Genomic DNA, 230,686 nt, shown 5'->3' on the forward strand with positions numbered 1-230,686 from the left:
TGTGCCATATTTCCCAGTTACGGGCATCTACGGTAGCCTGGCTGTTCGGCTCGTCCAGCATGTCTACATAAGAATCACGCATTGCGAAGTCACTAAGAGCAGCCGTATCCAGCTGAATGCGGATAATCTTATCAGCCACTTTCTGCGCTACAGGATCGCTGTCATAAACCGTCAGATGATAATACAGCAGCTTACCGCCCGTGGCGGCTGTTACCGTTGGCTGTAGTGCCTTAACATCATTTAACGTTGCTTCATTACCCGGTATAGGCACCCAACGGGCGGTAAAGGGAGCAGTACCGTTTGTAATGACCGGGGTCAGGTGCGGCACCACACCATTACTGCTGTAGCCCGGTGCGCATATGGTATTGAACTCGAGGCCCTGTATAAACATGGTTTGAGTAGCTGCGTCATTACAAGAGAAAGTATGAAAATCAGCTTTTGCAACGGCCGCGCCTGCCCTTAGTCCCCCTGCACCCAGTCTCCCTGCATACTTGAGGTTTTCCGGGTAACCCAATATGGAATCATTGGCAGTACTTTTTAATATCCATTCAAGTTGGTATGGGGAAAGACAGCTGTTTACGCTGTGCATTAATCCTGCCACTCCAGTCACTTGCGGAGCTGCGAAAGAAGTGCCAGTTCCGGCTAAGGGCAGGTAATGCCTTGAAGTATCTGCACTGTCTGCGGCAATAGCCCCCAAATCAAATGCAGGTGCGCATATATCTACACGGGTGTTATGTTGATAGCAGTGGTTAACCGAATCACCTTGATAGCATTCGTGCGCTCCCTGTACATTATAGTTTGTACTGCCATTGCGGGCATTTGCCCACCCTACATTGGTTACGGACATAACGTGATCCAGCGACGCAGGTGTAAAATATTGCCCTGCAAAACCCGGGCTTCCTGTTTGCCCGTTGCCTGCTGCCGCTACAGTCAAAGTGCCATTCTCATAAGCATACTGGAGATTAGTTTGATCATAAACGGTAGTATTAAATATGTAGCCAAGATCAAAACCTGCATTGGTGCCCCAGCTGGCATTAACAGCTGCACAGTTCCGATCAGACATGCTGGCCAGTACATCCGTACTTTTAATACCTACAAGGTCGAGCCTGCAATTGAAGCCTACACCGGGATAAGCATAATGATTGTCTGTCCCTCCGGATGCGATACCGGCCACCGTGGTACCATGCCCAAAATCCCATGAATAATTAGGGGGCACATTATACGTAAGCCTTTTTACTTTATAATTCTGTAAATCGGGATTGGCCATATCAAAATAGTTGTCTGATATACCGATCACTGTTCCAGTATCTCCTTTAGAGATATCCCATGCGTTCGGCATACCGATGTAGTTGAGATAGCCATAGTTGCCATACCCCCAATCGTTCGGGTAGTAGGCAAGGTTTTGCGGTGTGCCATGCAGTTCATAGTATGGGAACGCAGCAGGCCAGTTGTTTTTAAGGGCCACAGCAAAAGCTTCATCCCTGCATTGCAGCGCATACACATGTTGCATAAACTCAAAGCGGTGGTTGGGATATAGCTGTGTAAAGCCTGTTACGTTGTACCGGCTTACCAGTACATTAGCATCCGCAATCGAAAACGTAGGCACCCCGGCAGATACCCTTGTAATGGTTGCAGGATTGGGGATAGAAAGGTAAACCGTTACCTGCGCATTGGATAATACAGGCACATAACTTACCAACAGCGCAATCAGCGCCGCATAAAATTTAATCTTCATTGTTGTTTAGTTTTTTAGTGATGAATAATAATCTTCCGTATTATGGGTGAGAAAGAAGGGGTAAACTGCAAACGGAGCAGGTATAGGCCGTTCGGAAAGCCTGCTACATTCAGGGTGCTATTATTTACTGGGAGATGGGCAATACTCCTGCCGTCGATGCCATACAGAAGAGCATCTGTAATTGCAGCATTGACAGGTGCATTGATGTAAAGTAAGTCCGACACTGGTAATGGGTACAATGTAATATCCGGGTTAATTCCTGTGTGTAGTTGAGGAATAATGAGGCGGCCATCTGAATGGTAACGTGTAATGATAGCATTAGATTCATTTGGGGTTGTTCTATCTGACCAGCCACAGGCCAATGCTTTGCCATCAGTTTGTAATTTAATATCAAGCATTCGTTCATTTTTCACGCCAATCGGCGTAAAAATTTTGCCATACTGGCCGAATGACGAATCTAAAGTGCCATTGGGTTTAAATTGCATTACAGCCCAGTCTTCATTGTTGGCAGTAGTGTAGCCGCCAACAACAATGCTGCCATTGCTTCGTAACGCCATACAGGACGCAACACAGGTATCAGCAGCAGCAATGCCGTTCATGCCAAAGCCGCTATCAATTGCACCATTGCCTAAAAATCGCTGTAATACAAGTTCTCCATCAATAGCGCCGCCTAAAATAATTTTTCCATCAGGCTGCAATACGATTGCCTTGACATATGTTAAAAATCCGTTAGCACCAAATACAATGCCTGTGTGATTAAAGGTTGTGTCTATTATCCCCGCGGATGTGTACCGAAGACAGGCAAAAGAACTAATCTGTTGACTATTGTAAGCCTGTGTTGCAATCAGAATTTTCCCGTCAGGCTGTAGCATCATAGCACCCGGGGAGGCTCCATATCCGCCAGTAAAATTGACAATCTGGCCGTTGATGCCAAATGTGCTATCTCTTACACCTAATGAATCAAAACGAATCATAGCAATAGCATCCCCTGCGCCAGTAAGAGCTGTTCCCATTAGGATAATCTTCCCATCAGATTGTAAGGCCATATCATATTGACTGTTCTTTGAACCTGTAGTAGTGGTAATTATACCGTCAATACCGAATGCGCTGTCAACTTGCCCGTTGCTTTTAAAACGGAGTAGTGAGAATTTTTGGGTTCTATCGCCACCGGTAAGGATTTTTCCATTAGAGAGCATCGCAATGCTCTTCGGCCAAAATCCCAAAGTTTCATAGGCTCTCGTGTACATCCCATTGGTTGCAAAACTGCTATCAATGTTGCCATTGGGAAAATATCTCGCAAGGATGGCCTGTCCACTTTTTAAACCAGCGACTACAATTTTGCCATTCGGTTGTATAGTAACCGCATCATATTGAGCGGCATAACCTGACGGCGGAGCATAAGTAACTTCCCCATTGATCCCAAAACTGCTATCAAGACCGGAAGGCTGGGCATGGGAAAGCTCGCAACCGATGCAGAAAAATGATAGCACTAAAAAATATACTATTTTCATAAGACATATCAATACTGTGATGTTACAGATAGTTTTAATGAACGTACATAATTATCATCACCCTGAATACTGAGCAAGTAAAGTCCATTAGTAATCCCCAACAAGTCTACTCTGTATTGTTGTTGTCCGGGCGCATTAAATTCCTGCTTTAGTAGTTCTCTGCCTTGCATATCGCTAATAGCAACCTGCCGGACGTTTTTCCCATTAATCAATACATAGGACGACGCAGGATTGGGGTATACAAAAAAAGCAGCTGCCTCTAATGAGGTGCTATTTACCGTAGTGTGCTTAATTCCCTCGTCGCATTCGCCTGTCGTTAAGTGTACGATTGTAGTGCTATCGCTGTAACAACGGATAGCGCCGGAGCATTGCGCTCCATCATCAAAATACTGCCAGCACGAAAAACATTGGGGTAAGAAGCCCGTCCCTACACTGCCTATTTTCTCTGCATATGCACCCGATTTACTACTTTGTGAGAAGGAAAATGCAATTCCTCTACTTGGGCTTATATTCCTTGTAAAAACTGTTTTCAAGTGTGAGGTATCATATAATACAGTTTTTATGGAATCAACAATAAATGTTGTTACGCTATCAGTATCCCTGTTGAAATAGTTCCAGCCTAAAGGATCATTATCGTTGAGGAAATATGGCCCGGTTGGGTCAAATACAGGAAGACGTAAGGTGTCTCCAGCCTGAACGTTAAACACATACAGAGGCGTGAATCGGTGAAATATGTTGTTGTAAACAAAAACGGTATCCGTATTATCGTAAACATATAGATCAGCCTGATTGTAAACATGAAACCCTGACTGATAATAGAAGTCTGCTGTGATGGCTTTTTGTGTAATTCTTCTACATGCCTGTCCCTGAATGGTTGCATTCCCGGTTACCTGATCATGAAAAACTCCATAACCCTGGTTATGATACCATTCGGCTCCCATCGGGGCAAATATAGTCTGCGAGTATGCGCAAGCACTTAATGAAATCACAAACAATAGAACAAAGCAAAAATTTCTCATAAGCAGGGATTGAATTAAAGTTAAATCAATTTAACATCGTAAGGATCACGGTAATGTCCAAGATCATCCCATATCAACAAAAAATGACAATAACCATCTGTTTAAGTCCACAATAGTTAGGGGTTCCTGTTTGATCAAAGTAATTAATGATACTTGCAACCTATTTGCAAGTATTGGCTTACGCTTTATATTCCCGGATATAGTGAACGTTCAGCCAATCTATGAAAGACTGTATATCATCCGGTTCAAAGCGTAGGATGTTTTCCCTGTCTTTTAGGGAAAGGATAAAGGTTTGAAGGGGCTGCACGTACCTAAAAGCAGAAATTTGATTCGCTTTCACAGGTAACCCGGGATAGGTGTTTTCACTAGCTGATACTGTTGGGTTCATAACAATGGTTTTACATGGCACAAAAAATACCGTAGGTTTCGTAGTTACCCGTACCTGAGGCCGTCGAAAGCCCTGCACACAAGTAACACTAACGCCTACGGCTTGCCGCAGGCGTTTAGCATATACTTGGCTGTGTGCTAAATTTTCGACGTTTCAGGTACAGCCTTGTTTTGCTAAACGCAAATATGTTTATTCAATTATAACGTTAACGATTATACGCTTTTAATTTCAGACGGCAATATTAGGTAATACATTTGAAAAATTATACCGGCAAAAAACGGGAGCCAAAGTTTTTTAATTCTTTTCAATTCCGGTCAAATGGAAATCAACTTGCAGGCAAATAGTTTTCAAATGGTGGGTAATCCATCCTGAAAGATTTGTGCAATTTTGATCAATTCCTATAAAATGGTTTTCATTCTGCCTGTATCTTACAAAATGATGCTATTGTTTTTAAATGCTGTACAATCATAGCAAAAGCTATCATCCGCGCTAGCGGCTTGTTGCAGCTTTGTGTTATCAAACGATAAACACATGGCCCGCATCATTCACTTATCATCACAAACACCGCAGCAAATAGTAAACGCGTGCTGGCAGTTTGCCCGCGCCGTACTATGGGCAGAACAGCCCATCGGTGAGCAGGAGCAGCAGCGCAGCATTGCATTAATCCGTCAACACCTGGACTATCCTGTAATTACCGAATCCTCCTTTATCTGCTTCTGTGAGCGCATCCTGCTGGCGCGGGAGGCCCAGCTCACCGGTCAATCCGGCTACCTGTCGCAACCCTCCGTCTGGCTGCATCCGAATTACCAGGAAGGATATACCGGCACCCGGCAGGCGTATGATCAAATGTTACTCAGACGCGCGGCTGTGCCGGGATACCGGGAAGAATACATGGTATTCAGTAAGCACTATTATCGCTATGCGCTCTACGCCCGCACCTGCGCCATTGCAGCCTGCCGCCGAAAGCTGCTGCGCCTGAAAGCATATGGTCTGCTCACACTTCTTTACCGTGCTATTATTTACTGCAAACTCTCTCATTAGTCACCACTTATTCTTATCCCATGAATACCGCTACAGCGGAGCCGGACAGCTCCATTGAACTGCGCGCTTATACTACACGCGCCTTGTCCAAAATCTATGGTGTAGATGAACGGACGTTTAAAAAATGGCTTCAACCTTTTACCCGTGAGATCGGTGAAAAGCGGGGCTATTATTTCACCATAGCACAGGTGCAGATCATTCTCGACAAGATCGGCCTGCCATAAAAACAGCACATAAAACAACCATTGTAAAAGAGTTTGTAAAAAGTGCGCAAATGTCTGCCAATGCTGAAAAGTACGTTTTTGCGACACCTGCATCTTTGTAAAAACAATGCTACAGCACATGGAAATAAAAACAGATAGTAACGGACATTTCAGCAATGTACTGCTCACAGGTACACTGTTGCTGGCAAACATAGATGTTAGCGGGTTAGTGGACTATGGCCTGAAGGCGCTTGTTGGCGGCGGTATCTGGCTTGGGTTCAAGATCGCAGCCGATTACTTAGACCGTAAACGTAAGGCAGGCCAATGAGCGCCGGAAAATTACTTGTCGGTGCAGCCGTTGTGGGTGGTGCGGTAGCTGGCGGCAGTTATTTCTATAACATGCGCCGTGCTTCCGTACAGCTGGAAGTAATCCCCAAAGCCTATTTACACACGCTCAACTGGAATGGTCTTACCGTGCGTGTGGACGCGTTGCTGAAAAACCCGACCCGCGCACGTTTCAAGGTCAAGTTCCCTTACATACGCCTAATGTACGGCGATACGCTGATGGGCAGCAGCCAGGTGATCAACAAAGACATACAGATACCGGCATACGGACAGGTGATTATTGACAGCATGATGGTAGACATACCCGTCCTGAGCATTGCCAGCAGCGTGTACCACATTGTAAAATCACTCTACGCCAAAGAACCCATACAGTTCAAGGCACAGGTGATCACTACGATCAACCTGGGCTGGAGCCGGATTCCTTACAGTAGCAACGCAGACATCGTACTGAAAAAATAACGGCATGGAAGCAACGAAGAAAAGAATCATTGAGGATGGCTCAAAGTATGATCACCTGTTCCCTCGCGCTGCCGGTGATACAACAACGATCAGGAAAAATGCCGGTTTAAACGACACCCTGGTCTTTATGAAGAAGATCATTCCTGCAACCCTATACCAGACCGCCAGGATTGCGGAAGTGCTGAAAGGTCGCAGTGTACAAGATTCCTGCCGAAATATATGGCAGTTTGTGTACCGGCATATCGACTACAAAAAAGATAAAGAAGGATTTGAACAAGTGCGCAGCCCTAGCCGCGTATGGATGGACAGAGCAGAGGGCGTGGATTGCGATTGCTATACAACATTTATCAGCAGCATACTTTGCAATTTGCATATACCGCACAAACTGCGCATTACAAAGTACTCCTACGACCACTTCCAGCATATCTATCCTGTAGTACCGCAAAAACGTGGCCATATCATAATTGATTGCGTCACTGATTTTTTCAACTACGAAGTTCCATTTTCTGAAAAAAAAGATTTTAATATGGAATTGCAATATCTCAATGGACTGGATGCAACGCCCTACAGCAGCGCAGAAGACCAGGTTTTTTTCGGCAGTGATGAATTCGGCGAGTTAGGTCTGTTCGGCAGACGCAGAAGAAAACGGCAGGCTGCCGCTGAAGAAGACCCACTTAAAAACCCCGATGCCGTTCCCGGCACCGGGAAGAAAAAGAAAAAGGGCTTCTTCCGCAAGCTACTTAATGTGACCAATAAGATAAACCCGGTAACACTGGCACTGCGCAATGGTGTATTGGCAGCGATGAAGCTGAACATCGGCAAGATCGGTAGCCGCCTGCGCTGGAGCTACCTTTCGCCAAACGCCGCACGTGCAAAAGGCATTGACATGGGCCGGTACGCACAGCTGGTCAAGACAAGGCAAAAGCTGGAGGATATTTTCAGCAATGCAGGCGGCAACCCGGTCAATATGAAAAAGGCCATCCTCAAAGGGAAGGGCAATAAAGATCACGCGGTAAACGGGCTGCTTGGCCTCGGCGCATTGGTACAGGATGAAGGCATTATGCAGATGAGCATACATACACCGCTCCCACAGTTGCTCGGCCCTGAAATCTATTACGATGAGAACGTACACGGCATGGATGGCTTTGCAGGGTTTGGGGAGCTGGGTGAACCGATCACCCTTGCAACCGTAGGCGCAGCAGCCGGTGTAATTGCAGCAATTGCCGCCTCTTTGAAAAAGATCGGCGACATCTTTAAAGGAAAAAAGACAGAAGGCTCCGAGGACTTTTCGGAGGAAAATACCAACGCTGCTGCCAGTGAAGTAGCAGCGGTAAAGAATGCTGCGCCCGCAGCGGTAGCCAATAGCCCGGCTGCGCGTGCCGCCGCTGCAAGTTTCAGTACAGATGACAGCGCACCGGCCAGCACATCTACTGATAATAACAGCCCTGCCCCTGCTTCGCCTGCTGCGATGGCAAGAACCGCACCGCCCAGTGACAGTAACGCAGATAATGGCTCAGACGATAATTCAGGAGGCGGTGATACTGCGGGCAAATCGCCAAACGGTACAAAACCTCCTGCCAAGAAGAATTTTTGGGAAGACAATAAAAAATGGATCGTCCCCGCCGGTATAGGTGTTGTCGTTTTAGGTGTTGGTCTAAAGCTGATGAGCCATAGCTCTGCTCCCGCACCTGCTGCGCCGGCCCGTGGCAGATCACTGAGCGGTGTTCCTAAAAAACGAAAACATCCCAAGCGTAAACCTGCGAAGCGCAACGGCCACGGTGGCCACCATAAAGCAGCGGTAGCGCTGCTATAACAAAAGGCACAGACACACAACTATGTTCACCTGCTTAACAATTACCAATGGCAAAACAAAAGAATAACCGCTACCATCAGGCGGCGTTAAAACAGAAAGTAAAAGAGCATTTGCAGGCACGCCTGCATACCAAAGGGCTGGCGTTCAATAGCGCCAAAGAAACGGGTAAAGACCTTTTGATCGGCGTATTGGGCGGTGGCCTTGTTGCTGCGCTGCTTGGTAGGTATTCCCTGCTTGCCGGGTTGGGCGTTACTTACCTCGGACACTATACCGGCAACCCGATCACCTCATCTTTTGGTCTGGGTATGATGGCCAGCCCTAACCTTGTCGGCGGCGCTGTAAACGGATTGGATGGCCTGGACGGGGTAAAAGAACGGGTGCAGGCATTTAAGGAGAATATGATGCAGCGCACTTTCCTCGATAAAGTCATTAAGAAAAAAGAGACGGTTAACGGCACGGTCGGAGAAATCCAGTATTTCGACTATGGGCAGATGAACGGCTCGGATAACCCGGAACTATACGGCGACCTTGCCGTAGAGAATGGCCACCCGGAACTGATGGGGGCATTAAATGACATTGATAATGCCATAGCAGATGCCGGTATGATGCGGCTGCAAGGCACCGGCGTTGGTGCGTTGGCATTAGATACTGACAATGTGGGCGCTGCCCCGGATATGGACAGTATGGGTTATGCTGATGTAGCAGACTATAATTTCTAAGTCTCCTCGTTACTTCATTCACCATTTACAATTCACTACAAAAACGATACAGTATGTTAGGTATGGAAGGACTGGGCAGTCTCGCTGCCCTCGATGAATACAACAATGCCGGTGCGCTGTTCGGGCTGGATGGCGCGGAAGGTGAAGCGCTGTTGGGCGCACTGCGCCGGATGAACCCTATACAACGCCAGCGCACCGTCAACAAGCTGGCCAGCCCTGGGCCACGCTCCAAAGGCTCCCGTGCCGAAATGGAGAAGCATTTCAATGAGCTGCCGGACTATATTCAGAATGGCCTGAAAGATGGCACCCTGCGCCTTGCAGATACAATGATCTATTCTATTAAGCCGGTTACTTCCCGCACGATAAAAATGTGGGAGACGCAGGACGACCGTGAAGTAGGGCTGCGCAATATCTCTAATGCAAAGCTGCCCAAAAATCAGGCACTCCTTGTAAGTGGCATCATGCTGCTGGCGGGTACTGCGGCAGATGCGACAAAAGACAAAGTGGTCGCTACGGATTTCAAAGCGCTGGAGAATTTTCCTGCTATCGTCAACGGTGAGTTTAACCTGAAGGCCAATAAAAAACAGTTGATACCGGAAACCTCCATTGCCATTTTCAAGACGCAGAACTTCCACTATGTCCCGATAGGCTACTACAAGTTGTCCAATCCGCGCCTTGTAACCGATGATATCCTGATCGAACTGACCGTGGAACTCGGAAGCCAGGAAGGGATACCGGCGAACACCTATATCTACTGCGCATTACACGGTACGATCACCACACCGTAATGCAATGCGCTGGCAGGTAGCCCTTGCAGGTTGCGCACTGCTCACACCTGCACTGATCTTACTATACCATACCTCCTATGCCGCCAGCAAAAGGCCGCCGGTAGCGATACCACCAGCCAGTAAAGGAACTCGTAACCTTAAAGCCTTCCTGCTCACGATACAATATGCAGAAGGCACCTATGGCGCAAACGCCTACAGAACCCTTTACGGCGGCGGCCTTTTTTATTCCTACGCAACGCATCCGGCAACGGCTATACGTAGAAATGGCATTACCAGCACGGCAGCAGGTGCTTATCAATTTCTGTATAGCACCTGGACAGCACTGCAACAGGCATTAAGGCTGCCGGACTTTTCACCGGCTTCGCAGGACAGGGCGGCGGTGGAACTCATACGGAGAAAGGGCGCATTGGAGGATGTACTGGCAGGACGCATAGCAGCAGCCATCTATAAATGCCGCAAGGTATGGGCTTCATTTCCCGGCGCGGGTTACGGACAGGGTGAAAGGCAGCTGTCATCTTTATTAAACGCTTATCAACGCTTTGGCGGAACGATTACAAACTGAGTATATGAGCATCGTAAAAAAACGCTTTGACGTGCAGGTGACTACTGAGGGGCAGCTGATCACCCAAACCTTTGAACTGGACAAGAACATTACCACCATAAAGGGTATCCTGCTTACTTCCAATGCAGATGACCTGCTGTACTATCGCGGCTCACAACGCATCGAGATCAACAAGTACGAAGTAGTGCCGGACAACTATGAAAGTAAGTTGCTGATGAGCGGTATTAATCTTTCTCCTAATCAGCGCTGGTATGAGGTAGGTGATTTGCCTGCCGGTAACGGGCAGGTGAAGATCACCTTTACAGACAGGATAGACACCCGTTTCACATTTGATACGTACCGCGTATCGCTGTACCTCAACTGCGTTCAACAAGATTAGCCATGTCCCGTAAACTACTAAGTACCGTTTTATGCAGTAATGTACTGGTGCAAAAGCGCGGCGAGCGTGTTGCTTTCCAGATTTTACTCCCGCGTGATGTGGTACGTATCACGGGCATCGAAACAGGTGTACGTAGTCGCTATTGCAGGCCGGTGGTGGCCTACCGCCGGGAAGATACGGCGGGGCTGCTCACCCTTCAGGCTTCCGGTACACTCGGTCATTGTTACAGCAGTTACGTGAAAGTAGACCAGAACTACCAGTTACAGCAAGACCTGGGCTACCAAAAATACATCGCCGGTTTTCGTTATGGCAATGACCTGCTGGCCAATACCGTTGCAATGGGCGCACACCGGGAGCCGGACACACTGGATATTGTCGCCCCGCGCGTTCTGCTCGGCACTTATACCGACCAGTGGGGAGATTCGATGTGGCGCGATATGGCTTACCGCTTATCCATTTACTTATGGGTTACCATCAATGACGAGTACAACGAAACATCAGCATTATGCACGGAGCAATAGTAATGGATTATATCAAAAGCCGGATGGCGGAACTTGGCCATGCGCAGTACAGCCTGCGGTTACGGCATTTTGTTATACCGCCGTCAGGGCAAGGGTATGACTATGTACCGGGGCAGCTGATGGTGCTGGTAGAGCCGGTGGAGCTGGTCAGCATTGTCAGTGATGCGGGCTTCTTTGACCTGTCGGCAGCCAAATCCAATGAGTTGCAGTACGAGCATACCGGGATGGTCACCATTAGTAATTACGCCGGTAACCAAACGGCACATGTGCGCTTTGTGCAGGCCATTCCCAAATAAAAGACCGTTATGCCAATTGTAGAAGAAAAATACGACCAGAGCAGGATCGATAGCTTGCGCCGCAGTTTACAGCGTGAAGCGGATAAGGGTAAGCCGCGTGACTATGAAATTATCGTGGATGGGTTTAAGGTAGTGCCGCGTACCAATGTGCTGGATGAATTTGACGACTATGAACAGGAAATAAGAGATACCACCCGCAATGTTTCTTTCCTGCTGTACGATGGCCCTGCTACCAACCGTAATACCCGGTACTCTTTTTCCATGCAGCAGGGCAAGGCGCATCAACCGGAGCAGGCGGCCACCCTCGGAGAGATCGACCAGATCGTTGCGCAGAAGCTCACAGAGCGGGAACGGGACTATGAGCTTGCCCGCCTGCGGGAGCAGTTGCAGCAATCGCAAGGACAGCTACAGGAATCCGAAGAATACGCAGAGCAGCTACAGGAACGCATTACACAGCTGGAAGCGGAGCAGAAAGGAAAGATGCTGAAGCTGGGCGACCTCGGTGCATCTGTACTGATGGGGATATTGCGCAACAACGCAAAGAACCTACCCGGCGGTGAAGCGCTGGCGGGTCTGCTGGGTGCTTCGGATGCGACTGCCGGCACCGAACCGCCCACACAGGAAGGCGCGGCCAGCTATAGCAGGACAGAGACGATCGATGAACAGACACGAGGCCGCATCGCATTGCTGCAACAGATGCAGGAGCGACTGGATGAACCGCAGCTGATCGGCGTACTGACTGTAGTAGAACATCTATGTGAGCATCCGCAACATATCGCTACGGTCGTTGAATTATTACAAACCAAACAAGCAGCGTAATGAGTAAACACAATTTTACGGTCACCATCGAGGCCAAAACCGCCGCAGATGCAGAACAGAAGATCAAAGCGCTTACTGCCCTTGCCGGTAAGCTGTCCGTAAGGGAACTATCCAAACTCGCCCATATCGTGCAGCATGACCCCGTAAAGACCGCCCAAGCCAAAATTTACCTTAACGTATAACCGTGTACCAGCAGTATCCTACATATAACTGTAACGAATACACGCAGCCGCAGGGGATGACCTTGAAGGAGAAGCTGGTATTGGGCGTTGCCGGGGTCGTGGTGCTGGGCGGCGCGGTGATCCTTGTGCGCCGGATGATCAGAAAGCAGCAGGCCGATGCCACCGAAAGGCTTACTTACCTGGACGGTAGTGCAGCCACCTATGCCAAGCAGATAAAGATGGCATTTGCCAATGATGGCTGGTGGGGTACGAACATGGCAGCACTGCGTGAAACCATCGTCCGTATCCCTTCCAAACAGGTGCTACGGCAGACGATGACCGCCTATCAGAAGTTGTACAATCGTTCGATGCTGCGTGATATGGAAAGCGAACTGCAATCCAGCGAGTACAGTGAGATGCTTTCCATCATTTCCGCTAAACCGGATCAGTATAACGCAAACGCATCTACGCAGGTCACATTGGCACAGCTGCAGGGATGGGCAGGCAGGCTGAAGGCAGCTTTCGATAAAACCTATGGCCCGATACCCGGAACGGACGAAGCAGCGATCAAGGCGGTTTTTAGCGAGATACCCACGCAAACTGTATTTGCACAGACCGGCATTATCTACAAGCAGATGTATGGCCGCGATTTGATCACAGACCTGAAGGGCGAACTCGAATTTTGGGAATACGGGCCGTATATGCAGATCATACAGGGTAAACCACGCTAAGGAGCTACCGTAGCGGTTTTAAAAACAAATGCAATGGCAAAAGCAAAGAAAAAAGCAGCAGGCAAAAAAATAGCCAAGCCACAAGCACCGCGCGGAGCGCGACCTACGGGATCGGGTGCCGGAAAGATTGTGATCACCACATTGGCAGTAGGTGCTGTTGGAATACTTGGTTATCTCGGTTGGCGCTATATCAAAGCAAGGCAGGCAAAGAAGAACGGTAATCTCGATGAAGCACTCCTCAAGGCACAGCCGGGAGGCTACCAGCAGCCAGACAGCGCACTGCCTACAGTGAATACCAATATGGAAACACTGCCATCCCTGCCCGGTGGATTCCCCATACCGGATAGTACGATCAAGCCGCCACCTGTATTTACACCGAAAGGCAGCCGGACACGTACCGCAACGGGCAGTGACTTTCCCCTGAAGCGCGGTAGCAAGGGGGATAATGTGCGCAGCTTGCAGGAAGCACTTATCCGCAAGTATGGCAGCAAAATACTGCCGCGCTATGGTGCCGATGGTTCTTTCGGCGCGGAAATGGCCACAGCGCTTAAAAAGCTGAAAATGCCTGCAACGATCAGCGAGACATTTTTTAATGTACTCACGCAAGGTAGCAGCAGCGGCGCATCTGGCGGTACTGATCTTTCCGCACTGCCTGCAAAACTCTATAGTGCGGTATTACGCAGGGATTTTAGCACCGTGCTTTCTCTACTGGCTAATATCAACAGCAGCACAGATTACAGCACCGTCAGCGACGGCTTCAAACAATATCGTATCAACGGTGTGCGCCAAACATTGGTCAATGGCCTGCTAAATGTTTTTTCTTCCGAATCGCAGAAGCAACAACTCCGACTGGCGTTTGCAAAGATGGGGCTTACTTACGATGGCAGCAGGTGGAGCATTTCGGGGCTGGACGGGATACCGATCATAACGGTAGTTCCGGCAAAAATATGGATTACGCCCACCACCGCAGTTCATGTGCCTGCCCGTATGGTACTCGGCCAAGAGGTAGCCCGCAAGCTGCAATACGTCATGTTCTCCAACGGCGGCAGGCACTTTTTAGTACATCAGAATTGTATCAGACACCTTTAACTGTTTTATTATGAATATCCGAAAAACACATTGCAATTGCCGTGTAAAACAGCGCCACAGCGCCTTTAAGGCCACAGGGAAACAAACCTTTCCCAATTCAATCATCAGCTATATCGTGGTGCATACCACCGGCACCAAACCGGGAATGCTATTAACAGACGTGGATGCGTTGCCCTATCACTACCTGGTCACAAAAGGCGGCAGGCTCATTAGCCTCAAACCCGTACAGGCAAAGGACGGTACGATAGAAATAGCGTTGGTTGGCGGTATGGATAAAGCGGGTAACCGCGTGGACAGCCGTAGTGAGCTGCAAAATGAAACGCTGTTTAGTACGCTCATCTTACTTTCAGAGCGCTATCCACAGGCGAAGATCGTGGGAGCCGATAAAGTGTACGTCTATCCTTATGCCAATCCCGGCTTCGACCTTAGTCAGTGGATCGCCAGCTATATACCTGCTGTCCTGAATGCGGCATAGCGCCACATAATCTCAAACAAATTATTATTCACAAAAATACTCCCTTCCCATTGGGGAGGTCATCGGAGGCTTTATGTTAGAACTATTAAAACAATGCCTTTCACGTAAAGGCTACCGATTTTTTTCGCGCCCGCACGAGCTGAACATCATAGGTGTCCGTGCATCTTCCAATATACCGGACGCATTTGACGATACGCTTTGCGTCTTCTACCACGATGGCACCAGCTGGCAGTTTCATAGTTACCCGGCTACCACCGATCCGGGTATGCACTACCTCCGTCAACCGATCAACGGTGCCGGTACTGCTATCCTGAAAGCCGGGCAGTATGAAAACTGTTATGGTGTTGGACTGCACAGGGGATTATATACTGCACTTGTTCAGATTCGGCCGGTAAAGGTGATTCGTGATTTTAATAAAGATGGTGTGCTGGACTTCCGTTCCGGCAGGGAAGAAACCGGCATGTTCGGCATCAATATTCACCGCGCGGAACAGTTGGGCATTACCAAGCGTGTTGCAGGTTATAGCGCGGGATGCCAGGTCTTTGCCAACGCCTCCGACTTTAATGCGTTCATGACGCTGTGCCAGCAGCACCGGGCTATTTACGGCAACAAGTTCACCTATACACTGATAGAACAGGCAGACTTACCGGCAGCGGGCGCAATGGCAGCCCGCGCCGGTGGCCCTGCCGCCGCGTTGCAACACCCTTTGCCGTAACGCCGCTGCTACTCATTACCGGGACGACACTGGCGGCATCCGCATTGATACTCTATTTGCGCTTATCCAAAACATCTTCTTTATGAAACAATTTTTATCAGCATTGATGCAGGATAAAAACGGGCAGTATTCGTTGCGTGAACTGGCTGTCTGCATCCTGCTTATTGCACTGCTTGTGGCCTGGATTGCACAGCAGTTTTATAATAAAGCTATTCCCGAATCCATGTTTTTCACACTGGCCAGCCTTGTAGCTGCCGGGTGCTTCGGTTACAGCATGGAACGACGGCAGGTTACCGAAAACAATTGATCACTACTTAACCACATCCACACAGATGCAAGCAATAAAGAACCTCACTCAAAAACCGTTTGTTATGAAACTTGTCACCACCATGCGCGTCTTGTTCTTTATCCTCGGCGTTGTTACTACGATCAGCACCAGCCAACTGTTTAAGAGCTGCCGCGATCCCGAACCAACGCCGGTAGCTGTACCGCCATCAGCGGAACAGGTGCAGCAGCAAAAAGTGCTGGCAGCCTATGATCAGCGCATTGCGGCACTGACGGTACAAAACACAGGGTTGCAACAGCAGGTAACAGATAACAGGGCTGCACTGAACCGTACCAAACGTAAAGCGGCAACACTGGAAGCGCAGTTGCAGCAGCAGGTAGCAGACATACCAGCTATAACGGATACAGTCACACTACTGACCAACTGCGATAGTATCGTACAAACAGCGGTGGCCTTTGCCGCATCTGCTGTACAAAGTGACAGCCTGTACCAACAGCTTACCGGTACGCTGGAACAACAGGTGCAGAACAGGGACAGCACTATTGCTGTACAGCAGGAGCAACACAACTACCTGCAACTAAATTATGATCGCAACCTTGCCCAGCAGCAACTACTGTTATCTGAAAATCTGCAACTGCATAAGGACATAAGGCGGCACCGGGTAAAGAACCGGCTGTTATCTGCGGGGCTGCTGCTGCTCAGTGGCACCGCCACCTATATGGCATTGCATCATTAGCTATTGCGATCAATATGCAAAAAACAGACAAGGTGGTCATATCGGCCACTACACTTATTACCTCGCTGCTGTGCTACTCCTATGCAAAAGATAAGGGTAAAGACGCGGCTCCTTTTGTGATGGTGGGCGCATTTATCGGCAGCCTTATCGGAGAGGCGCTGGTGGAGCAGATGGGCAGCGGGCAAACCTATAAACAACTATCAGAAAATGGGTATAACAGGAATCCGGGTACTGGATGACGGCAACGTTATCCGTATCATCAACCCAACCGGCACAGAACTGCTGGTACATAAAACACAGGTGCGGACAATTGACACGGTGCAAGATACCATACGCATTGACATGGGAGAAGGGGCGCTGCATCATGTGTACATCAAATATACGGATGTTACAGAGCCGCAGCTGCCGGATATATCATCGCTGCTGGCTGCCGTAAAAAATATGCTGTTCCAGAAGATTACCATCAGTGGTGGCGGCGTTGGCGGCGATGCAACTGCCGCAAACCAGCAGGTACAAAACGACCTGCTCACCAATATAGAGACGACGATGGTCGAGATAAAATCTATCCTGTACGGCAACAAGATATTGGATGCACCATTACGCATCGATGAAAGCGTTCCCAATGTTATTTACTATGGTTATGCTATCGCCGGGACCACCAGTGACAAACCGGAATGGGCGATCAAGCGTGTCACCCGAACCGGTGATTTGTATGTCTACGAATGGGCGGGAGGTAACCAGGCATCAGTCAATATATGGGACAGGCGATATGACCTTAGCTATCAAAAGTTAGCAGGTTAATTCCTATGGTATTGTTGGATTTGTTCAGTGGTGCAGGAGGCTTTGCGTTAGGTATGATGCAGGCCGGTTTTAAATTCAGCGCTCATTATTTTTCGGAGATAGATCCGCACGCCGTTGCCTGTTACCGGCCGACTGACACCACTGGAATGCGAACGCCTGCAAGGGTTCCCGGACGATTGGACACTACATGGGTTATATGAAGGTGATGTGAAAGATATATCCGATACGCAGCGGTACAAGATGATGGGCAATGCGGTAAGTGTGCCGGTGGTGAAGGTGATCGGTATAGGGCTACGCCGCGTGTTGCGGTCTGCACTGGATGGCATAGAACGAAATGGAGATAATATGGGTCTTGATATGAACAAGGAGCTGTTTGTACGGCGGATGCAGGAAAACCTGCTGAATGCAGACGGTAAAGAACACACACGCACAAGTCTTGAAAAACTGGCTGCAACACAGTACCGTATCACGGACAAAACTGATGTCAAGGAATTAACGGAGCTGGCTATTGTACAGGCAGCACGTTATTATGCACATGGCAGCGGAACAGACAAGGAACGGTTTGACCGCATCGTGGATTTGTATAACAGGCAGGTGAGCCTATCGCATCGTACCAGCCAGTCTATCCTGTTGCAACAGTATTCGACACCCGCACCGATTGGTTACCTGATGGGGATATTCTGCGGTGTAGATATTGCGCGTTACAATGAATTGTTCTTTGAACCCTGCGCCGGTAACGGGCTACTGACAATAGCCGGAAAGCCGCAACATTTTATCGTCAACGAAATTGACCCCGTGCGCAATGCCAATCTGCGCGCACAGGCATTTTACCAGACTATAAGTGAAGATGCCACGCGGCCATTTGCAAAATGGCATAAGCGCTTTGACGCTGTGCTGACCAATCCTCCTTTCGGAACACTGGATAAGCCGGTTTATTTTGAGGATTACCGCATTTCCAGCCTCGAACACCTGATGGCTTTGTATGCGCTGGATACGATGGCCGACGATGGTAAAGCCGCTGTCATTATTGGAGGGCATACAGAATGGGACAAACTCGGGCGCATACAGGCCGGAAAGAACCGCATCTTCTTCAATTTCCTGTATTCCCGCTATTATGTTAAAGATGTGATCAACATTGATGGCCACAGGCTGTATAGCAGACAGGGAACAGCTTTTAATGTCCGATTGATTCTCATTGACGGGAGAAAGCCTCGGCCACAGGGAGTTGCGCCACTGATGCAGCCAATATGGGATGTGACGGTACGCAGCTTCGATGAATTATATGAACGGGTAATGACAGCAATGGGGCAGGCCACACATAACATACCGGAGCATCCTGTAATGGTTGCTGCTGAACGAACAGATGAAGACATGAAACTGGATAAAAAGGCCGCCGCCGTACTAGAGCGGCTCAAAATGCTGGCCGCGCCGCTCGGCGCACCTTACCTGCCCGCCTCACAGGCTTGTGTTATACTAAATACACAGGTGCCGGACAGTATGGCCTATGAAACGCAGGCAGCGCTGGAGCGCATCCGCAGCGAGGTAGGTGGCGATATGGACAACTTTGTACGCCATCGGCTCGGCTATCGTACCAAAGTGGAATTATGTAAGGCGCTCAGTGCAGAGCAGATCGATGCGGTAGGCATGGCCATCTATAACATAGAAGCGCGTGGACAGGGCATGATCATCGGCGATCAGACCGGTATCGGCAAGGGGCGTGTGGCCGCTTCCGTTATTCGTTATGCGGTGGAGCAGGGATTAAAGCCGGTTTTTCTTACAGAAAAGGCCAATTTGTTTTCGGACATATACCGTGACCTCGCGGCCATCGGCAGCGGGCAGCTGCGCCCCTTTATCATTAATGCCAAAGAGAGCAAAACGGACATAAAGGATGAAGACGGCAATGTCGTGTACCAGGCACCGGAAGCTGTACAGCAGAAAGAGATCATCCAAAGCCGTGAGCTGCCTGCCGCCTATGACTTCATTGTGGCCACCTACAGCCAGTTTAACAGTGAAGATAAAAAACCGGAAAAGCCCGGCTTCCTGCGTGCAATGGCTGCTGATAATATTTTTATACTGGATGAAGCACATAATAGTTCTGGGTCTTCTAATACCGGTATGTTCATGCAGGGCATTGTAGCTGCAACGCGCGGTGTCATCTTCCTTTCCGCAACTTTTGCCAAGCGCCCGGACAATATGCCCATCTATGCGATGAAAACAGCCATTGCGGATTGTACGATGAGTAAAGACCAATTGGTAGAAGCTATAGCCGGGGGCGGTGTGGCCTTACAGGAAGTACTGAGCGCCCAGCTGGTAAGCGAGGGGCAGATGCTGCGCCGGGAACGTTCTTTTGAGGGTGTGGAAGTGAACTATATCTCCCTTACCGATATGGCTGAAGAACACCGCGCCATTGCAGATAATATTACGGCCATTATCCGCGATATTATTGCCTTTCAGAAAAATTATATAGACAAGCAGGTGGATGAGCTGGACAAGATAGCCGCAGCTGAAGGAAAAGAAGTGGAGCTACGCGAGGGCACTTCCAAAGCCGGGGTGGATAACCTGCCTTATTTCAGCAAGGTATTCCAGATAATCAACCAGCTGCTTTTTTCCCTGAAAGCAGATGCCGTTGCCGATCGCACGATCATGCGCCTGCAGGAAGGCAAAAAGCCGGTTATCGCTTTTGCTTCTACGATGGGCAGCTTTATTGAGACGCTGGAAACAGGTACCGGTCTGCCGGTATCGGATGGCGACACGATCAATGCCGACTTTTCTGAAGTGCTGTGGCGTGGGCTGGAGGGCGTTTTACGCTATACAGAAAAGGATGTTAACGGCGCTTCCATTCACAAAAAGTTCTCCCTTGATGAATTGGGTGACGGCGCTGTTGCGGAGTATGAGCGTATCAGCAGTTGTATCAAAGAGGTGTCCACCGGGCTTACCATATCACCTATTGATGTCATTGTCCAAAAGCTGAAAGCTGCCGGTTACAGTGTAGCAGAAGTGACAGGACGTAAGTACCAGTTGCAACTGAACCGGCAAACCGGTATGGGGCTGGTACTGGCTCGCAAACGCATTAATACCAATGATGCCTTTCGCCGGTTCAACAATAACGAAGTGGACGTACTGATGATCAACCAGAGTGGCAGTACCGGCGCGTCTGCCCACGCCATACCAACTGCGAAAGTACCGGCCAGCGAGGTACGCCAGCGTGTAATGATCGTATTACAGGCAGAACTGGACATTTCTACGGAAGTGCAGAAGCGCGGGCGCATCAACCGTACCGGACAAATTCTCAAACCTATCTACGACTATATTACCAGCGCGATACCGGCAGAGCAGCGCCTGATGATGATGTTACAGAAGAAACTAAAAAGTCTTGATGCCAATACCACCAGTAACCAAAAGCAAAGCACCAAAATCCTGGACGTACCCGATTTTCTTAATAAATACGGTGATAAGATCGTTAAGGAATATCTTATCGAAAACCCGGAGGTGAATACATTACTGGATGACCCTTTATACCTCAAACGTTCGCAGGAAGACAGTGAAGGTAGTGACCCTTCTTATAGCGAAGATGCGGCGCTACGCGTAAGCGGGCGTGTGGCCGTACTTTCTGTAAAGATGCAGGCCGATTTTTATATGGAGGTTAGCCAGCGGTATAATGATTACGTGGAATATCTCAGGCAGGTGGATGAGTACGACCTGGAAGTGGAAGCGTTGGAGCTGGCAGCAGAAACTACCAGCGCCCGTGTTATTAAGATGGGTAATGGCGCAGGCAGCGTATTCGGCACAGACAGCATTTTGGAAACAGTGATGGCCAATGTGCTGCGTAAGCCCTTTACCCGCGAGCAGCTGAATAATATGCTCTTCGATGCGACCAAAGACGGCACACCGGAAGAGCAGCAGCAATCACTGATCACAACCTACAGCGAAGACTGGCAGCAGCGGCTGGATACGGAGCTAAGTGAAGTGAACGGGTACTATGATGAATTGATAAAGGAAGTACCCAACGAGAAAGCCATAAAGAAGCTGCCGGCCGGTACAGATCGGTCACGGGAGACAATTGCAGCGCGAGAGAAAGAGCTGGAGGAAGCCCGTGAGCAGAAATTACAGCGCGTGGAGGTGGTTGCAGAAAGCAAAAAAAGCTACATGCTGCGCCTGATGCGCTTCTTCTATGTTTCCCGTGTGCTGGACTATCCGGTGGAAAGCTATATTGGCGGTAAGGAAACCATACCCGCTATCTTTTTAGGTTTTGCCATTGATCAAAAAAAGAAAAACCCTTACATCCCTTCACAGGTGAAACTGCGCTATGCCATCGCAGGTAGCATGAAATATATTGTGCTGCCTGCGTCCATGTCGGCGGAGCTGCTGGAAATCATTGGGGCCAGCGTTGACACGAAACAGGCCGCCGATAAAGAAATACTGCTTACCGGCTGGGCAGATTTTGTAAAGAAAAGCAGTGTAGACCGCAGCAGGCGTTACCTGATCACCGGCAACTTGTTACAGGCGTTTGCAGACCACAAGGGCAAGCTGGTGAGCTATACAACCGTAGACGGGCAAACGAAAAAAGGTATCCTGTTGCCGGAAAACTGGAATCCAGGCGAACAGGTGGCCGATAAGGTGACTGTACCCATTATCAAAGCATTGCCGCTCATCCGCTCTATTGTAAGCGGGGGACAGATGAACACGGATAATGGCCTATCTTTTTTTAAGAAGGGCGATCAGTTCCGCGTCATTGTATCCGGTTCCCGGCAGCGTGGGGGCGATATTTTTCTCGATAAGGATCTCCTCGCCTTAGTGAACGGGAACAATTTTGAAAAAGTGTCCAGCAACATGAGCGCATGGCTGCCTGAAGCGGGTATTAATGATTTTGTGCGTATACTCGGTGAAAGACATGGTATTTCAGTAACCTTGAACAATGCGCAGTTCAGCCAGCTGGAACAGGGGAATATCTATACGGCTACACGAAGACATGTTATCCCGCCACTACCTGTAGATGAACAGGCAGAACAACAAGCCCGTGAACAGCAGCATGCGGCACAGGTTGAGCAACAGGACGATGAACTGGATATGCTGGAACTGGAATCGAAAGCAATTATCATTAAACTCAAGCTACTGGCGCTGCGAAACGCTGCCTAACTATTAATTCAGAAGTGTATGCTTACAACAGACAATTATTTTGCCAGTATAAAGAACATAGACATCAGCAGCCTGCCGGATGCCTTGCAGGAAAGCCATAACCTGATTGCGCAGGCTACAAAGAACGGTAGCAGTTGGAAAAGCTATCACAGTAGCGCCACTTTCCGGGAAATGGTGGATTTACATTTTCAGCAGCTGGAACATTATATTCAGGGAAAGAAAAAAAACGCTGCGGCAAAAACTGCACAAAGGGAAAGAAAACCGGCTACCATCATAGAGAAAATCAGCACAACAAACCGTCATACAGAACCGGGGGATGAACCGCAGCAGGTATCGCGCATCCAGGAAGAACTGCGATTAATGCGCCGTTTTGTCAACCTGCATGGAAAAGTAAAAACCAAAGAACAGCTGCTAACCTTTATCAATACTTTGCAAAAGGCGATCGTTGAGAAGCGCATCCGCAAAACATCGCAGTGGGCGGAGCAGATTGTCTACATGCAAGATAGGCTGCTGGAAACCTACAACGACATGAAGGGCAGTAAGACCATTCACCTAAAGCCGGAAACGCTCGATACATTCAAAAAGCTCATAGGTATTGAAGTGATGCTACCTTCTGTTAGTTTCATCAAGCGCTATATCGAGATGCATCAAAAAGGTGGTATGAAAGAACGGGCGAAGGTACTGTTATCATCCATAGATAAGGCTATCAACGGGGGTAAGGTTCCCGGTAATGATCCTTATGCACTGGAGCTGCAATCCGTAAAAACCAACCTGCAAAACTTTATTGCTGATAAAAAACTAAAGGTGCTGGATATAGAACCTGCTGCGCTACGTGGGCTGCAGGGCGTATTCTCCGGTTTGGGGTGCGCCTGCCAGTCGCTGAACGGTACAGGCGATATGCCCACCGTGATGAACAGCCTGGATTTTGTAAAGCTGGAGTTCCCGACCATAGGCTTTACCGGCAAGTGGCTTGACTTTATCGGAAATCCATCTCCCGGTTTTACGGTAATGGTATTCGGGCTGCCCAAGTTCGGTAAGTCTACACTGTGCATTGATTTTGCGGGATACCTCGCAGAGCAGCATGGCCGTGTGCTGTATGTGGCCAAAGAAGAACGCCTGCACCGTACTTTACAGGACAAGATAAAATCCATGCGGGTAAGTCATCCACGGCTGGACGTTTCATCTATATTGCCGGAGAACCTTGCACCTTATGATTATATCTTCCTTGATAGCGTGAACCTGCTCGGCCTCTCTGTAGAGCAGCTGCGGCAGTTAAAGGCGCGGTATCCCGGCAAAAGTTTTGTCTTTGTATTCCAGTCTACGAAAACCGGTAAGTTCAGAGGAGAGAACAGCTTTCAGCACGATGTGGATTCGGTGGTGGAAGTACCGGAGTGGGGCAAGGCGCGGCAGTATGGCCGGTACAATCAGGGTGGAGAGATGGATATTTTTGAGGCGGATGAGTATCGGCAGGCAGCCTAACAGGTTTTTCAGGAATATGGTTCTACTCCAAAGCAAGCATTCTTTGCCTGCTTTTTTATGCTTTTTTCAGATCATTTACTTTCAGACAGGCTAAACGGAATCACATCATTAGGAGCAACTTTGAGCGCCCATATCAACTTCATAGCAGTGGACAGGCGTATATCGCTGGCCCCCCGCTCTACTTTTGATACCTGTTTGGGTTCGATACCCGCTACCGCAGCCAGTTCATCCTGGCTCCAGCCAAGTGCTTTGCGATAGTGCTGTACTTTTCTTCCGAACTCTACTATTTCTACTTTCTTATCTGTGGCCATATCCCACAAATACACATTAAAAATTTGGCATGTTTCGGGTATCATTGTACCCGAAATTCATTTTTTATCCTATATTTGATTTCAAAATGAGTTATATATACTCTTTTTGATTGCAGGCGTTTAAGTACATTTGCGATCACCAAGAGTATAAATAGGCTTCTCAAATATTAGTGTTCGCAGGGAAAAGTAGGACGTTCATTTTGCGATCGCACTAAGACAAGAGATGCCCATGCAATACTGCGTGGGCTTCTTGTCCGTTCGATCGCATGCCCTTCCTACGGGTTCCCTGTCGACGGCAAGGAGTACCACGCATTTTTTATGCCCCTGAATCCCTCCTTGCTTCTTTCTGCTATTTTTTTGTTGTTTTCTGTCTCTTAAACCCTCCCATATATGAAAGATAGATTATTATGGAAAGAAGTAAATACAGGTGAATTGCAGTCTGCTGACCTGTTCTCGCTGCTTAGGGCATCTGAAGATGTAATGACCGCAGAAACGGGCTTTATTGAGCGACTGGAAAAATTCAATCTTCCTGTTATATCCGCGACAGCTGCACTGCAATCCACTTGTATTATTTACCGAAATCTGGTAGTGTTGCTACTCGTTAAACTTAGAAAAACAGGAAAACAACCTTAATCCGTGCCGGTTCTATTGGTATTGGCGGTGAGCCGTAATAGCAATACCCCACATCCCTGAATCATTGTATTAAATCCAAATCTCATTTTATGTCAGAAAAAAAGCAATTCAGCGTAACAGCTGAAGTAGCAACCGCATTGTCGGAACTTATTGTAAAATCAAACATTCGCAGATTAAGCAAAGGATTGAGAAATCTGGTGATAGAACAATATATGTTGATGGGGAATGACCGCCCATATTGGTTTCTTGTGCTGCTGGAAGACCTCATGCCACTCTTTATTTTTTTTGACGAAACAGAGGCCGAGTTAATCCAGTACTACGAATACCTGTACCCCGACGAGGAATATCCATTCGAGTAGTCCCGAAACAGGTTGAAAAGCTGCGTTTCTTCCTTCCATAAATCAGACAATATGAAGTACCCGGAATATGAGCTTAAAATCAGACTGGATAAGATTTTTCCATCCCTGCCTGATACAAAAATACCTTCAGAGGACATAATGCACAGGATAGCAAGCCTGCCTATTTACATTCGGACACAGACGTGTATGGAAATGGGGTGGGATGATGCAAAATATTACCGCAAAGTAAGCGGGAACGTGATCATGACATTGGAAGAAGAAAAACGTTTTATGGAAATAGCCTCTAAAGCAATGAAGAAATATTCTGACTATGTATTCAACAGGTACATTCTTCCTAAAAGAAGGGTCAGAAAAAAAGCCTATAAAAAATTCGATTAGCCTATCGGCGTTAGCCATTCTATCTATAACCATTTAAACCTTATCTCATGGATATAGCCCTTCAGGACTTGTTTTTTGCTCCACCGGATAACGAGCATAAGACCAGAGCTAAAGAAGTACTACGCACTTTTTTTTGTTGCTATCCTTTAGAAGAAGTTCGTCAGGTTTTATGGCTGTTACTGGAACCTTCTGTTTCTGGCAGTGTTGATGTGACGCAAGCAGGTAATGTTGAACTTCAATCCTTTCTTCCTCACTTTAGCCTGATGTTGGAAGCTGCATATGCACATGTTGGGTCACCAGGTCGGCAGCCTGCTTGCGCGGAAATTTCAGCAGGTACAATAAACCAGCGTTCCGCTGATTCGCCAGCTTCGCTGAAACAGGTATTGGACGTTATCTGTGCTAAAGTCCGGCCTGAAAAGATTTTTCTAATTGATACTCATAGAGAGATTGACAATAGCGAAGTTTTTGATCTGTTTGTCTTGTTACCCGATTCTGCACAGCTTTCGCTACGACAACATATAGATTTAATTGAAGCTGCATGTAAAGACATTCATCCCGTTATTGTCTCGGCACATAAAATAGGCTATGTGTTTGACATGATTAAACAGGGGCATATCTTCTTTTCTTCCGTCTGTCACAGTCGTAACCTTGTTTACGATGGCAACAATATTGTTATTCCTGTCAATGACAAACAACCTTTCAGGAACACAAAGCTAAAAGCCCGTAAGGCTTTTATAGAGCGGTTCAATAAGGCAGAAGGTTTTTTAGAAGCGGCGAAACACATGTGTCATGCTAACTATAAAGAGGTGGCTGCATTTATGATTCATCAGGCGGTGGAGCAGGCTATAGGCGCTATCGTCCACGCTTTAACAGATACCCATGTGGATACCCATAATCTTACGAGATTGCTTTTATCCAGCAAGCGTTGTACGTACCAGCTTGCAGCGTTGTTCCCGGCAGATACGCCGGAAGAAAAAGCCTTGTACAATTTATTACGCACTGCCTATATACAAGCCCGTTACAGCAAGTATGTGATAACAGACCCACAGCTTTTCAAATTGTTAAAACGGGTGGCCGAATTTTTAGAGACAACAAAAAGTGCTTTTTATGAAGAACTATATCGTTTAGAACAACAACATCTGAAAATAACTATAAATCATAATACTCAAAACTCAATTACACATGGAAACAAATAAAGAGCCGGAACTGCCAAGAGGGGAAAACCTGCTTCTTGCTATGCACACCGAATTAGCTATTTCAATTGTCAATTTCCGAAAGATCGTCAGTGCAGGATGTAAATGGAGTATAGCTACCTTTTATCGCAAGCTGCGGGGAAGAATTGTAGTAAACGGGGACGGTGTTTTTAAACCCGTATTAAGCGAGGCTGAAAAGGAAATGGCACGTTCTGTATTCCATGCTGAACTGCGCCGATTAAATGATTGGTATGATAAATATGTTGAGCGATCGTTGTGACTGCAAGTCACCTCATATGGCCGACAAAATATAATTGGGGCATACATAGGATAGATAATCCCCGGCAAGTTCTCTTGTCGGGGTTCTAAATTTATATTATCCCCTTTACTAACTGAATGTTGATTACTTCCCTTAATTTTCTTCTCAAAAAGATTGTGTAACGTTCTTCAAAAGGCTTCTACATGCACAGAAAACATTTTCTGGTAAGCATTGCCCAATATATCTTTTTAGGAGAGTTTCAATTTAAGCTCCGGTTTATCTATACGGGGGATATCAGAAAAACGAATTAGGGTTGGAAATTCACAAAAAAAAACTCCCGGCCTGTTTATGCTGGGAGCTGTTTTTTTAAAAAATTGTTACTACTTAAAAAATAACTAATGGACACGCGGCAATATATAGAGATAAACCCCAAAGTTATGATGGGTAAGCCTGTTATCAGAGGAACAAGAATTACTATTCAGCTGATACTGGAAAAGCTATCTGAAAAAGAAACAATACAGGATATTCTTATAGCGTATCCACAGATTGCCCAAGAGGCCATTTATGCAGCCATAGCATATGCTGCTTCAAAGGTATGAGAAGATATAAGTTGTAAGTCTATACCAACACAAAATATTGGCATTTTCTGGAAATGCAGCACAAAGCTAATATAGTGTTGGAGATAGATTATAAAAGCCTTAAATGTTGGCCTGTAAGGTTTTCGTATATGAATTGTAATACGTCTTTGTCTGCCAGTTTTTCTAACGCAATATCAAACAATTTGCCTTTTAGAATTTGACCCCAATTTTTTTTGCTAAGTTGACCATATAGCTCTTTTAACTCTTGGAGTTCCTCATATAAAACTTCTTGTCCGGCATCTTGTTTTGATAGTGTTTCAATAATTGAATCAATTTTCCGATTTATTTCAACCTGATCGCTGCTGATCTCATCATAATTCTCCTTATGGGGTTCTAAGCTCTCTTCGAGTGCCATCGCTCCTGAAACAGTAATCGCACCATGTAACTCCGACCCTAAGCCGCCAAGTGTAGTAATATAACCGTTGTTTTCAAGAATTGCAGCTAATTCTCTAGCTTCACCATGATTATTCAATCTTATACCATTTTCCAATAAGAGCATCTCAATTGGGTAATTATTTCCATCATTTAATTTGTATAATCTATCTAAAAGCAATGAGAGTTTTTCAGCCATTTTGTATTTTGCCCTTAAGTCAAAATTGGTGCTATTTCTTGCGCTGATGCTATCACATACCTCAATGATTTTTCTATTCCATTCAAGGTAACTTACTTTTTCACGCAAATTATCTTTTTCCTTCTTCACTCTATCTGACAGATGTACTTTTACATTTGGGCCAATATTAAAACGGAATGTTTGGCTATGTGCTTGGCCAAATTCAAAAACAAATAAGTTGTCTTGCTTATCAAATGAAGATTGTAAAATCTCAACAACTTTGTTCACCCATATTTTTATATTTTCCCTAAACGCGGATAATTCTTCTTCTATACTAACCTTTGTTTCATGCAATCGATAACCCTCGGTAATTAATTCGCTTACTTCTTCATTAAATTTCTGTAACGGCTTTACCAGAAAAGAATAACTCTTGCTATTTATAACTTCCATATCTCAGGTAGAATTATGATAAACTCATTTCGTCATTTGGATTAACGTTCTTATCTTTTATGTGGGCTAAAAATCCCCAATAGTTATTTGTTGCTACTTGCCAATTCTCTTTTGCAGTTAGATAACTTGGTATATCGTTAAAATTACCAAAGCCCTTCGTTTGGGTCAATTCGTTGTCTAACTTTAAAAATGCTTCAGAAGCTTCCGAATAATTTTTGTGTAATTTCTCATAATACTCTTGGTAAGTCATATTATATTTTATTTGTAATGAAATTAACGTTTTTACATCTACTTGCAAAACTCGTATAAGTAAAATATGGTGTATATTTAAAGAGATAATATAATGTTTTAATACTATATAATAAAATATGGAAGTACCACTGTGCAATTTGTGCAAAATAAAACCTGCTACTCAGACAGGGTCGCATATATTTTCTTGGTCTTTGATTAGAAGTCTGGTAAATAAGGAGGGAATAAGGGAAAGAGAAAATGAAGTAGTTTTTTCTTTTTCGGAGGCTTTTGTTAAAACTTACATTGGCCGTCAGCAGTCAGCCGAGGAGAAGGTGATTCCAATCAAAGGCCGCCCGTTAAATGAAGAAGAAATAGAGGAGACGGAAAATGAAAATCCATTTATTAGTGACAATATACTTTGCCCAGAATGTGAGCATATGTTAAGTGTATTGGAATCTGTGGTCAACGAGAGGGTGCTAACTAAAACACGCAAACACATTGTTAAGAATACCGGTGGCTATGACAAGATAGCTATACAAGATGGGGACCCCTTGAGATTATTTATCTATTCATTAGCTTGGCGTGGCGCAATTACTGGCATCAATAATTTTGAAATGTTGCCAGAACACAGTGAAATTCTAAGAAATATTCTGCACAAAAGTCTTAGCTCTAATCGAACAGAATTGTTGAAAAATATTGAGCAACATAGTAATCTTGTAAGAAGCATTTCCCTTCTTATTGCGTTTTTAGAAGTGCATGGCAAAAATGATAATTTCATCTACTGTTCTCTTTCCTATAAGCCATACGCTATGATTTTAAATGATCTTAGCTTTCAGATTTTCTTCGATGACGCACCTGATAATTCGTTTGATCCTGAATTTATGGGAATCAATAATGTTATAAAGAAGGATGAGTTATTAATGAAAAATGAAGCAAATTTTGAAGTTGCTATTCTCTCTAATCAAGTAAGAATGCAAGTTAATCGGAATCTAAACAGTGCAATGAAAGATATTATTCTAAAGCCAGCAATTGAACTATTTAGTTTGGCGTTTCAAAAGTTCATTCAAAGATTACCTCACAGGGAAGAAGTACAGCTTTTTATACAAAATGTGATTAAACGTGGGGATCACAAATTAGAGAACTATACACCTAAAGATTTTGTTGAAGCTGCTTCTGAAACAATGTTACAATTATTTCCAGAAAGATCTAAACCGTGATATAAGCTTAAAGATAATTATGCAAGATATAAACTACAGACTTATAGCAACACAAATCGGTGACTCATTAAAGTATTCCACTTCAGTGAATGAGATTGATCGCATAGGACAATCAATTCTAAGAATCAACAAAGAGAATTTTCCCAACGAATCGATAACTTCTGTAAGGGCAAAGACGATGTATGATTGGGTGCTTTCGCTTGCGAAAACACCTTTAGACAATACTGAAAGAACCAAGAGGCTCATTGGATTTTGTTTAGAGCTAACATCGGAAGAAAATAAAAAGAATACAATAGAATTTTTAGAGAAGAATGGTTGCCCATATAGCCTACTACACAAGGACAATCTCGATGAGTTTCTTCGGCGTAATTTTCATTCTGAAGTTGTCAAACACTCACAGAGGCTTTTTGTTCAGGGTAATTTCTTTCATGCTGTTTTTGAAAGCGCAAAGGCATATAATAAAGATGTGAAGATAAAGTCACAAAACGACAAGGATGGACAGCCTTTAATGTTGAATGTTTGGGGTTGTGATAGTGGTGTATTGAAAGTGACATCTTGCCAGTCTCAAACTGATAAAGATTTTCAAGATGGTATTAAATTCCTTTCAGGGGGGCTTATGAGTGCAATTAGAAATCCTACTGCCCATGAACCGGCAATATCATGGCCTATTGACAAACAGGATTGCTTGGACATATTAAGTCTCATATCATTTTTATACAGGCAACTTGACAAAGCCGTTTATTTTAAACCATGAACCGAAGGGAATCCAATTTAACTAGTGACATCACAGACTAAATATCTTTAACGCTTTTTGTCCTTTCACAAAGTTTAGTTCCCGTTGCTCAGAAAAAGTAAAACAACTTAAATGTATAGGATAGTAGGTGGAAAGTAAATTAAACTCATGCTTTACGATATCTAAAAGCCTATTGTCCTCATAAAGTATCAAAACATCGATATCATTAGCTAATTGAGGATTAGTTAAAATGGAGCCAAAAAGATAGCATTCAATTGAAGGTTTAATCGAAACTAAGTTACTTTCAACTATTTTCAATTCTTGAATTATTGTCTCCAGGTCCATTTTAAATTTAATTTTCCGAGAAGTTCTCCCCATGTAAAAACCTTAATTTCCCTTGAATCTGCAAGTTCTATGGCTTTGCTTGTAATACTACCATTGGGGTTCGCTTTAAAGACCGCATCAAATTTTCCAAACTCATCAACTGCACAACGGATGGCCTCTATCCCCAAATCATAATCATCTAATGCAATTATGATTACAGTTTCTAGCCCATTGCGTGCAATCTCATATCTTTTATTGTCAAGCCTATTGACAGATATCACTTTTGTATGCTGTCTCAAACCTCGCAGTATGAATGAGACATTTGGAGGTAGGTAGGGCCAATTATTTTCTTGTTTGATAACTCTAGTTAAATCTCCGAAACCACCGAGGGTTATTTTTTTTGTCTCTAGATAATCAAGGGCGTCTCCACTAATAAAAGGGCTTTTAGGTATATGCAAAATGAAATTAGCATTTTGCGTATTTAAAATTTCTCTGACGCTTGCGACATTATAACTGTTTAACGTTGATTTTGTAACGCTAAGTAATGTCCCATTCGTTCGTTTGATATGGAGCAAATTTTCTGATATAATCGTCGTGGATTCGACTTTATCGTTGTTTTCTAATGTTTCAATTATCCATTCAAAAGGGGACTTACGCATCAATGAAAGAGTCGTTTAATTGATTAGGAAATTGAAGACCATTTATCTCTTGATTGTTTATGTGCCTGGCCTCAAAATCTAAAACATGTTGCCTAAATAGTTCAACAACCTTTGCTTCACTACTTTGCAATAGATTGTAGTTCTTGTCAAAAATTGCAAGTAGCTTTCTGTTATTAGGCAAGATAATTTGATGAATCTTGGATTTCCATACTTTCGGCATCTCGCTCTCAGGGTTAAACCTCTCGTCTGTTAGCGGCCCATAAATTTCAAAAATGGTTCTATTCTCATTTAGCATAGGGAGGATTAATTGCCTTACCTCAGAGCGACTATTACATTGTTTTATATTAAAAAGCGAATTTAGTTTTTGACTGTGATTTAGTTTCCACGTAAGTATCAAATTTTTGGGAAACTCTAATTCAGCTTTATCAATCTTAGTATGACATGTTGGACAAAGTAAAATAAGATTAGTAAAATCTCCTTTTAACTCTTTTGAAACTTTTTGATTCGAACGAGGGCCATCATCACCTGCACTTATTATATGGGCCATTTCTGCAATATGAAACTCTGTTTCTCCAACTGCCAGAAATAAATTGGTATTGCAGTCAGGATTTTGACAATACCCAGCTGAATCAGCAAACAGTCTCAGCTTAGTGTGTGAATCGGGGTTAGCTTTTCCTCTTTTACAAGTCATACCTTAATTTATAGCCTTTATTTTACTATTATACGTAATTTTTAGCTAAGTAACAATTATAGCTCATTCTTTATTAATTTCTTCATTGCCAAGTACTTATTGCCCATTATCAGTTATTGTCATATCATGTCTTTTCGAGTTTTGCTAAGTTTTCCCAATAAAGGCTAATTTCTGTTAAGTCTTGTACCAAAAAGTTAGAACTGTGTCCAGTCATCCCGACTTGATAAAGAAGCCTACTTGGAAATGAGTAGGCTTTTTTGTTTTTATTTTAATCTGTTTGTTATGCCCCACTATGTTTATATCCTTCAAAGTGATAGCACTGCACGCTATTATGCAGGCAGGCCGCTAATATTTACCTGGTCTTGGTCAAACGTGCTTAATTTGGCTTCCGGCTTTTCAAGTTTACTGCTGTATGCCGTTTTCATTTCCCGGAAATCGGCAGGCACTATCTGCCTGAGGAAAGTAAATCCGTTATATAAGATAGCTTTCCTTCCAACTCCTTTATTTGTAGTTGTTTCTGATCGTTCTGCAAATTGAAGGAAAATGGAATTCCATCCGAAAATAAAGAAAGCTGTGATAAGCATTCATGGAGAAAAGCATATCTGCTAACAGGCACATTATTTTGTTCATGGCGTGATGGGATTTTTAGAAAGATAATTATTAATTAGGATAACTTGCAGTCATGGACTCGATGAATGACCTGACGACAGCAGCGCTGATGCAGCTGCATGCTGACGTGCTTTTCACCTATGACTCCCGCGGACGGATGCTGCAGGCCAATGGACCCTGTCCTTTCCCGGCCTTTCCGGTAACGGGTGCGCCTGTCTGGTAATGGGCGTTTATAGCCTCAAGGATATCTTATAGTAAAATTTGTATGTGCTAATTAGTATGTTCAATAATGGAAATGAGTTATCAATCGCCATTTAAGGGCGAAATAGAAAGCTTCAATCAGTTGTTCATGGAGCATTATCCCGCATTGAGAGCTTATGCGGGTTTATTGGTAGGAGATACCACCGCAGAAGACGTTGTTCAGGATGTTTTTCTCCAAACCTGGCAAAACAGAGATACAATTAACATTCATACCTCCATTAAGGCCTACTTGTTCAAATCAGTCTATAATCGTTCTCTTAATACCCTGAGCCGTTTAAAAATGCGACATGGCAAGCAACAGGAAATTGAATATACACTAAAAATTCAGGAAGCCCTTCTATGCGATCCTGATAAGAATCCGGTCATTCACAAATTATACAATAATGAATTAAGGGACGAGGTCCACCAGGCAATAGAAAGTCTTCCGGACAAATGCCGGGAGGTGTTCAAATTAAGTTACCTCGATGATTACAGAAACAAAGAGATCAGCGAAATGATGAGTATTTCGGTCAGCACTGTTGAAAAGCATATTAATCATGCCTTGAAAACATTACGGAAAACACTTCTTCATCTCAAAGCCCTGTTAATGAATTTCCTATAATTTCTGACCTCAGCAATTTTTTTTTGCCGGAAGTATGGAGGTTTTTGTGAGGTCAACTGTCTTATAACAGGTAGAAAAGCCGTATAAGATGAACGAACAGCTTAACGAACTAATAATGATCAGGTATCTACAAGGTACCTGTTCTCTGGAAGAGAAGCAGTTATTTGAAGCCTGGCTAAAGGCTTCCGAACAAAACCGTCATCTATTTTATGAAACCCGGGTATTATGGTATGCTTCCAGGATAGAATATTTTGGTTCGGAGGAGCAACTGGCCAGAGCCCTCGCCATTCTTACTGAAAATATTCGGCGTAAAGGTGGGCAACATAGGAAGAAAATATACCTGCAATGGGGCCGTTATGCCGCGATATTCATTGGTGCAATGGCTGTTGCCTGGTTCTTCCTGGTGCAGCATCATTTTAATAAAAACACTGAAGCCTGGCTCACCGCTTCGGTAAAGCATACAGACAGTAGCAAGCTGGTAGTGCTGAGTGATGGAACCCAGATATGGTTGAATAGCAATAGTACCATATCATATCCCCGTCAATTCCTAAATGGCGCACGGACTGTATCGCTACAAGGTGAAGCGTATTTTGATGTAACTCATGATTCATCCCATCCCTTTATAATACACACCTCGAACATAAGTATTAAAGTATTAGGCACCAGCTTTAATGTTCAGGCTTATCCCGGAGAAAGCCAGGCCGAAGCTGTATTAATAAGGGGGAAAATCGCTATTGACGACAGTGTAGGCAATAAGCTTGCAGTGCTTGTTCCGGGGCAAATCGCCCGCTTTGAAAAAGGTGATCACAAGCTAACGGTGCAAAATGTAAATACCGATGCTTACACCAGCTGGCGACATGGGCAGGTAACGCTGGGCGCCGCCAGCCTTAAAACTATTGTCAACAAATTATCTGAATTATACCAGGTACATTTTTCGATTGATCCCTCTGTAACCGACACCATCGGATATAATTTCACTTTCTCCAAGAGAAAAACAGTAACGGAAGTCATAGATATGCTGTGTTTCGTTGCTCCTATACGTTACCAGATCCAGGGACATGAAATATTGATCACGAGAAAATAAAAAACCGGTAATATGTTACGAGCATATTTACCGGCTATTATAATTTCATCAACAAAGCGTCCAAGCATTATTGACTAAATCTAAACAAAAGTATGAAAAAAAGCCGATGGATGGCTGCAGCTACTTTGCAGAGCCTTCTTCTATTCTTTGCCACAGCAGCACCTGCTCTTGCACAAAACGAACGCATTACGCTAGATCTGAACAACGTACCGCTTATATCTGCATTGGATTCTATTCAGCAGCATTCCGGGTATCGCTTTTCATATAGTCTGGAGCTCGTGCCTTTGTTAAAAGAAAGTCGCGTATCGATCCATTTCAAAAATCATTCTATAGAAAAAGTACTATCCCTGTTGTTTGCTGAGAAGGGCATTAAATACCGTGTGGTAGATAACATGGTCCTGCTTTCAAAGAACACCCCGGCATCCACAAAAAGAACAGATCTACCCGGGCTGATACAGGTTATTAAGGGAAAAGTAGTGGATAAAGAAAGCCATTCGCCCCTGGCAAATGTAAGTATCGCTGTTTTAAATGCCTCAATGGCAAGGGGCGCCATTACCGATAGTAATGGCTTTTTTCTAATGGAAATTCCGGTAGGCCGGCAAAGCCTGCAGTTCTCTTCTATTGGTTACCAGGAACAACTGGCTGCGGATATTATGGTTGTTTCAGGCAAAGAAACATTTCTGACGATCGAACTCCAGGAATCGGTTAAAACCTTGCGGGAAGTGGTCGTTAGCCAGGTGCAAAGCAGGGACCGCGCATTAAATTCAATGGCAACGGTCAGCGCACATGTCGTTACTCCGGAAGATGCGTCCAGATATGCTGCAGGGTACAACGATCCGGCACGCATGGTAAGTGCCCTGGCTGGGGTACTATCAGGCGGAAATGGCAGGAATAACATCATTATTCGTGGCAATGCTCCCAGCGGATTATTATGGAGGCTGGAGGGCATAGAAATCCCAGCTCCCAACCATTTTAGCAGGGGACAGGGAGATGCCGGTGGCCTGTTCAGCATAGTGGGTGCAGGTATGCTTTCAAATTTTGATTTTTTCACAGGCGCCTTTCCCGCCGAATATGGAAATGCGCTGGCTGGTATCATGGATCTTAATTTGCGCAAAGGAAATTCCGACAAAGCCGAATATGGTCTGCAAGTGGGTGTGATAGGTTCCGAGGCCTCATTAGAAGGGCCGATATCAAAAAGTAAAAAAAGTTCCTACTTATTGAATTATCGTTATGGCAATCTTCAATTCCTGAGCGAAGGAGGAATCATCCACCTGCCAGACAACCAGAAATCACCTGTATTCCAGGACTTCAGTATGCATATCAATTTCCCTACCCGGAAGGCAGGTGAATTTTCTATCTTTGGCATCGGCGGTATCAGTAAAACAGGTTATTACAGCTCCAATGATTCAATGATGTGGCGCCGGGACCCAGGCACACAGCTCGACAAAGTTGAACGCCATCTGATTGGAGTGCTGGGTGTGAAGCATACACTGTTGTTGCCAAATAAAAAAACCTATCTTAAATCAACGCTTGCCCTTTCCTATCAATCAGATCGTTTGACAAGCAAGGAACTGGACAATAATTATCACTTTTGGCCTAAAGACAGCAGCCGTTATAGCTATCCCACCATTCGATTCACCACTTCGGTGAACCATAAATTTAATTCCGGCAGCGTTGTCAGGGTAGGTATGACCTACAGCCATTTTTTCTTTTCCATTTATGGAATGAACTATGACCAGAATCGCGTTAGTCAGGTGTCCCTGGATCAGCATGGCAATACCGGGTCGATAGAAGGTTTTTTTCAATGGAAATACCGCGTGTCCCCAAACTTTGAGATCAATAGTGGTCTTCACGCAACCAGCTTTTTACTGAATCATAAATACGCCATTGAGCCACGGCTCGGCGGGAAATTGAGTACAGGAAGCAGCAGCTTTTTGAGTTTTGGCTTTGGTATGCATTCAAGAATTGAACCCATCTCTATGTATTTTACCAGGATAAAAGAACCTGGCGGCGCAATCACTCAACCCAACCTGGATTTGAAGCTTACGAAAGCCATGCACTATGTACTTGGATATGAAAAATTACTTTCAAAGAACCTTAAATTAAAAGCAGAGATATATTACCAGTACTTATATCACATTCCTGTCGTCGACAGTCCCGGAAGTATTATTTCCACTATTAACAACTTGTATGGCTTGACAGACGCAGCTTATGCAAGCAAGGGAAAGGGATATAATAAAGGTATTGAGATAACTGTGGAAAAATTCTTTTCAAAAAATTACTATTTCCTGCTCTCTGGCAGTGTGTTCGATTCAAAGTACAAACCGGCCAATGGTCAAATATATAACACTCGTTTTAACACTAACTATTTGGTGAACGCACTGGCTGGTAAGGACTTCAATACAGGTGCACTTAAACAAAATACGTTCAGCATTAATGTAAGAGCTACTTCCCACGGTGGCTTCCGTTATTCACCAGGTCGGATGGGTACCGATAATAGTGGAAAAACCTATCTGTTTTTTCCACCAGAGGAAACGTATAGTCAGCATATGTCTCGATACATACGATTTGATGCCGGTTTAAAATTCAGAAAAAACAACCGGAGTTATTCGTGGATATTATCGTTGGATGTACAGAACATCGCTAACCGGGAGAATGTTCTTGAAGTAGAACCCAATGTTGACCCAAGGAATGTCATACATCTTGACCCGACAGTAACAGATCTGGGTATTATTCCGGTTCTCAACCTTAAAGTTGAGTTTTGACGTCTTACGCAGCTGCATAAGATTAGTAAATTCTATTAAAACATTTTATATGAAAAAATTTTTTGGTTTAGTATGTATTGTTATAATACTGGTAATTGCATGTAAGAAAAAGGGGACGGATAATCTTAATCCCGGGGAAGTAGATTGCGGCTCTTTCACCACTACTTTTTCGGCTACCGTGAAACCTTTAATGATATCCAGTTGTGCAAAAAGCGGTTGTCATGCAGCTGGCAGCACCAGTGGCCCGGGAGAATTGACAACTTATTCGCAGATATTCAATTCACGGGCAGCCATTCGCAACGCAGTAGCAAATGGAACAATGCCCCGTGATACTACTTTTACAGCCATGCAAAAAGCAATTATTACCTGCTGGATCGATGCGGGAGCACAGAATAATTAGTGCAGGAGATATCATTTATAAGAGGGTGTCTTCAGTAAATAGCCCATGAATCGCGAGATTTATGGGCTATTTACTGATTAGCTGACGGGATAGAGGCTATCTCGGCATGATATCCTTTTGAGCCGGTTAATTGGGTAAGTGGGCTGCGTAAACTTTCTCCTGCGTTTATACGTGCTACTACGTAAGCAAAATCATATGTTGGTTCCCAACCCTGATCTTTCCTCGCTTTCTCCTTTACATATACCCGGTCTATGATTTGGTGAATCTTCCATCCGCGATGGCTATACGCTGTTGCATAAGCTGGTACGGTGCGCTGTACTACCTCGGGCGCATTGCCTATTATAACGCTACATTTGCGCAAAAAACAAATTTTATAAAATTATTATATTTTAAACTATCCGGCAAAAATGTCTGTCACTGGGTGGCAAAAGTAAGATTAGCATAAACTGGTTCGGATATCCTTACCTGTGTACAGAACGTATCAATTTGGACCCAATCTTCGATCATAAAGTTCGAACTCGGTCCAGTCGACTTGATTGGACAAGTCAAATTTATTTTTGGCTTGTCCTTCTTTATTTCCGCTTAAATTACTGTCTATCATGCAGATAAATTTGATAGCTTCATTTACCCTCCCAATTCGAAGTGAACTATTTTCAAAATGCAGTTTTTCGGAAACATCGAACTAATGACCTCTCGTTTCTTTTCTTAAGTCAGTAGTATTTACTTAGTTTTACGTCCAAAAATACAACGCGTGTTGACAACACAGGAATTCATTACCGCAGCATTGCTCGAAGACGTGGGCAGTGGCGATTACTCTACACTGGCCTCCATACCAGCCGATGCCAAAGGTAAGGCGGTACTTAAAATAAAGGAAGAAGGCATACTGGCAGGCATGCAGCTGGCGCAGGATATTTTCCATCATCTGGAAGAAGATGCAAAATTCACTCTCTATAAAAAAGATGGCGATGCTGTAAATAATGGCGAAACCGCGTTTATCGTTGAAGCCAGTGTGCATACCATATTAAAAGCAGAAAGACTGGTGCTTAACTGCATGCAGCGCATGAGCGGCATCGCAACACTTACCAATAAGTACGCCGATAAAATAAAAAATTACAAAACCAAAATACTCGATACCCGCAAAACCACACCGTTGTTCCGCGAATACGAAAAGCAGGCAGTACGCATTGGCGGTGGTTACAACCTTCGCATGGGCTTGTACGATATGATCATGCTGAAGGACAACCATATCGATTTTTGTGGCGGTATAGAGCAGGCCATACAAAAAACCAACGAGTACCTTGCGGCCAACAACCTCCACCTGAAAATAGAAATAGAGACCCGTAACCTCGATGATGTGCGCCGTGTGCTTGCTGTGGGCAATGTACACCGCATCATGCTCGATAACTGCTCACCAAAACTATTGGAAGAAGCAATTGAGCTGATTGCCGGCAAGTACGAGACCGAGGCGTCAGGCGGTATCAATCTCGATAACATTATTTCATATGCCCGTACTGGTGTTGATTACGTCTCTTGCGGCGCTATCACAAATCATGCTGTGAGCATGGACCTTAGTTTAAAAGCACACAAAATATAGAGCAGATATTATCTGCTGTTGTTATTATCTCGCTGTCACTAATCCTGATACGGATTTCTTCCTTATAACCATATGCCTTTGGCATGTCATCAACAATGTTCGGAAGGATATAGCCTGCTATCGCGATGGCCGCTAATGTTTTACCAGTTGCATCCAATGCGCTCAAATCGTTAAATCATTTTCAGATTTTATATCTATCGCATTTTGCAATATTCTTTGAAATATTGCGGCGGCAGCTGCAACTACGATAGCAACGAAAGTTGTCACGATACAAATGGCGAGAAAGCCTGCAGGGTCGTCTTCTTTATTATGGGATATCTTAATATACAGCCCTGCTGCCACAATTAAAAAACTTAGTACGATTGCACAATACTTTATACTCTTTAAAGTCTTAACAGCGCTAGATGAGAATACTTTATTTTGCCCGATATATCCAAGTAATTTGAACGCCTTGTATAACGCAGCAAAAAAAGCGATTGATGTTGCGTATCCATACAAGATGAACGGGTCAAGGTAAATACTAAACAGGTCTAAGTTTGCAGCTCTCCCTTCGGTCAAGGGAAGTCGAATCAAAATGGCAAGTGCCACGATGCCAATAAGAACGATGAGTCCCTGAAGAAATATTATTGAAATTCTTTTCATAATGATTCCAGGAATTTTAGGTTATGATAAGGTAATAAAAATTATTGATAAACAATAAACATTTATCGTTTAAATGGTGACAGACTATAAGAAAATTGATTTATTTGGCAAGACCTTTGTTCAAAAGGTAGACGTAGCGCCTCCTTTTGAATATTCTTTTCCTGTTTCCCAACAGGCCTGCTTTCTATATATGCTGAAAGGGGAAACGCAATTTCATCGCTATGATGACCATATCAATATCCCTACCCATCATGCATTATTGCTGAATTGCCTTGACTCGGGCAAGCAGATCAAGGACTTAAATAACAGCAATAGCGAAATTGTAATCGTTACTTTCCATCCGGACATACTAAGGAAAATTTATGAAAGAGAACTTCCGTTGATATTTCAGAAGAATGACAAAATCACCAATCAGTCAAGCGGAAAAATCAATAATGACTTTTTGATCCAAAAATATATTGAAGGGCTGCTGTTTTATTTTGAAAACCCATCATTGATAAATGATGAAATTTTAGTTTTAAAACTAAAGGAAATCATTCTTTTGTTATCGCAGACGCAAAATGCAGCAACTATACAAGTTATATTGTCCCAGCTTTTTTCTCCAACAGCCTATACTTTCAAAGAAATTATAGCAGCCAATTTGTTTTCACAAGCTAGTGTTGAAGAACTTGCGCAAAAAACCAATCTAAGCACTTCTTCATTTAAAAGGGAGTCTAAAAAAATATATAATGATTCTCCAGCCAGTTACATTAAAAACAAAAGACTCGAAAGAGCTGCGGAACTACTTTTAATTTCCGATGAACGTATTACAGACATCGCCTTTGAATGCGGCTTTAATGACCTGGCCAATTTCACTAAAAGTTTTCACGATAAATATGGCGTTACACCAACTGGTTACCGAACGAATCCCCCGGAATATACCCGATTTTCGTAATTTAGGGTAATTTCCCTTGTATCTCTGTTTAGTTTTGAACTAAATTACCAAATAACTGAGCTAAATCACACAGCTATCCTATTTTTAATGTTGCTACTTTACAATCGTAAATAAACATTCAAAAATCAAAATTATGGGACTATCTAATTTAGGAATTTTTCATACGGTTATAGGTGTTATTGCTATTGTTGCAGCAGTTATTAGTTTTATAAGAAATGGTAAAATTGACTTGAGTCAGCCTACCGGAAAAATCTATTTTTATTTTACGCTCGTCACTTCTCTAACGGCGTTAGGATTATCAAGCGTTAAAGGCGTCAATCCAGGGCATATTCTCGCACTGTTAATTATTATTTTGATATCGATCGCCTATTATCTTCATGCCAGGAAGCAAGGAAATAACCGCGCCCGTTATATGGAGAATTTCTTTCTTTCCTTTAGTTTTCTCCTATCCATGATCCCCACCGTTAATGAAACGTTTAACCGGATTCCTGTTGGGCATCCTTTGGCTCATGGACCGCAAGATCCATTAATTGGAAAAACGTTACTTGTTATTTTGATACTGTTCGTTATAGGTTCGATTTTCCAATTTAGGACGCAAAGGAGAATCAATAAATCAGTATGATTTTGAACTTATTAACTAACTGAAGAAGCTTATAGGCATTATGCGGAAGGTTGTGCGTTATTGCAACCTTCTTCCGCGTAGTCGAAATGAAGGATTTGCGCTCAACAGATCATCAACAACCTATGCTGTCCAGGTTTTTCCTTTGGTGCGCGGTGAACACAAGGAGGAACTTTACTTTCAGGATGCTCAACCGCCAACCTCCAGAGGTGACCCAAGCCTAAGCTTATTGGATGTGCATCAGGGTTAGCCTGGTAGTGCAGATCAAAGCTATGTTCACTCAAGAATAATTCAAAACCGTCCTCTGCCCCACGATATAGTTTTCTGAGTTCATTACGTATTTCCGGGATAAGTACTTTCTTTTGGCCTTCTGAATTTGGCAATATTTCGCTGGACTCGCCATAATAGGTACACAAAAAGGTATCGACTGGTATGGGAGAGCGATCTACATGAAAAGAATAAACATCAGTTGGAAAAAACGGGTAGGTATCATCCCGGTCATAGTGGCTGATCACATTAAGGATTGGCGATGCGCCGTGAGCTTCCAATAACTTCCAGTCATTTAAAAGAATTTCACGGGCAAGTTGCCCCTGTTCGCTCAACTGAAGTTCACGAAGTTCCTCTTGTCCGATTTCCGTTATATTTCCGCTTAGCTTCACCTTTTTAACAATCTCAGAAAAATCACCTGACAGTTTACGATTCCAGCAAATTGCATTAATTTCTCCGTTAAATGGCGTAGAAACAAGGTCATGAAAATTCGTAACGCAATGAATATGTTTGTCTGTAGGAGATAAATCTGTCATAAAAGTTAATATCAATAAAAAATCATCAGACAACGAAGTACGGCTATTTTCGTTTATAACTGAAACTTTCCGATAGTCGTTAAATGTTACTTCGATAATAATTTTGAGGACTGGAATATTTCACTTAATTTAATAACAGTATCATACTTTACCGTTTATGGAGCGGCATTAACTGCCGGAAGAAACGAGCACCCCGGATATTTTACCCATCTCTATACCAGATGGCCAGCTATGATCCATTACAATAATATTTTAGATACCAATATGGAACCTATAATATTGCGTAAATTATATAATCCCTGGAAATGACAATCCCCTAAATTTAAATGCAAAACAACGGCAATGGACAGAAAATATGAAATAAAATTGATCCTGCTGGGGGTCGCGATACTGTTGTTGATCACTTGCGGCCTGATTTTCCCCCAATCCAATATAGAGAAGGTAATAAAGGCTATGGGCGCAGGTTTTGCCATCATCTTTTTTGGATACAAGTTGACTACCGGATGGCTGATCCTTAATTTGAGCATAGGCCTGGAGACAAAAAGGTGTTCAGTTGAGGCTGAAGACGAATTAGACGATCTGAGCTTAACAGTTACGCTGGAAAAAGGAAGCATCGATAGTTTTTGGTTAAACGATATTGACATACGCGTTTCCGAATTGCAGCAAAATGGAACGCGCGTGATCAAAGGCTATATCAAACCATATGGAATAAAAAAAACACATGCTTTTGATGGCAAAGTTGCCTGGGAATCAGATGAATACCCCAATTACGTTTTATCTCCGAATGAAAAAACCAGCTTCTCTGCTTATACCAGGGTAAGTAAAAGGTCAGTCATCCTATTAGAGGCCAATATCCTGGGCAGCAGACCTTTTTATGGCATAGAAAGCAAAAGTGGAGATAGGTCAATACAATGGAGGGCATCCACAATTTCGCTCCCTAAATGATCCGATAGATCATCAATAAAGCAAAAATTACTCTTACAATCGAGAGTTAATTCCTCATCAAGGTAAATGTAGTGCTATGTTATAGCCTGCTGATACCTCTAATCATTTCAACTTATAATGGTACCTACGGTTTTCCGTAAGTTATTCATCGTCCAAAACTCCATTTTGCAGGTCAATTTAAATCTTTAATTATGACCACCTATCAAGTTGCCTGCATTAACAAGCGCGATAGCCATTACGACGACCACGAGAGAATTTCCCATATCGGAGGAATAACCGATGATGGATTTCGCTGGAAACTGACGGAAGACGACGCCATCAGGTCGATTGAACAGGGTAAATGTCAATTTTTTGTCCGTGTCAATGGCCAAAGCGTAGATGTTATCATTGCGTTGCACGATAATCGAAAGTATCTCAAAACAACATCAGATGGATACAGCCCCAATAACTTACTGCATCTTCCGGAGTGCCCGGGGAGCTAAAATTTTCTATAGGTTAGGGTGAAGAAGCCGTTGATTCAAGATCGGTCACCCCATCTACAAAAAAGAGCCTTGCATCGATTGATCCAAGGCTCTTTTATTATTTATGAACGATTCTTCAGTAGTCTCTCATATATCTCTGCAAAAACGGCAAAGCTCCAAAGCGTTGTTTCACTGAAACTAAACACTTCTTTCCCGTTCTTGTCTTTGATGGAGTATCCTTTTACCATTGCTCTCTGAATGGGTTGCAGGTCTGCTAAAGGATAATTAGTATCGTTAACCGTAAGAAACTCTCTATTCAGGCTTATCTGTTTGGATTTACTATTTAAAAATGTATTGGCAGATAATGCAGTAAAAGAATTTTTCAGGGCGGTAGCAGTAGTGATATAATTAAATTTAATAATTTTTCCCTGCTCAATTTCCTGCCACAGGTATTCACTTCTTTTAGCACAGTTGATGTCTATCAAAGCACCGATATCCCCGCTATGGTTAATGCTGATAAGCTCCCATTGATCGCTGCCATCGCTTTTAAAGGCGAGATTATTAGGAGCGGGAGATTTTCCGGTAGTGAACAGGAACAGGTCTGTCAGGTTCTTTACCGGCATGAGGTATTCCTGCGATTTATATTTACGTTCTAGTCCATTTTCGTACAAAAAATACTGTGGCTTATCCATTTTCTTTTTTGCACTCGCGTAAAAAATGACCGCCATGGCCAGTCCAAAAACGAAAATGAATTTTGAGGCGAAGCCCATTCCTGGCTCATTGGGCAGCAGAAAAGCCAGTGACAAGCCACCCAGGGCTATTAACACAAACAGTCCTATAAAAAATCCGTATACAATCCACATCGATGAGCTTTGCTTATACTCCTGAAGCAATTTTCCTTTTTCCATATAGTTAAATAAAAATTACACGCTGAAATCACATGCAATTGAGAAGGGGGTTGCCTTCTACCGGGTTAATTAATTTGGGTTAAGCCGCAAATATATAAACTTTATAGTATCAGTGCAAAAATATATTCCCTTCTACTTTTATCCCCAAAGTGTATTCATAACCGTTACCCAGCTATTTTGTTGGTAATTTGTCCTATTTTAGGCAACCGAATAAAAGGGTTTTCCCAACGAATATGAATCCATTAATCACGAATATTCATTTAAAGGCCCTTGTATTAAAAAATACTTATATCATTGATGCAGATTACACCTACTTTAAAATAACATTGAAATGAACAAAAAATTTACTTTCAGTCAAAAGCCATTAGACTATGTGTATGCCCTTGTGTGGTTTGGGCTTTTTATAGCTTTCGCCTACTATATTTTTTCAGGCAAAATGTTTCAGCCCGACGCAAACGGGAAGATTCATATCGTAGCTATTTTGGTAGCATGGGTAGCGGAATATTTAACCCAGATAGGAACATCTATCCTGGTTTTACTGATAGGGCTATATATTTCCGGTAAAATGATTATTAAAAAAGCCGTTAACTAACCAATATATGCAGGTCAATTTTATCATACTGCTGTTTACCGGTATATACCTGGCGGGCACCCTACTCTACTACAGATATGCCGTAAAGAAAGGAATTGCCTTCAGGTATAAGCCTATCACCTTAATAGTCGTATTTCTCTTATTCCTGCTCGCCCTCTATGGTATTATCACCCAGAAGCCATATAATGAGATTCTGCCTTTTATACGCTAGTAGCCGGGAGTTGTTTCTCTCCACCGTTAAAATGTAAGCAATTTGCCTTGTTCCGGGATGATCAACTTAACATGCAACGGGTTGTAAGCCTTTAGCTGCGTGCGGATCAGTTGCTCGCGGTTGCCGCCAGGTTTGATATGCGTGATCACCACCGGAAAATTGTTTAACGCTTCCTTACCGGAAAGTGAAGCCAGGTCTTCTAATGATGACATTAACCAGCGTGGAGTAAGATGCCCGAATAATTGTTTATCCGGTTGTTCATTGGCGAAAGAGACTTCAATAAAAAGCGCCTTCAATTTTTTAGCTTTAAGCAGCGGCGCCACCTGTTGCCATAGCTGATGCATTTTATCTGAATGTTCTACTGAATCGGCCCCTGTATCGCCCAGGTACAACACATAGGCCTCGTTATGACGCACCAGGAAAGCGGTGCTTTGATAAGGGTTGGCATGACTTAATGAAAAAGCGGTTACCTGCATACCGGTATTTTGCAAGGGCATTTCGATACCCGGCGTAAGTACCGCATAATGGTATTTGCCCAGTGCAGGCTTCTCGCCTTCATCGGCGAAGTTGGCCCAGCTTTTCCAGGAGAAATATTTATCCTTAAGCACATCCAGGCAATAGTCGAGGCCATAAATGTTTTTACTGCTATCATCCGGCGAATTGATGATCATGCCTGCCAGGTGATCCAGGTGCGCATGCGATATGAGATATCCTTTTATATTTTTCTTCAATACCTCTTCGGCAGTACCCCGCAAGAGTTTCGCCTGTATGGCTTTCTCAATGCCATAATGTAAGGTGCCTGCATCGAGGCACACATAGTCATTGCTGCCGGTTGGTGCAATCATGTAGGAAGACAGGTTACTTTCATCGATACCGCCCTTCACGCCAAGCGGAATGACTTTAAACGAAGTTTGCGAAAAGGCGGTTTTGCAAAACAGCACACATGCAAAGAGGAAAATAGTTAAAACAGGTTTCATTGGTTAAAGATCAAAATTTCTGCTGAATGCTACCGATTTTTTTTATCTTTTTGCTATGAAACCCATTCATCTTCTCTATCTCCTGGCGCTGGTCAAGTTAATTTTACCCTTCTTCCTCCAGGATCCTGCCTGGGCCCCTCATCGCGACGAATTCCTTTACCTCGCGGAAGCGCGGCATATGGCCTGGGGTTATATGGAGGTGCCACCGCTGCTCTCTGTCTTCGCCTGGTTAACAAACCTCCTGGGCGGCGCAACGTGGGCCATCAAAATATGGCCTTCACTGGGTGGCGCTCTCACATACGTCCTGGTTGGCCGGTTGGTGCTCCACCTGGGCGGCCGCTGGTTTGCCCTGGTCCTGGCCTGGATGCCCTTTGTGGCAGGCGCCTGGCTCCGAATACATTTTCTTTTCCAACCAAACTTCCTGGATATATTCTTTTGGACAGCGATGGCCTATGGACTCACCAGGTTTCAGCAGTCGGGAAAGCCCGTGCATCTTTACATTGCAGGTCTTAGCTTCGGCTTGGGCATGCTTAGTAAGTACACGATGGTATTTTATGCCTCGGGCCTGATGGCGGGTCTACTCCTCACCTGGGACCGAAAGCTCCTCACTAACCGCCATTTCTATTATGCCATTGGCCTGGGCCTCCTGCTTTTCCTGCCCAACCTGCTCTGGCAGGTTCGCAACGGCTTCCCGGTTGCCTATCACATGAAGGCGCTTCATGATGGCCTGCTTCAGTACGTGAGTAACTCGGATTTCCTTAAAGATCAGCTCCTATACAATGTGGCCACCCTCTTTACCTGGGTGACAGGCCTCATTTGGGCGGCGCGTACGAAACAATACCGTTTCATCGCCTGGGCATTCTTCGTCACACTCGCACTCCTGATGATAGGTCATGGAAAAAGCTATTACTCGCAGGGAGCTTACCCCATCCTGTTCGCATTCGGCGCTCCTGTGCTGGAAGCCTGGGCGAATAAGTGGTGGAAGATAGGTATGCTCGCCTTCAGTCTTTTCATAGGCATCCGCCTGGCCCCGCTCCTCCTGCCTTTTAAGGCGCCTGGTCCCCTGGCAGCATACTACGTTCATCACCCGTTGGCCGGTAAAGTGGGATTCCTCCGTTGGGAGGACCTCCAGGACCATGCCCTGCCCCAGGATTTCGCAGATATGCTGTCCTGGGAGGAGATGACCCAAAAGGTGGCCAGCGCCTATGCTTCCCTCAACAACACAGAGAAGGCCCACACACTATTGTTCTGCGATAACTATGGTGAAGCGGGAGCCGTGAACTATTATGGCCCGAAATACCATCTGCCGCCGGCATACAGCGACAATGCCAGTTTTCTTTACTGGATGCCCCGCGATTTCGATCAGTTCGAAGTATTGCTGCTCGTCACAGACGATAAGCAGGAAATGCAGCATGCCTTTATCAAAGAATTCAAGGAAGTTCAGCTGGTAGACAGTATCACGAATCCATATGCCCGTGAGCATGGCTCACTGATCATATTAATGAAGGGCCCCAGCGAAGCTTTCCGGAAAGCATTCAGGGATAAAATCGACAAAAGTAAACTGAAGACCACCGCAGAGGGGGCTGCACAAACACTGAAACCAAACCCACTGGAAGACGGCGGCGCGCTACATTAACTAGCGCAACTTTTTTACAAACCCGGCAATGGCTTCCCCTATTTCCATAGGGCTGTCTTCCTGTAAAAAATGTTTTCCTTTTACAGTTATCTCTGACTGATTGGGCCAGGTACGGCAAAACTCCCGAAGGCTGTCGTTTTCCACGGCACCGGGGTTACCGTGAATCCAGAGCTTGGGAACCGGACTTTCTTTTAGCCAGTTTCCATAATCAGTCACCACTTCAGCTACTTCTTTGGGCGATCCGTCCAGAGCAATCTGACGTGGAAATGATAAGGTAGGGCGACGATCTTCTCCTTCGTTAAGATAGGGTCGCCGGTATTCCGCCATCTCTGCCCCGCTGAGTTCCCGGCAAATTCCTCCGGGCAGTACTTTTTCAATAAACACATTGTTTTTCAACACCAACTCCTCGCCAGCGGGGGATCGCAATGCACGGAACAGCTCACGCACCTTTGGTTCAAATTCATTCCACTTAAAAGGAATCGCCAACGCTTCCATATGAACGATACCCTGCACGCGGGAACGGTGTTGATTAGCCCAGTCAAAGCCCAATACAGAGCCCCAGTCGTGCAATACCAGCGTCACATTTCTTTCCAGTTTCAACTCTTCCCAAAGGGCAAAAAGAAAACTGCGTTGCACGGAATAAGTATATTGTTCCGGTCCGGAACCGGGAAGCTTTTCTGAGTCGCCCATGCCAATCAGATCGCAGGCAATAAGGCGTCCAAGACCCCGGCAATAGGGCATTATATTCCGCCAGAGATAAGATGAAGTAGGATTGCCATGTTGAAATACGATAGGGTCGCCTTCGCCTTCATCAATATAAGCCATACGGCGCCCTTTTATCTCAATAAATTTCTTTTCTGCAAAAGGCTTTTCGCTGAAAATGGTCTGTACGTTTGCTTTGTTTTCCATGTTTGTAATGATTTTATACTACAAAGCAACGACGCTGAAACAGGTCAAAAAATAAGGTACCTTAAGATTTTTTACGAAACATATTTGCTTTCATCTGGCTAAAGAATTCTGGTGTAACACCGATATAGGAGGCAATATATTTTTGTGAAATCCGGCTTTCAAGGTCAGGGTAAGCCTTTGTGAATAGTTCATATCTCCCTTCTGCAGGTTGTGAAAGGTTCGCATTTATCCTGTTTTGATGAAAGACAAAAGCATTTTGAAATAATATCCTGAAAAACCGTTCGAATGTGGGCGCCCGCTGGAACAAAATATCCAGGTTGTCTTTACTGATTTGCAGCAGCGTAGTGGGCTCCAGCGCTTCCAGGTTATTGACGCTCTTTTGTCCGGACAAAAAACTATACAAATCACCGCTGCACCACCAATCTTCCGGCGCAAACATCAACACATGTTCCCTGCCGCCCGCGTCGATCGTATAAGTACGCAGGCAACCGTTGATGACAAAACATTGCTGCCTGGCCACATCTCCTTCTCTCAACAAAAATTCTTTTCTTTTAACGGTTTTAGTAACCGCCAGGGATAGAAAAACGGCGGTTTCCTCGGGAGTTGGCTCGATGTGACGTCGTAGGTTTTTGATGATGGTTTCGTTCATTGGATAGTGATGTAATTTCTTAATTGCAGAACAGCCTGATTCCCCTTCCAATAGTTACGCTAATTGCACTCTTCATAAAAGGTATTATTATACCAGTTGTTTACTGTCAAAATACGACAAATATTGCAGCCTTACTTAATATTCAAATAATAAATAGTAGCTATATTTTTTAGATAAATACCAAAGCGAATACACATATGCAAAGTAATTACAGAAATGAATCCTTCTGTAGATATAAGGATAGCCAATCAACGAACAAATCGCATTCTCCAATAAATTCATGAATAAAATTGGCTAAAAATAGCGGTGTTTTTATAGGTACCTTTTTCCACTTTAGAGACTATCTAAATAATAAAAAAGTGATGAAACACGAAGTATATAAAAACATCAGCGTTTCAAGCAACCATAGTTTCTTCGAGTTCTTTAGTATTGGCCCTAATGGTGTAATCCTAAAGAGAATAACATTCGCGCCAACAGAAAATGGAAACATAGTAAGCCTTGCATTTGGTGATATTGATATAAATGGAAAAATGGATGATTGCATTATTAGCAATAATGGAGACAGAGATAAAATTCTCGCAACGGTATGCCAGGCTATACTACTATATTTAGAAAAGTATCCAAACAGGATTGTATATTTTCGAGGTAGTACAATAGAAAGAACCAGGCTCTATCGAATACTAATCAACAATAATATTAAAGAATTTGAATTACAATATGATATCTGGATAGAGCATCAAAAAGAAAAATGTGTAACTTTACAATTATGAAAAAGAAAATAATCAAGGTAAAAAGCGAATTATCTCAACAGGAAATCACTTTAACTGTTGATAAAAAACTGGACAGTTTAAATCCTAAAGATTTTGCTCCTAAAAAGCTGGAAGCCGCCAACAAGGCGTTACCTAAAATGGCAAACCTTATTAGTAAATAAAACTTTTTATACCTGGAAGTCACCTGCTTTGGGGCAGGTGACTTTTTATTTTTATCAATCTGAAAAAAACTCTTTCATTTTAATAATTGTCTCTGTCCCTTTTTGCAGTAAACGCTCATTACTCTGTCCTCAAATTCTTTGTCGGATTGGCAATAGCAGCTTTAATAGTAGAAGCCCTCTACTGTAAACCAGGCTATCAGGATAGACAACAAAAAGGTGATGATGAAAAAGTCGGCCCGCAGATTAACCCTGAAACTATATTGTTGTAGCCATCCATTCATAAAATACCAGGCTACCGGCGCAGCGATGACGAAGGCGAGCCGAACCAACATGAAGGAAACCAGTCCATATAAGCCCAGGCAGGAAATAAATACAGCGATGCCTGCGAAAATGCTGAATAAATGGGTTAGCTGCAGAGGTCATCTTACAACAAAGGAGTCCTGCACAGTCACATAATTGTGCAGGACTCTCATCAACGTCATTCGTCTCTATCTCAATACTTTTATTTCGCCAACATACCAGGGTATATTATCCCATCAACAGCCGGCATGCTAATGCCCAGCAATTTCGCCACCAGGGGCGCTATATCTGTCAGGTCCATTACAGGTACTTTCACCTCTTTTGCCAGGCCTGCGCCATAGGCAACGAAGCCGGTCTGTATCTCCCGGAAGTCAGGGAAATAGCCATGTGCACCACCCTTTGCCTTTTTCACCGCAGCGCCATCGCTGCTGCCTGAAAAAGAAACACCCTGCACGGCGGTAAGCGCCAATACAGCATCCAGGTCGGCGCCAGTTTGCGCCAGTTCGGGCTGCTCAATTACACGAAATTGCTTCCTGATACCTACAGGCAAATCTTTCAGTATGCCTTTTACCTGCTGCAACGTTTTCACATCATTCTTATCTTTCAGTTTCAGAAAGGTAGACCCTCCTCCACTATGGAACATTGCCTTCCAGGCAGAAGGATTGCTCTTGTTGCCGCATAAACCTTTCTCCGCCAGCCATACATTAGGCGCCAGGGAAGTATGCGTATCTACAAAGCCATGATCACCGGTAACAATCACCGCGGTGCTGTCGGCAATGCCTGCAATCTGAATCGCCTCCAGGATGGTACCAATGCCGTGATCGGCGGCAGCTACAGCGGCGGGCACCTCTTCCCCATCCCGGCCTTCACGATGCTGCACCTCGTCGGTGCAAGGCAGGTGAATAGTGAGAAGATTGGGCTTATACTTACGGATAAGATACGCCGCCATCCTGCTCAATGTTTCATTCATGCCCAGGTAACGGAGGTTCATATCAGTAGATTGCAACTCCCCGGTAGCATAGCGCTGTACTTCTTCGAAAAGACCGGCTGGCGTGGCCTGCTCGCTGGTAGGCTTCCGGCGGTCGCCGGGATTATCCAGGGAAAACGTTTCGGGAATATTGTATTTAACAGGCGCACCTACCGACACCGGCCAGGAAACAGACGCTGTTACTTTGCCCGCTTTCCCTGCAGCGTCCCATAAAGTTTCGGCAGTGATGTTTTTGGTTTCAGAATACCATCTGCCGCTGGCGCCTTCCGGCTCGAAAGGTGTATTGTACCAGATGCCGTGTTTGGCAGGCTTTACGCCGGTAATAATGGTGGTATGGGAAGGATAGGTAATAGTAGGAAAGATACCGTTCACCCCTGTGGCATGTACTCCCTTCTTCATCATTGCCTGTAAATTAGGAGCAGGCCAAGATTTATCGAGATAGAAGTCTGGCCGGAAACCATCGATACTTACTACAATCACATACTTCGCCTGTTGAGCCATGGCACAGTACCCCGATAACAGGATAGCGCCTGCCAATATTATTCTCTTCATGATATTTTTTGAATTAGTTAATGAATGGGAAAATTTCTTTTGCATGTTTGTTTTTTACCAGCACGGCATTCATGTCATACTTCATCACTACCACGCCTGCGGCCTTATCATAGGTAAAGTCATCCATGCCGCGTTGCAGCGGGATAAACGCAGGAATCTGTGCCTTCACATATGCTGCTGTAACATTCGGATTATTCTGCTGTTCTGTTTGTGATACGGGGAACTTAATACCCAGATCCGTCATCCGGCGGCCTTCTGCCATAAAAATTTCCTGGCGCAGGCGGTAAAGAATATATAACAGCTGATCTTCGGTAACGGCAGCATCGAGGTCATTGGCGGTCACCATGGTGCCGGAAACCGTATATACCTTAACGTTACCCGCTTTCCGGTCGAGTACATAATTACTACGCAAGGTGTCTTCAGCACTGAAACGAACCTTTACTGCGGTGAGCGGATAGTCGTTCCTGTTACCACCATTCCTTGTTTCCTTTTTATCATCCACCATGGTAAAGGGCCTGTTGGCTACTACCTGCAACAGCTGCTTCAGGGTATTTCTTCCCAGGGAGATGTTACCGCCGGAGAGCTGCGTTTCAGCGAGAATCAGCCACGCTTCTTCTGCTTTTACGATGGTCACTGGTTTCTGGTCGCTGGCAGCAAGACCGGTATGGAAATATTTAGGGTCCAGGAAATCGAGGCGGGGCAGCGGGGCAAACTCATTGTTCGTTGAGGAGAACAGGTAAGTCTGCATATCGTTTGACACACCGTTTACGCCATCATATTTCACCTGGCGGAGCAAAGTCGTGCTGGAGGTAGCGTCCTGGGCAAACTTCGCCGCATTGGCCGCATCGCCCAGGGCATAGTAAGTCCTGGCTTTCAGCAGCGTGTATGCTTTTTTCTCATCAGCATCCGGTTGCAACGCCAAAGCCCTATCCAGCATATCCAGCGCAAGCCTGAAATGTTCTGCCGGTTTGAGCACCGGTCCCAGGTTGCTGCCGGGAAGCCCCACAAACAACTCTCCGCTCAACAGGTGAGCGAATGCACCACTGAAATATACCTCCGCAGAGTCGGCAGCGGTACTGTTGGGATCAGCGGGCAGTACTTTCGACAGCCCATATTCCGACATGGTACGCAGGCGATGTACCTGTATCTGCAGGTTATTTACGTCCACATCAAAATAATCGATCTGGGGTATATCAAATACTTTACTGCTAAGCGTACGGTTATTAAAATAGTTGTCGGATACCAGTTCCGTGGATACTACCACCTGGTTCATAGTCAGCGCCAGCTGACGTTTCAAGCCCGTCACCCAACTGCTCGCAGCATTGGGATTAGCAATAAATACGGGTTCTGTTACATTCGGATTCAACACTGAACAGCTGCTGAATGCCAGCGCGCCAGCTGATACTATAGTGAGGATATATCTTTTCATGATGGTAGTCTTAGAAGTTTAAACGTAAAGTGCCCAGGAATTGACGCGGCGCCGAATAGGTAGCATAAGAGATACCGCCTGTGGTAGCTCCTCCCTGCCCTTGTGCGCTTCCGCTGATAGTTGCTTCCGGATCAAAGGAGGAAGTGGCGAAATTCAACGGGTTCACGGCAGAGAAGCTAACGGTAGCAGATTTCACTACTTTGCGGAGCGTATATGGCTTCCAGGAATAGCTGCATCCAATCAGCCTGATCTTCAGGTAATCGGTTTTCTCGGTAAACATATTCGTGAAGTTCAACCAGTTGGTCCGTTTGTTCTTGTCAATTTCTGCCTGCGGAATGCCTTCATTGTCTGCGCCGTAATTGAAGCGGAACTGGCGGTCGAAAGAGTTGGCATAAGCACCTTTTTGATAGTCACCGTTGGCAAAGAAATTAAATTGTTTGTAGCGCAGGTTAATGCCCAGGCTACCGAAGAGGTTGGGAATGGTAGTTCCCAGGTTCTGCTGGGCCAGGGTTGACTGCAATACGCCATCGGCGCCAAATATGCCGTAGTTACCACGGAGGAAACCGATAGGATAACCTTCCTGCACCACGGTTTGAATGGTACGGGCACTGAATCCATTGATGTTGAATGGCGCCGCACCGGCTGCATATTCCACGTTATTGTATAAAGTATTCAGGGAAACGTTCACGCGAAGCGTCACGTCTTTTTGATCGATGGGAATGCCGGTGAGGCTGAACTCCCAGCCGCGGTTGAGTATCTTGCCCACATTGTAGAGCTGAGAGACTGATTCTCCCGAAGAAGGTGTTGGCGGCACGCTAAATAGTGCTCCTTTCGTAAGTGCATTGTACCATCCGGCAGATACCAGCAGACGATCTTTCAAAAAGCCCATGTCTACGCCCACCTCAAAGGTGGCTGTTTTCTCCGGCTTCAGGTTGTCGTTACCAGGTTGTCCAAAAAATGCAGCCTGTTCGTTATTGTATCCCTGGAAAGCGATGGTGCGTTCATTTGCAAAGGCGGTTGGCAGGTTACCCGCAATACCGAATCCACCACGCAATTTAGCAGACGATATTACACGCGCCATCCGCTCAAACCATGGCTCTGCACTGGGGATATAAGAGATACCCACTTTGGGATAATACTGTACGCCAATGTTACGGCCAAAAGCAGGATTACCGTCGCCGCGCAGCCCCAGATCCAGAAAGAGCTTATTTTTAAATCCTATGTTTTCCTGCACGTAAACACCCCAGTTCACCATTTCCAGGTAAAACTCATCGCTGGTTTTAACGGTGGCATCCTTGATATTCTGCGCGCCATCGCGGATATTGCTTCCATTGTAAGCGATCTGCTGGTCTTCATTGCGGAAAAACTGCGTACCGGCGGTTGTTACGAAGGAGAAATCACCGGTTTTAAATTCGTGCTGACCATTCAGTTCCAGCGTAAGGCCCAGGTATTTGCGATCGTTATTGTTAACGCTACCCTGGTTTTTTACCGGGTTTCCGCTGGTAAAGGAAAGATACTGGTTGGTGGTGATCACCTGGTTTTTCTGTACCCGGTAGTCGATACCGCCGGTAGCTTTAATCACCAGGTTTTTCAGCGGACGGTATTTGAATGACTGCGAGGTTTGAAAACGGTTAACGACAATATCATTATCCTGTAAACGTTCTGCTTCGCGCACATAGTCCTTCATACGCTGGAAGGCGGTATCAGACAGTTCATCTATCTTAGGGTTAAACATAGGTCCTGTGATGGCTGAAGCGCCGCTTTCGGTAAACCACAATCCTGTATAGCCGCCCTGGTTGCCATTTCTATTGCGTTTGTACTGGTTATTTACATAAGTAAAGGAGCTTTCATAAGTTACCTTCTCTCCCAGTCCCGCGCGGAAACCCGTGCTGAAGTCTATCTTCTTGTTCCTGTTCTGGTTAAAAATTTCGGTACCCTGGGAGTTGAGATAGTTACCGGAAAAGCTGTATCCAAACTTATCACCACCACCGTTCAAACCAATATGGTGCTTCTGGAAAAAACCAGTCTGCATCAGCAGTTCCTTAGTACGTTTAAAATGGAGGAAGTCAGCCGTTGGCGTTTCTACGCCCATCTGTGTTTCCACGTTAATGGCCGTATTATCGGCCCCACCTTTTTTGGTAAAAATCTGGATAACGCCGTTGGCCGCATCGGAACCATAGAGGGTGGTAGCGGCGCCTCCATTAATATATTCTATCTTGTCGATATTATCCATCGGTATATCTGCAATGGCGCTGATAGCAGCTCCCTGCGCGCTTCCGCCACCCATGGCCGACACCGTGTTAAGGTTATCCATTCTTACGCCATCCACATAAATGATCGGTGTTGAATTGATGAAGGCAGAGTTCACGCCCCGGGCACGGATGAGCGATGTCGCGCCTGATTGTCCGCCGGTCAATTTAATCTGTGCGTTGGGAAGACGCGACTGTAACAGCTGGTCTATTCTCCCCGCAGGCACATCTTCAATATCCCTGCTGCCGATGCTCACAATGTTCGAGGACAAACGGCGACGGGAAATATCCACGCCCTGGCCGGTTACCACTACCTCATCAAGCCCGAGCCGGTCTTCTTCCAGCTGTATTTGCAGGTTAGCCGCTTTATTTTTATTGATAGCAATTTCCTGTTTTTTAAACCCAAGGAAATACACCACCAGCGTAGCTTCTTCTTTACCAGCAGGGAAGCTCAGTGAAAACCGGCCATCAATATCGGTTTGCGTACCGGTAGAACTACCTTTGATACTGATGCTTACACCAGGAAGTGATTCCCTGGTTTTACCATCAATGACACGCCCCGTAATTTTTATATTCTGTTGCTGGCCATTAGCCTGGATCAGGAGGTATTTGTCGTTGATCTGCACTACATCTACCGGGAAAGAGCTCAGCAACTCTTTTAAAACAGCTGATACAGTTTTATTCGTGGCGCTGTAACTCACTTTACTATTTGCCGGAATTGCCGCCACGTCGTAGCCAATCGTCAGCGACGACTGCTTCTCTATCAGCTGCAATACTTGCTTCATAGATAAGTCCTTTGCCGTTACATTTACCTTAATCGTTTCCATTGACTGCCCGTCCATACTGGTGGCAGACGCCAAACAGGTGGATAAGCATGCGAGAAAGAGTGTTAGCCTCATTTTTAAGGAAAAAAGAGTTTGGACCGGTTTCATACAACCGGTGTAAAAATTTCTCATCTTTGTAGTGTTTTTTAATGTTAGCCGTTAAAAAATACTGTGCCCTTTAACAGGTCGCAGCTTGTAACCGGGGATGTTGGTAGCACCTCCGGTTTCTTTTTTCAGATTACGCTTTAGTGTCCATAAGTCTTACTGTATATGTTGATTTGACGCGCTGCATTTTTATAGGTGATGCCAGTCAGGCCGGCGAGTACATGGAGTATATTAGTAAGTTTCTCCTGCCGGAAAACAATGCTGTATCGTATGGTATCCGCCGCAGTGCTATACAGGCGGATCTTATCGGGATATTGTCTGCTTATTTCTGCTACTATCTCTGGTAAAGTATTGCCATTAAAGCTCAGTATTCTTTTCTGCCATTGCCCTATTACCTGCGGGTCTTCAAAACCCTTCACCACGCTGCCGGTGCTGGTGCTGTACTGTAATGTTTCGTGCTGCTTTAACAAACTGGCATGTTCCCCGTCTTCATTAATCATTACCTTCACACCTCCACTGGCTACAGCAATCTTTGCCAGCTGTTCATTGGGATAGGCGCGGATATTGAAGGCAGTACCCACCACGGTAGTGGTGAGCTGCTTATAGTGTACGCGGAAAGGACGATTGGGATCCGATTTTACGTCAAAAAAAGCTTCCCCTTCCAGGGAGAGGTTGCGCGCTGTTTTCCCAAAGGCTGCATCAATACTAAGTCTGCTGCCTGCATTGAGTACCACAATACTACTGTCGGGGAGCACTATCCGCCGGGTAACGGCGTTTCCTGTTTGTACAATTTCCGGAGCGGCATCGGACGTACGGTACAAGTATCCTGCAACACCCACCACCGCCAATACTGCGGCCGCATAGGAAAGCCATCGTCTTAACGGCTTTACCGGTGCTGTAGCAGCATGTACCTGCTGAAGTATAGATTTTTGCAGAGCAGCCCTCTCCTCCTCTGACAGCCCGCTTTGCGCACTATCAGGCAATTGATCATACCAATGGTTTACCCGCTTGTTTTCTTCAGCAGTGGTTTGTTGCAGCAGGTATCGCTTCAACAAAGACTTAATATCGTTGGGCTGTTTGAATTGGTCCATACCATAAGAATCTGCTACAGGAAGGCAAAGTACCGCGAAAGTATGTTACGGAATTATTAAGGAATTTTAATTAGACAGCGAGAGCAATAACATTAATGTGCCCAGGTAGTGGCCATTTTCGTGCAGGCGCGTACGCAAGGTTCTAAGCGCCAGGGTAATATTATTCTTAACGGTTTGTTCAGAGAGCGAGAGCTTTAAGGCTATGTCTTTCATACTCATATTAGCCTCGCGGCTGAGCAGGTAGGGTGTTCTAAGCCTTTCCGGCAGGAGACTCACTTCCTCCCGGATACAGTGTTCCAGCTCCTTCAGGTAAATTTTAGATTCAAAATTGTCCTCTTTTTCATAGTCGGCGGCTTGTTCCAGTAATATATCGTTGTACACCGTGGTACCTGGTTTCGCAAAATAATCGATGATGGTGTACCTGGCAGCCTGGTAGAGATATGCATTCAACCGTCCATTGTCGCCCACGTAAAGACGTTCACGCGAATTCCAGCAGCTGATAAAAATATCCTGGACCATATCCTGGGCATCTGCGCTCTGCCTTATCCTGGATTTTATATATATGAATATTTCCTCCCAATATCGATTCACCAGGTTAGTGAAAGCAGCATGATTCCCCTCTTGAATCAGTGATAACAACTGACGGTCCGTTAGCTTTTCCATATCGGGGGCAAACTTAATATCCAGATATGAACTGAATATTAAGTTGCTGTTTTAAATGAAATGCAGTTTTACTGCCCCACCGCATCACTCAACGCTGCTACCAGCGCCCTTCCTTTATCTACATCTCCCGTAATCTTCTCTTCATTAAAATCATGTTCCTTAGCGAAAACTCCCAGATGCTGCTCCAGGGCCTGCCAGGCACGCTTCGCCGCCTTGCTGCCGGATGCTGCCACCTGCGCTTTCAGGATACGGATCTTTTCGTAATCCACAATTCCTTCACGTAGTTTCTCGAACCGGATACAACTATTGCCACCGGGATATACCAGGAAACAATCGCCCGCCGGCCATCCACCAAAACGGGCATCCCGCACCGGGTCTTCCGGCCATCCGTCGTAGGCCCAGCGCAGGAAGCCATCGTAGCCACGCGCAAAGGAATACCAGCTGATCCAGCGCCCTTCGATCGGGGGAGAAAATACAAAGTTGTTGGGCACCGGCGGATTACAGCATACATAAAAAGTAGTGGTAGCCCCCCGGGCGCTTCGTTGCCGTTGCTGGGCGTCTGTAGGTTCTTTGCCGTACAGGTAACAGTAGTCATCGAGTAAGGTGTCTAACTCTTTGTGCCAGTTACCCGCATAAGTGATACGCCATTGGGGAGAATGCTTCTTTATCACTTTGATGGCGGCCAATGTTTGCTCCATCTCATTTTCATTGATGCCCAGGTAAGTCTTGTTAAACCAGCCTTTCTTTTCCAGGTGTGCCTTCAGGTCATTTAAGAAATCATGCCAGCGGGTGCGGTACACGGCTGTTCCCGGCGCCCATTGTTCATAAACATAATTGCCGGTGGCCGCATCGGTATAACGGAAACGGTTACCCCAGGGAACGGGCGTATAGATAGTGATGGCTTTGTCGATACCCAATGCCATGGCCATTTCTACATATTCGTCGAAGATGCGGTAGTCATATTTCCAGGAGTCGTCCCTCTCCTTAATCCAGGTGATCATGCCTCCCTCTATCATATAGGAATTATCTGACCAGGGGGAATGTACGCCATAGGTGGTAATGTATTTACCGCCGGCATCGGCATATAGTTGCAGGTGTTTTTTCAACAACGCCTTGTGCTCGGCCGACCATGGCTCCAGGTGATTGGCCCAGGCCACCGTCCAGGGGTTCTGCCAGAGATCCAGGCGGTATTGCCAGTCGTGCGGCGGCGGCAGTAGCTGCCGTTGCACCCTGATCTTCATATATAGTGTATCGGTATACCGTTCAGTATGTACCAACACTTTTCCGGTGTATTGCCCCGGCGCTGCATCTGCAGGTACATCGAGTGAAAGCCATACCGGCCGGGTCGTTCTGCCTGGCAGGTCGAACCGGTCGAAGTCTTCAAACCGGTCCGGCATCAGGAAACCTTGTTTATAGGGCGTTCCCTCGCAGGTAGCATCTTTGGCTCCATAAGGATAGTTGGATAATACATAGCGCACTAAATGCAGTTTGGTGTGCTGGTGATGAATCACCTTCCCATTTTCATTGATGAGATCACCCACGGTAAACCGCACCTGGCGCAGGCTGTCGGGCGACCATACCAGCAATTGTGCATTCAGCCTTTCATTTTTCCAGCCGGTAGCTTCCCAGGTGGCAGTCACCTTTTGCGATGGTACTGCTGTTCTGAAATAAGCCTGTTCCGTGGAACCGAAAGCCACATGCAACCCGCTTCCCTGGCCCTTCCAGGCAGCGGAATCTACCAGCTCATCAAACGTATATTCCGGCTGATAATGTGGGGCCAGCGCCGGTAAATGGGCAGCATCTATTTGCCCGGAGTGTTGTGCAAAAGCTGTTGCTGAAACCAGGCAACCTATGATGGTTAATTTCTTCACGCGCTTCATTTAAAATGTGACAGTTGCAGGGGCGTGCTCTATTGCTTACGACCACGCCGTTTCTCCATTATAGGCAACACACCCTTCGTATTTCTCCGGCACAGGAAGGTAGCGTAGTACCTGTGTAGCGCCGGCCTTAGAAGTAAAGAAACCCAGTAAGGTCAGTTGCTTCATGAGTGTAAAATAATGAGGCGCATCGTCTTTGTTATGTTGACGCTTTGCTGCTTCATCGATGCCGGTGAGCAGCGATTGCTTTTGTTCCGTAGAAAGTTGTATAAAAGGCTGCTTAAACTTTTCTTTTGACGCCGTATTCAATTGTGTAATTCCCTGTTTCAATAACTGCTGTTGCGTGTTATCATAACAATCAGCGGCATACAAGGCCATGAACTTACCCACTTCAGCGTCTTTCGCTCCCGGCGTACTGGTGCGGGGAATAATAGTTTCCGCCACCTCGTCCAAAAAGGTGATATCATTATTGCTGAAAAGAGGCCCCTTTTGTTCTTTACATCCGGAGAGAAACAGCTCGCCGCCAACAAATGCTGCCCCGGTCAGCACGGCGATCGTTTTGATTAATTCGCGACGGTCCATTTACAACGCTCCTTTTTTTAGCTGATCCACTGCATAGTTAGCAGCTCTCGCGGTTAATGACATATAGAGAATAGAGGGACTCTGGTTGCCCGTACTTGTCATACAGGCGCCGTCCGTCACGAATACATTTTTACAATGATGTAACTGGTTCCATTCATTCAGTAAGGAAGTAGCAGGATCTTTCCCCATGCGTGCCCCACCCATTTCGTGTATATCCAGTCCCGGCGGCTGATGGTTGTCGTTCACCACTATATTCTTAGCGCCTGCGGCGGTGAGCATGGCTTTTCCCTGTTCAATAAAATCCTTTACCATCCGGTCATCATTGTCGTCATAATCTACGGAGGTGATCAGCAAAGGAATGCCCCATTCATCTTTTTTATCTTTGCTCAGCCTTACATGGTTGCTTTCCTTGGGAATGGTTTCGCCCTGCATATACATATAAGCGCCCCATTTCCCCGGTTTGCTGATCGCTTCTTTGAACCCAGGGCCTACTGCAGCCGGCATGTTTTTGTCGCTTAACTTTTCGCGGTAAGCAGCGCTGAAGATGACGTAGCCACCCACAAAATCCGTGTCTTTTTCATACACGTTGCGGAAGTTGGGAATAATACATTCCGACGGTTTAGATACCTTATAGTACTTATCTTCAAAGCCGTCGAACTCCCCGCTCATGCCAGCCCGGTAATTATGAAAGCAAATATATTTCCCCAGCAACCCGTTGTCATTCCCCAACCCATTCGGAAACCGTTTGGAGGTAGAGTTCAGTAAAATAAGATTGGTATTTAAGGCGGAGGCATTGAGAAAAATAATCTTTGCATGGAATACCGTCGCTTCTTTTGTTTTGGCGTCGATTACTTTTACACCTGTGGCCTTACCAGATTGCTCATCATAAATAATAGAATGCACTACGGAAAAAGGCCGTATGGTGAGGTTTCCTGTTTTTTCCGCCCACGGAAGTGTGGATGCGTTGGAGCTAAAGTAGCCGCCAAAGGGGCATCCACGCATGCAAAGATTGCGGCTTAAACACTGGCGATGCTGTTCTTTTTGAATCTCCTGCGGCAGCGTTACCTGGGCCCACCTGCCGGATACATAGTGGCGATTGAACTTATCTTTCACCACATCGCTTATATGCTCCTCTACACAATTCAATTCAAATGCTGGCTGGAATTCTCCATCCGGCATCGTAGCAATGCCTTCTTTGTTTCCACAAACGCCAATGAATTTTTCGACGTGGCTATACCAGGGCGCAATATCTTCGTAGCCAATGGGCCACTCAATCCCATACCCATAGCGATGCGGGGCGGTAAAGTCCATTTCGCTCCAGCGGGCGCAGGCCCGTCCCCATATGAGCGATTTTCCGCCTACCTGGTACCCGCGTATCCATTCAAAAGGTTTTTCCTGGATATAGGGATGATCGGCATCTTTTACAAAAAAATGTGCGGTGCTGTCGTCATATCCTGCCGCCCTGCTGATATAAGGATTGGCCTTCAGTACCTCTTTCGGCACAGCGCCGCGGTACTTAAACTCCCAGGACGGCGTATTGGCCGTAGGATAGTCCTTTACATGTTCCACATTTCTCCCCCGTTCCAACACCAATGTTTTCATTCCTTTTTCACACAACTCTTTCGCAGCCCAGCCTCCGCTGATACCACTACCAATCACAATGGCATCAAAATGCTTGGCAGCATCTGTATTATCGGCCATACATAAAAATTTTATTGGTTATTCATTGACTATGGGCGTCTGTCAGCGGTTGGCAAATGCAATGCTGCTGCGCCTAAAATATTACCATTAATGAGGGAAGACGTTTCTATCTTCAGCGCCGCAAGGGAGCGACTGAATCCAAAATCGCCCAGTGTTTCCCACATGCTTTTTGCGTAAAACGCGAAGGCTGCTTTCACGGCGCCACCGATAACAATACATTCCGTGTCCAGCACGTACAGGATCAACTTAATGGCTTCACCCAAATGACGGCCAAAATCTTCATACATTTTTATGGCCTCCTGCTCCCCTGCTATTGCCCGTCTGTATGCCTCTTCCCCTGCCGTTTGATATACATTTGTGAAAAAACGTCCGCTGACATAATACTCAATATTTTTACCCAGGTAAGGTATCATACCAAATTCACCTGCTCCTCCGTGCTTCCCGGTAAATAATCTTCCATCAGCTATAATTCCCGCTCCCAATCCGGTTCCTATCGTCAATCCCACCAGGGAGCTGCATGAACGCCCGGCGCCGAAATGAAATTCCCCCAACGCGAAACAGTTGGCATCATTTTCAATTTTGACAGCTACCTGGTAGCGCTGCTCCAGCACTGTCCGGAGGTCGGTTTCATTCAGCGATGGAATATTCACGATATCATAGGGTATCCTGCTCGTGGGATCTACCAGTCCCGGTACACCTATCCCGATGGCCTTCACCCCTGGGTTGATGATTTTGTCGATAATGCCAAAAATCTGTTCCAGGATTTGCGTCCTGTTTCCCTGTGCATACAGGGGTTGTGCAACAACAGGCTCGCGAATGTTTTCATTGACAATGCCGGCACGTAAATTAGTTCCTCCCAGGTCAACGCCTATTATCTGCGTTTTCTCCATATCATTGTTTATTTGATAATGCGGCTGCCCCAGCGGCGTCTAAAAAAACGGTAACCGATGGGTGCTGTAGGAGGAGGCTGGCCGGCACCTCATTTGTTGCAGGCTCCTCCAGCATCTTACGGACAATGGCCGCTTTGTGCTGACCACTCACCATTAAGATGATATGCCTGCTTTCTGAGAGCGTACCCATTCCTAAAGTGATCCCTTTATCCAATACCTGGGGATGGGTAAAATACTTTTGCCCCACCTGCTTCGTTACGGGATGCAGTGCTATTACCTGTGTCCTCCCGTCTATGGCGCACCCCGGTTCATTCATGGCAATATGTCCATTCATGCCTACGCCCAGGATAGCTACATCTATTCCGTTTCTTTCGCTGATAAACTGCTCTGCTGCGGAACATTCTCCCGGAAGATCCGCGGAACGGCCGTCGAAGAAGCAAATGTTATTTTCGGAAACACCGAGCGGCCGGAACAGGTCTTTGTCGATAGAATACCGGCAGCTACCCTCATCTGTTCCGTTAAGTCCTACCCACTCGTCCAATCCTACAAAACTCCAGTCAGTTACCTCCATTTGTTTTTCCTGGTATTTTTCCGCGAGCGCCTTGTATAAGCCCGCCGGCGTATCGCCGGATGCGGGGCATAGCAGCGGCTTATCATACGCCGACATCAGCTGTATCACCTGCTCCGCTACTTTCGCTGAAAGCTCAGCATATGTTTGACAGATCTCTATTTTCACTCGTCTGGTTATTTAGTGGTGGTGGTGGGGGTCAACCATAGATCAATAGGCTTTTCTACCTGCTGGTTAAAGGGAAGCGTTATCCGTTTGCCCTGCCCTGCAGATGCGTAGGCGGCATAGATAATTTCCAATACCGCTCTTCCATCTTTTCCCGTTACCAGCGGTTCGCGGTCGTATTGTACACATTCGATAAAGTGTTTCAATTCCTGCGGATATCCCTGGTTAAAGGCTTCTTCGAAGATGCAGAAGCTCCATCCTACGGTAGTATCTGTCTTTTCCATGGCATAACCGTAGCCATTTTTACTGTAGGCCAATACGGAGTTCCCGGTAAAAAGGTCCGCATAAGCCACCCCATCCAGGCCATGAATTTCACTGCGGTCATCCATTCCGCCTTGTTTGGCCCAGGAGTTTTCGACTACGCCTGTTACACCATTTTCAAATTCTATGATCACCACGGAGTTATCTTCTCCCCTGGTCCTGTTCTTGTGGAGCACCGTCTTCATAGATGCCGTAACACTCACGGCTTTGCTGTTCTTCAACATCCACCGGAACCAGGCGATACCATGGCAACCCATGTCCATCAGTACGCCTCCACCAGATTGATTTATATCATAAAACCAGTCGGAATGGGGACCAGAATGTTTCTCAGACTGCTTTAACAGGTATACTTCTCCCACAGCTCCTTCTTCCACCAGTTTCCGGGCACGTTCGTATTTGGGTGCAAAACAAAGTTCTTCTGCATACATCAGCTTTACCCCAGCCGCATCGCAGGCCGCAATCATTTCGTCTGCTTCTTCCAGTGTAACCGCCAAAGGTTTTTCAATAATAATGTGCTTCCCGGCGGCAGCAGCTTTCAGCGTTGCTTCCTTATGCAGGAAATTAGGGAGACAAATATCTACCACGTCAACATCTACCTGTTGCAACAACTCATCTATGGAAGAAAAATGCTGCGCAATATGATGCCTGTCGGCAAAGGCTTTTGCTTTCCCGGCATTTCTTGCATACACTGCTACAACTTCCGCTTCCGGAACAAACCGTGTATAACTTTCCATATGGATATCAGCAATAAATCCGGCTCCTAACAGGGCGACTTTCACTCGTTTCATAGTTTAATGTTAAAGTGGTTCACTAAAAATATTATTGATGGTAGCTGTTTGCAACCTGATATCATCAGACGCACTGCCAATCATGATCTGGCATGCTACAGGCAGTACAACTTTCTCTAATTTTTCATTGTAAGAACAGAGTTCTTCTTTTGTAAATACTATGGTAACTGCTTTAGTTTCGCCCGGTTGAAGGAAAACTTTTTTAAACCCTTTTAATTCTTTTACGGGACGCAGCGGCCTGGATACAATATTATGAATATACAACTGGGAAGTTTCTTCTCCTGCATAACCACCTGTATTTTTTACCTGGAAGGACACTTTTATATTTTCTTTCCCGGTTATCTCCCATTTCAGGTCGCTGTAAGCAAAGCTGGTGTAGCTTAATCCATGTCCAAAAGCATAACGGGGAGAATTGAGCAGATCGGTATAAGCCGACTTATAAAACCTGTCGGTATCGCTTGCCGGCGGCCTTCCCGTGCTATAGTGATTATAGTAGATGGGAATTTGCCCTTCCGAGCGGGGAAATGTCATGGGCAGCTTTGCGGAGGGATTGTATTTACCCAGCAATACATCTGCCATGGCGTTTCCTCCCTGGCTTCCTAACCACCAGGCGTATACGATTGTGGGTACATGTTCTGACGCCCAATCGAACACTATGGGCCGCCCAGCCATCAATACCAACACTACCGGCTTTCCTGTTGCCACAATTGCCTTTACCAGTTCTTCCTGTATGCCCGGAAGATGTATGCTGGACCGGCTTTTAGCCTCCCCGGTCATGTCGGGGGCCTCACCCACCGCCATAATCACCACATCTGATTGCCGGGCTACCGTTACTGCTTCATCGAAGCCGGCGCGGGAAGAATCTGTGATACCACAGCCACGGGCATACAACAGTTGTGCATCCGGAAGCTGTGCCTGCAAGCCATCCATCAGCGATGGGATATCTTCACCAGGATTGACATTCAAAGACCAAAACCCTTTTAATTCCTTCTTTGCTTTTACCAACGGGCCAATTAAACCTATGCTTTTGCCAGGCGTAATCGGTAAGAGATGTTGGTCGTTTTTCAGCAACACGATGCTCTTTCTTGCCACTTCCCTTGCTACAGCGAGGTTTTCCGGGGTATAGAGCAGTGTTTGTTCCCGTTGGGCATCAATAAACCGGTAGGGATTTTCAAACAATCCCAGCTCAAATTTTTTCGTAAGTATCCTGCGAACGGCATCATCGATCAGCCGCACGTCTACTTTCTTATCTGCTACCAGCTGTTGCAGATGCCCGATATAACTCCCGCTTTCCATGTCCATATCGCTCCCGGCCTGGATAGCTACAGCCGCTGCTTCGTAGTTATCTTTCACATACCCGTGGCTGACCATCTCTCCTATAGAGCCCCAGTCGCTGACTATAAACCCTTTGAAATTCCATTTTCCTTTGAGAATATCCCGTTGCAGGTAACTGCTACCAGATGCCGGTATGCCATTCAGGTCATTAAATGAATTCATGAAGGTGGCTACACCGGCCTGCTGCGCAGCATAAAAAGGGGGCAGGTAAGTTTCCCAGAGGGAATGTAAACTCATGTCTACGCTGTTATAATCCCTGCCGCCAATGGCCGCGCCATAAGCTACAAAATGCTTGGCACAGGCCATAATCGCATCGGGGGCGCCCAGCCCTTTTCCCTGGAAGCCTTTTACCCTGGCAACGGCGATCTTTGATCCCAGGAAAGGATCTTCACCGGCGCCTTCCATCACCCTTCCCCAGCGGGGATCGCGGGCAATATCCACCATGGGCGAGAAAGTCCAGTTAATGCCGGATGCGGCCGATTCTATAGCTGCCACCCGTTCTGCTCTTTCAATAGCTTCCACATCCCAGCTGGCGGCCTGCGCCAGCGGGATGGGAAAAGTTATGCTGTAGCCGTGTATCACATCTTGTCCGAACAGCAGCGGAATTTTAAGCCGTGACTGCATCGCCGCATCCTGGAAAGCCTTTACATGTGCTGTACCCATGATGTTTAATACTGCTCCTACGCGACCAGCCTTAACGGCGGCTATCTTATCCCCCACCTGGGAAACAGGGCCGGTAGCTTCCCAGTTACCGTTATACTGGTTCAGCTGGCCAACCTTCTCTTCCAATGTCATCTTTGCCAGCAACGCATTTACACGTCCTTCTACGGTATTCACCTGGCAGATGGCTTTATCAGCAACGCATAACAAGGCGGCAGTCGCAACGACTGCATATATTTTGCTAAAAGGCATGATTCCCGTTCTTTGAAATTTTTATCCGGATGCTACTGCACCCATTCGTACATTCTTACATAATCCACCTGCATGGCTGCAGGGAACACCGCTTCATCCACACCTTCCTTTCCGCCCCAGTTGCCGCCTACAGCCACGTTCAACAGCAAATAGAACTTTTTATCAAACGGCCATCCTTCATGACCTTTGTGTTCATTTGCCACCTGGTAATACACCCTCCCGTCCAGCAGGAAGGTGATATTATCAGGGGTCCATTCTATTGCGTACACATGAAACTTGTCGTAGGGCTGTTTTATATAAACACCTTTTGTTTTCTGCGTTCCGATAATATGGTTGTACGTTTTGCTGTGCAAACTTCCAAAGATGCTGTCTTTCATATAACCCACATGCTCCATCACATCAATCTCTCCGCTTTCCGGCCAGCCGCCGTATTCGTCGTTGGTCGACAACATCCAGATAGCAGGCCAGAGACCTCTCCCTTTGGGAAGCTTTGCGCTTACCTCCAGCTTTCCATATTTCCAGTCGCCTTTGTTTTTGGTGATCATCCTCGCTGAAGTGTATTTGTGATCGCCGCTCCCGCCGTTCCTGGCGGTAATAGACAATTTACCATTTTCCACTTTCGCATTATTGATATCTGCGGCGGTGTAAAACTGCAACTCATTATTTCCCCAGCCAGACCTCCCGGTTTGATAGCCCCATTTGGTGCTATCCGGCAATCCGTTGTAGTTAAACTCATCGCTCCAGGTCAATTTCCATTTCGTATGACGTTTAATGGATTGGGCCTGGGATGTTGCGATAAAGCAACATCCCACCCAGGTTAAAACGAGACAATAGATACTTCTTTTCATTAGATTCAGTGCTTTCTTTACTATCATTAAATTATTTCAACAGGGAATTAATGTCTTCCTGTGCCTGTGGAATTGGAATGTATTCACTTCTTCCCTTTATAAACCCAGGGAGCACGGTAGCCGCCTGGTCGGTTCTCAGCAGGTCGTTAAATCGCTCGCCCCACCACTCACAGATCAATTCGGCATGGCGTTCATCCAACAGCTGTTGCAGGGTTACACCATTAATAGATGCCAGCTTTACCCGGTTTCTGACCAGGTTTACCTGGGCATCGCCGCTTTGACCTTTACGGATTTTAGCTTCTGCATTCATTAACAGCGCTTCTGCGTAACGCATGATACGAACGTTATTATTGGCGCCATAATAATCAACCCTGCCCGGTGTCATTTGTGAGCTCGGCGTGTATGATTTACCATTGAAATATTTCTTCCTGGATCCATTTCCGGAGATCGTATCACCATCTGGCGTAACGGAATAGGTACCGGGAGCGCCATTAACGCCACAATACTGGATCGCCATTTTTAACCGTACGCTATCATTACGTGATTTCAGGAAATCGACCGCTTTTTGTGTGGGCACCATCCAACCTGGGCCGGTAATAACTGAACTGTAGGTATTTTCAGGGCCCTGGAAGAAAAAGAAGTTACCCCACTCTTCACCGGGGCCACCGGAAATCACGATATCACCACTAGATTTTCCAAAATCAGAATATTGCAGTTCTAAAATGCTCTCATCACATAATTTACCGGGCATTTTAAACAGTTGTTGGTAATTACTGAACAGGGAGAATTTACCGCTGTTCACGATCTGGTTGGTACAATCCAGCACCACGTCCCAGTAAGTACTGCCATTATTGTTGCCTGCCAGGTCCATGGCTGCTTTGGCTTTCAGCATCAGTGCAGTATATTTGGTAACCCCGCCAACGTGCGTGGCGGCATTAGGCCGGGCATCTTCCAGGTTGGCGATACAGAAATCCATTTCAGCCATCACATATTTATTCACGTCTTCTATGCTGCTCTTTCCAACGGTTCCCAGCTTAGCCGGATCGTTGCTTTCCAATCCCAGGATGGGTACTGCGCCAAAGCTTCTGCCCAGCCAGAATTGGGCAAGCGCTCTGAAGAAACGTACCTCTGCCTGGTATTTTGCCAGCAGCTTGGTTTTGTCGGCATCGGAGGCGGGGATATTTTTTCCAAATTTGTCCAGCTCAGCCAATGCACTATTTGCACCCAGTACCACTGCATACATGCTGATCCACATGTCGTTGATGCCCCAGTAGCTTTTTACGGTTACATCGGTTTGAAAATTGTGGATACCTATTTGTCCGGCGTCATCATTTCCCGGCTCGATATCATCACTCCGGGAAGACCGGATGGCCATGCTGATCCATTTTCCAAAAGTGCCGCTGGAAGCGGTTCTGTATACACCAGACACCGGCTGGTACATTAATGATAAATCAGTATAATCGATAGTAGTTGCCTGCGGCTTATTTTCTGATGGCCGATCCAGGAACTTGGAGCAACCGGCAGATAAAAGCATTACGATGAGCAAAATTGATATGTAGTTTCTCATGTTTTCTTTTTTAAATTTTCTATAACGGGTATCAAGGAAACTTTTCGTGTATCCTTAAACGTGGGCTTTCTTTAGAAAGCAGCTCTAACACCTAAACTGTAGGAGGAAGAAACCGGGTACACATTGGCATCATAGCCAGATACCGGGTAACCGCCAGCGGTATTGGTACCCACTTCAGGTGTAAAGCCGTTGTAGCGGGTAAATATGAATGGTCTGTCGGCGGTGGCAAATACCCTCATGGCCACAGGCGATTGTTTGCCCACATTAAAGTTATATCCCAGCTGGATGTTCTGTACACGCAGGTAAGCACCGCTTTCTACAAAGAAGGAGTTGCTCACTTTAAACCAACCCTGTCCCAGGGCATAAGCAGAAGGATAGGCATTGGTTGATCCAGGGCCTGTCCACAGGTTTGATGCAAACTTTTCATCCAGGTTCAGGGAAGTGGAAGCTTTGTAAAGCCGTCCCCTGTTGAGATTGAAGATTTTATTGCCAGACACGCCCTGGAATGCCACGCTAAAGTCGAACTTCTTATAGGTAAGCGCTATATTGAAACCATAGGTAACCTTTGGCAAATAGCTGCCCATGTTGATACGGTCGTTATTATCTAATACTCCATCGCCGTTCTGGTCCTTATATTTTGGGAAACCGGGAACAATTTTCGAGGTAGCTGTCTGGTTATAGTTCTTTGCAATCGGATCGTTGTTGATTTCATCCTGCGTTTGATATACGCCGGTAAATTCATAACCATAGAAGTAGTTGATCGGTTGTCCTACAACGATACGGTTGGGAAATTCTGCGGTCCATTCAGGGAAGCCGCTGGTGGAACTGGGAAGCGTTCCCAAATCGGTCACCTTGTTTTTCAGTGTCGACATATTCGCGCCAACCTGGTATCCCAGCTCACCGATTTTATCATTCCAGCTCAGTGCCACATCCCAACCACTGTTCACCATACTTGCCCAGTTACCATATACACTCGCATAAGTGAAAGGAATGGGCTTGTTGAAGGCAGCCTTGGTAGTCTTCCTGTTGAAATAGTCAACGGAGCCTTTTAATCTTCCCTGCAGCAGTTCAAAGTCAACACCACCATCCCATTCGGTGACAACTTCCCAGGTGACATCTGTAAAGAACCTGTTCACAGAGTATCCGGGCACATATACGCCATTGGCGCCTGCTGTGCTACCGAAGACTGCAGATGCACTATTGCCGGTTTTTACGATAGCATAACCAGCATTTGAATTTACCCCGTCATTTCCAAGTTGTCCCCAGCTACCTCTCAGTTTTAAGAAATCGAAGATTTTCTGGTTCTTCATAAATCCTTCTCTGCTCAATACCCATCCAAGGCCCACTGACGGGAAATATCCCCATTTGGTCTGGTATTTCGAACTTCCATCTGCGCGGAAGGTGGCTGTAAGCAGGTACTTATTATCATAATCATAGGTACCGCGTGTAAAATAGGAAAGGCCGGCGTTACGGTATCCATCTTCTCCGTAGTAAGCTGCACTTGGCGTGCCCTGACCCGCGTACCACGCTTCTTCCACATTCGGTACATCATCAGCTTCGGTCCGTGTCTGACGCCACCGCTCTTCCCTGGTGGATTGTCCCAGTAACAGGCTCCAGTGATGCAACCCTTTGCTGTCCCGATAGGTAAGCAGGTTATCCAATATATAATTGGTGGTTCTTTCCTGGATAGATTTCAGATGAGATTTGACAGCACCATCAGCACCGGGGCCCAGGTTCCTGGCAGGCAGGTAATTTGTTCCCAGTAGCGAACCATAGATCTCGCTCAACTGGGACCTGAAAGTGAGTTTATTCTGCCAGAAACTGGCTTCACCATATATGGTGGGTAATATCTGGAAAGCCTTTGACCGGTCATAATTATAATAGGCGGAGGCCATCGGGTTTTTATCATCTGATCTTCCAATCACAGAAGCGGCGGTAAATTTCACGGGGAAAGCATTCACGTTGGCGTTGTCATATACCGGGAACAGCGGAGAAGCTGTATAAGCATCCAGGAAAGCGCCATAATTGGGATTAAACGTAGTAGAATTATTAAAGATGGCAGAGAACCCTACTTTCAGCCAGCTAAACGCCTTGGCTTCCAGTTGTAACCGGCCATTATATCTTTTAAAGTCGTTCAGGGCATTCAGGATACCATTCTGGTAGGTATAGTTCAGCCCCATGGAATAAGTTACCTTATCGCTTCCTCCCTGCACATCAATACCATGGTTTGTGATCATTGCACTTTTTCTCAATATCACGTCATACCAATCGGTGCTGGTAGTGGGATTAAGTCCGTTGCCACCAAATCTTTGAGAAGACAAAAGCACAGTACCGCTATCTGCCGCAGATCCACGTTGCAGCGAATACGAAGTATACTGTTGTCCATTGGCCATTTTGAGCACATGTGTGGGCTTTTGCACCCCTACATAACCATTATAGGTTACGCGGGTTTTCATATTGGCCTTTCCTTTTTTGGTGGTGATCAGCACTACGCCATTGGCAGCACGTACCCCATAGATGGCGGCGCCGGATGCATCCTTCAGGATCGACATGTCGGCAATATCGTTGGGATTCAGAAAACTAATGTCCGATACAAACATTCCATCCACCACATATAGTGGGTTTTCATTATTAAACGACCCTACACCCCGGATGCGGACATTCGGAGAACTGCCCGGGGCGCCACTGGCAACTACCTGTACGCCGGGAACACTTCCCTGGAGCGCCTCCATAGGAGTGGCGGTGGTCCGTTTAAGCATGTTTTCTGTATTAACCGTGGTAACCGGCGCCGTGAGGTCGGCCTTCTTCTGTGTACCATAACCTACCACTATTACTTCATCGAGACTGGTCCTGGAAGGCTCCAGCTGAATGTTCAACACCGTACCAGTAATAGCCACCACCCGGTTGGCAAAACCTATTGCTGATACTACGAGAGAATCTGAACCGGAAGGTATAGAAAGCGTAAATTCCCCGGTTACATTGGTGGCAGTCCCTATAGCTGTACCTTTTACACCTATCGAAGCTCCGATGACAGGTTCGTTTTTGTCATCTTTCACTGTACCCTTTACAATTTTGTTTTGAGCATAGGTGGTAAGATGAACAATAACAGAAAGCACAAGGAGGGTAAAAATTCTGAAGAACTTTTTTTTCATACGTGAGATTTAAGTTTTTTGGTCGTTCCTGATTAGCGAATCGTGGAGCAACAAATGTAACCTCACTGGTAAGAAAATGTTAAAAAACCACCACTTCATTACTACGTCTTATCACGTAATTCCCTATTTTTATGGCAAAAGACACTACTACAATACTACTACATCACTACTACTTCGTCGTGTGGGGATTGAAATATGAATAAGACACTGTTTAATATCCTGCTTTTCTTTGGGCTGTTATCCACTTGCAGCTCTACTGTTTATGCGCAAAATGGATGTGGACTCCCTGCTGTTGTCAACTATACAAAATTTGACTATCACGGGGGCAGCCAGAACTGGGGCATCGGACAAGATAAACATGGTGTGATGTATTTTGCCAATAACGACGGGCTCTTAAGTTTTGATGGAAGTCATTGGAAACTATACCCATTACCTAATAGCACAGTGATTTGGTCGCTCGCGGTTAGTGATGACGGGAAAATTTATGTGGGGGGCCAGGACGAGATCGGGTATTTCGCCCCGGGTTCCAATGGCGTACTGACCTATACTTCTTTAAAAGACAATATTCCGGAACAATACAAAAAATTTGCAGACATATGGCATATTGCCATTATGGGCAGCAGGGTATTTTTCCAGGGAGATGACCGCATCTTTGAGTATAACGGTAAATCGATCCGGGTACATTTTTCCAATGCGCAATGGTTTTTCATGGCCCGCGCCGGCGACCATATATATGCAGTTGATCGTGTGGCGGGGCTACTGCAATTCGATAACAACCAATGGTCACCTGTTCCCGATGGTAAGAAAATTGCCGGGACGCTCACTGCCGGTATCGTTTCAATGGGCCAGGACAGCGTTTTCATCATCAGCCGGACAAATGGCATCTTTTTATTACACAATGGCTCAATCAATCTGCAACCCAACAATCTACCCGGTCATCTTTATATCAATGGCGCCACAAAAGTAAATGACGCCGAATTGATGGTAGCCAGTTCCTCGGGGGGATCCCTGGTGGTAAATACCAGGAATAAAACCTGGCAGACTTTCTCCAATGACCAGGGACTTCAGAATAACAATGCCCTGAGCGTTTTCAAGGATGCCAGCGGCAACCTATGGACAGGGTTGAACAGCGGTATCAGTTATATCAACTACAACTCCGCTATCAGGTATCTCCAGGTGGGTAAAACCAACAACCTGCCAGGTTACTCCACCAGCATATTCAATAACAGGCTGTATGTGGCTACGTCCAACGGGCTGTATAGCGCCCTGTTGACCGATAATAAAAATATCCACGTCACCCAGGATGATTTTTCCCTGGTAAAAAATACAGAAAACCGGGAAGCCTGGAATCTTGCCGAGATAAACGGACATTTATTACTAGGCAGCGACAATGGCAGCTATGATATACAGGGAAATGAAGCCAGGCTGCTCTCCGGAGACGCCGGCAGTTGGTATTTCCTCCCACTCTCCTCCGTTTACCCCGTGCAGGATATTATAGTGGGCACCTATTATGGCTTAAAACGGCTCCGTTATGAAGGCAGTAATTTCAACGATGAAGGTAAAATAGCAGGAACACCCGACTCCTACCGGTTTATGGCGTTGGACAGCAACGGCGATATCTGGGCCTCCCATCCCTACCGGGGCATCTATCGCGTGAGTTTGTCACAAGACAAGAGAAAATACACCTTCCATCTATATACCTCCAACGACGGCTTGCCCTCTACCTTAAATAACTTTGTTTTCAAAATAAAGAACCAGGTCCTCTTTGCTACCGCAGGAGGGCTTTACGAATTCAATACCTCCACCAATAAATTTTTTTCTTCCAGGTTTCTTTCCGCCGTTTTTGGCCGGATGAAAATACGGTATCTCACGGAAGATAAAGAAGGTAACATCTGGTTCTGCGGCGAAAAGGGAACAGGTGTGGTGCATTTTTCCTCCACCGACACCACCCATTCGCCCAAAGTCACTTACTTCCCTGAATTAGCCGGGCAGCTCCTGCCAAAGTTTGAAAACATCTATGCCTATAACCCTGAAAATGTGTTTATCGGCTCCGAAAAAGGATTAATTCACCTCAACTATCAAAGATATACATCCGCCAGACAGCCCGTCACCGTTCGCCTGGGCATTGTAAAGACTACCAGCAAATCCGACAGCACTATTTTTGGCGGTTACCAGGACGCATACCTGGCGGCTTCTGCATCCGGCAGCAACAAGCACCTGCTGGAATTGCCATCCGCACACAATGCTTTTCATTTTGAATACAGCTCCCCGGTATATGATTTCCAACAAAGCATTACGTATAGTTACCAGCTGGAAGGGTACGATCCTGACTGGTCTTCCTGGGATAGTAAAACAGAAAAAGACTACACCAACCTGCCCAATGGGAAATATACCTTTAAAGTAAAAGCGAGGGACTACCAGCATAACGAATCCACCGTGGTGGCTTATAGCTTTATCATAAAAGCTCCCTGGTATAAAACCATCTGGGCAATGCTTTGCTATATGGCCATTGCCGCCGGCCTGATACTGCTGGTACGTAAATATTTAAAGCATAAGCTGCTGCTGCAACAACAAAAATTTGAAGAAGAGCAAAAGAAGCTCAAGTACATTCATCACCTGGAGCTGGAAAAAAATGAAAAAGAAATCATTAAGCTGCAAAACGAAAAATTGGCGCAAGAAGTACTGCTTAAGAAAAAAGAATTGGCCAATACCAGCATGCACCTGATGGAAAAAGCAGATACTTTAACCAAAATAAAGGAAAAGGTATCACGCCTCAACACCGACGCCAACCCCGACAATAACATTAAGAGTATCACCGACCTGATCAAGGATGCGGAAAAGATCAATGCTAACTGGGACGTGTTTGCAGCACATTTTGATGAGTTGAACGACGACTTCCTGAATAAACTGAAAAAACAATATCCCCAACTGACCAACTCCGATTTAAAAGTATGCGCTTATATTAAATTAAACCTGTCCACAAAAGAAATTGCGCAATTACTGAATATCACGGTACGGGGCGTAGAGGTAAGCCGGTACAGAATAAGGAAAAAGATGAACCTGCCCACGGAGCAGTCGTTAAGTACGTTTTTTAACCAGATTTAAGCTGGGATGCAACGCTTTCTCCATTAACCCACCTATTACTCCTTCTGTCAAGAATATTCCAATATGGAAATTTATTTTTTATATCTTGACCGGCTATCCAAGCACTTAGTTATAGTAATAGTATCTAAAACACGCAGTAATTCAATGATTAAATTCCCACACACGCTGATTTGTTCTCTTACAGCGCTTAGTTTATTGAAGCCGTTTTCGGGGTATTCTCAGACCGCCCCTCCTGAATTAACCATCACCCGTTTTTCTGGTCCTTCCATTACACCCAGCCCTGCCTGCCTGGCGGTAGCGCCTACCGGGGAAGTATATGTAGGGGTAGACATGATGGGTTCACTGGGAAAAGATCCGGGGAAAGGCCGGATACTTAAGCTGGTGGACACGGACAATGACGGAAAAATGGATCAGCATACCGAATTTGCCATGGTAGACAACCCTCGCGGGATCATCGTCATGGGCAACCAGGTATTTGTATTACACACTACCTTTTCCAGCGAAACAGGCAAAGCTACCGGCATGGCCCTCGTGGTTTTTGAAGATAAAGATGGCGATGGAAAGGCCGATGGCCCTCCCAAGCCACTGATTGAACATCTGAGCAACACCAAATATATCCAGGAGCGCGGAACAGACCACGCTACCAATGGTATCCGCATGGGTATTGACGGCTGGATCTATATCGCGGTAGGCGACTTTGGCTTCCATGACGCTACCGACCGTTCCGGCAAAAAGCTGACCATGCTGGGAGGAGGTATCATAAGGGTACGTCCTGATGGTACCGAAATGGAGGTATTTACCCACGGCACCCGCAATGTATATGATGTAGCCATTGACCCGTACATGAATGTGTTTACGAGAGAAAACACCAATGATGGCGGAGGATGGAATGTACGGTTCTCCCACCATATCCAATCCGGCGAATTCGGTTACCCGGTATTATTCCAGCATTTTACAGACGAAATATTGCCTGCACTGGCCGACCTCGGCGGCGGCTCCGGTACCGGCGCCCTGTTTATGTCGGAACCCAACTGGCCGGAGAAATATAACAATGTTCCCATGATGGCCGATTGGGGAAGAAGCATGCTTTACATTCACCGGGTAAAGCCTGATGGCGCTACCTTTACACAAAAAGAAGAAGACTTTATCGCCCTGCCACAAATCACCGACCTGGATGTGGACGGATCAGGCAGACTTTACCTCTCCGCATGGGATGGCGCCGGTTATTCCGGTAGCGATAACATCGGCTTCGTGGTACGGGCTGTACCGAATAACTGGACCTATAAAGCATTTCCAGACCTCGCCAAGGCTTCCGTAGAAGAACTGGTGAACCTGCTGAAATCACCCAGCGCGGTAGCCCGGTTAAACGCCTCCCAGGAACTGCTCCAACGGGGCGACCAGCAAGGACTGGCAGCTACGCTGAGGATCGCATCAGATGCACAGCAGCCGTTATATGCCCGCGTAGCCGGTCTCTACACCTACGCCCAAGGCGCTGGCAAAAATGGTATCCCGGCTTTATTGGAGCTGACCAAAGATCCTTCCGTGAAAGAACACGCATTACGTGCCCTGGCAGATCGTAAAGGCCTCCTGGCCGATGTGCCGGAGCAACCTTTCCTGGATGCGCTGCAAGATCCGTCGCCCCGTGTTCATGCTGCCGCCATCGTAGGATTAGGCCGTTTAGACCGCATGGAAGCCGCCACCGCTTTGTTGCAAACCAAAGTCCCTGCTTCGTTCGTGGCGCCTGCTACTGATAAGGAAGGCCCCCACGCCACGCCCAATGCGGCGATCGTGCTGCCACACCTCGCCGTACGTGCTCTTGTAGCGCTTAATGCAGTAGATGCTACCGTATCAGCCATCAACGGCCCCAATGCCACGCTGGCATTATGGGCATTGCGCTATATACACGATGAAAAGGCAGTGAATGGCTTGATTGCTGCTTACAAACAGTCGAAAGACGAAAAGCTGAAAAAGCAGATCCTGACGACCCTCGCACGCCTGTACAAAAAAGAGGACACCTATGATGCATCCTGGTGGTGGGGAACCCGGCCAGATTCACATGGTCCTTACTACAAAGCGGTACTATGGGAAGGATCACCCGTGATCGAAAAGTTCATGAAGAAAGAAGCAGCCAATCCGGCCCGCTTGGCACTTTTCAGAGACCTCGACGCACGTCACAGGATGGAGATCGCTGCATTTGCTCCGCTGAAAAAAGCGGAACCTGTTGCGGCAAAAGAGCCTAAAGTAGACCTGGAGAAAATAAAAAGCAAGAAAGGACAAGTAGGTAAGTCTTCTATTGAAGATGTGCTGCTGGCGGTTAAACAATTAAAAGGAGATCCTGCCAAGGGCAAAATATTGTTTACCAACCAGGGCTGTGTAGCCTGTCATAGTCTCAGCAGAAGCGAGAAAATGAAAGGACCATTCATGGGCCAGATCGGCTCTATCATGAACCGCGAACGGATTGCTGAGTCTATCCTGAAACCGAATGCTTCTATTTCTCAGGGTTTTGCCACCTATACTATTACCGCCAAGGGGAATAAAACCTATGTAGGATTTATTACCGAAGAAACGGCCAATAAAGTAGTGATGAGAGATATTACCGGTGAAGTATATACGGTGAATGCGGCAGATATCCTGAGCCGTAAGGAAATGAAAACATCCATGATGCCAACGGGTCTCGCTAACGCTTTGTCGTACGAGGAGTTTGCATCGCTGGTGAGCTTCCTGGAAAAACAAAAGAAATAACGCGGGATATTTTCTTATAGAAAAATTCCAACTAGATAAAAAGACCTTACAATGCTCCATTGTAAGGTCTTTTTAGTTGTAAAACAGATCTGTGATCTGATAATTGGTGGCTGACAGTTGCATATATGTCCCATATCAGCGTATCTTCATTTCTATGAAACCTATATTCCCCGCCACTTATTCAACCCTTTGCCCCCTCGCATTATCTTCACTCCTCTCAGAAAAATATGAAATAGGCAGGGTTCAATGTAAGCTCCTGGTGCGGGGCGTAGGCGACACTTACCTGGTAGCATCATCTCAAAACCGTTTTATATTGCGGGTGTATCGTACTTCCCATCGAAGTTTGCCCCAGATAAGGGAAGAGGTGGCGTTATTACTGGCGTTGAAAGAAGCCCATGTAGCTGTATCGTATCCCATTTCCGATATTTCCGGGCAGGCTATTCTTAAGCTGGAAGCGGCGGAAGGAGAAAGATATGCTGTGCTTTTCAGCTATGCTCCAGGTCAGGCTGCCAGGCAATTGAATGAAAACCAGCTCCGCAACCTCGGTCATGAAATGGCCCGCTTTCATAATGTATCTGCTAACATCAGGTTGGGAGGGGAAAGATGGGATTTTAACCTGGAAACAACCATTTTTAAGCCTTTAGCCATGCTGAAGTCCGCCTTTGCAGAAGATGCCGAAGGATATGCCTGGCTACTGGAAAAGGCTGACGGTATAGCAGAAAAGTTATCACCTGTTCACACAGCAGAATTTTCCAGGGGCTATTGTCATTTTGACTTCCTTCCCAAAAACTTTCACTTCGAAAATGATGCGGTTACCTTTTTTGACTTTGATTTTATGGGTTATGGCTGGTTGGTGAATGATATAATGACCTTCTGGCAACACCTTGCCCTGGATGTATATACGGGAAGAATGACGCAAACAGCCGCTAATGATGCCTATCACATTTTCCTGGATGGATATCGTAAATATCGTTCAATCAGTAAACAGGAACTGGCGGCGGTACCTTACCTTTCTCCTGGGTTCTGGCTTTTCTATATGGGATTTCATACTACCCATGATCAATTCTATGCTTTTACCCAGCCTGCACAGGTAAAATCATATGTGGGATTTTTAAGGCATCTTGTAACCACTTACTGGGATAAGGAAGGTGATTTACAGCACTTCGTTTAAACCTACATCCGCCCAAAACCGCCCATCTCTCCAATATTTCGTATATTAAATCCATTATTCGGTTACCTAAAGCCAGAGATGATGTCGCAGTATTCTTTCGGATTTGTTTATGTGCTCACCAATAAAATAATGCCCGGAATAGTCAAAATTGGTATGACAGCAGCGCCTGAAGAAGAAAAGCCCATGGGCCTTTTCACCACTGGTTTGCCTGATGCCTTTGAGGTAGTTTTCAGGGCCATTACCTCCCACCCTGCCGAGTTAGAAAAACGGGTACATGACCAGCTCAAAGAAAAACGATACCGTCCTAACCGTGAGTTTTTTGAGGTAACGCCGGAACTGGCAGCCACCACTATTCTACAGGCGCGCCAGGAAACCGACGGCATCAAAGCGTGGGCAAAGAAATCGCAGTTATACCTGCAGGATGGCGATCGCCTGCTGTTATCCATGCGGACTGGCCAGGTACTTTTCGTAAGCGCCTACCCGTCGGTGATCGCCCCCGAAGCAGAAATGATTGATCTCTGGCAGGTGCATACCGATGGAGATACGCTGGAACTTTATTTTACCGACGATCCCGCATACCTTCCTAACGATGAGCCCCACTCCCCGGAGACCGGGACTCATACCGCCGACAACGACATCATCATTTATAAAGAACGCCTGGTGCCCGGTGATCGCCTGCTCTGGATGGATGATACGGAGCCCCGCTTTATCAGCGCGCTTTTCGAATCGAAATGTCATTGCCAACTCATTGCACGTACCCGCGACCCAAAGTTCACCGCGGAAGGATACCCCAAACTGATCAATGTAGATACCAGCTGGACAGCCTCCTCCCAGGTATCTGCAGCGAAACAATATGTTTGCTCACTCCCCCGCCCCAGAACCTGGGCAGCCCGTCATCCGGGCGTGGCTAAGGGCTGGACTGACGGCGCCTGGAAAAATGCGCCGCCGGCGAACTGGCTGCAGCAACTTAATCAAAAGCCTGTCAACCGGAACACCCAATAACGACGCCGTTTAAAATCGGTCTATTCATTTTATTTAAATTGTCTTAGGAACATTCCGTTTTCAAAGGTAATTTTGTGCCCCTACTAAACTGATAAGTCAGTTAGCCCTTAAAATAGTAACCGGGAATAATATCGTTCAATTACAACAAACATATGGAGCATAGGTATTAATGGAAAAGAAGTATATATTTTTAGTCCTGCTGATTATCGGCACCGCATTTTGGGGCATCTCATTCCCTGTTACCAAAATGGCCACGGACGCCGTTTCCCCCTCTACTTTCTTATTTTATCGGTTTTTGGCGGCGACTGTTGTCCTGGCGGCGGTCCTGTCCAAGCAATTAAAGCGGATCGATAGGCCGGCCCTTGTCGCCGGCATGGCACTGGCTATCCCGCTCACCTTTGGCATCCATTTCCAGACGCTGGGCATCAAGTACACGCCCGCCTCTCAATGTGCATTTGTTGCCGGCATATGCGTAGTCATGATCCCTGTTATAAAGCAGGTGGTGTATAAAACGCAGGTGGGCCTGAAAATCTGGGCGGCCGCTGTTACTGCCCTGGTGGGCCTCTTCATCATTTCTGTGAGGGGTAATCTTGTTATTGGCCGGGGAGATGTATATACGATTATTGGCTCCATTGGCTTTGCCATATATCTCATCCAGGTAGAACGTTACAGCGCTGCACGCGACATCTTACCTACCATTGTTCCCATGTTTGCCACCTGCGCTTTGATCATGTTCTGCATAGCCGTAAGCGATCAAACCGCCAACTGGTTACCCGTGAATCAGGGCTTCTGGATGGGTATCGGCTACTGCGCGCTCTTCTCTACGGCGTATATGTATACGATCTCCAATCTTTCCCAACGTTATATTTCCGCAGAAAAAGTGGCTATCATCTACTTATTTGAGCCCATTTTTGCGGCCATTGCTGCCATTCTTATGTTGGGAGAACAGCTTTCCTGGCAGCTGTTGGTGGGAGGTACACTTATTTTTGCCGGCACGCTGATTTCAGAAGCTAACTTCAAGCGTAGCGTTACTAAACTGCAGGAGTAAGCGTTATTGTTTTCTCCTCCTCTTGGTGAGAATTTCCTCATGTTTTTTCAGGGCATCTGATATGGCCTCTTCTATAGAATGGGATTCCTTTATATTCATCTTCGAACTGGTGATCTCCACCATCTTACCATAGTATTTATGTAACACGTTCAGTTCATCCTCTGTCAGGCTTTCCACGTCAATCAACCTGTTACTCGCTAACCTGTTGGCCGCTATCAGCTCATTAAGCTTTAGCTGTATGGATTTAGAATCTTTGTTTTGCGCCTTTTGAATCAGGAATACCATCAGGAAGGTTACAATGGTAGTACTGGTATTTATTACCAATTGCCAGGTATCAGAGAATTTGAAGATGGGGCCTGTTACAGCCCAGATAATGATTACCAAAACTGCTGTTACAAACGCACTGGCACTACCGGTAACAGATACAGCCGCAGCCGCCATGCGTTCAAAGAAACCTGCCTTTTTAGTGAGATTAATGTCTACATTTTTCATATGAAATATTATTAACACAATAATATTTTCAAATGCCATAAAATGTATGCCACACTGAGGCCGTCAATGGAGATCATCATGGACACAAAACGAACAATACACTGTGGAATTCTGTGTACGTCCTGGGGAATAATCAGGTGGCGAGTTGTTTACGTCTGCTTAGCTTCTTCCGGAGCCAATGCCCTTTCCACATCCAAAAACCGCTTAATGCCACTACCGGTAAAAACACCCAGCGCACTGCATTTGCTGCGGGTGGGTTACTGGCTACCGGTCCATAAATGTATCCCAGGATGGGGATACTCAGGATGATATGTAACCAGCGAATAATCTTACGTTCTACAGATGCTTTCATAAAAAATGCTTGTTACACAAATCTAGTCCCTGTACCGATTGTCTTTTTTGAAAGTAGACATGCCGGGAAAATGTGCCGATAAAATGGGGACTCAACGGCCTTCAAAAAAATCGCTTTTTTCGCCAATGGCTGTTTTCACACAATTCATAATAGATTCGTGCAGATCTGTACCGGCGGCATGCAGTGGGTCGATCGCCTTTACCAACACGGTTCGCAACGCAAATAGCTGTTCCCGGTTATATTTTTTTGATGCCTTCACCAGCTCCAGCTTCATCAATTCTTCCTGCTGATTTTGCTTGGGGTTGAAAATTTCGTTGATATGGCTGCATTGATGGCAGACGCCGTTCTTGTTGACTAACGCACACCTATACTCGAAAATATCGGTCATAATACTCCTGGCATCGTTCAATAAATGCTTTATCACACCTTCTGTTTTTCCAAGGATGTCTGCAATTTCCCTGACAGAAAAATCATACATATCTTTCAGGATCAGCGCCACCTGGTTTTCTATCGCCAAAGTTTTTGAAATACAGGTGAAGCAGAAGTCGATATGCTCCCTCATTTCGTAAGCGCCGGCCGGCGAGGTATCGTGCGCTATCCAGAAAGCCCGTCTCACTTCCTCTGAACCTATGGCCAAGTCTGCTCCCCTATCCTGGGCTTCAGGTTGCCATCTCTTTAATTTCCTCAAATGATCATAAGCCAGGTTGGTGGCTATTTTAAATACCCAGGTTTTTAACGAGGACTCCTGCTGAAAAGTAGCGATCCTGGAAAATGCTTTAATAAAAGTGTCGTGCGTAAGATCGTCCACATCATTACGATCGGTGAGCAGGCGGTACAGGTACGATTTCAGCTGGTTTTGAAACGTGGCAAACAAGGTTTGAAATGCATGAATATCACCGGCCATGGCCGACGCTAAGACATCTTCGTTTTCCATTCTCGTAATTTTTTGCAATAATAGGGTTGCAGCCCCCGGCGGAGACTGCAACCACTAATGTACTATAATATGTTTAGCTTCCCGCAGTCTACATCCACGATATGACTGTTAAAAACCACGCCTGATGCGGAAGCCAGGAAGGCGGCCGTTTCGCCTACGTTTTGCAGGGTGGGGCCTACCTTTAAGATATCGAAAACGCGGTACTGTGCCTCCAGCTGCTCCACTGGTATACGGAGATTTTCTGCCGCCGCTTCAATCCATCCGGAAATGCGCTTCGTTTCCATAATGGCGCCGGGGCAAATACAAATCACCTTAATGCCTGCTCCTCCCCATTCGGCCGCCATTCCCCGCGTTAGCCCTTCCATGGCTGCGCTGGCTGCCGTAATGCCGGCCATATTAGGAAGCTTAGACCTGGATAAGGCAGAAGTCAATAATAAGATGGTACCCTCAGACCGGGTTTCCATCATGTACCTGGCTGCTACCCTTGAAGTGAGGAACTGCGAGCCACAGATCTTTTCCATGGGCGCCATAAATTGCTGGAAAGTGGCCAGGGTGGTGAGCGGACGACCGCCCATCTCACTATACTCAGCCGCAATACCATTAAATACCACATCCAGTTTGCCGTTGTCTGCCACCACCTGCTTTAAAAAATTGTCTATCTCCGTTTCATTCAGTGCGTCCACCCTGGCAGCTTCTGCATGTCCGCCACTGGCGTTAATGTCCCGGGCCAACGCTTTTACCGCATCCAGGTTGCGGGCAGTAACATATACCCTGGCCTCATGTGCTGAAAATGACCGCGCCACCGCTCCTGCAATCTCACCGGATGCCGCAAATACTACGGCTACTTTGTCTTTTAGATTTTTCATATTGCTTGTTTTCTCTATTGACGAATAAGCGCGGTAAAACGATCGTTTTTTTGTAAAAAAATTGCAACTGATTGATTATGAGATACCAACAATCAACCAGAGCATATAATTAAAATAATTTTACTTTTATTGGGTGATAAACCACCGCTCCTGGTATATAGTAGTGACTAAATTCGCCCTTGCATGCAAACAGTACCCGACGATACCCTGCTTAGCCGGCTCAAAGGCGACGACAACGCCGCTTTCGGGGTATTGTATGAACACTGCTTTCCTGGCATAACCGCCTATATTATCAACAACTGCGGGAAACCCGAAGACGCGGAAGATATCTTCCAGGAATCCCTTATCGTATTGCGTCATAAAATAAGACAACCCGGTTTCCTGCTTACCGCCACCATTAAAACATATCTCTTTTCCATTGCCCGGAACCTCTGGCTGAAACGCCTGCGGGATAATAAGCTATTGCCGGTAGCAGACATATCCATCTATCATTGGGAAACAACTTCCTTTTCCTCCACACTGCATCCCGAAAAGAGTAAAGACGAAAAAGTACAATCCTGGATATCCAGGATCACCGGGCATTGCCAACGTATCTTACGCGCCATTTTCTTTTACCGGGAACCGATGGAAGTATTGATGAAAAAAATGGGTTGGAAAAACAAGCATACCGCCGCCAATCAACAATACAAATGCATTCAGCAGGTGAAGAAAATAAAACAGCAGGAAGAAGGCAGATAATTTTTGGGTGATAATTATCGTAACCCGGTATTAATAGATAAATCACCTTTAAAACTGTTTATCATGACTGCAAAAACAAAGATCATTCTCTGTATCACCTCCCTACTCCTGACGGGTATCTGTCTTTATCATTTTTTCGGGTAATAAAAAATGAAGAAAATGAAAAGAGATGCCAACATTTGGGGAATCAAAGAATTTGAAGGCGATGGGAAGAGCTGTCCGGTTATCCCTGCGCACCTGCCCTGGTATAAAAAAATCGCCTTAACCTTTTTCCGTTTCGGCGTATGTCCGCTTTGTATTACGATGAGTGTGGGTTATAGTATCCGCCGGGTTTTCCGGCGGATGACATCCGATTAAACGCTGCACAGAGACATTTCCAAACCGCCTGCAATTACTCCTGCTATTTTACCCTATTTTTAGCCCCGCAATAAACTAGCTAAACCGATGGAAACAATAGCCGTTTTAGGACTTGGCAGAATGGGGCGAGGAATCGCTTCATGCCTGCTGAAGGCAGGATACCACGTAATTGTATGGAACCGGAGTGCCGACAAAGCCACTCCGCTATTGCAGGCCGGCGCCATTTGGGCAGAAAGCCCTGCTGCAGCCGCCAGTGAGGCTGCTGTGGTAATTGCCATGGTAGCGGATGATCAGGCATCGGAAGCAGTGTGGCTACATACTGGTGGCGCCTTAGCTCACATGCGCAGCGGCTCGTTCCTGGTGGAATGTTCTACGTTATCAGCCAAATATGTACGGCAGCTGGCAGCTACTGCTGAAGCACGTGGCGTGCATTATATAGATTGCCCGGTTACCGGGCTTCCTGAGGCGGCTGCAGCCGGCCAACTGACCCTGCTGGTGGGCGCGGCGCCGGAAACGCTGGAACAGGTAAGGCCGGTGTTGACCTCCTTCTCCAGGGTGATCAGGCATTTTGGCCCGGTAGGTACCGGCACCGATTATAAATTGTTGATTAACCTGATGGGCGCCGTTCAGATTGCGGCCCTGGCCGAAGGCATTGCCCTTGCAGAGCAACTGGGCCTGGATAAAAGCACCGTGATGACTGCGCTGGAACACAGCGCGGCTGCTAGTCCCCAGGTAGTGAGGTATATTCACCGTATGGCCAACCGCGACTATATGGACGATCCCAACTTCACGTTAAGTCTGCGGCTTAAAGATGCGACCTATGGGGTGGCCCTGGCCAATAGTGCCGGCAGCCCGGCGCCGCTGGGAGAAGCAGCTACCGCCTGGTTTGCCCGGGCCTGCGAGCAGGACCCACAGAAAGGCCATACCGACGAAGCAGCCGTGGTAGACGCCGTGGTGGCGCACCGAAGTGCCTGATTTGCAAATGATAGTATATCAACATATATTTGTTCAATACAATCATTTACATACAGTACATATGCGTACACCCAAACTAATCACTATTCTTTTATTGGCATTGATTGCTGCGCTTTTTTTCATCCCTTTCCTGGGGCGGGTGCATCTGTTTGACTGGGATGAAATCAACTTCGCAGAATGTTCGAGAGAAATGCTGAAGCTGGACGATTACACCAGGATCTATGTCAATTTCAAACCGTTCTGGGAAAAACCGCCCATGTTCTTCTGGATGCAAAGCCTGTCCATGAAAATATTCGGGATCAATGAATTTGCAGCGCGCTTTCCCAATGCTATCTGCGGCATCGTGACACTGATCACGCTTTTCATTTGTGGTACCCGGTTGTACGATAGAAAATTTGGTATTCTCTGGGCGCTGGCCTTTGGCGGCTCCCTTTTCCCGAATATGTATTTCAAATCAGGTATCATTGATCCCTGGTTTAACCTGTTTACCTTCCTGGCGCTCTACTACTTTATATTGTACCACTGGAAACGAAACGGATTTGATAAGGAAGGCGTCAATAAAAAACCAGTATTTTATGCGATCTGGTCTGGCATTTTTATGGGCCTCGCCATCCTGACCAAAGGACAGGTGGCCCTGATGGTGTTCCTGATGGTGTTGGGCGTATATTTCTTTTATAACCGTTTCCGTATCTTCTTTAACTGGGGCCATGCCTTGTTGTTCCTGGTAGCTACTGCGCTGGTTACCCTCACCTGGTATGGATATGAAACCGCCAAGAACGGGCCCTGGTTTATTACCGAGTTTTTGAAATACCAGTACCGTCTCTTTACCACGCATGACGCAGGACAGGCGGGCTTCTTCGGGTATCACTACGTGGTATTGCTCATTGGCTGTTTCCCCGCTTCCCTGTTTGCCATTCCCGCGTTTTTTAAAGGACGTTACACCAGCCGGTATGACAAAGATTTTAAGATCTGGATGATGCTACTTTTCTGGGTAGTCACCATTTTATTTACGATCGTGCAATCCCGTATTATCCACTACTCCTCGCTGGCCTGGTTCCCGATTACCTTCCTGGCAGCCTATTCCTTTTACAAATGGGATAGAAAGGAAATGGATTATAAAAAATATGTGGGCGTACTCACTACCATCCTGGGCGCTATCATTGCGATAGTACTGTTGGCGGTAACCCTGATCGCCTTAAATATCAGGCGACTGATCCCTTATGTGCACGATACCTTTGCCCAGGCCAATATGGCGGCGGATGTACACTGGAGTGGCTGGGAAGGACTAGTAGGCATTTTAATGGTGGTAACGATTATCGTGGGATTAATACAGCTGCGTAAGCGCGACTTTATCAATGCTGCCACCACCTACTTTGTAGGAACAGGCCTGGTTATTTTCCTGGCGGCTGCGATCATTGTTCCAAAAGTAGAAAAGTATTCACAGGCTGCTGCCATTGAATTTTTTGAGCAAAGACAGGGAGAAGATTGTTATGTAACTACCTTAGGTTATTGGAGCTATGCGCCTTTCTTCTATACTCATAAAGAGAAACCAACGAATCCAAACTCTTATGAGGAAGCCTGGCTGTTGAAAGGAGATATTGATAAACCTGTTTATTTTGTTACCAAGGTAGACCGGGTAGATGATTACAAACAGTATTCTTTAAAAGAACTGTATCGTAAGAACGGATTTGTATTCCTGAAAAGAGAAGTACCGGCTAAATAACCGCCGGTCATACGATAATAGAAAAGGCGTTGAATTTACTTCAACGCCTTTTCTATTGTTATTTTGAACTGGTTTATTTCTTTTTCTTACCGGAAAAGAACCGCAGTATCTTACTCACTACTTTATCGTTTGACCCCAGCATGCCTTTGATTTCCGTATAAACAGCCACCATGGTATTGTCCAGCTTCACCATAAATTTCTTTTTCTCTTCCCCGGGGCGTACCATGTAGTGGGTAGCTCTGCGGAAGGGCTGGGCTTCTTCGGTATAATAATACAAAGCGATAGACCTTCTGTGACGATCTTCCGGGCAGGTAGTAGGTTCCGGGTGTCCATGGTAGGAATCGGCATCTGTATTAAAAATCACGCAGCGATTAAAAACCGGCAGCACTTTCTTTTCGCAGGCCTTCATCTGGGTATCCCACAGTTCCAGTTTTCCGCCCCACTCTTCCACCCAATCCGGGTTGAGATACACGAGCACGTTTACCCGGCGTTGCCAGTGGCGATGGTGCGGGTGCACGGTGAAATCGGCATGGATGTTCAGGTAACCTCCCCGCTTGGACTGATGTATGCCACCTCCTTCCAGGAGATCATCTTTCTTCAGGTCTTTTATACCGGTCAGCTTACTGAGAAACTCCAGGAATTCCGGGGAATTCAGCTCATTGATGGTCCGCTTGATAGCGGTGGGCAACAGATCGAGTTTATTCAACCCGGCTTTGTTTTCATTGTAGTGAACATAGTTGATCCATCCATCTTCCTCATTTAATTTATCAAACTCCTGGGAGCATGTAGTTAATACATCCGGGTTCAGGAAATTTTCTAATACAATATGAGGATAAGGACTGGCCCCCTGGTAATCTTTACTTAATGTAGGGAGCTGACTATTCCAATGATCATAATCGAATAATTGCGTGTTTTCCGCTGTTTCAGTGATAGTTTGCACTTCTTGAGTTTTTAGGCATGACCTTCAAAGGAGCCATAAATATAATGTAAATATTATTTGTTTAGGCAAGGGGGTTGTCAAAATATTTTCTACCCGCGCAAAACAGCCCTGGGCCGGGTTACGCCAGAGGCAATTACCCAGCTCCAGGGCTGTTAGCCCTAAGAGGTCGCTAAAATTATCGGCTATATGGTAGTATGCTTATATTCCATCAATAACCACGCGCTCTCAACAGTCGCGCTAACAGCTGCCGCCCCGAACCATCGCGGTTGGATTGATATAAATTCCAGCTATTGGCATTTATGGCTTCCAGGTGAAACGACTTTGAAGGATCTGCCAGCTCCGTTTTCACCCAGCGGGGAAAGGCATTAGCCGCCCTGGCATCTTCCCAGGTTCTGATCGTCTTAAAAATGGCGTCTTTCTGCGGGCAGCTCTCCACATCTTTCTGGTTCAGGTACAGGCTGTAGGTGGTACCTACACCCACGGAAATAGCCTGTATATGCTCGTATTGGGCCACGGTTGAATGTGCCTTAATTGGGAAGTTGCCGCCCATTCCTACCGGGAAAAAGTTGGCATAAGTAACGTCCCGCAGGTCTTTACCCTGGCTGGTAGTACTTCCCCACTCCCGGGTATCGGCATCGTACAGGTTCTTTCCACCACCTACATTCCAGATACTCTGATAGTGCCAGGAACCTTCCGACAGGGTAGCTCCTGTAAAGCGGATGGAGGGAAGTCCCAGTTTGGCCGCCCGCTCAAACATTCCGCGGAAGAAACGTTTGGTGGAATAATAACCATGCCCGTTGTTAAACAAAAACTCCTGGCCATCAAAATCATAATATCCCAGGCCATTGAGCGCGCAAACATCTGCATAGTGGGCCGCAATTTCATCCTGCAACTGCATATTTGGAATAATACCATCGTAGCCATAGTTTACCGTCACCTGGAGTTTATACACGGTATCGCGTACTTTATGACTGGCGGCCTGGGTATTCCAATAGCCGCGTTTCACGTTCAGCAATCTATAAGGCGCCTTGTCAGACACGCCCAGGTAATGGATTAATTCCTTCCCGATTTTGATCATATTCAAATTGGCGCAATGTCCTTCCCAGCTGGCAATTTCTTCCAGGTATTTAGGATCATCTACCACAATGATGGTATCGGAGGGACTAAGATCCGCCATCAGCAAGCGCCGTTGCTGGTAACACAGGCTATCGCTTGGCACAGGACTGGCATCCAGGGTGCCCGGCGCCAGTGAATTCGTGATCGTTGTTCTGCCTATGGTAATACCGTGCTTTGCGGCCATCTCTGAAAACGTTTTGTGCGACACATTACCGGCGGTTAGATGGATAGGATGTTTCTCAAAATTCTTTCCATCGATATAACCGTTATTACCACGATCCGGCCTTAAAAAACCCTGATCATATAAGCTGATGGTTTTGAAGCCCAGCCTGGATGTATAGGATATAATGCTATCATACAGGTGGCCACTGGTAATAGCATCAGGCACATAAGCAGCCGGGTCTTTTACCCATCTCCCATTAATAGTAGGATAAGGTAAGCGCTCTGCCTTTACGATCTGTTGCACCACATCCAGCAGGGCAGTGCTGTCCGGACTACCCCACAAAGCAATGGAAGAGCCGATATAATCTACACCCGGCAATGGCTGCACCTGTATATGGTTGGGGATATTGGCCGCCATATGTGGGATCAGCGAATAATTTACCTCTCTTTCAAAAGACCGGTCCCGCGACTGGTAAGCAATGGAAATTCTGCCCTTTGCGTCTACACTGGCTGCGTTGCCATACATGATCCGGTAATAAGGTTCCTTGTGGGCATAAAATGCAACGTCACTCACGCCATCGCCTCCCAGGCTAAATACCTGTCCTTCATGCAGGCTATCGGGTAAGGGAAAACGTTTAGCATCGGGTGAATGAATGATATATTGAAACGGGGCTGCATCGGCGATGGTGGCTGCTGTTCCGCCAAGTGTATTGTCGTTTAAAGCCAACATGCCTATGGCGTAGTTCACGGCGCTACTGGTATCCCGGCTTACGCCGATGATTTCGCCCAGCAGGTTGGTAATATTGGTGTGATAGGCGCCCCATTCAATGGCATCAATACCATTCCGCGGTGCAAGGGATTGCAGGGTGAGCTTAAAATATTTTTCCTGCGGGAGAATGGAAACCCTGGCCACTGAGCCGTTGGCGTAACTAAGTAACAAGGTTTTACTGCCCTTGTTGTAGGTAGCTTTTATGGGTTGATAATATGCTTTTTGCTGGGTGCTATAAAGGCTTAACAAGGGAGAAGGGTTGTCGGACGGGCTGAATTCCCTGTTAGGCTTTACCGTGGTATTCTTCATACTGGTAATCCATCCTTTACCATCAATGTGAATTTTAAAATAGGCGGTATTAAAATCACTTTGTGCCATCAGGCTGGAAGTAAGCGTACATGCTGTAACGAGTGCAATAATTTTTTTTATGACCATTGCGTAAAAATAGGAATGAAAACAGGGGAATTGCAGTGTAAAATTATCCAATTCCTATGTTTTATTTGCACATAGTGACTTGATAAAAAGACAGGAGCTGCAAGCAGCAGCTCCTGTCAACAAAGCATCTCCTTTTACTTCATCGAAAAGGTTTCATCAAATGAAGTCCGGTGGGTTGCTCCTGGTTGGTTCATCCAATACTTTACCTGTAAAGTACGGGTGTTGGGGTCAAATTTATTGATGCCCGAAGGGTCCAGCTCGGCGGACCTTCCGTTGGATGAAGGTTGCCCGTATTTATTGACGACGCTGATTACGCGGTAGTTGTTATCCAGGGTAAATACCACGCCAAACGATCCATAGTAGGAACCGTTGCCACCACTCAGAATCTTGTGATACACATCGTTCGTCTGGTCATTGTCAACCAGCTCCAGTTGTGTGGCTCCCGTGGGCCGCAGCGTTACATTCCAGGGATAGGCGCCTGTCAGGGAGGCATTGGTATGATCAATCATCTGGCCCGTGCAGGTATACTTAGCGGCGACGAGGTTTACCGGCAGCGTTAGCGAGGCATAGAACGTATCGATCCCCATGGCAGGAACATAGGCTGTTTTCAACTGAACGGCTCCCAGCAATTTGGCAGCATCCTTCAGGGTATCCTGGAATGCGCTCTGGGAAAGGTATTTCACTGACCCGGCAGGCCCGGAAGCCGCAGCATATCCAACCGTTGTATACTTACAGCTGGTATCTACCGAAGCAAAGTTCAGTATAAAACCCGCCTGGCTGTTGGAGATGGTCATCCGCCTGGCAGGCAGGTTACTTTCATAAGTCTGCCCCAGGCTGCTGCCCGTGATAACGGCCGATCCGGGCGTGGATGGATTCCCCGCTTTATCGTAGGCCACCACCTCAAATGCATACTCGCCTTCCGGGAGGTTAGGCACTATTACCTTTCGTATCAAACTATCTGTGGCCGGTACTTCCAGGCTGCTGCCGCGATTATTCCAATAAATAACAAACCGGGTGATATTGGGGTCTTTCGACCGGGTGAATTGCAGCTCCACCCTTCCCCTGCCGGGATGCGCTTCCAGGTTGGTGGGCACACCAGTATAAAAGATCTCCCCGCCGGCCAGGTAAGGCGCATATTCATGATCCATTTTTGTACATGCACCCAATCCTGTTACCGTCAGCAATAGGGCATACATAATATTCTTCATAATGATTTTTTTAAATGCTACCGGATATGATTACTTATAGTCTCCCATGAACTTGATAGACGCCATTTCCAATCCTTGTCCACCGGAAAAGTTTTGGAGGATCACCAGCCGGAAATAACGCATCGTAACTGCCGGCAGCGGGAAAATAAATTCTGATCCATTATCCACTACTGCGTTGTCGGCGCTGTTGAGCTGTCCATAGGGAAGGCCAGAGGGCTTCACCAGTTCATACACCCCTCCTATCTGCGTCCAGGTGCCATCGAGCGCACCGTTGGGATTGGGGTTCATGCTGCCATATACCTTAAAGAATCGCAGGGTGCCGTTCCTGAATTCTGCGCCACCATTCTGCCGCATCCAGTACCGGAAGCGGCTTAATACTACCGGACGTCCAAAATCTATGGTCACACGGGCAGGTACAGAGTCGTTGGGACCGGTTCCTCCATAAAATGCCCAGTCACCCGCACTATATGAATTGGAGAGTGGTACGCTCAGATCAGAGCCGCAACAGGCCTTCTGATCTCCGGGCAGTAACAACGCCTTCATCTTTGTACGGTCGAGTTCCTGTTCATTCATCGACGTCACCTTGGCCCACACTGTATCGGATACATTTCCCCACCGGTCCCGTACAAAGGCGCCAAACTTCCTTTCCTTTGCGGAAAATCCCCTGACGGAAAAATTACCGGAGGTATCCTTGGTATAGTTGGTGTAAATATATTCTGGTTTTCCAATCGTATCTACCAATGTCACCACCCCGATATCGGCGCCGGTAACATTCCTGAACTGGATATTTGCGCCCCCGAAATCAGCTACAATCTGTAAAGAGGATTTAACCGTGAGGTAAGGAGGCGTTTGTGGGTGTACGATCACGTCTACAGGGTCTGACTTTACTTCACTGCGACTAACGGCACGCAAGGTCACCTTATACTCTCCCGCTTTTTCAAATCCCAGTACCGTTAGTGTATCCGTATAATAGGAAGCCTTTACCTGTTGCTGTGCCTTTTGATTAATCATATAATCGGCCTGTACATACAATATTTCCGGATCAGCGGGGATGTTGTACGTGATGAGGGCGCCGCCGGGGAAATTATTCACCTGTACATTTGTTACCACAGGAGGTTTCTTATCGCTCTTGTAGATGGGTTCCAGGTTGGTACCGGTTTGTTTCTGGCAGGAATAAAGACCTACGGCAACGATCACCGCGGTTACTGCCGTTATATAGAGGAATAATTGTTTCTTCATTTCTTTTTAGTTTAATGGATCCCAGATAGACTACCACAGGGGGTTTTGAACAAGATTAGGATTTACATACAGGTTATACTCCTTGATAGGCGCCAGGAAATCCCTATAGGTATTATGCGGCTGGTAAATGGATCTTACTTTGTAGAATGCGGCGGGTGTGCTTTGCGTAACATCCCAACCGGTAACAGGTCTGTTCATAAGATCCAGTCGTTTCCAGCGGCGCATATTCCAATAATTCTCTCCTTCAAAAATAAATTCAATCATGGTTTCCTGTTGGATGATACTCCTCAATCCATCGCGGGTAGTAGGCTTAGCTGCATTCCTGGAATGGGCGGCCCATGATTGTACTACGCCATCCAATCCTGCCCGGCCCCGTACGGCATCAATATATTGATACGCTTTCGCCGATGGTCCTTCTGATTCATTGAGCGCTTCCGCGTACATCAGGTAGAGTGCACTTAAACGGATGGCGGGCCAGGTATAGGCATCTGCGGTATAGGACCCTCCATCACCGGATGTTTTCCAGCTAACCAGTTTTTTGGGCCAGTAACCGGTAAAGGAATACCTCGACAATGAATTGGCGGAAGAAGAGCCCCACATGGTATTTATATACAGCAGGTTGTCTTCATTGGGTCGCTGCTTCATAAAATAGGAGGACCCGTCAAACGCCAGGTCGGCATAGTAACGATACTCCCTGTTCACGTTAAAGGAAGAAGTGGTATAATTAGGTTTTAAGATGCTGCGCATCCCAACCGGGATGGTGACTAACTTCGTATAGCGGTTGGCGTAATCCCAGTCAATATCTTCGTCGATGGGTACGCCATTGCCGGTATAGAATATTTCACAGGCATTCATGTTAGCCGCCCATAAGGAATAGGTATAGGAATAAACATCGTTCCGGGGCGCGCACTCCCGTTGTAATTCTGAAGTCGTGGACTGGGGAAAACCCCATATGCATTCCTGGTTCCAGTCGTCCGTAATCGCGCACCGGATATCCATACATTTTTTAGTCGTATCTCCAATATTATTGAGATCAAAAGGTTTCTCAAAATGATATAGCTCGAACCCGGCGCTGTTGGCTGCTGTAATAGCTTCCTGGCAGGCCGCTGCCGCCTTTTGCCACTTCGATACATCCGCGGTGGTATTTACCAGTGCCTGGCCATCTTTATTCTTCAATCCTGCATAGTCTGCATTACCGTTAAAAAGCGGGCTTGCGTTCAATGTCAGTGCATATGCTTTAATAGCGAGGGCAATGGGCGTGGTAATACGTCCCAGCTCTTCCCGCTGGTTAGTGATGGAGGGTGGCAGGTCGGGCACTGCCTCATTCACCAACTGCGCAATATAGTTGGCTACGTCATCAACCGATTCCCGTTTTACCTTCACCGCTTCTACATCGGCTGATACCGGGATGTTCTGTTTCATAATGGGAATGGGGCCATACATCCGCATCATCAGGAAATGGTAATAGGCCTTCAACACTTTCACTTCGGCTACCCATCTTTTTCTTTCCACTTCCGTCATATCAGGCACCTTACCAATATTCTCCAGGAATATGTTACAGGTGCGCATGCCGGCGTACATGGCCACGCCCCCATTGTCGCCATCCCAGTAGTTGGCGATGGGTTTTACGATGTTCTGATAATCGTAGCAGAGCTGCATAATTCCTTCCGGTATACCAGGCGCCTGGGAACCCGGATAGGGTGTAGCAATTTCCCGTGATCCCAGGAAAGTATAATTCTCTGATACACTACCTAACTTAGGCAGGTAGGAATAGCAGGTAAAAAGATACTTTTTGGCAGTGGCGCGCATCTGGAAAGCCTGATCCAGCGTGGCTACATTGTCCGGAATAACATCCAGGAATTTTTTACAGGCACTACCGCAAAGGATGATCATTCCCAGCAGCATTATCTTTATAGTCTTCATACTCATTTTTTTTCTGTTGCTTATTGCTATTTAAATGAACAGGTCACACCCGCGTTAAACACCCGTTGAATAGGGTATCCCAAACCATTTCCACCCATTTCCACATCCCAGAGGTGAAACTTGCTGAAAGTGAAAAGGTTGGTCCCATTCAGGTAAAACCGGGCGTTGGTAAGACGTAATCTTTTCATCATGGGGGTGGGCAATGTATACCCGATTTCTACAGATTTAATGCGGAGCAGGGCGCCATTTCTCATAAACCAGGTGCTGGTTTGGTTGTTATTGTCGATAAGACTGGTGCTGAGCCTGGGCCACAGTGCATAGATATTCTGGTTGTCTTCACTCCAGTGGTTATCTGCCCATACCTTCAACAGCTGGCGTTGATCGTCAATAAATGGAGAAGTAGCCTTGGAATCGATCCAGAATGATTCCCGGCCTAATCCCTGGAAGAAAATGTTGAAGTCGAAACGATCATAACCGGAGGATATACCAAATCCATACACGATTTCAGGAGTAGTAGGGAAACCGATAGGCGCCATATCCAGCTCACTGATTTGTCCGTCGCCATTCACATCGCGGTACTTAATATCTCCTCCGCCATATATACCGAAGTTTTGCTTAGGTGCGTTCTTCGCGTCCAGGTCATCCACAAACAGTCTTTCTGCGATGTATCCCCATTGCTGTCCGAGGGAGTGCCCTACGTGTGATTTATTCTTTTCAGGATAGGCCGGTTCTTCATACACATCAAAGCGACTGGTGGCATAGGTAAAATTGGCCATGGCCTTGGCCCACCACTTTTTGGTGATCTGGTGGGAGTAGTCCAGCGCGATATCTATACCGTGCGCAGAAGCTTTACCCACGTTGGCGCTTAGTCCGGCCGACAACCCCATAGTAGTGGGAATGGAGGTACGGGGCATCAGGATGTTCGATCTTTTTTCGGTATATACATCTACTTCCAGGTTCAAACGATCGAAGAAAGAGGCTTCGAATCCTACGTTCGTTTTTGCCGCCTGCTCCCAGGTAATGTCATTGTTGGCATACCGGGAAATATCGATACCAGAAAGATTGTAATCTTTCAGTGTACCGAAGGTCATTCCTCTCTTGCTGCTGTTCATGTCTACATTAGACAAATAAAAGAACCTATCGTCGGGACTACCGATTGCATCGTTACCTACCAGGCCATAGGTAGCTCTTAATTTCAACTTGGTGACTACATCCTTCAGGTTATCCCAGTATTTTTCATTGGATACCGTATACGCCACGCCTGCTGATGGGAAAAAGCCGAAGCGATGCGTTTTATAAAACCGCTCCGACCCGTTGTAGCCGAAGTTGAATTCTGCCGCATACCGGTTATCATACAGGTAAGTGGCACGTCCGGACAGGCCCACATTCCTGAAAGGAAGCGAGTTTTGTAAACTACCGGCGTTTCCGGTAAGGCTGTTTTTCGCGATGCCTACCAGGGTACCACTCACGCCATGCACTTTATTAAACGTTCTGCGATAGTCCAGCGCCAGCTCACCGTAGAAATCGGACGACAGCGTTTTATCGCCTTCTGAATAGTTGAGATATTCCGTGCCGGCGGGGGCCTGCGACTGGCCTGCTTCCTGGTTGACCGCTTTCAGGGAGTACCCCTTGGTCATATAGTCGTAATTATAGGCTACATAATAAAAAGGATTATACTGCCTGGAGACAGAGAAGTAGGCGTTGCGCTGGATATTCACCAATCCACGCGCCGATAGTCCTTCTGTGATGAAAGACAACTTCTGGTTGAGCGCCAGTTGCGCATTGATGGCCGACCGGTTAAACTGTTTATATCCTTTTTGCAGATCTGCGTAAGGATTATTATACTTTCCATCGGCGGAATTACCAAACATGATATGTCTTACATACTTTGTTTCCTCGGTAGGTTGGTAGTAGGCCGGAAACAATACAGGATTCGATTGCATGATCTGGTTGTACACATCCGTTCCTCCATTGACAGGACCGGAATAGTCGTCGAAACTCCCGGAGATACGCACAATCATTTCGGTAGAAGGTGTCAGGTTGACATTAACGTTGCTCCTGATAGAATAGGATTTGAGTTTGGAGTTGCTGTTGAAATTACTCTTCTTGTCCACCTTCAGTATTCCGTTATCCAGGTTCATAGCCCCGGCTACATAATAACGGGCTACTTTTCCGCCACCATTTACCGACAGGTTGTAACGTTGGTTGAGTGCGGAGTTACGCAACAGCATTTTCTGCCAGTCAGTTGCCGGGTATATTACCGGATCGACACCATTCTTAGTATTTTCAATTTTATCTTTCGGGTATAGCAGTCCTCCGAGAGGGTTCCGGGTCAGCACGGCTTCATTGGCCAGTTCCATATAGGTAATAGGATCTGCCAGTTGTACATTTTGTGTAGAGCGGGAAACGGAATTTTCCGCTCTGAATGATACCGTTGCTGCGCCTTCCTTACCTTCTTTAGTGGTAATCAATATAATGCCATTAGCGCCTTTAGATCCATACAGTGCGGTGGCGGTGGCGTCTTTCATAATGGAAAAGCTTGCGATATCGTCCACTTGCAGGCGTGCGAGGTCTGTGCTGGTGGCTTCAATATTGTCGATGAGGATCAGGGGTGATTTCCGGTAGCCAAAGGTAGTGACCCCTCTCACGAAGAAATCGGCATTATCAAATCCCGGTTCACCACTACGCTGGTAGGCGATGATGCCGGCCAGCTTTCCTGCTAAGGCGTTGGTGAGGTTGCTGCTGGGAATTTTCAGCTCAGAGGGTTTGATAGAAGTTACCGCGCCTACTACCTCTGTTTTCTTTTGCCTGCCCTGCGCTACCACAACTACTTCATCTACTTTAGACTCCAGGTGCTTCAGTATGATACGCAGCGGGCTGGTAGAATGTACCGTTACGTCCAGGGATTCATACCCGATAAATGATACGGTCAGCGATGCCCCGATAGCAGGTACCTGGATGGCAAAACGGCCGTAAGCATCGGTGGTAACGCCTTTGGCAGTGCCTTTCAGCTTAACCGTTGCCCCGGGCAATGGCAGGCCGTCGTCGCCCATTACCACCCCGGTAACCTCAATCGCCGCTGGTGCAGTGGCCGACAGGGAATCTTTTTCCAGCGTTGCTGCCGCAGTAATAATGATCCTGTTTTTTGAAACCAGGTACGTTAACGGTAGCCCTTTAAAGCAGTTCTTCAAGGCATCTGGTAGCGGGGCATTACGTACGTCGATGTTAATCCCCGCAGCATTGTTTAACAGGTCGTCTTCATAAAAAAAACGGTATCCGGTTTGTCGGTTGATTTCTTTTAGCACCGTTTTCAGCGACACATTTTTCCCTGATAGGGTAACGCTTTGGCCGAAACCAATGGCGCTGGTCTGCATGCAAAAGCAGAGCAGGCTAAATGCGGTAAACTTCATCATCAACAATAGTTTTGTGATTGTTTTACATCGTGGATGGGCACGGAAATGTCCTCTTAAATTCATACATTTGTTTTTGCAGCTACTCATTTTCAGATGAGTGGATGAGGGTAAATAAATAGAGAGTTATGTGCATAGCACTCCTTATCCGGACGATATTCCGGATAGTTTGCCCTTATAGCAACGTCCTGTCTCGCACACAGGGCGTTTTTTTTAAGGGAGGATTTTGGTGATATTTATTACGGTATTATAACTATTTTCCTATTGTTCACTTTATATTTGATTCCGGCTGTTTGCATAAAATCGAGTACTTCAGCGATGCTGTCATTGCGACCAACGATACCTGTAAAACGCTTCTGGCTTACCGGTCCCTCATAGGATACTTCCACATCGTACCAACGGCAGATCTGGCGCATAATTTCAGGCAGGGTCAGGCTATTGAAAACAAAATTTCCTTTCTTCCAGGCCATCACTTCCTCCAGGTCGATATGCTCTTTTACGTTGGCGCCATCCCCCGTTAATATCGCCTGCTGCCCGGGTCGTAGCAGGACGTTGTCCTTTCCGGCAGCAACTTTTACCGCGCCTTCCAATAAGGTTACTTTGAGGGCTTTTTCATCCATATATCCGTTTACGTTAAACTTTGTACCGAGTACCTGTATCTCCGTTTCCGGGGCTTTCACGTGGAATGGTGTGGAAGATTTTTCTATCTCAAAATATACCTCTCCCGTAATCTCTACCTCCCGGTCGTTCTTTGAAAATACGATGGGAAAGCGAATAGAGGAGGCCGCGTTCAGTAAGGCGGTGCTGCCATCCGGGAGCGTTACCTGGAACGTTTCTCCCTTGGGCGTCGATATTTTATTATATAATACTTCACTGCTTTTACCGGATGACGGCTGGTACACCACTTGCCCATTGCCCTGTTTTAGTACCAACGTATTCCCCTGCCTGGCTACCATTCCGTTGCCCGAGCTATCCAGCTCAACGGCCGTGCCGTCTGATAAGGTGAGAATCACTTTCTTTTTGGATGTACCAACGAGCTGCTGTTGTGCTATTTTCGCAGGACGCGTGTCGCCACGGTAGTACCACCAACCTGCCAACGCTATCAGCGGAAGTAATATAGCCGCCGCTCTTAACCAATACTTATAGAAAACAGGTCTGCCTGGTTCTTTCGTTTTCACCGATTCCATTACGCGGGTAAACATGGCCTCCCGGCTGGCCGGGCTCGTCAATCCATCGGCTACACCGGATTCGAGCTGCTCATGGATATCTGTATGCAGCTCATCATCGTATGCAGCCAATTGCTTCGATAGCTCCTCTTCCGACACCCTGCCTTCCAGGTATGCTTTTATTATACTGCGAAATCGTTGCATATTGCTTGCTTCACCAGTGCTGTTGTAACTGGTTCAAGATATAAAGACACCTGATTGTTGAAAATGTACCAGTGGGATACTAGGATAATGAGAAAAAAATTATCACGAAAAGAATGGTTTGTTCATCGGAGTGTTCATGGAGGTATTCACGGATAGATTGCAGGGCGCGCGACAGGTGGTTTCTGACGGTATTCCTGGATAATCCCAGCTGTAATGCTACATCGTTCAGCTTCAGCCCTTGCAGCTGGTTGAGCTGGTATACTGTTTTTTGTTGAGGCGGCAAGCTATTAATAGCCTGGGCAATAAGTCCGCGGGACTCTTTCAATACATATTCACTTTCCGGCGATCTGAGACTGTCACCTTCTTCAGCAAACAGTTGCCGGAGATAGTTTTTTTCCAGTCGTAAACGACGCAGTTCATTGATAATCCGGTTCCGCGCAATGATAAAGATATAGTCAGCTATCTTGCTGATACCCGGCAGAGCTGTTCTTTTAAGCCATAGTTTAACAAAAACATCCTGCACGATCTCCTCCGACAGGTGTGCCGATTTGGTGTAAGTATAGGCAACACCGTAAATTCTATCGGCATAGATCTCAAACAACTGCCGGAAGGCGGCTTCATCTCCATCGGCCACCTGGTGTAAAAGCCCGGAGTTACAAATGGACAGTGTGTTTGACGCAATCATACTAACTCAAAATTTTCCCTCAAAACGTGATTGCGCTAAAAGTAAGGATTATTTATTCTCGTAGGGAGTGGTGGGTTGGTGCGTATAAAGTGCAGGTAGCAATAATAAACTGCAGCACCCGGCCTCCTAGTTTTCTTAAAGTCAATACCAATATACCTCTCATCAAATTTCGCTTTTATGATAGCTTGTTAAAAAAGATGTTATGCGGCTTTTATTGGTCAAAAAAGCATCGGAATTTGATAACATCGTTGTGAAATTTGCAGTTTGGGAAAGTCCATATCTTACTTTCCTCTTGGCGATGCTAGAAATTATTTTGGAATTTAAACGGCATTTCATTTTCATATTGTAATAAAAAGCGTCACGCAAACACACCGCATTCTTCTCTATTTATTATAAATCAGACCTCTTTTCAGCATATAGACAATGTAAATTTAGTGGAATTTCCTCCGCATAATATTAGCCCCTTAAAGAAGAAATTTCCGTTTGGTACTTTTTCCATTTTCAATTGTATTTAAGAGAAAAAGTAATGAAACATGAAGTTTATAAAAACCTTACCATTGCAGATGACTTAAGCATTTTTGAATTTTTCAGTATTGGCCCCAAAGGAGTTATCTTAAAGAGAATATTGTTTATGACAACAGAATATCCAGACACCGTCAATTTAGCCTTTGGCGATATTGATAAAAATGGAGAAATAAACGATTTTGTGATTAGCAATAATGGAGATAGAGATAAAATTCTTGCAACAGTATGCCATGTAATTGGACTCTATTTAAAAAAATATCCCAACAGGCAAGTATACTTTAAAGGTAGCACAGCAGAACGGACAAGGTTATATAGAATAATTATAAATAACAATATAAAATGGTTTAATTTACAATACAATATACTTATCGAACAAGAGTTTGATTTTGTTCCTTTTCAACCCAATATTTCTACTATAGGTTTTTTGATCAAAAAGAAAATTATTTAACTTTGTACTCATGAAAAAGAAGATAATCAAAGTGAGCAGCCAATTATCTAAACAGGAATTCACTTTAACGGTAGATGAAAAACTCAACCAGTTGAAGGGAAAAATTCTTGCTCCTAAAAAATTAGCAGAAGCTAACAAAGCTTTACAGAAGTTAGGCAATAAGCATTCTTAATAATACGACTTGTAAAATTCTTTCAACGACCGTTCAAGAAACGGTCGTTTTTGTTTTAAAAGCAATCCGGGAAATTGAAGTAGTAACATTATCGGCTTTCATGGGTTTATGCCGACCCCTACTTTGAAGCAAAGAACGCTAACGTATTATATTGCAGTTAATAAATATTTTCTATACTTTCAGCCGGCCAATGACTAAGCTCCGTTTACCTCATGTAAACTAGGAGATCGATTCGTTAATTGGCCGCCCTTAGATTTTCAAACAAGTTCCAAATATGATTTCCAAATTTAAGTTTCATTTCGCAGCCCTTTGTTGTTCAATCCCTTTGTTCGGCGCAGCGCAGGAAAAGGACCCGGCCGAATACGTAAACCCTTTTATTGGAGCCACAACAAGCACAAAAATAGCTGCCTCTGCTCATGGCGGGGGAAAAACTTTCCCTGGGGCTGCTACTCCGTTTGGATTAACGCAACTAAGTCCTAATACAATAACCGGGGGAGATAATGGTTCTGGCTACAGCTATGAACATACATCAATTGAAGGATTTGCCTTTACACAAATGAGTGGAATTGGGTGGTATGGTGATTTGGGAAATTTCCTGGTAATGCCAACGACGGGGCCATTAAGAACAAATTCCGGCAAAGAGGGAAACGATATAAAAGGATATCGTTCTTACTATGATAAATCAACAGAGCAGGCTAAGGCAGGGTATTATTCAGTGAAGCTGACAGACTATAATGTCAAAGCAGAAATGACAGCATCTCCCCATGGTGGTATCATGCGGTTTACTTTTCCCGCCAATGAGCAATCGCGTATACAAATTGACTTGGCCAGAAGAGTAGGTGGCACCTCTACCGAACAATATGTTAAAGTAGTGAATGATCACGCCATTACCGGTTGGATGAAATGTGACCCTTCTGGTGGTGGATGGGGTAATGGAGATGGAAAGCCCGATTACACGGTTTACTTTTACGCAGAGTTTAGCAAACCACTGAAAAATTATGGTGTTTGGGAAGTAGCCATCCCATCAAATGCAAACCGTAAAAGGGAAGCGATAGAAAGTAAAGATTTCCAGTCGTTAACAGCCCATGCAAATATTTTAACGGGATGTAATGAAAAGCAAGGCAAGCACCTTGGATTTTATACAACATTTAATACAACGGCGGGAGAAGCTGTATTGATGAAAGCAGGCATCTCATTCGTGAGCATGGAAGGTGCCCGGAAGAATTTACAGCAGGAGATTACCGATTGGGATTTTAATGCTGTCTATGATAGAAGCCGGGAAATGTGGAATGATGCTTTAGGTAAGATAAAAATAAGTGGCGGAACAACAGAGCAAAAAGTAATTTTCTATACTGCATTATATCACAGCATGATTGATCCCCGCTCTTTTACCGATATAGATGGGAACTACCCCGGCGGAGATGGGACTATTCATCACAGCAACAAATTTACGAAACGTACCATATTCAGCGGATGGGATGTATTTCGCAGTCAAATGCCATTGCAAACGATCATTAATCCCCGGGTGGTTAACGACTTGATCAATTCCCTGGTTGAACTGGCGGAAGAGAACAAAACCAAATACCTGGAACGATGGGAATTCCTGAACGCTTACAGTGGGTGTATGATAGGAAACCCTGCAGTGGTAGTATTAGCAGACGCCTATATGAAAGGTATCCGTGATTATGATGTAGCAAAAGCTTATAAGTTTGCAGGAAATACCATGGAGCGACTGGGTAACGGCAAATTAGGTTACACGCCTGACAACATTTCAACTACACTGGAGAATGCCTATGATGACTGGTGTATGGCGCAATTAGCCAGGGGACTTGGCAAAATGGATGACTATAGTAGATTTACTAACCAATCAAAAAATTACAAAAACGTATTCGATACCACCGTCGGCTGGTTTAGGCCAAAGGATGCAAAAGGTAATTGGTTAGCCTGGCCTGCGTCAGGCAGACTGGAACAATCATATGGCTGTGTGGAAAGCAACCCCTATCAGCAGGGATGGTTTGTGCCGCATGACATTGAAGGGCTGACCGGGTTGTTAGGAGGTAATGATAAAGCCCTGGCCGACCTGGAGAGCTTTTTTGAAAAGACTCCTGATAACATGTTATGGAATAATTACTACAACCATGCGAATGAACCTGTACATCATGTACCATTTATGTTCAATGCAATGGGACGACCCTGGCTAACCCAAAAATGGGTCAGGACTATCTGTGAAAAAGCATATCATAATTCAGCCGAGAAGGGTTTGGTGGGTAATGAAGACGTTGGCCAAATGTCGGCCTGGTATGTTTTAGCAGCAATAGGACTACATCCTCTATGCCCCGGCGATAACCGTTATCAGATCTGTACCCCTCTATTTGATACCATTACCATTCAATTGGATAGCAAGTATGCCAGTGGTAAAAAATTCATTATAAAAACAATCAACAACGCTCCTGAAAATAAATATATTAAATCGGCCAAACTAAATGGGAAGACTTATGAAAAGTGTTGGCTGGATCATAACGTATTGGGTAATGGCGGGATATTGGAGTTAACATTGAGCCCGGAGCCCAATCATAATTGGGGGCTAAAATGATCAATGGTTGATCGTGATACACAGCGAAGATCAGTAGATGTAGTTATCCAGTAACATTATCCGCTTTCATCCGTTTAACTGGCTAAACCTTCTGTATGAAAGCAAACATCTACCTATTTCTGCTGTTGCTGACCGGCGTTCTGCTTACTTCCTGCAAGAAAAGCGACATAGCGTATGAAAACGATTTTAATACAAGTGTACGATCCTGGATGAACTTCAAAGCAGCATCGGGCAACTCCTACCGTTATGTCGTTAGCTTCTCCTCCTGGGCCGGGTTTAGTACGGAAACCGTTATTACTGTTAAAGAAGGGAAAGTAGTGCAGCGCAGCTTTACTGCTAAACGGCGGATTGACAGCATCCCGGGCCAGCTGGAGGTATACGAGCAGTGGACGGAAGAGGAAAGTAAAGTAGGTTCACATGGGAATGCCTATCCTCCTCAAACCTTAGATGAAATATACAAAGCGGCAAAGGACCGGTGGTTGCTAAAGCGCAGTAATGCTAAAACCTACTTTGAAGCAAAGAATAATGGAATGATATCCAGTTGTGGGTTTGTAGAGAATGGCTGTATGGATGACTGTTTCCAGGGTATCGATATCAGTCTCATCGAAAAAATATAAAGCCCGGGCATTGTTTGGCCACCAAGAACGAAGGGGCTAATTGATAAAAGTGGCGATGGATGTACTCTCCAGTATATCCATCGCTATTAAATAATGTTACCCGTTAATGGGTTTATAGCTTAAACATTTGTCCACCACTTCTTCAGCAGTAGGGTCATAGATAGAAATATCATCTACCTTGGCATTATAATTTTCGGGATAAAAGAACAAACTGCTCCCATCAGGATGAGGTACATTCCTGTCGAATATTTCCATCAGCTGCTGTATTTTTTCTTCGCTTCCGTCGGCAGTAATTATTTTATTACCCAGGTCAATTAATTCTTCTCTTGTCATGGGGTCATGCAGGGTTAATTCAGTTAATGCCTCGCAGAAATCAATGTTTTTAATCTGCCTGATAAGTCCATGAAATCTATGATCCCGTTCCTTCCTTTTGCTTAGTCCCTGTGCAAGATATAAAAGTGTTTCATATCTCATCTTATCCAGGTTAACCTCTATCTCGGCGACTATATCTACCTGGACTTTACCATCAATATACAGCCTGTAAATTATTTCCAATGCGGTTGCCTGAGTCCAATCATATTCTCCAAAGGCTATTGATTTAAGCCAATGGAGCGCTTTCACATCTAATTGATAAACCAGCTCAAAGATAGCATATTGACAAATCGATAACCACGCGCCCAGACCAAGTTGTTGCACATTAATATCCAGGGGAACCTGGGGAGGTTGATGCAGCTTTTGTTGCAGGTATGCCAAATCTTCTGTACCGATGTTCTCAGCTTCCTGCCTGGCCCTTTCCTCAAACAATTCCTCATTAGTCAATAACGTTCTCCCCAGATCAATAATCAGACGATCAATATCTTTTTCTTTCATTATTAATTTATGAAAATATATACTAACGTAGTGATAGCAGTCCTGCTACTTCTCCCGGTATATCATCACACTACCTGATAACAGGTCATGAATTGCTCTTCTTTCCTTGTTGGTATGTATCGTTAAAAAAGATACCCAACCAAGAAAACATTTTACCAGGTAGCGAAACAACGCCCTATAAAATGGTAGACGTCTGCTGGTATTATTATGCTGTCGTACGCGAATACCCTTGATATAGTTGCCGACAGTGGCTCCTAACGTAGTAAACAATGGCTCGTACACAATCCAGACGAAAACAAATAAGCCGATCCGTACCCCATCCGGTACTTCTCCTACCTGTTCCAGTAAGGTGCCGAAAATGAACATCAGCAAAACGATAAAAAGCAGGTCAATAAAAGTCGATTGCACCCTGGCACTTAATAGTGGATAGTCTTTTTCGACGTCGGGTTCTAATAAAAGGATGTCTTCCATAGTGAAAATATAGGGGATTAGGTATGTAAAATAGGAAAAATGCGGATAATTACCTGCTTCAGCAAAACAGCCTCACAGGAATCCTGCGAGGCTGTTTTAGTAATAACTTATACTAAAGTATTTTACTTTTTCGCTGCTTTCAGGTTGAACCCAATTTCAACGTCTTTGCTGATCATCCAGTTTTCAGGGCTACCTTCTGTTTTGTAGCTGATACCCCAGGCAGATCTGTCGATCACGAATTTTGCGGTGGCAGTTACGTCGTTAGCTGCTACGGTGATTTGTGCAGGGAACGTGATGTTCAGCGTGCTGTCTTTCAGGGTCAGGTTACCGCTGATCAGGTTAGTAGCGCCAGGCAGCAGGCTTTTCTGTTTAGCGCTGTCGTACGGAGCTATGCCGGTGATCACAAATTTTGCAGATGGATACTTCGCTACGTCGAAGAAGTCGCCGCTTTTCAGGTGGCCTTCCAGGTCAGCAGCTTTCTTGTCTGGTTCGGTGATGGATGCCGGATCTACCGCCAGGGCAGCCAGGTTTACATTAAAGCTACCGCCGGTAACAGCGCCATTTTCCACATTGAGACTACCATCCGTTACTTTGATCGTACCAAAGCGAGGTGCAAATCCACCTTTGTGGGTAGCACGCCATTGAACGGTTGTAGTAGTTGTGTCAATTGCATATGCTGTGCCGGAGGCTACAGCTGCTTCTTTCTTTTCTTCGGTCTTCGCCTGGTCGGTAGAAGCACCGCCACATGCTGCCAATGTGGCCAGCAGGATAAATGCAGGTACTGTTTGCTTCATAAATTCAAATTAAAACTATGTATAAGCCATCGAAATTAGGGGTTTAATTTAAACAATAGCACAATACATTGAAAAATATCAATATTATAACAATTCTTTTACATTACGATCCCAGGCGGTCCTCTTTAAAGCATAATCACCGAGTCGATCCTGGATACCTCTTTATAGTAGGAAATCACTTCCTCCTCATCCTGCACCTGTACCTGTACCGTAAACGATTTGTATTTTCCGCCGGAAGAACTGGCCTCTGTGAGCCGGGCTCCCGAGCCCTCGAACATAGATTTCAATGCGGTGATCTTATCGGCTTCTGCTTTTATAATGAACTTAAAAGTATACTCAGTAGGGAATACGATGGACTGCTGCAGTAATGAACGAAAATTTTCATACGGATCTCCGTTTAAGCTGGCATTTTTATTTTCATCTATAGACATAATTGATTACCTGTTTAGCTGCGTTAACTGGCAAAATTAGCTTAAAAAAGCTATTGATCTATTTATTATTCTCAACACCAGGGAAAGCAACCATAAAATATGTTTCATAAAACGAGTTTTGCAAAAACGCGCTGCCAGCTATTTATACAGGAATGATCAGCCGCTATACCTTGTTACAACTATCAATAAATATTTTTGGCGGTGAAAACCCGCATCAATAATAAGTGTCACAATGATATTTTTTATCACTCAAACAAAAGTTGGTATTATATTTTGGAATTATCATTTTAATTTTCTAGTTTAACATTCTATTCACTGCAGAAAGAATAACCAATTGTACTGAACCCTTTTGTTGTCCTGTTAAAATCTGTTGTTATGAAAAACTCGTATTACCTGTATAAAAATCCCGTCATTTTTTTGTTGTAATAATCATTGTCAGCAAATCTGGTTTTGTTAATGAATTTTATTTCCTGTTGCAGCTATGGAAACATACTCCCTTCCCGGAGAGGGCCTGATATGCTGCTTTGCTGGCCAAAGGTATTTGCCTGCCAATAGAAATAACTGTCATTTACAATCATGTGCCTGTAATTAGTTAACCATGCCGGAAGCGTGCCGCCGGCACAAGCTGCCTATGTGTAATTTGCCAGCTTTCATTATTCTATTAATGTATACTTATGAAAGAAAGACGAAAAATTTCGTTCTGTACGGTTTGTATGAACCGGCTTCATCACTTGTGTTTAACGTTGCCGCAGAACATCTTGCATAATGAAGATTACCCGGATTGCGAATTCATACTGCTGGATTACAATTCAGGCGATGACCTGGAAGCCTGGGTATTGGAAAATATGTCCTCATACATTGCATCCGGTAAACTCATTTATTATAAAACTACCGAACCGCTTTACTTTCATATGAGCCATTCTAAAAATATGGCAGCAAAGCTGGGCACCGGCGATATTGTTTGTAACGTAGACGCTGATAACTACACGGGCAAAGGATTTGCCAGCTATATCAACGACGTGTTCTCCAATGGAGAAAACGTGCTGCTGGCTGCAGAGCAATCGGCCAATGAAATGCTGATATGGGATGTTTTTGGGAGAATATGCGTGAGAAAAGATGATTTCGTGCAAATAGGCGGATATGATGAAAACATGATCCACTATGGGTTTGAAGATTCGGACTTCGTGAACCGATTGCATATGAATGGCCTGCAACGAAAAGGCATTCCCGGCGATTTCCTTACCGCCATTACTCATCCCGACAAAGACCGCTTTGCACAGGATTGGCTTTTTACCAGTCTAAGCAATATCCTGTTGCATTATATTTCCCCCGCGTCTTCTGAAGTACTGCTATTACTGAATGATGGCAGCTACAAAAGAGGTACTATCGTCGACAACACCACCGGGTGTGCACATGATTATCAGCAGTCGCTATATCCTACCCACAACTATGAGTTTTCATTATTGAAAAACGAATGGGAAACCGGCGAATGGATGAATACCGGCGACGGTATACAGCTATTCAGCAGCCACACAAACACTTCGCTGCAGTACAACGAACAGCAAAACACCTACCTGGAAATGCCCGCAAACGCTGTGTTCTATCCACTCGCCAGCGATCAGCTAAAACATGAAATGATCTTCTTCTACAGCCAGATTACCAACAGGATAAAAATGGAAGGTAATATGAGCCAGCGGAAAATAAAGGCTAATGAAGGAAAATTTGGAGGAGGAACAGTCTATAAGAATTTCAACTACGAACTACCTATTACATTATAACCATGGGCATACAAAAGCAATCGGTGAATGTATCCATCTTCTACGGCATGCCTGGCTGGCATTTGCTGTTGCAGCAAATACAATCCATCGTACACCACTTAAAAGATCAACGCCTGCTCGAATCTTATGCTGTTAGTCTCAACTTCACGCGGGGAGAAAATATCCGGTTCAGCGGGCGAGTGTTGCCGGGAAACGATGTTTTACTGGCAACCGAAACAGGACGTTTGGCGCTTGCATTCATGCGTCAGTTCCCCTCTGTGAGCCACTTAGCGCCTTTCCCCGTGGAAGGGTTTCTGATGAATTTCCCGAATAATTCTGTTCAATACAACCTGTTTAAACCCGTCACAGAATTTACCGAACGGCCACTGGCCCCCTACCAGGCCGATTTCCAGGAAGCGTTGAGTAAACACCTGGTCAGTATTTTGTCGGAAGAAGAGGTAACGAATGATACCATCTTTTCCTTCGGTCTATATACCTTCCTGGGGATATTTTCTGGTTGCAGCAGCAACATTGGCGAGGCTATTTCGTTGGTGGACCTGTTCAACAATGCCAGCAGGTGGGTCAGCGCCGGTAAGCCAATGGCGGATGAAATATTCCGGTCAAATCGTGAACCACTGCTGGAAGAATATACCCTGCATTTGCTGGAAACCGCTACCACACCGCCTCACTGGGTAAGCCAGTGGCGCGACTATATGCGGGCACAAACAGCGATGATAAAAGGTGATCCGGAATTGGATGTAGCTACCTATGTCCGGACTATGCTCGATGCCGCACAGCATCAACTGGCATTAACCAATGATACCGTTTCCATCATCTGCGATATCAGCAGGAATATATTAACCGAGTTGAAAAACAGCGTGCCACTCACTGTATAAAGGGTTGTTTATGAAAAATACCTACCTGTCAGTTGCGGATGAACTGTTATTGCTGCTCCGCACGGTGAAAATCAGCGTTCCTGCAAAATTTATCCGGCATAAGATACTATCACATCCCCAGGCTGGTTCTGCGCTCAGCATTACCGACACGCTGGACGAAATGGGCATTGCCAATGCCGTATTGGAAGTAGATAAACAATTTATTACAGATTTACCCCTTCCCTTCCTGGCTTATATCCATTCTGAAAAAGATGGCGGTATGTTCAGGATGGTAAAAGATATTCCACAAACCCTCCGGAAAACGCCGGCATTTCTCCAGGAATGGACTGGGCAGGCAGTGCTCGTAGAAGAAAATGCAGTGGTTCCTCCTGCCATGCTTGAAGGCTTCCATCGCCCCGCGGGACCACGCTATGCCTTATGGTTGGGCATCATTGCGTTATTGGCATTGTTGTCAAAACTGGTATATGAACAACATTATTTCTGGCTAACCCTGCTCCTTCTTTCCTTCTCCGGGCTCGCCATAGGTATTACCATCATAGCGGAGAAAATGGGGCTTAGTTTTCCCATTGCTAAAGGGTTGTGCGATGCATCCAACAACGAGGGGTGTGACCACAATCTCCGCTCAGATGTATCGCAACTTACCTCCTGGCTGAGTATCCCGGATGTGGTACTTATATATTTTGCTACCTGGTGCGTGATATTGACAGCAGGCAGCGTTATGTCTGCCTTTACCGGGCTGCTACCGGCGCTATTACTGATAGCTGCAGTCGCTATCCCTGTTACTATAGCCACCGTTGCCTACCAGGGATTTTTTACGAAACAATGGTGCCGGTTATGTCTTATTGTTACCGCCATCTTATGGATGCAGCTGGGGGTACTCGTCTATGGAAGCACCGCCTCTCATCAGCCATGGTTATCGTTTAGTACAGGGATGGCCTCACTGGGATTCCTGTTTACTTTCCTGGCGGTTGCTGCTGCCTGGCTGGTAATAAAACCTGTATTGGAAGCCAGGCACGAATATGAAAGTGATTACCTGAAATTGTTGCGCTTCAGGAAAGACCCCGCCACTTTCCTGGCTTTATTAACAGCCAGTGCCAAAAGGGAAATAACGCCGATGCCCTATGAATTACAGCTGGGCAATGCCGATGCGCCCATTCAGCTGATGATGATTTGCGCGCCCTTCTGTGCCCCCTGCGCCCGGGCTCATCACATCTTACATGCCTTGCTGGAAAATAATGATGCATATGGCCTTACCATCCGTTTTACCTACAATAGTCATGCTGCCGATGAAAAAGCAAATCAGGCTATCGAATACCTTCTTCAGCAGGCGGCGTACCTCCGGCAATCGGCCGGCAGTAAGGAGGCCGCCAGCGCCGGATTGCGACAACTGCTGCATGAATGGTATAACCATATGGATGCCGACAAATTCAAACAAGCGTATCCTCCGGTTGCGCTGCAAAATACCGAAGCCCTGCTGGGCGCTCACGAGAGCTGGTGGAAGCGATATAGTATCCGGTATACTCCCACTATACACATCAATGGATGGGAACTGCCGGATAAATTCAATATCGCTGATCTGCCTTACTACTTGAGAAACAGCGACATTATCGAAAAAATAGCGATTGACCCTCACCGTCATACATCATTGTTTGCAAACAAGCAGGTTTAAACTCCGTCCTGGAAAAACGGCGATTTATCAATTCATTTTTAAAAAACAAATGTTATGAAAAAATTAAATTTGAGTCAACTGAAAAACGATGCTGTTAAAATCCTGTCCAAAGAACAACAGAAATCATTAACCGGTGGCTATACTGTAAAGTGTACCTGCAACGGCGTTTCTAAAGACGTAACCTGCAGCACTACCCAGGAATGTATTTCAGCTTGCTGGAATGCCTGCTGATAAACCGCTGAACCGCATGGGAGTTTAGTATCCTTCTGACGGCAGTTTATGGCAAAGATAGCAGTGAAGGAGCCTTTTCCTGTCGCTGCTATCTTGCCTTTTCTTATTTCGTTCCACGCTTTTCTCAAAATCATTTGTATGATGTACCGGTATGTTTGTATTATTTTATTGCTGTTGCTGACCAACCCTGGTATCGCCGCCACCACAGTAGTGACGGGAGATATCAACGGTTGTAACGAAGTTGATGTCGCTATTTATCCCCCTATAGGGTCCTTCATCAATAAATTTCTCTTACTACAAACCAATACGATACAAACTAAAAACGGAAAATTCAGTTTTTCTTATGACCAGCAGCTGCCAGGCTTTGTGGTAATAGAATCCAAATGTTTTAAACGCCTGCTGTTGTTTATGACACCCGGGGATAGCGTACATATACAGACCAGTGTAACAGGTGACGCACCTATTCGCTTTACCGGCAGCAACGCTACGGGTCACTATCTCTATAACAACCAACAATTATTGTATAACCGGAAAATGGAAAATGCAGAAGAGCTGCAAAGCGCCATTATCCGCTCTGCCAGCCCCGCTATAGCTATGGAGGCGGTGAAAACAATTATAGGCAAGTACCAGCATCCGCTGGATTCCGTGCTACAACAGAAAGAAATAACAGACACCTTCTATCATTACGTGAGGAACGATATTATATCCGATATCATATTCAACCTTTCCAATATCATTCTCACCAATACTGATCCCGGCAATTCGCATAAACAAGACTTACGGCATAGTGACAAAGCGCTGAAAGACATACTAGTGGCCGCCTATGCCCAATACGATCCTTTCAGCACCGCATATGTCCATACTATTTCCGCTTTTAACAATGCTGCCAATAAAAGCAGGTTGATTGAAAGCGGGACCATCAAGGGATCGTTAGTTCAACTCGGATTATGGGACAAGCAGGGAGGCAACTACCAGGCCTATAACTATGCTTCTCCACTTTACCAGGAATTGCTGAAAGGAGACGGACTACTGCTGGACCTTAAGTTCAGGTTTAAAAAATCCAGCGAAATGGCAGATGATCTGAATCAATTAAAAAATACTTTTCCGCAAAGTCCTTATGTATCCCTGGTACAGGAGGAACTGGCTTCCTTTGCCGACCAACCGGTAGCGTCGGCCGACGGCAATACCGACCTCGTATTTTTTGATGAAACGCAGGGAAAGGTTACACCGGTAACTTCCGGCAAACAGTTTCAAAACCTCGAAGCACTGATCGCGCAACAGTTCCCAGGTCAGGCTGTTTTCATCGACCTCTGGGCTACGTGGTGTTCCCCCTGCAAGGCGGAATTCCGGTATGAGCCCGCACTTCATCAGTTTTTGAAGAAAAGAAATATTACCATGTTATATGTTTCCATGGATTTTGAAAACTATAGAGAAGAATGGAAAAGGTTTATCAGGGAATATAAATTAAATGGCTTTCATTATTTCCCGGATAAATCTTTCCGGGAAACATTGGAAAAAACGCTGCAAAGCAGCGTTATTGGTATTCCCAGGTATCTACTATTTAATAAACATGGCGTATTAGTGGCTCCTAATGCACTACGGCCCAGCACCGGGGAGCAACTATATACACAATTGGAGGAAAAGCTACAGCTGTAAATACAGTTGATGCAGATACGCTATCTTAAAACAACTTGACCTTGTTCCGAAAAAAATTCCCTTTTTACGCGCAAATGGACGCCATGGACTGTGGCCCTGCCTGCCTGCGGATGATAGTAATGTTTTACGGCGTTCACCTCAGCCTGGACCATCTGCGCCAAAAAGCGGCTATTGGAAAGGACGGTGTTTCTGTACTTGGAATTAATGAGGCCGCACAGGAAATAGGTTTTCGTACCCGGGCGGTAGCGTTGACTTACGACCAGCTGGTAAAGGAAGCGCCGCTCCCTTGTATTGTTCACTGGAATCAGAATCACTTTGTGGTGGTAACGCCAACTGCCAACAGTAAAAAAGTGGTGGTGGCCGACCCGGGAAAAGGTATGATCACCTACCCCAGGGAGGAATTCCTGCAACATTGGAGTAGCGGTAACATTGGGATGGAAACCGGCATCGCATTGCTACTGGAGCCCACACCTGACCTGTACCGGCAACCCGAAGATGCGGTTCAGCGTATTGGCTGGAGTTTTTTACTGGAATACTTGTGGCAATACAAAGGATACCTGTTACAGGTAGGTATGAGTTTATTACTGGCGGCCGGCCTGCAACTGGTATTCCCCTTTCTCACACAAAGCATTGTAGACAATGGGATTGCGGTCAGAAACCTCAACTTTATCTACCTGGTCCTGGGAGCGCAGTTTGCCCTCTTTCTGGGAAAAGCAGTAATAGAGCTGTTACGCAGCCGCCTGCTCCTTTACATAAGTACCCATGTTAACGTGGCCCTGTTGTCGGATTTCTGGATCAAGATGATGAAACTGCCACTTAGTTTCTATGATACCAAGCTAACCGGCGATATACTACAACGGGTAAATGATCACCGGCGTATAGAAACCTTCCTGACCGGGTCTACCCTGAATGTTTTCTTCTCCTTCATCAGTCTCCTGATCTTTTCAATAGTACTGCTGATCTACAACTGGCAGGTATTTGCCATCTTTGCCACCGGCAGCCTGTTATATTTTGGCTGGATAAAGCTTTTCTTCCGGCAAAGAAGGAACCTGGATCATAAGCGTTTCGAGGCCGCTGCCAGGGAAAATTCCACTACCATGCAGCTCATCCTGGGAATGCAGGAGATAAAAATCAACAATGCAGAAAACATACGTAGATGGGAATGGGAAAATGCGCAGGCGAAACTATTCAAACTGAATTTTAAAAATCTCTCCCTCAATCAATACCAGCAGGCGGGCGCACTTTTTATCAATGAGGGAAAAAATATTCTCATCACCTTTTTTGTGGCGAAAGCCGTACTCGACGGGCAGCTCACGCTGGGGGCTATGCTGGCCGTACAATACATCATCGGGCAAATGAATAGCCCCGTGGAACAGCTTATCAGCTTCTCGCAGCAGGCACAGGAAGCGAAAATGTCACTGGAACGGCTGAACGAAATCCATGGGATACCTGATGAAAGCCCGGCAGACAAACCATATATTAAAGAACTGCCCGAACAACGATCCATTCACTTCAACAACCTGACTTTTACCTATGCCGGTGCCATGAACGAACCGATACTGAAAGACATTCAGCTGAGCATTCCACAAGGCAAGGTAACGGCTATAGTAGGCATGAGTGGAAGCGGTAAAACCACCCTGTTAAAATTATTGCTTAGATTCTATGAAAAATATACCGGCGATATCCGCGTAGGTGACACCAACCTGCAACATATCAGCGCTCCCATCTGGCGTAGTTCCTGCGGCGCCGTTATGCAGGACGGCTTTATATTCAATGATACCGTAGCCCGGAATATTGCAGTCAGCGAAGAGATGCCCGACTACAAAAAGCTGGTACACGCCTGCAAAGTGGCCAACATACTATCCTTTGTTGAATCGCTACCGCTATCCTTCAATACCATTATAGGACATGAAGGCACCGGTATCAGCCAGGGCCAGCGGCAGCGGCTACTCATTGCCCGCGCCGTATACAAAGATCCGGAATATATATTCTTCGACGAAGCAACGAATGCACTGGACGCCAATAATGAGCGGATGATTATGAACAATTTGCAGGACTTTTTTAAGGAAAGAACCGTCGTGGTAGTAGCACATCGGCTGAGTACCGTACGCAATGCCGATCACATCATCGTACTAAACAAAGGAATGATCGTAGAAAGGGGCTTGCATGAAGAGCTGGTATTACAACAAGGCCAGTATTATCAGCTGGTAAAAAATCAACTGGAACTCGGAAACTGATTTAAAATGCCTATCCAGATTAATAAAAACGGAGAAATTATCATTGAACGGAGTGCGGATGACACCAATGCTCAACAGCACCTGTTGCGTTCCCCGGCGGTCCGGGAACTGATAGCCAGGAAGCCGGACCTGTTTGTCCGTATGGGAATCCCCATATTTTCCGGTATTATCGTATTAATGCTTGCGCTCTCCTGGTGTATCTACTACCCGGATATCGTAGTAGTAAATACCCGGCTCACCTCTGTCAATGCTCCCAAGATGGTAATAACCAGGACCAGTGGTAAGCTGGTGCTGCTCCCCGTAAAGGAAGGGGCGCTGGTAAAGAAAGATGATGTTATTGCTGTAATGGAAAGCGCCGGCAGCTATGCCAACATATGCTCCCTTTCCGGGTATATCGATACCCTGCGAAACCGCCTGGTAGACGGCGGAACCGTTGTACCAGACTTACCCGCTTCCGGAAAACTTGGAGAGCTGCAACAGCCCTACCAGGAGCTGGTGCAGGCATCACTCGTATTCCGCAATTACCTGTCGGACGGCTTTTACACCGGCAAAAAGAAGATGCTCCTGGCTGATTTGGGTGACCTGCAACGAAAATCCGGCAACCTGCAACAGCAACAACAGTTGCAGGGGCAAGACCTTCAGCTGACGGAACAAACTTTCTCCGCCACCGAGCAGCTGAAAGCGGAAAGGGTTATTTCAGCCATGGAATACCGCGCCGAAAAAAGTAAAGTCTTGAATAAGCAACTTCAGCTCACGCAACTAAGTGCTTCTCTCATTGATATCAAAGGGAGGGAAAGCGATAAAAAGAAAGAACTGGCAGAGCTGGAAAGCATCATCATGCAACAGCAACAAATCTTTATTACTGCCCTGAATACATTCCATGGACGGTTAGAAGAATGGAAGCTGAAATATGTGCTGACGGCGCCTGTTGGTGGTCGTATTGCCTTTACCACTTTCCTGGAGGAGAACCAGGAGCTAGCCACCGGTCAGCAAATATGTTATATCAACCCACAGAATAGCCACTACTACGCGGATACCTATATACAACAAGCTAATTTCGGTAAAGTGAAAACCGGGCAGGAGGTGCTGCTTAAATTTTCATCTTATCCCAGCGAGGAATATGGTTACCTGGCAGGGAAAATAACGTTTATATCCGATATCCCTACAGACAGTGGGTATCTGGCCAGGATTGTATTGCCGGCAGACCTGAAAACCAATCACCACAAATCCCTCCAATACCGGGAAGGGTTAAAAGCCAGGGGCGAAATTATTACGAAAAACCGGCGGTTGCTGGAACGTTTCTTTGCGGGTTTGGTGCGGTTAACGAGGGGGTAAAATGCAGCTACCAGATAACCCGCTCCGTGTAGACTTTACCGATATAATCATGAAAGTCTCTTAACTTCTGCACGTCAAGCGTCGCTATATTGAGCTCCCAAACGGCTGCATCTTCCATCCAGGGATCAGTTAATACATGCACCGTTACAGGGCCGGACTGACGCATATCGTAAGGCCATCCCAGGGCAATATCGAAGGTCGTATGATCCTTCCAAACAGTTAATATCTCTCCCCCACCTATTACTGCCCACTGCTCGTCGTTGCTGATCACCGCACAGGTAGGATTTCCATAGCACCAGTTGATACAAGTGACCTCTTTGGTAGCTAAATGAAATAAATAGCCATTTTCATATAGACTGCCTGCTAATAGGCTTTTGCTCTCTGCATGTTTCACAAAAGCGCCATCCCACTGTACTTTCCATAAATCTGTCATAGCGTTTAAATAGCCTTTATGTGAAAAAATAAAACCTTTCTTTCACCTGTCAATACCCGCAACTCCTATAAAGTTATCACACAAAATATTCTTTCAAGATAGCTTTTAAGAATAATCATTTCTAAATCATAGGTCACTGGTAATTCTCTTTTCAATTTTCAACTTTACATGCCTTTTTTAAACTTCAGGCGTATATTTCCTTTGCCTACTTTTGCAAGTATATATGACGTCATATAAAACATGCTATATCTGTACAACCAATTTGACAACCCTTTTTTAAACCAATACCGGAACTGAATCATCCCGGGGTAAGTTCAACGGCGCATTCTATTTCAACGGTATCAACAGCTTCATCTCCGCAAATGATTCTGCCTACCTCCGTTTAACCAACACTAACTTCACCCTGAACGCCTGGGTAAAGCTGGATAGCTATAATTCATCTTTTGGTTCCAGTATCCTGACTAAACGCAATAATGATCCCAATGGCGGTTATGTTTACGCGGTAAGAGGATATACAGGCAACACCCTCGGCTTATTGCATTTCGGCCCCGTTGGAGATGATATAAATGCCTTCAGTACGAAAGTAGTCACTACAGGCTCCTGGCATATGCTCAACAGTACCTATGACCTGGCTCAACAAAAAATAACCATGTATATTGACGGTGTACTGGATAAGACTACCACCGGCGTATTACCGGCAAATGCACCAGCCGCTTCCAAATTATATATTGGCCGCGATGAAATCTCTTCGCCTACCAATGGCTATTTTGTCAAAGGCGGAATGGAAGAGATCCGTATCTACGGCAGAACATTGACAGCTACAGAAGTACAACAGCTCCTGAACTTTAACAACTAATCAGGTTTGTTCGGATAGAAAACGCCCATGCAGTTGCTGCGTGGGCGTTTTCGTTTTTCACGCTCTTATCTATGCTATTCCACTACTCCATGGTATAATTTACAACCAACCAAGCGCCTGCTATGGTCGCTTTCACCGTATTAAAATTCTGCACGGCAAAACTATAATCGATATGATCGCCCACTAGCTTCAATGACCCGGTAATTGAACTGATCGGATCTATCAGCTGTATCTGACTTCCAAACTTACTTGCATTCTTGGTCATAGCCTGGGCGGCGGCGCCATTAACTGATACCATCAGGTTACCACTGTTGCTCGTGAGTACAAACAGGGCTACACTTTGTACAGTAACCTTTATAGCGCTATTCTGCGTAAAATACGGTAGGCCTGCCTTGGTGAGGCTACCGCTGAAAGTACCGGTGCCATTCATAAAGGCATACCAGTTATCAGACAGCTCATGCCGCAGGTCGAACATCCGGAAAAGCCCCGCTACCGGCACACTATCTACTATCTTCTTGAACAGTATTTTCAGATAGTCGGTGGTTTCTTTCTTGAACAACCCTCCACCCTGCCGGGAAGTATAGCTCATCTGGATAATCACATCGGTGATACTCTGGTAATCGAATTGTGCCAGCGAAGCGGGGTCGTTCATTTCCAGGTGCCAGGAACTGATAGCGCCGGTACCTTCGAAAGGCAGGTAGCGGTCATCATGGAAATTCAGTTCGAATAACCCGGTATCGTTCTGTGCGTGACTGGTCGCAATAGACTGGATAGCGCCGATGTTATATGTAAACCGGTCATCCCCACCGTCTTTTTCCACGTACTTATCATAGGCATCTGCTCCCGCCGGATTGAGCTGTGTATTCTTCCGGTATTTATTGCTAACCTGTGATAAAGTGCAGGACACAGCTACTAATGGGCCGCTGATGCAGGGTATGCTTACTGAAATGGCCTTGATCCTGCGTAGGTAATGACCTGGATAGTCCGTGTCAAACAACATTTCAGGAATATTGATATCGCATTGACCGGTATTGCGCAGCTGCATCAGCGCTTCGGGCGACAATGCAGCAATAGAAATATTCTTGGTCAGCTCAAATTCCCGTTGGTTATTCTTCAGGTAGTTGGATTCCAGTCGTTTCACATCCAGCAGGAGCCGGTCGCCCGACAAGAGTCCCTTCTTCATCGTATCCCAATAGTTATACTGGATCACATTACTATCTGTCGCCAGTTCAAACTGGTAACATTGTTCGGCCTGTTTAGCCATAGCAAATGCCAGCTGGTACGATTGGAAATAAAGGGTGCTGATCTGTCCCGTCATCCAAGCATACAGGTCTTTATTGGTATACTTGCTGGTCATGAATGTATTCACTTCCTGCGCCTGTTGAATCCTCAGTTGTTGCGTGGTAGTTTCTTTCACCGCAACATCTTTGCGGATGTTCGCCACCACTATTTGTTGGTCTACCTGCGTCATTTCCAGGCTGGCCAGGTCTTTCTGTAGGTTCCAGTCGTCCATTCTGCGCTGGTATGCGCCAATGTTACCAATCAAACCGGAGGTAGAATGCAGGATACCGGCAATGCCGCGGAACAGGGTACCAAACTGCCCGGTGGAACTACCTACGTTGTTACCGCCAAAAGATACCGTAACCACCGGCGATCCACCAAAACCAGCACCACCACCTGTAATAATAGGTATCATATGTGTACCGCCGGATGTGGCATCCAAAACGGTAGCTACGATCTCAGAGATAATGGCGCCGGCAGAAATGCCAGCCTGGGCTATTTCCCATCCGTTCATAAAGTCACGGCTACTGTAGTAATCGAATTTTTTCTGGGAAATGGCTTTGGTTTTCTGCAAGGCATCGATCGACTGTGTCGCCTCTTCCACCTGCGTTTGCCGGATGAGCAATAACTGTTGTTGGAGTTTTATTTCCTCTCCGGCCCTCAACAGGGCTAATGCCTCATTATCTTTCTTTTCCAGGGCCGACAACAACGCAGCTCCCATAGCTTTCACCTGCTCTGCCAGTTCTGTCGCTTTTTGCAGAATGACATGGAAGCGGTACAACGGCAGTGGCGCGTTGAGCATTGCGGTTACGGCACTGATGTCTAATCCGGCCGCGGCAGCACGCACCAGCATACCAGGATCTATTGGTGGTGCAAACAATGCCAGCACGCGGTGCACACCATTAATATCTTCACAGTTACGGATCTTGTACAACCTGTCGGCAATAGTATCCCAGTAAGACAACAAATGGTCATTGGCCGGTATACAGAAGTAAAGGGAAGACACGGTGTTATGCGGGGTGGGCAACTCTGCCCCCTTATGTGGCAACAGGTTCAGGTCAGGTACCAGGTTCTCCAGGTCTACCATAGCATTGCTGAAAGCATCCAGCTTCAATTCCAGCTGGTTGTAGGTCTCGTCAGGAACAGGTACCGCTGGTGGAATGATCATTGGCTTTGGCCCCAGCAACTTATCCGCCAGGATATACATCTGTGTAGCCTGTACGAGCGACTCCATTGTATTCTGCATAAACAGGTTGTCGCCCCATGCAATCAGGTTCTCCAGGTATTTCATGAGCAGCGATTTTTGATAAGCCAGTGGCCGGGTACGGGCTATTTCATGCGGCATAAACGGATTTTCCCGCCAGCTTTCTACAGCGTTCACCAGGTCTTTATAAACAGTACCGGTAGGATCACTGGCGATATCAGTCAGGATAGTATCGATACGTTGGCTCACATAATCAAAGAACTCATGGAAAGGCTTCGTGATCCAGTACTTCTGCGGAACAGTGCCACCGGCCCCTCCAATAGGATTGAAGATATAATGATACCATTTCCGGGCCTCTTCAAATTGCTGGTTCTGACTCAGCTGGTTACCTATGAAGAAAGGCAGGTGATAAAACAATTCCCAGTTATAAGAAGAATAACTTCCTTGCGCATCAAAATCAATATTTTCTATTGGGTAAGGCGTGGCCACCGGCGACTGCGGTTGATAGGTCGTATTAAAATTAAAACTGTTGACCTTCGACTGCACTTCATAAGTCATTATAGCCGGCAATCCTCCTTTATACACCGTGCTCTTGATATAACATACCAACGGGTGGTAGAAATTACGGAACATCAACTGGGGCTTATGCTTCTTATAAAAATCCCATTCCGCGGTAAGGCGGATGTATTCAGGATCTGCGTACAATTGCTGTAACAACTTATTCAGATCATGTGCAGGGTCTGCCAATAGGATTTTCACATACTTAATAACTAACGCAATCAGGTCAGTCACGAATTTATAAATGTCGCTGAAGGTGCGCTCATTCTTACCATCTTCTCCAAAGAACCCTGGTATGATCACATACTCCCGGGAACCATCGGCATAGAAGAAAGGCATGAAGCTGGCCATGGGCAATACCAATCTTCTATCGCTTGCAAACTCACTGTTAGTATGATAGGCATTTTTGGATGACATCAATTCCAGGGCAACATAAATCCAGTCGATCAACGAAAACTCGTGTGGATAGGTGATCCGGAAGATACCCGGCGTTTTGTTGAGGATAGCTTCGTATTTATACGGACTCAATATACTCCTCATCGACAAAGTATCCAGCGACCGGTTATCGTTCTCCCGGTATTGCATTTGCAGGAACTGGGTATCCATAAAATCCGGGATCAGGTCGAGATAAGGCAATGATTGCCCGCCCCAGTTAGCCACTTCCGGATAACCTTTACAACCAGTAAGATTGAACATACCGATGGCGTAGCCGTCAAATGTGCAGAGGATACCATATCCCACGGTTCCCATATCAAAATCCAGCATGCGGAAAGTATCTTTTACGGGATTGAGGTCGTTGTAATACCCCGTGTACAATACATCCTGCGAAGTTCGTTTAGGCTGCCATACCCCATTGATACATTCGCTGGTGGCCAGCTGTACCTTATAGCGTTTCAATGGCGCTGTCACCGGTTGATTGATAGGCGTACTTGGAATGCTCACGTTCTGCCCCTGCTGGATTTCTTCTGTGGGCAGGTGCCAGGCGAGGAACAGCCGGTTGTTGAGCATATAGGCCAGCAGGTGGTCGCCGGAAATATCTACGTCCACTTTTGTCCACGGCTCCCATTTGCGTTCTTTCACACCGGTACGGTAGTAATAGGTGCTACCTCCTCTTACCCGCGCAATCACGTGCATAGTGTAAGTGCTCACATCATAGTAGCAGGCGCGCACATCCAAGCTAGCCACATCATCCAGCTTCTCCAGGTAATGTATAGCCGCTGTTTCTACGTTATCGTCGGTAATTTCATTCTGTTGCAGTTCCGAGATCAGGTCAGCAAAGAAATAGGACTGGTCGGTACGTAGTTCCGGTTGTATCCAGTTTTCGGGGTACAGGAATACTTTCCTGTTGGCCACCCACACCTGGAAGTTCTTCATCCAGAGCCATTGACTCCAGCCATCGTCCTGCGTTACGTCTGCAATAGCATTGGGCTCCAGCGCCATCAGGCAGCGTTGTATAAACAATTGAAGTATCCCGTGTGCCATCACGATACGGGAACTCGGCTGCCCGGGTTGCATCAGCACATCCATCAGGAAATAATCGTATAGATCATCTGGTCCGTTCAGATCAGGGTTAAATGCCAGCAGGTAGGCAACCAACGCGTCTCTTTTCTGAGGACGCAGTGCATCTTCCACGGGTTGGATAACATTCAGCCATTGCTTATCATCGTATTTATTCCGCAGTGTCTGGGTGATCAGGTTTGCCTCTACGTTTGTCAGCACGGGTTTAATAAACTGTGCAGCAGTGACCATTGGTACGCCCAACAGCCGTAAAGCCGCTGTTGCCGCACCAAGGCGCTGCCAGGTGGCTGGCAGCTTAAAGTCTGCCGGGTATATATAGCCATACCAGGTAACCAGGTCATTTACATCGTTGATGTCCCATCCAGTAAACAACGTAAGCGTGTGAATGATGTCTAACTGTGCTGCACCGGATGCCACCTGTCCCCATACATCTGTCCAGGATAATACTACATTCGGATCTGCCGGGCTTTGTACCGTGCCATCGTTCTGCATCAGTTGTAATGCAGTCTGCCATTTCACCCATTTATCAAAATCTGCTGCGGGCACATCTCCCTGGTAACGGAGCGTATCCAGTTCCAGCCAGCCCATCGCCGCATTGTTTTGCAGGAACCACTGCAGGTCTTGCGCCTGGATGCCGATCTTGTTGAAATAGCTCACCATCAGCTTTAGCAGCCGGGTAGCCCGGTACTGTTTTTCGAACCCGCCGGGGGTTATTACTGGTGGAACCGGAGGCGTATTTACCTGGTCTATCAGCACATCTTCTGTTAGTACTTCTCCGAGCACTTTAGCGGGGCCGGGGAATTTCAGGGAAGCATACTGCAGCAATACCTGCGTAACGACATCGGTAACACCAAAGGTGTTTTGCACGGCATTATACAACGCCGTTTGTTTGGCAGCCCGGAAGAGATACAGGGAGATCGGCGTACTGAAGGATTGTATCAACGCGTTTTGTGCAATGGGAATATTGGGATCCCCAGGGGTCATCGCCAGCAGGGTGGTAATTTTGCTCTGGATGTCCAGTGTATCGAAATATGCGCCCAGGCTGGCGGCCACATAAGCCTGTGGCGACAAAGCATCCGCGAAGGTATTGCTCACAATGGCCAGCATCTTATCTACCACCGTAGCAGCTATTCCCGGCAGCAAATTCATTTGCTGCTTCAGGTTATTCTTATTTTCATCCGGTGTTAATGCGGCATTAAAAGTAGACTGGGTGGTATTAAACGCTTGCTGACAGGCACCCTGCAAGGTAGTGAGCCACGTGGTAATAGCAGTATCCTGCATCGTGAGCAAACCAGTAGGATCGCTGTTTTGCAGGAACCATTGCAGGTCGCTCACAGTAAAACCAGCTGCCTGCATAAACCGCACGCTGGCCACCAACGCGCTGGTGCCGGCTGGCGTGGTAAATAACGGGAGTACCGCCAGCGCGCTATATGAAAACAGTTCCTGTACTTTCAGGCCCAGCAGGTTGGCGAGCAGACCATGCCTGTACAGAAATGCCAGATTATCACGCGTCAACGTAGTATCTGCAGGATTCAACTGGCTGATGAGAAAAGTGATATCAGCGGTCCTCAGCTTCAGGCTTAATCCCAGCGTAGTCAGATGCGCATTGAGTGTGTCGCGGCTGCCTACCGGCAGTAGTTCGTTGGCCGCGATATTCTTTACGGTAAATGCCTCATCTATCGGGTTGGTGGCAATCCTGTTGAGATATACGGAAGTATATGGACTAGCCGGTTGCTGTCCATAAAATGACAAAGCCTGCTCCAGTGTAATACCCAGGCTGTTTTGCAGCTTGAGCAGGTCGGCGGTCAATATCAATGTGGCATCATTGAGTTGCTGGTTACCCAGGTCAGTATACATGATAATACTGTTCAGGTTATCCATACTGATGCCTGTTCTGCGATACAGCCGCAGGAACCGGTGAATGCGGTCCAACGCCGGCTCATCGAGGTTTGCAATGATCTTCTTTGCCGTATCACAGGTGTTATCCAGGTGTTGGATAAACAGGTTGTTGCCGGGATTGATAAATGATTCGGTTAGCAGCTGTTGCAGATCTACATAGCTCAACCCACTCTTTTTCAGGAATACGTCTACTTCCTGCAAGGTAGTGATCAGTGGCAGCGCACCGGTATTCCAGTAAACTGCCTGCCCTGCGGTAGTGGCATCCGGTGTTATGATCAATGTTCTTTCCGCCGGCGATATTTTCAGGTATACAGCTGCTTTGGACGCGGTATCAGGACCAGCAGCATTTCCCAGCGTATCCATCAGGTCTGCCCGTTCTATATTCACTATTTCCAGCAAACTATTACTTCTTTGCTGGTAGATATCAAAAGGAAGTCCGAAAGAAATATGTGATACAGACAATGCCTGATAAGCAGCATCATTTATATATTCCGGGGCGGCATTCAGTTCCGCAGCACTGAGGTGTGTTTGTCGAAGCTGTTTTACCCGCCAACCGCTGCCTTCCGCCGATATTTTAGTGGTGCTTTGGGTGTCGCGTAACATATAGGTGTCTACGCCCGCTGCGGAATACTTAGGGTACAACAACGCCTGGTCGGTAATATGCTTCATTCCATTATCAGTAAGCCCCTTCAGGAAATGAGCGTTGATTTTCCCCACTACTATGTCGGCAGTATAACTGCTATCGAGTAAAATGCCCAGGTCTGGGCTCACCGCATCTTCCAGTACTTCGCATACCAGGTCGATATAGGGAATGGGTGTATTGGCATTATCGCAGTTCAGGTCAATATCACCGATATCTGGCCGCCGGGCAAACAATACATCCTTGGCGGTTTTGGTGCCATTGGCCAGCAGGCGGTTCTTCAGGAATTGCAGTACATCTGCCAGGTAGGCCGCCGGACCATATACTGAGCGGCAGTCCATGCATTCGCAGAGATCTATTTCCTGGAACAGGCTTTTCAGATTCGGGAAATCTTTCGATACCTGTTCTATTTTTAACGATAATGCTTCGCCATTTAGCGCTTTCAGCTTACCTGCGCTACCGTACTCTTTCAATTCTGCTCCCAACGTCATGGCGGCAGTATGAATATTTACCGCTTTCTGATATACGGCTGCTGCTTCTTTCTCTGTAAAGGTTTGATCTTTACTGTAGCGGGTAATGAATTGTTTTTGTCCTAATCCTACTATGTGATAAGCTGATGTGAGCCGATCTGCCTGTAGTTTTTTGGCTTTATTATAGTCTGGCGTTAGCTTGTACAACCTTTGCAGGGAGCGGAGTTGCGCTTTTGCATTCTCCGACAGTGGGGAATCTTTCAGTTGTGTATCTATCGGTTTGCCTCCCAGGTCTATTACCGGCAGTTGTTTCATTTCTTCTATAGCAGCAGGCTGATCTCTTTTGAAGTCAGCCATGAAGGCCACATGCGGGTATTTTTGCCGGAAGCGGCCCTGCAGGATGGTGGCATGAGTATCCAAAGCATCGGCACTGGCGGTCATGCTGGCGCGTAGCTGGTCATTTGGCAGGCGGTTGAGCATATTTTTCCACTCGTCAGTAGAAAGGGCCGCCAGTTGCGATACTTCGTGCTCATCTTTGATGTTTGCAGTAGCCTTTACATGTTGTATCAGGGTATCATCGGTGCCCAGCAGGCTGGCGATGTTGATGTTTACTGCGGCGTCATTGGCGGTTACCGCATTCAAAAAAGGGTTGGCCGTTATGAGGCTATTGAGCAGCTGTGGCAGGTTACCGCCAGCATTCTGGCTGATCAGTTCCACCAGTTTTTTGTAAGATCCGTCTTTTACACTGCCAACCAGGAGATTAGCCCATTGCCGGGGTCTTTCTTCCTGGATATATTTCTTTGCTTCTTCCTGCAGCCCCTGTAATTGTCGTAGCATAACGGGAAGAGCTTTGCTGATATCCGGAATAATATGGGCAGCAATAGCATCTATAATAGCAGCGCTGATCGTATCAGTGTCTATCAATGCCGTTTCATATACCAGGGATTTCACATCAGAAGAAATGTTGATGGTCACCCTGGTGGTAAGCCATTGTTGCAGGTCATTCTTCAGTAAAGTGCCTTCTCTGAAAAGGCCATAAAAGAAGGTAGGCTCAAACTGGAATTGCTGCCGGATCTTATACGATAATGCCAGGTATTCGAGGTGGTGATAGTCGATACCGGTTTCCCGGTTTAAGAAGGTAATGTCCGGATGGCTGGAGGATTCCTCGAGGGTATCCAGTGTTATTTTACCAGTTACGGGAGATAATATCTGGAGGTATTTTTCATATTCATTGAATGTATTTCCTGTACTTTCTTTCAGGTGAATATCAATATTCACGCGGGCGGGGGCATTGAATACAATATCGTTGATGTCCGTTTCAAAAAGCAGCTGGTTGTCTTTATATACACGCATTAAGATATCCGCGCGTTGGTACTCATTTCTCTCTGCCAGTCGCTGATCATAGGAGATACTATATTTTCCGTTGGCATCAGTGATGGCTTCACCCAAAGCAGTTTCTGAGCGGAGGTCTTTGTCAAATGCTTTTACGGTGAGGCGCGGGGCAGGCGTATTATCCGGTTGATATACGGTGCCTGTTACAATAGCGCTTTGCACGCCATCCTGGCCGCTTTTCGGTTCTACTTCCAGCCCTATTTCTTCTGTTGTTTCGTGTACATTCCAGTTTTTTGTATCGTGGCTGCCGGAAAGAATCACTTCTTCCTGCCAAATCCGGAAATAAATCTGCGGGTTATGCCGTAGTAACTCCTGTACCAGGCCTTCGTTGAAAGTCAGCATAAACCGGCCATTTTCGTCGGTAATACCGTTGGCGAGCGGCACATTGATGAGTGCTTCGGTGCTCCAGGCCTCTATCCTCAATCCTTGGAGGGGGTGGCCAGTGCGGGAACTTTTAATGAACCCTTTGATGAGGTGTGCTTTCATTTCTTTTGGAATTAGAACAATGAAGAGGGATGTACAGGGCGCCGTGTTAACTGGAAGATTACCACGGCACCGGCTATACGTTTTATTGCTGGGCCTGTACACCACCTACCGTGGCGGCTGCGGGAGCAGCCACATTGGGCGTCAGACTTAGATATGGGCTGAGATAAGTTGGGTTGAATACGCTCGGCGATGCCAGCCCCGTAATAACCGGTGGTTGTACCAGGCCGGTAGTATGTGTACCGGCAAATGACACTACCGAGTTGTAGTTAACAGAACCCACAAAGTTGGTATACGCCGTGATGCTTCGTCCTGTTTCATTAGACAATGCCTGTACGGCAGCCGGATCATGCCCAACATTACACATTAACAGCGTAATCCGGCCCTGGGGGGCACTCTGTATCATAGGGGCCAGTTCTCCAATAGGCGCCATGGTTCCGGCGGTGGTTTGGAACAAACCTGGTTCACCGTGACTACCGATAACGAAAACTCCTCTGGGAACAGTGGGCTCCATGGTAGCCATATTACTGATCAATCCTGCATCTGAAGACAGCTCCCGTGCAGCGCCCCCAGAGAACCGGGAGATGCCGAAATTTGTGACACCATAGCCCAATTCTGCTACATTCCCGATCAATGCACCTCTTTGCAGCCCCCTGTCACCATCTACAGCCACCCCGACCGTACCTCCTACCAATCCACCTGGCGAACTGAGGGAAGACACGGTACTCAACGCGTGTTGCATTTCCCGGTCCTGCGTGGCGGTAGTGCCACCGCTATAGGAAACGCCCAATTGTACGGCACTCGCGGTAGTCACCGCCACGCCGCCTGCCGTGGCCATGGCGCCTGCTGCCAGCACCAGCAAAGGTGTAGCAGCACCTGCTGTGAAGATGGTGAGCAAACCGGCGCCCAACAATAACAGGCCACCGAGTAAGGTAGCGCCGCCACGACTCCAGAATGAACGTTCGCCACCGCCACCACCGCTACCGCTGCCTCCCGGCGTTCCGTTAGGACTGCCGCCAGGCGTACCCTGTGGGCTACCACCCGCACTACCTTGCGGACTGCCTCCCGGCACTCCGCCTGGAGATCCGCCTGGGCTGCCCCCAGGTCCTCCCCCCGGAGATCCTCCGGGGGTGCCACCCGCAGCGCCTCCCGGCGTACCAGTGGGGCCACTTTGTGGATGTGTATCCGGCGGTGGTGCCCCCGCATCTCCGCCACTACCAGCGCCAGCGCCTGTGGGTGGCGGCGTGGTACCAGCACCTGAACCCGAACCCGACCCACCTCCACTGGGATGTGTAGCACCTGAACTATGGTGACTGCTACCACTTCCCCGTGGTATGCGGTAAAGATTGTCATCACCGAAATTCCACCTGCCACCGGTGCCACTGGCATTCGGTTCCCAGGTAGGCATCCTGCGAAAATCATATCCCTGTTTTCTCAATACATTCCTGATGTCCGCTTCTGTTTCACGGCCGGTAGCATGACCAGAAATCGTTACCCGTCCTCCGTCCGTACCGGTAGGGTCCTGAATCATCACCGGGTTATTGGAACAATAACAATACAAATTCAATCCATCTACAAACCCAGCAGGATCACTGCTGGTCCAACGTCCTAGCCAGGCCGCGTAGTAACGGGCGCCGAAATAATAAAAACCTGTTTCTTCATCTCTTTCCTTTCCACAGAAACGATATCGCTTCATACTCAGGTCGGCACCGGGTTTGGCGATACGATAAGCAGACGTACCGAAAGGGTGATATTCTTCATAGGAAATCACGTCTCCCATACTGTTGGTTTCCATCACTGCGGAACCGATATGATTGCCATACTGATAGCGTATAACCGGGGCGTTTAATGCCGTACCCGGATCGCTGCCCAATGTATCAATCGTTTTCGTATCCACCTGGGCTATGACGCCGGTATTATCTGCTATCCGCAAGGTGTACCGCTCAAAATCAGGTGCACCCATGCCGGTACTTTCCCGGTAGATTTCCACCGCGCCGAGATAAATACGTTCCAGCTTTTTCCCACCGATGCGTTCTATTATTTTCCGGCACCGTTGCCCGCCGGAGCCATATACATAATAGGCCTGTCCTCCGCCACCGAGGTTAACGCCGCTCAGCTGCGACTGGAAATTCCAGGTCAGGCTGTTGGGCGCCGATAAATGCGGCATGGAAGTCATATTACCTCCTCCATTATGCACATAAATACCTGAAAATACGCCTGGCGCATCGCCTGGCATGCTGGTGGCCTTCAATCGGTTGGTCACGTTGGATGGATCATCCTCGTATTCATAGTGATACCGCTGCTGCCAGGTGGCCCCGGGGGCATTGTGTTTTAGCGACCGGATATTACTGCAATCATCAAAATCATATTGCTCTGTATACATCCTCACCGCTGTACTGTTGTTCATTTCCGGCAATTGCGGAATAAATACGATATCCGTGTTGTTACGCTGTGTATCCATCGACAAGCCGGCATGCTCCCTGCCGCTGGCTTTTGTCAATTGATAAATGGCATTGTATTCAAACTTCGACTCAGGGTATACAACAGTATTTTTAAAAAAATGTGTTTGTTGCGCATCATCCCTGATCTGGGTGATGTTACCGATTGGATCGTACGTGAAGGAAATATTTTGCAGCGCTTCCGGCGCGGTATCTGTATCCTTTTGCAGCGTCAACAAATCCGTCAGGCGAAAGGTCAGGGGGTCATAGAAATATTTCGTTATTGTGCCATTACCATATTGTGCTATTTGCCTTTGTCCTCTTGCATCGTAGTCCTGGTTCTTCAGGAAGGGGATAAAAGCCCCTACCCCTCCGGGTTTCACATTCAAGGTAGCAATAAAATTGGCTTCATTATAAACTGGCTGCACAATCGATTGATCCGGCAAGGTAGCCGTTACAGGGCGGTTCAGCGCATCAAAGGTACCGGCTGAAGAATAGGTAGCCGTTTCCAGCAGCGGTTCGGCAGCGGTGAGAATATCGGGAATGACAATGAGTCCTTTCAGGGGCGTCCAGTCTATCAGCTGCTGGTAATGCCTGGTTAGCCTCTTCTCTGCCGCTGTAATATTACCTTTAAAATCGATGCCCTTGATCGTACTCACCCCACTCTGGTCGTATACCTGGTATACCTTTCCTTTCATGTTGAGCGCCCTGGCCTGGGCATCGGGAAACAGGTCGCCATACACCACGCGGGCATACAACCATTCGGTAGCACCTACTTTCAGGTAACTGCTTACTGGCCTGTCGAGGTCATCGAACTCAAAACGATAGTACTGCCCGCCACCATTCCACATTTTATATATGCGGCCCTGTACATCCTGGAATACCCATTTCTCGCCTTTTTCCGCTGTCTTGGAATACATAGGTCCACCTGCCATGTTGCTGGCGCCGAAGCTGATCAACCGTTTCAGTTGATCAAACGATTTGGAGTACCGCCCTAAAGCATCTGTTTCCACCCAAACGGCAGTCGTTTTACCAGCGCCATAATCTGATATAGTCATCAATGGCCGGCCGATGGCATCGGAGTGAAACATGGCCGGAGTTAGATTATGCCGTGTGGCAAGCCAGGCAGCCCTTGTTTCAGGATCTGATGGCTCGGGATCACCTGGTAAAGGACTTCCCCTGTCGCTATACCACTGACTGGCAACTACGTTATCGTTTACATCAAAAGATTTAAAATACCAGGGGGTAAATTCAATATTGGAGAATGTGCCGTTCGGGAAAACAGTTTTTATCAAGCGCCCGGTAGGATCATAATAACGGGTAGCGGTGACCCCGGTTTCCACCAGCTCAGCTTCTGATTCATAACCGGACGTGGTGCTGAAATAAGGCTCATATTTCTTTACCGCGTTGCCTTTGTTGTTATAGATGGTCCGGCCGTTGCCTATCCAGCGGGGATTGGCATCTACTTCATCTACCGTATGGGTAACCTCGTTCCATACTTTCGCCTTGCCTGGATTCACCTGGTTTTTGGTCATGATTACACCGCCGCTGCCATTGGAATAGGCGTAACTTTCCTGCCACCGTGGGTTGGCAGCACCATGTTGTTCCCTGCTGAAGCAGTGTACATAATTAGGTTTGCCATTATTCACCCAGTTAAACAGGTCGTACTCCATGCGGTTGGTAGGATCTGCCAGGGTATCCCCGTCGCTGCTGCCAGCCTTGCCCATCACAGCAATTTTAACAACGAATCCCAACTCATCGGTTTCCACGGCAGAACGGTTGCCGTTAATATCGGTGATCTGATGAGGCTTCAGTACGCGGTAGTCGTTATCTGCCGTAACGGTATTCCCGATAGCATCCGTACTGCTTTCCACCAGTATGTGCAGGGCATCGTATTGTATATGGTGCTCCCTGCCAAATACATCTTTCGTGCCGGTGGGGATGTAAAAATCCGCTGCCGGTGTAGCTGAAAAAATATCCGTTCCGGAAGGCGCCCACCAGTGTACATCGACCTCTGTGTGGGTATAACCCGCGTCTGCCAGCATAGTGGATGTTACTTCTGCGCCGTAGTATTTGGTGACCAGGTTTTGTGTAAACGTGAGCTGGTATTTTCTATGGACAAATCCCAGCGACGAAAGCGTACCTAATGCCAGGGGGCCAGATAAATCGTCTTTCAGGTAGTAGATACGACCGTGCGCGGATAATCTCTTCTGTACCCCCCCACTGAATTCTTCTTCGTACTGGATAACGGTAGCGGGAGGTATTCCTGCCAGGTCGGTTTTACCCAGGTAAAAGCCCGGAGGTTGACTGATACCACCTACTTCGTAAGCGCGCGATTCACACTGCTCGCGAAGGCGGTAGGTATCATCTGCGATCACATCTTTCGTATACCCGGTTTCGTTATAGGTAATGTGTAGCTGTCGTTGTTCGTCCCATACTTTATCAGGAATATCGTTGGGAGCAGCGGGCCTGGTTAACCGCGGATATATTACCGCAGCCGCTTTCGTTGTATAACCCAGGTCGTCTGTTTCCAATACAAAGGAATGAGCAATACGAGGGTCTGCCGGGTTTCTTTCATAGGCATAAGTAATACTTTCTGATGGTAACAGCTGAAAAGACGCGTAACGGTTACTCCCTTTGGGCTGTATCAGGCGTATTTCATTATTGGCCTGCATGGCAGTATAAGGATAGGACTGTTGCAAGCTACCATCAAACGCATATACTTCTGTGCGCAGATGCTGTCCTTTGCAGGCACGTAATGCTTCATGGATCTCATAGGGCTGTAAACCCGCTGGTAATACAGGATCTGGCATATCGTAAGGTGTAATGCCATTAAAATACTCGGTGGCACATTGGTGCAACAATCGCTGGTTGGCCAGGTAAGCACCGGTATGGAACCAGGAAATGGTAGTAACAGGAGGTTGGTACAAGTCTTCTTCTACCACGTTCAAAGCCATATTGAGTGCAAACTGGCTGAATACCTCAGTGTCGTCCTGCTCTACCCGGGCAAACCCGCGGAATTCCTTCTCTGTAGCATCGTAATAGCCGTGACGGTAACGATAGGTGTTGGTAAAAATAGTTTCCCTTACTTTATCAGCAGTGGTGACGCGTGAAATACAGTGCACGGGAAATGGGAGCTTCGTGACCCAGGGAATGCCTTTTAGTTTATCTTCCAGGTAGTAGAAGGTGGAAGATTTATATTCGATGGTCACTTCCCTGCCGCAATTATTTTTATACCCTATCAGCAATGCCGGCTTCTTGCTGCCCATCAGGTCGATATACTGCAAGGGTTTACCGGCTATCGGCGACGCATATACGATAGCAGCGGTACCTGCACCAAGGAAATCCATCACAGCGATGTGCGACATCTGATCTATTGCCGGGAAAGTGGTGACTACTTCCGGCGTGGTTGTCCATTCGTTGCCGTTCAGATTCATCCATACACTGAAATTATTTTTGCCCAGGTAGATCACATCGGTGGTGCCGGAGCCGTCGATATCTGCCAACCTGAGGTAAGCGGGATTGAACTGTTCAGGATAGTCGAATACCGGTGCATGATCCATGTTTACTTTGGCGCCAAACCGGCCATAGCCCAAGTTGGGCCAGTAACAAATCTCCCCGTTCCGGATACGTACAATGTCGGTCAAACCATCGCCGCTCATATCGGCAAGAAAAATGCATTGCTCCTGATCTGTAAAAACGATGGCTGGTCCCTGCTCTTCATCCGTTGCTTTTATCACGGTTTCCGGCACTTCAAAGCCTTTTTCCCCTGCTCCGGCATACCAGCGAAACTGGTATTCATCGGTATAGAGCATGTCGGGCATATGATCCCCGGTGAGATCAATAAAGCGCATATTCTTTTCTTTCGGATAGAGCACCGGCGTTTGCTCGAAGTACTTCATGCCTTCCCAGGTGGCGTCTTCGGTCAGCTTAAAGAAACCGTTGAATTTTTTATCTACCTGTACCAGGTACTTGATACCATTGCCTTCCAGTTCCTGTATCATCACGCCTTTGTTGAGGCCTCCATAGGATGGCCGGGGCGCTACCGGTTTTGCAGGAGAAAACTGCCCGTTACCGAGATTGGATTTATAATACCATCCACCGCCCTGTTCCGTAAGTATACCTGCAATTCCTTCACTGTAGAGATCTACCCAGAGATAGGTTTTATCATCGATGCCCACCGGGGCATGGACCAGGTTATCGGGGCTTACCACCTGTACACTGGTATTCCATTCATGCGATTGGTATTGCAGTTCCAGTTCGGGGAAATATTTTGTACGGTAAGCATTGGTGCCTGCATCCCAAAGATGCCCGTTCTGCCGAGCCTTCACGAGAAAGGAATAACCATTTACCTGGTTGCCATTGCCTGTGAGCGGGAGACTATCGTCATAAAACAGCTGCAGCGATTTTACCAGGCAGAGGTTTACGGGCAGCTGTTCCGCCGGGAAGCAGTGAAACATCATTACCCGGCAACACCTGCGATAGGTACGAATTTCGAAGCCTGACCGATAGGAAGAAAAGGGATCTTTCCGGCAAGTCCAGCTATTCTTTTCCTGGTCTATATCTTTGGGGATATTGATGGCGGTATCATGTTCACCATAGTCGAAAATGACTTTGAAGAGAAAATCTTTTTCTTCCGGCAATGTATCGCCCAGGTACCAGGCATGCTGGTTTCCGTACAATATCTTCTTAATATATAGCTGTGTGCAGTGATGAATGCGGTGAATTTCATTTTGCTGGGCGGGAATACCGGCAAAATCTTCTTTCTTATATACCAGTTGTACCAGGTTCCCTTTATCGTCATGTGTACGGCAAAGCATCCATTTAAACACGCGGCTTCCGTTATCAGGGTCAACCAGCTGGCTGTCGGTGGTAAGCCCGTAGCAGGAAGTATGGTTATCGGCTGAGATGATGCGCCAATGTACCTGGGAAGTGGTGATATCTGTCCATTTTTCGATACGTGTAAAGGTGCCTTCAATCCGCGGGCGATAGCGCATCACCATGTACTGGACACCGTCTACCGTTCTGGGAACGGGTATATTTTTCCACTCGCTACCATTCCACTCCAGCAGGGGTACCAGGTCTTCGGCGCCGGATAAAACGAAGATATCTGACTCTTCGGCATCGCGGTAGCGGGGTAGCCCATCTTCAGTTTTCCGGCTGATACACGGGATGGCTACGTCCCAACCTAATCCGAAACTGCTATTGCCACTACCGGAATGGTACGACAGCTCAAAACCCGGTAGGTAACCGTTACGGCCGGGGCTGTATGGAATCGGGATGGAAAAAGCGGCGGTGCCGGTCACAGCGTTGACATTAAATTTCTCATCAATCCCTTTAATAGCTCCCCCTCCTTTGGGCAATGCAACAACGGGCATCTGTATATCGCCAGGAGAAGATGAGGCGGAATCGTTGTTAGATGAGAATACGCTCCGTCCAGGATAATCCGGAGGATTACCCGTTTTTTTGGGGTCATGAAGAGGCATAATCTACTTTTTACTTTTTGGGGTTTGGGGTTTCTATAATAAAAATAAATCTTTTCTTGTAACCCTGTATCTTTTTTTTCTGGTATAGCAAAAAATTAATGCCGGGATAAACTACATCAATATGTACATTATACACAAACCGGTAGTCGCAATGCGGGGCTGATTTTTTTCTGATTTATCTATGGAAGCATCTGCTCTTAAAAAAGTATACCCGTAAACGTTAGTAATTATCATTCATGGCCTGTACACCGGAAAGGGAATATTCGTGTCCCGTAATAATTGAATGGTATCCGCTTTTACGTCTCTCGTGTTAAAAAAAGCCGGCGCATGGAGTTCCATGCGCCGGTTGTCATTGCTGACAAATAGGTTACCTACAGTACTAGCATACCCAATAAGTAGCAGGACAGGTTTTGTGCTGCGTAATCGGCAGGGTGCGATTATGATCTTCCATCACAACAGTTTGACTAAGAATAGCAACTTTGATTTTAGCCAATTTCAATTTGGCAGCGGGTTTCTTTTTCATAATTTACTGGTTTAAGTGATTAGAAATGCTAACAATTTATACTAAACCAGGCAGAGATAAAATCCTGCTTTTACGTGATTTTGCCTGCAGATATACGGCCGTATCCTAACCAGCCACTTCCCCCTCCAATAACTCCAACAACAACTTCTTCGCTTTTCCACTTTCCAACCTAAACCCAATAGACACCATGGCGGCCCCTCCTATCCACATAAAAAAAGGAACCAGGAAAGGTATTATTGTTGGCCCCGGCTTCAATAGATGTAAATGTGTAACGCCATACGACAGCATTCCGATACATGCCAGGGTAACAATACCCATCCACAATCCCATAAAAATAAGTACGGCGAGTACCGGCGCCTGCCGGACTGATACCTCCGTTTTCCCCAGGTAGGTATTCATCTCTCCTTTTATGACTGGCAGGAAAGAGTTCCTGTACTGGATGATTCTCAATAACTCAAACTGGTTACCGGATATAGACCCTCTAAATAACTTACCTGCCGCAGGTGGTTCGGGGAACGAAAATAGTCTTGTCCTGGGCGCGGTGCTATTCATAATCCGGTTGCTTATTTCGGGTATACTCAGCTTCGTAACGAAGGTATATTGCTCGAAAGGGAGCAGGGTTTTAATGTTCATTTTCAAACAGGCTATAAGTAATAGCCAAGGTAATCTTTTTATGTAACCATTTCATCATCTCTCCCGCTATACCATCATCCGCTTATCTGTCATTCCCGGGAAATTAATAATCTTCCACAAGATTTTGCTACTTTAGCGACAGGGGCTATCCGGCATGCATGCGCAATCATACAATGATAAAGAACTCTTCCAGGCAATCTCTGAAGGTGATGAAACCGCCTTCAGGAAGCTTTTTCATATATATGTACCGCAATTCCGCGCCATAGCCCAGCACATTACTAAAACAGCGGCTGTTACGGAAGATATTATCCAGGAAACCTTCCTCCGGTTATGGATTAGCCGCGACAAGCTGCCCGACATCGAGCAGCCGCGATCCTGGATGCTGCGTATTGTTTTTTACCAGTCATTTACCTATCTACGCAAACAGGCGGTACACCATAAGGCACTGGACACCCTGGCGCCCATAGAGCCGGCCTTCAGCATGGAGGAAAATATGGCCTATACATCTATGATAAAACAAGTAGGTGTTGCTGTAGCCGAACTTCCGCCCAGGGCCCAACAAATATACCGGCTCAGCCGGGAACAGGGATTGAAGATACCAGAGATAGCCCAACAACTTTCCCTTTCCTCCAACACCGTAAAAAATTCCCTGGTACGTTCACTACAAGCTATCCGCAAGCACCTGGAAGCATCGGGGCATCTGCTCCCCGCCCTGGTATTCTGGTTATTGCGGCTCTAAAATTTTTTTTTCAGGACCATAGGTCCTAAATGATCGCTTGCACGTCTGTTGATATAGAAGGGACCTTTTCACGTTGCATAAAATACCACGTTATCCACGTTTAGAATCATAAAACAACCAAAAAATTGTTGATACAAGAGCGTCTTACCTACCTGCTCCGGCAGGCGTTGAACCACTCGGCCACTGATGCAGAGCTGCAGGAACTGTCGGACCTGGTCAGGGATGACCTTACCGGTAATGTTGCGCAGCAGCTGGAAATGCTGTTACAGGACGATCTTCCGGTCGCCGGCTATGATACTGCCTACTGGGATCAGATCGCCAATAAAATACTGGCAGCAGATCAACTCACTACTCCCACACCGGTTATTCCCCTGCCGGCCCGCGGCCCGCTACGCTGGATACCTGCTGCTGCGGCTGTGCTATTATTGCTATCAGCGGGCTGGTATGCATGGCAGCATAAGTCCCGGCAAGCTCCTGCTATTGCCACCACTACGCCTTTACTCAAAAACGATATAGCGCCTGGCGGCAACAAAGCCATGCTTACCCTCGCAGATGGTACGCAGGTACCCCTGGACAGCACCGGTGGCGAACCGTTGGCACAACAGGGCAACACCCGGATCAGCAGGCCTTCTGGCGGACAACTGATGTACACCGCTGTAGCAGGCAACACCAACACTTCCGGGGCGCCTTCCTACAACACCCTGAGCACGCCACGGGGCGGACAATTCCAGGTGACCCTGCCTGATGGCACAAAAGTATGGCTGAATGCCGCCAGCTCCCTCAAATATCCCGTTGCCTTCAGTGGTCGCAGCAGGCAGGTGGAACTCACCGGGGAAGCCTATTTCGATGTGGCACCCAATGCCGCCTTGCCATTCAGGGTAACAACACGCACCGGAGGCGACAGCCTCGAAGTGACGGTACTGGGTACCCAATTCAATATCATGGCGTATGAAGATGAAAGCCTGATGAAGACCACCCTGCTGGAAGGAGCCGTAAAAGTAAGCAACCACCATAACAGTCAACAGCTGGCCCCGGGACAAGGCGCCCAGCTGGATAAACAAAACCACCAACTGGCCATCGTGCCGCATGTGAATACAGAAGAAGCCATCGCCTGGAAGAACGGGTTCATTCAACTGGAAGGCAACGACATTGCTTCCGCCATGCGCCTCATTGCGCGCTGGTATAATATGGAAGTGGTGTATAAAGCGCCTGTTACCGCACACTTCCGCGGTATCATACCGAGAAATGTACCGGTATCCCAGGTATTAAAAATGATGGAAATGACAGGAGAAGCGCATTTCGAGATCAGGGGAAGACAGATTATCGTGTCACCCTGACATTTACCTATACGTTAAAAAACTGGTATCATGAGTCCTTAAGTTCCACTATCCCTTTACCCATACAGGCACAAAAAAACCGGAAGCGTTGCACCGCTCCCGGTAAAGCCTGGGTCTGTATGTAAATCGCTTGTGACAATTATTCATTATTTACCCAAACCATACAAATGTATGCAATTGATGCTTTTTTCCCAAGGCAGGCAAACTTCTGCCGCATGGGGCAAAAAATTTCCACGATTATCTGCAAAAACGGTACTGATCATGAAATTAACGGTGCTTTTGATGACCATCACCCTGCTACAGGTTCATGCAGCAGGGTATGCACAAACAGTTACCCTATCGCAACGGAACGCGTCCCTGGATAAAATTTTCCAGGAGATCCGGAAGCAAACCGGATACAGTTTCCTGTATACTGATGAACAACTATTGCAGGGAAGAAAAGTAAGTCTCCAGCTAAAAAACGTTCCCCTGGAACAAGCACTGAATACCTGCTTTCAGGATCAACCGCTCACCTGGTCTATTTCCGATAAGGTGATCATCGTAAAACGAAAACCGGCACCGGAAGAAACAGTGCCTGCGCCTGAAAAAGAAGTAAAGGGAAAAGTGACCAACGAAAAAGGAGAACCGCTTCCCGGCGCCACCATCCAGGTGAAAGGCACCAGCAAGGGCGTGGTGACCAATGAAAAAGGCGAATACACCATCGCGGTACCCAACGATAACGCCATCTTGGTCATCTCCTCTCTCGGTTATAACAAGATAGAAATGCCGGTAGGTAGCAGGAATGAATTACCCGTTATACTGCGCCCCACCGCTTCGAATATCAACGAACTGGTGGTAGTGGGATATGGCGAACAACGGAAAGGTAGCCTCAGCAGCTCCATTACATCTGTCTCTTCCAAAGATTTCCAGGATGCGCCGGTTAACCGGCTCGACCAGGTGCTGCAGGGACGTACGGCTGGCGTACAGGTAACTAATTCTGCCGGTTCTCCCGGAGGCGCCGTGCGTATACGTATCCGCGGTTCCAACTCAATCAATGGCGGCAATGATCCTATCTATGTAGTGGATGGCTTTGTAGGCGCCGACTTCTTTGCTATTAACCCGGATGATATCGAGTCGATACAGGTACTGAAAGACGCCGCCGCCACTGCTATTTACGGTAGTAGGGGCTCCAATGGCGTGATCCTCGTCACTACCAAAAAAGGTAATAAAGGCGGATTGAACGTCAACTTCACCACCCGTTTGTCATCGTCTACCATATTGAAAAAACTGGATCTGCTCAATGCGGCCGATTTCGCAGAAACCGCTAACGCCCACGCTGTAGCTGTTGGAACTACCCCCAGGTTTACAGATGCTCAGATAGCGGAATTCCGTGCCAAAGGCGGCACCAACTGGCAGGATGAAATTTTCCGGGCAGCACCCACCCAGGAATATTTATTAAATCTCTCCGGTGGAAGCGATAAATCTACCTACTTCATTTCCGGCAATTACCTGAACCAGGATGGGGTGATTAATAACTCTTCCTATAAACGTTATACGGTACGTTCCAATATCAATTCCAAACTATCCGACCGGGTATCTACTTTCCTGAATATCACCGGCTCATATAGCACCGCACAAAATGTAGACATCCCTGCCGATGGGCCCAGCAGTCCCCTGGCACAGGCGATCGTATGGGCGCCCACTACGCCGGTGCGCAATGCCGATGGCAGCTACGTTATCAGCGATCCGGTGGGGTCTTTATCCTATAACCCGGTAGCGCTGACCGAAAACCGGCTGGCAGTAAAAGATCGCATGCTCGCCAATATGATAGGAGGCTTCAAAGTCAATATCATTCCCGGGCTCACGTTCAACCTGCAATACGGCGCTAACTACCTGCAAACCGATGACAAGAGCTTCGCCGGAAAAATCACGAACAACAATGTCTCCTCTTCCAGTATACGTTCCACCAAAGACATCGTGTTACAGAATACCAACACGCTGAACTACCGGAAAACATTCAACCAGGTACATAACATCGATATCACAGCGGTAATGGAATACCAGCAGGGCACTACCAATTATTCTGCTGCCGGCGCGTCCAATCTTACCTACGAAAACTTCCAGTGGTATAACCTGGCGCTGGGCACTCCCGGTAGCCCCTCTTCGGGTTATTCAAAGTGGGCGATATTTTCCCTGGTAGGACGTGCTAACTACAGCTACCGCGATAAATATCTCGTATCGGCCGCTATCCGTCGCGATGGCGCTTCCAAATTCCAGGGCAATAATAAATACGGCCACTTTCCTTCCGTTTCCGCCGGATGGGTGGTGAGTAACGAACCCTTTATGCAGGACCAGCATGCTTTCAGTAACCTGAAAATACGCGGTAGCTGGGGACTTACCGGCAACCAGGCCGTTAGCCCCTATAGTACCCTTTCATCCTATTCCAATATAGCCGCCTCATTTACCAACAACAGTCACCTGGTGGGATTGATGATGGGCAACATCGGCAATCCTGACCTGAAATGGGAAACCACCGAACAGCAAGATGTGGGAATAGACATCGGGTTATTAAAAGGCCGTGTAAACGTTACCGCAGATTACTTTGTAAAGAAAACCCGCGACCTGCTGCTGGTGGAAACCTTACCCATGTACCTCGGGGGTAACCCCATTACCAGGAACGTCGGATCTGTACAGAATAAGGGCTGGGAATTTTCTATCGACGGCGATGTAATCAGCCACAGCGCCGTAACCTGGAACACTGGATTCAACGTGTCTTTCATCCGCAATGAAGTACTTTCCCTCGGTGAAGGAAAAACCCGCATCTTCGATCCAAACAACCGCAGGATAGGCGGTGGCATGTCGCCGCAATCAGAATTTGTGGTAATGCCAGGGCAGTCACTGGGCGCTATCTGGGGCCTCACCTATCTCGGTACCTGGAAGCCCGGCGATGCCAAAGCCAGCCAGTATGGCGCCAAAGCCGGCGATTCCCGCTACCTCGACCTCGACAACAACGGGACCATTGATGCCAACGATTATCACGTGATCGGTACCGGTATTCCCAAAACATCTATTGGCTGGAACAATACCGTTACCTATAAGAGATTTACGCTGAACTTACTGTTCCAGGGGCTCTTTGGATTTGACCGCCTGAACTACAACAGTGCCGCAGCCATGTACTATGGCGGCGATGCACGGGAAGCCACCCTGGCAGCCATCAAAGACCGCTACATTCCCGGTGTGAATGAAACATCGGACATACCGGCGTTCAGCACCACCAACCGCAACTTCACACAAAGCAGCCGTTTCCTGGAAAAAGGGGATTTCCTGCGCCTGAAGAATGTGAGCCTCGCTTATACTCTTCCTAAAGCAGCACTGAAAAATACCCTCGGCGTTAAGGTGTTTGTCAGCGCTACCAACCTGCTGACCATCACCAACTACAGCGGCCTCGATCCGGAAAGCAATTCATCTGCCGGCGACATCAGGCAGGGTATTGACTATGGTACTTATCCGAATGTAAAAACCATTACCGGTGGGGTAACACTCAGCTTTTAAAAAATAACGGTCATGACTAAACGATATAACATGAAACATACGATATACCTGGTACTCTGCCTTCTGCTGGCGGCAGGGTGCAGCAAACAGCTTAATGAAGAGCCCCGTGGACTGGTAGCCGGCAAGGACGCCCTCAGCAGCCAGGCCGGCCTGGAAACTGTGTTGTCCGGCGCCTACGGCAGCCTGCTGGTGCCATGGACCAGTGGCTTTACCTCCGTGACACAAATAGCCATGACGATGGGCGGCGATGACCTCACCACCCATGCAGGCTCCAACAAGGAAGAATTCAGGGAATTCGACCGCTTCAACGTTTCCTCCCTGAATGGCCGGATGCCCCCCATCTGGCTGGGATGTTATAAAACCATACAATCTACCACCAATATCATCAACAACTATACGGCTGTACAGGGAGGTAATCCCGACAGCATCCGCGCTATGGTGGGCGAAGCCAGCTACCTGCGGGGACTCTGCTACTACTGGCTCACCAGGTTGTGGGGAGAAGTACCGATCATCCCTTCTGAAGTATATTCACCCGATTATCTCACGCTGAAAAAGAGTAAACCTGCCGAAGTATACGCCCTGATAGAAACAGACCTGAAGAGAGCGGAAGAGTGGATACCCAATGCCCGCCGCAGCTCTGGCCGCCCAAATAAAGGTGCCGCCAAAGCCCTGCTGGCAGATGTTTATCTCACAGAAGCCGGATGGCCGCTGAAAAATCAGTCCAAATACGCACTGGCAGCCGCTAAAGCCAAAGAAGTGATTGACAATAAAACGCTGTATGGATTTGATCTGTACCAGGGCGATTACCTGAAAATATTCGCCGGCGGTACAGTGGAAGATGTATTTACGCTCTTCACCCGCGGACAGTGGATCACCTACAACTCTTTCTATGGCTTGTCTACCATGCCGGAAGATGAAGGTGGCTGGAGTGACTTCTTCCCCGAACTCAACTTCTTTAACAGCTTTCCCCCAGGCGCCAGGAAAGACGCTACTTTCAGTACACAATTTACGCTGAGCGATGGTAAAACCATTTCCTGGCAACAAACCACCACCAAGCATCCTTACTATAAAAAATTCACCATCCAGTCGGACGCGCGCAACGTGTATATGTCGGCCAACCCTGTTATTATGATGCGGTATGCACATGTACTGCTGATTTATGCAGAAGCACAGGCACGGGCTACCGGCACGCCTAACAGCGACGCCTATACGGCCATTAACGCCGTGCGTCAGCGCGCAGGACTGACCAACCTGCCGGATGGTTTATCCGGTGCTGACTTCGCCACCGCGGTAGTCAATGAACGCGCCTGGGAATTTGCCGGTGAATGGAACCGCTGGTTCGACCTGGTAAGACTGGAGGAGGTAGAAGCAGCTAATGCCAATAAAAATCCGGGAGATCTGCAACCTTCCGGTACTATCACCAAAGCGAATTACTGGATGCCCATACCTGGTGCAGATGCCGTAATAAACCCGAATTTATGACCCTTTCGATGAGTAAATGATCCTATGTAAGTAATCTTTAAAACCACGTAAACAAAACCCGAAAACCCGGATCAGTCCTGCATAAAGCAGGGCTGATCCACTCACCAAAAATGAAGCGTTATGAGAAAGATGTCTACACTCTTGCTGGTGTTGAGCATGCTGCTATGCAGCCGCCTCCACGCCCAATACCTTCTGTTGGATGATATGGAAGGTCATGGTCCCTGCTCCGGCAAATGGACCTACTATGCCGGGAATACCACTACCGGGAAAGTGCAATTTGGAGTGCCCAATCCCAATCCGTCCGGGCTCAATACCAGCCCGCTGGTCGCTAAATTTATCAAAGACACCAGCTGCTTTGAGTACATGAGCACGTCCGTTTCCCTGAAAGATTCCTTCAATCTTTCTTCCAACAGCACATTCAAAATGCTGGTGTATAGCAACGTACAGGAAGATATCATGTTTAAACTGCAGCCTGGCACCAATTACAGCAAAGCGGTGTACTTTACTTACAGGCCCTCCCGCGTAAACCAGTGGGAAGAAGCCACCTTCAACTTTCAAAGTGTAAAGAACAGGACCGACTTTAATACCATCGCCATACAGTTTATCGATGGTAAGAAAGCCAATGGCATCCTGTATTTCGACCTGGTACAAGCGCCCAATCCTACTAATATCGTCTTAAAAGATACCACTATCAGGATGGGAAATGAAAATGGCGCCGTGCTCACCGCAAAAGTAAATGGAGGCGTATTCAATTCCAACCTCCATACCAGCAGCTGGGTTGCCTCCAACCTGCCGGCAGGTGTTACGATCGGCAACGTACAACGGCTCAACGATACCATTGCCCTGGTTACGCTCAGCGGCAACTCCCCCGCCAACTATTCCCGCACTGCACTCAAACTCACCGTGGCCGGCGCAGAACTGGACAGCGCCAACGTGGCCTCCTATACGGTAAAAGGCAACGTGGTATTTGAAGGTAACCCCAACTGGACCCTGGTATTTGCCGATGAATTCAATACCAACGGCATCCCCGATGCCAGCAAATGGAAAATAGATCCCCATCCCAAAGGCTGGATCAATGGAGAGCAGGAAGTATATACAGATAGCACACACGATAATGCCCGTGTCAGAAACGGTAACCTGGTGATCACCGGGAAGAAAGACTTCCCCAACGGCAACACCACCGAGCCCTGGTCATCCGGGATGTTGATTACACAGGGTAAATTTGATTTCCTGTATGGCCGGGTAGACGTAAGAGCAAAGCTCCCCCGCGCCCGCGGCTCCTGGCCTGCCATCTGGCTCATGCCTACCTCCAGCGCCTACGGCGGATGGCCCAAAAGCGGAGAACTCGATATCATGGAACATGTGGGTAATAACTTCGGCACTGTATTATCCACCGTACATACCCAAAACCATAACTGGACCAATGGCGGCGGCATTTCCAACAGCAAGAAACTAATGGATGTTGACACCGCTTATCACGTGTACAGCATGGAATGGGCGCCGGATACCCTCCGGTTTATATATGATTCTACTGTGATCCTCACCTACCCCAATCCACATACCGACTGGAAAGACTGGCCCTTCGACCAGAAATTCTACCTGATCCTGAACGTCGCTATCGGCGGCGGTATGGGAGGAAATATTGTAGAAGCCGACTGGCCAGACAGTATGCAGGTAGACTATGCGCGCATCTACCAAAAAGGGCTGGGTACACCGGTGCTGGACACCATTAAGGTAACGCCTGCGGACCTTTCTTTTCTCGCTGGCAAACAACAACAATATACGGCCAAAGCATTTGACCAGAACGGGTATCCCATGGCCATTACACCGGTATGGAGCATTACCGGCGCAGGCAATACCATTACTGCCAGCGGACTGGCAACCCTGAACAGCTCCGGCAAAGTAAGCGCTACCGCCACCGTAGATACCACTACGAAAACAGGCAACACCAACGTAAACGTGCGGGCTACCAATTACAGGAACCTGCCCGTAAAAATACAGGCAGAAAGTTTTGATAACAGCAATGCCTGTTGCACCGAAACCACTTCCGACATCGGCGGAGGCCTGGACGTAAGCTATATCGGCGCCAATACCTGGTTTGAATATGATCTCAACGTACCCCGGGCAGATACTTACCGCCTGCAGTTCCGCGTAGCAGTAAGCTCCCTCGCCAGCCTGAAAATACAGCTGGATACCGTTACCCTGCAAACCGTGAGCCTGCCCGTTAGCGGCGGTTGGCAAAAATGGATAACAGTTACGTCAGCGCCTATACGATTGGAACAGGGTCAGCAAACCATCAAAATTGTATCCAACAAAGACGGCTGGAACTTCAACTGGTTAAGCGTTTTCCGCGCCGATTCCATTGGCTTGTCGCGCGTTACCATCAAGCCCGACAGCGTTACACTGAATACCGGTCAAACGCAACAATTCACCGCCACCGGCTATGGACAAGACAGCAGCCAGTTTGCTATCACACCAGCATGGTCAGTATCTGGCGGCGGCAGCATCAATGCCAGTGGTCTCTTTACCGCCGGCACTACCGGTAACTACCTGGTGCAGGCTACGGCAGCCGGCATAACAGATACGGCCATCGTGCATGTGATTACACCGCCTGCACTTACCCGTATTGTACTTACCCCCGATACGGTGACCGTGCCTCTAGGCGCTGCACAGCAGTTCATCGCCAAAGGCTATGACCAGCGCGACAGCCTGTTTGCCTTCAAACCAATATGGACTACCAGCGACCCGGCAAATACCATCGACACTACCGGTGTATTTACAGCAGGCAACGCGGTAGGTACCTATAGCGTAACCGTCAGCTCCGGCGCTATATCTGCTGCTGCAGTGGTGGCAACAGGTTATACCTGCACTGTAAATGATAAATATGAAGCAGAAAGCGCGTCCAACCGGGCAACTGGTCCTATCCTGGAAACCTGTACTGATGTGGGAGGCGGACAGGATTTTACCAACCTGCATGTAAACGACTGGTGGGCGTACAACACCCTGAATGTTCCCGTAAAAGGTAAATATACCATCAGCATCCGCGTATCGTCTACCGCCGCTGCCAGCGTATGGATAGGACATAGCGGGTTCAATTTCGGTACCATCAGCATTCCGTCCACCGGCGGTACCTGGCGCACCATTAAAGCAACAATAACACTGCCTGCCCTTAGCTATACCGGCATCCATGTGCAGTCGGGCGCCTTTAAATTCAACTGGTTCAGCATCGACAACTGCGCAGTAGATACTTCTACCGCCCGCATGGCTTATGTTAAGCCGGATGTAGTGGCAGAAAGCGCTACACCGACCCAACTGCTGCCCTACCCTAATCCCACAAACGGGCAGTTAACGATCAACCTGAATGGCGCTACTTACCGGATGCTTACACTGATGGATATACGTGGTAACATATTACGCCAATGGATCATTTCGAAAGGAGAAAGACAACTCAACAAAAATATCAGCACGCTGCCAAGTGGCACTTATATTCTGAAGCTCGAAGGAGAGAATAAAACCAAGACTTTCCGGGTAGTTAAAATTTGATGATCGCACACGCCATTGTGCTTTATGTGAAGCTGGTCTGAATAGACCAGCTTTACTTTTTTCGTATATTTAGGAGACATAATATTTTTCCAACATGCCACATTTTGTCATCGAATGCTCTAACAACGTGCTGGAACAGCAATCCCCCGAACTGATCATGGATACGGTGTACCAGGCCGCGGAGTCTACCGGGTTGTTTGCCGAAAACGATATTAAAGTACGGATCACTCCTTTTTCGCATTATAAACTGGGACATGGAAAAGACAGTTTCCTGCATATCTTCGCCAGTATTATGGGAGGCCGCACTACGGAACAGAAATCTCAGCTGTCTACTGTTATCATACAGCAATTAGCACCGTTATTACCAGAGGTGTCGTTTCTATCTATCAATGTGGATGATTTTGATCGGGATACATACTGTAACCGGGCGTTGATTAACCCGTTGAATGTGGGGAATAACCGGCATTTTTAAATGTGCTCAAACAAAAAGGGCACATGCAGCTTCCGCCGCATGGCCCCCACTCAACCGTTGCCACTAATTAATGTTTTTCTCCCGAAATCAACTCCAGGGTATAGCTCATCTCCGGGTCCTTACTTGCCTGGATATACGAAACAAACTTATTCATGGGCACTTCTTTGTCAGGAAGAATGCCATGGCCTTTATCGGCAGTAGCGTTGAAGAAGTATAACTCCGACATAGGCACTGATAGTACGCTTTTAGTGCGGGGCAGCAGGTATTTCATAAACCACGCTGCCGTAGTAGCAGCGGCGCCACTGCCGGTCTCTTTACCGATAATCAGGCCTCTTTTATTCTGCTGTACGAGGGCGGCAAAATAAGTGGCCGCTGATACGGTGCCGCCACCGGTAAGGACATATACTTTACCGTGGAAGGCATCTTTATCGGCCGGAAAGTTTTCGAGCAAACCATCACGCAGCCGGGCGTTGCCGATATACAAGCCGGTACTGTCTTTGTCGAAACGCTGATAGAGGAAGTTCTTCTGGGTTTGCAAATCTTCGTCCGACAAGCGTCTTCCATTTTCTGCGATGGCATATTCAGGATAAGCAATGTCGATGGTGCGGGTGCGGTAGTTGTATACATTCCGGAATGGCGCATCGGTGAGGAAGGAATACAGCAATGCGGAGATAGCCGGGTTACCGCCACCATTGGCCCGCACGTCGATGATTACCTGTTTGTATTGACGCTTGTTGATCTCCTTAAAAAATTCACTGAATTCTTTGTAAGCATCCGATTCATTGATGGCGAAAGTATTGACGGTGAGCACACCCGTTTTCGTATCATCGTAGTAGTTATTGTAGATGTAGTAGGCACGTTGCAGCAGGTTCACCGGGAATACTCCCATCTTGCCGGCATGGAAGGCCTGTGTAGGATCAGCGAAAGGCAGTGTTACTTTTTTGGTATCATTGCTGCCGGGTGTAATATAGCTCACCTGGAACGTTGACTGGTTGGGCGACAACAAACTGTACATCACCTGGAAGTTAGGATACAGGCGGTCCATACCGGTGGGAATATGTCCATCGCTGTAGGCGGAGGCCGACAATGCCTGAAGTATATCTTTTACCGGCATATTATTAATGCTGGTTACTTCCGCGCCAAAAGGAACAGGGCCTCCTTTGATATTAATAAATATCTTACCTCTCTCTATAACCACCGGGTAGGGAAACAGGTGGATCAGGCTATACAGTTCCTTCGCATTATCGTTGCTCACGCCCAGGTTGGTATGTACATCACTTACGAGATAGATGGGCGAATATTGCAGGCAGGAAAGCACATCTGGCTGTCCCGCTGCTTTTTCCATCAGCGAATCCACCTTGCGCTGGAAGCTGATGGAGTCGATAAATTTATAGGGATTGGGATGTTGTTTCTTCAGTATCTCCACTGCCAGTTTAAAATCTGCAATGAAGTCCTCCTTGGTCAGGTTAGCCAGTTTTTTTTCCTGGGCAGATACCCGCATGCTGCAAAGCGCCAGCAACGCTACGGCGCTGGAAATGATCAATCTCTTCATGTAATTTGTTTTGAAATGTATGAAAACGTCAGGAGCCGATTAATTCCAGGATACCTTCGTTGCGGATGATCATCATCCCCTGCCGGTCTTCCGTAATTCCTTCCTGGAGGCGGTAGGTATAACGCGGCCGGGCGCCTTCCATTACCGTAGGCAGGAAGGCAAACCGGATATTAGGATTCCCTTTCAATGCCTCTCCCACTTCAATAATATGCGTAGACACGATGAACAGGCAGTCCTGGTACTCCGCGAAAGCAGCAGTAACCGCCAGCGTGCCATCGAAAGCATCTTTTACGTTGGTGCCTTTAAACAGCTCATCGAACATCAGCAGCAACCGTTTACCACTGGCGGCTGCTTCTGCGGCTTGTTTCACACGCATCACCTCTGCATAGAAATGGCTGTAACCCAGGTGGATGTTGTCCGCTACGTTGATGGAAGAACAAATGCCTTCCCTTACGGAAAACGACATCGTATCTGCGGCCACCGGGAACCCCATGTGGGCCAGGTACAGCCCGATGCCCACTGATTTCATCAGCGTAGATTTACCAGCCATATTAGCCCCGGTGAGAAACAGTACATTACTATTTTCTTCCATGGTCAGATTATTGCCCACAGCGCCCTGCAGGCAGGGATGCCGCAAACCGGTGACGGTCAATTTGTTTTTTCCCCTCGGCAATGCGGTGGCATAGGTGAAGCCTTTAGCCCTGGCTACATCGCTGACGGCAATGTTTACATCCAGCTCATAAATAAAGGTCAACACCTGTTCCATCGCCTCACGCAGGCGCCCCTTCAATAAATGATCATAGAAGGCGAGCGTACTTACAGACAACGGTTGATAGATATCGATGTTCATCAGCTTATCTACCTGGCTGTTTGCGAGGATATCGCTGATGGCGCCCACCCGTGCGGCATATTGACCGGTAGTAGCTGGCAGCGTTTGCAGGAAGCTATAGCACCGCTTCAGCGTTACGATGGTAGCCTGCAGCCCCTGTACTTTCCTGCGATATCTTTCATCGCGGGTAAGCGTGGCCAGGCCCTTTTTGATAAGGGTGTCTATCATGATCACGGCGGCACTGCGAGGTGCGCTGCCATCGAGGTATTCGCGCATCAGGTGCAGCTGCGGGGCATCGAACGGAAAGGCTAGCTGCGCCTCCTGGAAGGCGCGGAAAATAGTCGCCCTTTCGTTGATAGCCGCAGCATCTTCCAATGGATGACGGAAGATGTTGTCCAGTACCTGTTCTCCTCCCCTCGTCTTCACCTGGTTGAACAGGTGGTATACAGAACCGTTACGGTATTTACCCAGCAGGTTCAGTTCATCTACGGTCTGTTTATCGATATTGAAGCTCATAACTGTTCTTTTATTGTTCCAATGCACGTTTACGGCCATTCTTCAGGATATCCGGTATCCCTTCGTTGCGGATGATGATCATCCCGTGACGGTCATCTGTGATACCACGTTCAAGGGTATACGTATATTCCGGCATATGCCCGTTCATACGGGTAGGCAGGTAAAGGAATCCCGCCCCGGGATATTGTTTCAGGTCTTCCCCTGCTTCCACAATATGGGAGGAGATGACAAACAGGCTGTTCTTCTTTTTGGTAAAAGCACCGGTGATGGCGACTGTAGCCTCATGAGCGTCTTTTACGTTGGTGCCGCGGAAAAGTTCATCGAAAATAACCAGCAGCGATTTCCCTGCGCCCAGCTCCGTCGCAATCTTTTTCACCCGCAGTACTTCTGCATAAAAGTGGCTGGCGCCCATGCCCAGGTTGTCGGGGAGGTTAATGGTCGTATAAATACCATCCAGCACTACAAACTCCATCCGCCGCGCCGCTACCGGGAACCCCATATGCGCCAGGTATACAGCAATGCTCAGCGAACGCAGGAAGGTAGACTTTCCTGCCATATTGGCCCCGGTGAGGAAAATGACATGTTCAGTGGCATTGAGGCGTACATTGTTGCCGATAGCGTTCTTCAGGCCGGGATGATATACTCCTTCCAACAGTAACATATCCTCCCCTTTTTCCAGCGCTTTGGGAAATACAAAGCGCTGTTCTATGGCTACCTTCGCTACCGAAATATATACGTCCAGGTAATATACATGCTGCAGGATTTTTTCAATGCGCTGGCGCTCCCGGGTACGGAATAGCAGGTCATAGGCAGTTACCGCCGCATACGACAGTTTACCTTTTCCTTTTTCTCCATGTACTGGCGCCAGGGCAGGATCCGCCAGCAGACTGACAATATCCTGGCGTTCGCGGGCATAGGCAGCAATGCCTTCCACGGCATCCGAATGCACGAAAGCCGCTACCTGTTGAATCAGCTCGATAACGGCGCTCACGCCGTTGTTAATTTCCTTCTCTCCCAGGGTAGCATTACGCGTGGCATTTTTCGTTTGCGCGTCGGCGTTAGCCAGGTATTTCTCTGCCATATCAAACAAGGAGGCATTGAATGGGAACCGGATGTTATATCGCGCAAAATGCTCAATGATGCTGCTTCTGCGGTTAATCTCTCCCCGGTCCGACAAAGGATGGCGGAACATATCTCCCAGTATCGCTTCACCTCCCCGGGTATGGGTATGGTTATACAGGTCGTAGATGCCGCTGCTGTCGCGCTTTCCGAATATCCGGAGATCTTCTATAGTCTGGTCATCTGTTTGCAATATCATGCCTGTGTGTTTTATTTTCTTTTTCTCCTGATCAATAATATGGTTCCCATCAGCAATACCAGTCCCGGTAACACCCACACATATATGATTTTAAGCATCCCGGCGCCGGTGGCACTAATGTTCAGCAAAGTATCGATTGCCTTGGGTTTGGGGGTATATATCGGGAAGTTGCCGTAGTCGAGCCAGGAATAATACGAGCGACTGAGAAAGGTACCTCCCTGCCGCATGTTACTCATAAAGTCGGCATCGGCGCTTACAATGATACGCTGTTCCTTGTTGTTCATTTTCCTGGTAAGTGCTACCGCGGTGGTATAATAGGCAGCCCGGCTATCGCCTTCTGCGGGACTATACACCGGTGGCACCGAGTCGGTAACGAGGGCGCCGGCTTTCAGCCATACATTGCCTGGCGAAGTATTCAGCAGGGGCGCCACCGTATAACCGCTATCGTTAGTCCAGGTAAACCCGGTCACACCAGGCATCAGCGTTGGCATGCTTCCTTCCCCAGTTTCGAACGTCTCTTTCAGCATCAGCATGAAAGGTTCCTGCGAAAGTTCCGCAGCTTTCGGAGTAAAAAAGGGTTTCACCATATGCGGCATTTCATCTTTAGACAGCTCTATCAGGGTGCCATCCAGCATATGCACTCCCATTCCCTGCAGTAGCGGGTTGAGCATCTGCTGCTTGCCTGGCTCGCCCAGTATCAGCATATTTCCTCCCTTATGAAGATAATGTTGTATACGATCCATGGTGGTGGTACTCAGCGCCGTTTTGGGATCTGCCAGCACCAGCGTAGCAATATCCTCCGGGATATCATGCGTATCCGCGGAAATTGTATCCGAATCAAATCCCAGGTTTAGGAGCGAGTAACGGTTTTCCTTTGACAGGGAGTGATAGTTATACTCCCGCTCTCCTTTTTTATAAATATCACGTTCGAGATTACCGGTAAGAAAGAGACTTTTCGGCATCACGGGCTGCAGCAGGCGCTTAAAGGCAGCAGCTACCTGCTGTTCTTCCGGCCAAAAGGTGGCATCATCGAAAGTACGGAGGAAAGTGGTTTTGCCTTTGTATTTCAGCTGCATCACCAGGCGGTAATTTTCCGGTTGCAGGTCAATGGTTTTGCGTACTTCCTGCCCGGGAATGAACAGGGAAGGCTTAATTTCATATCCTTCACACATCTTTTCTGCAATCTCTTTCGCGCTTTTACCTACCCAGGTTTTATAGAGAGAGCTGTCGTTATCTGCTACATCGTAATAATACACGTAGTTGAATTTCACATCCGGTTTAAAACGCAGGTAGGGCTCCCAGAGCGTCCAGAGGAAGTCGTTGCGGTTTTCCGGCAATCCACGGCCAACACCGCCACCAAAAAGGTTACAATACAGGGTTACTTCCAGTGGCTCCCCCTTCATATCACGGATGATCTGCTGGGTATTGGCATGCAGGGTATTGCTTTTAGTAGCGGTGGTATCCCAGTAACCGATGTATCCCGGCCGGGAAGTAAAGTAACCCACTACCAATGTAGTAATCGCGATCAATGCGTACCTGCCGGCTTTCACGTACCAGGGTTTCGACTCACGGCCCGCTTTTAATTTCACAAGCGTGAAGCCTACAAACATATATACGATCACGAGGAAATACACCAGGTCTTTCGTGGTGATCAAGCCTTTCAACATCTTGGTGGTACGGCCCGACAGCGAAAGGAAATAGGTAAGGTCCCTGATAAAGTCGTACTTCTGCCAGAGGCCACCAATGCGGCTTAAGACGAAGATGAGAATAAAGCTGCCTATGGCAGATACGATCTGGTAGGTTGTCAGGCTCGACATAAACAGCCCAATGGCAGTATAGGCGCATACCAGCAGGTAAAAGCCCAGTGTAGCCGATAACAGTACGCCATAATCTGCATGCCGGATATTGATGATACCTGTTACCATGAAGATCCCTACGATTCCCACCAGCAATAAGTTATAGATCATGATGGCCAGGTATTTACCCAGCACGATCTCCCTCACTTTCAACGGAGAAGAATACAATAGTTTGATGGTTCCGTTGTTGATTTCCCGGCTGATCAGCCCCATGGTCAGCAGGGGAACAAAAAGGTATAAATTCTGTAATACATTCGCAAAAATGCCATCTGGTGCGAGGAAAATACCGGAGGTCATGGCAAGTCCAAAGTCCTTGAATTTGGGTGTATTTTGTTGCAGCACTTCCTGCCACTTCGCCACCGGGTACAAGGCATAGGTATAGTATATCCCGCATTGCACCATAAAGGCAATTGTAAGAAACCACGCTACCGGAGAATAGAAAAGGTTACGCAATTCTGTTCTCGCGATTTTAAATATCATCTTCATGTAAGAATATTATTGGAGAGATTGAATGGATAATTGCTTGAAAATATCGTCCAGCAGGCCTTTGTCGAGGTTGATCTCCCGCAGCCTCCATCCTTGCTGAACGCTGGCGCTGATGATCCTTTCGGTAATATCCTGGTCGCCATCGAAATAGATGCGTATTTGCCGGTCGCTCAGAAATTCCACTTTGGTAGCCCCTGGTATTTTCATCAGTTCTGTGGCGGAAGGAGGATTTTCCATGCGGGTCAATACGCTGTGTGGTTGTACATAGTTGTTGAAGGCGTCCATTGAATCGGAGAAGATCACCCGCCCTCCTTCTATCATCACTATTTCCCGACAGAGCAGGTGTATTTCCGACAGGATATGGGAAGAGAGCAATACGGTATGGTCCTGTCCTATTTCCCGTATTAATTTCCTGGCTTCGATCAGCTGGTTAGGATCGAGCCCGTTGGTGGGCTCGTCCATCACTACCAGTTTGGGCTTGTGGATGATGGCCTGCGCAATGCCTACACGTTGGCGATAGCCGCCGGAGAGATTACCTATCAGCCGGGTGCTGAAGTGAGCAATCCCGCACCGTTCTTTCGCTTCTTCTACCGCCTGTTTTATCTTTCCTTTCTCCATTCTGCGCAGCTGGGCACAGTAAGCCAGGTATTCATCTACCGTGAGATCGGTATATACCGGTGGATTTTGTGGCAGGAAACCGATGTTTTTCTTAGCTTCTTCCGGGTTTTCCCGCATGTTGATGCCATTGACAGTCACCTGGCCTTCCGTTTGATTGAGCACCCCACACAGGATGTTCATGGTGGTAGATTTACCAGCACCGTTGGAGCCGAGTAGTCCTACTACCCCTGCCTGGTTGATTTCCAGGTTGATGTCACGTATCGCCCAGGCGCTGCTGTAGCGGTGCGAGAGCCCCTCTATTTTTAGTATTGTACTCATAGCGGTTGTTGAATGTTGAATCAATAGTTTACGACCATCACCGTTTGTTGCCGGGGGCCAGTACCTCCCGGTACGCCTATCAGCGCCAGGGTGGCGTTCTGGTACAGCCAGGGATGCCGGTTAGGCGGCAACGGCGGATTTCGTATGCCCGTTGCCGTATAGGTGGCAATAACCGCATCCGAGGCTGCGTCCCGGAACTCAAACACATAGTCTCCGTAATAGGTATTCACAGGATAAATAATAAAATCTGACATTGCTTTATAGGCGATACTGGTTACCTCCGGCTTATTCTTGCCCTTCATCACCACTTTCACGGGTTTGCTGCCGGGAGAGAGATTTATAAACCGGATACCGGTAGTGCTGTCGCCCAGGCGGTGATACGGCAGGTGGTCCTCTGCGAGCAGGCTATCCGGCTGCTCCAGCGTGCCTGTCACAAATAATGAGTGCATAGACCCTATGGGCAATTGCAGCTTCATTTTGAGCAAAGGCACATCCTTGTCGGTCGTATCGGGATAGTTGTATATCCATAGCGGCTGTTCCCCGCCAGAGGAATTATAGTGATTATTGATGGTGTTGAACTGGCCGTATTGTATCAACCTTAATCGGTAGAAGTCAAACGGCAGTCCGCCTTTCAGGTTGGGCGCCAGCCAGCTGCTGCCGGCTACGGCATTGACAATATTGAGCGAAGTGGTACCTGGCGGTGCTACCGATTCCTTGCCGCAGGATACCAATACGGTAGCTAACAGCCATGCATATATGAAAAAGTAGGATCTCATCTTAGTAGCCTGGATTTTGGGTGAGGAAATGGTTGACAGTGATCTCCGGTACAGGGATCGGGTACAATGCCTGGAAGTCGCCCAGCCACGGTTGTTTGAGCGGCACAGCCGATAATACATCATGCATCCGTTTAGTACGTTTCAGGTCGAACCAACGGTGCCCCCATTCGGCAAAGAGCTCTGTTTGCCTTTCTTTTGCCACGACGGCCAGCACCTGTTCCTTGCTGAGCGTAGCTGGTAAGGCCGGCAAGCCGGCGCGGCTGCGGATGGTATTCAGATCCGCAATAGCGGCAGCATTCCCTCCCGGGCCTCCATTGGCAGCGGCTTCTGCGCGAACCAGGTACATTTCCGCCAGGCGCAGTACCATATAATATTCTGCCGGTGGCATACCGAAACTTCCGTTAGGATTACCAACTTTATATTTAAACGGATAGCGGGTTACCCCCGGCTGGTTAGCGGTACCCATGGAGTTGTCGGTGCTGTCGGTCCATTTCTCAAAGCGTTGATCACCCTGTTCAAAAGCAGACAACAACGAAGGCGTGAGGCAGAACCTGCTTATTCCTATCTTCATTACATTGGGTATCATCGCAAATCCTTCGGGAGTGGCATCTTTCAGGTACATATCCTGCAGCGACTGTTGCAGCTGCCAGATGGCTTCCCGGCTGCCTTTGAGAAATACCTTGTTAAGATCGTTCTCCAGCGTATAGTCGGCCGAGTTATTAATTACCGTGGTTGCAGCCGCGGCCGCATTGGTATAATCGCCGAGGTACAGGTACACCCTGGCCAGCAGTGCGTTAGCAGCAAAGCTGTTGGGCCTTGTACGCTCACCGTTGGTAGTGGGATAAGTAGCAGGCATGGAAGTGGCTGCATCTTTCAGGTCCTGCAGGATCTGTTGATATACCTGCTGCTGTGGGGTACGCGGCAGCTGGGCCGTCTGGTTAAAATCTACCGTCATAGCCAGTGGCACATCTCCAAAAAAGTTAACCAGGTAGAAATAACTAAATGCCCGTACAAACTTAGCTTCCCCGGTGAGCGCCTTTCGTACACTGTCTTTCAGCATAGAAGATTTGGAATCTGCAATACCTTCAATAATAGAATTAGCGCCATAAATAGCGATGTAGGCACTTTCCCACATGGTCCAGGGCTGGCTGCTGTTATAGATGGTGAGTTTATTAGTAGTAAGGCCGTAATACGATTGTTCTGAAGTACCGCGGTAGTTATACAGTTCGTCTGACGACAAACTGCCCAATACGGTAGATAGTCCCGCAGCAAAGCTGGTAAGCCCCGCGCCACTCGCATCACCCGTGCTTTCACCATTGATCATACGGGTGTATACGCCCGCCATAGCGCTATTGGCCTGCTTTTCACTGCTGAATACCTGCCCGGTGGAGATGGTGTTGATCGGATCGGGTACCGTCACCAACTTTTTACAGGCACCCAACATTCCCAGCAGGAGGCAGCTGGAAGCGATCACAATTTTTCTCTGATATCTCTGCATAGCCATTGATTTAGAAATTAAAGGATAAGCCACCGGTAATCGTTCTGGAAGGAGGAACACTGGAGAGGTCCTGTACTTCCGGGTCTATACCGGGATAGTTGGTGATGGTAAACACGTTTTGTGTACGGATAAAAGCGCGGCAGGCAGTCATATGCGCCCTGGCCACCAGTTTATCCGGCAGGCTGTAGGTGAGCGACACATTGCGCAACCGGAAGTAAGATGCGTTGATATATTGAGCATCCGACGAACTGATAGAGGTACCGAAGCCATTGGTGAATCCTGGGCGGGTAGCGATATCGCCCGGCTTCTGCCAGTGATCCTGTAAGGCATCTGCCGGCAGGTTGCCAAATGCTCCTGGTACAACTATGTATGGATTTAACCCGATCTGCCGCTTGAAGTCGAAGAACAGGTCCAGACTCCAGCCTTTATAGGTAAATGAATTATTCAGGCCACCGTAATACTTAGGATTCGTATCCACTTTTACGTAGCGGTCGTCGTCAGCGGTACCCGCCGGTACGCCGGGGTTAAAATTTATCACGCCGTCCTTATTGAGATCTACAAAGGCGTACTTTCCGGTTTGCGGATCTATGCCCAGGTAGTGCAGTACGTATACGGTGCTGAGCGATTGCCCAACTTTATAGACGGAATAGTAAGGCGACTGCTCAATACCCGGGTACGAAATCAGCCGGTTCCTGTTGGTAGAGATATTGAAGGTCATAGACCAGCTGATATCTTTTTTATCGATCAGCCTGGCACGTACAAAGCCTTCCCAACCAGCGTTCTGTATTACCGCTGTCCAGTTGCCAACTACTGATCCGAAACCGGTATATTTCGGTGTAGGGATCTGTGTGATCTGGTTACCGGACCTGTTCTCGTAATAAGCACCTTCCAGGTTGATACGGTCGTTGAGGAAACTGACACTCAGGGCAGCTTCATATTTTTTATTGGATTCCCACTGGTATTGCTGATTCACCGCATGGATAGGAATAATAGGCTGTAATCCATTGTATGGGTTAAGCGGGCGGCCGCCCGACGTGGTAGCCCATTGCGACAAATACTGGTAGTCGCCAATAGAGGCATCGCCACCGGTGATACCGTAGCTGGTACGAAGCTTTACGAAGCTTACCCAGTCGGGCAGCAACTGCTTCATCCAGGGCTCTTCAGACGCATTCCAGGCCAGGCCTGCGGAGCCGAAGTTGCCGAACTGGCTGCCGGGGGCGAAACGGGAGGACCCGTCTCTCCTGGCGTTGAGGTTAATGATATACTTGTTATTCCAGTTATAGTTAATACGTCCGAATAAACCGGCGTATTTATAGCGTGCATAAGCCTCTGAGCTAATTTGTATGGGCGCATTGTTGATGCTGCGGAGCAGGTTATCATCGCTGTACCCCAGTCCAAACGTAGAGGCTCCATCAGTAATGGTCGACTGTAACGAGCCACCTACCTGTATTTTCAGATCACCTTTGCCAATGAAGCGGCTATAAGCTATCTGTGGTTCTATAATCCAGTTGGTGTTTTTAGTCGTTCCAAAATTGGCGGAGCCAGTGGGATTTGTAATTGGATTTTGTGAAGCAATCGGCGTAAACATATTACTGGAGCCCATCATATTCGTATATCCCGCCGTGGTAGAAATCGTGAATCCTTTCAGCAGTTCGTAACTGATCCCCAGGTTACTGCTGAATTGATTGGTTTCAATAATATTATTTTGCTTCAGATAAGCGAAGGGAAATCCGCCCGCGTTGCCGGTGGCATTCCAGTCGTCCCAGTTGAGGTCTCCCTTGCTGTTATAGATGGGAGGCGCATTAGGAGGCAACATAAATATGTTAGTGTTAGCATATACTGCATCCACATGTGTATAGGAATAAGTGGTTCCCAGGGAAACGTTGAGTTTCTGATTCTGGCTGCGGTGGCCGATGTTGGCGCTCAGCGTAGCCTGTTGATTAGATCCGCTTTTGCTGAGTACATCTACCTGCCGGGCATAGTTGCCACTGATGCGGAAGGTATTATGGGTATCGCCACCAGAAAGGCTGGTCATGACCGATGTTTGGCTGCCGGTACCCAGTAATTCTTTCTGCCAGTCGGTATACCGCGTAGTATCCCATGCCATCAGATCGGCCGCAGTTGCCGGCGTGGGCGCTACGCCATCATTTTTGAAGGCTTCGCGGCGCATTTGCAGGTACTGCTGTGTATTCAGCATTTTGCGGCGATGCGGCACGTCGATGTATCCCTGGTTAATATCCAGGGAGAAGTTGGTCTTGCCAGGTTTGCCTTTTTTGGTCGTGATCAGTATCACGCCATTAGCCGCGCGGGAACCATAAATGGCGGTAGCATCGGCATCTTTCAGTACTTCAATACTTTCAATATCGCGAGGGTTCATGCTGAACAGCGGGCTTTGTCCACCGGTAGCGGAAAAGCCGCCCTGTACAAAACCGGCAGAAATCCCTCCGTTATGTATAGAGCCGGGTAAGTCGAGTACAGTCAGCGGAACACCATCAATTACATAAAGTGGGTCGCCGATGAAATTATTTCCCAGGGAATTGCGTCCCCGGATTTCTACTTTCACCGGCGCATTGGCGTAACCGCTTGTTTGGGTGATCAATAGCCCCGGCGCCTGGCCCTGTAAGGCCAGCAGGGGATTAAGCACGGGCTGTCTTTCTATTTCTTTGGCAGTGATCTTGGTAATATTACCAGTGGCAAGACGTTTACTGGTAACACCATATGCCTGTACCACGGCCTGGTCTAGTTCGCTGGTAGCGGCTTTCATCCGTACATTAAAGGATGAAAACAGTTTGGCTACGGGTACGGATATCTTCTGGTAACCAATACAGGAAAAGGTCAATATATCCTCGTCTGTTACTTTCTTCACTGTAAATAGCCCCTTTTCATCGGTCTGTGTTCCTTTGCTGGTGCCGTTTATCACTACATTCACCGCCATTAGCGCGGCGCCTGTTTTGTCGTCGGATACCACGCCCGACACATCACGCGTGGGCGTTTTGTCGTCGGGCGTTATCTCCGGTTGACCACTGTTTTTCCGGAATAGTACGATGGTGGTTCCTACAATGTTGTAGCTCACCGGCATACCGGAAAAGATGGTTTTGAGAAATGCTTCTAATGGCTGGTTTTTGGCATTGACTGGAATAGTGACACTAGCGTCTATCTGGTCTGGATTAAATATCACGACATAGTTCGACTGTTTCTTTATCTCTGCAAATACCTGCTGCAACGAAGCTTTTTTGTTGCTATAGGTAATTGTTTGCGCTCCTGCCTGCAGGGATATCCCCAGGCTGAAGGTCATCAGCAACACTACGGTCAGCTTTTTAAAAAGCCGGTTCCTCCGGGCAAACCGTTTATAAAAATTGGATGCTGGAATCATGGTAATTCTGGTTGATTAAATAATTAATTTTAGTCAGGACAAAGCTCCGCCAGTAGCTTTCCAGCTTTTATTCAGCACAAGGCCTGTATGTTCATGCAATCTGTTGATGAGAATACGAGGTATGGCTCACATGACGGAATGTTACGGCATAATGATTAGTTTGTTGCCATCGACCCGGCAATGCACGCCCATGCTGCCCAGCACTATCAGTGCCTGTTTCAGGTCGAGGTCTCTTTTTATTTCGCCACTGAAAGGAACGTCTGGCACGCCTTTCTCATATACCACCTCTACGTTGTACCAGCGGGCTAGCTGTCGCAGTACTTCATCGAGGGGGGTGTGATCAAAGCGGAATAGTCCATCCTTCCAGGCAACGGCCATTTCCGTGTCGGTGTTGCTGGTCACATTCAACTGATCGTGACTGGCAATGGCCTGTTGTCCGGGCTCGAGTATGGCGGACTTCCCGTGGTGGGTCATCCTGACACTTCCCTGTAACAAGGTAGTGCGGATGGCCGGTTCGTCCGTATAGGCGTTCACGTTAAACGCCGTTCCCAATACTTCTACCGTAGCTTTGCCATTTATGTCTACCATAAACGGGTTATTAGCCTGTTGTTTTACATCGAAATATACTTCGCCGGTCATTTTCACCTGCCGGTATTTTCCATTAAAGGCGGTGGGGAAGCGGATACTGGATCCTGCATTCAGCCAGGCCGTGGTACCATCGGGCAGCAGCAGCTTATACTGGCCTCCCCGCGGCGTGGTGAGGGTATGGTATTCCATATTGCCCGCCTTGCCCTCATAATCCAGTTGGCCGCTGTCATTGTTCACTTTCAGTTCCCCGCTCTGTACAATATTGCCCTTGGCACTGTCGAGCTGTATCTGCCGCCCATCGGCCAGCGTTAACACGGCGTGATTGCCTTGTTTGGCCGGAGCGGCCAGGTTGCCGGCCAACGGCGGTGTGGTGTCCCGGTGGCGCATTACCAGCATGGCGGTACCGGCTGCGGCCAGGATGAGCACCGCGGCGGCGGCATAGCGGAGCCAAGGCCGGCGTAAAGGCACTACCGGTGTGGCAGTGCTTTCCATTAACCTGTTGAGGATACGAGCACTGGCGGCCGGCGAAAGTGCCGGCGGCTCCCCGAAAGAACGGTGATATACCGCTTCCAGCAAGGGCTCCAGTTGAGTATCTTCCTCCACAGGATTTTCCTTCAACCATGCAAACAAGGCAATACTCTCAGCGTCCGTGAGGGTACCGTCCAGGTATTTTTGCAGCAGGTCAGCAACAGGAAAATTTTTTGGCTCCATATCAATAAGACTAATGAATAAAACAAATGGGTGGATGCGTTGGAAAAAAAATCCAACTTTTTTTTATTTCAGGGATACCAGCAGTATCAGCAGGGAAATATTGCCATGCTCCAGCAGGTATTCCCGGATCGATTTAACGGCGAGTGACAGGTGCTGCTTAAAGGTATTACGGGAAATATTCATAAGAGCAGCCGCCTCTTCATAGCTTCTACCCTGCTGCCGGCAGAGGATAAACGCCTCCCGGCGCTGTGGCGGCAAGCTATTGATCGCCTTGTGCAACAGCTCTTCATATTGTTTGGCTTCCACGGCATTCATGAGCGACTGGTCATCGATGCCCAGGGAAGCGCGATGCATTACCTCGTCGCGGATGGTATCAAACAAGGCAATACGGTTCAATTGTGTAAGGGCGGTATTACGGGCCAGGCGGTACAGGTAGGCGGCAAACGACGACTTAATATCCAGTTGCGACCGGATTTCCCATATCTTCAGGAAAACATCATGCACCAGGTCCTCCGTTAGCGCCGGATTCCGGGTGAACTTCAGCAGGTAATTATAGATGCCGCCATGGTACTGCTGGTAGATAGCAGTAAACGCATCGCGGTTGCCGAGCGCCAGTTGTTGCAGTAGTTCCAGTTCATTCATCCCAATATAATGCCGTCAGCTCCCGTTCTCTGCGGCAGGGGTAAATTTAATACTAATTGTCAAATTTAATAGTATGCGTTGGCTACAGCAATTTTGCCAACGCCTGTATCCCCTCTTCCAGCTGTTCTTCTCCGGGAGAAGCATACCCCAGCCGGATACCATTCACCGGGGCATCATAGCTATAACTATCCGGGCAGATAATTTTAATACCTTTTGCCTGTAGCTTTTCTGAGATAAGAAACCAATCCACCGGCGCTTTTGGCACGATCCAAAACGCCAGTCCCCCATCAGGAACATGCCAGGAGGCTTTATGTTTCAGGTATTTTTGCAGCAACAGCGCAGCAGCATCTCTCCTGGCTTTATAGTGCAGGCCGGCCTTTTTAATATGCCGTTTGATAGTCCCGTCCCTGATGAGCTGTAATACTGCCTGCTCCATGATATTATCTCCCTGAACATCAATGATCTTACGGAGGGCTGCTACCTTGTCGAGCAGCTGCCGGTCGCTGCTGGCCAGGTAACCAATGCGTAAAGCCGGAGCTACCACCTTGCTCATGGTGCCGATATAGACATATTTTTTTAATTCTGTAAAAGTAGACAAGGGCAATACAGGGCGGTAGCCGAAGTGGAACTCATTGTCATAGTCATCTTCCACAATTGTAAACCCATACTCATTCGACAGCTCCACCAGCTTCAGGCGGCGCTGCAGGCTCAGGGTAACAGTGGTAGGATACTGCCGGTGTGGTGTCAGGTAGATGGCCCTGATCTTCTTTCGTGATTTCAGATGCCGGATAACGTCTGCAATCACCAGCCCTTCTTCATCAACATTTACCGGTAACAATTTGGCGCCTGTGCTCTCAAAAGCTTTCCAGGCAGGCTTATAGCCAGGGTTTTCTATCATGATATAATCCCCTTTCTCCAATAAGCTTTGCGCCACCAGGTACAGCGCCATCTGGCTGCCACGGGTAATACAGAGCATCTGCGCCTGTATACTCATTCCCCTTTGGTGGTTCAGCATTTGCGCCATCTCCTTCCGGAACTCCAGGTCGCCCAATTCGGTCCCATATCCCATCATCTGCCACTTTGCTTTCCGGTTGAAGATCTGGCGGTATGCCCTTGCCAGCTCGGCGATGGGTGCTATTTTGCTGTCGGGATAACCATCATCGAAAAAAATACGCCAGGGCTTCGTCGCCGGAGCAGCCGTTGGTTTCCCCCCCTTCTTCGGTGCATCAGGATGAAAAGGATAAGTAGCGGCTACAAAGGTGCCCCTTCGTTCCTTTGACTCCAGCCATCCTTCAATCAGCAATACATTCAGCGCTTCCACTACTGTATTCCGGTTTAGTTTCAACTGCTGCGAAAGATACCGGCTTCCCGGCAACGCGTCGCCCGACTTCAGTCTGCCGGAATGAATATCCTTTATGATGGCATCTGCCACCTGGAGATAGACGGCCTTATCAGACTGCTCATCCAATTGTACTTCCAACTTCCATGCTCTTAGCATCTGGACTACTTGTTTTTATAAATTCTGTACTAGTTACCTGGTCCAAATATAGTATACTTTTGTTTCATCATCACACAAAAGCCTGGCTGCTGAAGTGATAGCAGCCAGGCGCTCATTATACCAGTAAATATTAATTAAATTTGCATCATCATGGGAAAAGCAATTTTCTACCACGCCGGGTGTCCCGTTTGTGTCAGCGCAGAGCAAGACATTTTACACCTTATCCCTGGAAACCAGGTAGAGGTGATTCACTTAGGGACCGACAAATCAAAAATTACCGATGCTGCCAACGCAGGCATAAAGTCGGTTCCGGCGTTGGTAATGCCTAACGGCAATGTACTGCACATCAACTTTGGGGCTTCCATAGAAGATTTGAAGTAGTTGCCAGCTAACCCTCCTGGCATGCGGGAGGGTTGGTTGTACCAGCGAAGAAGGGAACCGCATAACAGTAACACGAATGAATATATACGATTTGATCATCCATGATCAACCAACCATACAACTGGAGGATATTTTCCTCCCGGGTCAAAACAGGCAAGCGATTCAGCAGCTCATCAAAGAGCACCGGTTCATACATACACTCCATCAATATGGGCTTCCGGTTAATAACAAACTACTGTTATATGGTAGTTCCGGTTGTGGGAAAACCACTACCGCCAAAGGCATCGCCGGCGCCATGAAGAAACCTTTGCTGATACTGAACCTGAGTAACGTTATTTGCGCCCGCATCGGGGAAACAGCTCAAAACATCAAATCTGTTTTTGATAAAGCCGCCAGGGAAGGCGCTGTCCTCTTCCTGGATGAGTTTGACCAGATTGGTAAAGCACGCAGCGATGATGATAAAGATGTAGGAGAAATGCGGCGCCTGGTGAATACGCTGATCCAGCTGATCGATTACTACCCTGAAAAATCGTTGCTCATTTGTGCCACTAACCATATTGAAATGATTGATGCGGCCCTGCTGAGGCGTTTTCAACTGCGCATCCGTTTTGAAATGCCCGGTACAAAAGAGCTGGATAATTATTACGATCAGCTGCTGAAGCCCTTCTCACCACATTTACAACAAATAGAACGTGCCTATAACATCTCCTTTGCCGAAGCAAAGGATACGGCATTTACACAGGTAAAGTCCAGTCTCATCGCTGAACTGGAATTACAGGCCACATTGACGCAGGTATAAGGATAAAAATTCATCAAAAGGCGATTAACCTATTGCTAACCTTTTGATGAATCTCTAACTTCACCCCACCTCAATTCCGTTAGAACGGATACCTCCGCATACCTCCATCCACCGCCACTACGCTACCGGTAACATAGCGGGCCCGGGGCGACACCAGGAAAACGGCCATGTTGGCAATGTCCTCCGGTTCACCAAAATCACCCAATGGAATTTCATTCCCGGCGAATTCCGCGCGCGCTTCACCAGAAAAGAAACGCCTGATGTTATTCGTATCAATAAGTCCAGGCTGAAGACTGTTTACACGGATACCATACTGGCCTAATTGTCCGGCCAGTCCCTTCGACCAGGCAACCAACGATGCCTTCGCTACTGCAGATACATTGATGGAGCGTAATTCATAAGAGCTCGTAATATTCAGGATAACGCCCTGTTTACGTGCCATAAAATGAGGTAACAGCTGTTCGGTAAGCTGGCGTGGACGCTCAAAATCAAGTGTCATCGATTGCTGCCATGCATCCGCTGCGCCGACAACATCTACTGGCTGGCTTCGGCCTGCATTATTAATCAGGATATCCACCTGCCCCAGGTTCGATAATGCAGCTGCGGCTATCAACTGTGGGGCGTCGGGAGCCATCAGATCCTGTACCATTACAACGGGTGCCACACCGCCGGCAAGTATAATTTCTTCCTGGAGTGTGTCCAGCAAATTTTTATTGCGGGCAATGGCTAATACTTTTACGCCTTCTATAGCCAACTCTTTTGTAATAGCGCGCCCAAATCCCTGGCTAGCGCCTGTAACTACTGCTGTTTTTCCATTTAAATAGAGATCCATAATCCTAATCTTTTTTGCCTTCAAAAATTCTTTGTAAAAGTAGTGGGGACCAGTTAATTTTATGCACGATACCATCAATTGTATGGTACGAACAAATATGTAAGTAATGGCAACCAGGAAGATAAATTCTACATATACCCGCAACGAATCCACCATCATTGAATGTGACCTTACCTACGCTGTTTACATGATAGGTGGCAGGTGGAAATTGCTCATACTTAGTAAACTGGAAGGCAAAACACTACGGTTCGGTGAACTAAAAAAAGCATTCCCCTATATCACAGAACGTATGCTCACGCTGCAATTGAAAGCACTTGAACAAGACGGATTGGTAAAGCGCACCGTATACGCGGAAGTGCCACCCAGGGTTGAATATGAATTAACTGAGGTGGCACGGGAATTAGAACCGATCCTTAAAATGCTAAGTACCTGGGGTAACAAACAACGAAGCATGACCACCATGAAGTAGGAATTCAACCGGTTCTGCTATTTTGACCAATATCCCTCCTATATTACCTTTTACATAACCGGGTACAGAAAATCACCCGGAAGTTATTACATTAGATATGCGATAGCAACCGCTATTGCCAATGCCAGTCAGGCAGCCAATCAGTGAACAATGTTATTACATACCAAATGAAAAAAACTTTTCTTATTACCGGTTTAGCGCTGGGATTCTTTCAGGGTAATGCCTGGTCACAAACCACCAACCCCGCTCCATTTGTAATCCCAGGCCTACAGGAATGGCAGGGGAGCAAGGGACAATTTACCCTTCAACCGGCCAGTGCTATTGTTTTGGAGCCGGCATCGGCCCAGGCGCTATCTGCTACTGCGCAGGTGCTGCAACAGGACCTGTTGCCTTTAACCCATGGCATTTCTCTCTCTATTAAGACCGGCACACCCACTGCGGGCGATATTTTTCTCCGGCTGAACAGCGCAGATACCGCGCTCGGCAAAGAAGGCTACGTGGTAACTGCAGGAAAGGACGTGCTGCAAATAGCTGCACCAAGTACCCGGGGCGTGTTCTGGGGCACGCGTACGCTGCTGCAGGTATTGGAACAGGATAGTCTTCATACTCATTTTCCCTGCGGTACTGCAAGAGACTATCCCCGTTACGCTGTTCGCGGCTTTGTACTGGACGTAGGACGTAAGTTCTTCAGCCTCGACTTCCTCCGGCAGTATGTGAAATTCATGTCGTACTACAAGATGAATGATTTTCATATACACCTCAACGATAACGGCTTCAAGCAATTCTTTGGAAAAAACTGGGATAGCACCTATGCAGCTTTTCGCCTGGAAAGCGATTTCTATCCCGGGCTTACGGCTAAAGACGGCTCCTATACCAAACAGGAATTCAGGGACCTGCAGGCACTGGCAGCTTCCTATGGTGTGAATATAGTGCCGGAGATAGATGTGCCGGCACATTCTCTGGCGTTTACCAAACTTCGCCCCGAGATTGGCAGCAAAAAATATGGGATGGATCATCTCGACCTGGATAACCCGGTTACCTACCAGGTCATCGACAGCGTATTCATGGAGTACCTGGCAGGACCTAACCCGGTATTTACAGGCCAGGAAGTGCACATCGGAACAGACGAGTATGCCAAAGCCGCAGCAGAGCAATTCCGCGCATTTACCGACCATTACATACGCCTGGTAGAAAACTACGGAAAAAAGGTACGGGTCTGGGGCGCCCTCACACATGCCCAGGGCAATACCCCGGTGAAGGTAAAAGATGTGACGATGAATATGTGGTATAACGGTTATGCCGATCCGGTAGCCATGAAAAAACTGGGATACAATATGATCTCTACCCCCGATGGATGGCTGTACATTGTTCCCGCGGCAGGTTATTACTACGACTACCTCAATTTACCTCAACTATACAACAAATGGGAACCGGTACAGATAGGCGATGTAAGGTTTAATGACGGCGATCCGCAGGTCCTGGGCGGTTCTTTTGCCGTATGGAACGACCACGTAGGCAACGGCATTACCGAGCAAGACGTACATGACCGCGTATTCCCGGCTATGCAGGTCCTCTCTCAAAAAATGTGGAGAGGCGCCGACAGCACGCAAAGCTATGCCGTATTTGCCGCCCAAGCCGCTAATACCGGCGAAGGCCCTGGCGCCAATATGCGCGGCAAACTCAAAGGAAAGAATGGGCTGGTGTTACAATACGAACCTGGGAAAAATAAAAGCAAAGACAATTCCGGCAATCAAAGAAACCTGGGTAAAATAACCAATGCAGCCCTCCAGCACGACGGCCTGCATGTCAATGGAGGACGGAGTTTCGCACAAACGCCTGTTCGCGAAATCGGGTATGATTACACGGTGATGTTCACTGTTAAACCAGATGCCGGTAATGCACCCAATGCCGTATTATTCAGCTCTCCCCACGCCACCGTTAAACTTAAACAACAGCAAACCGGTAAGCTGGGCTTCTCACGGGAAGGCTACGATTATACTTTCGATTATACCGTACCGGCTAATCAATGGACCAAGCTGGCTATCAGCGGGGATCACAAAGGCACCCGCCTGTACGTGAACGGGCAATTGGTACAAAACCTGGAAAAGAAAAAGATAGGTTTTGCGGGCGTCAAAGATTCCATGATGATTGTGCAAACATTGGTATTCCCATTGCAAAATATCGGAGACACTGCACATGCCTTCAAGGGAGTGATAAAAGATATACAGGTATGGAATACCGCAGATAAACTGAAATAGCGGGCGTTTCTGAAACATAAATGATATACCCGGGCTCAAATGAGTCCGGGTATGTCATTTATGGCTGCTAATGTTTGTCAATGTAACGCCGCTTAGTGAATCAACTTCGATATTTCGGATGTTATCTGGTAAGCCGGCACAGCATCAACTCCGCTACCGAATTTCTTTACCAGCTTTCCTTCTTTATCAATAAGTAATAGAAATGGGAAACCGTCTACGAAAAATCTATCGCTGATTAACTTATCTACCGGATCAATTCGCACATGTTGATCATTTTGCATAATCTGCGGCCATTCGATGCTATCCTGTACCATGGCTTTTCTGAGGTCTGTCTGCCTGGCATCGAAAGAGATGCCTATAATTTCCAAGTGATCCCTGTACTGCTGGTAAATTGCTTTCAGATCGGGGGTGAGCCGTCTGCAGGGCACACACCAGGAAGCCCAGAAATCAAGTAAGACATACTTTCGCCCACGGTATTTACGTAATGAAATAGTATCTCCGGTAGTATTGATAGCAACAAAATTACTGGTTTCGCCTCCTAATGGGATCAACTTGACTTTCGTTAATTTTCGCGAAAGTTCAGTTCCAACAAAACTTCGTTTCAGCTTTTCCGGGAAGCTGTGCAGCAAAGCGCTGGCATAAGTAAACCCAATAGTCCCAGCCTGTACTTTACGTAATAAAATATTGGCGGTAAAATAAGAGTGCAAATGCCGTATCATAAATAACGAGTCAACTGCGTCTTTCTCCTTATATAGCGACGTCAACCTGGATGATAGCGAATCTATCTCGTGCTTTAGCTCCTTTTTGAGGACCACAGCAGAATCTTTCTTATCTTTTTTATATAACAACGCTATTGCGCTCATCCTTTCCTGAACAGGCGCTATAATAGCAGTTATGGGCGCCCTTAATTTGCGTAATCTCATCCTATCTTTATCAGTCGCAGAACCTTTCAATATTATTTCATTAAACTTATTGACAGCTGCGCTTAGGTACATCAGGGTGGGTTCCAGGTAAATTTCTCCAGAGTTTAGACTACCTATATCCGGACCTTCAGCTAAGGACTTCAAGGTAATAAACGCCATGCAAGGCTCAGCTATAGCGCCTTTTAAGAAAAAACGGCCGTCTTTTACAACGCTACTATCCAACTTTCCGCGATTCTGATCATCGCGATAATATAAGTATACTTTGCCCGAATCCAGCCCTTTTATTTCACCACGGAGAAAGAATTGGGTATTTGATTGTGCCTGAATACCCCAAAAGACGAATAGCAAGGCTAATGTCATTAATCCCCTAATGACGTTACGCTGGCTAAAATAAGGAGCCCGAGAGCTGGATATATTATTCATCTTAACCTCCTTAAAAAAATAAATGCTCAGGAATACCTGGATTTTGCCATATAAATTTAATCTAAATGTCAGACCCAGGTATTCATTTCAAAACCCATTGAATACTAAAGGCAGTCTAAAAACGAAATACTGGGATCTGAAATACACTTTACCTGTGTACAAGTGCTTAGTTTATCTACGCCGCATTTATCTCCTGGGTCAGAGCACCCGGCAGAATTCTCACATCCTCCTCCTGAGCTTCCATCTCCACCTAAAATGTTTCTTAACTGATCCCTGGAGAGTAGCTCATGGGCAGGCAGATTACTTAATTTCAATTTTTTCATAAATGTTGCTTTTTAATGAAAGAATAAGAAAACTGTATATAGTAGGCGCTTAATCCAACATAAGCAAGGAAAACTATCACGTGTATAGTATCTGGGGTATAAAATCGCCAGAATAAACCGGCAACATTTCTGTTGTAACAAATAGTGGTTTGCATAACGTATAGAAAATAAAGGGTTACCTGGGTCTAAAATATTGGAAAAGATGCTGTACGCCACGGAACAACTAACATGGCAATTGAATTAAAGATAGGAACGACTGATAATCTAAACCACCATTTAAATGACTTTTCCTGGTGCTTTTTTTACCTGGATCAAATCAAAGTGTGTGGCTGATGCTAATGCTTTCTTCAGCTCACAGCGCGGTATTTGTAAGAACAAGGAGGCAAAGCCGTTAGCTCCTTATTGGATAGGATTTCGCACCCAATACTTGTTGTTAATTTTATAATATTAGCTTTACTGGTATTTATGTAACATTACCTGCATAAACCTGGACAATAAAATGCCTACAAGAAGAGATTTCCTAAAACATAGCCTGCTTCCTCTGGGCGCACTTTGCCTGTCACCAAACCTGGAAAGCCTCTCCCAACCCAAAAGGCAGGAAAGCCTTTTAAGCAAGCGGCTGAAATCCCTCACCCGGCATACTCCCTGGAACCAGGTGGCAGCTACCAAGATCCGGTTCAACACCTTCCATTGCCAGGGAATGGTGAGGATCGGAACAGATTGCTGGGTATCTTCTGTAGAGGTGCACCCCGGCAATGATCGATCCTCCGGAGCAGGACACCTGTTTAAAATCGATGCTGATGGTAACCTGCTAGCGGATATTGCCGTTGGTGAAGGAGCGATCTTTCACCCCAGCGGCATCGATTTCGATGGCACTCACATCTGGATAGCAGCCGCTGAATACCGGCCCGACAGCCGGTCTATTATTTACCGGTTCGATCCCCGCCAGATGGTCCTTGAAGAAGTGTTTAGATGGAATGACCATATCGGCGGCATTGCCAGGAATCCTGATGCCAATACTTTACACGGCATCAGCTGGGGTTCGCGCCGGTTCTATCAATGGGCATTAAATGAAACAGGTAAGCTACGCCATACAAACGTCTCTCCCCTACCCAACCACGCATATTACATCGACTACCAGGATAATCAATACCTGGGAGGTGGGGAAATGCTTTATACGGGTCTTAGTACTTACAAGAGGCATGGAAAGCCCTCCTTTTCCCTGGGTGGAATAGAGATCATTGATCTCGAAAAATATCAGCCACTTCACCAGGTGCCGGTTGAATTGTGGTCGCCCGCTACGGATGCTGTTATGACACAAAATCCCAGCTTCTTTGAGCTGGGAGAAGGGGATAAAGTGCGGGGCTATTTTATGCCAGATGATAATGAGTCTACGTTGTTTGTTTACGAAGCATCCGCGGGATTGAGGTGATTCATCAATCTTGTGTCATGATGCTTTTAATAAACTCATGCTGTTTTTCTAGAAATTCCTTACCCGACATCCGTTGATCTCCCACCTTTGCCTTTGTAAGGCTGAATAAATTGGTGAAGATATAATTATCAACAAGCGGATAAAGAGCTGCCTCACACCTCGCATAGGCGATAAATGCAGTAAGTTGACTGGCATTTAAGGATGATTTAATTAACGATAAAATATCCTTCCCCATAAAATATAAAGAGTTGGTATCGTAACCGCTACTGAAAATAGTCATCCCCTCTTTATTCCTGATGCCTGAATAAATCCCTTTATGTAATAGGTCCCACTGCATATGGGATACTCCAGGCACGTACTCTTTTATCTTTTGAATAAAAAAATCTATATTCTCCACTGTATCCTCTGGAAACACCTTATTTCTAAATTGCCAATCTCCTTTAACAAAAGACTTATAATTCAAGGGAATGTTAAATCTATTGCTTACACTATCCTGAAACCGCTTCCATTTACGAAGATGCTCTTCGTAAACTCGCAGTTGTTGAAACTTGTTAACGGAACCATATTTAGCAACAATAAGATCCTGCAAAGAGGTGTACTCTTTTGATTTATACCAAAACCTGGCGGCTCCTATACCACGCTCGTTTGCCTCAAACAATATGTTTCTAGCATGCTTTTCATAATCCAAAAAATAACAGAAATAACTATTCTTAAAAGAGGCTCGCGTTGTCTCATGAACCTCGGCGACGAAGCCATCACCGTAGGCTAGTTGCGCAAATTCAGGCTTAGGTCCAAAGAAACCATATACTTTTAAAAAAGGATAGGCAACTACACAAACCTCAGCAGAATCGTTAAATAATAGGCCGTTAAATGTTAACGTATCGCTTTCAACATTGATCACAAATTTAACAACAGGATAAATCTTAACTGAATCAATCCGGGTATGCGGGTATTTTTTGTTCTCTAACCAACTCACCTCTTTTACATCCCAATTCTCCCATCCATATATCCAATTAATACTACTATCCGTTAATATTTTCGCATAATAGTTAACGGAGTCAATATTTGTTGCCTGAAAATGATGTTGAGCATTTAATTGATTACAAAAAAAGAAACAAACAAAAAGGGAGAAAGCGCCGGGGGATATATTTTCCATCTCTACATCTTTTGGGTTATTCAAGTTCGGGAGTTGACATAAGGTTATCGGCAATAAAAAGACTTCTGGCAACATAGCCCGCAGGCATATACCTGCGGGCCATCAACATATAAACATTCATCACTCAATACGCGCCAATCTCCGCCAGCGAACAAGATTTCCCATCATCATAACTGCTGGTGGTTACTATCCTGAAATACCTGGCATCTACCGGGGCTGTAAAAGAAATAAACTGGTCCATATCACTTTTTCTCAACGTAAATACACCTTGCGACGTCCAGCTACCGGTAGCGGTTTTCGTGTACACCGTCATTTCTTTGATACCTGGCCATACGCCCTGACGATCCCTGAAGGTAAGCCCTTTTAATAAGTGGGATGCTCCCATGTCGATCGTGAGCTGATGCGGGTGCGTAGGTTCTGATCCGCTATACTGTGTATGCCAGTAGGTAGATGGATCGTTATCCAGTGCGTTGGTAGCCGGATAACCGCTTTCCTCTGAATCTACATCAGCAATTATCCAACCCGTTTTCGGAATTTCAGGCTGCGAGCCAATAGCAGGGTCAAGTACCGGCTCCTGGTTAATAAACGAATAGTGATAGGAGACGATCGTTTGACGATAGCCATTATTACCTAGTACATCGACTCTCAGCTCATAGCCTCCCTCCAGGTTCCACAGCTCATTTATCGGCGTGGAGATGCTAAAACTATCTGTTCCTATCGGAGCGGCCGACCAACTGGGCGTATCGTAAGAATCAGTGTTGGCATCCGGATCCTGGTACACGTTAATCCCATTCACCGGCTGGGCTGCAAAAAAACGCCCGGTGATCACCATGTTACCATTTGCGTAACTGATATGCACCTTCTTCGCATACGTTTTAAAAGACTGCTGATAATTGGTTACTACCGTATTATTAAACAACTCGCAGTTGTTTAAAATAGCACAGGCGGCTTTCGTAAAAATAGCTCCCTTGGTGAAATCGGTCGTGCTCATTACAGAAGTACCTATCGTAGCGGCTTCGCTCCTTTTCTCCTTGTCGTGCGGCAACCCAAGGCCATGGCCCAGTTCATGCGCATTGCCAGCTACCCAGTCAATTCCCGGTCCATACTGTTTGATATCGAGCTTGTCGTGGTCCAGTATAAATGCCCAGTTACCGATGCCATAGTAAGGAACATCAGCATGGGTAACATCCGGTACCGGCGTGATCACGAGATAATGTTCACTTCTTTTTTCATCGGGATGCTGGTCAAAGTAGGCTTTAATTTCCTCCATCTCAGGTCCTGCGCCACCATCGTACTTGTACGAGGAGGCAGGATGGGCGCCATGAACCACGGAAAACATGACCTGTGTGCCAGCGGCATTTGTCTGTAATCCGAAAGATTTGTTACCAAACCCGTTACGCTTCATTTCCTTCCCATAAAAATCACGGAAGAAAAACAGCATATCAGTCATCCGCTCCCGGTAACGTACCAGGGTATCCTGCCCTTGTGGTACGAAGTACACTACATTCAGCTTATAAGTACTCTTGTTCACTTCCACGACCGGCTTTTCGCTATCCGTGGCTGTTCCGGAATGCTTAGCACAGTAGGTAAACGGCAGCGTCAATCCCACCCCCAAAATATACATCCATAGGTTAACTCTTTTCATATGCATGTGTTATTTTATGAAAAATGATTACAATGCGCCGTATAAGTTGATCTCTCCCAGGAAACCAAAGAAATTGGGACCTTTGGTGAGCACCACTTTCACATACTTCCAGGACTGAGGCGGTACAGAAAAAAACTGCTCAGCATTCTTCTGCACGAAAGGGAAAGTACCCAGATCTGTCCAGGTTTGCCCATCCGTGCTGGCCATCAGCTGTATTTCGGTTTGGCCGCCGTTGTTGTTCTGGCGATTTACCAGGCCAAACCTGGAAATAGTGGCGGCTTGACCAATATTCACGGCAATCCAGTGAGGATAAGGCGTTTCGGCGCTAGACCAGGTAGTATGCCAGAACGTATTGATATTGCCATCTATCGCTGCGGTAGCGTAGCCATTTACAGGTCCTTCCCCACCGTCTTCCTGGTCGCTGAACCCAGCAATGGACCAGCCGCTCTTGGGAAGTTTCACTTCTACTAATGGGGTAATGGATGCGCTCACGGGGTTGGACTGACGCCGGGATATATCCGTTACCGTTACTACCACCGTAACAGGGCTGCCTCCTGGCATCCCGGAGAGAAATCCTACGCCCTGTTGTGCGGCCGAGGTAAACGCTTTGCTCACCACTTTATTAGTAGCCGGATCTGTGTAGGCGGCATTTACAATCACCGTTTTTCCTGAGTTGTTTTCCCAGGCCACGCGCGCGCCGCCAATCGACGCCGTGATTTTGATCGTACTGGCGATCGCAATGTACACCGGAGGCTTGGGTGTGAGCGACAATGTAGTCACTGCGCTCACGGCTCCCTGTGGACCTACTGTTTTGATAGTGAAATTATAGGGTTTGTCTGTCAAACTACCTATCACCGCCGTGTCGGTATAACGGCTGAACTTCTGTTCAATGGTGTTACCCGTTGTATCCGTATAACTAATGGAAGTATAGAGATAAAGCGCTGAATCTTTCGGGCTGCGGCCAATAGCATCCCAGGTAAAGATAGCCTCACCGTAACCTGGCGCGCCTTTTACATTACTCAATGCAGGTGGAGGGGCGCCTGCATCTTCTTTCTTACTACAACTGGTCAGGTAAAAGAATATAATCCCTGACAGTATACCCAATAATAACTTTTTATGTAGCATAACGGAAAGTTGTTTGGATGATGAATTGTTTTTCAAAGCGACTACCAACCGGGATTTTGAACCAGGTTATTATTCTTGCTCAGTTCCTGCACGCTGATTGGGAACAGGTAGCTGGCGGGCGTACGGAATACCTGCGACATCACAGGCGTTACCTGGTTGAAGGAACTTTCATCGGCCCCCTGGAAGTTCATCCCATAAATGGTTTGATTCAGGTATTTATCGCCTTGTTTCCAACGGCGTACATCCCAGAAGTACTGTCCTTCAAAAACCAGTTCTATGGTACGTTCCCGGCGTATAATATCCCTCATTTCATCCTGGGTAAATACAGGAGCATGGCCGGCAATAGCCCAGGCAGCCTGTACTGTAGGCAACATGGATCTTTGCCGGATCATATTCAGGTTATCCAGCACCTGCTGTTGCTGGCTAACGCCGTAATATTCATTCAATGCTTCTGCATAAGAGAGGTATAACTCAGCCAAACGGATGATAGGCCAGGGATAGTGAACAATGGTAAAATTGTTGTCGTCTGCTACAGTTTGGGGATGCACTACTTTTTGCACGAGGAACCCGGTGCTGGAGTAGTTGGTAGCGCCAGAGCGCCATCCCTGATCTTCCCCCGCTTTGAAATGCATCGTTTCGGCGGTGCCGTTTACCAGGAACTTGCCGTTATCATAGGCCACAGATGCGTAATAACGGGGATCACGGTGGAGATTCACATTCATGGTGCCCTCATCAGGATCTACTTCATATCTTTTCGCATACGCCCAGGTAGGATCTTTATCTATCGGCAGTCCGTTTTCCGTATAGAAAGTTTCCACCGTTCTTAAACTCGGGCCAATACCATTGTAAGAATTACCTGTCAGCGGGGCACAGTTCTGCTGCCATTGGTACCAACCTTCCGGTACGGAATAACCCCATATCAGCTCTACATTCCACGGATCTACCATCGCAAAGCGGTAGGCGATCATCCCGGTATCACGACGTGTTTTTTCAAAAATATTGGTAGGGCCTTTATAATCCGCAAACTGGTACAGGCGTTTTCCACTTTGCGTGGCAGCATCTATTGCTTCCTTGATAGCGTCAATAGCGCGTTTCCATTTTTCCTTGTCGTACGAAACGTTCATCAACTGCTGGCCATTCCGGTCTTTGAAACTAGCATAATACTCGCTGTTACCATTAAACAGCGGAGAAGCTGCCGTCAGCAGCAGCCGTGCTTTCATGGCCTTTACAATCACGGTTGTAACCCTTCCCAGTTCATTTTGAGCAGGAATGGTGTTAGGTAGTAAGGTAATGGCTTCATCATATTTTCTTACGATATAATTCACACCCGAATCATAGGATTGACGGAACGGGAAAATATCATTGCCTTCTGTACTACTGAAATCTACCTGGTGATCAATCAACGGGATAGGTCCATACTGGCGCAACAGGATATAGTGATAGTAAGCGGTGAGAAAAATTGCTTCCCCTTTCCAGCGCTTCGCTATATCAGCGGTAACACCCGGTACCTTATCTACGTTATCCAGGAAGATATAGCATTGCCGTATACCTTCAAAAAGACTGACACTGGAAACGATGTTCTTCCCTTCCCAATAGTTAAATAATGGATTAGATGAATTTTGTTCCCCTCTCAATAACCTTGTGATTACATTTCCCTGCCATACGGTAATAGCCTGGTCAGTAGCACAGGCACTGATGTTACCATAGCTGGCATCATTTTCAGTGGGCATGTAAGCATACAGCGAGTACAGGAAGCGCAACGCTGTATTGTAGTTCTGGAAAGCCGTATTGATAGTGGCCGTGTTGGGCGGTACAATGTCGAGATACTTTTTGCAGGACAATAATCCTGATGATAAAAGAAGAACAAAAAGACCCCCGAATATATATTTGCGTTTGAATAGATACATAAATTTCTTTTTCTGCTGGTGAATGGATGTTATCAGAGATTAAACTGCGCGCCTAAATTGACAACCATCTGTGGAGGATATCCTAAACCATTACCTCCACCCTGTTCAGGATCCCATAGTTTGAACTTTGAGAACGTGAGCAGATTAATGCCTCTCATATATACCCTGACAATCTTGGCTGGGTTGTAGCCAATCTCAACTTGCTTCAAACGCAGGAAAGAGAAGTCGCGCAACCACCAGGAAGAAGATTGTTCATTATTGGGAGCTGTTTCCAGGGCAGTTAGCCTTGGGTAGAAGGCATACAGGTTTTGATTGTCGGACGACCAATGGTTGTCAGCAATAGCCGCAATCAGGTTATTCTGGGAGCGCCCGAAAGGCCGGAACCCATTGATATAATCAGACATGTGCGATAAACCCTGGAAGAAAACACCCACATCAAATTTCTTGTACGTAACGGTAAAACCAGCACCGTACACAATTTCAGGCACCCGTGGATACCCCATGGCTACCCGGTCGTTGTTATTGATCATGCCATCACCATTGATATCTTTGTACTTGATATCGCCGGCTTTGGAGGCAATAAATACCGGGCTGTTAGCCGCTTCTTTGTCGTCGATAAATAAACGTTCTGCCACCAGGCCAAAATTGGTATTCAGCGGATGCCCCATGAATGACAGGTTCGGGAGACCCAGTGCTGCATAATTCGGTTCATCGTAATACAATATTTTGTTACGTGCGTAGGTAAATGTTCCCCTGAAAGAAACCTGCAGGTCCCTGTTAAAGCTATGATTATACAAGAGCGTAGCATCTATACCATGGTTCAGCACCCTTCCGATATTGGAATAAGGCAATGCACTCGATACGCCGGCTGTAGCAGGTATAGTACCCCGTTGTTGATAAATGTTGCTGCGTTCTTCCCGGAACCAGTCAAGATTCAGGGTAAGATCGTTAAACAAGCCCAAATCCACACCCAGGTTCATTTTTTTACTGATCTCCCATTGAATATTATTATTCGGATAACGGGTAATCTGGATGCCCGACATGCCATTGTCGAAGTTATAGCCGGTAGTAAAACCGTTTCCGGCATTCATATTCACTACGCTGAGGTAGGGAAAGCGATCGCCCCCGATCTGGTCGTTACCAGACAAACCGTAGGAAGCGCGTACTTTCAGCAGGTTAATATGGCTGGTCCACGCCGCGTCTTTAAAGAACGATTCATTGGATGCTACCCAGGAAATCCCGCCGGCAGGGAAGAAACCATAACGGTGGCCGGCTGCGAAGTTTTCAGAACCAGTATAACCAAGGTTGGCCTCCAGGTAATAACGGGAGTCATAACCATAGGCCAGGCGACCCGCCCACCCCTGCTTACGGGAAGGTAACGCATCTACAATGTTGTCACCAGGCGTATTGGTATTATACTCATTTCTTAAAAACACCAGCATACCAGCTACATCGTGTTTATCATTAAACACACGGTTATAGTTCAGCGTGGTTTGCATATACAATGTTCTGTCGCCAGCATTACTTCCTGACTGGCCCAATGCCGTAGACCCACCAGCTGCTGCAATCCAGTTCAGGTTATAGGTATATTTTCCATCCGCATCTTTTCTATAGCTATCCAGGGTATAATAATAAGGCGTATAGCTCCTGGTAATACCGCTGCTGGACCAGTTCTTGAAAGAGATGAGGGCATTAAAGCTCAGTCCTTTGGTGATCATATTCAGGTCCTGTTTTCCCCGCAAAGTGGTCAACAGGGTGGAAGCGGCCGATTGACTATACCCTTTGATCATGTCGGCATAAGGGTTATCGCGGGTATTGGCTCCCAGGAAACCGTCTGTTTTATTACCGAAATAAATATGATCCAATGCGCCATCGGCGGGTGTGGGATAATAAGCGGGGAAATCCACGCCATTGGCGCCCATTACACTACCAAACAAGGAAGAGGCACTGTTGGCAGGGCCGGTGTTCCGGTAATAGTCGGCGTTGATATTCAGCTCCAGCTCCGTGGTCTTGGTGGCTTTTACGCTCACGTTATTTACGAAGTTGAAACGGTTGTTATCGATGTTGTTTTTAAACCCGGTCAGCAAGCCGTTGTTCAGGATACCCATGTCCTTATAATAGGCAATGCCCATGTAGTAACGCGCTACCTGGCCGCCTCCCGTCACATTGAGGTTGGCGTGGTGGCTCAGCGCATAATCCTTAAACAACATTTTATACCAATCAACATTTGGATAGATATAAGGATCCAGTCCCTGCGCGGTACCATTGATCTTTTCCTGGGAGTAACGGTCGGCATTATAGGGGTTGTCGTTCCGTAATGCTTCGTTGTACAATTTCATGTAAGAAACACCGTCGGTAAACTTCACAATCTGTGTAGGGGTAGAAACGGTACTTTCCACCAACCCGCTGATCTTTGGCTTGTCCATGATCTTACCGTGCTTGGTTTCAATGAGGATAACGCCATTGGCGCCTCTTGCACCATACAATGCGGTAGAGGAAGCATCTTTCAGGATAGAGAAGCTTTCGATATTGCTGGGGTCAATACTGTTAAGATCGCCGGCAGATATTTCCACGCCATTGAGAAAGATCAATGCACCGGTACCTCCGTAAGTAGATACGCCCCTGATCCAGAACTGTGCGCCACTACCGGGCTCCCCGGTAGATTGCCGCGCAATAACCCCTGATAGTCTACCCGCAAAGGAGGATGATAGGGTGCTGGAAGGCGTCTTTAATTCCTGTGGGGAAATAGTAGTAATAGCACCTACGATACTGATCTTCTTTTGTTTGGTATTAAAACCCGTCACTACAACGGAGTCGATACCGATAGAAGAAGGCGCCAGCTGTACTTCCAGGTAGGTTTGATTATTTACCGGTAATTCTTTGGTGGTATATCCCAGGTATTTAAACAACAGGGTAGCATGCCCATCTTTCACCTGGATCACGAATTCGCCCTTCTTGTCGGAGTAAACACCGTTGGCGGTACCTTTCTCCTGTACACCTACCCTTTCCAGGGGTTGTCCTTTTTCATCGGTTACATGCCCACGGACGGTTACCGGTGGGGCAGTAGCACTTTCTGCTTCCGGCGCCGTCGCCGATTTTTTCAGGATGATCGTATTATACCTGACTACGTAGGTAAGCCCTTGTTTGTCCAGGCATTTATCCAGTACATCCCGCAAAGGCATATCCTTTGCGTTGAGGTCGATACTGGTGGCATTTTTCAGCAGGTCAGGATTGTAAATCATCTGATAACCACTCTGCTGGCCGATCACCCAAATTATTTTTTCCAGGGAAAGGTTCTTCCCCGACAAATTAATCTTTTGAGAATAGGCATTGCCCCGGACCTGCAGGCAGGTGACCAACATAACAAAAAAAGCAAGTCTCATAACGATGTGTAGCAAGATTCTGGTTCTGCGCCAACTCCCATAAAATGAGCGCGCATTTTGCACGTGCAAATACATATATTTGTATAGTTTCGTTTTTGATAACAGGATTACTACGCCTTGTCTAGAAAGCGGACATTTCTACCGGAATACCGCCTGGCCGCGGATTCCGGTTTATTTTTGGTTGATACGTGGTGTGATAGATTTATTTCATTGTTCCTCCTTATTCTGAAATACGTGATACAATAATTTTATTTCCTGTGATATGGAAGCGTAAGCGGCCGTCTGCTTCCAATATTTCTATTAGTTCACTGATATTTTCCTTTCGTTCTATGTTTCCGGCAAAACGGATATCGGTCATATCCCCATTGTATTCCACAGTTACATCGTACCAGCGGGATAGTTGCCTCATAATGGTTTTTACATCGGTAGACCTGAACACGAACCGTCCATTCTTCCAGGCAATTTCTGCCTCGAGGTCTGCCGGCCTTACCTGTAGCGTATTGGTTTGCGGAAACCATACCGACTGCTGTCCGGGTTTCAAGATGACGGTATTTACACCCTTGTGCATATTTACCGATCCTTCTACGAGCGTAGTTTTCACCGCCTTCTCATCATCATAGGCCATGATATTAAAATGGGTACCCAATACCCTTACTTCTCCTCCATCTTCACCCGCGCGCCGTATCTTTACCAGGAAAGGCCAGTCTGCCTTTTCACCCGATGCATGTGCCACCTCAAAATAGGCTTCGCCCGTGAGCACCACTTCCCGGCTATTTTTATTGAAAGGCACCGGGAATTTCACCGTGGAGGCGGCGTTGAGAAAAACATGCGTACCATCAGACAGCACCACTTCATACTTGCCTCCTTTAGGGGTAGACACCGTATTCCAGATCTCGCCTTGTGCAACAGCGCCTGCTTTATGATACACTAACACACCTGCCTGCTGTTGGGCAATCAGGCTCCCTCCCTGCATGGCTACGGTATCGGCTGTACTATCTTTTAAAGCGACCATAGCGCCGTTCCCCAATACCAACGTGGCTTTATTGCCACCAGGATTAATAAAGGCACTATTGATAACTGGTTTATGTCCCGGTGTCTGTTCACCCGTTTGCAATGTGACATACCGGATGAGTATAGCGGCAAAACAGATCGCTGCCGCGGCCATACTCCATTTCCAAAAGGCCGGCTGCCTCCACAGGCGGACAACCCGGCGGTCGGTATCGGTATCCGCATCCGTTGCCGGCAACGATAAGCCAGCCGACGTCATTACCCGTTGGGTCAAGGCATGGACATCATATTTTTCTACGGCTCGCAACTCACTTTCCCAATGCGCAGGATCGCTGAGCCGCTGGAAGATGGCTTCATTCCCTTTGTCTGCCGCTATCCAGGCTTTCAGCGCCTGTAACTCCTCCGCTGTAATCTTTCCGGCTCTCAATTGTTGTATCAGCGCCGCTATGTGCAACGCTTCACCTATCCATTCTTCTTTCATGGCATGCAAAGGAATTTTCTATCTATAATGACAACGCCGCCTGGTACGTTTTGTACCATCGGCATTACAAAGTTTTTTTTCAGGAAAATAATATAGCCACCGCAGCAAGGGAAGAATCGCCTCACAAGGCGCCCTGGCAGCCGATTTTCGCCTATTGCCGAAACAACAGCAATAATGCAAGGTAAATTTCCAAATGAGACCGGTGTCCCAATTTATTCCTGATAATAGAGAGGGCTTTTGTTTTTTGGTTACGAACTGTCTGGTCGGAGAGATTTAATTGTACGGCTATTTCCTGGTTGCTGAGTTGATGTATATATCCCAGGATGAATACTTCCCGCATTTTGGCTGGCAACGCGGCGATGGCTCTTTGCAGTTCCACCATCATTTCTGCATAAATCACTTCATCTACAGCTATATCTGTATGCACTTCATTAAATGCTTCAAATTTCCGCTGTTCCCGCTGCCGGTCCCGTATATATTGCAGCGAGGCATTCCTGGCGGCAACATAAAAGAACCTTTTCACGTTGGTAAAGGAGTGAAACGTTTCCCGCTTCTCCCATACTTTCACCAACACGTCTGTTACAATATCTTCCGCGGCAGCACTGTTCATAATAATCCTATCTGCATAACGACAAAGCACAGGTCCATAAACGCCAATGAGATGGCGGAACGCGGATTCATCTCCTGCCCTTAACCGATTATAACAATCCTCGTCATCTAATACTTCTAAAACCATAGCACAGGCAAGCACCTTATGTTAGTAAATTAAAAATGCAGATTTTCCGGCGATTGAAAACTGCCGTAGCCGGCAAAACAGATATCGCTTGTAGCCCCTACTCTCCTTTCATCAGGAATAAAATTTGCATGTTCACTAATGTATCGGGCTATACTTCGTAAAACTACACCAAAATTGATTTACTTACATGTTTTCTTTGCAGTGCATTTTCCTTATAAAAAATCACCCCCTGTTGTGGAAAAAATTACCCCCTGTTATAAAAAATAGTGGCCTCCCGGGAACGGGAGGCCAGGTTGAGCTATTCCACGTGCTATTAATAAAAGCATCTTCTTTTTTTACTTCTTATTGCCTTCCACCAGTAAAATGAAACCAGTTAAAATCAGCATCACCACCTTCACTTCCGGCAATGGTATTAAAGTTAAATAGTGCAAAACGGTTAGCTGTCCATGGCAGCCCCAACCCCATCTTTAGCTGATCTCCAAAGGGAATAAATTTTTTCCCATCCAGGCTATATGAAAAGCTAGCCGTGAACCCCTTATCTGTGGCAACCGCACTGAACCAGATTTTCGTTTGTGATATTCCTCCTATGCTATCAATCGTTTTGCCATCGTTCACCATTACCAATACTGTATGTCCAGCCTCTTTTTTAACACCGATAAAAGCATATGGGTCCTGGAAAACACCAAAGCCTGCCACATCTCCCTCCTTTAATCCAGTAATATCCATTTCCACGGTACCCTGGCTGAACGGCCCCTGCACCCGCTGGGTGAGCGTATTGCGCGCCTCCTTTAATGAAGCTGCATAAGAAGCCTGCAGCCGCATATATCCTTTCCTGCTGGCAAGCGACCATTTGCTGTTATCTGGATTATGGTTCCATTGCCATTGCAGCCCCAGCTGAGGGGTATTGAACTCATCCGAAGTAGCCGGCGCATTAATTGCAAATGTCTTTCCCACATCCGGTTTTCTGCCGGTCACAAACCCTTTCCCATTATCGCCCAATATCGGCCATCCATCTACCCACTTCACCGGCAACAAATGCGGTACCCGCCCAATAGGACCACGATCCTGCATGATGATAAACCACCAGTCACCGTTTTTCAATTGCACCATACCGCCCTGGTGAAGACCGTTATTGGGATACGAACTTTCGTCCTGGTAAATGATCTTTGATTCATAAGGCCCTGTAATAGATTTGCTGCGTAAACAAACCTGCCATCCTTCTGTACCACCGGCGGGATTGGCAATGTAGTAGTAACCATTGATCTTATATACATGCGATCCTTCCATGCCATACTTGCCATTGGGCGCTGAAGAGCCTTGCGGGCGCTCAATGCCGCCCTGCCAGATCTTTACCGCCTTTCCTTTCACCGACAATGCATCAGGCGCCAGCTCAGTCAGGTACAGTGTGCCCTGGCCATGCACCACGTATACCTTACCATCATCATCAAAAAATAATCCGGGGTCATACAGGAACTCGGGGAAAATGGTCCTGGTCCAGGGCCCCTTCACATCTTTTGCAGTACAGATAGAAAAATGTCCCTTCTCTGTTCCCCATCCAGAAGGCGTGCAAAAACCCACATAGAACAAACCGTTATGATGCCGGATGGTAGCAGCCCAGGAGCCATTGAGATATAACGTGCCGCCTTTCATATCGTACCTGGGATCTTCGTTATAGCGATCTACTGCGTAACCTGCCATTTCCCAGTTCACCAGGTCTTTAGACCGTAATATGGGACAGCCAGGCACATAGTGCATACTGGTAGACACCATATAAAACCAATCGCCCACCCTGATTACATCAGGATCCGGCCAATCACCCCATTGGAGCGGGTTGGTAAAGGTTCCATTGCCATTGTCTGCTGTCCATCCGGTAGTACCACCTGCTTTTTGCGCTGAAACCACACCAGGCATAGCCCAGGTGGATAGCAGCAATAGCGGGAATAATAGTCTCTTCATCGTTATTGTTACTTAAATATTTTATTGTTTGAATGCGGCGTCTTCCAGGCAGGGTCTGATTTCTACTGCATGGAGCTGTGCGCCACTGACTGTTTGTCTCAGTCCGAATACCAGCACATTCTTTTTTTGCTTCCCTGTGTTTAACCAGCATTCGGGGAGATAAAATTCCCGCTGCGGACCTGTTTCCCAATGACGGCCAATGTTATGACCGTTCAACCACATATAGCCGTTGCCGGAAGCGTTGATCCTGGCCATCCAGGGCACCCATATGCGGGGGGAAATATCAGGGAGATAAAATTCGACACGATACCAGGTAAACAAGCCTGTTTGCCCACCTTTGGGCTGCATCCGGTTGCCTTTACGCGGTATTTCGCCCGTTGTATCCAATGCCACCTTTTCCCAACCAGATGGTTCGAACCCTGGCTGACAGTAGTTTTGCGTAACACCGGCTACATCTGCGGCATACTCCCAGCGCAAAGGATGTGATAATAAGGTATCCGTTACCGATAAGCCTCCTGCCCTGATGCCCGCTGGCTCTTCCATAGGCACGTAACCATGCGCATGTCCTAAATTCTCATAGGCGACTACTATTTCGTTTGTTCCTGTTTTCAATAGTCCGGCCACCTCAAAACGGTTGTCGAATTCGTTACTGCCAATCCGTTTGTCGGCATCCCGGGTGGGCCAGGATTGGGCATCTGCCTTATCGGGGAAAAGCCTTTTTGCCGGCACGCCATTCACAGTTACGGAAACAATGTCGCGTGTGAACATATTAAACAACAGGTATTTCTCCTTGCTCACCTCAGCAGCGTTGAGCTGAAATGCCGCCCGGTAAAGGCTATACCTGAAATCGCTGATACCCAGTGCGGGTAAAGATGCAGCAGCTGGCAACGGTTTCCATACGGCCCTGGCTACCGGGTCCTCTATTCGTTTAGCAACAGCAATACGTATGGGTTGTATGGCAAGTGCCGGGCGCTCAACCGGAACTGCCGCTTTAGGCCACCATTGCCCTTTCTCCGGTGATGCTCCCGGAGGTATCACCAGGATACCAGCGCCCAGCGCCGGCAAATCTGCCTCAATGGTAAATGCAGGCATCGCCAACGAACCGGAAGCACCTGTGTTAATATCGTGTATCAATACTCTTTCACCATGCTGGTTAATATTATACATGGGCACAGATGGTTTGTCTATTTTCCCAGGCACCAGCGTCACTTTTTCTTTGACGGCATGTTCCTGATCGGTATTATGCAGGAAAACAAACCGGGTACCATCGGGCGCTACGCGAACGCCGCCAAACAGTTTTCCGGATGACTGTAGCTCACAAGGGCCACCAGCTGCCCGGGCCAACTGGCCGCCATATACCCGGAGAAAATCGCCTATCTCTTTTGCTACGGCATACTTGGCTCCCACCGCGCCATTTTCGCGGATAGCCGCATTGTAATCATAGCTGGTGGTCATTCCCCTGGCACCCCACCCGGCAAAATGAGTACCACCATAGAACATATAGTAGTTGATCCCCGTAGCGCCTCCCAGCAGCGACATTAAACTGATCGCTTTTAAATGACGGGCATCGGAATAATTTTCTTCACTCAACCTACCCGTGACCAACGAAAACCACCCACCCTGCAACTCAGTGACCATACCCGGTGCATTCGGCTGAGCCTTTCGCAGGTTCACCATCCGGCGGGCACAGCTGGGCGCTTCGGTTAGATCTACATAATAGTTATCACAATCAAACACCTGCGATAGTTCCGGATCCTTGCTAGCCCTGCACTCCCCCGTAAGGCAAGTAAACAGTGGTACATCTATGCCATTACTTTTTGCGGAACGGTACAACGCTTTTAAGAATAACTCCTTATTGGGTGTGTCATGCGCGTCGTATTCATTCTCCAGCTGGAACAGGATCACTCCCTTCTGCCCCTTCTTTTTCCGGGTAACCTGCTCTGCCGCTACCACCTTTGATACGGCTTTCCACCAATGCAGCGACCATTCGATATGCACCGGGTCTGCACTCCGCAACCAGAAATCACCTTTACCGGGGCCTTTCAGACTTAACCAGCGTGGATAGCCACCTCCTGACCATTCTGCACATAGAAATGGTCCGGGACGTACAATGGTATAAAGACCAAATTCTTCCTGCGCCATTTTTAACCAGGCTTTCAGCTCCCGGAAATCAAACTTCGAGGTGTCATTTATATTATATGGCATATTGCGCTCATGCCAGTTCCACGGGATATAGGTTTCCACAGTATTAAATCCCGCCTGTTTTATTTTCCTGAAACGGTCCCTCCAGAGTTCCTGCGGACAACGGAAATAATGAAAAGCCGCGCTGTAGATAAATACATCCTTTCCATCAATGGTCATACAACTGCCATCATAGCGGATCCTGTCCGGATATCGGAAGTGCCGGGCTGTATCGCTATGCATACTCATGGCGCTGATGTTGACTTTTGCAATAAATGTCAATACCAGCGCAACACTGAGGATTCGTCTCATTCCTTCTCTATTTAAAAATTATATATCAATAGCCGTGGTAAACTGGTTGGCAGTCAGCATCTATTAACTAACGCTGGTTTAAACAAAAACACCGGAATACCCCATTTTTCTATTACAACGCCACTGATAATGTTTTGTACCATCGGGGCACAAAGTTTTTCTACGCTCAGCGGTTGGCTGCCAAAATTACCCAGCGCCAGGAATAGTGCCGGCTTAAACGTGAACTTTTAAAATAAAAGACCTTGCTTTTATCGGGAGACTTTTCAATATCGCTGATGGGCCTTTGATTGTATCTCAACAGTTCCTGGCCCAGGTATCTCGCTTTTACCGCCGCCAAAGATGCGGCATGCACTTCATTTATTTCTCCATAAAACTGACTATTTCAAATGCTTTTTTTGCCTGCAAAGAGTAAGTTAAGTGCCAGGTCACCCGGGTAATGGGTGCCGGCTAAAAAGGGGGTACAACAAAAAATAGTAAACAGGGGTGTTACAAAGATCCCGTTAAAACAGGTTCCCGTTTTCTACTATCTCCCAACTGCCTTCCGCTATTTCTTCTTCCAACTCAAACGAATCCCAGCCACAATAGCCGATAAACAATCGTATATCGTTTTCTGTAATCGTTTTATTATTCATGTATTTCACGGCAGCTTTGAAATCTCCACCAACATAAATATCACCGGCTACCGGTACACCGCCTTCAATCAAGTCCGGGCGCCGGTGTATAAAATATAGATGCTCACGGTCTACCGGACCACCATCATACAGTGAAAAGGCAATACTATGGCGGAACTCCACGAGCTCATTGAACTTACGGGGAAAAAGTTTGTTGACAACGAAGCCCATCGCACCTTTGTCGTTCACTTCAGTAATAAACAACTGTGTGCGCTCAAAAAAACTATCATCCAGCAGTGGGGTACTACTCAAAAACATACCTGCATTCATCGGCCTTCTATTGTGCCATGAAGGTAATTTTTTTCGTACTATTTACGTGCTTCCCATTCTTCCCGGCCAATGCGATACAGGAAATTCAACTTGGGGGGCTCGCCATAGTAGTTCACTTCCTGGGTAGCGATATTCTTTGCGCCCAGCCGGCCTATGGCAACCTGGGAACGGATATTATTGACCCCGATATGAAAATACACCTGGCCCACAAATTGAAAGGCATGGTCCAGCATCAACTTTTTAACGCCGGGATTTATACCGGTGCCCCAGTAAGCGGTGCCATAAAAAGTATAGCCAATCGCCACACCGCTGGCGTCATAGTCATAATAACGGGTGCTGCCAATTACCTGACCCGTGGCTTTCTCTACAATCTTAAATGCGCCCTTGCTCTGGATAGCGCCTTCGAAGAAGGTGCGGAACAGGTCGTGTTGCCAGCGGTCTTTATTAGGATGCTGTTCCCACACTTTAGGGTCGGAGGCAACAGCATACACAGCCGGGAAGTCAGTTTCCTCTAATGGCAACAGGATCACCTGTTCATTTTCCAGTACGGGTTGTAACGTAAACTCCATAATACATGATTTATAGATTCCTGATATGACGTGCTAAATCCTGGTCGAGCGGCTGTTCACTCTTTTCCAGGTGTGCGGCAATGCGCTCCCGCTCTGCAGCTGTTTTGTTCTGGCTTAATTTCTTTTGTCCCTGCAGGTTGGTCACCTCCAGCTCAAATGCCACGATCCCCTGTATCATACCTTGCCGGTATTTGTCAGACAGGCTATGCCACCGGGCCAGGTAAGCAGGATCGTAGAACGTGATCATTTGCTCCAGCACCTTTACTTTGGCGGCATTATCGCTTAGTACCCTGGCCTGACCGTAGGCATGTACCGCGATATAATCCCAGGTGGGTACGCTTTCGTGCTTATCGTAATGTGCCGGCGAAATGTACGCATGCGGCTCGGAAAATATGATGAGCGAGGGAGTGGTTTCAATGTATGTTGCCTGCTCATTAGCTGCCGCAAAGTGTGCGCTCAGCACCAGTTTGCCGCTGCTGTCGTCTACCACGAAAGGTAGGTGCGTGGCTACGGGCAACAGATCCTTTACGGTAACGATGGTGGCAAAGCTGTATTGCTTCATAAAGCCAATCATTTCTTCCTGGTCCTGGAATTGAAAAGAACGGGGTGTGTACATATCTATCCTTGCGTTTAATGAGTACACAAAAATACCAAGGAATTGGATTACCTTAGTAGACCAATTACAACAAAATGAATAGGCCAATTTCGAGACAGATTTTCACCACTATACACCTGCAACATACCGGTAAACGCGCCGTATACCTGCAATTGGCCGATGCCCTGCTGGCATTGATAAAGAAAGAACAGCTCCGGCCAGGGCAAAAGTTACCCGGCTCACGTGACCTGGCCGAATGGCAGCAAATCAACCGGATCACTGCCGCCAAGGCGTATGAAGAGCTGCAAACACAAGGCTGGCTGGAAAGTTTTGTGGGACGGGGGACGTTCGTTGCCCGGCATTTGCCCACCATGCGGCCCAAGCCCCTGCAACCCGTACAAGCAACCGGGTCCAACGAAACAGCCGGGTTTTCGGTGCCTGCCCCCGCCTATCTCGCCGCAAGGTTGCCGCTTGTTACCGGCCGGCTGCATTTAGACGATGGATTTCCCGATCCTTCCCTGGCCCCCCTCAAAGAACTATACCGGGCCTGGAGGGGCCAGTTGACCCGTAGTGGATTGTACTATAAATTTGGCAGCTACAGTCGCCCCGAAGGGCCGGAGCTGTTCAGGACCGCCATTTCCAATTACCTCAACGATACCCGGGGACTCAATACCAGCCCGAAAAATATCCTGTCGGTCAACGGTACTGTAATGGGGCTTAACCTGGTGTGCAACGGGCTGATTGAGCCTGGCGACGTCATCGTATCCGGCATACCTGGCTGGGGACGGGCAGAACAAAACTTCCTGCATGCTGGCGCGAAACATATAGGCGTTCCCGTAGATGAACATGGCCTGGTAACGGATGAACTAAAGAAAATCTGTCGCAGGAAAAAAGTGCGCATGGTATATGTGACCCCGCATCACCACTACCCTACCACCGTATCGCTGCGGATCGACCGCAGGCTGGAGCTCCTGCAGCTGGCGCAGGAATATGGTTTTATCATTTTTGAAGATGATTACGACTACGACTTTCATTATAAGAACCGCCCCCTCCTTCCCCTGGCCAGCGCCGACGACCGCGGTATGGTGATATATGGCGGTTCCTTCAGCAAGAGTTTTTCCCCCGCCGTTCGTATTGGCTACTTAGTAGCGTCTGAAAACGTGATACAACACCTGGCCCGGGTGCGCATGCTGCTGGACCGGCAAGGAGATCATATCCTGGACAATGCCATGGCCGAAATCCTCAACGACGGCACCGTACAACGTTACCTAAGAAAAACGCTGGCAGTATACAAAGAGAGAAGGGATTTTTTCTGCGATTTGTTGCAAAGCGAGTTGGGAGAGCTGGTCCACTTCAACATACCTGAAGGAGGCATGACGGTATGGGCTAACTTTGCGGAATATATTAACCTCGAAATGCTGGCACAGCAGGCATCTCAGAAAGGGTTATATATTTCCGACGGGAAAGTGCATCAATACCCCGGGTATCATACCAATGCCATCCGGCTGGGGTTTGCGTCTTCTACAAAAGAAGATATGACCGCCAGTATAGCCATTTTAAAATCATTGCTAAAAAAATAGGGCAATGCCGGCAGGAAAATTACCACGCCATTTCACCCCCTTCCGCATCATTACTGTAAAACTTCCCTGTCGGCCCATTCTCATCAAGTGTGGCAAAACGTACAATAATAGCCGCTGCCTCTTCTACGGTACCTGTTCCCCGGTGCTGGTTAAAATCGGTGGCGGTATAACCCGGATCTATGACATTCACCTTGAATGGGGTATCTCTCAATTCATACGCCAGTACTACCGTATAGGCATTTAGTGCAGTTTTGGAAGGACCATAGGCAGCGCCTTTCACGTTATAATACTTCCAGGACGGATCTGAGTGGTTGGCAAGCGAAGCTAAACCGGAGGTAACATTTACAATCCTTGGCTGGGCCGACTTTTGCAATAAATTCATCAACGCCTGGGTTAAACTGATAACCCCGAAAAAGTTGGTATCAAATACTTCCCGGATGGTGGAGCCAGGCGCGTTGGTGGCCTGTTGGGGATAGTTGCCGAGAATACCGGCGTTGTTGATCAATACATCCAGGGAGCCGGTGGTGCTGCTTACCTGGTGGTGCGCTGCCTGGATAGAGGCCGGGTCGGTAACGTCCAGTTGTACAACGGCAATACGCGCTGTGCCTATCTGCGCAGCCGCGGCTTTGCCCTTATCAAGGTCGCGGCTACCTATATATACAAAATAACCATCGTTCCATAAACGCTTAGCGGTTTCAAAACCTATGCTCCTGTTGGCGCCTGTAATAAATACTGATTTCATACGATCTGTTGTTTTAAATGATGGTACAAAATTAGGCGCCCGCAATGCCGATAAATGGTATCGGCACCGGCATTAATGGTACATTTTCCGGGTGGTATTCCGGTATAGTAAGGGTGTTTGTCCACCGAGGCGTTTAAAGAACCGGTTGAAGTAAGAAGCGTCTTCAAAGCCCAGTTCGTAGGCGATTTCTTTAATAGAGTGGTCGGTATGAAACAGCAGGCGCCGGGCTTCCAGCAGCAAACGGTCATGGATATACGCGATGGCAGTTTTGCCCGCCTGTTCCCGTATAGTATCTCCGAGGTGACCGGCGCTGATATTCATCAGGTGGGCATAGGCGGCCACTTCATGCAGATCGCGGTAATGCTGCTCCACCAGGTGGCTGAAATGTTTCAGCAGCTCCCGCCCGGGCTGTACGGCATCCTGGAACTGTTCGTTATATAACCGGCTGAGGAAGATCAGCAATACCTGCAAATAGGCAATGAGCATGGAGTTGTGCCAGGTGTCCTGTGCATGGAACTCTGCCACCATACACTGCATCGTATCTTTGATATGCCGCATGGCGGTAGCGTCGAGACTCATCTCATGTCCATTGTGGGGATTCTGAATAATAGGAAGTTGTTTCAGGGAACGGGTTTCATCCCTGGCCAGGAAGGCATCTGTAAACCTGAGTATGATGCCCTTCATGGGCTTCGCCTGTTCTTTTACATGTACCTGGTGAGGAGCGGAAAAATAAAAATGGGATGGTTGCAGCGTATAAGGCTGCATATCCACCCAATGACGGCTGCTGCCCTCTTCTACCAATACCAGGAAGTAGTAATCTTTCCGGTGTGGCTTCAGGAAAATGGCGGGATATTCCCGATGTTCGCCGTTGACCTCCCAGATATCGAAGTGTATGGGGTGTCCGTCTGCTCCCCGCATCGGGCTATGGGGAATATCTTTGACGAGGGTGTTACTTTCCATTTATTAAAGATAGCCATTTTCAAATGGTCTGTTCACGCGAAGACGCGAAGAAGCAAAGCAACGAAAGAATTTCTTAGCTGCTTTGCTTCTTCGCGTTTCTGCGTGAAAATATCCTTATTAATACAGGAACTGCTCGGATATAATCTTCCCATCCGCTACTTCGTACAACATGATCTCATCTATTTTCACTCTTCCAAAATCCGCTACGGTAAAGTCCATCATCCGGCTCACGGCAAAGTGCCGCCCGGCTACTACCGGTGTGGAGGTAGTCAGCTGATGTACTTCCTGTATCTTTTTTACCCAGTCTTCTCCTTTTTTGCGCACGGCTGCTTTGCCTTCCGCAAATCCAAAATAAGGCGAGTCAGCAGGATCTATGCTTTTTACATCTGCAGAAAAAAGTTCCTCCTGTATGTCAAACCATTTTTCCTGCATGGCCAGTTCATTGAATCTTGTTGCCACGTCCTGCGTGCTGAGCGTTGTCATGGTCATTAATTTTAGCTGTTAGTGTCAATGGCCTTTACTTTTATGGCCGGTGTTATCCAATAAATTTTCCAGCTTTTTCAGCCTGTGCTGCCAGAATACGTCGAAGAAGCTGATCCATTGCTGCAGGGCCTGGAAGCCATCCCGGTGCAGGGTACAATACCTTTCCCGGCCTTTGTCTTCGATGACAATAAACCCGGTGCTGTGCAGTATTTTTATATGCTTCGACACCGCCGGACGGCTCATTTCAAAATGCGCTGCCAGGGCATTGATGGTGAGTGTATCCTGCGACAATAGCTGTAAGATCTGCCTCCTGCTGGGATCTCCAATAGCCTGGAATATATCAGGCGTTGGCTGCGTCATGTAATACGGCGTTTAAAAGATCATCGATTTTCTGCAGCTTCTGCCTCCATCCGTCGGTCATGCCATTGTAGATGTTGAAATCTTCTATCTCCCGGAAACCGCTATGTTCCAGTTTAACGGTGGTGCCTTTTTCATCCGACGAGAGCGTCCACTCCACCAGCGAGTCCAATGATATTTTGCCGCTCCCGGGGCCCGCTTTCCAGGAATAGGTCAACTTCTTAAAGGGTACCATCTCCAACACCTTACAATACATAATGCCGTCTATGTCGAGGCTGGGTATTGGTTTGGTCCTGAACTGAAAATCATGCCCGATAACAGGTTCAAAATCGTTGGGCATTAACCATTGCGACATCAATTCAGCAGTGGTCAGGTAGGTCCACACCTTCTCCACAGGATGTGCAAAGAAAAACTCGTGACGAATGGTCTTAGTCATAATATGTAACTTTTAGGTTACACAAATGTATGTGTAACTTTTTAGTTACGCAAATTTATTTTTGAGCGGGCAGCAAAAAGCCCCGGAGAAATGCTTCCCCGGGGCCTTCTATGTAACTACTGTATGCGTAAATACTTACTTCATCCACCATACCTTCACCGCAGTAGAGTTACCCCCCATGCGGTTGGCCTGGTCATTATAATTGGCAGTGTTGTTCACTGATTCCTGTTGCGGATACTGTAAACGGTTAAAGTTGACATAAGTAGCCGGGTTACCATCGCGCGGAGTACGACCGGTTCTTCTCCATAAGTTATAGGCAAGCCAGGGCTGACGGAAGAAGGACAGCCATTCCTGCGCATAAATTTTATTCAGCTTCTGATCATCTGTACCGGTAAAGGCCACTTTAGGATTGGCAAAAAGTGTAGCCATCTGCGCAGCTGTAGGGCTCGGAGGCGCCACCGCCGACCAGTTATCATTGGTAACATTGGTAGTATGTGCAATAGAATCCCAGAAGTTGACAGAAGAGGTAATACCACTGAAATATTCATTGCCGGCGCTCACCATGTCTTTATTTACACCTAGGCCGCGTGCATAAGCTTCCGCTTTCAGGAAATGTACTTCTGCTGCAGTCATGAACAATTCAGGCTGATAATAAATATCCCTCACCATCAGGTAATTAACCGGGGAAAATACGCAGTTGTCTTTATTGGAGAAGTCAGCATCTCTATTCCCCGTGTAAGGATTGGTATTATCGCTGGCAGTGCTGCCAGGGGCCAGTGGCGCCCACTTACCGGCCTGGTTGGTTTCAAAAAACAATTTCGCCCGCGGGTCAAAGATCTGTGCGTCCGCATTGCCATCTGCCAGCATATTCCAGCAGGTAGTACTCATGCGCACAAATTTATGAGAAGTGAAAGACCAGAAACGGCTATCATTCAATACGTAGTTGTTCAGCTTCTGCGGCCACATACCGGCATCTTCATGTTCCCCGATCAACGGTATGCCACTCAACGCATATTGCAGATAAGGAGTGGCTGTAGCAGGATCTTTCTCTACTATCTGCATGGCATAACGCAGCAACAACGAGTTGCCAAACTTCTGCCACATGGTAATGCTATTGTTGAACAGCGTTTCAGAAGAGCCCAGGGTTACATACGGCTTGCCTCCGGGTGTATTGGCAGCAGTGGTAAGGTGCTGGGACGCCCACTTCAGCTGATCCAGGGTAGTTTTATAGATACTCTCCTGGGAGTCGTACGCCGGCCGGAAATTAGCCGTTTCATTGGTGTAAGCCAGTCCCGCTTTGGAATAAGGCATATCCCCAAACTGGTCACTTATACGCAGCGTTTTGTAAGCTTTCAGGATATAAGTGATCCCCTGTATATTATCCATCTCCGCTTTATCGCCCACATAAGCATTGATCTTATCCTGGATCTGGTTAAGGTTCTGGAGCGCAGAATAGTAGTCGTTCCAGATATCCAAAGCGCCATTCTGTACCAGGTAACCAGAATTACCACTAATGGTAGCCAGCTGGGTAATGGGATAATAATACTCATTATGAATGGCCGCCTGCTCCTGCCCTTTCAGAAACAGGGTACTGATCACCCCATTCACCATGGGAGGAACGGTAGTGGTAGTAGGCAATCCCGGAGTGGTATTGATATCCTGGAAATCTTTCGTACAGGCGCCCAGCGTCATCGAAACACCCGCTATATAAAGGAATATTTTTTTTGTCTTGTTCATGTTTGCACATTTTAATCGGTGAGTAGATCTGTTCCCTTAGAAAGAAACCCTTACCTGGAAACCTAATGAACGGAAACTTGGCAAAGACATAAACTCCAGTCCCTGGGCATTGCCGGCGCCATTCACACCTTCCGGGTTGATATGATCCGGTAAGGAAGTATAGAGATAGAAAAGATCTCTTCCCACGAGTGACAGCGATGCTGACTGGAATACTTTTGTCCGTTTGATAAAGCTTGATGGCACCTGGTAGTTGATGGATATTTCTCTCATCTTCACCCAGGTATTTTCCAGGACGGCATTCCTGTCGATCCAGTCACTTCCTTTTAAGCCGCCACCCAGGTCAGTACTGCTCCACACACCATAAGGCATATATTTATAATAATAGTGTACTACGTTGTCGTTGATCTTACCATCAGGAAACACACCCGGTAAAATCACCCCCCAGTTGGTTTTAGTACCATCCGGTGTAGTATAAGGCAATCCGCCTCCATCTCTTTCTTTCAGCGTTTCTCTTGCCTGTCCCTGTTGCATAATAGTAGCATAGGTACCAGACCATACATCACCGCCTATTTTTGCATCAATCAACGTGCTTACAGAGAAATTTTTGTACGTAAAAGTATTGGTAATACCACCGGTTAATTTAGGCGTCGAATTACCCAATGGCACCAGTCCATCAGTAGCCTGGTACAACGTACCATTCATTTCCGGCTTGCCGTAAGGACTTGCTACCATCAATGGCAGATGTGTTTTTGGATCATACACATAGTCATAACCGTAAATGGTACCAAACTGGTCGCCTACGTGAGCGGATATTACCGGACCGTGCGCACCACCATCACCCCAGGCGCTGGCCATATCTACGCGGTCAGTTCCATCAGATAAAGACAGCAGCTTATTGTTGTTATGCGCCAGGTTAAGGGAGACATCCCAACTGAAGTCTTTCTGTGCTACCACTTTTGCCCGCAGGATCAATTCTATACCGGAATTTTCCAGTACGCCGGAGTTGACAATAATGCTGCTCACTCCTGAGCTGATAGGCAGCGGAGAACTCAATATCTGGTTACGTGATTTTCCTTTATAATACCTGAAATCTGCGTTCAACCGGTTGTTCAGGAAGCCCAATACCAACCCGAAGTCGGCAGTAGTATTGATAGCCGGCTTGTAGTTGAGCGCCGGCAAACTACCCGGCAGCATGGTTGCCGCTTGTCCTGCAAACGTAGAAGTACCATAAGTATAGTTAATCTGGTAAGGAGCCGGATCGGTAGCCGCCTGTGCCCAGGCTACTCTTACTTTACCGAAGCTCAATACAGATGGATCTATCTTAAACGCATCGGAGAATACAAAGCTACCGGCGAAAGACGGGAAGAAATAAGACCATTGGCCTTTAGGCAACGCAGAAGACCAGTCATTACGACCCGTGATATCCAGGAACAGGTAATCCTTATACGACAGGTTGAGGAAACTGTACATGGAGTTCATACGTTTACGCAACTGGCTTTCGGTGGTCGGATGCGGATTACCCAGGTAAGTACCCGAATTCAGTGAATATACATACGGCATCGCCCAGTTATCGTTGTAGTTGAACATACCGGAGGCATCCCGCTGGTAGATAGTTCCACCCAAGGAGAACTTACCGCTAAAATCGCCGCCAAATATTTTATCCTTATGCAGGGTACCAATGAAGTCCATGTTGGATGCATTGTCGCGCTCTACGCCATGGGCATAGTATCCTTTGATCCCTAACACATCTGTCGGCGTATTTTTAGTCGTCAGCTCATTGGTGTTATTATCCAAACCACCCCGGAAAATGAAGTCCAGGAAATCAGTAGCTTCATAATTCAGTTGTACGCCAGCCAATAATTTGCGCCTGTTCTGGTCGGTATTATTTTCCATGATGTTCCATACAGTAGCGCCACCATTACCTACCCAGGGGAAGTTGGTGAGCTGGTTCTGAGAACCATCAGGATTTTTGTAGATGGGAATATCTTCTCCCCGGTAGTTTCTGCCGGCATTATATACCAGGCGTTTCATCCAGGAGTTACCATCATCATTACCCAGCTGCGGCGGGTTATGATATTGGTTTACGATATAGGAAGAGGTGAGCTGTACACTTACTCTCTTCGTTAATTTCATATTGGCGCCCAGGTTGAAAGTATTGCGATAGTATTTGCTGTTGGGCAATACGGCCGAATTATCCAACCGGGAGAAAGACGCACGGATAGATCCCCATTCATTACCGCCAGACAGTGACACGTTGTGGGTGGATTGCATACCATTACGGAAAAGCAATTTGATATTGTCGGGTTGTGGTACATCCGCTTTCTGGGTACCATCCCACCAGGTGATCATTTTACCATCCATTTTTGGTCCCCAGGAAACGCCGGAGCCGGGCCATCCTACCTGGTTATAGGTATTGATGCCATAAGGACCGGAGCCTGTTTTAGGATCCACATACATACCATTCCAGTTCTCAGTGAGCCGCGGATTATTGCCGTTGGCATCTGTGAGGTATTGGGGAGCGTTGAGCGACACCATACCACCCGCGCCATATTCATTTTGCAATTGCAGGTAGCGGTAAGGATCTACGGTTTTATAACCGTACGTATAATCTACGCCCAGGCCGTTGCGTTTGTTCCCTTTTTTAGTGGTGATGAGAATAACGCCGTTGGCGCCTTTACCACCGTACAATGCGGCGGCAGTGGGGCCTTTCAGCACGCTGATAGTTTCAATATCTTCCGGGTTGATCATGTTGATCGGGCTACCGAAATCTTTAGGGGAACTGGTATTGCTGGCGTCTGCATTGTTGCCGGCATACAGAGCGCTACCGGTAGGAGCAGAACGTACATCATACGGGCGTGCCAGGTCGTTGGCCATTGGCATACCATCTACAATGATCAGCGGTTGGTTATCGCCCTGGATAGTATTGTTACCACCAATTACGATGCGGGTAGTACCTCCATCCACACCGTTGGGGCTGGTTACATTTACGCCGGCCATTTTACCTGCCATAGCGTTCAGTACGTTGGGCGCATTGGAGCGGGCCACTTCTTTACCAGCTACTTCTTCCTGGGAATACCCCAATGTTCTTACGTTTCTTTTGATACCCAATGCCGTAATCGCCACTGCATCAAGCGAGGTGGCGGAAGACATCATTACGATGTTCATGATGCCATTCCCGCTAACAGTAACCCGTTGCTGGGCAAAGCCCACAGAAGAAAAGATCAGCACATCGCCTTCTTTGGCTTCCAGCTCAAAGTGTCCATCTACATTGGTAACGGTACCCCTGTTGGTGCCGGCGATCATGATGTTAATGCCGGGCAGGGGATCGCCCTCCTTTGATTTTACGAAGCCGCTGATTTTCTGGAAAAGTACATTCAAACCATCTATCTCCATGCCGCCTTCATTACTGTCCTCTTTCTTCAGTACAATCTGTTCATTGATCACTTCAAAAGTGATGTGCAATGGGCTGAGCAAGCGGTATAATACCTCTCCTAATTGCTCATCGCGGGCAGTGACCGCAATACGTTGGCGCGCCGGCAGCGTATTATTGCTATAGGTAAAGTTGACGGATGTTTTCTCCGTAATAGTTTTGAGTATACTGCGCAGATCACTGGGCGGCATATTTAATGACACCTTTTTACTCAAAACTTCCTGCGCGTGAACATTTTTTGCAAATGTGCAGGTAATCAGGCAAAACAGAAGCGCTATTTGTAGTAAGGCAACCCTCATAAAAAATATGACAGTCCTGTTGGAGTTTGCAAATTTGTGCATAACTTCAAATGTTTTGTTGTGATTAATAAAATCGATTAGTACGACAATTCATTTCCTGTGCAGTTGTCCAGACATTACAGGAAAAATTACCCGGGTGGCGATGTTAGCGCATCGCCACTTTTTTTTTGGTTGATACATTATGTAAACATTGGGTTCGTTTTTCGAGAATTACAAGTGATTTACAAGTGAATAACAAGCGATTTATAAGTGAACAATACGGTTAGTTACAGGGTTTGCCGGTAATAAATACCTGGCCTTCCCTGATAGCATAACTGGCGTTGATAGCCGCGCAGATAATCTTTAACTTATTTTCAAACGTTTCATTCCTGATAGTGGTGGTGACAAGGCACTTGCCAAACGTTTCCTCGCTGGCATTAATCTTAATGCTGTAGGCGCTTTCCAGTGCTTTAAAAATGCTGAGGACCGGTGCATTATCGAACGCAAAAGCGGGTATTTCTGCCGCCGGCTGGAGGGCTGCCAGCTGTTCGCTGTTCAGCGAATCGGCTACAAAGGCAGCGGTGCGGGCATCGAACCGCAATTGATGACCGGGTGTAATAATATAACTGTGTTGCTTATCGGTTATGCTGCACACCGCAATTTTTCCTGTCTTTACGGTAACAGTGAGGCTGCCATTTTCTTCCGACACATTAAAACTGGTGCCCAGTACGCGGATGGCTACTTTGGGTGTATATACATAAAATGGCCGTTCCGCATCTTTGGCGATATCGAAAAAAGCATTTCCTTTCAGGTATACTTCTCTTTTAGACTGAGTAAGAAAGGCGTCGTGCTTGATGGTAGCGCCCGTTTTTAATATAACGGAAGAGCCGTCTGTAAGCCACGCTACCTGGTCGGTAGCACTGGTATTAACCCGCACCAGCTGTTGCTGTTCCATATGGCTTTGCAGCTTATCGGCCAGCAGGTTTTCTTTTGTAGCGGATTTCCGGGAGATAGATACCATTGCGATACCACCCGCTATTACAGCCGCTGCCGCCCACCACCATTTACGCAGGGAAGTTACCCTGGCGGTAGTTTGTACCGGCGCCGGCACTTCCTTGTCCAGATACTCATCAAGAGAGGCATACACTTCTTCCAGCAAACGGCGGTCTACCTGGTGGGGCATAGTTTTACCCAGAGACTGCACCATTGCCCGGGCTTTTTCCAGCACAGGCACCCGCTCGGGATGGTCTGCCATCCATTGTTCCCAGCGTGCGGTATTCGCTGCATCGGGAAACAATACCCATTGAACAAAATGGTCGTCCTGGATAAATTCCCAGGTATCCTCTCCGAAATGCTTCATGCAACGATGATTTAAACGGCAATAAACTGCCCTTTCATCATAAATGACAAAAGCTTTGTTTTTATACTCAAAAAAAATAAAGTTTTTTTAACTTTTCTTTGAAACACCCTACCATCAAGAACATTAATAGGGCTAATGAAGGAAAAATGAGGGCCGCTTATAGAAAGGAATAAAAGGTTTCCAGCAAACGCCGGGCAAAAGGAGTAGTTTCCAGGGTTTCTTTAATACGTCCCAGCGCATTGTAAAGGAGGTTGCTGACGGACTGGTATTTCATATGCATCATTTCGGCAATCTGGGCATTGGTAAAGCCCATATAAAAGCGGAGCATAATAATTTCCTGCTGACGCCGGGATAACTTTTTAATGGCATTGTTCAGCAACTGACTGCGTGAATCTTTTATTTCTGTATCAATAATTTGCTCTTCTACAGTGGCTTCCGGCTGAATATGATCGTGCAGGTATTGGTCTTGCTTACCAGTGATACTCCTGTATTGGTAATTGGCCCTGATCAATTTATACTTAAGACTACGGCACAAATAAAACCGTATGGCTACGTCCTCACTCACTTGATCCCGGCTATTCCATATCTCTATAAAAAGATCATGAATCATGTCTTTCAGTTTCTCCTGGTCGGTACAAAACCGGAAGCCATATTGAAACAAGTACACGGTGTATTCCCGGTAAATGAAGGTAAAGGCAGCTTTGTCTCCAGCTTTAAATCGCTTCCATAAAGCCGCTTCGTCAAAACGAACATCTTTCATTGCAGGCATGCGTGGATCTTTTACAGCAAAACTGATTTTGGTCTTAATAATAGCTGGCTAAAACTTTTATAAGTAGTGTCAATGTAGCTATTTTTTACCAATTGATCAAAAATCGTTCAAATAGCATTTGTGATGCACATAAAAATATCAGTCATCCAGCCACCTGGCAGCCAAAACAATAAATGTAAATAAAACAGTTATCCGCTTCCGGCAAAATATTACCGGGTATTTAACCGGCGGTAAAAGATAAAATACACTATCAACCAGATAATATTGTCGATCAGCACCGGAAGCGATCATCTTATTTTTGACGGACATTGATTTTAAACAATACTGCTACTATGACCGGACCATTTATCAAACACACCCTGTATGCAGCTACCCTGGCTATTGCCATGACCCAGGCGGCAGTGGCGCAGCAACTGCCCGTTACCAAGGGTCCTTATCAACCTACAGATGCATCCCTTCAACAATACAAGTACCCCGATTGGTTCCGCGACGCCAAATTTGGTATCTGGGCACATTGGGGGCCACAGGCCGTACCCCGTATGGGCGACTGGTATGCCCGCCAGATGTATGAAGAAGGCAGCGCCGACTACCAATACCACGTGGCACATTACGGGCATCCCTCCAAATCCGGCTATAAGGATATCATCCCCTTATGGAAAGCAGAAAAATGGGATCCGGAAAAATTAATGGCACTCTATAAAAAGGCCGGGGCGCGGTATTTTGTGAGTATGGGCAGTCACCACGACAACTTCTTCCTATGGAACTCCCGCCTCCACCCCTGGAACGCCGTAAAAATGGGCCCGAAAAAAGATGTGGTAGGCCTTTGGCAAAAGGCTGCCAAAAAAGAAGGACTTTATTTCGGTGTATCTGAACACCTGGCCGCCAGCTATACCTGGTTCCAGCCCAGCCATCGCGCCGATAAAGCTGGTCAGTACAAAGACGTTCCTTACGATGGCAATGACACCGCCTATGCCTCCTTATATCATACCCGCGCCGCCGACAACGACAATGGCTGGCTCACCACCAATCCTGCCTGGATGAAAGTATGGTACGACGATGTAAAAGAACTGGTAGAAACCTATCATCCGGACCTCCTCTATTCCGACAGCCAGCTACCCTTTGGAGATACCGGCCGGAGTATGCTGGCTAACTTTTACAACGACAACCTGCAATATCACAAAGGCAAAGCAACGGCCGTTTACAACTGTAAACAACCATCCGATGGCAAGTGGGCCCAGGACCTGGAAAGAGGCGTACAGGATAGTATCAGCCCCTTCCCCTGGCAAACAGATACCTCTATCGGCGACTGGTACTACCGTACCGGCCAGCATTATAAATCGGCTACCGATATTCTGCGCATGCTCGCCGATATTGTCAGCAAAAACGGGAACCTGCTGATCAACATCGTACAAACACCGGAAGGCGACCTGGAACCGGATATGCTGCAGACCCTCGATGAAATAGGCCAATGGATGGCCGTAAACGGAGAAGGAATTTACGGCAGTCGCCCCTGGAAAGTTTTCGGAGAAAAATCCGACAACACGGCCACTATCAAAGCAGGTAATTTTAACGAAGACAAAATAAAATACACCGCCGAAGATATCCGGTTTACCACCCGCAACAACTACCTTTATGCATATATCCTCGACAAGCCCACCAAGGCTATACGGATCAAAGCATTAGGCAGCAACGCCAACCTGAATCATAAAAAAATTACGGCTATACAACTGCTGGGTAGTAAGGAACCGCTGAAATGGAAAGTGGAAGCAGATGCACTGGTCATTGACATGCCCGTACAACTGCCCTCCTGGACCGTTACCGGCCTGAAAATCAGCCTGAAATAAGACAATGATATGATGCACGAACTGATCTGTTCTTCTCCCGGTCATCTGACCTATGCGCGCACGGACTTACCTGTATTGACACCGGGTCATGCCATCATCAAAATTAAACGGATAGGCATCTGTGGTACAGATCTGCATGCCTTTGAAGGCACGCAACCTTTCTTTCAATATCCCCGGGTACTGGGACATGAATTGTCGGGGGAGCTGGTGGCCTTTGACAATGCGCCCGGTTTCCGCGAAGGCGAGGCCGTTACCTTCATTCCCTACTTCAGCTGCGGCGCCTGTATTGCCTGCCGGCGGGGACTCTCCAACTGCTGCGAGCAAATCAATGTGTTTGGTGTACACAGCGACGGAGGGATGAAAGAATATATTTCCATTCCTTCTACATCGCTGCTGCATGGCGAAGGGCTGAGCTACGAGGCACTGGCACTGGTAGAGCCGCTGGCGATTGGCGCCCATGCCGTGAGGCGGGCCGCTATACAACCCGGCGAATATGTGCTGGTGACCGGCGCGGGGCCTATAGGTCTGGCTGCTATGGAGTTTGCCCGCATTGCCGGCGCCCGGGTGATTGCGCTGGATGTCAACGCCGAACGCCTGGAATATTGCACCTCCAGGTTCCAGGTACCCTTTGCAGTCAACGCCCGCGATGCCGATGCCCGGGAACAGGTAAAAGCCATCACCGGGGGCGATATGCCCACGGTAGTCATGGATGCCACAGGCAATCTGCAAGCCATGAATAACGGCATCTACTACCTCGCACACGGAGGCCGCTATGTACTGGTAGGCCTGCAAAAAGAAGCCCTGAGCTTCTCCAACCCAGAATTGCATAAACGGGAAACAACCCTGCTTTGCAGCAGGAATGCCACCCGGGCCGATTTTGAACACGTGATCAGTTGTATTCAACAGGGGCTCATCAATCCCGCAGCGTATATTACCCATCATATCGATTTTATGGCGGTAAAAGATGCCTTCCCGTCGCTGGCCGATCCGGCCACCAAAGTGATTAAAGCGATGGTGACCCTGTAAATAACGAATGATGACAGAAAACAACTATTTTAGCGCTATCTGATGACTGTCTTAATCCACCACGTGCATGAAAGCAGTATTAAAAAATGTGTCTACCTCCCCTGAGTGTTCCTTTACCGTGAGAAGGGACATCGGAGAAAAAATGCGCAATAACTGGCATTACCATCCCGAACTGGAGCTGCTGTACATCAAGAAAAGTTCCGGCACCTGGCTGATAGGCGACTATATTGGTCCTTTTGCAAGCGGGGATGTGGTGCTGATAGGCGCCAACCTACCCCACTCCTTCCGCCATGAGGAAACATTTGTATGCGAGCAGAAAGATGTTTCCGGGGAAGCTGTGGTAGCCTTATTCAAGCAGGATATTACACCGATGCTCACCGCTTTGCCGGAAATGCGAAAACTCACACACTTGTTATCGCTTTCGCGACTGGGACTGAAAGTAGAAGCACCTACCGCCACCAAAGTGGCCCGCATGATGGAAGAGCTGCCAGACCAATCGCCCGGCAGCCGTTTGCTGTCTTTGTTGCAAATTCTTTTCCTGATTGCCGACAGCGGCAACTACCGGTTGCTGTCTACCCAAAGTATACCAGCTAGTACCGGTCACCATGAAAATGAACGGCTAAAAGCGGTGATGGAATATACCCTCACCCATTTTAAAAATAAAGTCAGCCTGGAAGAAGTAGCTGCCATCATGCACATGACCAGCACTTCTTTCTGCCGGTATTTTAAAATACAGAAAGGTATCACCTATGTGCGCTTTATCACGGAACTAAGAATAGGCCATGCCTGTAACCTGCTGATAGAATCGGATGCCAGTATCAGTGAAATCTGCTATGAATGCGGCTATAACACCCTCTCCCACTTCATTAACATGTTTAAACTGATTACCGGGAAAACACCCATGGAGTATAAGAAATTTCATTGCCGCCTGGATATAAGATAATAAATGGCCCCCGGACAATTGTCCGGAGGCCGGTGAAACAGAGACAACATATGTCGCTTTACTGCCCTTTCCGGTAAAGTACTATCTACCGGGCATTTGAAGTGCCATCGAAATTTGCGTAATCATTTACTGCGTATGGGGATCCATGTTATGTGGCTTCGTTTGCCTGTGCTAAAATGCATGGGTTTCCGTTTAAGGATACTATAGTCAGTTATGAGGATATTGGTTTTCACTTATAAAACGGGATAAAACGCGTATCCCCCTATTCGTGGAAATTTCCGGTTGTCGTGTATATTTACATCCTATGGAGCTGAGCGATGCTATTTCACTGATTAATCACCCTTATTTCAACAGGAGTCCCCACCAGGTATGGGCGGATCTGGGCGCCGGCAGCGGCTTATTTACCTTTGCGCTGGCACATTTGCTGGGCAGCAACAGTAGCGTGTATGCCTATGATAAAGCACCGGTGCAGTTACTGTCTTTACCCGATCCACCAGGGGTAAATATTCGCACCGGGCAACTGGATTTTGTAGCAACACCGCTGCCCCTTCAACACCTGGATGGCATGCTGATGGCTAACTCCCTTCATTATGTGGCCAACAAAACCGCTTTTATCCGGGAAATACAATCACATCTTCAGCCCAATGGCGTTTTCCTGGTTGTAGAATACGATACGGCTGCCGCCAATGCGTGGGTACCTTATCCTGTTCCTTTTAAGGAGCTGGTACAGCTGTTCCGGCAGCAGGGTTTTGACAACGCAATTAAAATAAATGAACGCCCCTCCGTGTTCCGGTCAGGGACTATGTATGCGGCGCTGTTCAGTAGAAAATAAGGCACGCAAAGGTGGGGAATAAAGCCCGCAAAGGCGGAAAGAAGCAAAGCAGCAAAGAGAGTAAGTTTTATACTTCTTTGCTGCTTTGCTTCTTTCCACCTTTGTGTGACTATTTTGGGCGGCCTTTGGTTTTAGGAATGGCCTTGCAACAATTGCCGTTGCTGTCTAACGGATCTGCCAGGTATACGCCATTCACTTTCTTGTCTATCTTCTCTGTATACTCCGCATCTACATTGATTCTTCCTTTCTTTATTTCATAAAACCGGGAAGGAAGATAGTAGATAGAATCGGCCGAAGGATGAGGCTTAGGCGCTTCGCTGCCGCCAAACTCCAGCTGTCCATCGTGGTCATAGTCTTTTACATCGGAAGCCACGGCGGTGAGCAGGGAATCAGCAATAGAATTGTTGATACCGAATACGATCAACCTGTTTTTATTGGGAGCGGCGGTCACTTCCAGGAACAGGAACACGTTTCCTCCGTCTTCAATAAGGCGGTTACGCCGGCTGTTATATACAATCTTGTCGGGCGACAACTGGTAGGTTTTGTTGCCGTTTACGAAAATAGTGCCTTTATATACCGCAATCAGCTGTTGTTTGCTGCTGGTAAAATGAAGGTTTTCAGTGGCTTTCTGAGCCAGCGCCGGTAGGCTGATCAATAGCAACAGGCAGTAGCTGAGTCGTTGGAGCATAGTATAGTTTTTAATTCTGCCCTGAACTTAAGCAAAATTCCCCGACTTTCAGTCGCCAGATAAGCGTATGTTTTTCTTACGGCATCATTGCATTTACCAAATGTGCTTATTATATTGTTATGACTTTATACCCCGGTACAACGGATAGTTACCTCCTCTCAAAAAATAACTGTTATGAAAAAATTATGCTGCATCCTGTTACTATGCGCCTTTGTTGCCTTTCCATCAGCCCTGCTCCGCGCTGAAAGAAGCAGTACCGCCCGTTTCTTTAGTATTGGTCTTAATGTGTACAATGGCACCACCTACACCGGTTCCATTTACCTCTACGGCCCCACTAACGTCAGCGCCTATCTGAACCCGTCTTCCGGTTCTTCTTATGGCCCATTAACCGCAGGCGTGTATACCATTAACATGTATACCTCTGCCCCCGGTTCACACACCTTTACTTTTGCCGGGCAATCCATTACCACCAGCTCCGGCTACGCTACCTTTAACAATGTAAATATTACAGGTACCGTTTTCGCCAGTATTTACTGATCCGTGCATTACCTGTTGTAAAACATTCTCCGGGCTGATTCATTCATCGAGGTAATTTCCCCCGCAATTGTTTGAACAGGTAACAACGCGTAGAATGCCGGGGCAGGCGCCCCGGCATTCTTATTGAAATGAGGAAAAGAGGTTATTATTTCACATACTCAAAGCTGGGCGCTGCATGTAACCCATTGCCGATAGGTATATTCATCAATCCCAACGCCTGGTACTTGAGGTCGTACATCATGATGACCGCTTCCCTTAACTTCTCTTTATCACCATTCACGGTATCATGTAATGCCCGCAGCATGTCGCAATAACTTTTATTAAACTGGTACATCATGCCCCATTCTTCAGTGCCCTTCTTGAAATCTTTCATCTTGATATTTTCTTTGACAGGATGCACCTGGTCCCAGGCTACGGGCAACTTTGCACCGGTAGGGCCGCTTTTGGGCGTATCGGTAGGCCGGTAGTAACGCTCTTCATGAATTTCATTGAAGCGGAAGTAGTGGGCATACTCTACCTCTTCTCCGAATAACAGGTGATCGCTGTCTTCTATGGTACCATCAATGCCTTCGCCCTGCCCCACTATTTCAGCAATCGCTTCATGGGCAGAAGCCAGGTCGTGTACGACCACCACTCCTCCGCCGCCGCCATAAAACTGCTCTGGCGTAATTTGCCGGGATGCTTTCCCGGTGAAAATATTTCCTTTTGCCTGCAGCCTTTCCATGCCATCCAGGATGGCCTCGTAGAATTGCCCGATAGAAGCATAACGGTCTGCCTCCGGCGGGGCCCCTTTCCCACTGGGCTTTTCTATCTTCAGGAAAGTTTCAATAGCCGGCCTGGAAAATTTTTGCAGGTTCACTTCAAACGACTGGTTGCTATGAGGCAGGTAGGTAGGATATTCCGGGATGAAGCCAGGATGCGAAATATCCGGACGCCCGTCCACAGCATTCAGGATATTGCAAGCCAATATCATGTGTAACATCTCTTCCATCACTACTCCTTTGATAATCCTGGCAGCAACCTCATTGGTATTTTCCCGGATGGAGTACAGGGCAAACAGGTAGGGCGGAATGGTGGAGTGTTCCAGCTCAATAGCCACCTGTAAATGTTTACGCAGGCTGTCCAGTGTAGTGATCTTGTTAAAATCGGTCAGCGTGGGCTCTCCGCTTCGCACCAGGCGGTGGCGAATGCCGGAAATCAGTTGATTCGTTTCCATATGTGGGATGGATTAAATGAATGATTATTTAAGTGCTTTCAATACATTTTCTGCGGCAGCAAATGACAGCGCAGCGAGGGTGAGCGTGGGATTGGAAGTTCCCAGCGTTGCCATATTCCCGGCGCCGACCAGGAACAGGTTTTTATGATCCCAGGCCTGCTGATCACGGTTCACTACCGAATTTTTGGCCGTGGTACCCATGCAATGTGTGCCTACCACATGTCCTGCGCCGCGGAAAACATAGCCCTGCCCGTCGTAGGTGGTATAGTCCGGTTCATTAGACGGGTAGCTGGTAAAGTCCTGCACCCCCATGCCCGCAAAAATCTGGTCTGACACGCTTTTGGAAGCTTTGAAAGCTTTTTTCGTATAATCAGACACGTTATAGTCGATCACCGGGCGATAGTTGCCGATATTGTCGAGGTATTTTTTGCTGATAGTAACCCGGTTGCTTTTTTCGGGTAACTGCTCACATTCGAAATGCAGCAGCAGCTGCCGTGACAATAAATCGCCCAGGTAATTTTTCAGGTCGTTGCCAAACAAGTTGAGCGTAGACACGGCATGATCCAGGTCGGTATCGGGTGAACCGGTGGGCCAACCCCAGCCCCAGTTATCGATCGGTGATATCCAGGCGGCATGCTGCTTACGGAAACTACCGTCGCGGAAAGTGGGGATGTTGGTGGTAGATCCCGGGCCGCGGAAAGGAAATACCTTTTCTTTCATCAGTCCCCAGGTGAGCAGCACCATATGGTCCATGAGATTGCGCCCTACCTGGTCGCTGGTTTTGCAGGCATCGGAGGCCAGCAGTAATTTGGCATTCTCAATGGCGTTTGCGGCCAGCACGTAAATTTTTCCTTTGGCTATCCCGCTCACATATTCCTTGCTATCGGCCTGTGGGTATTGTTTATAGGCTACCCCGGTAATGTTGCCCGTGCTGGAATCGATTTGGATTTCCGTGGCCACAGTCTGACTCATCAGGGTAAGATGTTCTTTTTTTGCGCTCTTCAGCGTTTTCAGCGCGTTGTATTTTGCCTGTACGGGGCAGATGGGTACGCAGCTGGCATTGCCTTCGCAACGCTGTCCGGCATAAGGATCCCAGATAGCGCCTACCGGCTCATATACCTCGCTCCTTTTGGGGAAAGGCTGCATTTCCAGCTTTTTCTTAGTGGCATTCCATCCGGTGCCCGCGTAGCGGTATTTTTCATTGGGTGTAGAATTCCTGCCTTGCGGAGTGCTGGTACACCAGGGCACGTATACATCGCCGTTCAGCGATACTTTGAGGCCATTGAGCCCCTCTATGAAATGCTTGTCGATATAGCTCTGTGGAATTTTATACATGGGGAACACATAATCTTTCCCGAAAAAATCACCACCCATATTAGGATAATGCTGTTCCTGCACGTCGCAGGACACCCCTATTTCCCGCTCTGCCATTTCGTAATAAGGTTTTAGGTATTCATAGTCGATAGGCCAGTCGACCGCCTGCCCATATTCAGTATGCATTTTAAAATCGTTTGGCAGCATCCGCAGGCAGGTACCCAGCCAATGCAGGGTGGTACCTCCTGCCGCGCGGGCATAGTCGCTGGCAAAAGGCAGCGGACCATTCTGTACAAAATATCCCTTCGTATCCGGCTTGCCGTTGATCTGGGTCATGTCCAGCACATTGGGCGACTCCGCATCTTTTACATCGGGATAAGGAGCATTAGGTACTTTTGCCAGGGCCAGGTAATAAGAACGCAGGTATTCCTGGTAATTCTTATAGGCGCCATCGGTGTCGAATGCCATGCCGGCTTCCAGTCCTGCTTCCAGCAGCAGCACCTGTTTGCCAGCCTGGGTAAGCGTTTTAGCTACAATAGCCCCGGCTATCCCGGAACCTACAATGACTACATCATATTCTTTGTTTTCCATTTCTAAGGATTTTTACAGGATGAGGTAACTTCGTATAGTCGTAATTGTTATCATGACAAAGGGGCAATACTCCAGGAGCCGAAGCCAGGTTGTTTGGAACCTTCCGGGTGGCTTCCCATCGCCTGCCATATCAGTCCCTGCTGGTAGGCTGCCGGGGAGATAAAATGATTTTCATTTCCTTTCACGCCTTTACCATATTTGGCGATCCAGGCATCGGGCAAGGGTAGCCAGGCGCCCCAGTACCATAACTGGATAATGTTGCGGGTAACAGGCCCATACTGCAGGCTGGCCAGTAATTGCTGCCTGATTTCCCGGTCCAGCGCGGGAGCTTTGTCATGGGTATGTTGCAGGATATCTGCCGTCACTGCGAGGAAATCGTCCATCCGATCATCACCAATAATGCGGCGCACGGCATGGTAATAATCGGTAGCCATCCCCGTAGCGAGCAGCGCTACCCTGGAATAACCGGTAAGCGGCACTGAAATGGCAATAAAATTGTCCAGACCAGCTGTTGTCTTTTCCATAAAATGCGATTTAAATTTTAGTATATACAGGAGAGAAGACCGCTGTAGCGCGGCCTCTTAAAAAGGGGCATCGTATATAGGCTACTGTTATTCATGTCCCATCGGGTATAGCATACCCGCCAACAGCGTACCGCCACATGACATTTTCCTGGAAAGCCTATGCACAACTAGGCATCCGTGACTTCAAACTGTATAATGGTATACCGTGGCAGCTGAACACCGGGCATGCCGGGTATGGAGAAAAATTGACCGGCGGAGCAGCCGCCATTGGAATACAGGAGTGGGGAGACTTCCTTTTGAATGTGTGTAAACATTTGTCGGTCGTGTATTTGAGGGATTCATAAGAATTTTTCATGGCTGCCGGCTGCCTGTTATTATTTCCCGTACTTGCTATTGGTTCTCTGGTATTACGGACAGCGGGGCCTGGATAGTAGTTCTTTATAAATGTAGAATAAATTTCCAAAAGAAAGAAATTGATTATTACCAATTATTTGGAGTCCTGATCACATCTGGAATGGCCTACTTATAAAAAAGGTGGTATCAGTTTCGATACCACCTCTTCCACGCTGACGATTTTTTTACTGTCCCACCGCTAAGTTGGCGTCTACGTTACCCCAACCAAACTGGTTACTCTTATGCTGGCTCAGACTGGCAGCTCTTATCATACGCGCCACAATACTATCTTTAGGATAAGAAGGATATTTGCTCCATACCAAAGCAGCGATACCGGCACAGCTGGCGGTGGCTACGGAGGAACCACCAACAGTAGAAGGATCATTGCCTGTCATGGCCGTAGAAAGCGCCAGGTGGCCATTGGAAGCTTTTTCCATTACCACCGTAAACGCTACCTTGCTTCCCACGTGGCAGCTGCCGCAGCGGTCTGTGAGGTTATCTTTCATACCGGTGACTGCATAGACTTCCGGCTGATTTGCCGGGAAAATAACGCCTATAAAACTTCCGAAGAAACTATTGGAAGTACCGGCAGCACAAAAGATCAGTTTCTGTTTGTTATAGGCATAACGGATAGCATCTATGATCACACTCACGTCAATGATGGTACCCAGGCTCATACTGATGATCTTTACATCCGGATCATCTCCACCAAGGATATACGCATTGGTTACACCGGTTACCGTTTCTTGTGAAAGAATAACCACGTTTTCAGCAGCATGCACTGTTACCAGGTTGCTGTTATAAGCAATACCTGCCGCGCTGCCACTGGTGCCCCTGGGCGCAGCCAAAGCACCTGCCATGCTGGTACCGTGCCCACAAAGATCATCAGGAGTACCTCCCGGGTAAGTTACCAGCTTCTGAATAGTTCTGCCCGAAGAAGATCCCTGGTTAAATAAACTGCCAAAATTCGGCTGATCCGGACTCACACCGGTATCGATGATCATTACTTTTACACCACTACCGGTAGATTTTGCCCAGGCCTGTGGAATATTATGATAGGCATAATTCCAGGATTGCTTTGCACCCGGCGTAATGTTTGTGTAGTCGGCGCCAGCCACCAGACCTGGTTCAGCGGTATTACTGCCGCATCCGAAATTCAGCAGCGTAGACTCCACCCCCACCTTGCCATCAGGGACTTTACCCGCCATATACACGCCATAACCAATAGGCTCGGCGTAGCGCACCAGCTTAGAGTTTCTCAATGATTTCAGGGTAGCCATGCGACTCACCTTTACATTGATACTTGGCAGCTTGGTACGGGACAATACTACCACCTCCTTTTCTGTTAAGGCAGGATTGTCCTTTTTTTCATTTTCCACGATCAGGTTAATCACCTGCTGTTTTGCTTCTTTCCAACTTGCACTATTCAGATCAATCGCATGAATGTTATGACTGAGATCATTGAAATCTGCGGGCTGATAACCAACGGAGAGAATGCTGTCTCCCTGCACCAGGGCACTCCAGGCAATGTCGTTGCCGGCCATATCCCATTTAAAGTATCCGCTGTCAACTAATTTTTCGCGGATAAATCGATTGATAGCAGATTTGGGAACTGCCGCTACAGGGTTCTTCTCGTTTGAAATGGTACCTGTTTGAGCACTTTCATTTTTTCGACAGGAGAACAAGGCAAGGCACATCACTCCTGTCATCAGCAAATTAGAAGTTTTCATCTGTAAGAATTGATTGATTAAAAAATAATAAATGGAAACAGATTTTGGATTTCGGGTTTATTCAATGGTTTACCATTAGCGGACACAGGATAAGCCTGGTTCCGCTAAAAATAGTACTCCCTTTGCCGGACCATCAAATTGCCGGCAGTAAGAACCACTTTTTGTTTCGTATAGATGTAATAGTTATATACCCCCGGGAGGCATTTAAAATATTTACATCAACGTAAACAAAAAGTGATGTTGCTACAAAATTGCTGGGGCTTGCTGTGCAGGTGGAATGCGGAGCAGAGCATTTGCTATTCGTGCTTGCTATTAATTAGTATAGCAAGCAACAGGGCTTCAATAAATATAGGAATAATTCTTTAAGCTTTACAATTTTAATATAAAAAAGTCCCCTTCATTAAAACTATGCACGACCCCGATAACTAATGCAGGCACATTCACTACAGCCTGCTTTGTGAAATAACGGTCACACAAACGGCCATACGAAAGCATTGTAGCGTAAATATATTTTTTTTCAAGGATGAGTATGATCAGGAAAATACTCCCTTAACATGCTTCTGGTATGCTAATTGCATTTTCGGCCATTGACTACTATTCCGTAACCAAAAATTTTAATTTATGAAATCAATGCTTAAAATTGTTGGGATACTACTATTGGCTGCCATCGTATTTGCATCTTGCAGTAAAAACACTGACCCGGCAGACACAGATATTTTTGCAGGCACCTTCAGGGGAAAAATCGGCTACATTGATAATGAAAAAAATATTAGCCAGGCGAATGGCAGTGTCTTCGTTACAAAAATAGACACTCGTTATGATTTCCGCTTTTCCGATGGTATTCCTGACCTTACCGGCGTGCAGTTTGAAAAAAAAGACGCTAACACGTTAACAAGTGTTGGATCAGATGGCACCGGACTTATCACTATCAATAAAGATAAACTGGTGATCGGATTTACCAGGAACGGCAGAACGTGGACCGCAGATTGCAACCGCTAAATATCTATTGGCTATCGCCCGGCGCATCAGAAAAAAACAAGCTAATACTCCGGGTTATTTTATAACCGCCTGCGATACCGCCAGCGCATCAGGCTGGGCAATACAATCAGTAGTAACGGCAACGCCAGTATGAATCCGCCGATAACCGCAATTGCCAGTGGCTGATGCAGCTGTGCACCGGTCCCTATTCCCATCGCAATAGGCATTAAAGCAATGATAGCCCCTATGGCCGTCATTAGTTTGGGCCTGAGACGGGTGGAGATAGCATATACGATAGCTTCGTCAACCTGCTGTGTATGATGCATAGATTCTTTAAATTGCAGGAAGGTAAAGATGGCATTCTCCCCGATAATTCCTACAATCATAATCAACCCCGTATAACTCCCTACATTCAGCGGCGTATGCGTGACATATAACGCCATGTAACTGCCCGCAATACCCAATACGGCTACCACCAGGATGATCAGCGCGTCAACAAAGTCTTTGTATAAAAAGAGGATTACACCAAATACCAGCAGGCTGGCCGTTACCAGGATCATCAACAGCTCGCCGAACGATTGTTGCTGATCGGCATAAGCTCCTCCGTAAGCAATATTATATCCCTGCGGCAGCGAAATGCTGGCATCCACCTGCTGACTAATTTCCCGCATAACAGCCCCTAAATCCCGGTTATCCAAACGGGCGGTAACAATACCCATCGACTGTAAGTTTTCACGGGAAATTTCGGCTTCCCCAGTATGGAATGTCACCGTAGCCAGGTCGGTCAATGGGCGTAATTTGCCATCCGGCAGAAATACCTGCAACCGGTTAATCGCGGCAGCATTGAGGATACGGCTACCGGGATATACCAGGCGGATGGGCGACAACTGCTCCTTCTCAAACACCGCTCCTGCCACATTTCCTTCCAGTGCTGTTTGCAGCTGGTATTGCAAACTGGCCGGCGTAATGCCATATTGCGCCAGTAAACGGCTGTTCGGCTCCACGCTCACAGAAGGTCCGGCAATAACAATCCCGTCAAATACATCGGCAGTGCCGGGTACTTTCCCCACTACTTCCGCCACGGACTTAGATAATGCCTTCAACTTCTCCGGGTCAGTTCCGAAAATTTTAATCTCCACGGGCTGTACAGAAGTCATCAGGTCCCCCAGCATATCTCCTATCACCTGCCCGAAATCTATACGCAGCGCCGGCTGTGTAGCCTCCACCTGCTTACGGATCTTATCAATCACTTCATTGGTGGTGAGCTGCCGGTCCTTCTTTAGCTGGATTAAATAATCACCGCGGTTGGGCTCTGTAATAAAAAATCCCATCTGCGTACCAGTACGCCTCGAATAGGCCGCCACTTCGGGCAGACTTGTAATAATTTTTTCTACCTGTTGCAGCATACGGTCCGTTTCCTCCAGGGAAGTACCCGGTGGAGAACTGTAATCCAGCACAATACTTCCTTCATCCATCTCCGGTAAAAACCCTGTTTCCAGGCGCGGAAATACCAGGATCACAGACAACACCAGCAATACGATAAACGATACGCTGATCCAGGGCCTGGTAATAAACCAGGTAACCCAGCGCCGCGGCTTTACATCATGTCCCTCCCGCTCTTTTTGTATGGCAACCCGCTCTTTCCTTTGGTTAGTCAACAACAGGTATATGACCGGCAACCCTATCCACGTGACCACGAAAGAACATACCAGCGTAATGATCATGGTATTGGTCATCACTTTAAAATAAGCACCTGCCACTCCTGTCATCAGTAAAAAAGGAAGAAAGATAACGATGGTGCTGAGGGAAGACCCTACCATAGCGGGGAACAGGTAATTAATCGCTTTTTGTATCAGTACCGTTGTCGGTTCATCGGGATGCTCTTCATGGGTACGGTGAATTTGTTCCACCACTACAATTGCATCATCGATAATCAGCCCAATGGCAGCGGCCATAGCGCCCAACGTCATGATGTTGAACGTTTGCCCACTGGCGTACAATATGATTAAAGTAAGCAACAACGTAATGGGGATGGTGATCAGGATAGTGGCACTCGCTTTCAGCGAGCGGAGAAAGATAACCGCTACAATAATCGCCAGCAACAAACCTATCCACAGGCTATCCGTTACGCTGCGAATGGCGTCTTTTACAAAGTCGGCCTGCACGTAGTAAGGAGAGATTTTTATATCGGCCGGTAATGTCTTTTTCAAATCGGCTATTTTCCTGCTCATGCGGTCCGACAAGTCCACCACGTTGGCGTTCGGCTGCTTGATAACAGCAATCAATATCCCATCCTTACCATTTGCATTTATCTTGATATACTCTTTGGCTTCCCTGATAGCCACTGCAGCAATATCGGCCAGGGTGACAATACGCTTGCCGTTATTGCTCACCACCAGTTGATTCAGTTTCTCTTTGTTATCTACCAACGCATCGGTAACGGTCAGGTATAACAAGCGGTAGTCCGACAAATACCCGTTGGATTTAATAAAATTAGTTTGTGACAGCGCCGCATTCACCATATCCGGCGTAATGCCAAAAGTATTCATCTTCTGCATGTCCAGCTCCACCCAGTATTCCTTGTTCTTTCCCCCGATAATCCGGATTTCTGCTACGCCTTCTACCTGCGACAGAAAGGGTTTTACGGTATAGGTAGCGAGGTACTTGAGGTCAATGGGGGTACGGCTATGGCTTTCTATCGTATATCCGCTCACGGGGAGAATAGAAGGATTCATCCGTTCTACATTAATCTGTATATCCGGCGGTAAGGCATTCTTGATCTCAGCAATTTTTGATTCAATACGCTGCTGGCTGATATTGATATCGGCCTGCCAGTCCATGAAAGCAGATATTTCGCAGCTTCCCCGGCTGGTGGTGCTTCGAATCATTTTCAGATCGGGCACCTGCTTAATTGCCAGCTCCAGCGGGCGGGTAACTGTGATCATCATCTTATTCACCGGCTGTTGCCCGGCATCGGCGATGATCTTGATTTTAGGGAAAGTAATTTCCGGAAAAAGTGCCGACTGTATTTTTCCATAGGCAAACAGTCCTCCGGCAATGATAATTACCAAGAGCACCGTTACCGGGTTTTTATATGCAAGAAAGAAATTTTTCATACCGGCTACTTATTTACGATCGTGACTTTAGCGGTATCCGGGAGGCCGTAGTTACCGCTTACCAGCACCCTGTCCTGCGTGCTCAGCACCGGCGACAGGATCTCTATTTTGTTGCCGGCTTCCATTCCTTTTTGCACCACCACTTTTACCGCGGTGGTGCTATCCATCATTTTCATGATCCAATATTCGTTTTGCGATTCGCTGGAAAGCACGGCTTCCCTGGGCAGGAATACCGCATTGGATTTCCCTCCTTTCCGCAATTTCACTTTAGCAATCAGGTTTTCCGGGATCAGCTTAGTGGTGGTTACCCTGATGATATAATTCTGCGTTTGTGCAATAGAATCTACCGTAGGCAACGGTGCTTCCATTACACCAGGCAACTGCGCTCCATCGGGTAAAGCCACTGTTACCTGGCGATTAGTGGGCACCAGCGCTGTCAACTCGTAGGGCAGGTTCAGGATAAACGCAAAGCTATTGTCGTCGGATATGGTAGCCAGCTGCTCTCCATCCTGCACGTAAGTGCCGCTCTGTGCACTCAGCTGCGTAATATATCCGTTGCCGGTAGCTTTAATAGGAATCAGGCCTGTGAAGCGAAAAGACGAATCCAATTTATTGATCGTATTGCCGAGGTTCTCTGCTTCTTTGGTCTTCAGTAAAAACAATACCTGTCCTCTGCTCACGTGTTGTCCCAGCTTTATGTTAGATGTTTGCAGAAAACCATTGGCTACCGCCTTTACATTTGTTTTCAACAAAAAGGTGGCCGTTGCATTCAATGCGATCTCCTCTTCCATGGCGCCGGTTTCCGGCGATGCTATCGTAACTGGCGTACCGGCTGCTGCTATTTGCTCTTCCTCCGCCGGCGCAGACTGGTGACAGGCCGTTGCCAGGAGTAAACAAATGATACTGAACGTACTTAATCGTTTCATAGTTGGTATCAGTTAGCGCTGTTCCAGTAATTAATCTGGTTGATCAGCTGATATTTATTCACGATGTTCTGTGTGATGATATTCTTTGCATTCAGGTAGTTATTGATAGCGATCACGTAGTCGGCTATCCGTACATCTCCATGTACCAGCAACGCTTTATTGGCCTCCATCAGCCCTTCGGCATAGCTGATTTGTTTACTGGCCTGGTCAATCAGCTCTATCGTTGTTCCCAGCTGTTGGGTTAGCTGTTGCAGCTGTTGATAATACTGCCTGGAAAAAAAGTCCTGGTAGTTTTTTCGCGTAGCTTCTGCAATCGCTACCTTGTCGTGTTGCATTTTACGCTGGTGGCCATCGTAAATAGGCACTACCAGGTTTAAGCCTGCACTCACGCCAAAATTCTTATATGGGTCTAGGGCCAGGGTAGAATTAAATCCTCCGTCTGTATACAGGTTTATTTTGGGCCGGTACAACAGGTCGATGCTCTTATCTGAGTTGCGCAGTTTCAGGCTATCTATCTCAAACTGGCGGTAAAACACGGTATTCTCCAGCGCGGGCAAATGATCGATATGTAATGCCGGATCTTCTATCGGTGTAAACGTGGTATCTGTTACACCGCAGAGGTAATTCAGCTGGGCGAAATTATTTTGGTACTGCCCGCGTAATTGTTTCAGCAGGAGCTCCTGCTGTTGCAGGGTTACCAGGAAGGTAAGATAATCTGTTTGCCGGTAAGTACCGGTCTGGGCGAGCTTTTTCAGGATCACTTCTTCCTGCTTCAGCAATTGTAATACATGGTCATTGAACCGGTACTGCTCCCAGTCGCCATAGGCGGTAATATACTGTGCGGCAATACTTCTTTTCAGGTCTTGCTCCGATATACGGGAAGTATTGCGGAGGCCCTGGTTCTGCAGATCTATTCCCTGCAACTGGTTATTCAGGTTCTTTTTTCCGTTCAGCTCCTTGCTGGCAGATACCAGGGCGCTTACCTGTGCGCCGTTGGTGATGGCAGCATCATACCCGATACCACGAATGAGGGGGGCATAGCTATTATTACTTACTCCATTTACCTGCGGCCCATATGCGGCCCGCAGGCGCTGGCTATCGATCTGTGCTGCCGTTACCTGGTTCTGGTAATCCCTTAGTAGTGGGCTGTTTTGTTTTCCCTGGTCCAGGTAATACGCCAGGTTCTTTCCCTGGGCAAATGCCCGGGAAGCGCCACCTATCCATAGCAACAGCCCCAGGGCTGTTGCGGCATAACTCCTTCTAAAAGCTGAAAACATAAAGCCATTTTAACAAATAAGGTTCCATCCTCTCTTAAAGTAATGTGCCCTTGCTATCGAATATAATATCTTTACCGCTGATTTCCGCTTCGTAGTTCACTGTACCATCTGCTTTCTCAATACGGGCTGTTTCCTTCATTCTTATGCCTTTATAGTGCCTGGCAATATACTTCCTGGCTGCTTCCGGCAGGTCTGTTGCCGGTATAGGCGTTTCCGTTTCCATCCAAGTCCCTTTTGTATCAAACACGGCAGAAATGTGTTGATGGTTTTCCTTAAACCCGGCCTCATAGTTCTTTTGTTCCATTTCCCATTTTACACCGGTAGCAGCAGGGAATTTACTGGAGAAGGCAGCTTTCACAGCGGCAGGCACCTTCGATTCACTGATTTTTTGTGCGAAGGCAGGCATGCTCAATAGCAGGCATCCAAACATTAAATAGTGTTTCATACCATTAAATTTATCCCAAAGTTAACCCGCAATTCTGTTTAACTTCTGTAGTGGCAGGCCATACACCGAATTCAGCAATAGCATCATAAAAAAAGTCCGCAGACACGAGGATCTGCGGACCAGCTGTTGTTTTAGCGTTGTGTTGATTGACTATCTCAGGGTAATTTTCCTGATTTGTCCCAGGTTTTCTTCTACCAGGTAAATATTTCCGGCTTTATCTACCACTAACGGTGAACCGCTGGTGGGACTCAGCAGCGCTTCCTGCAGGGTGCCATTTTTATTACCGCCACGGAAAGGCTGGTAGCTGCCTTCTGCGCCGGTAATGGTGCCAATGGTACCGTCGTTCGGATTGATGGTTCTAATGGAATAATTATAACTGTCTACGATATACACGAAACCAGACACCGGGTCATAGGTCGATGCGGCCGGTCCATTTAACCTGCCTACCCCTTTCGGGCCATCGATATAGTCGCCCTGGTTAAATGCGCCGGCAAACACCAGGTTCTCACCGGTAGCGATGTTCAGCCGCAGTTCTATGGCGCCGTCTACGTTAGACATAAACAGGTAACCATTATACCAGCTAAACTGCGAGGAGATACCATTCCTGGCCACCTGGGTTACCTGCGTACCATTGGAGGTTATTTTGAATACCCCATTGTAATCCGAGCCGGCGTATAAATTACCCGCGGCATCGATGGTGAGGTACTTCGGCTGGAAGTCCAGGCCGGCATAGAATGTGGTCACCTTGCCAGCAGGCGTTATCTTGCGGATATTATTATTAAAGGCATCGGCTACATACAGGTTGTCCTGTGCATCGATAGCCATACCGGAGATAGCAAAGAACTTCGCATTGACGCCTGTACCATCGGTATTACCCCTGTCATCGCCGCCGGCAAACAGGCTACCAGCACCATCCGGGGTAATTTTGCTGATATGACCGTCGCCCGCTGTAAACACGTTGCCTTTGCTGTCTATCACCAACCCTCTCACATTACCTGATGCCATAGCCCCCTTATAGAAAAGGCTGACACCGGCCCGGCGGAATAAGGGTCCTACGGCAGATAAGCTGCCAGTACTTACGTTGAGCGATCCCGTGGTGAAGCCGGCTGGCATTGTTACGGTCAGCGTAGTATCGGTAGCAGCGGTTACCATCACGGCCAGCCCATTGATAGATACGTGATTATTAGCCGCTATTTTGTCGAAACCGGTTCCTTTCATTACGATCACGGATCCGTCCAAACCATTGTCTGGCAATAATTGCGTAATACCCAGCGCTTGAATGGTATACTGCGGTCCATTGATCGCCTGTCCATTAACTGATATCCGCAACATACCGGTAGTGGCGGTAACAGGAACAGTTAACGTCAATTGCTGGCTCGTGGCGCTCATGATTGTCAGTGGTTTACCGTTGAGCAATACGGTGTCTTCATCGCTGATGCTGCTGAAGTTATCCCCCGCAATGGTGATAATACTTCCTACGGGGCCGCTCAGTGGCGCTATGGTACGGATAACAGGCGGCGGCACCGGTGTAAATATGGGTCCACTTGTTTTCTGGCCATTGATGGTAACAGATACCGGTCCGGCTTTCACCTGTGCCGGTACCAATACCTGCAAGGCAGTTTCCGAAGCGTTTACCACGGTACCAGGCAGACCGTTGAAGGCCACTACGTTGTTGGCTACCGTGGTATTGAAGCCTGTTCCGCTGATAGTAACCAGCGTACCGGCGCCACCGGTAGCAGGTTTTATTTTTGTGATCGACTGGAAAGTAAACACCGGGCCGGAGGCATGGGTATTGTTGACCGTTACCTCTACGGCGCCACTCCCGGCGCCTGCCGGCACAATGGCCGTCAACAGCGTATCATTGGAGTTGGATACAATAGCCGGGTGACCATTGATCGATACGGCTGCGGGTCCTTCCAGGCTGCTGAAGCCCGCACCGGAAATTGAGATATTGGTGCCTTCTGGTCCGTTGGCGGGCGACACCTGGTGAATGCTCAATGCCTGGTACGTGTATACGGCGCCGTTAGCCGTGTGATTACCCGCAGTAATGGTAAGCGGACCAGTGGTGCCCTTTTCAGGCGCCTGTACAATCAACACCGTATCATTCACGCTCACCACCGTAGCGCTAATGCCATTAAAAGACACCGTATTGTTACCGATGCCGGTACCGAAGCCGGTACCCCTGATAGTGACCACCGTACCGGGATTTCCGCTGCTGGGCAGGAATCCGCTGATCGACAACGGCAGCGCCACTTCATCACGATTTTTTTTGCAGGCGGCCAGTAAGCACAACGTAGCTGCCAGCACATATAAATATTGTTTCATTGCTTTTATTTGATGTAACACCTAAAATGAATATCTCATACCCAGCTGCAGTTGATAACGGGAGCCGAAGAAATCAGTGGCATAAGGTTTTCCGGGATCTCCGAAAGTATATACCGGGTAGTTCTCCTTGCTTTGCCTGCCCGGATATACCGGCGTCAGTCCCACACTCGCGGTAGAGTTGAAAGTATTGGGAGAGAAATAGGCCCTCCCCCAATCTTTATTCAACAGGTTAGTCAGGTTCATAATATCAAGGGTAAAAGTGAGATAACTGCTGCGGGGATTTTCGGAGAAATGATACTCCTGCCCGAAATGGAAGTCGGCCTGCGTATTCCAGGGCGTACGTCCCATATTACGTTCGGTAAAGTTACCACGGCGGCTACGCAAATATGGGTTTCCATCCACATACCGGTTAAAGGCTTCTGCCTGTGCGGCAGCAGTCACCTGGGTTCCGGCGGTATTGGTATAGTCCTGGAAGAAATGAATGGCATCATCCGCTTGTGGTATGTAAACCAGGCTTACCTGCTGTGGCAGTCCCTGGATACTGTTGTTTACAATACCATAGGTAAACGGTGAACCGGATTGGGCGCTGACGAACAGGGAAAAGCTACTGATCCATTTTGTATTCCACGCCTTGCGGTAATCAGCATGCACCACGATACGGTGGCGGATATCAAAGTTAGAATAGGCCAGGTCGGGATTATTTGGATTCAAGGCCTGGTTCAGCTGCCAGTTACTTTCCATGGAGTTCCGGATACCGTTAGACACGTCTTTGGAAGTACCGTAGGTATAAGATACGCCGGCATTCAGCCCATTGCTGAAGTTACGCCCCACACTACCGGTAATGCTGTAGCGATAACCTTTGTTGGTATTGCTCAACTCGTAGGCATTGGCAAAACGCGGATCAATGCTGCCACTGTATACCGGTTGCTGCATGCCTGCATCATAGCCATAATAGCGGGGATCGTCTTTGATATTCACCTGCCGGAACATCACGTCTTTCAGGCTTTTGGTATACATGCCCTCCAGCGTAAATTTATAGCCATTGCTTGTGGTATAATCTACTGCCAGGCTGGCACGTAATACCTTAGGCATCACAAAGTTATTGTCTACCACATCCACCTGTGTTTTACCCGAATTTTTATTATTGAGAACAGCCCCGTTCTGGCCAATAAAATCTGCGATTCCATTCTTGCCTGTTTTCAGTGGGTCGGTGCCTTTTACAAAGGCTTGCTGGTCTGCTTTCTGATCAAATGAGCCATAGGTATCGCCGTTATTATAGTAGGCGTACGCCAGCCATGCCAGCGGGATACGGCCGGTAAACATGCCGATACCGCCGCGCAGGATGAGGCTTTGGTTGCCCAGCCAGTCGTAACGGAATCCCAGTCTTGGTGAAATCTGTATTTTATTGAGATAACTGTTGCGAATGGCATTCAACGGCGTATAGTAGTACGTGTTGCCCAGGAAGGCATCAGGGATGGCCGTTTGTGTTTTTTCGCTCAGGATAGGCTTTGTTGGCAACAACGTATAGTCGGCACGTATACCTGGCGTAATCTTCAGCTTATCGGTCAGCTGAATTTCATCCTGCGCATAAGCGCTCAACATACCCAGGTTAAAGGATTCGGGGTGTGACAGGATATAATCCCGGCTGTTGTTGGTATAGTTGTAGTTACCTCTTACTCTCCAGGGATTGTTGTTGAGATAATCATCTATGCTCAGGTAGTCTACGCGGCCATTCCAGCTGTTCACAAAGCCATAGTTGATATGATAAATTTCATTGTGTGTACCAAAGAGGAAAGTGTGCTTGCCTTTGTATAAAGTGAGGTTGTCGGTAATTTCCCAGGTACGTTGCTGCATGTTAAAGATGGCAGCTTCGCGGTCGGTGCCGAGGTAAATGGTGGTGCCAGGCGTACGTCCCATGATCTGCACCTGCGGCAGGTTGGGATCTGACTGCGGATCGCGGCGATCGTTGACTACCGTATAGCCTACCAGTAAACTATTGGCCAGCTGCTGACTGAAGCGGGATTTCAATTCCGCTACGGTAGACGTCTGGTTATTGGTTTGCTTATACGCCATGCTGGTAAAGCGGAAATCGGCCTGGTCGCGGTCCATGATCATGGCATCCGACAGGATGGTATTATTGCGCAGCGACAGCTGATGGATGGCATTGATGTTCCAGTCCAGGCGGTTAAAGAACTTCTGCGAATGGGTGCTGGCATTGTAGCTTCCGCCGGTACCGGGATCAAATGCTTTACCGTAGCGCTGCCCGGTGGCATTGCGGATATCCTGCTCATCTTTCACACTCAGGATCTGGGCGGTTTCTGCCTGGCCTACCAGCAATTGAGCCGGATCGCGGCGACCGGTTACTTCTTCATTGGTGAAAAAGAATAGCTTATCTTTTATAATGGGAAAGCCCAGTCGTACGCCGGATTGATAGTCGTAAAAATCGCTGTTCATTTTGCCCAGCGTACCTACCTTATCCTTGCCGGTAAGGGCGCCATTCCGGCCATAGGCGTATACGGAGCCGGTGAACTGGTTGGTACCGCTGCGGGTTACCGCATTGATGCTACCACCGGTGAAATTACCGATTTTCACATCGAAGGGCGCCAGGTATACCTGCATATCTTCAATGGCATCCATGGATACCGGGTTGCTATGTGTGCTGGATCCGGGCATACCGGAAGTACCGGTAATACCGCCGGTAGAGGGACTAAAACCGATAGCGTCGTTATTAATGGCTCCATCCAGGGTAACGTTGTTATACCGGAAGTTGGTACCACCAAAAGAGTTGTCTTTAGACGCCTGTGGTACCAGGCGTGTCATATCGGTGATACTGCGGTTCACCGTAGGCATGTTGCGCAACTGGGTGCTGCCTATGTTCTGGCCGGCGCCATAAGTATTGGCTTTGGCGGTCTTGCTGCCTTTCACCACTACTTCCGACAACTGCTTTTTACTGTCTTCCAGTACAATGGCCAGCTGCAAAGGTTCCCCGAGGCGGATCATAATACCTTCTCGGCTTTGTGTGCCCATTCCCATCATGGATGCCTGCACAGTATATGGGCCACCTACCCGCATGCCTGCGAGGTGATAACGGCCGTCGTTGCCGGCTACCGTGCCGTAACGGGTGCCCGTGGGCGTGTGTATGGCCTGTACCGTAACACCCGGCACCGGCTGCCCTTTTCCATCAACGATACGCCCATCCAGGCGACCGCTGGTTTCCTGTGCCTGCACGCGTATGCATAATAGCATGCATACGATGCAACAAAGTATATATAGCTTTTTCATCATTGGTTCATTTTAATTGAAAGCATCAGAAATTTTCCATCAATACCTGGTCGATGATATGCAACACGCCATTATTGGTAAGCACGTTGGATTTCAGCAACTGCGCCGGCTGACGGTTACCTGCTCCCTGCACTGTAATCGTATATGCGCTGCCGTTGTTCTGTATATTCACTGTAGTCGTGCTGTTGTTCAGCATGTTCTGCAGACTTTGATTGGAAACATCTGTAGTGAGTACGTAATCGTATACAAAGCGGCGGCTGCCTAACATATGAAACTGCAACAGGTTGCGCAGCACGTCGGGACTGGTTTGTATGATGCTGTCGGTAGTAGGGAAACCGGCGGCGATAAACGCGTTGTTGTTGGGTGCAAATACCGTCAGCGGGCCATCTCCCTTCAACAGCTCTTTCATCCCTGCTCTTTGCAAGGCCGCGTTGAAATAGGTCAGCGAGGGTTCTGCTGCAATAGCCGCGCTCAGCTTATCCTGGTTCAATGGATTCAGTACCGCACTGATCACCTGCACCAATCCATTGCTGGCAGGTAAGTTCTGCGCCGTTACCGGGGTGCCGTTGATGGTAATCACCGTGTCCTGGTTGTGCACCCAATGGGTAACAAACAGCTGCGCGCCGGAAGAAGTACTCACCGGCTGATTAAACCGGTAAGGCAGTTTATCCAGCTGCCATAATCCTTTCAGGATATGGTACTGTATCATGTTCACCAATACAGCTCCTCTTTCTTTGGCTACATCCTGTTCCGTATTATAACCGCTTCTCTGAAAGGCGCTATTATCCGGGATCAACACGGTATAGGGCCCTTTGTCCAGCAACAGGGTATTGAAGCTGGTGGCAGTGAGCGCCGTATTAAAAAAGGAGAAGTTGAACTTGTTGTCCTCAATTACATACAGGAGCTTGTTATTATCCTGGCTATTTGCCGGCTTATTGTCGTCTTTCTTACATGAAAACAATAGAAGCGCCGACGCAAAAATTAAAATATGTTGTTTCATTTTACTAAATGCTTTTAAGTATGCGCCTTATGGCATGAACAATCCATCATCCACTACATGAATAACGCCGTTGAGAAACAACAGGTCGGTAGTTACCAGTTTGCGCGGAGGCAGCGGCGATTTTACCTGGTTCACCAGGATACTGCCATTGCTGCCGGCAAAGGCGAGCCGGATAAACTGCGGCGGTTCGTGGTAAGCGGCGCCGGGCCTTATTTGAAAACCAGATAGCAAAGGGTTGTCGGTAAGATCATTGGAAAACAGCATCAGTGGGTAGTCTGCCCGCATGGCGCCATTAAAATCCAGGTGATTGGCCGACAACAGCGAGTCGAGCGAGGTGGTAGGGCTCACGTAAAAGGCATTGTCGTCATAATGCGCACCGTCTACCGGATATAACAGGGCCCTCTGTCTAAGGTCATCGATCGTTTTAAATCCACTCTGTTGAAAGGCCCTGTTAGTTGGTGCAAACAGTGTAACCGGTTTATTATCGGAAGTAATCTGCA

187 protein-coding genes (1 of these 187 cut by a window edge) are annotated in these 230,686 nt (G+C 47.1%); 87 read left to right on the forward strand and 100 right to left on the reverse strand.

Translation table 11 applies throughout. From position 1 onward, the window contains the following. From HGH91_RS26760 to HGH91_RS26770, 3 genes are all read right to left on the reverse strand, one after another. On the reverse strand, positions 1 to 1,735 hold a 1,735-nt coding region (locus HGH91_RS26760), incomplete at its 3' end, for a S8 family peptidase (protein WP_168742158.1). 14 nt (positions 1,736 to 1,749) lie between these two features. Next, a complete protein-coding gene (locus HGH91_RS26765) occupies positions 1,750 to 3,246 on the reverse strand; it encodes a hypothetical protein (protein ID WP_168742160.1) in 1,497 nt (498 codons plus the stop codon). 8 nt (positions 3,247 to 3,254) lie between these two features. Then, positions 3,255 to 4,265 carry a T9SS type A sorting domain-containing protein gene (locus tag HGH91_RS26770; RefSeq protein ID WP_168742162.1) on the reverse strand — a complete coding sequence of 337 codons (1,011 nt, stop codon included), beginning with the start codon at positions 4,263 to 4,265 and terminating at the stop codon, positions 3,255 to 3,257. 919 nt (positions 4,266 to 5,184) lie between these two features. On the opposite strand from HGH91_RS26770, the gene HGH91_RS26775 reads away from it, so the two are divergent. From HGH91_RS26775 to HGH91_RS26890, 24 genes are all read left to right on the forward strand, one after another. After that, entirely contained in the window at positions 5,185 to 5,694 is a 510-nt protein-coding gene (locus HGH91_RS26775) for a hypothetical protein (protein ID WP_168742164.1), read from the forward strand. 20 nt (positions 5,695 to 5,714) lie between these two features. Then, positions 5,715 to 5,918, forward strand: a complete 204-nt coding sequence (locus HGH91_RS26780) for a hypothetical protein (protein WP_168742166.1) — start codon at positions 5,715 to 5,717, stop codon at positions 5,916 to 5,918. Between the two features lie 118 nt (positions 5,919 to 6,036). Next, on the forward strand, positions 6,037 to 6,225 hold the full coding sequence (locus HGH91_RS26785) for a hypothetical protein (RefSeq protein WP_168742168.1): 189 nt from the start codon (positions 6,037 to 6,039) through the stop codon (positions 6,223 to 6,225). Further along, on the forward strand, positions 6,222 to 6,701 hold the full coding sequence (locus HGH91_RS26790) for a hypothetical protein (protein WP_168742170.1): 480 nt from the start codon (positions 6,222 to 6,224) through the stop codon (positions 6,699 to 6,701). The genes HGH91_RS26785 and HGH91_RS26790 overlap by 4 nt, the downstream gene beginning before the upstream one ends. Before the next feature lie 4 nt (positions 6,702 to 6,705). Next, a complete protein-coding gene (locus HGH91_RS26795; protein WP_168742172.1) occupies positions 6,706 to 8,514 on the forward strand; it encodes a hypothetical protein in 1,809 nt (602 codons plus the stop codon). Positions 8,515 to 8,561: 47 nt separating this feature from the next. Further along, positions 8,562 to 9,233 (forward strand): hypothetical protein, encoded by a 672-nt coding sequence (locus HGH91_RS26800; protein WP_168742173.1) that lies wholly within the window; start codon positions 8,562 to 8,564, stop codon positions 9,231 to 9,233. 53 nt (positions 9,234 to 9,286) lie between these two features. Next, the gene (locus tag HGH91_RS26805) at positions 9,287 to 10,021 is read left to right on the forward strand and encodes a hypothetical protein (RefSeq protein ID WP_168742175.1); all 735 of its coding nucleotides are present in this window, start codon (positions 9,287 to 9,289) and stop codon (positions 10,019 to 10,021) included. Between the two features lie 4 nt (positions 10,022 to 10,025). Beyond that, complete coding sequence (locus HGH91_RS26810) at positions 10,026 to 10,583, forward strand: glycoside hydrolase family 104 protein (protein ID WP_168742177.1); 558 nt, start codon at positions 10,026 to 10,028, stop codon at positions 10,581 to 10,583. 4 nt (positions 10,584 to 10,587) lie between these two features. Continuing rightward, positions 10,588 to 10,962, forward strand: coding sequence for a hypothetical protein (locus HGH91_RS26815; protein WP_168742179.1), 375 nt, complete (start codon positions 10,588 to 10,590; stop codon positions 10,960 to 10,962). A gap of 2 nt (positions 10,963 to 10,964) precedes the next feature. Next, complete coding sequence (locus tag HGH91_RS26820) at positions 10,965 to 11,483, forward strand: hypothetical protein (protein WP_168742181.1); 519 nt, start codon at positions 10,965 to 10,967, stop codon at positions 11,481 to 11,483. Next, the gene (locus tag HGH91_RS26825) at positions 11,468 to 11,779 is read left to right on the forward strand and encodes a hypothetical protein (protein ID WP_168742183.1); all 312 of its coding nucleotides are present in this window, start codon (positions 11,468 to 11,470) and stop codon (positions 11,777 to 11,779) included. The genes HGH91_RS26820 and HGH91_RS26825 overlap by 16 nt, the downstream gene beginning before the upstream one ends. Positions 11,780 to 11,788: 9 nt before the next feature. Next, the gene (locus tag HGH91_RS26830) at positions 11,789 to 12,598 is read left to right on the forward strand and encodes a hypothetical protein (protein ID WP_168742185.1); all 810 of its coding nucleotides are present in this window, start codon (positions 11,789 to 11,791) and stop codon (positions 12,596 to 12,598) included. After that, entirely contained in the window at positions 12,598 to 12,780 is a 183-nt protein-coding gene (locus HGH91_RS26835; RefSeq protein WP_168742187.1) for a hypothetical protein, read from the forward strand. Before HGH91_RS26830 ends, HGH91_RS26835 begins: the two co-directional genes overlap by 1 nt. 2 nt (positions 12,781 to 12,782) lie before the next feature. Continuing rightward, complete coding sequence (locus HGH91_RS26840) at positions 12,783 to 13,490, forward strand: hypothetical protein (RefSeq protein WP_211092443.1); 708 nt, start codon at positions 12,783 to 12,785, stop codon at positions 13,488 to 13,490. Positions 13,491 to 13,523: 33 nt separating this feature from the next. Beyond that, on the forward strand, positions 13,524 to 14,579 hold the full coding sequence (locus HGH91_RS26845) for a peptidoglycan-binding domain-containing protein (protein ID WP_168742190.1): 1,056 nt from the start codon (positions 13,524 to 13,526) through the stop codon (positions 14,577 to 14,579). A 10-nt stretch (positions 14,580 to 14,589) separates the two neighbouring features. Beyond that, positions 14,590 to 15,054, forward strand: a complete 465-nt coding sequence (locus HGH91_RS26850; RefSeq protein ID WP_168742192.1) for a hypothetical protein — start codon at positions 14,590 to 14,592, stop codon at positions 15,052 to 15,054. A gap of 73 nt (positions 15,055 to 15,127) precedes the next feature. Next, positions 15,128 to 15,769, forward strand: a complete 642-nt coding sequence (locus tag HGH91_RS26855) for a hypothetical protein (protein ID WP_168742194.1) — start codon at positions 15,128 to 15,130, stop codon at positions 15,767 to 15,769. Between the two features lie 82 nt (positions 15,770 to 15,851). Beyond that, a complete protein-coding gene (locus HGH91_RS26860; protein WP_168742196.1) occupies positions 15,852 to 16,076 on the forward strand; it encodes a hypothetical protein in 225 nt (74 codons plus the stop codon). Positions 16,077 to 16,140: 64 nt separating this feature from the next. Next, a complete protein-coding gene (locus HGH91_RS26865; RefSeq protein WP_168742198.1) occupies positions 16,141 to 16,791 on the forward strand; it encodes a hypothetical protein in 651 nt (216 codons plus the stop codon). 14 nt (positions 16,792 to 16,805) lie between these two features. Next, positions 16,806 to 17,030 carry a hypothetical protein gene (locus HGH91_RS26870; RefSeq protein WP_168742199.1) on the forward strand — a complete coding sequence of 75 codons (225 nt, stop codon included), beginning with the start codon at positions 16,806 to 16,808 and terminating at the stop codon, positions 17,028 to 17,030. Then, the gene (locus tag HGH91_RS26875) at positions 16,999 to 17,592 is read left to right on the forward strand and encodes a hypothetical protein (protein WP_168742201.1); all 594 of its coding nucleotides are present in this window, start codon (positions 16,999 to 17,001) and stop codon (positions 17,590 to 17,592) included. Before HGH91_RS26870 ends, HGH91_RS26875 begins: the two co-directional genes overlap by 32 nt. 5 nt (positions 17,593 to 17,597) lie before the next feature. Further along, complete coding sequence (locus HGH91_RS31695) at positions 17,598 to 17,792, forward strand: DNA cytosine methyltransferase (RefSeq protein WP_168742203.1); 195 nt, start codon at positions 17,598 to 17,600, stop codon at positions 17,790 to 17,792. Then, positions 17,707 to 22,728: a strawberry notch C-terminal domain-containing protein gene (locus HGH91_RS26885; RefSeq protein ID WP_211092444.1), complete on the forward strand. Its 5,022-nt coding sequence runs from the start codon at positions 17,707 to 17,709 to the stop codon at positions 22,726 to 22,728. Before HGH91_RS31695 ends, HGH91_RS26885 begins: the two co-directional genes overlap by 86 nt. Positions 22,729 to 22,746: 18 nt before the next feature. After that, positions 22,747 to 24,207, forward strand: a complete 1,461-nt coding sequence (locus tag HGH91_RS26890) for a hypothetical protein (RefSeq protein ID WP_168742207.1) — start codon at positions 22,747 to 22,749, stop codon at positions 24,205 to 24,207. A gap of 71 nt (positions 24,208 to 24,278) precedes the next feature. Here HGH91_RS26890 and HGH91_RS26895 read toward each other — a convergent pair whose 3' ends face one another. Beyond that, positions 24,279 to 24,518, reverse strand: coding sequence for a helix-turn-helix domain-containing protein (locus tag HGH91_RS26895; protein ID WP_168742209.1), 240 nt, complete (start codon positions 24,516 to 24,518; stop codon positions 24,279 to 24,281). 390 nt (positions 24,519 to 24,908) lie between these two features. Between HGH91_RS26895 and HGH91_RS26900 the strand changes: the two genes are divergently transcribed. The 6 genes from HGH91_RS26900 to HGH91_RS26925 all read left to right on the forward strand — a co-directional run bounded on the left by HGH91_RS26900 (position 24,909) and on the right by HGH91_RS26925 (position 27,939). Next, positions 24,909 to 25,151: a hypothetical protein gene (locus HGH91_RS26900; protein WP_168742211.1), complete on the forward strand. Its 243-nt coding sequence runs from the start codon at positions 24,909 to 24,911 to the stop codon at positions 25,149 to 25,151. 89 nt (positions 25,152 to 25,240) lie between these two features. After that, a complete protein-coding gene (locus tag HGH91_RS26905) occupies positions 25,241 to 25,510 on the forward strand; it encodes a hypothetical protein (protein ID WP_168742213.1) in 270 nt (89 codons plus the stop codon). Between the two features lie 51 nt (positions 25,511 to 25,561). Next, positions 25,562 to 25,888, forward strand: coding sequence for a hypothetical protein (locus HGH91_RS26910; RefSeq protein WP_168742214.1), 327 nt, complete (start codon positions 25,562 to 25,564; stop codon positions 25,886 to 25,888). A gap of 47 nt (positions 25,889 to 25,935) precedes the next feature. Further along, a complete protein-coding gene (locus tag HGH91_RS26915; RefSeq protein ID WP_168742215.1) occupies positions 25,936 to 27,084 on the forward strand; it encodes a HEPN domain-containing protein in 1,149 nt (382 codons plus the stop codon). Further along, positions 27,071 to 27,361, forward strand: coding sequence for a hypothetical protein (locus HGH91_RS26920; protein ID WP_168742217.1), 291 nt, complete (start codon positions 27,071 to 27,073; stop codon positions 27,359 to 27,361). Before HGH91_RS26915 ends, HGH91_RS26920 begins: the two co-directional genes overlap by 14 nt. 377 nt (positions 27,362 to 27,738) lie before the next feature. Further along, a complete protein-coding gene (locus HGH91_RS26925) occupies positions 27,739 to 27,939 on the forward strand; it encodes a DUF433 domain-containing protein (RefSeq protein ID WP_168742219.1) in 201 nt (66 codons plus the stop codon). A gap of 88 nt (positions 27,940 to 28,027) precedes the next feature. On the opposite strand, the gene HGH91_RS26930 is transcribed toward HGH91_RS26925, so the two are convergent. After that, positions 28,028 to 28,978: a hypothetical protein gene (locus HGH91_RS26930; protein WP_168742221.1), complete on the reverse strand. Its 951-nt coding sequence runs from the start codon at positions 28,976 to 28,978 to the stop codon at positions 28,028 to 28,030. Positions 28,979 to 28,991: 13 nt separating this feature from the next. Further along, positions 28,992 to 29,228: a hypothetical protein gene (locus HGH91_RS26935; RefSeq protein WP_168742222.1), complete on the reverse strand. Its 237-nt coding sequence runs from the start codon at positions 29,226 to 29,228 to the stop codon at positions 28,992 to 28,994. 118 nt (positions 29,229 to 29,346) lie between these two features. Between HGH91_RS26935 and HGH91_RS26940 the strand changes: the two genes are divergently transcribed. Together HGH91_RS26940 and HGH91_RS26945 are read left to right on the forward strand one after the other, a co-directional pair. Beyond that, on the forward strand, positions 29,347 to 30,426 hold the full coding sequence (locus tag HGH91_RS26940; protein ID WP_168742224.1) for a hypothetical protein: 1,080 nt from the start codon (positions 29,347 to 29,349) through the stop codon (positions 30,424 to 30,426). A 19-nt stretch (positions 30,427 to 30,445) separates the two neighbouring features. After that, complete coding sequence (locus tag HGH91_RS26945) at positions 30,446 to 31,180, forward strand: TIGR02391 family protein (protein WP_211092446.1); 735 nt, start codon at positions 30,446 to 30,448, stop codon at positions 31,178 to 31,180. Between the two features lie 30 nt (positions 31,181 to 31,210). On the opposite strand, the gene HGH91_RS31700 is transcribed toward HGH91_RS26945, so the two are convergent. Genes HGH91_RS31700 through HGH91_RS26960 form a run of 3 tightly spaced genes read right to left on the reverse strand, consistent with a single transcriptional unit; the run spans position 31,211 to position 32,833 of the window. Then, positions 31,211 to 31,537: a nucleotidyltransferase domain-containing protein gene (locus HGH91_RS31700; RefSeq protein WP_410493819.1), complete on the reverse strand. Its 327-nt coding sequence runs from the start codon at positions 31,535 to 31,537 to the stop codon at positions 31,211 to 31,213. Next, positions 31,486 to 32,142, reverse strand: a complete 657-nt coding sequence (locus tag HGH91_RS26955) for a hypothetical protein (protein ID WP_168742228.1) — start codon at positions 32,140 to 32,142, stop codon at positions 31,486 to 31,488. Before HGH91_RS26955 ends, HGH91_RS31700 begins: the two co-directional genes overlap by 52 nt. Continuing rightward, positions 32,135 to 32,833: a hypothetical protein gene (locus HGH91_RS26960; protein ID WP_168742230.1), complete on the reverse strand. Its 699-nt coding sequence runs from the start codon at positions 32,831 to 32,833 to the stop codon at positions 32,135 to 32,137. The genes HGH91_RS26955 and HGH91_RS26960 overlap by 8 nt, the downstream gene beginning before the upstream one ends. A gap of 691 nt (positions 32,834 to 33,524) precedes the next feature. On the opposite strand from HGH91_RS26960, the gene HGH91_RS26965 reads away from it, so the two are divergent. From HGH91_RS26965 to HGH91_RS26985, 5 genes are all read left to right on the forward strand, one after another. Beyond that, positions 33,525 to 33,665: a hypothetical protein gene (locus HGH91_RS26965; RefSeq protein ID WP_168742231.1), complete on the forward strand. Its 141-nt coding sequence runs from the start codon at positions 33,525 to 33,527 to the stop codon at positions 33,663 to 33,665. Positions 33,666 to 33,731: 66 nt separating this feature from the next. Then, on the forward strand, positions 33,732 to 34,304 hold the full coding sequence (locus HGH91_RS26970; RefSeq protein WP_168742233.1) for an RNA polymerase sigma-70 factor: 573 nt from the start codon (positions 33,732 to 33,734) through the stop codon (positions 34,302 to 34,304). 115 nt (positions 34,305 to 34,419) lie between these two features. Further along, on the forward strand, positions 34,420 to 35,388 hold the full coding sequence (locus tag HGH91_RS26975) for a FecR family protein (RefSeq protein WP_168742234.1): 969 nt from the start codon (positions 34,420 to 34,422) through the stop codon (positions 35,386 to 35,388). 92 nt (positions 35,389 to 35,480) lie between these two features. Then, positions 35,481 to 38,153 (forward strand): TonB-dependent receptor, encoded by a 2,673-nt coding sequence (locus HGH91_RS26980; protein ID WP_168742236.1) that lies wholly within the window; start codon positions 35,481 to 35,483, stop codon positions 38,151 to 38,153. Between the two features lie 49 nt (positions 38,154 to 38,202). After that, entirely contained in the window at positions 38,203 to 38,553 is a 351-nt protein-coding gene (locus tag HGH91_RS26985; protein ID WP_168742238.1) for a hypothetical protein, read from the forward strand. 70 nt (positions 38,554 to 38,623) lie between these two features. Here HGH91_RS26985 and HGH91_RS26990 read toward each other — a convergent pair whose 3' ends face one another. Next, positions 38,624 to 38,914 (reverse strand): hypothetical protein, encoded by a 291-nt coding sequence (locus HGH91_RS26990; RefSeq protein WP_168742240.1) that lies wholly within the window; start codon positions 38,912 to 38,914, stop codon positions 38,624 to 38,626. 390 nt (positions 38,915 to 39,304) lie between these two features. Between HGH91_RS26990 and nadC the strand changes: the two genes are divergently transcribed. Next, a complete protein-coding gene (nadC, locus tag HGH91_RS26995; RefSeq protein ID WP_317166858.1) occupies positions 39,305 to 40,147 on the forward strand; it encodes a carboxylating nicotinate-nucleotide diphosphorylase in 843 nt (280 codons plus the stop codon). A 162-nt stretch (positions 40,148 to 40,309) separates the two neighbouring features. Here the strand turns inward: nadC and HGH91_RS27000 are convergent, their stop codons facing one another. Continuing rightward, complete coding sequence (locus HGH91_RS27000; protein WP_168742242.1) at positions 40,310 to 40,789, reverse strand: DUF2975 domain-containing protein; 480 nt, start codon at positions 40,787 to 40,789, stop codon at positions 40,310 to 40,312. Positions 40,790 to 40,862: 73 nt separating this feature from the next. Between HGH91_RS27000 and HGH91_RS27005 the strand changes: the two genes are divergently transcribed. Both HGH91_RS27005 and HGH91_RS27010 read left to right on the forward strand, forming a co-directional pair. Beyond that, the gene (locus HGH91_RS27005; protein ID WP_168742244.1) at positions 40,863 to 41,723 is read left to right on the forward strand and encodes a helix-turn-helix domain-containing protein; all 861 of its coding nucleotides are present in this window, start codon (positions 40,863 to 40,865) and stop codon (positions 41,721 to 41,723) included. A gap of 133 nt (positions 41,724 to 41,856) precedes the next feature. After that, positions 41,857 to 42,345, forward strand: a complete 489-nt coding sequence (locus HGH91_RS27010) for a hypothetical protein (RefSeq protein WP_168742246.1) — start codon at positions 41,857 to 41,859, stop codon at positions 42,343 to 42,345. A gap of 101 nt (positions 42,346 to 42,446) precedes the next feature. Here HGH91_RS27010 and HGH91_RS27015 read toward each other — a convergent pair whose 3' ends face one another. Further along, positions 42,447 to 43,145 carry a hypothetical protein gene (locus HGH91_RS27015; RefSeq protein WP_168742248.1) on the reverse strand — a complete coding sequence of 233 codons (699 nt, stop codon included), beginning with the start codon at positions 43,143 to 43,145 and terminating at the stop codon, positions 42,447 to 42,449. Between the two features lie 342 nt (positions 43,146 to 43,487). On the opposite strand from HGH91_RS27015, the gene HGH91_RS27020 reads away from it, so the two are divergent. Both HGH91_RS27020 and HGH91_RS27025 read left to right on the forward strand, forming a co-directional pair. Then, positions 43,488 to 44,090: a hypothetical protein gene (locus HGH91_RS27020; protein ID WP_168742250.1), complete on the forward strand. Its 603-nt coding sequence runs from the start codon at positions 43,488 to 43,490 to the stop codon at positions 44,088 to 44,090. Positions 44,091 to 44,281: 191 nt separating this feature from the next. After that, positions 44,282 to 44,572, forward strand: a complete 291-nt coding sequence (locus HGH91_RS27025) for a DUF3892 domain-containing protein (protein WP_168742252.1) — start codon at positions 44,282 to 44,284, stop codon at positions 44,570 to 44,572. 101 nt (positions 44,573 to 44,673) lie between these two features. On the opposite strand, the gene HGH91_RS27030 is transcribed toward HGH91_RS27025, so the two are convergent. Further along, positions 44,674 to 45,459, reverse strand: coding sequence for a hypothetical protein (locus tag HGH91_RS27030; RefSeq protein ID WP_168742254.1), 786 nt, complete (start codon positions 45,457 to 45,459; stop codon positions 44,674 to 44,676). A 331-nt stretch (positions 45,460 to 45,790) separates the two neighbouring features. Between HGH91_RS27030 and HGH91_RS27035 the strand changes: the two genes are divergently transcribed. Continuing rightward, on the forward strand, positions 45,791 to 46,051 hold the full coding sequence (locus tag HGH91_RS27035) for a hypothetical protein (RefSeq protein WP_168742255.1): 261 nt from the start codon (positions 45,791 to 45,793) through the stop codon (positions 46,049 to 46,051). 7 nt (positions 46,052 to 46,058) lie between these two features. Continuing rightward, on the forward strand, positions 46,059 to 46,262 hold the full coding sequence (locus HGH91_RS27040; protein ID WP_168742257.1) for a hypothetical protein: 204 nt from the start codon (positions 46,059 to 46,061) through the stop codon (positions 46,260 to 46,262). A gap of 26 nt (positions 46,263 to 46,288) precedes the next feature. Here the strand turns inward: HGH91_RS27040 and HGH91_RS27045 are convergent, their stop codons facing one another. Continuing rightward, positions 46,289 to 47,239 carry an MBL fold metallo-hydrolase gene (locus HGH91_RS27045; protein WP_168742258.1) on the reverse strand — a complete coding sequence of 317 codons (951 nt, stop codon included), beginning with the start codon at positions 47,237 to 47,239 and terminating at the stop codon, positions 46,289 to 46,291. Between the two features lie 55 nt (positions 47,240 to 47,294). Between HGH91_RS27045 and HGH91_RS27050 the strand changes: the two genes are divergently transcribed. Next, on the forward strand, positions 47,295 to 48,875 hold the full coding sequence (locus tag HGH91_RS27050) for an ArnT family glycosyltransferase (protein ID WP_168742260.1): 1,581 nt from the start codon (positions 47,295 to 47,297) through the stop codon (positions 48,873 to 48,875). Here HGH91_RS27050 and HGH91_RS27055 read toward each other — a convergent pair whose 3' ends face one another. Continuing rightward, a complete protein-coding gene (locus HGH91_RS27055; RefSeq protein ID WP_168742262.1) occupies positions 48,876 to 49,784 on the reverse strand; it encodes a haloalkane dehalogenase in 909 nt (302 codons plus the stop codon). A 61-nt stretch (positions 49,785 to 49,845) separates the two neighbouring features. Next, positions 49,846 to 50,433, reverse strand: a complete 588-nt coding sequence (locus HGH91_RS27060) for a Crp/Fnr family transcriptional regulator (RefSeq protein WP_168742264.1) — start codon at positions 50,431 to 50,433, stop codon at positions 49,846 to 49,848. Positions 50,434 to 50,795: 362 nt separating this feature from the next. Here HGH91_RS27060 and HGH91_RS27065 point away from each other — a divergent pair, with 362 nt between their 5' ends. Both HGH91_RS27065 and HGH91_RS27070 read left to right on the forward strand, forming a co-directional pair. Further along, a complete protein-coding gene (locus tag HGH91_RS27065; RefSeq protein WP_168742266.1) occupies positions 50,796 to 51,203 on the forward strand; it encodes a DUF6934 family protein in 408 nt (135 codons plus the stop codon). Next, a complete protein-coding gene (locus HGH91_RS27070; protein WP_168742268.1) occupies positions 51,200 to 51,364 on the forward strand; it encodes a hypothetical protein in 165 nt (54 codons plus the stop codon). The genes HGH91_RS27065 and HGH91_RS27070 overlap by 4 nt, the downstream gene beginning before the upstream one ends. Before the next feature lie 161 nt (positions 51,365 to 51,525). On the opposite strand, the gene HGH91_RS27075 is transcribed toward HGH91_RS27070, so the two are convergent. The 16 genes from HGH91_RS27075 to HGH91_RS27150 all read right to left on the reverse strand — a co-directional run bounded on the left by HGH91_RS27075 (position 51,526) and on the right by HGH91_RS27150 (position 74,271). After that, a complete protein-coding gene (locus HGH91_RS27075; protein ID WP_168742269.1) occupies positions 51,526 to 51,696 on the reverse strand; it encodes a hypothetical protein in 171 nt (56 codons plus the stop codon). Between the two features lie 170 nt (positions 51,697 to 51,866). After that, entirely contained in the window at positions 51,867 to 53,204 is a 1,338-nt protein-coding gene (locus HGH91_RS27080; RefSeq protein WP_168742271.1) for an alkaline phosphatase family protein, read from the reverse strand. 13 nt (positions 53,205 to 53,217) lie between these two features. After that, the gene (locus HGH91_RS27085) at positions 53,218 to 54,633 is read right to left on the reverse strand and encodes a tetratricopeptide repeat protein (RefSeq protein WP_168742273.1); all 1,416 of its coding nucleotides are present in this window, start codon (positions 54,631 to 54,633) and stop codon (positions 53,218 to 53,220) included. A gap of 10 nt (positions 54,634 to 54,643) precedes the next feature. Beyond that, positions 54,644 to 57,781, reverse strand: a complete 3,138-nt coding sequence (locus tag HGH91_RS27090; protein ID WP_211092447.1) for a TonB-dependent receptor domain-containing protein — start codon at positions 57,779 to 57,781, stop codon at positions 54,644 to 54,646. 170 nt (positions 57,782 to 57,951) lie between these two features. Continuing rightward, the gene (locus HGH91_RS27095) at positions 57,952 to 58,902 is read right to left on the reverse strand and encodes a FecR family protein (protein ID WP_168742277.1); all 951 of its coding nucleotides are present in this window, start codon (positions 58,900 to 58,902) and stop codon (positions 57,952 to 57,954) included. Positions 58,903 to 58,968: 66 nt separating this feature from the next. Further along, positions 58,969 to 59,565: an RNA polymerase sigma factor gene (locus HGH91_RS27100; protein ID WP_168742278.1), complete on the reverse strand. Its 597-nt coding sequence runs from the start codon at positions 59,563 to 59,565 to the stop codon at positions 58,969 to 58,971. A 68-nt stretch (positions 59,566 to 59,633) separates the two neighbouring features. Beyond that, on the reverse strand, positions 59,634 to 61,445 hold the full coding sequence (locus HGH91_RS27105) for a DUF4091 domain-containing protein (protein WP_168742280.1): 1,812 nt from the start codon (positions 61,443 to 61,445) through the stop codon (positions 59,634 to 59,636). A 36-nt stretch (positions 61,446 to 61,481) separates the two neighbouring features. Continuing rightward, positions 61,482 to 62,024: a gluconate 2-dehydrogenase subunit 3 family protein gene (locus HGH91_RS27110; protein WP_168742282.1), complete on the reverse strand. Its 543-nt coding sequence runs from the start codon at positions 62,022 to 62,024 to the stop codon at positions 61,482 to 61,484. Next, positions 62,025 to 63,725, reverse strand: a complete 1,701-nt coding sequence (locus HGH91_RS27115) for a GMC oxidoreductase (RefSeq protein WP_168742284.1) — start codon at positions 63,723 to 63,725, stop codon at positions 62,025 to 62,027. A 29-nt stretch (positions 63,726 to 63,754) separates the two neighbouring features. Further along, the gene (locus HGH91_RS27120; protein WP_168742285.1) at positions 63,755 to 64,615 is read right to left on the reverse strand and encodes an ROK family protein; all 861 of its coding nucleotides are present in this window, start codon (positions 64,613 to 64,615) and stop codon (positions 63,755 to 63,757) included. Between the two features lies 1 nt (position 64,616). Next, the gene (locus tag HGH91_RS27125) at positions 64,617 to 65,351 is read right to left on the reverse strand and encodes a glucosamine-6-phosphate deaminase (protein WP_168742287.1); all 735 of its coding nucleotides are present in this window, start codon (positions 65,349 to 65,351) and stop codon (positions 64,617 to 64,619) included. Between the two features lie 8 nt (positions 65,352 to 65,359). After that, the gene (locus HGH91_RS27130; RefSeq protein WP_168742289.1) at positions 65,360 to 66,457 is read right to left on the reverse strand and encodes a Gfo/Idh/MocA family protein; all 1,098 of its coding nucleotides are present in this window, start codon (positions 66,455 to 66,457) and stop codon (positions 65,360 to 65,362) included. A gap of 9 nt (positions 66,458 to 66,466) precedes the next feature. After that, on the reverse strand, positions 66,467 to 68,704 hold the full coding sequence (locus HGH91_RS27135) for a glycoside hydrolase family 3 N-terminal domain-containing protein (RefSeq protein WP_168742291.1): 2,238 nt from the start codon (positions 68,702 to 68,704) through the stop codon (positions 66,467 to 66,469). A 32-nt stretch (positions 68,705 to 68,736) separates the two neighbouring features. After that, a complete protein-coding gene (locus tag HGH91_RS27140; protein ID WP_168742292.1) occupies positions 68,737 to 69,552 on the reverse strand; it encodes a family 16 glycosylhydrolase in 816 nt (271 codons plus the stop codon). A 31-nt stretch (positions 69,553 to 69,583) separates the two neighbouring features. Beyond that, a complete protein-coding gene (locus tag HGH91_RS27145) occupies positions 69,584 to 71,119 on the reverse strand; it encodes a RagB/SusD family nutrient uptake outer membrane protein (RefSeq protein WP_168742294.1) in 1,536 nt (511 codons plus the stop codon). A gap of 71 nt (positions 71,120 to 71,190) precedes the next feature. Next, positions 71,191 to 74,271: a SusC/RagA family TonB-linked outer membrane protein gene (locus tag HGH91_RS27150; protein WP_168742296.1), complete on the reverse strand. Its 3,081-nt coding sequence runs from the start codon at positions 74,269 to 74,271 to the stop codon at positions 71,191 to 71,193. Positions 74,272 to 74,466: 195 nt separating this feature from the next. On the opposite strand from HGH91_RS27150, the gene HGH91_RS27155 reads away from it, so the two are divergent. The 5 genes from HGH91_RS27155 to HGH91_RS27175 all read left to right on the forward strand — a co-directional run bounded on the left by HGH91_RS27155 (position 74,467) and on the right by HGH91_RS27175 (position 83,339). Beyond that, positions 74,467 to 77,376: a triple tyrosine motif-containing protein gene (locus tag HGH91_RS27155; RefSeq protein ID WP_168742297.1), complete on the forward strand. Its 2,910-nt coding sequence runs from the start codon at positions 74,467 to 74,469 to the stop codon at positions 77,374 to 77,376. Between the two features lie 144 nt (positions 77,377 to 77,520). Then, entirely contained in the window at positions 77,521 to 80,118 is a 2,598-nt protein-coding gene (locus tag HGH91_RS27160; RefSeq protein ID WP_168742299.1) for a c-type cytochrome, read from the forward strand. A gap of 154 nt (positions 80,119 to 80,272) precedes the next feature. Further along, positions 80,273 to 81,289, forward strand: coding sequence for a phosphotransferase enzyme family protein (locus tag HGH91_RS27165; protein ID WP_168742300.1), 1,017 nt, complete (start codon positions 80,273 to 80,275; stop codon positions 81,287 to 81,289). Positions 81,290 to 81,370: 81 nt separating this feature from the next. After that, positions 81,371 to 82,291 (forward strand): GIY-YIG nuclease family protein, encoded by a 921-nt coding sequence (locus HGH91_RS27170; protein WP_168742301.1) that lies wholly within the window; start codon positions 81,371 to 81,373, stop codon positions 82,289 to 82,291. Positions 82,292 to 82,460: 169 nt separating this feature from the next. Beyond that, complete coding sequence (locus HGH91_RS27175; RefSeq protein ID WP_168742303.1) at positions 82,461 to 83,339, forward strand: DMT family transporter; 879 nt, start codon at positions 82,461 to 82,463, stop codon at positions 83,337 to 83,339. Positions 83,340 to 83,342: 3 nt separating this feature from the next. On the opposite strand, the gene HGH91_RS27180 is transcribed toward HGH91_RS27175, so the two are convergent. The 4 genes from HGH91_RS27180 to HGH91_RS27195 all read right to left on the reverse strand — a co-directional run bounded on the left by HGH91_RS27180 (position 83,343) and on the right by HGH91_RS27195 (position 85,983). Next, positions 83,343 to 83,831, reverse strand: a complete 489-nt coding sequence (locus HGH91_RS27180; RefSeq protein WP_168742305.1) for a low affinity iron permease family protein — start codon at positions 83,829 to 83,831, stop codon at positions 83,343 to 83,345. Positions 83,832 to 83,964: 133 nt separating this feature from the next. Next, positions 83,965 to 84,183 carry a hypothetical protein gene (locus HGH91_RS27185; RefSeq protein WP_168742307.1) on the reverse strand — a complete coding sequence of 73 codons (219 nt, stop codon included), beginning with the start codon at positions 84,181 to 84,183 and terminating at the stop codon, positions 83,965 to 83,967. Positions 84,184 to 84,274: 91 nt separating this feature from the next. Then, positions 84,275 to 85,117: an RNA polymerase sigma factor gene (locus HGH91_RS27190; RefSeq protein WP_168742308.1), complete on the reverse strand. Its 843-nt coding sequence runs from the start codon at positions 85,115 to 85,117 to the stop codon at positions 84,275 to 84,277. A gap of 62 nt (positions 85,118 to 85,179) precedes the next feature. Further along, positions 85,180 to 85,983 (reverse strand): SDR family NAD(P)-dependent oxidoreductase, encoded by an 804-nt coding sequence (locus tag HGH91_RS27195; protein WP_168742310.1) that lies wholly within the window; start codon positions 85,981 to 85,983, stop codon positions 85,180 to 85,182. A 183-nt stretch (positions 85,984 to 86,166) separates the two neighbouring features. On the opposite strand from HGH91_RS27195, the gene HGH91_RS27200 reads away from it, so the two are divergent. From HGH91_RS27200 to HGH91_RS27215, 4 genes are all read left to right on the forward strand, one after another. Next, the gene (locus tag HGH91_RS27200; RefSeq protein WP_168742312.1) at positions 86,167 to 86,721 is read left to right on the forward strand and encodes an RNA polymerase sigma factor; all 555 of its coding nucleotides are present in this window, start codon (positions 86,167 to 86,169) and stop codon (positions 86,719 to 86,721) included. A gap of 150 nt (positions 86,722 to 86,871) precedes the next feature. After that, positions 86,872 to 87,078, forward strand: coding sequence for a hypothetical protein (locus HGH91_RS27205; protein WP_168742314.1), 207 nt, complete (start codon positions 86,872 to 86,874; stop codon positions 87,076 to 87,078). Between the two features lie 87 nt (positions 87,079 to 87,165). After that, positions 87,166 to 88,053, forward strand: coding sequence for an NAD(P)-dependent oxidoreductase (locus tag HGH91_RS27210; RefSeq protein ID WP_168742316.1), 888 nt, complete (start codon positions 87,166 to 87,168; stop codon positions 88,051 to 88,053). A 61-nt stretch (positions 88,054 to 88,114) separates the two neighbouring features. Continuing rightward, positions 88,115 to 89,776, forward strand: a complete 1,662-nt coding sequence (locus tag HGH91_RS27215) for an ArnT family glycosyltransferase (RefSeq protein ID WP_168742318.1) — start codon at positions 88,115 to 88,117, stop codon at positions 89,774 to 89,776. Positions 89,777 to 89,849: 73 nt separating this feature from the next. Here HGH91_RS27215 and HGH91_RS27220 read toward each other — a convergent pair whose 3' ends face one another. The 8 genes from HGH91_RS27220 to HGH91_RS27255 form a co-directional block, all read right to left on the reverse strand. Further along, on the reverse strand, positions 89,850 to 90,716 hold the full coding sequence (locus HGH91_RS27220; RefSeq protein WP_317166860.1) for a 2OG-Fe(II) oxygenase: 867 nt from the start codon (positions 90,714 to 90,716) through the stop codon (positions 89,850 to 89,852). A gap of 208 nt (positions 90,717 to 90,924) precedes the next feature. After that, the gene (locus HGH91_RS27225; RefSeq protein WP_211092449.1) at positions 90,925 to 93,198 is read right to left on the reverse strand and encodes a hypothetical protein; all 2,274 of its coding nucleotides are present in this window, start codon (positions 93,196 to 93,198) and stop codon (positions 90,925 to 90,927) included. 134 nt (positions 93,199 to 93,332) lie between these two features. After that, positions 93,333 to 94,406: a DUF4998 domain-containing protein gene (locus HGH91_RS27230; protein ID WP_168742320.1), complete on the reverse strand. Its 1,074-nt coding sequence runs from the start codon at positions 94,404 to 94,406 to the stop codon at positions 93,333 to 93,335. 30 nt (positions 94,407 to 94,436) lie between these two features. Then, positions 94,437 to 95,645: a DUF4959 domain-containing protein gene (locus HGH91_RS27235; protein WP_168742322.1), complete on the reverse strand. Its 1,209-nt coding sequence runs from the start codon at positions 95,643 to 95,645 to the stop codon at positions 94,437 to 94,439. Between the two features lie 30 nt (positions 95,646 to 95,675). Then, positions 95,676 to 97,568, reverse strand: coding sequence for a RagB/SusD family nutrient uptake outer membrane protein (locus HGH91_RS27240; RefSeq protein ID WP_168742324.1), 1,893 nt, complete (start codon positions 97,566 to 97,568; stop codon positions 95,676 to 95,678). Between the two features lie 26 nt (positions 97,569 to 97,594). Further along, positions 97,595 to 100,981, reverse strand: a complete 3,387-nt coding sequence (locus tag HGH91_RS27245) for a TonB-dependent receptor (protein ID WP_247651858.1) — start codon at positions 100,979 to 100,981, stop codon at positions 97,595 to 97,597. Positions 100,982 to 101,217: 236 nt separating this feature from the next. Next, positions 101,218 to 102,348, reverse strand: a complete 1,131-nt coding sequence (locus tag HGH91_RS27250; RefSeq protein ID WP_168742328.1) for a FecR family protein — start codon at positions 102,346 to 102,348, stop codon at positions 101,218 to 101,220. A 79-nt stretch (positions 102,349 to 102,427) separates the two neighbouring features. After that, a complete protein-coding gene (locus HGH91_RS27255; RefSeq protein WP_168742330.1) occupies positions 102,428 to 103,033 on the reverse strand; it encodes an RNA polymerase sigma factor in 606 nt (201 codons plus the stop codon). A gap of 526 nt (positions 103,034 to 103,559) precedes the next feature. Here HGH91_RS27255 and HGH91_RS27260 point away from each other — a divergent pair. From HGH91_RS27260 to HGH91_RS27275, 4 genes are all read left to right on the forward strand, one after another. Beyond that, entirely contained in the window at positions 103,560 to 104,006 is a 447-nt protein-coding gene (locus tag HGH91_RS27260; RefSeq protein WP_168742332.1) for a DUF6934 family protein, read from the forward strand. Positions 104,007 to 104,016: 10 nt separating this feature from the next. Continuing rightward, positions 104,017 to 104,178: a hypothetical protein gene (locus HGH91_RS27265; protein WP_168742334.1), complete on the forward strand. Its 162-nt coding sequence runs from the start codon at positions 104,017 to 104,019 to the stop codon at positions 104,176 to 104,178. A 274-nt stretch (positions 104,179 to 104,452) separates the two neighbouring features. Then, entirely contained in the window at positions 104,453 to 106,771 is a 2,319-nt protein-coding gene (locus HGH91_RS27270; RefSeq protein WP_168742336.1) for a GH92 family glycosyl hydrolase, read from the forward strand. A 95-nt stretch (positions 106,772 to 106,866) separates the two neighbouring features. After that, entirely contained in the window at positions 106,867 to 107,388 is a 522-nt protein-coding gene (locus HGH91_RS27275; RefSeq protein ID WP_168742338.1) for a hypothetical protein, read from the forward strand. A 96-nt stretch (positions 107,389 to 107,484) separates the two neighbouring features. Here HGH91_RS27275 and HGH91_RS31140 read toward each other — a convergent pair whose 3' ends face one another. The 4 genes from HGH91_RS31140 to HGH91_RS27295 all read right to left on the reverse strand — a co-directional run bounded on the left by HGH91_RS31140 (position 107,485) and on the right by HGH91_RS27295 (position 109,954). After that, positions 107,485 to 108,258, reverse strand: a complete 774-nt coding sequence (locus HGH91_RS31140; protein ID WP_211092450.1) for a bacteriocin immunity protein — start codon at positions 108,256 to 108,258, stop codon at positions 107,485 to 107,487. A 45-nt stretch (positions 108,259 to 108,303) separates the two neighbouring features. Continuing rightward, positions 108,304 to 108,729 (reverse strand): RDD family protein, encoded by a 426-nt coding sequence (locus HGH91_RS27285; protein WP_168742340.1) that lies wholly within the window; start codon positions 108,727 to 108,729, stop codon positions 108,304 to 108,306. 122 nt (positions 108,730 to 108,851) lie between these two features. Then, a complete protein-coding gene (locus HGH91_RS27290) occupies positions 108,852 to 109,523 on the reverse strand; it encodes a YceI family protein (protein ID WP_168742342.1) in 672 nt (223 codons plus the stop codon). 125 nt (positions 109,524 to 109,648) lie between these two features. Next, positions 109,649 to 109,954: a DUF493 domain-containing protein gene (locus HGH91_RS27295; protein WP_168742344.1), complete on the reverse strand. Its 306-nt coding sequence runs from the start codon at positions 109,952 to 109,954 to the stop codon at positions 109,649 to 109,651. A gap of 674 nt (positions 109,955 to 110,628) precedes the next feature. Here HGH91_RS27295 and HGH91_RS27300 point away from each other — a divergent pair. The 7 genes from HGH91_RS27300 to HGH91_RS27330 all read left to right on the forward strand — a co-directional run bounded on the left by HGH91_RS27300 (position 110,629) and on the right by HGH91_RS27330 (position 119,735). Then, a complete protein-coding gene (locus HGH91_RS27300; protein WP_168742345.1) occupies positions 110,629 to 111,732 on the forward strand; it encodes a glycosyltransferase family 2 protein in 1,104 nt (367 codons plus the stop codon). A gap of 2 nt (positions 111,733 to 111,734) precedes the next feature. Continuing rightward, the gene (locus tag HGH91_RS27305; protein WP_168742347.1) at positions 111,735 to 112,607 is read left to right on the forward strand and encodes a hypothetical protein; all 873 of its coding nucleotides are present in this window, start codon (positions 111,735 to 111,737) and stop codon (positions 112,605 to 112,607) included. Positions 112,608 to 112,617: 10 nt separating this feature from the next. Beyond that, on the forward strand, positions 112,618 to 114,276 hold the full coding sequence (locus tag HGH91_RS27310; RefSeq protein WP_168742349.1) for a vitamin K epoxide reductase family protein: 1,659 nt from the start codon (positions 112,618 to 112,620) through the stop codon (positions 114,274 to 114,276). 54 nt (positions 114,277 to 114,330) lie between these two features. Continuing rightward, a complete protein-coding gene (locus HGH91_RS27315) occupies positions 114,331 to 114,507 on the forward strand; it encodes a TIGR04149 family rSAM-modified RiPP (protein WP_168742351.1) in 177 nt (58 codons plus the stop codon). 138 nt (positions 114,508 to 114,645) lie between these two features. After that, complete coding sequence (locus tag HGH91_RS27320; RefSeq protein WP_168742353.1) at positions 114,646 to 116,163, forward strand: TlpA family protein disulfide reductase; 1,518 nt, start codon at positions 114,646 to 114,648, stop codon at positions 116,161 to 116,163. 41 nt (positions 116,164 to 116,204) lie between these two features. Next, positions 116,205 to 118,400, forward strand: coding sequence for a peptidase domain-containing ABC transporter (locus HGH91_RS27325; RefSeq protein WP_247651859.1), 2,196 nt, complete (start codon positions 116,205 to 116,207; stop codon positions 118,398 to 118,400). A gap of 6 nt (positions 118,401 to 118,406) precedes the next feature. After that, positions 118,407 to 119,735, forward strand: a complete 1,329-nt coding sequence (locus HGH91_RS27330; RefSeq protein ID WP_168742355.1) for an HlyD family efflux transporter periplasmic adaptor subunit — start codon at positions 118,407 to 118,409, stop codon at positions 119,733 to 119,735. A gap of 7 nt (positions 119,736 to 119,742) precedes the next feature. Here the strand turns inward: HGH91_RS27330 and HGH91_RS27335 are convergent, their stop codons facing one another. Continuing rightward, on the reverse strand, positions 119,743 to 120,168 hold the full coding sequence (locus HGH91_RS27335; RefSeq protein ID WP_168742357.1) for a hypothetical protein: 426 nt from the start codon (positions 120,166 to 120,168) through the stop codon (positions 119,743 to 119,745). 352 nt (positions 120,169 to 120,520) lie between these two features. Between HGH91_RS27335 and HGH91_RS27340 the strand changes: the two genes are divergently transcribed. After that, positions 120,521 to 121,024: a LamG domain-containing protein gene (locus HGH91_RS27340; protein ID WP_317166861.1), complete on the forward strand. Its 504-nt coding sequence runs from the start codon at positions 120,521 to 120,523 to the stop codon at positions 121,022 to 121,024. 82 nt (positions 121,025 to 121,106) lie between these two features. On the opposite strand, the gene HGH91_RS27345 is transcribed toward HGH91_RS27340, so the two are convergent. From HGH91_RS27345 to HGH91_RS27360, 4 genes are all read right to left on the reverse strand, one after another. Further along, positions 121,107 to 130,472: a neuraminidase-like domain-containing protein gene (locus HGH91_RS27345; protein ID WP_168742359.1), complete on the reverse strand. Its 9,366-nt coding sequence runs from the start codon at positions 130,470 to 130,472 to the stop codon at positions 121,107 to 121,109. Positions 130,473 to 130,554: 82 nt separating this feature from the next. Next, positions 130,555 to 138,393, reverse strand: a complete 7,839-nt coding sequence (locus HGH91_RS27350; protein WP_168742360.1) for a SpvB/TcaC N-terminal domain-containing protein — start codon at positions 138,391 to 138,393, stop codon at positions 130,555 to 130,557. 379 nt (positions 138,394 to 138,772) lie between these two features. Beyond that, entirely contained in the window at positions 138,773 to 138,916 is a 144-nt protein-coding gene (locus HGH91_RS27355) for a hypothetical protein (RefSeq protein ID WP_168742362.1), read from the reverse strand. A gap of 105 nt (positions 138,917 to 139,021) precedes the next feature. Next, a complete protein-coding gene (locus HGH91_RS27360; RefSeq protein ID WP_168742364.1) occupies positions 139,022 to 139,549 on the reverse strand; it encodes a hypothetical protein in 528 nt (175 codons plus the stop codon). Positions 139,550 to 139,703: 154 nt separating this feature from the next. On the opposite strand from HGH91_RS27360, the gene HGH91_RS27365 reads away from it, so the two are divergent. From HGH91_RS27365 to HGH91_RS27390, 6 genes are all read left to right on the forward strand, one after another. Beyond that, entirely contained in the window at positions 139,704 to 140,288 is a 585-nt protein-coding gene (locus tag HGH91_RS27365) for an RNA polymerase sigma factor (protein WP_168742365.1), read from the forward strand. Between the two features lie 125 nt (positions 140,289 to 140,413). After that, entirely contained in the window at positions 140,414 to 141,625 is a 1,212-nt protein-coding gene (locus tag HGH91_RS27370) for a FecR family protein (protein WP_168742367.1), read from the forward strand. Between the two features lie 261 nt (positions 141,626 to 141,886). After that, a complete protein-coding gene (locus HGH91_RS27375; RefSeq protein WP_211092451.1) occupies positions 141,887 to 145,156 on the forward strand; it encodes a TonB-dependent receptor in 3,270 nt (1,089 codons plus the stop codon). A gap of 30 nt (positions 145,157 to 145,186) precedes the next feature. Continuing rightward, positions 145,187 to 146,638 carry a RagB/SusD family nutrient uptake outer membrane protein gene (locus HGH91_RS27380; protein ID WP_168742370.1) on the forward strand — a complete coding sequence of 484 codons (1,452 nt, stop codon included), beginning with the start codon at positions 145,187 to 145,189 and terminating at the stop codon, positions 146,636 to 146,638. Positions 146,639 to 146,758: 120 nt separating this feature from the next. Then, positions 146,759 to 150,181 carry a carbohydrate-binding protein gene (locus HGH91_RS27385; protein WP_168742372.1) on the forward strand — a complete coding sequence of 1,141 codons (3,423 nt, stop codon included), beginning with the start codon at positions 146,759 to 146,761 and terminating at the stop codon, positions 150,179 to 150,181. Positions 150,182 to 150,275: 94 nt separating this feature from the next. After that, on the forward strand, positions 150,276 to 150,653 hold the full coding sequence (locus HGH91_RS27390; RefSeq protein ID WP_168742374.1) for a 5-carboxymethyl-2-hydroxymuconate Delta-isomerase: 378 nt from the start codon (positions 150,276 to 150,278) through the stop codon (positions 150,651 to 150,653). Between the two features lie 67 nt (positions 150,654 to 150,720). On the opposite strand, the gene HGH91_RS27395 is transcribed toward HGH91_RS27390, so the two are convergent. The 11 genes from HGH91_RS27395 to HGH91_RS27445 form a co-directional block, all read right to left on the reverse strand. Further along, complete coding sequence (locus HGH91_RS27395; RefSeq protein ID WP_168742376.1) at positions 150,721 to 152,205, reverse strand: S41 family peptidase; 1,485 nt, start codon at positions 152,203 to 152,205, stop codon at positions 150,721 to 150,723. 28 nt (positions 152,206 to 152,233) lie between these two features. Continuing rightward, positions 152,234 to 153,550 (reverse strand): MutS-related protein, encoded by a 1,317-nt coding sequence (locus HGH91_RS27400; RefSeq protein ID WP_168742377.1) that lies wholly within the window; start codon positions 153,548 to 153,550, stop codon positions 152,234 to 152,236. Positions 153,551 to 153,560: 10 nt separating this feature from the next. Continuing rightward, on the reverse strand, positions 153,561 to 154,868 hold the full coding sequence (locus tag HGH91_RS27405; protein ID WP_168742379.1) for a MutS-related protein: 1,308 nt from the start codon (positions 154,866 to 154,868) through the stop codon (positions 153,561 to 153,563). 11 nt (positions 154,869 to 154,879) lie between these two features. Further along, positions 154,880 to 157,210: a Gldg family protein gene (locus HGH91_RS27410; protein WP_168742381.1), complete on the reverse strand. Its 2,331-nt coding sequence runs from the start codon at positions 157,208 to 157,210 to the stop codon at positions 154,880 to 154,882. Between the two features lie 9 nt (positions 157,211 to 157,219). Beyond that, on the reverse strand, positions 157,220 to 158,146 hold the full coding sequence (locus tag HGH91_RS27415) for an ABC transporter ATP-binding protein (protein ID WP_168742383.1): 927 nt from the start codon (positions 158,144 to 158,146) through the stop codon (positions 157,220 to 157,222). A 20-nt stretch (positions 158,147 to 158,166) separates the two neighbouring features. Beyond that, positions 158,167 to 158,922, reverse strand: coding sequence for a DUF4397 domain-containing protein (locus HGH91_RS27420; RefSeq protein WP_168742385.1), 756 nt, complete (start codon positions 158,920 to 158,922; stop codon positions 158,167 to 158,169). Between the two features lies 1 nt (position 158,923). After that, positions 158,924 to 160,420 carry a RagB/SusD family nutrient uptake outer membrane protein gene (locus HGH91_RS27425; RefSeq protein WP_168742387.1) on the reverse strand — a complete coding sequence of 499 codons (1,497 nt, stop codon included), beginning with the start codon at positions 160,418 to 160,420 and terminating at the stop codon, positions 158,924 to 158,926. A gap of 10 nt (positions 160,421 to 160,430) precedes the next feature. Next, the gene (locus HGH91_RS27430; protein WP_168742389.1) at positions 160,431 to 163,793 is read right to left on the reverse strand and encodes a SusC/RagA family TonB-linked outer membrane protein; all 3,363 of its coding nucleotides are present in this window, start codon (positions 163,791 to 163,793) and stop codon (positions 160,431 to 160,433) included. A gap of 141 nt (positions 163,794 to 163,934) precedes the next feature. Then, positions 163,935 to 165,092 carry a FecR family protein gene (locus HGH91_RS27435; protein WP_168742391.1) on the reverse strand — a complete coding sequence of 386 codons (1,158 nt, stop codon included), beginning with the start codon at positions 165,090 to 165,092 and terminating at the stop codon, positions 163,935 to 163,937. 63 nt (positions 165,093 to 165,155) lie between these two features. Beyond that, positions 165,156 to 165,734, reverse strand: a complete 579-nt coding sequence (locus HGH91_RS27440; protein ID WP_168742393.1) for an RNA polymerase sigma factor — start codon at positions 165,732 to 165,734, stop codon at positions 165,156 to 165,158. Positions 165,735 to 165,816: 82 nt separating this feature from the next. Then, a complete protein-coding gene (locus tag HGH91_RS27445; RefSeq protein WP_168742395.1) occupies positions 165,817 to 167,232 on the reverse strand; it encodes a PLP-dependent aminotransferase family protein in 1,416 nt (471 codons plus the stop codon). Positions 167,233 to 167,382: 150 nt separating this feature from the next. Between HGH91_RS27445 and HGH91_RS27450 the strand changes: the two genes are divergently transcribed. Together HGH91_RS27450 and HGH91_RS27455 are read left to right on the forward strand one after the other, a co-directional pair. Beyond that, on the forward strand, positions 167,383 to 167,613 hold the full coding sequence (locus HGH91_RS27450) for a thioredoxin family protein (RefSeq protein WP_168742397.1): 231 nt from the start codon (positions 167,383 to 167,385) through the stop codon (positions 167,611 to 167,613). 76 nt (positions 167,614 to 167,689) lie between these two features. Further along, positions 167,690 to 168,412 carry an AAA family ATPase gene (locus HGH91_RS27455; RefSeq protein ID WP_168742399.1) on the forward strand — a complete coding sequence of 241 codons (723 nt, stop codon included), beginning with the start codon at positions 167,690 to 167,692 and terminating at the stop codon, positions 168,410 to 168,412. A 79-nt stretch (positions 168,413 to 168,491) separates the two neighbouring features. Here the strand turns inward: HGH91_RS27455 and HGH91_RS27460 are convergent, their stop codons facing one another. Continuing rightward, on the reverse strand, positions 168,492 to 169,244 hold the full coding sequence (locus HGH91_RS27460) for an SDR family NAD(P)-dependent oxidoreductase (protein ID WP_168742400.1): 753 nt from the start codon (positions 169,242 to 169,244) through the stop codon (positions 168,492 to 168,494). A gap of 106 nt (positions 169,245 to 169,350) precedes the next feature. Between HGH91_RS27460 and HGH91_RS27465 the strand changes: the two genes are divergently transcribed. After that, positions 169,351 to 169,713, forward strand: a complete 363-nt coding sequence (locus HGH91_RS27465) for a winged helix-turn-helix transcriptional regulator (RefSeq protein WP_168742402.1) — start codon at positions 169,351 to 169,353, stop codon at positions 169,711 to 169,713. A gap of 167 nt (positions 169,714 to 169,880) precedes the next feature. Beyond that, on the forward strand, positions 169,881 to 171,971 hold the full coding sequence (locus HGH91_RS27470; protein WP_168742404.1) for a family 20 glycosylhydrolase: 2,091 nt from the start codon (positions 169,881 to 169,883) through the stop codon (positions 171,969 to 171,971). A 92-nt stretch (positions 171,972 to 172,063) separates the two neighbouring features. On the opposite strand, the gene HGH91_RS27475 is transcribed toward HGH91_RS27470, so the two are convergent. Continuing rightward, positions 172,064 to 173,317: a TlpA disulfide reductase family protein gene (locus HGH91_RS27475; RefSeq protein WP_168742406.1), complete on the reverse strand. Its 1,254-nt coding sequence runs from the start codon at positions 173,315 to 173,317 to the stop codon at positions 172,064 to 172,066. A gap of 822 nt (positions 173,318 to 174,139) precedes the next feature. Between HGH91_RS27475 and HGH91_RS27480 the strand changes: the two genes are divergently transcribed. After that, positions 174,140 to 175,072, forward strand: coding sequence for a DUF6454 family protein (locus HGH91_RS27480; protein ID WP_168742408.1), 933 nt, complete (start codon positions 174,140 to 174,142; stop codon positions 175,070 to 175,072). Between the two features lie 4 nt (positions 175,073 to 175,076). Here the strand turns inward: HGH91_RS27480 and HGH91_RS27485 are convergent, their stop codons facing one another. The 12 genes from HGH91_RS27485 to HGH91_RS27540 form a co-directional block, all read right to left on the reverse strand. Beyond that, positions 175,077 to 176,228: a hypothetical protein gene (locus tag HGH91_RS27485; protein ID WP_168742410.1), complete on the reverse strand. Its 1,152-nt coding sequence runs from the start codon at positions 176,226 to 176,228 to the stop codon at positions 175,077 to 175,079. 124 nt (positions 176,229 to 176,352) lie between these two features. Continuing rightward, complete coding sequence (locus HGH91_RS27490) at positions 176,353 to 177,873, reverse strand: discoidin domain-containing protein (RefSeq protein ID WP_168742412.1); 1,521 nt, start codon at positions 177,871 to 177,873, stop codon at positions 176,353 to 176,355. 27 nt (positions 177,874 to 177,900) lie between these two features. Beyond that, positions 177,901 to 178,998, reverse strand: a complete 1,098-nt coding sequence (locus HGH91_RS27495; protein ID WP_168742414.1) for a discoidin domain-containing protein — start codon at positions 178,996 to 178,998, stop codon at positions 177,901 to 177,903. 41 nt (positions 178,999 to 179,039) lie between these two features. Then, positions 179,040 to 180,839 (reverse strand): RagB/SusD family nutrient uptake outer membrane protein, encoded by a 1,800-nt coding sequence (locus HGH91_RS27500; RefSeq protein ID WP_168742415.1) that lies wholly within the window; start codon positions 180,837 to 180,839, stop codon positions 179,040 to 179,042. Positions 180,840 to 180,937: 98 nt separating this feature from the next. Beyond that, the gene (locus HGH91_RS27505; RefSeq protein WP_168742417.1) at positions 180,938 to 184,288 is read right to left on the reverse strand and encodes a TonB-dependent receptor; all 3,351 of its coding nucleotides are present in this window, start codon (positions 184,286 to 184,288) and stop codon (positions 180,938 to 180,940) included. Between the two features lie 220 nt (positions 184,289 to 184,508). Further along, positions 184,509 to 185,777, reverse strand: coding sequence for a FecR family protein (locus tag HGH91_RS27510; RefSeq protein ID WP_168742418.1), 1,269 nt, complete (start codon positions 185,775 to 185,777; stop codon positions 184,509 to 184,511). Positions 185,778 to 185,928: 151 nt separating this feature from the next. Further along, a complete protein-coding gene (locus tag HGH91_RS27515) occupies positions 185,929 to 186,513 on the reverse strand; it encodes an RNA polymerase sigma-70 factor (protein ID WP_168742420.1) in 585 nt (194 codons plus the stop codon). A 342-nt stretch (positions 186,514 to 186,855) separates the two neighbouring features. Continuing rightward, entirely contained in the window at positions 186,856 to 188,469 is a 1,614-nt protein-coding gene (locus HGH91_RS27520) for a glycoside hydrolase 43 family protein (RefSeq protein WP_168742422.1), read from the reverse strand. 21 nt (positions 188,470 to 188,490) lie between these two features. Then, positions 188,491 to 190,962, reverse strand: coding sequence for a beta-galactosidase (locus HGH91_RS27525; protein ID WP_168742424.1), 2,472 nt, complete (start codon positions 190,960 to 190,962; stop codon positions 188,491 to 188,493). Between the two features lie 500 nt (positions 190,963 to 191,462). Continuing rightward, on the reverse strand, positions 191,463 to 191,903 hold the full coding sequence (locus tag HGH91_RS27530) for a YqgE/AlgH family protein (RefSeq protein ID WP_168742426.1): 441 nt from the start codon (positions 191,901 to 191,903) through the stop codon (positions 191,463 to 191,465). A gap of 38 nt (positions 191,904 to 191,941) precedes the next feature. Next, positions 191,942 to 192,472, reverse strand: coding sequence for a GNAT family N-acetyltransferase (locus tag HGH91_RS27535; RefSeq protein ID WP_168742428.1), 531 nt, complete (start codon positions 192,470 to 192,472; stop codon positions 191,942 to 191,944). A gap of 10 nt (positions 192,473 to 192,482) precedes the next feature. Further along, on the reverse strand, positions 192,483 to 193,088 hold the full coding sequence (locus HGH91_RS27540; protein WP_168742430.1) for an FMN-binding negative transcriptional regulator: 606 nt from the start codon (positions 193,086 to 193,088) through the stop codon (positions 192,483 to 192,485). A 74-nt stretch (positions 193,089 to 193,162) separates the two neighbouring features. Between HGH91_RS27540 and HGH91_RS27545 the strand changes: the two genes are divergently transcribed. Then, positions 193,163 to 194,647 carry a PLP-dependent aminotransferase family protein gene (locus HGH91_RS27545; RefSeq protein ID WP_168742431.1) on the forward strand — a complete coding sequence of 495 codons (1,485 nt, stop codon included), beginning with the start codon at positions 193,163 to 193,165 and terminating at the stop codon, positions 194,645 to 194,647. 19 nt (positions 194,648 to 194,666) lie between these two features. On the opposite strand, the gene HGH91_RS27550 is transcribed toward HGH91_RS27545, so the two are convergent. The 9 genes from HGH91_RS27550 to HGH91_RS27590 all read right to left on the reverse strand — a co-directional run bounded on the left by HGH91_RS27550 (position 194,667) and on the right by HGH91_RS27590 (position 205,199). After that, a complete protein-coding gene (locus tag HGH91_RS27550) occupies positions 194,667 to 195,389 on the reverse strand; it encodes an SDR family NAD(P)-dependent oxidoreductase (protein ID WP_168742433.1) in 723 nt (240 codons plus the stop codon). A gap of 72 nt (positions 195,390 to 195,461) precedes the next feature. Continuing rightward, positions 195,462 to 196,349 carry a helix-turn-helix domain-containing protein gene (locus HGH91_RS27555; RefSeq protein WP_168742435.1) on the reverse strand — a complete coding sequence of 296 codons (888 nt, stop codon included), beginning with the start codon at positions 196,347 to 196,349 and terminating at the stop codon, positions 195,462 to 195,464. 117 nt (positions 196,350 to 196,466) lie between these two features. Next, positions 196,467 to 196,832, reverse strand: coding sequence for a SnoaL-like domain-containing protein (locus tag HGH91_RS27560; protein WP_168742437.1), 366 nt, complete (start codon positions 196,830 to 196,832; stop codon positions 196,467 to 196,469). 24 nt (positions 196,833 to 196,856) lie between these two features. Then, positions 196,857 to 197,192 carry an ArsR/SmtB family transcription factor gene (locus tag HGH91_RS27565; protein ID WP_145669982.1) on the reverse strand — a complete coding sequence of 112 codons (336 nt, stop codon included), beginning with the start codon at positions 197,190 to 197,192 and terminating at the stop codon, positions 196,857 to 196,859. Then, a complete protein-coding gene (locus HGH91_RS27570; protein WP_168742438.1) occupies positions 197,173 to 197,625 on the reverse strand; it encodes an SRPBCC family protein in 453 nt (150 codons plus the stop codon). Before HGH91_RS27570 ends, HGH91_RS27565 begins: the two co-directional genes overlap by 20 nt. Positions 197,626 to 197,760: 135 nt before the next feature. Then, a complete protein-coding gene (locus HGH91_RS27575; RefSeq protein ID WP_168742440.1) occupies positions 197,761 to 199,362 on the reverse strand; it encodes a SusD/RagB family nutrient-binding outer membrane lipoprotein in 1,602 nt (533 codons plus the stop codon). Positions 199,363 to 199,398: 36 nt separating this feature from the next. Next, on the reverse strand, positions 199,399 to 202,983 hold the full coding sequence (locus HGH91_RS27580; RefSeq protein WP_168742442.1) for a SusC/RagA family TonB-linked outer membrane protein: 3,585 nt from the start codon (positions 202,981 to 202,983) through the stop codon (positions 199,399 to 199,401). Positions 202,984 to 203,353: 370 nt separating this feature from the next. Beyond that, the gene (locus HGH91_RS27585) at positions 203,354 to 204,430 is read right to left on the reverse strand and encodes a FecR family protein (protein ID WP_168742444.1); all 1,077 of its coding nucleotides are present in this window, start codon (positions 204,428 to 204,430) and stop codon (positions 203,354 to 203,356) included. A gap of 157 nt (positions 204,431 to 204,587) precedes the next feature. Next, positions 204,588 to 205,199: an RNA polymerase sigma factor gene (locus HGH91_RS27590; RefSeq protein WP_168742446.1), complete on the reverse strand. Its 612-nt coding sequence runs from the start codon at positions 205,197 to 205,199 to the stop codon at positions 204,588 to 204,590. A gap of 332 nt (positions 205,200 to 205,531) precedes the next feature. Between HGH91_RS27590 and HGH91_RS27595 the strand changes: the two genes are divergently transcribed. The 4 genes from HGH91_RS27595 to HGH91_RS27610 all read left to right on the forward strand — a co-directional run bounded on the left by HGH91_RS27595 (position 205,532) and on the right by HGH91_RS27610 (position 209,844). Next, on the forward strand, positions 205,532 to 207,043 hold the full coding sequence (locus HGH91_RS27595) for an alpha-L-fucosidase (RefSeq protein WP_211092452.1): 1,512 nt from the start codon (positions 205,532 to 205,534) through the stop codon (positions 207,041 to 207,043). Positions 207,044 to 207,052: 9 nt separating this feature from the next. Beyond that, positions 207,053 to 208,069, forward strand: a complete 1,017-nt coding sequence (locus HGH91_RS27600; RefSeq protein WP_247651860.1) for a zinc-binding alcohol dehydrogenase family protein — start codon at positions 207,053 to 207,055, stop codon at positions 208,067 to 208,069. Positions 208,070 to 208,136: 67 nt separating this feature from the next. Then, on the forward strand, positions 208,137 to 209,012 hold the full coding sequence (locus tag HGH91_RS27605; RefSeq protein WP_168742448.1) for an AraC family transcriptional regulator: 876 nt from the start codon (positions 208,137 to 208,139) through the stop codon (positions 209,010 to 209,012). Between the two features lie 304 nt (positions 209,013 to 209,316). Next, positions 209,317 to 209,844 (forward strand): class I SAM-dependent methyltransferase, encoded by a 528-nt coding sequence (locus HGH91_RS27610; RefSeq protein WP_168742450.1) that lies wholly within the window; start codon positions 209,317 to 209,319, stop codon positions 209,842 to 209,844. Positions 209,845 to 209,953: 109 nt separating this feature from the next. Here the strand turns inward: HGH91_RS27610 and HGH91_RS27615 are convergent, their stop codons facing one another. Beyond that, on the reverse strand, positions 209,954 to 210,532 hold the full coding sequence (locus HGH91_RS27615) for a hypothetical protein (RefSeq protein WP_168742452.1): 579 nt from the start codon (positions 210,530 to 210,532) through the stop codon (positions 209,954 to 209,956). 174 nt (positions 210,533 to 210,706) lie between these two features. Here HGH91_RS27615 and HGH91_RS27620 point away from each other — a divergent pair, with 174 nt between their 5' ends. Beyond that, a complete protein-coding gene (locus HGH91_RS27620) occupies positions 210,707 to 211,069 on the forward strand; it encodes a hypothetical protein (protein ID WP_168742453.1) in 363 nt (120 codons plus the stop codon). A gap of 145 nt (positions 211,070 to 211,214) precedes the next feature. Here the strand turns inward: HGH91_RS27620 and HGH91_RS27625 are convergent, their stop codons facing one another. Genes HGH91_RS27625 through HGH91_RS27635 form a run of 3 tightly spaced genes read right to left on the reverse strand, consistent with a single transcriptional unit; the run spans position 211,215 to position 214,714 of the window. Next, positions 211,215 to 212,285 carry a ferritin-like domain-containing protein gene (locus HGH91_RS27625; protein ID WP_168742455.1) on the reverse strand — a complete coding sequence of 357 codons (1,071 nt, stop codon included), beginning with the start codon at positions 212,283 to 212,285 and terminating at the stop codon, positions 211,215 to 211,217. Positions 212,286 to 212,309: 24 nt separating this feature from the next. Then, positions 212,310 to 214,190 (reverse strand): GMC family oxidoreductase, encoded by a 1,881-nt coding sequence (locus HGH91_RS27630; protein ID WP_168742457.1) that lies wholly within the window; start codon positions 214,188 to 214,190, stop codon positions 212,310 to 212,312. Between the two features lie 50 nt (positions 214,191 to 214,240). Continuing rightward, entirely contained in the window at positions 214,241 to 214,714 is a 474-nt protein-coding gene (locus HGH91_RS27635; RefSeq protein WP_168742459.1) for a hypothetical protein, read from the reverse strand. 137 nt (positions 214,715 to 214,851) lie between these two features. Between HGH91_RS27635 and HGH91_RS27640 the strand changes: the two genes are divergently transcribed. Further along, complete coding sequence (locus HGH91_RS27640) at positions 214,852 to 215,058, forward strand: hypothetical protein (protein ID WP_168742461.1); 207 nt, start codon at positions 214,852 to 214,854, stop codon at positions 215,056 to 215,058. 234 nt (positions 215,059 to 215,292) lie between these two features. On the opposite strand, the gene HGH91_RS27645 is transcribed toward HGH91_RS27640, so the two are convergent. Continuing rightward, a complete protein-coding gene (locus HGH91_RS27645) occupies positions 215,293 to 216,837 on the reverse strand; it encodes a S8 family peptidase (protein ID WP_168742463.1) in 1,545 nt (514 codons plus the stop codon). A 621-nt stretch (positions 216,838 to 217,458) separates the two neighbouring features. On the opposite strand from HGH91_RS27645, the gene HGH91_RS27650 reads away from it, so the two are divergent. Continuing rightward, positions 217,459 to 217,836 carry a hypothetical protein gene (locus HGH91_RS27650; RefSeq protein ID WP_168742464.1) on the forward strand — a complete coding sequence of 126 codons (378 nt, stop codon included), beginning with the start codon at positions 217,459 to 217,461 and terminating at the stop codon, positions 217,834 to 217,836. 59 nt (positions 217,837 to 217,895) lie between these two features. Here HGH91_RS27650 and HGH91_RS27655 read toward each other — a convergent pair whose 3' ends face one another. The 8 genes from HGH91_RS27655 to HGH91_RS27690 form a co-directional block, all read right to left on the reverse strand. Then, positions 217,896 to 220,931, reverse strand: a complete 3,036-nt coding sequence (locus HGH91_RS27655) for an efflux RND transporter permease subunit (protein ID WP_168742466.1) — start codon at positions 220,929 to 220,931, stop codon at positions 217,896 to 217,898. Between the two features lie 5 nt (positions 220,932 to 220,936). Next, positions 220,937 to 221,857, reverse strand: coding sequence for an efflux RND transporter periplasmic adaptor subunit (locus tag HGH91_RS27660; RefSeq protein WP_168742468.1), 921 nt, complete (start codon positions 221,855 to 221,857; stop codon positions 220,937 to 220,939). An 8-nt stretch (positions 221,858 to 221,865) separates the two neighbouring features. Further along, positions 221,866 to 223,134 carry a TolC family protein gene (locus HGH91_RS27665; protein WP_168742470.1) on the reverse strand — a complete coding sequence of 423 codons (1,269 nt, stop codon included), beginning with the start codon at positions 223,132 to 223,134 and terminating at the stop codon, positions 221,866 to 221,868. Positions 223,135 to 223,168: 34 nt separating this feature from the next. After that, the gene (locus HGH91_RS27670) at positions 223,169 to 223,579 is read right to left on the reverse strand and encodes a PepSY-like domain-containing protein (RefSeq protein WP_168742472.1); all 411 of its coding nucleotides are present in this window, start codon (positions 223,577 to 223,579) and stop codon (positions 223,169 to 223,171) included. Positions 223,580 to 223,729: 150 nt separating this feature from the next. Next, positions 223,730 to 225,904, reverse strand: coding sequence for an IPT/TIG domain-containing protein (locus HGH91_RS27675; protein ID WP_168742474.1), 2,175 nt, complete (start codon positions 225,902 to 225,904; stop codon positions 223,730 to 223,732). A 21-nt stretch (positions 225,905 to 225,925) separates the two neighbouring features. After that, complete coding sequence (locus HGH91_RS27680; RefSeq protein ID WP_247651861.1) at positions 225,926 to 229,186, reverse strand: carboxypeptidase regulatory-like domain-containing protein; 3,261 nt, start codon at positions 229,184 to 229,186, stop codon at positions 225,926 to 225,928. Between the two features lie 25 nt (positions 229,187 to 229,211). Beyond that, positions 229,212 to 230,186 carry a fasciclin domain-containing protein gene (locus HGH91_RS27685; RefSeq protein ID WP_168742478.1) on the reverse strand — a complete coding sequence of 325 codons (975 nt, stop codon included), beginning with the start codon at positions 230,184 to 230,186 and terminating at the stop codon, positions 229,212 to 229,214. Positions 230,187 to 230,213: 27 nt separating this feature from the next. After that, a protein-coding gene (locus tag HGH91_RS27690) for a fasciclin domain-containing protein (protein ID WP_168742480.1) crosses the window boundary here: on the reverse strand, positions 230,214 to 230,686 show its end. It continues 694 nt past the right edge of the window; the window shows 473 of its 1,167 coding nt (coding positions 695–1,167); its start codon lies off the right edge, out of view — the gene reads right to left on this strand; its stop codon occupies positions 230,214 to 230,216.

Source organism: Chitinophaga eiseniae, assembly GCF_012641265.1.
In the GTDB taxonomy this organism is placed as follows: domain Bacteria; phylum Bacteroidota; class Bacteroidia; order Chitinophagales; family Chitinophagaceae; genus Chitinophaga; species Chitinophaga eiseniae_A.

Coding starts and splice junctions, on each gene's coding strand:
- HGH91_RS26765 (WP_168742160.1), bottom strand. CDS start 3,246: ATGAAAATAGTATATTTTTTAGTGCTATCATTTTTCTGCATCGGTTGC.
- HGH91_RS26770 (WP_168742162.1), bottom strand. CDS start 4,265: ATGAGAAATTTTTGCTTTGTTCTATTGTTTGTGATTTCATTAAGTGCT.
- HGH91_RS26775 (WP_168742164.1), top strand. CDS start 5,185: ATGGCCCGCATCATTCACTTATCATCACAAACACCGCAGCAAATAGTA.
- HGH91_RS26780 (WP_168742166.1), top strand. CDS start 5,715: ATGAATACCGCTACAGCGGAGCCGGACAGCTCCATTGAACTGCGCGCT.
- HGH91_RS26785 (WP_168742168.1), top strand. CDS start 6,037: ATGGAAATAAAAACAGATAGTAACGGACATTTCAGCAATGTACTGCTC.
- HGH91_RS26790 (WP_168742170.1), top strand. CDS start 6,222: ATGAGCGCCGGAAAATTACTTGTCGGTGCAGCCGTTGTGGGTGGTGCG.
- HGH91_RS26795 (WP_168742172.1), top strand. CDS start 6,706: ATGGAAGCAACGAAGAAAAGAATCATTGAGGATGGCTCAAAGTATGAT.
- HGH91_RS26800 (WP_168742173.1), top strand. CDS start 8,562: ATGGCAAAACAAAAGAATAACCGCTACCATCAGGCGGCGTTAAAACAG.
- HGH91_RS26805 (WP_168742175.1), top strand. CDS start 9,287: ATGTTAGGTATGGAAGGACTGGGCAGTCTCGCTGCCCTCGATGAATAC.
- HGH91_RS26810 (WP_168742177.1), top strand. CDS start 10,026: ATGCGCTGGCAGGTAGCCCTTGCAGGTTGCGCACTGCTCACACCTGCA.
- HGH91_RS26815 (WP_168742179.1), top strand. CDS start 10,588: ATGAGCATCGTAAAAAAACGCTTTGACGTGCAGGTGACTACTGAGGGG.
- HGH91_RS26820 (WP_168742181.1), top strand. CDS start 10,965: ATGTCCCGTAAACTACTAAGTACCGTTTTATGCAGTAATGTACTGGTG.
- HGH91_RS26825 (WP_168742183.1), top strand. CDS start 11,468: ATGCACGGAGCAATAGTAATGGATTATATCAAAAGCCGGATGGCGGAA.
- HGH91_RS26830 (WP_168742185.1), top strand. CDS start 11,789: ATGCCAATTGTAGAAGAAAAATACGACCAGAGCAGGATCGATAGCTTG.
- HGH91_RS26835 (WP_168742187.1), top strand. CDS start 12,598: ATGAGTAAACACAATTTTACGGTCACCATCGAGGCCAAAACCGCCGCA.
- HGH91_RS26845 (WP_168742190.1), top strand. CDS start 13,524: ATGGCAAAAGCAAAGAAAAAAGCAGCAGGCAAAAAAATAGCCAAGCCA.
- HGH91_RS26850 (WP_168742192.1), top strand. CDS start 14,590: ATGAATATCCGAAAAACACATTGCAATTGCCGTGTAAAACAGCGCCAC.
- HGH91_RS26855 (WP_168742194.1), top strand. CDS start 15,128: ATGTTAGAACTATTAAAACAATGCCTTTCACGTAAAGGCTACCGATTT.
- HGH91_RS26860 (WP_168742196.1), top strand. CDS start 15,852: ATGAAACAATTTTTATCAGCATTGATGCAGGATAAAAACGGGCAGTAT.
- HGH91_RS26865 (WP_168742198.1), top strand. CDS start 16,141: ATGAAACTTGTCACCACCATGCGCGTCTTGTTCTTTATCCTCGGCGTT.
- HGH91_RS26870 (WP_168742199.1), top strand. CDS start 16,806: ATGCAAAAAACAGACAAGGTGGTCATATCGGCCACTACACTTATTACC.
- HGH91_RS26875 (WP_168742201.1), top strand. CDS start 16,999: ATGGGTATAACAGGAATCCGGGTACTGGATGACGGCAACGTTATCCGT.
- HGH91_RS31695 (WP_168742203.1), top strand. CDS start 17,598: ATGGTATTGTTGGATTTGTTCAGTGGTGCAGGAGGCTTTGCGTTAGGT.
- HGH91_RS26890 (WP_168742207.1), top strand. CDS start 22,747: ATGCTTACAACAGACAATTATTTTGCCAGTATAAAGAACATAGACATC.
- HGH91_RS26895 (WP_168742209.1), bottom strand. CDS start 24,518: ATGGCCACAGATAAGAAAGTAGAAATAGTAGAGTTCGGAAGAAAAGTA.
- HGH91_RS26900 (WP_168742211.1), top strand. CDS start 24,909: ATGAAAGATAGATTATTATGGAAAGAAGTAAATACAGGTGAATTGCAG.
- HGH91_RS26905 (WP_168742213.1), top strand. CDS start 25,241: ATGTCAGAAAAAAAGCAATTCAGCGTAACAGCTGAAGTAGCAACCGCA.
- HGH91_RS26910 (WP_168742214.1), top strand. CDS start 25,562: ATGAAGTACCCGGAATATGAGCTTAAAATCAGACTGGATAAGATTTTT.
- HGH91_RS26915 (WP_168742215.1), top strand. CDS start 25,936: ATGGATATAGCCCTTCAGGACTTGTTTTTTGCTCCACCGGATAACGAG.
- HGH91_RS26920 (WP_168742217.1), top strand. CDS start 27,071: ATGGAAACAAATAAAGAGCCGGAACTGCCAAGAGGGGAAAACCTGCTT.
- HGH91_RS26925 (WP_168742219.1), top strand. CDS start 27,739: ATGGACACGCGGCAATATATAGAGATAAACCCCAAAGTTATGATGGGT.
- HGH91_RS26930 (WP_168742221.1), bottom strand. CDS start 28,978: ATGGAAGTTATAAATAGCAAGAGTTATTCTTTTCTGGTAAAGCCGTTA.
- HGH91_RS26935 (WP_168742222.1), bottom strand. CDS start 29,228: ATGACTTACCAAGAGTATTATGAGAAATTACACAAAAATTATTCGGAA.
- HGH91_RS26940 (WP_168742224.1), top strand. CDS start 29,347: ATGGAAGTACCACTGTGCAATTTGTGCAAAATAAAACCTGCTACTCAG.
- HGH91_RS26945 (WP_211092446.1), top strand. CDS start 30,446: ATGCAAGATATAAACTACAGACTTATAGCAACACAAATCGGTGACTCA.
- HGH91_RS31700 (WP_410493819.1), bottom strand. CDS start 31,537: ATGGGGAGAACTTCTCGGAAAATTAAATTTAAAATGGACCTGGAGACA.
- HGH91_RS26955 (WP_168742228.1), bottom strand. CDS start 32,142: ATGCGTAAGTCCCCTTTTGAATGGATAATTGAAACATTAGAAAACAAC.
- HGH91_RS26960 (WP_168742230.1), bottom strand. CDS start 32,833: ATGACTTGTAAAAGAGGAAAAGCTAACCCCGATTCACACACTAAGCTG.
- HGH91_RS26965 (WP_168742231.1), top strand. CDS start 33,525: ATGAATGACCTGACGACAGCAGCGCTGATGCAGCTGCATGCTGACGTG.
- HGH91_RS26970 (WP_168742233.1), top strand. CDS start 33,732: ATGGAAATGAGTTATCAATCGCCATTTAAGGGCGAAATAGAAAGCTTC.
- HGH91_RS26975 (WP_168742234.1), top strand. CDS start 34,420: ATGATCAGGTATCTACAAGGTACCTGTTCTCTGGAAGAGAAGCAGTTA.
- HGH91_RS26980 (WP_168742236.1), top strand. CDS start 35,481: ATGAAAAAAAGCCGATGGATGGCTGCAGCTACTTTGCAGAGCCTTCTT.
- HGH91_RS26985 (WP_168742238.1), top strand. CDS start 38,203: ATGAAAAAATTTTTTGGTTTAGTATGTATTGTTATAATACTGGTAATT.
- HGH91_RS27000 (WP_168742242.1), bottom strand. CDS start 40,789: ATGAAAAGAATTTCAATAATATTTCTTCAGGGACTCATCGTTCTTATT.
- HGH91_RS27005 (WP_168742244.1), top strand. CDS start 40,863: ATGGTGACAGACTATAAGAAAATTGATTTATTTGGCAAGACCTTTGTT.
- HGH91_RS27010 (WP_168742246.1), top strand. CDS start 41,857: ATGGGACTATCTAATTTAGGAATTTTTCATACGGTTATAGGTGTTATT.
- HGH91_RS27015 (WP_168742248.1), bottom strand. CDS start 43,145: ATGACAGATTTATCTCCTACAGACAAACATATTCATTGCGTTACGAAT.
- HGH91_RS27020 (WP_168742250.1), top strand. CDS start 43,488: ATGGACAGAAAATATGAAATAAAATTGATCCTGCTGGGGGTCGCGATA.
- HGH91_RS27025 (WP_168742252.1), top strand. CDS start 44,282: ATGACCACCTATCAAGTTGCCTGCATTAACAAGCGCGATAGCCATTAC.
- HGH91_RS27030 (WP_168742254.1), bottom strand. CDS start 45,459: ATGGAAAAAGGAAAATTGCTTCAGGAGTATAAGCAAAGCTCATCGATG.
- HGH91_RS27035 (WP_168742255.1), top strand. CDS start 45,791: ATGAACAAAAAATTTACTTTCAGTCAAAAGCCATTAGACTATGTGTAT.
- HGH91_RS27040 (WP_168742257.1), top strand. CDS start 46,059: ATGCAGGTCAATTTTATCATACTGCTGTTTACCGGTATATACCTGGCG.
- HGH91_RS27045 (WP_168742258.1), bottom strand. CDS start 47,239: ATGAAACCTGTTTTAACTATTTTCCTCTTTGCATGTGTGCTGTTTTGC.
- HGH91_RS27050 (WP_168742260.1), top strand. CDS start 47,295: ATGAAACCCATTCATCTTCTCTATCTCCTGGCGCTGGTCAAGTTAATT.
- HGH91_RS27055 (WP_168742262.1), bottom strand. CDS start 49,784: ATGGAAAACAAAGCAAACGTACAGACCATTTTCAGCGAAAAGCCTTTT.
- HGH91_RS27060 (WP_168742264.1), bottom strand. CDS start 50,433: ATGAACGAAACCATCATCAAAAACCTACGACGTCACATCGAGCCAACT.
- HGH91_RS27065 (WP_168742266.1), top strand. CDS start 50,796: ATGAAACACGAAGTATATAAAAACATCAGCGTTTCAAGCAACCATAGT.
- HGH91_RS27070 (WP_168742268.1), top strand. CDS start 51,200: ATGAAAAAGAAAATAATCAAGGTAAAAAGCGAATTATCTCAACAGGAA.
- HGH91_RS27075 (WP_168742269.1), bottom strand. CDS start 51,696: ATGTTGGTTCGGCTCGCCTTCGTCATCGCTGCGCCGGTAGCCTGGTAT.
- HGH91_RS27080 (WP_168742271.1), bottom strand. CDS start 53,204: ATGAAGAGAATAATATTGGCAGGCGCTATCCTGTTATCGGGGTACTGT.
- HGH91_RS27085 (WP_168742273.1), bottom strand. CDS start 54,633: ATGAAAAGATATATCCTCACTATAGTATCAGCTGGCGCGCTGGCATTC.
- HGH91_RS27090 (WP_211092447.1), bottom strand. CDS start 57,781: ATGAGGCTAACACTCTTTCTCGCATGCTTATCCACCTGTTTGGCGTCT.
- HGH91_RS27095 (WP_168742277.1), bottom strand. CDS start 58,902: ATGGACCAATTCAAACAGCCCAACGATATTAAGTCTTTGTTGAAGCGA.
- HGH91_RS27100 (WP_168742278.1), bottom strand. CDS start 59,565: ATGGAAAAGCTAACGGACCGTCAGTTGTTATCACTGATTCAAGAGGGG.
- HGH91_RS27105 (WP_168742280.1), bottom strand. CDS start 61,445: ATGAAGCGCGTGAAGAAATTAACCATCATAGGTTGCCTGGTTTCAGCA.
- HGH91_RS27110 (WP_168742282.1), bottom strand. CDS start 62,024: ATGGACCGTCGCGAATTAATCAAAACGATCGCCGTGCTGACCGGGGCA.
- HGH91_RS27115 (WP_168742284.1), bottom strand. CDS start 63,725: ATGGCCGATAATACAGATGCTGCCAAGCATTTTGATGCCATTGTGATT.
- HGH91_RS27120 (WP_168742285.1), bottom strand. CDS start 64,615: ATGGAGAAAACGCAGATAATAGGCGTTGACCTGGGAGGAACTAATTTA.
- HGH91_RS27130 (WP_168742289.1), bottom strand. CDS start 66,457: ATGAAACGAGTGAAAGTCGCCCTGTTAGGAGCCGGATTTATTGCTGAT.
- HGH91_RS27135 (WP_168742291.1), bottom strand. CDS start 68,704: ATGCCTTTTAGCAAAATATATGCAGTCGTTGCGACTGCCGCCTTGTTA.
- HGH91_RS27140 (WP_168742292.1), bottom strand. CDS start 69,552: ATGAAAAGAAGTATCTATTGTCTCGTTTTAACCTGGGTGGGATGTTGC.
- HGH91_RS27145 (WP_168742294.1), bottom strand. CDS start 71,119: ATGAGAAACTACATATCAATTTTGCTCATCGTAATGCTTTTATCTGCC.
- HGH91_RS27150 (WP_168742296.1), bottom strand. CDS start 74,271: ATGAAAAAAAAGTTCTTCAGAATTTTTACCCTCCTTGTGCTTTCTGTT.
- HGH91_RS27155 (WP_168742297.1), top strand. CDS start 74,467: ATGAATAAGACACTGTTTAATATCCTGCTTTTCTTTGGGCTGTTATCC.
- HGH91_RS27160 (WP_168742299.1), top strand. CDS start 77,521: ATGATTAAATTCCCACACACGCTGATTTGTTCTCTTACAGCGCTTAGT.
- HGH91_RS27165 (WP_168742300.1), top strand. CDS start 80,273: ATGAAACCTATATTCCCCGCCACTTATTCAACCCTTTGCCCCCTCGCA.
- HGH91_RS27170 (WP_168742301.1), top strand. CDS start 81,371: ATGTCGCAGTATTCTTTCGGATTTGTTTATGTGCTCACCAATAAAATA.
- HGH91_RS27175 (WP_168742303.1), top strand. CDS start 82,461: ATGGAAAAGAAGTATATATTTTTAGTCCTGCTGATTATCGGCACCGCA.
- HGH91_RS27180 (WP_168742305.1), bottom strand. CDS start 83,831: ATGAAAAATGTAGACATTAATCTCACTAAAAAGGCAGGTTTCTTTGAA.
- HGH91_RS27185 (WP_168742307.1), bottom strand. CDS start 84,183: ATGAAAGCATCTGTAGAACGTAAGATTATTCGCTGGTTACATATCATC.
- HGH91_RS27190 (WP_168742308.1), bottom strand. CDS start 85,117: ATGGAAAACGAAGATGTCTTAGCGTCGGCCATGGCCGGTGATATTCAT.
- HGH91_RS27195 (WP_168742310.1), bottom strand. CDS start 85,983: ATGAAAAATCTAAAAGACAAAGTAGCCGTAGTATTTGCGGCATCCGGT.
- HGH91_RS27200 (WP_168742312.1), top strand. CDS start 86,167: ATGCAAACAGTACCCGACGATACCCTGCTTAGCCGGCTCAAAGGCGAC.
- HGH91_RS27205 (WP_168742314.1), top strand. CDS start 86,872: ATGAAGAAAATGAAAAGAGATGCCAACATTTGGGGAATCAAAGAATTT.
- HGH91_RS27210 (WP_168742316.1), top strand. CDS start 87,166: ATGGAAACAATAGCCGTTTTAGGACTTGGCAGAATGGGGCGAGGAATC.
- HGH91_RS27215 (WP_168742318.1), top strand. CDS start 88,115: ATGCGTACACCCAAACTAATCACTATTCTTTTATTGGCATTGATTGCT.
- HGH91_RS27225 (WP_211092449.1), bottom strand. CDS start 93,198: ATGGTCATAAAAAAAATTATTGCACTCGTTACAGCATGTACGCTTACT.
- HGH91_RS27230 (WP_168742320.1), bottom strand. CDS start 94,406: ATGAAGAATATTATGTATGCCCTATTGCTGACGGTAACAGGATTGGGT.
- HGH91_RS27235 (WP_168742322.1), bottom strand. CDS start 95,645: ATGAAGAAACAATTATTCCTCTATATAACGGCAGTAACCGCGGTGATC.
- HGH91_RS27240 (WP_168742324.1), bottom strand. CDS start 97,568: ATGAAGACTATAAAGATAATGCTGCTGGGAATGATCATCCTTTGCGGT.
- HGH91_RS27245 (WP_247651858.1), bottom strand. CDS start 100,981: ATGATGAAGTTTACCGCATTTAGCCTGCTCTGCTTTTGCATGCAGACC.
- HGH91_RS27250 (WP_168742328.1), bottom strand. CDS start 102,348: ATGCAACGATTTCGCAGTATAATAAAAGCATACCTGGAAGGCAGGGTG.
- HGH91_RS27255 (WP_168742330.1), bottom strand. CDS start 103,033: ATGATTGCGTCAAACACACTGTCCATTTGTAACTCCGGGCTTTTACAC.
- HGH91_RS27260 (WP_168742332.1), top strand. CDS start 103,560: ATGAAACATGAAGTTTATAAAAACCTTACCATTGCAGATGACTTAAGC.
- HGH91_RS27265 (WP_168742334.1), top strand. CDS start 104,017: ATGAAAAAGAAGATAATCAAAGTGAGCAGCCAATTATCTAAACAGGAA.
- HGH91_RS27270 (WP_168742336.1), top strand. CDS start 104,453: ATGATTTCCAAATTTAAGTTTCATTTCGCAGCCCTTTGTTGTTCAATC.
- HGH91_RS27275 (WP_168742338.1), top strand. CDS start 106,867: ATGAAAGCAAACATCTACCTATTTCTGCTGTTGCTGACCGGCGTTCTG.
- HGH91_RS31140 (WP_211092450.1), bottom strand. CDS start 108,258: ATGAAAGAAAAAGATATTGATCGTCTGATTATTGATCTGGGGAGAACG.
- HGH91_RS27285 (WP_168742340.1), bottom strand. CDS start 108,729: ATGGAAGACATCCTTTTATTAGAACCCGACGTCGAAAAAGACTATCCA.
- HGH91_RS27290 (WP_168742342.1), bottom strand. CDS start 109,523: ATGAAGCAAACAGTACCTGCATTTATCCTGCTGGCCACATTGGCAGCA.
- HGH91_RS27295 (WP_168742344.1), bottom strand. CDS start 109,954: ATGTCTATAGATGAAAATAAAAATGCCAGCTTAAACGGAGATCCGTAT.
- HGH91_RS27300 (WP_168742345.1), top strand. CDS start 110,629: ATGAAAGAAAGACGAAAAATTTCGTTCTGTACGGTTTGTATGAACCGG.
- HGH91_RS27305 (WP_168742347.1), top strand. CDS start 111,735: ATGGGCATACAAAAGCAATCGGTGAATGTATCCATCTTCTACGGCATG.
- HGH91_RS27310 (WP_168742349.1), top strand. CDS start 112,618: ATGAAAAATACCTACCTGTCAGTTGCGGATGAACTGTTATTGCTGCTC.
- HGH91_RS27315 (WP_168742351.1), top strand. CDS start 114,331: ATGAAAAAATTAAATTTGAGTCAACTGAAAAACGATGCTGTTAAAATC.
- HGH91_RS27320 (WP_168742353.1), top strand. CDS start 114,646: ATGATGTACCGGTATGTTTGTATTATTTTATTGCTGTTGCTGACCAAC.
- HGH91_RS27330 (WP_168742355.1), top strand. CDS start 118,407: ATGCCTATCCAGATTAATAAAAACGGAGAAATTATCATTGAACGGAGT.
- HGH91_RS27335 (WP_168742357.1), bottom strand. CDS start 120,168: ATGACAGATTTATGGAAAGTACAGTGGGATGGCGCTTTTGTGAAACAT.
- HGH91_RS27345 (WP_168742359.1), bottom strand. CDS start 130,472: ATGAAAGCACACCTCATCAAAGGGTTCATTAAAAGTTCCCGCACTGGC.
- HGH91_RS27350 (WP_168742360.1), bottom strand. CDS start 138,393: ATGCCTCTTCATGACCCCAAAAAAACGGGTAATCCTCCGGATTATCCT.
- HGH91_RS27355 (WP_168742362.1), bottom strand. CDS start 138,916: ATGAAAAAGAAACCCGCTGCCAAATTGAAATTGGCTAAAATCAAAGTT.
- HGH91_RS27360 (WP_168742364.1), bottom strand. CDS start 139,549: ATGAACATTAAAACCCTGCTCCCTTTCGAGCAATATACCTTCGTTACG.
- HGH91_RS27365 (WP_168742365.1), top strand. CDS start 139,704: ATGCATGCGCAATCATACAATGATAAAGAACTCTTCCAGGCAATCTCT.
- HGH91_RS27375 (WP_211092451.1), top strand. CDS start 141,887: ATGAAATTAACGGTGCTTTTGATGACCATCACCCTGCTACAGGTTCAT.
- HGH91_RS27380 (WP_168742370.1), top strand. CDS start 145,187: ATGAAACATACGATATACCTGGTACTCTGCCTTCTGCTGGCGGCAGGG.
- HGH91_RS27385 (WP_168742372.1), top strand. CDS start 146,759: ATGAGAAAGATGTCTACACTCTTGCTGGTGTTGAGCATGCTGCTATGC.
- HGH91_RS27390 (WP_168742374.1), top strand. CDS start 150,276: ATGCCACATTTTGTCATCGAATGCTCTAACAACGTGCTGGAACAGCAA.
- HGH91_RS27395 (WP_168742376.1), bottom strand. CDS start 152,205: ATGAAGAGATTGATCATTTCCAGCGCCGTAGCGTTGCTGGCGCTTTGC.
- HGH91_RS27400 (WP_168742377.1), bottom strand. CDS start 153,550: ATGAGCTTCAATATCGATAAACAGACCGTAGATGAACTGAACCTGCTG.
- HGH91_RS27405 (WP_168742379.1), bottom strand. CDS start 154,868: ATGATATTGCAAACAGATGACCAGACTATAGAAGATCTCCGGATATTC.
- HGH91_RS27410 (WP_168742381.1), bottom strand. CDS start 157,210: ATGAAGATGATATTTAAAATCGCGAGAACAGAATTGCGTAACCTTTTC.
- HGH91_RS27415 (WP_168742383.1), bottom strand. CDS start 158,146: ATGAGTACAATACTAAAAATAGAGGGGCTCTCGCACCGCTACAGCAGC.
- HGH91_RS27420 (WP_168742385.1), bottom strand. CDS start 158,922: ATGAGATCCTACTTTTTCATATATGCATGGCTGTTAGCTACCGTATTG.
- HGH91_RS27425 (WP_168742387.1), bottom strand. CDS start 160,420: ATGCAGAGATATCAGAGAAAAATTGTGATCGCTTCCAGCTGCCTCCTG.
- HGH91_RS27430 (WP_168742389.1), bottom strand. CDS start 163,793: ATGATTCCAGCATCCAATTTTTATAAACGGTTTGCCCGGAGGAACCGG.
- HGH91_RS27435 (WP_168742391.1), bottom strand. CDS start 165,092: ATGGAGCCAAAAAATTTTCCTGTTGCTGACCTGCTGCAAAAATACCTG.
- HGH91_RS27440 (WP_168742393.1), bottom strand. CDS start 165,734: ATGAATGAACTGGAACTACTGCAACAACTGGCGCTCGGCAACCGCGAT.
- HGH91_RS27445 (WP_168742395.1), bottom strand. CDS start 167,232: ATGCTAAGAGCATGGAAGTTGGAAGTACAATTGGATGAGCAGTCTGAT.
- HGH91_RS27450 (WP_168742397.1), top strand. CDS start 167,383: ATGGGAAAAGCAATTTTCTACCACGCCGGGTGTCCCGTTTGTGTCAGC.
- HGH91_RS27455 (WP_168742399.1), top strand. CDS start 167,690: ATGAATATATACGATTTGATCATCCATGATCAACCAACCATACAACTG.
- HGH91_RS27460 (WP_168742400.1), bottom strand. CDS start 169,244: ATGGATCTCTATTTAAATGGAAAAACAGCAGTAGTTACAGGCGCTAGC.
- HGH91_RS27465 (WP_168742402.1), top strand. CDS start 169,351: ATGGCAACCAGGAAGATAAATTCTACATATACCCGCAACGAATCCACC.
- HGH91_RS27470 (WP_168742404.1), top strand. CDS start 169,881: ATGAAAAAAACTTTTCTTATTACCGGTTTAGCGCTGGGATTCTTTCAG.
- HGH91_RS27475 (WP_168742406.1), bottom strand. CDS start 173,317: ATGAATAATATATCCAGCTCTCGGGCTCCTTATTTTAGCCAGCGTAAC.
- HGH91_RS27480 (WP_168742408.1), top strand. CDS start 174,140: ATGCCTACAAGAAGAGATTTCCTAAAACATAGCCTGCTTCCTCTGGGC.
- HGH91_RS27485 (WP_168742410.1), bottom strand. CDS start 176,228: ATGGAAAATATATCCCCCGGCGCTTTCTCCCTTTTTGTTTGTTTCTTT.
- HGH91_RS27490 (WP_168742412.1), bottom strand. CDS start 177,873: ATGAAAAGAGTTAACCTATGGATGTATATTTTGGGGGTGGGATTGACG.
- HGH91_RS27495 (WP_168742414.1), bottom strand. CDS start 178,998: ATGCTACATAAAAAGTTATTATTGGGTATACTGTCAGGGATTATATTC.
- HGH91_RS27505 (WP_168742417.1), bottom strand. CDS start 184,288: ATGAGACTTGCTTTTTTTGTTATGTTGGTCACCTGCCTGCAGGTCCGG.
- HGH91_RS27510 (WP_168742418.1), bottom strand. CDS start 185,777: ATGAAAGAAGAATGGATAGGTGAAGCGTTGCACATAGCGGCGCTGATA.
- HGH91_RS27515 (WP_168742420.1), bottom strand. CDS start 186,513: ATGGTTTTAGAAGTATTAGATGACGAGGATTGTTATAATCGGTTAAGG.
- HGH91_RS27520 (WP_168742422.1), bottom strand. CDS start 188,469: ATGAAGAGACTATTATTCCCGCTATTGCTGCTATCCACCTGGGCTATG.
- HGH91_RS27525 (WP_168742424.1), bottom strand. CDS start 190,962: ATGAGACGAATCCTCAGTGTTGCGCTGGTATTGACATTTATTGCAAAA.
- HGH91_RS27530 (WP_168742426.1), bottom strand. CDS start 191,903: ATGAATGCAGGTATGTTTTTGAGTAGTACCCCACTGCTGGATGATAGT.
- HGH91_RS27535 (WP_168742428.1), bottom strand. CDS start 192,472: ATGGAGTTTACGTTACAACCCGTACTGGAAAATGAACAGGTGATCCTG.
- HGH91_RS27540 (WP_168742430.1), bottom strand. CDS start 193,088: ATGTACACACCCCGTTCTTTTCAATTCCAGGACCAGGAAGAAATGATT.
- HGH91_RS27545 (WP_168742431.1), top strand. CDS start 193,163: ATGAATAGGCCAATTTCGAGACAGATTTTCACCACTATACACCTGCAA.
- HGH91_RS27550 (WP_168742433.1), bottom strand. CDS start 195,389: ATGAAATCAGTATTTATTACAGGCGCCAACAGGAGCATAGGTTTTGAA.
- HGH91_RS27555 (WP_168742435.1), bottom strand. CDS start 196,349: ATGGAAAGTAACACCCTCGTCAAAGATATTCCCCATAGCCCGATGCGG.
- HGH91_RS27560 (WP_168742437.1), bottom strand. CDS start 196,832: ATGACAACGCTCAGCACGCAGGACGTGGCAACAAGATTCAATGAACTG.
- HGH91_RS27565 (WP_145669982.1), bottom strand. CDS start 197,192: ATGACGCAGCCAACGCCTGATATATTCCAGGCTATTGGAGATCCCAGC.
- HGH91_RS27570 (WP_168742438.1), bottom strand. CDS start 197,625: ATGACTAAGACCATTCGTCACGAGTTTTTCTTTGCACATCCTGTGGAG.
- HGH91_RS27575 (WP_168742440.1), bottom strand. CDS start 199,362: ATGAACAAGACAAAAAAAATATTCCTTTATATAGCGGGTGTTTCGATG.
- HGH91_RS27580 (WP_168742442.1), bottom strand. CDS start 202,983: ATGCCGCCCAGTGATCTGCGCAGTATACTCAAAACTATTACGGAGAAA.
- HGH91_RS27585 (WP_168742444.1), bottom strand. CDS start 204,430: ATGAAGCATTTCGGAGAGGATACCTGGGAATTTATCCAGGACGACCAT.
- HGH91_RS27590 (WP_168742446.1), bottom strand. CDS start 205,199: ATGCCTGCAATGAAAGATGTTCGTTTTGACGAAGCGGCTTTATGGAAG.
- HGH91_RS27595 (WP_211092452.1), top strand. CDS start 205,532: ATGACCGGACCATTTATCAAACACACCCTGTATGCAGCTACCCTGGCT.
- HGH91_RS27600 (WP_247651860.1), top strand. CDS start 207,053: ATGATGCACGAACTGATCTGTTCTTCTCCCGGTCATCTGACCTATGCG.
- HGH91_RS27605 (WP_168742448.1), top strand. CDS start 208,137: ATGAAAGCAGTATTAAAAAATGTGTCTACCTCCCCTGAGTGTTCCTTT.
- HGH91_RS27610 (WP_168742450.1), top strand. CDS start 209,317: ATGGAGCTGAGCGATGCTATTTCACTGATTAATCACCCTTATTTCAAC.
- HGH91_RS27615 (WP_168742452.1), bottom strand. CDS start 210,532: ATGCTCCAACGACTCAGCTACTGCCTGTTGCTATTGATCAGCCTACCG.
- HGH91_RS27620 (WP_168742453.1), top strand. CDS start 210,707: ATGAAAAAATTATGCTGCATCCTGTTACTATGCGCCTTTGTTGCCTTT.
- HGH91_RS27625 (WP_168742455.1), bottom strand. CDS start 212,285: ATGGAAACGAATCAACTGATTTCCGGCATTCGCCACCGCCTGGTGCGA.
- HGH91_RS27630 (WP_168742457.1), bottom strand. CDS start 214,190: ATGGAAAACAAAGAATATGATGTAGTCATTGTAGGTTCCGGGATAGCC.
- HGH91_RS27635 (WP_168742459.1), bottom strand. CDS start 214,714: ATGGAAAAGACAACAGCTGGTCTGGACAATTTTATTGCCATTTCAGTG.
- HGH91_RS27640 (WP_168742461.1), top strand. CDS start 214,852: ATGACATTTTCCTGGAAAGCCTATGCACAACTAGGCATCCGTGACTTC.
- HGH91_RS27645 (WP_168742463.1), bottom strand. CDS start 216,837: ATGAAAACTTCTAATTTGCTGATGACAGGAGTGATGTGCCTTGCCTTG.
- HGH91_RS27650 (WP_168742464.1), top strand. CDS start 217,459: ATGAAATCAATGCTTAAAATTGTTGGGATACTACTATTGGCTGCCATC.
- HGH91_RS27655 (WP_168742466.1), bottom strand. CDS start 220,931: ATGAAAAATTTCTTTCTTGCATATAAAAACCCGGTAACGGTGCTCTTG.
- HGH91_RS27660 (WP_168742468.1), bottom strand. CDS start 221,857: ATGAAACGATTAAGTACGTTCAGTATCATTTGTTTACTCCTGGCAACG.
- HGH91_RS27665 (WP_168742470.1), bottom strand. CDS start 223,134: ATGTTTTCAGCTTTTAGAAGGAGTTATGCCGCAACAGCCCTGGGGCTG.
- HGH91_RS27670 (WP_168742472.1), bottom strand. CDS start 223,579: ATGAAACACTATTTAATGTTTGGATGCCTGCTATTGAGCATGCCTGCC.
- HGH91_RS27675 (WP_168742474.1), bottom strand. CDS start 225,904: ATGAAACAATATTTATATGTGCTGGCAGCTACGTTGTGCTTACTGGCC.
- HGH91_RS27680 (WP_247651861.1), bottom strand. CDS start 229,186: ATGAAAAAGCTATATATACTTTGTTGCATCGTATGCATGCTATTATGC.
- HGH91_RS27685 (WP_168742478.1), bottom strand. CDS start 230,186: ATGAAACAACATATTTTAATTTTTGCGTCGGCGCTTCTATTGTTTTCA.